The 230,686-nt window shown below is 41.5% G+C and carries 159 protein-coding genes, 2 tRNA genes, 1 pseudogene, 4 CRISPR repeat arrays and 1 riboswitch (2 of these 167 running past the window's edge); of the genes and pseudogenes, 61 read left to right on the top strand and 101 right to left on the bottom strand.

What is annotated here, in order from left to right; translation table 11 throughout:
- On the bottom strand, positions 1-149 hold the beginning of the coding sequence (locus S4054249_RS23990) for a TonB-dependent receptor (RefSeq protein ID WP_230851945.1). The gene continues 2,827 nt to the left of window position 1, outside the view; only the first 149 of its 2,976 coding nucleotides appear in the window; the start codon lies at positions 147-149; its stop codon lies beyond the left edge, outside the window.
- 502 nt (positions 150-651) lie between these two features.
- On the opposite strand from S4054249_RS23990, the gene S4054249_RS23985 reads away from it, so the two are divergent.
- Both S4054249_RS23985 and S4054249_RS23980 read left to right on the top strand, forming a co-directional pair.
- Positions 652-1,518, top strand: a complete 867-nt coding sequence (locus tag S4054249_RS23985; protein ID WP_046357713.1) for an AraC family transcriptional regulator — start codon at positions 652-654, stop codon at positions 1,516-1,518.
- Positions 1,519-1,638: 120 nt separating this feature from the next.
- Positions 1,639-2,427, top strand: coding sequence for a penicillin-binding transpeptidase domain-containing protein (locus tag S4054249_RS23980; RefSeq protein WP_046357712.1), 789 nt, complete (start codon positions 1,639-1,641; stop codon positions 2,425-2,427).
- A 51-nt stretch (positions 2,428-2,478) separates the two neighbouring features.
- Here the strand turns inward: S4054249_RS23980 and S4054249_RS23975 are convergent, their stop codons facing one another.
- On the bottom strand, positions 2,479-4,983 hold the full coding sequence (locus tag S4054249_RS23975; RefSeq protein WP_046357711.1) for an ABC transporter permease: 2,505 nt from the start codon (positions 4,981-4,983) through the stop codon (positions 2,479-2,481).
- On the bottom strand, positions 4,973-5,692 hold the full coding sequence (locus S4054249_RS23970) for an ABC transporter ATP-binding protein (protein ID WP_046357710.1): 720 nt from the start codon (positions 5,690-5,692) through the stop codon (positions 4,973-4,975). Before S4054249_RS23970 ends, S4054249_RS23975 begins: the two co-directional genes overlap by 11 nt.
- Between S4054249_RS23970 and S4054249_RS23965 the strand changes: the two genes are divergently transcribed.
- The gene (locus tag S4054249_RS23965; RefSeq protein WP_046357709.1) at positions 5,691-6,308 is read left to right on the top strand and encodes an arylesterase; all 618 of its coding nucleotides are present in this window, start codon (positions 5,691-5,693) and stop codon (positions 6,306-6,308) included. The two genes, S4054249_RS23970 and S4054249_RS23965, sit on opposite strands and share 2 nt — an antisense overlap.
- 101 nt (positions 6,309-6,409) lie before the next feature.
- On the opposite strand, the gene S4054249_RS23960 is transcribed toward S4054249_RS23965, so the two are convergent.
- The 4 genes from S4054249_RS23960 to S4054249_RS23945 form a co-directional block, all read right to left on the bottom strand.
- Entirely contained in the window at positions 6,410-7,657 is a 1,248-nt protein-coding gene (locus S4054249_RS23960) for a sensor histidine kinase (RefSeq protein ID WP_046357708.1), read from the bottom strand.
- Positions 7,658-7,660: 3 nt separating this feature from the next.
- Positions 7,661-8,338: a response regulator transcription factor gene (locus S4054249_RS23955; protein WP_046357707.1), complete on the bottom strand. Its 678-nt coding sequence runs from the start codon at positions 8,336-8,338 to the stop codon at positions 7,661-7,663.
- A gap of 283 nt (positions 8,339-8,621) precedes the next feature.
- The gene (locus tag S4054249_RS23950; protein WP_046357706.1) at positions 8,622-9,038 is read right to left on the bottom strand and encodes a winged helix-turn-helix domain-containing protein; all 417 of its coding nucleotides are present in this window, start codon (positions 9,036-9,038) and stop codon (positions 8,622-8,624) included.
- Positions 9,039-9,403: 365 nt separating this feature from the next.
- A complete protein-coding gene (locus tag S4054249_RS23945) occupies positions 9,404-10,510 on the bottom strand; it encodes a type 1 glutamine amidotransferase domain-containing protein (protein WP_046357705.1) in 1,107 nt (368 codons plus the stop codon).
- Positions 10,511-10,747: 237 nt separating this feature from the next.
- On the opposite strand from S4054249_RS23945, the gene S4054249_RS23940 reads away from it, so the two are divergent.
- The gene (locus tag S4054249_RS23940) at positions 10,748-11,215 is read left to right on the top strand and encodes a DUF3293 domain-containing protein (protein WP_046357704.1); all 468 of its coding nucleotides are present in this window, start codon (positions 10,748-10,750) and stop codon (positions 11,213-11,215) included.
- A 275-nt stretch (positions 11,216-11,490) separates the two neighbouring features.
- Positions 11,491-13,878 (top strand): hybrid sensor histidine kinase/response regulator, encoded by a 2,388-nt coding sequence (locus S4054249_RS23935; RefSeq protein ID WP_052961106.1) that lies wholly within the window; start codon positions 11,491-11,493, stop codon positions 13,876-13,878.
- Here the strand turns inward: S4054249_RS23935 and S4054249_RS23930 are convergent.
- From S4054249_RS23930 to S4054249_RS23920, 3 genes are all read right to left on the bottom strand, one after another.
- The gene (locus S4054249_RS23930) at positions 13,858-14,184 is read right to left on the bottom strand and encodes a cupin domain-containing protein (RefSeq protein WP_046357703.1); all 327 of its coding nucleotides are present in this window, start codon (positions 14,182-14,184) and stop codon (positions 13,858-13,860) included. The two genes, S4054249_RS23935 and S4054249_RS23930, sit on opposite strands and share 21 nt — an antisense overlap.
- Positions 14,185-14,251: 67 nt before the next feature.
- Positions 14,252-14,327, bottom strand: a tRNA-Ala gene (locus tag S4054249_RS23925).
- 157 nt (positions 14,328-14,484) lie between these two features.
- Positions 14,485-15,012 carry an NADPH-dependent FMN reductase gene (locus S4054249_RS23920; RefSeq protein ID WP_046357702.1) on the bottom strand — a complete coding sequence of 176 codons (528 nt, stop codon included), beginning with the start codon at positions 15,010-15,012 and terminating at the stop codon, positions 14,485-14,487.
- 120 nt (positions 15,013-15,132) lie between these two features.
- On the opposite strand from S4054249_RS23920, the gene S4054249_RS23915 reads away from it, so the two are divergent.
- Entirely contained in the window at positions 15,133-16,029 is an 897-nt protein-coding gene (locus tag S4054249_RS23915) for a LysR family transcriptional regulator (protein ID WP_046357701.1), read from the top strand.
- A 9-nt stretch (positions 16,030-16,038) separates the two neighbouring features.
- Here S4054249_RS23915 and S4054249_RS23910 read toward each other — a convergent pair whose 3' ends face one another.
- Positions 16,039-16,773, bottom strand: a complete 735-nt coding sequence (locus S4054249_RS23910; protein WP_046357700.1) for a substrate-binding periplasmic protein — start codon at positions 16,771-16,773, stop codon at positions 16,039-16,041.
- Between the two features lie 392 nt (positions 16,774-17,165).
- Here S4054249_RS23910 and S4054249_RS23905 point away from each other — a divergent pair, with 392 nt between their 5' ends.
- The 6 genes from S4054249_RS23905 to S4054249_RS23880 all read left to right on the top strand — a co-directional run bounded on the left by S4054249_RS23905 (position 17,166) and on the right by S4054249_RS23880 (position 23,934).
- Entirely contained in the window at positions 17,166-17,549 is a 384-nt protein-coding gene (locus S4054249_RS23905; protein ID WP_046357699.1) for a hypothetical protein, read from the top strand.
- Between the two features lie 378 nt (positions 17,550-17,927).
- The gene (locus tag S4054249_RS23900) at positions 17,928-18,344 is read left to right on the top strand and encodes a response regulator (protein WP_052961105.1); all 417 of its coding nucleotides are present in this window, start codon (positions 17,928-17,930) and stop codon (positions 18,342-18,344) included.
- 17 nt (positions 18,345-18,361) lie between these two features.
- Positions 18,362-18,631 carry a response regulator transcription factor gene (locus S4054249_RS27350; protein ID WP_052961104.1) on the top strand — a complete coding sequence of 90 codons (270 nt, stop codon included), beginning with the start codon at positions 18,362-18,364 and terminating at the stop codon, positions 18,629-18,631.
- Between the two features lie 200 nt (positions 18,632-18,831).
- Positions 18,832-20,844: a dockerin type I domain-containing protein gene (locus tag S4054249_RS23890; RefSeq protein ID WP_145926520.1), complete on the top strand. Its 2,013-nt coding sequence runs from the start codon at positions 18,832-18,834 to the stop codon at positions 20,842-20,844.
- A gap of 301 nt (positions 20,845-21,145) precedes the next feature.
- Entirely contained in the window at positions 21,146-23,224 is a 2,079-nt protein-coding gene (locus S4054249_RS23885; RefSeq protein ID WP_046357697.1) for a hypothetical protein, read from the top strand.
- Positions 23,225-23,289: 65 nt separating this feature from the next.
- Positions 23,290-23,934 (top strand): cohesin domain-containing protein, encoded by a 645-nt coding sequence (locus S4054249_RS23880; RefSeq protein ID WP_046357696.1) that lies wholly within the window; start codon positions 23,290-23,292, stop codon positions 23,932-23,934.
- Positions 23,935-23,981: 47 nt separating this feature from the next.
- On the opposite strand, the gene S4054249_RS23875 is transcribed toward S4054249_RS23880, so the two are convergent.
- The 3 genes from S4054249_RS23875 to S4054249_RS23865 form a co-directional block, all read right to left on the bottom strand.
- The gene (locus S4054249_RS23875) at positions 23,982-25,136 is read right to left on the bottom strand and encodes a PQQ-binding-like beta-propeller repeat protein (RefSeq protein ID WP_052961103.1); all 1,155 of its coding nucleotides are present in this window, start codon (positions 25,134-25,136) and stop codon (positions 23,982-23,984) included.
- 88 nt (positions 25,137-25,224) lie between these two features.
- The gene (locus S4054249_RS23870) at positions 25,225-26,607 is read right to left on the bottom strand and encodes a winged helix-turn-helix domain-containing protein (RefSeq protein ID WP_046357695.1); all 1,383 of its coding nucleotides are present in this window, start codon (positions 26,605-26,607) and stop codon (positions 25,225-25,227) included.
- A gap of 178 nt (positions 26,608-26,785) precedes the next feature.
- Positions 26,786-27,532: a hypothetical protein gene (locus S4054249_RS23865; RefSeq protein WP_046357694.1), complete on the bottom strand. Its 747-nt coding sequence runs from the start codon at positions 27,530-27,532 to the stop codon at positions 26,786-26,788.
- Between the two features lie 653 nt (positions 27,533-28,185).
- On the opposite strand from S4054249_RS23865, the gene S4054249_RS23860 reads away from it, so the two are divergent.
- Positions 28,186-29,025 carry a hypothetical protein gene (locus S4054249_RS23860; protein WP_046357693.1) on the top strand — a complete coding sequence of 280 codons (840 nt, stop codon included), beginning with the start codon at positions 28,186-28,188 and terminating at the stop codon, positions 29,023-29,025.
- Positions 29,026-29,244: 219 nt separating this feature from the next.
- Positions 29,245-30,408 (top strand): hypothetical protein, encoded by a 1,164-nt coding sequence (locus S4054249_RS23855; protein ID WP_046357692.1) that lies wholly within the window; start codon positions 29,245-29,247, stop codon positions 30,406-30,408.
- A 144-nt stretch (positions 30,409-30,552) separates the two neighbouring features.
- Here S4054249_RS23855 and S4054249_RS23850 read toward each other — a convergent pair whose 3' ends face one another.
- The 3 genes from S4054249_RS23850 to S4054249_RS23840 form a co-directional block, all read right to left on the bottom strand.
- A complete protein-coding gene (locus tag S4054249_RS23850) occupies positions 30,553-31,158 on the bottom strand; it encodes a glutathione S-transferase family protein (RefSeq protein ID WP_052961102.1) in 606 nt (201 codons plus the stop codon).
- A gap of 124 nt (positions 31,159-31,282) precedes the next feature.
- A complete protein-coding gene (locus S4054249_RS23845) occupies positions 31,283-31,696 on the bottom strand; it encodes a VOC family protein (protein WP_046357691.1) in 414 nt (137 codons plus the stop codon).
- A gap of 169 nt (positions 31,697-31,865) precedes the next feature.
- Positions 31,866-32,771, bottom strand: coding sequence for a LysR family transcriptional regulator (locus S4054249_RS23840; RefSeq protein WP_046357690.1), 906 nt, complete (start codon positions 32,769-32,771; stop codon positions 31,866-31,868).
- A 124-nt stretch (positions 32,772-32,895) separates the two neighbouring features.
- Between S4054249_RS23840 and S4054249_RS23835 the strand changes: the two genes are divergently transcribed.
- Together S4054249_RS23835 and S4054249_RS23830 are read left to right on the top strand one after the other, a co-directional pair.
- Positions 32,896-33,582 carry a pirin family protein gene (locus S4054249_RS23835; RefSeq protein ID WP_046357689.1) on the top strand — a complete coding sequence of 229 codons (687 nt, stop codon included), beginning with the start codon at positions 32,896-32,898 and terminating at the stop codon, positions 33,580-33,582.
- Positions 33,583-33,610: 28 nt separating this feature from the next.
- Positions 33,611-33,823, top strand: coding sequence for a hypothetical protein (locus S4054249_RS23830; protein ID WP_046357688.1), 213 nt, complete (start codon positions 33,611-33,613; stop codon positions 33,821-33,823).
- Between the two features lie 45 nt (positions 33,824-33,868).
- Here the strand turns inward: S4054249_RS23830 and S4054249_RS23825 are convergent, their stop codons facing one another.
- From S4054249_RS23825 to S4054249_RS23695, 27 genes are all read right to left on the bottom strand, one after another.
- Entirely contained in the window at positions 33,869-34,711 is an 843-nt protein-coding gene (locus tag S4054249_RS23825) for a hypothetical protein (RefSeq protein ID WP_046357687.1), read from the bottom strand.
- Between the two features lie 263 nt (positions 34,712-34,974).
- Complete coding sequence (locus S4054249_RS23820) at positions 34,975-35,979, bottom strand: serine hydrolase domain-containing protein (protein WP_052961101.1); 1,005 nt, start codon at positions 35,977-35,979, stop codon at positions 34,975-34,977.
- A 120-nt stretch (positions 35,980-36,099) separates the two neighbouring features.
- Complete coding sequence (locus S4054249_RS23815; RefSeq protein ID WP_046357685.1) at positions 36,100-37,098, bottom strand: AraC family transcriptional regulator; 999 nt, start codon at positions 37,096-37,098, stop codon at positions 36,100-36,102.
- 6 nt (positions 37,099-37,104) lie between these two features.
- Positions 37,105-37,878 (bottom strand): SDR family NAD(P)-dependent oxidoreductase, encoded by a 774-nt coding sequence (locus S4054249_RS23810; protein ID WP_046357684.1) that lies wholly within the window; start codon positions 37,876-37,878, stop codon positions 37,105-37,107.
- Positions 37,879-38,241: 363 nt separating this feature from the next.
- Positions 38,242-39,018 carry a thioesterase II family protein gene (locus tag S4054249_RS23805; protein WP_046357683.1) on the bottom strand — a complete coding sequence of 259 codons (777 nt, stop codon included), beginning with the start codon at positions 39,016-39,018 and terminating at the stop codon, positions 38,242-38,244.
- A 163-nt stretch (positions 39,019-39,181) separates the two neighbouring features.
- Complete coding sequence (locus S4054249_RS23800; RefSeq protein ID WP_046357682.1) at positions 39,182-41,641, bottom strand: ABC transporter permease; 2,460 nt, start codon at positions 41,639-41,641, stop codon at positions 39,182-39,184.
- Positions 41,638-42,321 carry an ABC transporter ATP-binding protein gene (locus tag S4054249_RS23795; RefSeq protein ID WP_046357743.1) on the bottom strand — a complete coding sequence of 228 codons (684 nt, stop codon included), beginning with the start codon at positions 42,319-42,321 and terminating at the stop codon, positions 41,638-41,640. Before S4054249_RS23795 ends, S4054249_RS23800 begins: the two co-directional genes overlap by 4 nt.
- 232 nt (positions 42,322-42,553) lie before the next feature.
- A complete protein-coding gene (locus tag S4054249_RS23790; RefSeq protein WP_046357742.1) occupies positions 42,554-43,807 on the bottom strand; it encodes an HlyD family secretion protein in 1,254 nt (417 codons plus the stop codon).
- Between the two features lie 128 nt (positions 43,808-43,935).
- Positions 43,936-44,907, bottom strand: a complete 972-nt coding sequence (locus tag S4054249_RS23785; RefSeq protein ID WP_052961100.1) for a TauD/TfdA family dioxygenase — start codon at positions 44,905-44,907, stop codon at positions 43,936-43,938.
- A 50-nt stretch (positions 44,908-44,957) separates the two neighbouring features.
- The gene (locus S4054249_RS23780; RefSeq protein ID WP_046357681.1) at positions 44,958-45,803 is read right to left on the bottom strand and encodes a thioesterase domain-containing protein; all 846 of its coding nucleotides are present in this window, start codon (positions 45,801-45,803) and stop codon (positions 44,958-44,960) included.
- A gap of 93 nt (positions 45,804-45,896) precedes the next feature.
- Positions 45,897-53,204, bottom strand: a complete 7,308-nt coding sequence (locus tag S4054249_RS23775; RefSeq protein ID WP_052961099.1) for a non-ribosomal peptide synthetase — start codon at positions 53,202-53,204, stop codon at positions 45,897-45,899.
- A complete protein-coding gene (locus S4054249_RS23770) occupies positions 53,205-56,714 on the bottom strand; it encodes a non-ribosomal peptide synthetase (RefSeq protein WP_069949109.1) in 3,510 nt (1,169 codons plus the stop codon).
- Complete coding sequence (locus tag S4054249_RS23765; protein WP_069949108.1) at positions 56,711-63,508, bottom strand: non-ribosomal peptide synthetase; 6,798 nt, start codon at positions 63,506-63,508, stop codon at positions 56,711-56,713. Before S4054249_RS23765 ends, S4054249_RS23770 begins: the two co-directional genes overlap by 4 nt.
- Positions 63,505-73,401 carry a non-ribosomal peptide synthetase gene (locus tag S4054249_RS23760; RefSeq protein WP_069949107.1) on the bottom strand — a complete coding sequence of 3,299 codons (9,897 nt, stop codon included), beginning with the start codon at positions 73,399-73,401 and terminating at the stop codon, positions 63,505-63,507. Before S4054249_RS23760 ends, S4054249_RS23765 begins: the two co-directional genes overlap by 4 nt.
- The gene (locus S4054249_RS23755; protein WP_052961131.1) at positions 73,398-76,664 is read right to left on the bottom strand and encodes a type I polyketide synthase; all 3,267 of its coding nucleotides are present in this window, start codon (positions 76,662-76,664) and stop codon (positions 73,398-73,400) included. Before S4054249_RS23755 ends, S4054249_RS23760 begins: the two co-directional genes overlap by 4 nt.
- Positions 76,665-76,680: 16 nt before the next feature.
- A complete protein-coding gene (locus tag S4054249_RS23750) occupies positions 76,681-82,044 on the bottom strand; it encodes a MupA/Atu3671 family FMN-dependent luciferase-like monooxygenase (protein WP_046357962.1) in 5,364 nt (1,787 codons plus the stop codon).
- The gene (locus S4054249_RS23745; RefSeq protein WP_069949106.1) at positions 82,041-95,186 is read right to left on the bottom strand and encodes a non-ribosomal peptide synthetase; all 13,146 of its coding nucleotides are present in this window, start codon (positions 95,184-95,186) and stop codon (positions 82,041-82,043) included. Before S4054249_RS23745 ends, S4054249_RS23750 begins: the two co-directional genes overlap by 4 nt.
- On the bottom strand, positions 95,183-101,665 hold the full coding sequence (locus S4054249_RS23740) for a non-ribosomal peptide synthetase (protein WP_052960820.1): 6,483 nt from the start codon (positions 101,663-101,665) through the stop codon (positions 95,183-95,185). The genes S4054249_RS23745 and S4054249_RS23740 overlap by 4 nt, the downstream gene beginning before the upstream one ends.
- Positions 101,666-101,679: 14 nt before the next feature.
- Complete coding sequence (locus tag S4054249_RS23735; RefSeq protein ID WP_063881483.1) at positions 101,680-103,458, bottom strand: cyclic peptide export ABC transporter; 1,779 nt, start codon at positions 103,456-103,458, stop codon at positions 101,680-101,682.
- A 35-nt stretch (positions 103,459-103,493) separates the two neighbouring features.
- Positions 103,494-105,902: a penicillin acylase family protein gene (locus tag S4054249_RS23730; RefSeq protein WP_046354127.1), complete on the bottom strand. Its 2,409-nt coding sequence runs from the start codon at positions 105,900-105,902 to the stop codon at positions 103,494-103,496.
- A 2,225-nt stretch (positions 105,903-108,127) separates the two neighbouring features.
- Positions 108,128-109,595: direct repeats of the CRISPR family, unit length 28 nt; unit sequence TTTCTAAGCAGCCTGTATGGCAGTGAAG.
- A 150-nt stretch (positions 109,596-109,745) separates the two neighbouring features.
- Positions 109,746-110,381 (bottom strand): type I-F CRISPR-associated endoribonuclease Cas6/Csy4, encoded by a 636-nt coding sequence (gene cas6f, locus S4054249_RS23725; protein WP_046358577.1) that lies wholly within the window; start codon positions 110,379-110,381, stop codon positions 109,746-109,748.
- Positions 110,382-110,391: 10 nt separating this feature from the next.
- Positions 110,392-111,417: a type I-F CRISPR-associated protein Csy3 gene (gene csy3 / locus S4054249_RS23720; protein ID WP_046358578.1), complete on the bottom strand. Its 1,026-nt coding sequence runs from the start codon at positions 111,415-111,417 to the stop codon at positions 110,392-110,394.
- Between the two features lie 9 nt (positions 111,418-111,426).
- On the bottom strand, positions 111,427-112,461 hold the full coding sequence (gene csy2, locus S4054249_RS23715) for a type I-F CRISPR-associated protein Csy2 (RefSeq protein WP_052961188.1): 1,035 nt from the start codon (positions 112,459-112,461) through the stop codon (positions 111,427-111,429).
- Positions 112,458-113,966: a type I-F CRISPR-associated protein Csy1 gene (csy1, locus tag S4054249_RS23710; protein ID WP_046358579.1), complete on the bottom strand. Its 1,509-nt coding sequence runs from the start codon at positions 113,964-113,966 to the stop codon at positions 112,458-112,460. Before csy1 ends, csy2 begins: the two co-directional genes overlap by 4 nt.
- On the bottom strand, positions 113,956-117,366 hold the full coding sequence (cas3f, locus tag S4054249_RS23705) for a type I-F CRISPR-associated helicase Cas3f (protein ID WP_046358580.1): 3,411 nt from the start codon (positions 117,364-117,366) through the stop codon (positions 113,956-113,958). The genes csy1 and cas3f overlap by 11 nt, the downstream gene beginning before the upstream one ends.
- Entirely contained in the window at positions 117,363-118,376 is a 1,014-nt protein-coding gene (gene cas1f, locus S4054249_RS23700) for a type I-F CRISPR-associated endonuclease Cas1f (RefSeq protein WP_046358581.1), read from the bottom strand. Before cas1f ends, cas3f begins: the two co-directional genes overlap by 4 nt.
- A 95-nt stretch (positions 118,377-118,471) precedes the next feature.
- Positions 118,472-119,302, bottom strand: coding sequence for a helix-turn-helix transcriptional regulator (locus tag S4054249_RS23695; protein ID WP_046358582.1), 831 nt, complete (start codon positions 119,300-119,302; stop codon positions 118,472-118,474).
- Positions 119,303-120,270: 968 nt separating this feature from the next.
- Positions 120,271-122,759: a CRISPR direct-repeat array (repeat unit 28 nt; unit sequence TTTCTAAGCTGCCTGTACGGCAGTAAAG).
- A 413-nt stretch (positions 122,760-123,172) separates the two neighbouring features.
- Here S4054249_RS23695 and S4054249_RS23690 point away from each other — a divergent pair.
- Positions 123,173-123,364, top strand: a complete 192-nt coding sequence (locus S4054249_RS23690) for a hypothetical protein (RefSeq protein WP_069949104.1) — start codon at positions 123,173-123,175, stop codon at positions 123,362-123,364.
- A 296-nt stretch (positions 123,365-123,660) separates the two neighbouring features.
- A CRISPR array of direct repeats spans positions 123,661-124,350; the repeat unit is 28 nt; unit sequence TTTCTAAGCTGCCTGTACGGCAGTAAAG.
- Between the two features lie 1,011 nt (positions 124,351-125,361).
- Positions 125,362-126,411: a CRISPR direct-repeat array (repeat unit 28 nt).
- 190 nt (positions 126,412-126,601) lie between these two features.
- On the opposite strand, the gene S4054249_RS23685 is transcribed toward S4054249_RS23690, so the two are convergent.
- The 6 genes from S4054249_RS23685 to S4054249_RS23660 all read right to left on the bottom strand — a co-directional run bounded on the left by S4054249_RS23685 (position 126,602) and on the right by S4054249_RS23660 (position 132,400).
- Positions 126,602-126,883 (bottom strand): hypothetical protein, encoded by a 282-nt coding sequence (locus S4054249_RS23685; RefSeq protein ID WP_046356821.1) that lies wholly within the window; start codon positions 126,881-126,883, stop codon positions 126,602-126,604.
- Positions 126,884-127,121: 238 nt separating this feature from the next.
- Positions 127,122-128,870, bottom strand: coding sequence for an ABC transporter ATP-binding protein (locus S4054249_RS23680; protein WP_046356820.1), 1,749 nt, complete (start codon positions 128,868-128,870; stop codon positions 127,122-127,124).
- The gene (locus S4054249_RS23675) at positions 128,871-130,676 is read right to left on the bottom strand and encodes an ABC transporter ATP-binding protein (RefSeq protein ID WP_052961013.1); all 1,806 of its coding nucleotides are present in this window, start codon (positions 130,674-130,676) and stop codon (positions 128,871-128,873) included. It abuts the gene before it with no gap.
- Positions 130,677-131,092: 416 nt separating this feature from the next.
- Complete coding sequence (locus S4054249_RS23670; RefSeq protein WP_046356819.1) at positions 131,093-131,536, bottom strand: hypothetical protein; 444 nt, start codon at positions 131,534-131,536, stop codon at positions 131,093-131,095.
- 27 nt (positions 131,537-131,563) lie between these two features.
- Positions 131,564-131,806 (bottom strand): hypothetical protein, encoded by a 243-nt coding sequence (locus S4054249_RS23665; protein WP_046356818.1) that lies wholly within the window; start codon positions 131,804-131,806, stop codon positions 131,564-131,566.
- Between the two features lie 105 nt (positions 131,807-131,911).
- Positions 131,912-132,400: a hypothetical protein gene (locus S4054249_RS23660; protein WP_046356817.1), complete on the bottom strand. Its 489-nt coding sequence runs from the start codon at positions 132,398-132,400 to the stop codon at positions 131,912-131,914.
- A gap of 110 nt (positions 132,401-132,510) precedes the next feature.
- Between S4054249_RS23660 and S4054249_RS23655 the strand changes: the two genes are divergently transcribed.
- The 5 genes from S4054249_RS23655 to S4054249_RS23640 all read left to right on the top strand — a co-directional run bounded on the left by S4054249_RS23655 (position 132,511) and on the right by S4054249_RS23640 (position 135,460).
- Positions 132,511-132,810 (top strand): helix-turn-helix transcriptional regulator, encoded by a 300-nt coding sequence (locus tag S4054249_RS23655; RefSeq protein ID WP_046356816.1) that lies wholly within the window; start codon positions 132,511-132,513, stop codon positions 132,808-132,810.
- A 76-nt stretch (positions 132,811-132,886) separates the two neighbouring features.
- The gene (locus S4054249_RS27200; protein ID WP_256370559.1) at positions 132,887-133,015 is read left to right on the top strand and encodes a hypothetical protein; all 129 of its coding nucleotides are present in this window, start codon (positions 132,887-132,889) and stop codon (positions 133,013-133,015) included.
- Positions 133,016-133,027: 12 nt separating this feature from the next.
- Positions 133,028-133,648 carry a hypothetical protein gene (locus S4054249_RS23650; protein WP_145925136.1) on the top strand — a complete coding sequence of 207 codons (621 nt, stop codon included), beginning with the start codon at positions 133,028-133,030 and terminating at the stop codon, positions 133,646-133,648.
- Positions 133,649-133,926: 278 nt separating this feature from the next.
- Positions 133,927-134,721, top strand: coding sequence for a tetratricopeptide repeat protein (locus S4054249_RS23645; protein WP_046356814.1), 795 nt, complete (start codon positions 133,927-133,929; stop codon positions 134,719-134,721).
- A gap of 136 nt (positions 134,722-134,857) precedes the next feature.
- On the top strand, positions 134,858-135,460 hold the full coding sequence (locus S4054249_RS23640) for a DUF998 domain-containing protein (protein WP_046356813.1): 603 nt from the start codon (positions 134,858-134,860) through the stop codon (positions 135,458-135,460).
- Between the two features lie 50 nt (positions 135,461-135,510).
- Here the strand turns inward: S4054249_RS23640 and S4054249_RS23635 are convergent, their stop codons facing one another.
- The 9 genes from S4054249_RS23635 to S4054249_RS23595 form a co-directional block, all read right to left on the bottom strand.
- On the bottom strand, positions 135,511-135,999 hold the full coding sequence (locus S4054249_RS23635) for a pyridoxamine 5'-phosphate oxidase family protein (RefSeq protein ID WP_046356812.1): 489 nt from the start codon (positions 135,997-135,999) through the stop codon (positions 135,511-135,513).
- A 29-nt stretch (positions 136,000-136,028) separates the two neighbouring features.
- Positions 136,029-136,586, bottom strand: coding sequence for a GrpB family protein (locus S4054249_RS23630; protein ID WP_046356811.1), 558 nt, complete (start codon positions 136,584-136,586; stop codon positions 136,029-136,031).
- A 66-nt stretch (positions 136,587-136,652) separates the two neighbouring features.
- Positions 136,653-137,669 (bottom strand): tetratricopeptide repeat protein, encoded by a 1,017-nt coding sequence (locus S4054249_RS23625; protein ID WP_052961012.1) that lies wholly within the window; start codon positions 137,667-137,669, stop codon positions 136,653-136,655.
- Positions 137,670-137,759: 90 nt separating this feature from the next.
- Positions 137,760-138,614: a cupin domain-containing protein gene (locus S4054249_RS26240; protein WP_052961011.1), complete on the bottom strand. Its 855-nt coding sequence runs from the start codon at positions 138,612-138,614 to the stop codon at positions 137,760-137,762.
- Positions 138,615-138,706: 92 nt separating this feature from the next.
- Positions 138,707-139,579, bottom strand: coding sequence for a GNAT family N-acetyltransferase (locus tag S4054249_RS23615; protein WP_046356810.1), 873 nt, complete (start codon positions 139,577-139,579; stop codon positions 138,707-138,709).
- A 592-nt stretch (positions 139,580-140,171) separates the two neighbouring features.
- Positions 140,172-141,140 carry an LNS2 domain-containing protein gene (locus tag S4054249_RS23610; protein ID WP_145925137.1) on the bottom strand — a complete coding sequence of 323 codons (969 nt, stop codon included), beginning with the start codon at positions 141,138-141,140 and terminating at the stop codon, positions 140,172-140,174.
- A gap of 205 nt (positions 141,141-141,345) precedes the next feature.
- A complete protein-coding gene (locus tag S4054249_RS23605) occupies positions 141,346-141,939 on the bottom strand; it encodes a hypothetical protein (protein ID WP_046356809.1) in 594 nt (197 codons plus the stop codon).
- Positions 141,940-142,138: 199 nt separating this feature from the next.
- Positions 142,139-142,801 (bottom strand): M15 family metallopeptidase, encoded by a 663-nt coding sequence (locus tag S4054249_RS23600; RefSeq protein ID WP_052961010.1) that lies wholly within the window; start codon positions 142,799-142,801, stop codon positions 142,139-142,141.
- A gap of 306 nt (positions 142,802-143,107) precedes the next feature.
- Positions 143,108-144,433: an ABC1 kinase family protein gene (locus S4054249_RS23595; protein ID WP_046356808.1), complete on the bottom strand. Its 1,326-nt coding sequence runs from the start codon at positions 144,431-144,433 to the stop codon at positions 143,108-143,110.
- Between the two features lie 220 nt (positions 144,434-144,653).
- Between S4054249_RS23595 and S4054249_RS23590 the strand changes: the two genes are divergently transcribed.
- The 3 genes from S4054249_RS23590 (at position 144,654) to S4054249_RS23580 (ending at position 147,194) form a co-directional block, all read left to right on the top strand.
- Entirely contained in the window at positions 144,654-145,361 is a 708-nt protein-coding gene (locus tag S4054249_RS23590) for a substrate-binding periplasmic protein (protein ID WP_046356807.1), read from the top strand.
- A 123-nt stretch (positions 145,362-145,484) separates the two neighbouring features.
- Complete coding sequence (locus S4054249_RS23585; RefSeq protein WP_046356806.1) at positions 145,485-146,321, top strand: pirin family protein; 837 nt, start codon at positions 145,485-145,487, stop codon at positions 146,319-146,321.
- Between the two features lie 114 nt (positions 146,322-146,435).
- A complete protein-coding gene (locus tag S4054249_RS23580; protein WP_230851944.1) occupies positions 146,436-147,194 on the top strand; it encodes an alpha/beta hydrolase in 759 nt (252 codons plus the stop codon).
- Positions 147,195-147,253: 59 nt separating this feature from the next.
- Here the strand turns inward: S4054249_RS23580 and S4054249_RS23575 are convergent, their stop codons facing one another.
- Positions 147,254-147,727, bottom strand: coding sequence for an NYN domain-containing protein (locus tag S4054249_RS23575; protein WP_046356805.1), 474 nt, complete (start codon positions 147,725-147,727; stop codon positions 147,254-147,256).
- Positions 147,728-147,849: 122 nt separating this feature from the next.
- On the opposite strand from S4054249_RS23575, the gene S4054249_RS27070 reads away from it, so the two are divergent.
- Together S4054249_RS27070 and S4054249_RS27060 are read left to right on the top strand one after the other, a co-directional pair.
- The gene (locus S4054249_RS27070) at positions 147,850-148,002 is read left to right on the top strand and encodes a hypothetical protein (RefSeq protein WP_230851943.1); all 153 of its coding nucleotides are present in this window, start codon (positions 147,850-147,852) and stop codon (positions 148,000-148,002) included.
- 22 nt (positions 148,003-148,024) lie between these two features.
- Positions 148,025-148,602: pseudogene (locus S4054249_RS27060) on the top strand (SDR family oxidoreductase).
- A gap of 49 nt (positions 148,603-148,651) precedes the next feature.
- On the opposite strand, the gene S4054249_RS23565 reads toward S4054249_RS27060, so the two are convergent.
- Positions 148,652-149,143: a GrpB family protein gene (locus S4054249_RS23565; RefSeq protein ID WP_046356804.1), complete on the bottom strand. Its 492-nt coding sequence runs from the start codon at positions 149,141-149,143 to the stop codon at positions 148,652-148,654.
- 195 nt (positions 149,144-149,338) lie between these two features.
- Here S4054249_RS23565 and S4054249_RS23560 point away from each other — a divergent pair, with 195 nt between their 5' ends.
- Positions 149,339-149,767, top strand: a complete 429-nt coding sequence (locus S4054249_RS23560) for a GNAT family N-acetyltransferase (protein WP_046356803.1) — start codon at positions 149,339-149,341, stop codon at positions 149,765-149,767.
- Between the two features lie 28 nt (positions 149,768-149,795).
- Here S4054249_RS23560 and S4054249_RS23555 read toward each other — a convergent pair whose 3' ends face one another.
- Together S4054249_RS23555 and S4054249_RS23550 are read right to left on the bottom strand one after the other, a co-directional pair.
- Entirely contained in the window at positions 149,796-150,344 is a 549-nt protein-coding gene (locus S4054249_RS23555; RefSeq protein ID WP_046356802.1) for a dihydrofolate reductase family protein, read from the bottom strand.
- A gap of 103 nt (positions 150,345-150,447) precedes the next feature.
- Positions 150,448-151,023, bottom strand: a complete 576-nt coding sequence (locus tag S4054249_RS23550; RefSeq protein WP_046356801.1) for a DJ-1/PfpI family protein — start codon at positions 151,021-151,023, stop codon at positions 150,448-150,450.
- Between the two features lie 357 nt (positions 151,024-151,380).
- On the opposite strand from S4054249_RS23550, the gene S4054249_RS23545 reads away from it, so the two are divergent.
- Positions 151,381-153,543, top strand: a complete 2,163-nt coding sequence (locus S4054249_RS23545) for a M3 family metallopeptidase (RefSeq protein ID WP_046356800.1) — start codon at positions 151,381-151,383, stop codon at positions 153,541-153,543.
- Between the two features lie 57 nt (positions 153,544-153,600).
- Here the strand turns inward: S4054249_RS23545 and S4054249_RS23540 are convergent, their stop codons facing one another.
- Positions 153,601-153,990, bottom strand: coding sequence for a response regulator (locus S4054249_RS23540; RefSeq protein WP_046356799.1), 390 nt, complete (start codon positions 153,988-153,990; stop codon positions 153,601-153,603).
- A 146-nt stretch (positions 153,991-154,136) separates the two neighbouring features.
- On the opposite strand from S4054249_RS23540, the gene S4054249_RS27345 reads away from it, so the two are divergent.
- Entirely contained in the window at positions 154,137-154,400 is a 264-nt protein-coding gene (locus S4054249_RS27345) for a Rho-binding antiterminator (RefSeq protein WP_046356798.1), read from the top strand.
- Here the strand turns inward: S4054249_RS27345 and S4054249_RS23530 are convergent.
- The gene (locus tag S4054249_RS23530) at positions 154,397-154,861 is read right to left on the bottom strand and encodes a GNAT family N-acetyltransferase (protein WP_046356797.1); all 465 of its coding nucleotides are present in this window, start codon (positions 154,859-154,861) and stop codon (positions 154,397-154,399) included. The two genes, S4054249_RS27345 and S4054249_RS23530, sit on opposite strands and share 4 nt — an antisense overlap.
- A gap of 271 nt (positions 154,862-155,132) precedes the next feature.
- Positions 155,133-155,924 (bottom strand): MBL fold metallo-hydrolase, encoded by a 792-nt coding sequence (locus S4054249_RS23525; protein ID WP_231103343.1) that lies wholly within the window; start codon positions 155,922-155,924, stop codon positions 155,133-155,135.
- A gap of 230 nt (positions 155,925-156,154) precedes the next feature.
- Here S4054249_RS23525 and S4054249_RS23520 point away from each other — a divergent pair, with 230 nt between their 5' ends.
- From S4054249_RS23520 to S4054249_RS23505, 4 genes are all read left to right on the top strand, one after another.
- Positions 156,155-157,189 (top strand): DUF4097 family beta strand repeat-containing protein, encoded by a 1,035-nt coding sequence (locus tag S4054249_RS23520; RefSeq protein ID WP_052961009.1) that lies wholly within the window; start codon positions 156,155-156,157, stop codon positions 157,187-157,189.
- A 242-nt stretch (positions 157,190-157,431) separates the two neighbouring features.
- A complete protein-coding gene (locus S4054249_RS23515) occupies positions 157,432-159,594 on the top strand; it encodes an ATP-binding protein (RefSeq protein WP_052961008.1) in 2,163 nt (720 codons plus the stop codon).
- 279 nt (positions 159,595-159,873) lie between these two features.
- Complete coding sequence (locus S4054249_RS23510; RefSeq protein WP_046356796.1) at positions 159,874-160,608, top strand: glutathione peroxidase; 735 nt, start codon at positions 159,874-159,876, stop codon at positions 160,606-160,608.
- 67 nt (positions 160,609-160,675) lie between these two features.
- Positions 160,676-162,124 carry a dihydrolipoyl dehydrogenase gene (locus tag S4054249_RS23505; protein ID WP_046356795.1) on the top strand — a complete coding sequence of 483 codons (1,449 nt, stop codon included), beginning with the start codon at positions 160,676-160,678 and terminating at the stop codon, positions 162,122-162,124.
- Between the two features lie 43 nt (positions 162,125-162,167).
- Here S4054249_RS23505 and S4054249_RS23500 read toward each other — a convergent pair whose 3' ends face one another.
- Positions 162,168-162,920: a substrate-binding periplasmic protein gene (locus tag S4054249_RS23500; protein WP_046356794.1), complete on the bottom strand. Its 753-nt coding sequence runs from the start codon at positions 162,918-162,920 to the stop codon at positions 162,168-162,170.
- A 357-nt stretch (positions 162,921-163,277) separates the two neighbouring features.
- On the opposite strand from S4054249_RS23500, the gene S4054249_RS23495 reads away from it, so the two are divergent.
- The 3 genes from S4054249_RS23495 to S4054249_RS23485 all read left to right on the top strand — a co-directional run bounded on the left by S4054249_RS23495 (position 163,278) and on the right by S4054249_RS23485 (position 165,303).
- The gene (locus S4054249_RS23495) at positions 163,278-163,817 is read left to right on the top strand and encodes an isochorismatase family protein (RefSeq protein ID WP_046356793.1); all 540 of its coding nucleotides are present in this window, start codon (positions 163,278-163,280) and stop codon (positions 163,815-163,817) included.
- A 91-nt stretch (positions 163,818-163,908) separates the two neighbouring features.
- The gene (locus S4054249_RS23490; RefSeq protein ID WP_046356792.1) at positions 163,909-164,862 is read left to right on the top strand and encodes a GlxA family transcriptional regulator; all 954 of its coding nucleotides are present in this window, start codon (positions 163,909-163,911) and stop codon (positions 164,860-164,862) included.
- A 123-nt stretch (positions 164,863-164,985) separates the two neighbouring features.
- Positions 164,986-165,303, top strand: coding sequence for a hypothetical protein (locus S4054249_RS23485; protein ID WP_046356791.1), 318 nt, complete (start codon positions 164,986-164,988; stop codon positions 165,301-165,303).
- Between the two features lie 50 nt (positions 165,304-165,353).
- Here S4054249_RS23485 and S4054249_RS23480 read toward each other — a convergent pair whose 3' ends face one another.
- The 4 genes from S4054249_RS23480 to S4054249_RS23465 all read right to left on the bottom strand — a co-directional run bounded on the left by S4054249_RS23480 (position 165,354) and on the right by S4054249_RS23465 (position 168,208).
- A complete protein-coding gene (locus S4054249_RS23480) occupies positions 165,354-165,905 on the bottom strand; it encodes a metal-dependent hydrolase (protein ID WP_052961007.1) in 552 nt (183 codons plus the stop codon).
- A gap of 170 nt (positions 165,906-166,075) precedes the next feature.
- Entirely contained in the window at positions 166,076-166,639 is a 564-nt protein-coding gene (locus S4054249_RS23475; protein WP_046356790.1) for a DUF3833 family protein, read from the bottom strand.
- A complete protein-coding gene (locus S4054249_RS23470) occupies positions 166,639-167,163 on the bottom strand; it encodes a chalcone isomerase family protein (RefSeq protein ID WP_046356789.1) in 525 nt (174 codons plus the stop codon). Before S4054249_RS23470 ends, S4054249_RS23475 begins: the two co-directional genes overlap by 1 nt.
- Before the next feature lie 127 nt (positions 167,164-167,290).
- Positions 167,291-168,208 (bottom strand): LysR family transcriptional regulator, encoded by a 918-nt coding sequence (locus S4054249_RS23465; RefSeq protein WP_046356788.1) that lies wholly within the window; start codon positions 168,206-168,208, stop codon positions 167,291-167,293.
- A 98-nt stretch (positions 168,209-168,306) separates the two neighbouring features.
- On the opposite strand from S4054249_RS23465, the gene S4054249_RS23460 reads away from it, so the two are divergent.
- A complete protein-coding gene (locus S4054249_RS23460; RefSeq protein ID WP_046356787.1) occupies positions 168,307-168,789 on the top strand; it encodes a GNAT family N-acetyltransferase in 483 nt (160 codons plus the stop codon).
- Here the strand turns inward: S4054249_RS23460 and S4054249_RS23455 are convergent.
- From S4054249_RS23455 to S4054249_RS23445, 3 genes are all read right to left on the bottom strand, one after another.
- Positions 168,786-169,280: a DUF2314 domain-containing protein gene (locus tag S4054249_RS23455; RefSeq protein ID WP_046356786.1), complete on the bottom strand. Its 495-nt coding sequence runs from the start codon at positions 169,278-169,280 to the stop codon at positions 168,786-168,788. The genes S4054249_RS23460 and S4054249_RS23455 overlap by 4 nt on opposite strands.
- Positions 169,281-169,581: 301 nt before the next feature.
- On the bottom strand, positions 169,582-169,971 hold the full coding sequence (locus S4054249_RS23450; protein WP_046356785.1) for a hypothetical protein: 390 nt from the start codon (positions 169,969-169,971) through the stop codon (positions 169,582-169,584).
- Positions 169,972-170,079: 108 nt separating this feature from the next.
- Entirely contained in the window at positions 170,080-170,646 is a 567-nt protein-coding gene (locus tag S4054249_RS23445) for a uracil-DNA glycosylase family protein (protein WP_046356784.1), read from the bottom strand.
- A 612-nt stretch (positions 170,647-171,258) separates the two neighbouring features.
- Here S4054249_RS23445 and S4054249_RS23435 point away from each other — a divergent pair.
- Complete coding sequence (locus tag S4054249_RS23435; RefSeq protein WP_046356782.1) at positions 171,259-172,848, top strand: PepSY-associated TM helix domain-containing protein; 1,590 nt, start codon at positions 171,259-171,261, stop codon at positions 172,846-172,848.
- The gene (locus tag S4054249_RS23430) at positions 172,845-173,180 is read left to right on the top strand and encodes a DUF3325 domain-containing protein (protein WP_046356781.1); all 336 of its coding nucleotides are present in this window, start codon (positions 172,845-172,847) and stop codon (positions 173,178-173,180) included. The genes S4054249_RS23435 and S4054249_RS23430 overlap by 4 nt, the downstream gene beginning before the upstream one ends.
- Positions 173,181-173,860: 680 nt before the next feature.
- Here the strand turns inward: S4054249_RS23430 and S4054249_RS23425 are convergent.
- From S4054249_RS23425 to S4054249_RS23415, 3 genes are all read right to left on the bottom strand, one after another.
- Positions 173,861-175,528, bottom strand: coding sequence for a hypothetical protein (locus S4054249_RS23425; RefSeq protein ID WP_419555183.1), 1,668 nt, complete (start codon positions 175,526-175,528; stop codon positions 173,861-173,863).
- Positions 175,529-175,575: 47 nt separating this feature from the next.
- Positions 175,576-177,471: an alkaline phosphatase PhoX gene (locus tag S4054249_RS23420; RefSeq protein ID WP_046356780.1), complete on the bottom strand. Its 1,896-nt coding sequence runs from the start codon at positions 177,469-177,471 to the stop codon at positions 175,576-175,578.
- Between the two features lie 143 nt (positions 177,472-177,614).
- Positions 177,615-178,163, bottom strand: a complete 549-nt coding sequence (locus S4054249_RS23415; protein ID WP_419555184.1) for a lipocalin family protein — start codon at positions 178,161-178,163, stop codon at positions 177,615-177,617.
- Positions 178,164-178,282: 119 nt separating this feature from the next.
- Here S4054249_RS23415 and S4054249_RS23410 point away from each other — a divergent pair, with 119 nt between their 5' ends.
- Positions 178,283-178,825 (top strand): DUF6942 family protein, encoded by a 543-nt coding sequence (locus tag S4054249_RS23410; RefSeq protein ID WP_046356779.1) that lies wholly within the window; start codon positions 178,283-178,285, stop codon positions 178,823-178,825.
- Here S4054249_RS23410 and S4054249_RS23405 read toward each other — a convergent pair whose 3' ends face one another.
- Genes S4054249_RS23405 through S4054249_RS23390 form a run of 4 tightly spaced genes read right to left on the bottom strand, consistent with a single transcriptional unit; the run spans position 178,826 to position 184,671 of the window.
- Positions 178,826-179,497, bottom strand: coding sequence for a class I SAM-dependent methyltransferase (locus tag S4054249_RS23405; protein WP_046356778.1), 672 nt, complete (start codon positions 179,495-179,497; stop codon positions 178,826-178,828). It abuts the gene before it with no gap.
- Between the two features lie 11 nt (positions 179,498-179,508).
- On the bottom strand, positions 179,509-183,162 hold the full coding sequence (locus tag S4054249_RS23400) for an AAA family ATPase (RefSeq protein ID WP_046356777.1): 3,654 nt from the start codon (positions 183,160-183,162) through the stop codon (positions 179,509-179,511).
- On the bottom strand, positions 183,159-184,379 hold the full coding sequence (locus S4054249_RS23395) for an exonuclease SbcCD subunit D (protein ID WP_046356776.1): 1,221 nt from the start codon (positions 184,377-184,379) through the stop codon (positions 183,159-183,161). Before S4054249_RS23395 ends, S4054249_RS23400 begins: the two co-directional genes overlap by 4 nt.
- Positions 184,380-184,434: 55 nt before the next feature.
- Positions 184,435-184,671, bottom strand: coding sequence for a hypothetical protein (locus tag S4054249_RS23390; RefSeq protein WP_046356775.1), 237 nt, complete (start codon positions 184,669-184,671; stop codon positions 184,435-184,437).
- A gap of 502 nt (positions 184,672-185,173) precedes the next feature.
- Here S4054249_RS23390 and S4054249_RS23385 point away from each other — a divergent pair.
- Positions 185,174-185,704: a DUF6702 family protein gene (locus S4054249_RS23385; protein WP_046356774.1), complete on the top strand. Its 531-nt coding sequence runs from the start codon at positions 185,174-185,176 to the stop codon at positions 185,702-185,704.
- A 242-nt stretch (positions 185,705-185,946) separates the two neighbouring features.
- Here the strand turns inward: S4054249_RS23385 and S4054249_RS23380 are convergent, their stop codons facing one another.
- Both S4054249_RS23380 and rtcR read right to left on the bottom strand, forming a co-directional pair.
- A complete protein-coding gene (locus S4054249_RS23380) occupies positions 185,947-187,386 on the bottom strand; it encodes a metallophosphoesterase (RefSeq protein ID WP_046356773.1) in 1,440 nt (479 codons plus the stop codon).
- Positions 187,387-187,484: 98 nt separating this feature from the next.
- Positions 187,485-189,086: an RNA repair transcriptional activator RtcR gene (rtcR, locus tag S4054249_RS23375; RefSeq protein WP_187301413.1), complete on the bottom strand. Its 1,602-nt coding sequence runs from the start codon at positions 189,084-189,086 to the stop codon at positions 187,485-187,487.
- A gap of 310 nt (positions 189,087-189,396) precedes the next feature.
- On the opposite strand from rtcR, the gene S4054249_RS23370 reads away from it, so the two are divergent.
- The 5 genes from S4054249_RS23370 (at position 189,397) to S4054249_RS23350 (ending at position 194,380) form a co-directional block, all read left to right on the top strand.
- Positions 189,397-189,468 (top strand) — tRNA-Leu (locus tag S4054249_RS23370).
- 203 nt (positions 189,469-189,671) lie between these two features.
- On the top strand, positions 189,672-191,300 hold the full coding sequence (locus S4054249_RS23365) for a slipin family protein (RefSeq protein WP_196764527.1): 1,629 nt from the start codon (positions 189,672-189,674) through the stop codon (positions 191,298-191,300).
- A complete protein-coding gene (locus S4054249_RS23360; protein WP_046356771.1) occupies positions 191,293-192,519 on the top strand; it encodes an RtcB family protein in 1,227 nt (408 codons plus the stop codon). The genes S4054249_RS23365 and S4054249_RS23360 overlap by 8 nt, the downstream gene beginning before the upstream one ends.
- Positions 192,520-192,521: 2 nt before the next feature.
- The gene (gene rtcA, locus S4054249_RS23355; protein WP_046356770.1) at positions 192,522-193,562 is read left to right on the top strand and encodes an RNA 3'-terminal phosphate cyclase; all 1,041 of its coding nucleotides are present in this window, start codon (positions 192,522-192,524) and stop codon (positions 193,560-193,562) included.
- A 2-nt stretch (positions 193,563-193,564) separates the two neighbouring features.
- The gene (locus tag S4054249_RS23350; RefSeq protein WP_046356769.1) at positions 193,565-194,380 is read left to right on the top strand and encodes a nucleotidyltransferase domain-containing protein; all 816 of its coding nucleotides are present in this window, start codon (positions 193,565-193,567) and stop codon (positions 194,378-194,380) included.
- 8 nt (positions 194,381-194,388) lie between these two features.
- Here S4054249_RS23350 and S4054249_RS23345 read toward each other — a convergent pair whose 3' ends face one another.
- Entirely contained in the window at positions 194,389-195,285 is an 897-nt protein-coding gene (locus S4054249_RS23345) for a LysR family transcriptional regulator (protein ID WP_046356768.1), read from the bottom strand.
- Positions 195,286-195,377: 92 nt separating this feature from the next.
- On the opposite strand from S4054249_RS23345, the gene S4054249_RS23340 reads away from it, so the two are divergent.
- The 4 genes from S4054249_RS23340 to S4054249_RS23325 all read left to right on the top strand — a co-directional run bounded on the left by S4054249_RS23340 (position 195,378) and on the right by S4054249_RS23325 (position 197,968).
- Positions 195,378-195,878, top strand: a complete 501-nt coding sequence (locus S4054249_RS23340; protein WP_046356767.1) for a lactoylglutathione lyase family protein — start codon at positions 195,378-195,380, stop codon at positions 195,876-195,878.
- Positions 195,879-196,175: 297 nt separating this feature from the next.
- Complete coding sequence (locus S4054249_RS23335) at positions 196,176-196,901, top strand: sterol desaturase family protein (protein ID WP_046356766.1); 726 nt, start codon at positions 196,176-196,178, stop codon at positions 196,899-196,901.
- 126 nt (positions 196,902-197,027) lie between these two features.
- Positions 197,028-197,387: a ribonuclease E inhibitor RraB gene (locus S4054249_RS23330; protein WP_046356765.1), complete on the top strand. Its 360-nt coding sequence runs from the start codon at positions 197,028-197,030 to the stop codon at positions 197,385-197,387.
- Positions 197,388-197,443: 56 nt separating this feature from the next.
- Complete coding sequence (locus S4054249_RS23325; protein ID WP_230851940.1) at positions 197,444-197,968, top strand: GNAT family N-acetyltransferase; 525 nt, start codon at positions 197,444-197,446, stop codon at positions 197,966-197,968.
- A gap of 368 nt (positions 197,969-198,336) precedes the next feature.
- On the opposite strand, the gene S4054249_RS23320 is transcribed toward S4054249_RS23325, so the two are convergent.
- On the bottom strand, positions 198,337-199,158 hold the full coding sequence (locus tag S4054249_RS23320) for an NAD(P)/FAD-dependent oxidoreductase (RefSeq protein WP_046356764.1): 822 nt from the start codon (positions 199,156-199,158) through the stop codon (positions 198,337-198,339).
- Here S4054249_RS23320 and S4054249_RS23315 point away from each other — a divergent pair.
- Positions 199,157-200,014, top strand: a complete 858-nt coding sequence (locus S4054249_RS23315) for a LysR family transcriptional regulator (RefSeq protein ID WP_046356763.1) — start codon at positions 199,157-199,159, stop codon at positions 200,012-200,014. The two genes, S4054249_RS23320 and S4054249_RS23315, sit on opposite strands and share 2 nt — an antisense overlap.
- Positions 200,015-200,024: 10 nt before the next feature.
- On the opposite strand, the gene S4054249_RS23310 is transcribed toward S4054249_RS23315, so the two are convergent.
- Positions 200,025-200,387 (bottom strand): MerR family transcriptional regulator, encoded by a 363-nt coding sequence (locus S4054249_RS23310; RefSeq protein WP_046356762.1) that lies wholly within the window; start codon positions 200,385-200,387, stop codon positions 200,025-200,027.
- Positions 200,388-200,465: 78 nt separating this feature from the next.
- Here S4054249_RS23310 and S4054249_RS23305 point away from each other — a divergent pair, with 78 nt between their 5' ends.
- Complete coding sequence (locus S4054249_RS23305) at positions 200,466-201,281, top strand: aminotransferase class IV family protein (protein WP_046356761.1); 816 nt, start codon at positions 200,466-200,468, stop codon at positions 201,279-201,281.
- Positions 201,282-201,892: 611 nt separating this feature from the next.
- Positions 201,893-204,676, top strand: coding sequence for a methyl-accepting chemotaxis protein (locus tag S4054249_RS23300; RefSeq protein ID WP_052961006.1), 2,784 nt, complete (start codon positions 201,893-201,895; stop codon positions 204,674-204,676).
- 82 nt (positions 204,677-204,758) lie between these two features.
- Here S4054249_RS23300 and S4054249_RS23295 read toward each other — a convergent pair whose 3' ends face one another.
- Together S4054249_RS23295 and S4054249_RS23290 are read right to left on the bottom strand one after the other, a co-directional pair.
- Positions 204,759-206,048 carry a S41 family peptidase gene (locus S4054249_RS23295; protein WP_052961005.1) on the bottom strand — a complete coding sequence of 430 codons (1,290 nt, stop codon included), beginning with the start codon at positions 206,046-206,048 and terminating at the stop codon, positions 204,759-204,761.
- A 4-nt stretch (positions 206,049-206,052) separates the two neighbouring features.
- On the bottom strand, positions 206,053-206,655 hold the full coding sequence (locus S4054249_RS23290) for a hypothetical protein (RefSeq protein ID WP_046356760.1): 603 nt from the start codon (positions 206,653-206,655) through the stop codon (positions 206,053-206,055).
- A 390-nt stretch (positions 206,656-207,045) separates the two neighbouring features.
- Between S4054249_RS23290 and S4054249_RS23285 the strand changes: the two genes are divergently transcribed.
- Both S4054249_RS23285 and S4054249_RS23280 read left to right on the top strand, forming a co-directional pair.
- A complete protein-coding gene (locus tag S4054249_RS23285; RefSeq protein WP_046356759.1) occupies positions 207,046-207,651 on the top strand; it encodes an HAD family hydrolase in 606 nt (201 codons plus the stop codon).
- A 122-nt stretch (positions 207,652-207,773) separates the two neighbouring features.
- Positions 207,774-208,499: a YebC/PmpR family DNA-binding transcriptional regulator gene (locus S4054249_RS23280; RefSeq protein WP_046356758.1), complete on the top strand. Its 726-nt coding sequence runs from the start codon at positions 207,774-207,776 to the stop codon at positions 208,497-208,499.
- Positions 208,500-208,555: 56 nt separating this feature from the next.
- Here the strand turns inward: S4054249_RS23280 and S4054249_RS23275 are convergent, their stop codons facing one another.
- A complete protein-coding gene (locus S4054249_RS23275) occupies positions 208,556-209,263 on the bottom strand; it encodes a TorF family putative porin (RefSeq protein WP_046356757.1) in 708 nt (235 codons plus the stop codon).
- A gap of 466 nt (positions 209,264-209,729) precedes the next feature.
- Here S4054249_RS23275 and S4054249_RS23270 point away from each other — a divergent pair, with 466 nt between their 5' ends.
- The gene (locus tag S4054249_RS23270; RefSeq protein ID WP_046356756.1) at positions 209,730-211,307 is read left to right on the top strand and encodes an alkaline phosphatase D family protein; all 1,578 of its coding nucleotides are present in this window, start codon (positions 209,730-209,732) and stop codon (positions 211,305-211,307) included.
- A gap of 199 nt (positions 211,308-211,506) precedes the next feature.
- Complete coding sequence (locus S4054249_RS23265) at positions 211,507-211,956, top strand: Hsp20 family protein (RefSeq protein WP_046356755.1); 450 nt, start codon at positions 211,507-211,509, stop codon at positions 211,954-211,956.
- A gap of 91 nt (positions 211,957-212,047) precedes the next feature.
- Here the strand turns inward: S4054249_RS23265 and S4054249_RS23260 are convergent, their stop codons facing one another.
- From S4054249_RS23260 to S4054249_RS23230, 8 genes are all read right to left on the bottom strand, one after another.
- A complete protein-coding gene (locus S4054249_RS23260; protein WP_145925472.1) occupies positions 212,048-212,374 on the bottom strand; it encodes a hypothetical protein in 327 nt (108 codons plus the stop codon).
- Between the two features lie 334 nt (positions 212,375-212,708).
- Positions 212,709-212,879, bottom strand: coding sequence for a hypothetical protein (locus tag S4054249_RS26745; protein WP_155401388.1), 171 nt, complete (start codon positions 212,877-212,879; stop codon positions 212,709-212,711).
- Between the two features lie 105 nt (positions 212,880-212,984).
- The gene (locus S4054249_RS23255; protein ID WP_046356753.1) at positions 212,985-215,216 is read right to left on the bottom strand and encodes a DUF4955 domain-containing protein; all 2,232 of its coding nucleotides are present in this window, start codon (positions 215,214-215,216) and stop codon (positions 212,985-212,987) included.
- Between the two features lie 87 nt (positions 215,217-215,303).
- Positions 215,304-215,402, bottom strand: a riboswitch (cyclic di-GMP riboswitch).
- A gap of 275 nt (positions 215,403-215,677) precedes the next feature.
- Positions 215,678-216,937 carry an ATP-binding protein gene (locus S4054249_RS23250; protein WP_046356752.1) on the bottom strand — a complete coding sequence of 420 codons (1,260 nt, stop codon included), beginning with the start codon at positions 216,935-216,937 and terminating at the stop codon, positions 215,678-215,680.
- Positions 216,938-216,967: 30 nt separating this feature from the next.
- Positions 216,968-217,660, bottom strand: coding sequence for a response regulator transcription factor (locus S4054249_RS23245; RefSeq protein ID WP_046356751.1), 693 nt, complete (start codon positions 217,658-217,660; stop codon positions 216,968-216,970).
- 10 nt (positions 217,661-217,670) lie between these two features.
- On the bottom strand, positions 217,671-218,039 hold the full coding sequence (locus S4054249_RS23240; RefSeq protein ID WP_046356750.1) for a DUF3019 domain-containing protein: 369 nt from the start codon (positions 218,037-218,039) through the stop codon (positions 217,671-217,673).
- 8 nt (positions 218,040-218,047) lie between these two features.
- Positions 218,048-218,896, bottom strand: coding sequence for a MipA/OmpV family protein (locus S4054249_RS23235; RefSeq protein WP_080928382.1), 849 nt, complete (start codon positions 218,894-218,896; stop codon positions 218,048-218,050).
- A 191-nt stretch (positions 218,897-219,087) separates the two neighbouring features.
- A complete protein-coding gene (locus S4054249_RS23230; RefSeq protein WP_046356749.1) occupies positions 219,088-221,271 on the bottom strand; it encodes a malate synthase G in 2,184 nt (727 codons plus the stop codon).
- Positions 221,272-221,502: 231 nt separating this feature from the next.
- Between S4054249_RS23230 and S4054249_RS23225 the strand changes: the two genes are divergently transcribed.
- From S4054249_RS23225 to S4054249_RS23215, 3 genes are all read left to right on the top strand, one after another.
- The gene (locus S4054249_RS23225) at positions 221,503-223,107 is read left to right on the top strand and encodes an isocitrate lyase (RefSeq protein WP_046356748.1); all 1,605 of its coding nucleotides are present in this window, start codon (positions 221,503-221,505) and stop codon (positions 223,105-223,107) included.
- Positions 223,108-223,561: 454 nt separating this feature from the next.
- On the top strand, positions 223,562-225,598 hold the full coding sequence (locus tag S4054249_RS23220) for an ATP-binding protein (protein WP_046356747.1): 2,037 nt from the start codon (positions 223,562-223,564) through the stop codon (positions 225,596-225,598).
- Positions 225,599-225,792: 194 nt separating this feature from the next.
- Positions 225,793-226,269, top strand: coding sequence for a hypothetical protein (locus S4054249_RS23215; RefSeq protein ID WP_046356746.1), 477 nt, complete (start codon positions 225,793-225,795; stop codon positions 226,267-226,269).
- Positions 226,270-226,314: 45 nt separating this feature from the next.
- Here the strand turns inward: S4054249_RS23215 and S4054249_RS23210 are convergent, their stop codons facing one another.
- The 4 genes from S4054249_RS23210 to S4054249_RS23195 form a co-directional block, all read right to left on the bottom strand.
- Positions 226,315-227,772: a DNA recombination protein RmuC gene (locus tag S4054249_RS23210; protein ID WP_046356745.1), complete on the bottom strand. Its 1,458-nt coding sequence runs from the start codon at positions 227,770-227,772 to the stop codon at positions 226,315-226,317.
- A 126-nt stretch (positions 227,773-227,898) separates the two neighbouring features.
- Positions 227,899-228,588, bottom strand: coding sequence for a response regulator (locus S4054249_RS23205; RefSeq protein ID WP_046356744.1), 690 nt, complete (start codon positions 228,586-228,588; stop codon positions 227,899-227,901).
- Positions 228,588-228,794 (bottom strand): hypothetical protein, encoded by a 207-nt coding sequence (locus tag S4054249_RS23200; RefSeq protein WP_046356743.1) that lies wholly within the window; start codon positions 228,792-228,794, stop codon positions 228,588-228,590. The genes S4054249_RS23205 and S4054249_RS23200 overlap by 1 nt, the downstream gene beginning before the upstream one ends.
- Positions 228,795-229,096: 302 nt before the next feature.
- On the bottom strand, positions 229,097-230,686 hold the 3' portion of the coding sequence (locus tag S4054249_RS23195) for a DEAD/DEAH box helicase (RefSeq protein WP_046356742.1). The gene runs 1,509 nt beyond the window's last position; only the last 1,590 of its 3,099 coding nucleotides appear in the window; its start codon lies beyond the right edge, outside the window; it ends in the stop codon at positions 229,097-229,099.

Raw genomic sequence — 230,686 nt, 5'->3', positions numbered from 1 at the left:
GAAGCTCGAATACCACGCACTTCGATCACTTCAACTTGCTCCGCTTGTACACCTGCATCTGCTGCGATAGCACCTAGTGGTAAAATACTGACTAAAACGGCAAAAGACACCTGCGACAATTTAAATGAAGATAAATTTTGTTTCATCATGATTCTCTCTGATCTATTTTTTATCTGTTTTTACAAAAGAAAATTAGAGAAAACTCAATACTTCACACCAAGTAAGTACATTAACCTAGTCACTCGATAATGCAGAGCTACTGAAAAAATCACTTAGCTATAATGCTACTTTAAATTAACAACTCTAATTTAATTCATTACCTATTTGAGCAGTACGGGCGTCAAGATGTTTGCATTTTCTATCCCATACAGGTACAAAACTATCAATAAACAGCGCTGTCATCGCAGAATCATCACTTTTTAACGTTATATCTGCTGAGTTTGCGTACTTTTTTAGTTAAAAATAAAGTGGCTAGATTAGTATCATGATTGATTTGAAATGTATCACCACATACTCGAAAGGTGATAAATTATTTAATTATATGTAAAAGAAAATAAGAATTGCCAACTTTAACGTTGGAGCATTCTCTAAAAACATGTGCTCAAGAAAATATTTTAATAACAACCAAGGATAAAAATTAAGGATAATATTATGAGAGCGATGTGCGAAAAAATCATTCCCTCAACCAATTGCTCTTGGCGATATTGTTTATATCAATTAAATGAAATTCCATTTAATTGGCATTATCACCCAGAGTATGAGATTTGTCTTACCCTAAACAGTAAAGGTGTATGCCATATTGGTGATTACATTGCCCCTTTCTCAGACTATGACTTAGTCTTACTTGGACCCGAACTCCCACATACATGGCAATCCAAGCCAAACATCGATGGTAGTATGCAAAAAGTGTATGTAGCGCAAATTCCTGCTCTTTGGTTAGAACAGCAGCTCAGATTAAACAGAGAATTTGAAAGCCTGCACACACTGCTTCACAAAGCCAAATGTGGATTAAAATTCAGTAAGAGCTTAGCTAAAACATCCGAGCAACTATTTATCAAAATGGCTGAAGCAAACCCACTTGAACGCTATGTTTTATTATTTAACATGCTCAATCTAATGGCGACTAGTGACTACGATACCTTATCGAGTATGGAGTTTAACTATGCTAATCAACAGGATCCAGCTAAAGATAAATTCGATAGAGTGATCAACTTTATTTATGAAAACTATACTGAACAATTAAACGCAGATCTTCTGGCGGAGCAAGCGCACATGAGCACTAATCACTTTCATCGCTTTTTTAAAAAACGCACAGAAAAAACAGTGACTGAATTTATTAATCAACTTAGAATTGCTAAAGCTTGTAAATTGCTCATTAACTCCAAAGCACCTATCACCGTAATAAGCGACCAATGCGGCTTCAATAATTTATCAAACTTTAACCGCCGCTTTCTTGCTATTAAAGCGTGTACACCAAGCCAGTTTCGTTCTCGTATTCAACATAAAGCCCTACTATAGCGCTCGGTTAGACCAATTTTAAATTGGTCTAACATCTACTACTCACTCGAGCGGTTCAGGTAAAAGTAAGTATTCCCCTTGTAAATTTCGCAGCTGATAATCATAAAACCAAGGAAAATTATGCAATTTAAGTGGTCTTCGCTACTCGTTTTTGGATTGGCGCTTTCAACTTCTCACGCAGCATACTCTGAAGAGGGATGTCGTAAAGGGGAACCCTGTACTATGGTGGTGTACAGCGAGCACTCTGATAAATGGCAAGTTATCAATAAACCTCGCGCCGAGCGGTCATTTAGTCCATTTTCAACCTATAAAATTCCCAATACGCTCATTTTACTTGAGAAAAATAAAATCAATGCCAAAACAACTTATCAAGTAAATACTAACGAGTATCCACCCAAGAAATGGTGGCCTTCCACATGGCAAAAAGAAGACATCAAGCTACGTGATGCATTCAGTTACTCGGTCTTGCCACTGTATCAAACTTGGACCAAGACACTCAACAAACCAGAAATCAAGGCGTTTTTGTCTCAGTTTAATTATGGAAATCAAGACATTACAGGGCCACTGGATAGCTTTTGGCTCAATTCAAGTATGCAAATTTCAGCATTTGAACAAGTAAATTTTCTGCGCCGTTTAGATCAGAAGGCCTTGGGACTAAGTGCCCATACTTACCAAACATTTGATGACATATTTTTGCAAAAAACCACCCAAGACTACACCTTATTCGCAAAAACAGGTACCGGCCCCATCGCCAAAAAAACTTATGTAGGATGGTATGTAGGTAAAGTTGAAAACGCGCAAGGGACACATTATTTTGCTTTTAATATGTATGCACCGACATTTAAAGACATGGTTAAAGTACGCGTTGATAAGGCAAAAGCAACACTCAGCGAACTGGGGATTTTATAAGCTATATTTGAAACAAAAAGAGGTAACAACGTTACCTCTGTTTGGTTGTATTTATGCCAGCTTTCTCAGTAAGCCTTGAGTATTTTGTCGCATGGTGCTGGCCACCATGAAGTACCCTATTAGTGCCACAAACAGTGCTCCGCTCGTTGGGCCTAATAGCCAAATGTAGGGATGTAACTTGCCTTCCACTTCAAACAGCTCTCGTTGAATGATCAGTAAAGTAACATCACTGACTAACGCAGCAACAAACCCTGCCAATGCACCAAGCAGTAAAAACTCATACAGGGTAGCTAACTTTATAAGCCGACCTCTGGCGCCTAAGGTACGCAAAATCACAATTTCTTGCATACGCTCAGCCAAACTTGCTTGCACCTGAGAAATCAATACCAAAGCGCCACTGGTCAAAACAATGGCCAATACAAAACTAATCGCCAATGAGACTTGCGCAATCATGGATTGGGCTTGCTCTAATCGACTTTTAATATCGATCATGCTCATTGTCGGGTGCGCTCTTAACAGCTTACTCACCGTTCTTTCATCGCCCTCTGCAAACTGTGCCGCGGTGAAGTAGGTAACAGGGAACTGTCCGGCAACCATGGGGTTAAATATCATCACGAAATTCGGTTTCAATGAGCCCCAATCCACACTACGTAAACTGGTTACCTTGGCATCAAAGTTACGCTCATTCACTAAAAAGCTAAGAGTATCACCGACTTCAATTCCCATCCCCTCAGCCATCCCTCTTGAGATCGACACTTCAAGTTCTGTACTATTTTGATTAAACCATGTGCCTTCTACGACTTCGTTTCCTTCTGGCAGCGTCGTCATCCAAGTGAGGTTGAGCTCGCGACCCGCTCCGCGTGCAGCATCTTCATCTTGCTCTTCCCCTTCTTGTTTTGATGCACTGCGAGCAAACTTTTCACCATTTAAGGCATTTGCTCGACCACGAAAAACAGGGAAAAAATCAGCATGAGAAATATTATTTTGTGCAAAAAACGACTCAATTTTTTCCACTTCGGACTCACTGATATTGATTAGAAACGCATTTGGTGCATCCTCTGGGACTTGCATTTGCCAATCAGAGATCAGGTCATTTTTTAACACAAACAAGAACAACATCAACTTGATAGCCAGTGCAAAACTTATCAACTGAACCGCATTCGCATTTGCACGTTTTTGCAATGTTGCAATGGCTAGAGACCAACTACTACCAGGGCTTAACCCCAGCTTTCTCCCAGCACTGAACAGCAACCTAGACACACCAAATAGCACTAACATCAGGATGGCTGTACCACCAAATAGCAATAATGTCGTTTTCAATTCACCACTAAAAAACCACATAAGTGCAAAAATAGTACTTACTGACAGTGCCATATGAATACGGCTCACAGCCAACTTATCACCTACATTGCGACGCAATACGCGCAAAGGAGGAATATCAAATAGGTCAAGCAACGGTTTCAATGAAAACATCAACGCACAGACAGCGCCAATAGTGATAGCCAAAAACCATGGCTTAGCACCCGCTAAAGGTAGCTGTGTATCCATAAAGTTGGCCAAATAATCGGTTGCGATCGCTTGTAGTAAGTAACCAATCACCAGCCCAATTGCGACAGAAAATAAAGTCACCATCGACAGGTGTAACAAGAAGATATTGCGGATAATCGCGCGACTGCCTCCCAGTGTTTTCATCATCGCAACGGGGTCATACTGGCGCTCACAATAACGCTTCGCAGACACCGCCATGGCAACTGCCGCCAGCATAATCCCAAATAGACCTGCGAGTAAGAGAAATCTCTCCGAACGTTCCAAGTTCTCACCAAGTGGTGATTGTCGATCTTTGATCCCCTGCCACCTCTGATTGTCCCGCATTTGCGGTTTTAGCCAACCATAATAATTGGTTAAGGTCGCTTCATCGCCTGCAAACAACATACGATAAAACACTCGGCTACCAGGCTGAACAGCTTTCGTTGCCTCCATATCATCGTAATTGAGCAGCACACGCTTATTACCTGCTAAGGAGAAAAACGGTGCATCTGGCTCATTGACTAAAATTTTGCTGGCCTTAAAAATGCCAGCACCAATTTCAACTTCGTCACCAACTGCCAACCCTAAACTATAAAACATTCCTTCACTGAGCCACACCTCACCCCGTTCAGGAACACCTCGTATATCGTAATCAGCTTGTTCGAAATCATCTTTAAGCGTCACAACACCTCTGAGTGGATAACCTTGTGATACCGCTTTGATTGAGCCGAGTACCAGTTCATCATTCGCAAACAGCATCGAATCAAAAAACATTTGCTTTGCTGTCTCTAACCCCTGATTTTCTGCCTCTGTAATAAATTCATCATTTAGCGGATGATTGCTCGCCAATCGTCTGTCTGCTGCTATAAAATCTGCCGATTTTTGCTCGATATTAAGGCGAATTCGCTCGGTCACTGATGACAAACTGAATACCGTCAGTACAGCAAGCGCGATTGCGGCAAAGATGATTGTTAATTCACCTCGGCGTAACTCGCGCCAAAATAAAGTAAGTGCTAACTTAAACCACATTAACTGTTGCTCCCTCACCATCGCGGATTTTTTCTAATTGCCCGCCTTCAATATGAATAATCCGGTCGCATTGCTGTGCCAATGATTCATCGTGCGTCACCAGTATCAATGTGGTCCCATTTTGCTTGTTTAAATCAAATAACAACTTTTCGATTAAATGGCCATTTTTACTGTCTAAGTTAGCTGAGGGCTCGTCCGCAAAAAGAATTTTAGGTGAGCCAATAAAGGCACGTGCAATCGCTACACGCTGCTGCTCACCACCAGACAATTGCGAAGGATAATGACTGACGCGATGCGAAAGACCGACCTTTTCAAGTAGTTCACTTGCTTGTTGCTTAGCACCGCTGTCGCCAGCCAGCTCAGCAGGCAACATCACATTTTCAAGCGCTGTCAGGCTTTGTACCAACATAAATGATTGGAACACAAAGCCCACCTTATCAGCCCTTAAACGGGCTCTTTCTTCTTCATCTAAATTGTGTAATGCAGCCCCATCAAGAAACACCTCTCCGGCAGAGCCCGTATCTAAACCTGCAAGCAAGCTCAACAACGTAGATTTTCCGGAACCAGATGTACCCACTATTGCAACAGACTCTCCCGACTTGACAGTGAAATTGATATCGCTAAGGATATCTAAGTCACCTTCAAAGGTACTGACTGTTTTGTTAAGTCCTTTGACCTGAATAACATTTAACTGAGAAAGTACTGACATGATTCGAATTTTCCTAAAACTTATGCTGTTCCTCGCCTGCCTTAATCAGCCTTTTGGCGCATTCGCAAACGAAACTAAAATTATGATCATAGGTGATAGCTTAAGTGCGGGTTACGGACTTAAACAAGACCAAGATTGGGTTAATTTGTTACAAAATAAGTACGTTGAACAGAAAAAATCGATCTTATTGATCAATATGAGCGTATCAGGTCAAACCACAGACAACGCACTGCTGAACATAGACGCACAATTAAAAGCTCACCAGCCTAGTCATGTACTGATTGAGCTGGGTGGCAATGACGGTATTCGTGGTTTTCCGATCAAACTCATTCGCAAACACTTAACTCAGCTGGTAACAAAGAGCCAAACCAGCGGCGCAAAAGTTGCACTTATGGAGATTCAAATCCCGCCCAATCTAGGACCAAGATACACGAAAATGTTTACTGATAACTACCAGAAAGTCGCCAAAGAGACTGGTGCTCATTTGATGGATTATTTTATGGTGCCAGTCGCTGTAGACAAAACACTGATGCAAAATGATAACTTACACCCAAATGAAAAAGCACAGCCGATCATCCGCGACTTTATGGAAAATCAAATAAACCTTTGGCTGTAAACTAACACGTGTGTGGTAAAAAATTGGGGGTATCTAAACTATTTTTAGATACCCCCACTCACTAGCAACATTCTATCAAACCCTTTTTTCTGTGAGTCGTTTTACTTACACGCCAAATGAAAAGCAGTCCCTTGTTCATTACTTTCAAATGTAAGATCAATGTCCAGTCTTTGACATAATCGATGTACAATTGACAGGCCCATTCCGAGTCCCGAACTATTGTTACTTTTTACACCAGACTCAAAAATGCGTGCTTGAATATCTTTCGGGATCCCTTCCCCTGTATCTATAATACTCAACATATTTTGTGAAAACCGCACTGTGACGGCCCCTTTGTTTACATGTGAAAATGCATTTCCGATCAGATTACTCAAAATCAAGCTTAAAGCACTCTCACCGAGCGCAATGGTTACGCCACTTGGTACATCGATCTTTACCGAAATATCTTTATTCGCAATTTTATGCGCTTGTTGCAGTACACTGTTTTCAACTAAGGGAAGTAATTTCACTGCTGTTTGGTTAATTGTCTCTTCCCTTGCAAGTGCCAATAATATTTCCACACTTTGGGTCATTTGCTGTTGCGCTGCCATTGCACGTTCTACCAATGCTCGTTGCTTGTCACTCAGCGCTTCTTGTTTAAGCAGTGTTAACGCGCCTTGAGTTACTGCAATAGGCGTACGCAGTTCATGCGATGCGTCTCGCGTAAAAGCCTGTTCTCTATCTATAAATTGACGAATACGACCGAGTGCCTGTTCTAAAGTCCGTGCAAATCCGCCTATCTCATCATTGATAAATTGATCTGAAAAGTTTTGAGGTAATTTTTCTACTGGCGCTTGTGCCACAATATCGACTAACTTATCTAGCGGCTTCAGTAGTTTTTTAGCCATGGCTAACGATAGGTATGCCAATAAAATAGCCACGACTAACACTATGCACAGTGCTACAAGCATAAAATTAAACATACCAAGCTTAATTTTTCTAACCACCAACTGTTCACTCACCTCAGCCAACAGTAGGCCTTGATCCAACCACATAAGGTGGTAGTGCTTATCTCCTTGAGATGAAAACTCCTTAGCCTTTGGCTCTTCGACCAGCGTACTCTTTATAAACTCAGGAAGCTGCTCTTTGCTTTGCAGATATTGGACAAACTCTAACCTCGTTTGAGGCATATTTCCCAGACTAAGCTGCTTTGAAATATAAGTGGCTTCGTCTTGGAGTATCACATTGAACAAATGGTCTTCTATGGTGTATGCAAATAAAAAGCACACAAACCCAAACAAAGTACTTATGAACAAAGAAATACCGACGAAGTAGGCGATGATCCTAGTGCGTAATTGACGTGCTTTCATAACTTAAACTGTATCCAATGCCAAACCTACACTGTGAATTGTTTTAATAATTGCTGAATCAAATGGTTTATCTATGGCTTTTCTAAGCTGATAAATATGGGAACGAAGCGCATCAGAGTCCGTTGGATCATCTCCCCAAATTTTGTCACATAATTCACTTCGACTGAGAGGTCTAGGGTGGTGTTCCATTAGTAGTTGCAATATTTTCAGTGGAATAGGCTGCAAAACAATCACTTGTCCCGCACGTTTAACTTCCTGTGTTTGCGCATTTAAGCTCACATCACCAATCTGAAGCGTTTTTTCGCAGTTAAGTAAATGACGCTTAGCCAGCGCCAAACATCTCACATACAACTCTTCTAACGCAAATGGTTTAGTCAAATAGTCATCTGCGCCGATATTAAATCCGGCTAACTTATCATTTAGTGCATCACGTGCTGTCAGCATAATAATGGGAATATGTCTGTTCGCTTTGCTACGCAACAGTTCACAAACAGCCAAGCCATCCATTTGTGGCAACATAATGTCTAAAATAATACAATCATAGTAGTTTTCCATGGCAAGCTGTGCGCCCTGGTGACCATCATACGCAAAATCCAAAATCAGGCCCAATGGCTCTAAATACTCAGCTATATTGCGGCTGATCTCAAGATTGTCTTCAACTACCAAAACTTTAAATTGCATCTGGGCTCTGTCTGAGGAAGGGCTTCTTTCCATGCTGATACCGTTGAAATATATGATAGCGAACAGCTTATCACGGTGCGTTGTGAAATGGATGTGAAATAACAAAACGCTTGGTAAAACAGGGTTTACCAAGCATGGTTTTCGAGTGGCTTATACTATCAAAGCCTCTGCAGTTGAGTAAGGAACACTTACTCACAAATTTAAGCACGAAATATGAATATTTTTATACTTATTATTATAATTAAGCGAAATTTGCTTATGTTCAATGTTTTTATGTGCTTGTTTACGTTAACTTTCCTTTTCTCATTGGGGACTGATTAAACAGTCGTGACAACCACTGAAATAGGCTGGGACGTGGGTCAAGTTTAACGTTTAAATTAAAACTATACCCTTTTTTATAATGAGTTCTGATTACTTCACCTTCAAGATTGTGTTTTGAAATGCTACGACGAAGTTCTGACACAGCACGATTTATCGCATTGTTGTCAACATACTCTTGTTGCCAAATTTCTCGACACAACTCATCGCGGCTAATAACGCGATCTCTGTGCTGAATAAAGTAAACTAACAAGTCGTAGATAAGTGGCTCAACTTTCACCCTCTCACCGCAAAATGTTAACGAACGTTTCCTTTTATTCAGTGCATAATGACCAAATACCGCAAAGGTAAAGTCAGTATTTTCTTTATCACTTAAATTCATGATCAACAATATACTTCCTTTATATATGACTTTAAAAGCACCTTTATTTTATCGTTCAAATAAGTATATTGGAATGAATTAAGTCATATTTTCACATGACTTTTGTTAATGGAAACATATTACTCAATTGTCCATAAAAGAAACAAAAACCCTTCCCGATCAACCTTGAATACACAAGTTTTATACAAAAAAAACACATATAAGCATAAAAAACATACGCTTTATTTTATAAAATTGCAGTTTATTCCAGTAATGATGACAGTCGATTATTTAGGCTTTTTTTAGTCATATTAGGAAATTTCATGATGTAAGATTTTTTTCTTAATTTTTAGAAAAAAGGCCAAATTTTAGGCCTTAATTTTTACTCAAAGAGTTGCAATAAAAGCTTTGATTTTTTGATCGTCAGGGAACTTTTTTTCGCTCACTTTCAGCACATCTAATGCTTTTTTAGATTGATTTAATCGAACAAATGCTTTTGCCAAAGTCATTGCGATCATTGGATGAGAAAATTTGGACGAAATATACTCTAGTAACTTCGCACTAACGCTGACTTGAAACTCACTGGTTGCATTATTAATCTGGACCACGGCAATCATTGCAAGCATTTTTAAATCATAGTTTTGTGGAGTTTGCTCTAGTTTTTCAATGGCCGCTTCTTCATCTCGCAAAAATAATTCATACAGTTTCACAGTCGCATCATCTTGATATGGCTGCTCAGCCAGTAATTCAACATTCATCGCAGCAACCATGGCTCGTGCTGTATCTACTGTCGAAAATGGGTTTTGTCCGGTGATCACCCTGCCATCTATCGTTACATGGTTCAGCATCACAGAGTCTTGTTCGAATTTAGCGCCTCGCTCAGTTAACTTATCTTGCAGTAAAAATGGAAAATCTTTAAGCCACTTTGAGCCAAATGCATGCTCTTCTGCATTAGTAAAACCATTAACACGCTTGCCTTCAACCAAGTACCGACCATCACTCAATTTAACATCGACTAATGCCGCCGGACCATGACACACAGCACCAATAACACCATGATTTTCATATGATTTTGAAATAATTCTCTTCAATGGTTTGCTCTGATATAAGTCGAACATTGGACCTTTACCACCCACCACAAAAACACCATCGTATTTATCAATATCTATTTCGTCGAGTTTATAGGTATGTTCAAGCGCTGAGACAGCTGCTTCATCATTTAAAAACCTTTTATTATAAAGTGCAGAGTTATCAAACTCGTCTGCAACAGGTTTTCCGCCTAGAGGTGAGGCCAATGTGACTTCAATACCATGGCGCTTAAATACATAATATGCCTTCGTTAATTCTCCAAATTCATAACCCGGCTTAACAAGCTTTTGCTGCTGATTAAGTTCACCGTAACTACTCAGTACAATCAAAACATTGCTTTGTGTTTTTGCAAATGCCAACGTGCTGCAAAGTGATAAACTGGCACATAACGCAATTTTTTTCATAACGTCTCTCCTTTTGGTTGAGAGTGTTACAATAGAGTATGCGTTGTGAAAGGACCGTGAAGTGTACAAGAGAAAATTAGATAAATTAAAACAATCTAATCATTTAATGACAGTATGCACCCATACTTTTGGATTAATCTGATTTAATCCTAGTCGTTTATTGATTGGTGTAAAAGTTCCACCTTTTACGAGTTAATAACAATTAAAAAATGACACTATAATATCGAAGTATTAGCAATGAATCATGTAGAGAAAAATTTAATAACAAGCCCTATCCCAATCTCTTTATGGAATTTATATAAAGCTGTCTATTTTTACCCCTTTTCTCCTACCAACCATTATAAGCATGGTGCAATTATTAGTCTTTGGAACTCACATGGTAATATTTTAACTAAAAGAGAAAATAAGCGCTTTCAACACAAAAATATAGCTTCTCTATCGCGTCTATGTGTTCCAATAAACTATGTATTTGGTGGTGATCATAGCATGTCTTACCGCGAGCTTAGTATTTCTATAAATATTTCCCTTCGACTCGCACAGAAAATATCTATTCGTTTTAACCAGCGCGCTTTTTACTACTTAGATAACAATAGAATTACCCTATTCAATAGCTATAACCTTGGACAAAACTGTGTATTGGATTCATTATTTACCTCCCGAATTAACCGTATGACCTTACCTATTAAAAATACAGCACAATTATGACTATTTCATTTTCATACAATGAGTTTTGCTAAATGAGAGGTACTGTCGTTCTTAATTTTTATGACATCTTTTAGCTTTTCCACACTACAGTACCACCGTATTACATAATTTTTATTGATATAGAATAATAAATATTAAAACAACAACAGCCACAAAAAATTAAACCAATGATATTTATAGATTTTATTGGGTTAACTATCCGCATATAGAGTTTTACTCCGTTCAACTCAATTATTGACTAAAATTAAAGTTAAATAAATCGTCAAGCAGTACCTATGCAGCTAAAAACCAGACTTCCTCTCGTATTAGCCATCACAGCGCTGATGCCTATGTTGATCATTTTTTTGATAGCCATGATCCATAGCGCACAACAGGCACGAGAAATGAGTATTAGAGCTGCACAATCTGAAGTTTTAAACGCAGCCGCCATTTTTAATGCATATTTCTCGCAGCGAAAATCAGAAATAGCAACTTTGGCCCGCCAGCCAACTTTACGCTCGATGAACTTCGAGCAGATAAAGCCCATACTCCGAGCTGAAAAGAACTCACATCACAACGTATACGAAAAGTTCATTTTAGGGCGAGTGGATGGTAGTTTTCACAACACAGAAGGAGGCAATCCCTACCAAGATATGCGACGGACTTTTGATGATTCAGATCCTCATTCAAAGCCCAAGACCATCATAAAGCGTGATTACTGGCAACACACTATCAGTAACAATATCGACCATCGCGATCAAATCTATGTTTCTGAGCCCATGATCTCTTACACAACAGGCGTGAAACAGATTGTCGTGGCGGCTTCTATCATAAGTACCAGCGGTCAAGTGGCAGGCCTATTAGGTGGCAGTATTGCATGGCAAGAAATAGATCGACTAATAGCGAGTGTCAATGATCATGTACTAAAGCAGTTTGGTGAACAGACCAAATTTATGCTGGTCTCAAGTACAGGCGTGTACATGTATCATTGGGACAAAAACAAAACGATTCAACACAAGAATATTGACGGCAAATACATACTCAATGATATTGGAGAAAAAACCAGTACCATTACCCGTATAACCAAAGAGCGTGATTCGACTTTACAAGCGATAGGATTAAAAATGATTGCAGGGTTTGAGGGACACGGGCAATTCATGCTCGATAAGCATACCCAAGCTTTTGTCTTTTATGCCCCAATACCTTCTGCAAGTTATAGCCTCGCAGTTGTCTTACCCGAGCAGGTTGTCTTTGCTTCTGTTGAAATTCTCAAAGAAAAACTACTCATCACGCTCACCTTGGCAACGTTACTCAGTATGCTGGTTGCCTGGTGGATCGCCTATCGGCTCTATAGTCCCATCTCTAAACTGACTTATGCAGCCAACTCATTGGCAAAGGGCCAATATGATGTCCACCTAAAAATTAAGGGTGACGATGAAATTGCCGAATTAAGCCGGACGTTCGAGTCAATGCGAGATACCATTTATGCAAGAGAAAGTGATTTAGAAAAGCGAGTAGAAAAACGCACCCAAGCGCTGGAACAAGCCATGCACGCTGCTGAACTTGCAGTCTCTGCCAAAAGCCGTTTTTTAGCGAATATGAGCCATGAAATTAGAACGCCAATGAATGGCATTTTGGGTACCATCCAACTACTTGAACAAGAATCAAACTTCAGTGAAGATCAAAAGCAGCTGTTGAAACTGGCCAATGTATCAGGCAGTAATTTATTAACTCTAATTAATGATATCTTAGATATCTCAAAACTAGAGCAAGGGCAGATCAGTTTATATGCAGAGCCTTTTGAACTAAAAGGCACAATCGAGCATTTAATCCAATTAACTCAAACAAGGTCGCACTCTAAACCAATTTACATCACTTACACCATCGCGCCAAATACGCCGCTTGAAATTGCCAGCGATCAACATAGATTGCAACAAGTCCTGCTGAACCTGCTAAATAATGCCTATAAATTTACAGCGCAAGGGGAAATTTCTGTATTCATTCAGCTCAACCCAAAAGATAACCAGCAGTTACTGTTCACAATCAAAGACAGCGGAATAGGCATCAAATCAGATCAGAAAGATAAAATTTTTGACCCTTTTTGCCAGGAAGATGACAGCACCACCAAACGTTTCGGGGGAACGGGGCTTGGACTCAGTATTTGCAAACAACTAGTCAGCCTTGCAGGCGGAATAATCTTCTGTGAGTCCGCGCCAAATGAGGGGGCCACATTTACTTTTACTTGGCCTTATTCGCCGTGTTGCTTAATTGAACAGTCTCGCTCTGAACAGGATCAATGCACACGATTAAGTGGGCATATTTTGCTTGCAGAAGACAATGCCATTAATCAGGTTGTGATCAGCGCTATGCTAGAAAAACTCGGTCTACGTGTTGACGTTGCCAAAGATGGAGAGCAAGCTTTAGAAAAAGTAAATCAAGATTATTTCGATCTCATTCTCATGGATGTACATATGCCAAAAATGGATGGTATTGAAGCAACTAAGCAACTTAGAGCGCACCCGAAATACAGCCAAATGATCATTATAGCCATTACTGCGAATGTTTTTTTAGAAGATATTGCCACCTACTACAGCGCTGGCATGGATGATTTTATTGCTAAACCGGTCGAAATGACCAAGTTAGAGTCCATTTTAAGTAAATGGTTAGGAATAAAAAACAGCTAGCCAAATGGTTTCTGTATCAGGCCTTGTCCAGCTGACTTTATGTTTACAATGCGCAGGAATATTGACGTGCTCTCCAGCACCCAATTTGATAACCCGGCCATCTTCAAACGTCAGCTCACCTCCACCTTGCACTACCATTACCCATTCATGCTGCTCTTGATCATACCATCCTGTTTCCGGCGACGAGTGCCCTTTTGAAATAATGCGCTCGATTTTCACATCACCATTGCCAGCTATCACTTCAAAAAACTCGTCTGTGAGATCTGAAGGAACTGCATTGAACACATTTTGTTTTTCATCACTCATGGCATTGCCTTTGATGTATTAACACACTGTTTAAAAATGAAAGTGAGACACACAGACGGGTATGACTTGGTGGAGCTAGGCGGGATCGAACCGCCGACCTCTTGCATGCCATGCAAGCGCTCTCCCAGCTGAGCTATAGCCCCAAGTTAGAGACTAAGATTCTATTAAATCTCATTAATTTGTAAAGCTTTTTTTAGACTTTATTTAATATCTACCGTCTAGCCTTTTAAAAAGAAAGCAGCGCATTTAATCACACACTCTCAGCTGCTTTCCAATTTTATTAGGAACAGACGCATCCTATTAATTTGTTAATTTTGTTAATGCGCTATTTAAAGCTTCACTTAACTCTGAATTAGTCAGTTGCAGTGTCTCTAAATCAAAATTATCGAAGAAGCTTGGTACTGACAAATGTGCTTTCACATCAGCTGCAAAATAAGGTGCAGAATTTACCGCTGCATTAAGTACACTTTGTGCGCCACCTGGTCCTGGAGAAGTTGCCAACAACAACATTGGCGTATCTTGGTACACCTTCATATTGATACGAGATGTCCAGTCAAAAATGTTTTTGTATGCCGCAGTGTAAGAGCCATTATGTTCAGCAAATGAAATGACAATCACATCTGCTTCGCCAATTTTGTCATAAAACTTTTGTGCAAGTTCAGGGATCCCACTCTCTTTCTCACGATCGATGCTATAAATCGGCATTTCAAAATCGTTTAAATCCAAAACTTCTACATCGGCCTGCTCAATCTTAGAAGTTGCATACTCTACAAGTGCTTTATTGATTGACTGACGGCTGCTGCTTGCTGCAAATGCTAATACTTTCATTACGTTCTCCAATTTAACTGTTCTATTTTCGTCGAATATACTTGCTCGACTTGATGACAAACAGTGTAGATTAAGTTTTAATAAACATTAATAGGGCAAATGTAAAGTTACTATTTCTATATGACTCATAATCTATTTGAAGGTATCCAAGTCTTCGTCAAAGTTGTGCAATGTAATAGTTTCGCAGAAGCTGCGCTGCAACTCGGGCACTCCCCATCTCACATCAGCAAAGTTGTCAACCGCTTAGAAGCACGCCTTGGCATGCGGCTATTGAACAGAACAACCCGTACTTTGGCATTGACCCCTGACGGTGAAGTATATTTTCAGCATTGTGTGCAGCTGATCTCAGATGCAGAGCAAACTCTTAAACTGCTGACCCATCAAGATAACAAACCCAAAGGGGTACTTAAAATTAGTTGCCCAGTGGCATTTAGCCTAGACTATTTAAGACCTGCCGTAACAGAGTATGTAAAAAGGTATCCTAACGTCACCATCGAGTGGGATCTTAACGACCGAGCAGTGGATGTTGTCGGTGATGGATATGACTTGGCAATTCGAGCAACCACTAAGCTAGAAGAATCAACGCTTATCTGTAAGCGTATTTATCAATGTCGTACACTCGTTGTTGCAAGCCCTGGTTATATCGCGCGGTATGGAAAGCCATATCACCCAAGGGAGCTCACTAAACACCACTGTGTTTGCTACAGTAATTTAAAAACGCCTGATCGGTGGGAGTTTACCGATCAAACGGGTAAGTCTTTTACTGTTGATGTACGTAAACGCGTCAATTGTAATCATGGAAAGATGCAAGCAGCCATGGCCATCGACGGGGTTGGCATTACTCGGTTGCCAGAGTTTTATCTTGTCGATGCCATCAAAGACGGACAGCTAGAGGTGCTATTTGAGTCTTATCTGCAAAAACCTGTGGAGGTCTACGTTGTTTACCCAAGCAGAAAGCACTTATCACCTAAAGTAAGATACTTTATCGACTTACTCTCTGAGCAACTTGCGGTGTAGCGACCTCTATTATTTTGAATTTGCGCCATAACGATGATAAATGGCTTCAACTTCTTGATTAGCTATCATTGTTTTCAAAGCGCTATTTAATTCGGCTTGTAATGACTTTAAGTGGGGTTGTAGACGCATATGCACTGGTAAACGACTGATCTCGTATACCACCTTAAAATCGGCATAATCAGGATGACGGTGTTGGTAATAAGCAGCGGTGGCATCGCCCAACATGATGAAATCAACACGCTGATAAGCAAGTTGAGCAAGTAGCTCTTTTTCAGAGACATTATCATAAACCATGATTTTAGTATGTCCAAAGTGGGATTCAAACTCGCCGTAACGATACCCTCTAACACGGCCAAAAACTGAACCATAAAAAGTTTTCGGATCGTCCGTAACACGTTCACCCTCCCGCCCTAGTACCACTTCGCGCGAATACGCATAAGGCAGAGAGTAAATCCCAGGGTTACTGCTCTGAGTGCGCCAGTTAGGGTTAACGCCAGGTTCAATATCAATTTTACCCATGTCAAATAACCTTTGCCCTCTGGCCACCGACCAAGGCACTAATTCAAATGTGTGGCCAGTCAACTCACTCAATCGATTAAACAAATGGCTAAATATGCCCGCTTGCCCATTGCCAGAAATATAGTTATAAGGTGGGTTTGCACCATGGTAAACCAGCACCGTGTAATGCTCACAGGCTACACTCGAAGAATATAGAAAAGCGATAAAGCCAAGTAAAACACGCATAATGGCCTCTATTTAACACACTCTTTATCAACTTAGCATAGTTTTCACAAACATTATGAAAAAGTGCACTATCTAAGCAAAAAACGGCCTGTTTATTACACATTTAAAAACAAGGATAATTAAAACACTAAACAAAAAGAATCATTAATTCATATATAAAAACAAATTGGCTATTTAATACCCCAATATTTCATAAGTTAAATTTTTTCTTCATTTTTTTGACTTTAATCATAAATATTATATTCATTTATTCGTTTAATAATAGTGTGCGAACGCAAGGCATGTGCTTTGCAGTTTTATGTTGTGAAGGAAACAGCACGACAAAAACCCATCGTACATAAAACTTTTACGAGCCAAAATGGCTTTTTATTCTCAAGAAAAGGAAACAAACTATGAAAACTGGCGTATTATTCTCACTAATTGCCATTGCTGCCGCTACAAATGTTTCAGCTGGAGAGCTACCAACTGAAGCGGGTTATGCGAGTGTTCAAGAGGTGCTGGAATATGGTCGTAAGTATCAAACCATCAGAACACAGCTTAAAGATGCAGGCTATCGCTTCCATGACTGTCATACTCAAGTCATCAACTACTTCGTGACACCGATGCAGGCTGAATACCTTTATGCTCAAACTGAGTGCACTTACTCGACGCCAAGTGGTGGTAACTACTCTTTACAAACAGACTATGCAAAAGTCACTATTGATGTGAACTACAATCAAGAACATGGCCTGTACAGAGAAGGCAATGTAACAGTCGACTACATGACTGTATACTAACCACTTTAGACCTACGAAAAGTATTCATACCGGTTAGAATATCTTTTCTTAACCCATAGACAGGAGCATCTATGACGGTGCTCCTATTAGGTTGCTACCTTGCTTATCTCAAAAAATTTCATTCAGTTTTAATCTCACTCACAACATCTCTTCAACTTTATACTTTATTATTTTTATCAAATAGATAGGCTGATTTCAGCTAATCACGGACTTGTATTTATTTACAGCTCCAGACCGTATAAAATTGTTTTAAACGCATAAAAAAACTAATAAAACCAATAATTAAGAATTAGAGATGTCCAATTTTTACCACTGCGTTAACACTCTTATCTCTTTATCATAAAAGATGCACAACACGGTTGTGCATAGGGAAGTACAATGAATTACGGACTCGGACACAGGCTTAGTATTTTAATTGCCGATGATCATCACTTAGTACGGCAGGGGATCCGATCTCTCATCGTGCAAGCTGAAATAAGTAACGCCATCTTTGATGCCGAAAACGGCGAACAGGCATGGCGATGTATTCAATCTATCCAGCCTGACATTGCAATTTTAGATATTTCAATGGGCAAAATGAGTGGCTTAGATGTATCTCATAAAATAAAACAACGTGACCTTAACACCAAAGTTATCTTTCTTAGCATGCATGAAGATATTAAAATAATAAACCGCGCTTTTGCCGCAGGTGCACACGCTTATCTACCAAAAAGAGACGCATTTAACACATTAACTCAAGCAATAAAGCAGGTGCACACGCTTATCTACCAAAAAGAGACGCATTTAACACATTAACTCAAGCAATAAAGCAGGTGTGTAATGGTGAACAGTTCATAAGCCCAAGTTTAAAAACAAAACTAGAAGCATATCAGCTTTGCGCTAAGGACTTTATTCTCACGGCCCGTGAACAAGAAATCGTGACTCATATCTCCTGTGGCCATACTAATCGAGAAATAGCTGAAAGTTTGTGCATCTCAATTAAGACCGTTGATAATCACCGCACTAGAATTATGAAAAAACTTGGGTTAAACAAAACAGCTGAGTTAGTTCGATTTGCCGTCAAAGAAGGCCTCGTGATATAAATCTTTACATATCTTTCCCTATTTAGGGTAAATACCCTATTTCTCTCTTGGTGACTGAGCACTATCCTGCGGGCTTTATTATTTTGTTGACGCGCACTCAGTGATTGCGAATGATGCTAGGGAAAGAGCCAATGCCATTGCACCTAACTTGTATAACATCTATCACATCTAAATTTGTGACCTATTCTCAGCACTCCCTAATGGCACTACTATGTGGCTTGCCATTCCTGACTGAAGCACACTCCCCTATAAAAGTAGGAGAGATGCAGACGGTAAACATTGAATACCGCTCAAAAGTGCTCGATCAAATGCCTGCCATCACCTCACTCAATGAAGGGGGTTATATTGTTTTGTGGACCGCAGAAATGTTGGGAAGCACATACATTTATGGACAAAGATACAATCAACACAATATTAAAATAGGCTCCCCGACGCGTATTAATACCAATGCTAAAAGAGCGTCGAGAGCCCCCCATATCTTGCCTCTGACAGATGGTAAACTCCTGGTTACATGGCAGAATTATTGGGTAAGAAGTATCAATGGACGTAAGTTAAATCACGATGGGAGCTTTGCTTCCAGCGAGTTTGAATTGACCCCCATTACTGCACCTGTGAATAATTACAATCGCAGAGCGGCAGCCTTAAAAAACGGCTGGTTTATCATGGGGTGGGGTGATAGAGATAAACAAACCCCTGTGGTGTATGCAAGAGAGTTTTCTCCTTCTGGCATTCCATTTGATCAGCGCATTGATATTATCAGCTCAAATGAAAAACTTTACCGGGAAAACCCTTCTCTCATTGCCTTTGATGACAATAGTTTTGTACTGACTTGGGCAGCTTCTTCCAACATCTACGTGCGCCGATTTGACGCAAACCACAAGCCTCTTGGCCAAGAATTTAGAATTAATAGAGAGGGGCTAACCAATGGCAAAGACACTGACATACAACACTTGCCAAATGGTGGATTTTTAGTTGTATGGCGGGGTTTTGATGTTCACTCAGATTCCTACGGGATCCATGGACAAAGATTCAATGCCGACGGCAGTGTCGCCGGAGAAAACTTTACCCTAGTACAAAATACATCCAGCTCAACTCATACAAGGCCAAAGATCACCGTGCTAGATTCTGGCGCATTGGTCGTTACTTGGACCGCCCCAGATGCTGATGGCTTAGGTGTTTTTGCACAAGCGTTTAATCAAAATGGCGATAAGCTTGGCGATGCGTTTCAGGTCAATGATGCCGCAAAAGGGTCTCAAAAACTGCCCAACCTCACAACGCTACCAAATGAGCAGTTCGCAATTAGTTGGCTAAGCAGTCCAAATAACAATGATGAGTGGACTGTGCATATACAAAAATATCAACTGCCAAGCGGTCCGAAAAATAGCGTGATCCCCACCTTACCAACTGGTCCAATCTACGAAGGGGATACAATATCACTCAATCTTGACGTGCAAGGCAGCCAGATTTATGGTGTTGAAGCCATATTAACGGTCAGCGTGCCAAATAAAGCCCGTTTTTCAGGTGGTCACCTTGGTAATTTCATACCTGAAAGTGAGCGCCTTGATACTCCATTGCGTTATTCAGATACCCATTGGGAAGCCTCTGCGACATTAGTCCCACCGCACAAAGCAAAAACTGGCGAGGGTAAATTTGCCACAGCGACCTTATTAGCCAAACAAATGGGAGAAGTAAGCCTGCGTGTTGAAACCAAGTTTACCGGTGAAGATGGCTCACTGATGTTTGAACATAGCACAGCTCACTCCTTGACCATCTTAGAATCCGTGATCTTGACTGGCAACATTAAAACGCTCACTGAAAATACCGACTATCAAGACATCACGCTCACTTACCACACCCAACCTGTAGCCATAAACCCCGATGGCAGCTTTTATATTCAAGCGCAATTAACACCTGGTCTACTGACATTATCTTCACCTGGATTTTTGACAGCGAAAGCCCAATATCACTTTGAAACAGGCCAAAAGGACATCCATTTTGGCGAAATCGCGCTTATCCCTGGCGATGTAAATCAAGATAATGCCATTAACATTGCCGACTTTACGTTATTCATGAGCCATTACCGTTCGCACGCCAGTGAACCGACATACCTGCCTATTGCCGATTTTAATAGAGACAATCAAATCAACATAAAAGACTTAACGCTACTGGGAAAACATTTTGGTAAATTCGGCGAGCAGCCCATTAACCCCTAACTTAGCCATTGCGAGATAGGTTGCCCTTGAGCCGAAATAGGACTTTAAAGAATAAACTGTACATCAACTTATGCTTCGCACTCATTGTGCAAGAAATAAGGAGAAAAAGTGAAAATTCAAACAAAACAAAGTGCAACATACACACTGTATTTACAATTGTGTTTTCGCAAAATAATTTGGACCAATTTAAGGTAAAACCCTATTTTAATTGAACAAGCCTTCCCCTAGTTTATGGAAGCTTTAATAAAACAGGCATCTGAATAACCTCATTTGCCTCATTTTTGCCCAAAAGGAAATTTTAATGCCCATTCTAAAAAAACACACAAAATCAAAGCTAAGCACCGTGCATAAGTTTAGCCGAAACCTACTCCTCATGAGTATGTTTAGTTTGCCAATGATTGGTCAAGCGACAACGCCTGAGCCAGTTGGCGGTGAATTTACTATCAATATCCCCTCCGAATATCCTGTAGCTAATCCAACGATCACAAGGCTAGAGAATGGTAATCGTCTCGTATCTTGGGCCGATAATGCAGATAATATGTTTAGTACGCACTCTCTTAATGCACAGCTTTACACACCAGATGGATTCAAATCGGGTTCAATTTCTCAATTGTCAGCAGCAAATAAAGGCGGGAAAGTAGTCGCACTCGATGGCGGTGGATTTTTAACTGTCTCTATACAGGAAGAGCCAAAGTTAGAGTTCGTTATCCAACAGTTTGACAATAATGCTAATCCAATAGGAACTGAACAGCGTTTTGACATATTTAATGGACAATATAATGATGTAGGCGCCCCACATAGATATTATAGATTAAGCCAATTACCTAACAATAAAGTGGCTGTTGCTTTTGTAAGCTCTTCACAAAATTCTGAAAAAAATATTTTTACATCGATCATTGATGCTAATGAGAATATCGCTATTGAGTCGACACACTTAGTCGCATCCTCAGTAAATATTAGTGCAGGCTTACAAATCACAACGCTACAGGACGGCAATTTTGCAATTTTGTGGACAAGTAAAGAGCATTCAAATGTAAAATCGCATGTGCAGAGTTTTAATAACCAAGGCATTCCTGTCAGCAACGCAATTACTGTTGACTATGTAGACGTCTTCCTTGACGGTGAGTATCCAGGAACATTAGCAACAACGAATGATGGTTTCCTTGTCGTTTTGCCATCAAAAACTGGGCCGGTAGCTTATTCATATACTAGTGACGGTCAACTTAAAGGCTCAAAAATCGAAGTATACTTGAGCGAGTTCGAGACGACAGCACAAAACTTCGCCACTACTACCCTAAAAGATGGGCGAATTATCATTACATTCATGACAAACAAAGGGTTACAGGCTCAGGCTTTAAACCAAGATGGTACAAAAAGTGGTGAGGTATTTACCATCAGTGCATCAATGGTAGATATGCATATGCACAACTGGGTATTCCCAAACATAGATGAGTTAGCGGATGGCTATTTATTCGTTACATGGGTATACACACACTATGTAAATAGAAGCTATGTTAATGATGTTAGAGGCCAATTATTAAAAGTCGACACTAAGCTAGTCAATGGCGTAACGGCCACACTCCCTACACGCCCAATCTTTGCTGGTAATATCTTTGACATCCCACTTTCAATTGAAGGGACCAACGTCTACGGTGTTGATGCCGTGCTTAGCATTAATGGCACTCAGGTTGCACAATTTAGTGACGGGCTTTACGGAGAGTTTTTACCTTCTTATGAACGCCTGACAATTCCAGTTAATGTGACTGGCGAGCGATGGGAAAGTGCGTTGTCATTAAAGTCTCCCTATAAAGCCAAAACGGGTAAAGGGCATTTTGGTACGGCCTCATTAATTGCCACTAATCCAGGGACTGTGACGGTCACGGTGCAATCACAATTCACTGATGAAAATGGTCAATATATTTATCAAAGCCAAGATAATTATACTTTAACCGTATTAGAATCCGTCTTAATTAGTGGCAGTGTGGCGTCGTTGGCACCAGACGGTGATTTCTCCAACTTTACCATTACAATCAATGGTGAGATTGTTAAAATTAATCCAGATGGAAGCTTCAGCGTTCAAGCGGGCATTGGTGAGGCAACACTGACGTTCTCTGCGCCTGGTTATCTCAGTAAAGAGCAAAACATCACACTGTCGCCAAATCAAGCTAACGTTGATTTAGGCGAAATTGACCTAGTTGCTGGAGATAGCAACGGTAACGATAAGATTGATATCGGTGATTTAACAAAGCTGCTCGGCGCTTACCGTACCACCAGCACAGATCCTAACTACTCAATCGGGGTCGATTTTAACCGAGACAATAAAGTTGATTTACAAGACTTGACATTGCTCGGCAAAAACTTTGGCAAACAGGCTCAGTAGCCTTTAGGCCAATATTAGTTTAAGGCCATACTCTGTATGGCCTATATGCAAGAACTAGGAAACACATGCAATACCTTATTACCGCCATATTTTGTTTTTTAAGTACCGCCGCACTAGCCAGTGAAGGCCGAGTGACTTTAGAAACCCCGAATCAACAAGTAAAAACAGGCAGCCAATTTTATATCGATATTAACGTGCACGATGTGCCTGAAGTTTATGGTGTCCACCTTGTCTTGAAGTATGACCCCGCCCAACTTAAAGTACTGGACCAAGATGAAAAAATGCCAGAAATTCAACTCGAACATGGCAACTTCTTGGATGAAGACAGATTATTTGTATTAAAAAATGCTGTCAGCGTGCAAGGTAATACAATCGACTATATCGTTAGCCAGATGGCCCCCGCGAACAGTGTTTCAGGCTCCGGCCGAATTGCAAGGGTGTTTTTTGAAGCGCGTAGCAACGCCACTAAAAGCGATGTCACAATCGAGAAAGCCGACTTTGGTACTAAAGATGGACAAAGCCTGACATTCACAACTGACTCAACACTCAGCTTTGCATTTGACTCAGCATTTGAAGTCGTCAGTCCGCCCCCCACCAACCATAACAGTACAATGTTGTTTGCAGCCATTGTCAGCATAATGGTCATAATTTCCCTTATTGTTCTATTGAGACGCAAGCGCGACGAACATACGTCAACAGAAAAAGCATAAGGGCATCAAAAGATGCCCACCTATCTCTTCACAACAAGGTGAATTGTTTACTGCTGGTACACGTGAATATAGCCGTCAAGATCGGGGATTAAGACTTTATCTGCACTGATTGCGGGTGAAGCGTAAACCCCCCCATGTACAAAGCCTGAAATAATACTCGGCTGGTAATGCCAAATAGTTTCTCCAGTCTCTTTTTCAACTGCCATAAATCCGCGCTGAGTAATGAACCAGCCCGGCTCATCATGACCTGTTGATCCAATGTACACTCGATTTTCATCAACCACAGGTTGGCCCCAACTCCAACCAGGCGTGGCCACTTGCCAAACAATGTCTCCAGTTTGAGTTTTCATTTTAAATAGCAACTTAGCATCTGAACTGCCAATATAAAAATATGCATCGTCAATATCAGCCACGGCACTGGACTCTACCCATGAGCCTCCGGGTAACGCTTTTTGCCAAATAATTTGTCCATTATATGGCTCTAAACCATATAAATAGGTATCACGAGATCCCACTACGAGAATACCGTCAACTATGACAGGGCTGGATGGTATCGCCCCTTGTGTTTGATATTGCCATATCAGCTTTCCGGAGTGTTTATTTAGGGCATACACGTGACCATCCCAACTCGCCACAAACACCTTGCCTTGATATAGCGTTGCGGTTGCTCGGATCATACCTTGGGTCTTAAAGCGCCAGCGCATCTCGCCAGTACGTTTTGAAAATGCATAAAAATAGCCATCCGCGCTGCCAACATAAACAAATCGACTGTCGGCAATTGGACTCGATTTGGTATAATCAAATTCCCAAGGCGCATGATTGGCTGGCAAAATACGATGATGTCCGCCATCGTTCAAACTTGCTTTCCACAGTAGCTTGCCACTCCAACGATTCAAGGCATATAGAAACCCGTCATCACTGGTGATATACACACGATGGTTGTCAATAAAGGGCTTTGAACGTACTTTTGCACCCGTGAGATAAGTCCAACGGACTTTGACTTGGTCTACATCAAACGCATACAAATTGCCGTTATCACTACCGAAATAAGCAATGTGACTTTTCGCAGAAATACTGCCCCAGTTTTCGCTTCCTGTTTGGAAACTATATAAATATTGCCCGCTTTTTGCGTACGCAAGTATTGAACTTAACATCATGAACAGCGCCCAAACAAGCGCTGTAATTTTTCTTTGTACAGCCATAGTGTGCTCCTTAATTTAGCTTGGGAGCAACACTATTAGGTACGAAATAAATAGTCCTGAATATGAACTAAAACATTCTTAATTTATATTAAATATCTGATTTACTTAATTTTAAAATGTGATTTTGCACCAGTTGGGTGAACGCTTTCTCTTGCTTTAATGGTAAAAAATGAGGATCGGCAGCTATCCACATAAATGCATATTGGCCCGCCAATCGTGATTGCTCTAAATAATGCAGCGCTAATTGTGTATCACCGATAGCAGCTGCATAACGCGCCTGCGACATAGGTGCATTGTAATGACCAATATCTGCTCTGCGAGTATCATGATAGAGCAACCAACGATATACTCCTTTCATCCCGTGCGTGGCAAAATGCTTTTCAATCATGTCGATTTCAGAATCTAAATAACCTTCATACTTCATCACCCAGATCAACTCTTGTAAGGCCAAATCAAAATGTCCTAACTGCTCGTAAATCGCCCTTAAACACACATGATAAAACTTATTACTTTGTGAATAGGGCCTAAGTCTATCAAGCGCTTCAAAGGCCTTATCGAACTGCTGACTCATCATATATACCCAAGCGACACTTTCAGTTGAGTAGCCATCCGGTTCCATCGATTGGTAGATGTGAATATGATGCATAGCTTCGTCTGTTCGACCGACAGCCAGTAAATACTGACCATACATATGATGTGCTTCGCTTTGTGGTAAAGCATTTAAGAAATATGCTTCCGCATCCTGTATGTTCATTTCTCCCATAAAAATAAGCTTGGCGTACAACAGATTTGCGCCTTTATGCTCAGGGTGACTGGATAACACACGTTCTAAAATCGTTTTTATATGTTGCTTATCATGCTGATAACTCGTACTCATCGGCTGCAACTGAGAAAAGTGCGCTTTAGCAAGCCAGTAGATAGGATCTGCCAAGTCAGGCTGCTCAATTGAAATCGATTTGAGTAAACTGATGGCTTTGTCTAATTGCTCAGGATGATTGCTAATAATAAAGCGTGCATGATTAAAAGGCTCCGTTAAATGGTCAGGGATAACTTGTTTCACAGGCGATCTGGGCATCTGCCAAAAAACGACAAAAGAAACGGCGACTAGGCACAGTGCAGCTTTTAATAAAAAACTATCTAACGACGAGGGTAATGCATCACACATTGGCGGACCAACCCAGCGATATCCAACACCCGAAATTGTCTTTATATACTTAGGTGACTTTGCATCATCACCTAATAATCTTCGCAATCCATTGATTGCTACATATATTGCATCTTCACTAACAACCCGTTGCCCCCATACTTCGGATAAAATTTGAGATTTGCTGACATCTTGATGCTTAAACTTTAATAATAAAACTAACAGCGCATATTGTTTAGGATCCAACTCCACTACTTTCGTGCCATTTTGTAAGCTCAACTGCCGATGATTTATAACCCATTGTCCTTTATTGGCGGTCTTCAGCATAATTCCTACCTGAGAATAAAAATTTATAGTTATTTAATTTGAATAAATATTTGGGTGAAATATCGCCATTAGCATAATGGACTTGAAGAGTGTTGTTAAGGTTTTGTTTACAAAAATTACAAACGTAATAAAATTGCAATGTAAAGGGCTGAGAGTTTCTCGCCCTTCACGTAAAAAATTAATAATAGCTGATGCTAAGCTCACCCTGTTGAACATCTTGGGTAATACGCCATTCATCAAATAACATCGTGGTGCCACCAGAGTTTTCGCATCGAATAGCGTAAGTTAATGAAGAACTGAACGCATCGTAAAGCGCTTTACCCGAGTGCGTAAACACATCACTGTGTATATTGCGCACGCTCACTTGACCATTAAATACCCCAGGTACATCACCATTGCCAAACTTGACCAAACGACATTCACCATCTGGTGCAGAAGTGTTCACACTCAACTGAATATCCATGGTCACCGATTGATAATAACCTGGATATCGACCTCCGTCTTGCCAGTTATCAAACTGTAATGTTCTATCAAAGTTAATTGACGGTGCTGCGGGCACCTTGTGGTGTACAAGATAACTGCGATTGTTATCATGACATGTCAGTTTAATCACTTTAGCGGATGTTTCTTTGCCTTGCTCAACCGCGCCAAAAATCACTTTATTGTCTGCGACTGTTAAATGAGTTAAAAGTGTACCACTTATCTCGTCAAACAATGCAGCTTCAGTACATGTGGCTTGGTTTGCAGCATCAAAAAATGCGGTGAAATAATGCGATGAAGCGCTTTGCATCAATATGCTTTGTACAGGACCATACTGGTATTGTGTCAATTTTCCAGCATTGCTGTCGGCATCGTAGATTGTCTCAAGCGCATGTGCATTAAATGTTGCTAAAACACCTGCGGCTAGGGCATGGATTAATTTCATTTTAGTCTCCTTTGAAAACAGCCACTTAATAAGTCTATTATTTTTACTAATTATTTTAGGTACACGCAAAGCCATAACTGCCCATAAAGATGGTATAAGAATCATCATGTAAATACTGATATTCCTGATTACTTCAGCCCAACATGAGCGCTGATATGGGCGTACAACTTCGCTGTGCGCCACTTCATAATGACGACAAAAAATAATAAGTCAAATGTTTTTACTTAAATAATTATTAAGCAAACTAAGACAACCTAATTAAAAACCAAGAGATAACACATTGAAAAAATTACTTATATTTTAACTGGGGTCTTTCTCTAAAATATAAGTCTATCGGCAAATTAACATAAATTGCTTCGCTGCATGCATATCTAGTTGAGCCACCTATCCTTCAGTAAGCAATTAAAAGTCAGTGACAAGATACACAAGTATCTCGAATTGACGCTACCCGAAAACAATGTTTAAAACACCTTTCCTGTTCGAACTATGCTCATTGCTTATAAGCCAGGCATTACCTCACCTGTCATATAACAGGTCATGTATCCACATGATCAATTGAAATACGCCTGAAACCAGAGCGTTACTTTACATTTTGTTTCCATTTCATTACCATCAAATTCGCTTTAACAGAAAAAAGTTTAAAAGGAAATAACATGAAGTTTTTTGTAATTATGGGCTTGATGCTCAGTAGCATTTTAATATCATATCAATCGCACGGGTTTGAAGGGTTGTATTTTAGAACCTCAGAGGGGGAAGAAATTAAAGTTATTCCTCAATATAAGAAGCAACGTATCACCAGTATTTCATTTGAGACCGATTGCTCTGCCAATAATGGATATTGTCTATCCAACCAACATACTGATGATATTTTGGAGGCGTTTATCAACAGTACTCGTAACCAACGGCTTTATACGTATCGTTATGTAACTGTTGATCCCTGTATGGATCCTAGAAACCATTGTACACCTTTTAGTAGCGATGAAATACAATCGACTGACTCTGCTAAAAGGCCAGACCACTTATCGCCAATGCGAACGGTTAGGTCACGTACAGAATCAAATGCGCCACAAAATAAATCAGGGCCGCTTGAAACTGGGCTTGAACACTTTTTTCAGCAGTTAGGAACCAGTTCTGCAACATTACTCATTGAATACCTTAAATCATTCAATGGACAAGGTGATGCGCCTCAGATTTCTATTAACCAATACAGACTGTCTAATGGAAAAAAAGTGCCATTGTCAATATGCCGACCTTCAGACCAGGGGTGTGATAATATTGATATGGATGTGACGGTTAATACAAACTCAGGTGTCACGGTCACTTTCAGAGAGCGTGTAGACTCAGCAGAAGCATTGAAGCGTTATCATACAATTTCCGAATCTCTCTGGGACTTCTTTGAAGCTGGTGAACATACATGTGTTGTAGGTAATACAGGAACTGAATCCCAAAATATCATGAGAGGACAGCTAATTTGTTTTTGGAACCCCTATTAACACCTCGCGCCTAAGGCTTGTTTAGTATATTAATAGATACGCCAATATGTGAGTAAAATATCTTATCTTTACTCACATTTTTGCCCTTATGCCTTTCCTCGATTTTATATACCTACGATACCATATACAACAAATACAAAGTTAGCACTCTAGGGTTAGTGACTGGTCAAAATATATTAACCACTTAAAGGTGAGTCGACACGATTAAAAGGAAATAACATGAAGTTTTTGGTCATTTTAAGCATGATGCTCAGTAGCATTTTAATATCATATCAATCGCAGGGGTTTGATGGACTGTATTTCAAGACAATACAAGATGAAGAAATCAGATTCGCTGCTTTTCAAAGTGGCAGACAAAGTATAGGTATGTCATTTCAGTCACAATGTAATGAAACAAGCCCGCATTGCCAATCCAACAAACATATGACGGAAATTATCGAGGCGTTTTTTAGCACGTATCTTAATGATCTATATTACACATACCGTTACGTTACACACGAAGTCTGCGAAGATTCAGACAAAACATGTACACCGTCAGAAATCGACACTGAACAATCGACCTCAAAAAAGTATGGTAAAAAGCCAATCATAACCAAAGACATCTCATTAATTGCGGATTTACTGAAAGAATCTAATAACAAAGATACCATGCCCAGATTCATAGTTATCTTGTACAAAACACTTAACACTGGCCAACACATACCGTGGCGTATCTGCGAGATAGATAAACATGGATGCAAACCGGTAAATGGGGTTAAGATAAAATCAGCAGAAAAATCAGAGCTGCAGGTAATGTATGATGGACATGGCTCGACATTAAGGGAATTTAGCCTGTTTGCAATTACGGAATTAGCTTTAAGAGAATTTTTCGAGTTTGCTGGTTATACCTGTACCTATACAAACCAGAAAACCTCCTCCTCTCTTTCTAAACGATACGCCCAGTGTCAATGGCATCCAGACCCTTGTACAGACTCAGACAATGACTGTGAAATACCGGAAGATAACTCCGTTCTCAAAGGTGAGCATTCATCATCGACATCACACAATGCTCAACCTGACATTGACCCTTACAACATGATGGTAACTCAATATCGAGATAAAAAAACAGGACAGTTGGTACCACTTGCTGTCTGTGTTGTCCATGTCCCACATTGTACAATCGGTGAAACAGTTCAGTTTACATACTTATCTGATAAGGAGTTTACAGTGCAATATGCAGGATCAGGAGAGACACTGGATGAATTAAATCGATTTATTGCAGTTGAGTCCGTATTACGTCAGTTTTTAGCTAAAGAGGGCTATACATGCACGTTTTTTGACTCAGTGAAACAACAAAATGACGTGCAAAGACATGCCAGTTGTCAAAAAGTAACCGAGGAATAAAGATGTGCAACTTGCTCATAAACAGAGTGTGATAACCCCTTAATCGAACCCTTCTATGCCACTGTTTTTATATTTAGGGCGCTCGAACTCCATTACTGCCGTATCTTACAAGAAGATACGGCAATCTCTCATTAAACAGGTCACTTATTTTTCAGGTGCCTCAACAAAGCTCAGGCCACTTTCAATGCGCGCAAACCAATTAGCAATATGCCTAAAGTCACTTAAATTCACCCCAGCCTTCACTGCTAATTTAGGGTAAGTGTACAAGGCAATATCAGCAATACTGGGTGTTGCACCCAATAAATAATCACGGTCACTTAAATGCTTATCTAAATACGTAAAGAAGTTAATGGTTTTATCATACGTTTGTTCAAGGTCACCAGGTTTACCAATCACCTTAATACCCCGGTATAAATTTGGACCATTAAGGACTTCCCCCGCAGACATCGACAAGAACTTTTGTATCTCTGCACGCAGTAAAGCATCTTCTGGATACCAAGTTTTATCCGCATCATATTTTTGTGCAAGGTAGACTAAAATTGCATTCGAATCACAAATAACAGCATCCCCATCAACCAGCACAGGAACTTGCCCAAGCGGATTTAAAGCCACAAACTCATCTTTTTTGTGCTCTTGTTCATGTGGGTCTAGCAGCTTTAGTTCGTATTTAAGCCCAAGAATAGACAAAAAGTGTCTGATTTTATGGCCATTACCGGACAAAGCAAAACTATATAGTGTTATACCTGACATAAGGATCCTTTTACCTGAAGTTTGAGTTATGCGCTGCATGTAGTAGATACATCCAGCAACCAACATTAGTTTTTCATAGACTTACCTGGGAGTAAATTAAGTATTTTTGAAGATTTTAAAACGCTTAATCACTATTGCGCTGCACGGGCATATCACTGAAGTATTCTACAAACTCCACCTCAAAGCCATCGGGGTCAATAAAATAGACGTTTTTTCGATATGGGTGGTCGGGGCCGAGTTTATCTGCTTTAAACCCTGCCTCATTAAGGCGTTTAACCAGACTATCAATACAGTTAACCACATAAGCAAAATGGCCAAGGCCGACTTGATGCGCCTGCAAAACTCTGTTTTTACCTTCACCATGGTCACTAAAGGCAAGGTAATGATAGTCATCACCAAAATGAAGCCACTGTCTTGGTTTACCAAACCACTCTCCCTCTCCTTTGCTTCTGATTTTCCAGTGCGGGAACGCGGCGCGATAGAATTGCAGCGCAGAATCAATATTTTTTACGACCAGATTCACGTGTTCTAAATACATATGTGCCTCCTATTTGTTTTTCATGGTGTATTGAAACGTGGCATGTTTATCTGCCTCCAATAGGTTTACATACGTTTTAATCAGCTTTTTCATTGTCTTCCCTCCGTAAGTTGAGTGGCACTTTAAAAGCTCAACTTAACTTTAGGTAAAGGCTTTTTTTTAAATATTTTTATCTCTGTGATAAACGCTCAGAAAACACCGCTTGGATAAACGCGACAAATGCGGCAACTTTTGGTAAGTGAATGCGATTTTTAGGATAGAGTGCATATACCTCTACAGCGGGCAATTGCCACTGCGCCAAAACGGGTTCAAGCAAGTCTTTCTCTGGATATTGCGAGCACATATAGTCAGGCAGTATCGCAAGTCCAACCCCATCCATCACCATTTGCTTAAGTACAATATAATCATCAACACGCATCCTTGGCGAAATAACCACATCACATTGCTTAGACTCGTTGACCAGGCTAATCACTTCTGATTTTTGGATACTGCTCATCAGTAACACATCAAAGTTGGCTAGCGCCTCTGGTGTCTTAATTGCACCGTGCTGGGCAATAAATTCGCGACTTGCGTAAAACCTTCGCGATACGCGACCCAAACGTTTTGCTACCAATCTTGAGTCTGCCAGCTCACCTATTCGGATCACCAAATCAAAACCTTCTTCAATCACATCCACTCGACGATTTAAGAGGCTCAATTGAAAATTCACCTGCTTATTTTCTTGCATGAATTGACTTAAAACTGGCTTTAGAATTTCATGGCCCATACCGACAGACATGCCAACTTTCAACTCGCCTGATATTTCATTCAGCGCTTGTGCAACACTGGCATTGGCAAGCTCTACCTGTGCCTTTATCTGCTTGCAATGCTCTAAGTAAACGCTGCCAGCCTCGGTCAAATGCTGCGTTCGAGTTGTACGCTCAAGTAATGTGATCCCCAAACTCGCCTCGAGTTGCGATACTTTTCGACTCAAATTGGCCTTAGGCATGTTCAAGCGTTCAGCGGCCAAAGTGAAACTACCGGCATCAACCACGGCTAAAAATAGCAGCATCGAGTTTATATCTGTTTTTTCCATTGCCTGACTTTATTGTTGTTGTATATGGAAAAGCAATTCTATTTTATAGGTATATATAAAACAACCCAGCTTTCATACACTTTAGTCATCACGTCGAAACAGATTAAATAAAGCAGGAAAAACCATGAAAATACTTTCAAGAGATTCACTACAATTAGGCGGGTTTGCAGGCATTACAGAGCACAGATTAGTGACGGATAGCCGTGTATTTGCAGGGCGCAAAAAGCCAGAAACATTTGAAGGGCTTGGCAGTATGGTATATCTGGCGGATGCTCGTTATTTGCCCAAAGGTCAATCAGGTATGCATCCTCATAGTGAAATTGATGTCATCTCTGTTGTGTTAGAAGGACGCGTAAGTCATGAAGGGTCATTAGAGCATGGCAAAGACTTAGTCGCAGGTGATGTGCAAGTACAAAGAGCAGGCGGTGAAGGCTTTAGTCACAATGAAATTAACCCCGATGATGCCCCTAACCGTATGCTGCAAATTTGGGCGCTGCCTGAAGTTGCCGGTCAACCTGCACAATACAAGTCTTACTCCCCCAAAACCAAAGGCGCAACTCGCATTTATGGGGGTAGTGAAAATCAACAAGACACCTTTGCCAGTGCAACAGTCATGGATATTGTCCATTTAGATAACGAAGACAGCATCGATATTAACCAAGAGGCCCTGATCTATGTCATAACAGGTCAAGCCCAACTGCACCATAACGGTCAACAAACTCCTGTAAAAGAAGGCGACTTGATAAGCAATAATGCACAAAAAATGACTGCCACAGCACAGCTGCAATTACTCGTAGTGACACATAACTAATTGAGCAATAGACGATAGGAGCAAAACAATGAACACCTCGGCACCCAATGAGCATGTATTGGCCTTAGTCAATTATTTTGCATTACTCCCACTGGTGTATTTTATCCCAGATTGGCTAGCTCCGATTACAGGCGTCAATAAATTACTACATGTGGCCTCAGTGTTGGCATTAATTGTGCCGGTTATTTCATATCTTGTGATGCCAACTGCAGTGAAGCTGCTATCAAAGAAAAGTGTGTAATACCCAAACAACCACCCATGGCGTGGGTGGTTGTACTTATTTTAATTAGTGGAAAGACAGGCCATACATTAATACGCGGCCAGCATCCACATAATCAACTGTGCCCGTTGCTGAGACCCTAATTTTAGAAGTCGTCACCGGCTGAGGCAATCTGTACAGTTCTCTTGCAAATGATCTGCGAGGTATTACTGAAGTAAACTCAAATTCTCCTTTTGTGACCCACGTGCCATTTTCCCACGCTTCAACGGTGAATGTAGTAAGACGGTTACCTTGCCCATTATTGTAGGTGCCTAATTTAAATGACTGTAGAGTAAAATTACTCTTAAACTCTAGAGAAAATGACATTGGGAAAGGCACCCCACCTGTAGATGACATCATATATATGCCTTTTGTGGCGTCATCTGTATCCATCAAACAGGTTTCATCCAAAGCTCTGGTGTAATCAAACTGCCCGCCTGAGAATGCCGCATCTGAGCTAAAGGCGATCACATCATCACACACTGGTGGCGTAGTGAGCGAGTTACTGAACTCAAACCCAAAATCACCTCGACTGCCGTCTGAACCATACCAAGTACCAGTCCAAACATTTGCTGCATTTCGAGTGCCAGTAAACCACTTAACGTTGCCCTTTTCATTCAATTTAAAGTGAACTCGCGGCTCAAGCCCACTGCCATAAAATGGGTTATTCGTTTCTTCTACTTCTCCTGACAACGTCACAAAGTTACCGTCATTACCGACCAGCATATTACCCTGCTGGACAACGTTAACCGCAATAGAATTTGTCGGGTTATTTACACCATCAAGCACATCATCAAAATTGATAACCACATTCTGTGCAAATACTTGTGGAGCCAAAAAAAGTGAAGCAAGTACAATCCTTTTATTCATTTTATAATACCCTTAACGTTAGTTTGTTTTTTAACCACATAAAAATATCTCATGCCTAAGACGCAAAAAGAAGAGTAATCATTACAAAACTTTATTGATAGATTATGGCAAAAATGAGTAAAAAGGCCTTTACACTTTACGTTAGTTTTCACTGCGAACAGTTGCCCCAAGTATAAATTTTTGTATCCATATCTTCGGCATTATTATTGGCGGTTAGTGCGATAAATACAGCTCGTTTGCCACAACACTTAACTCAATACCATTTAATTTTTCATTAGTTCAAATGCCAGTTCAGTGACCTTTTGTCCCTTTAATTTATGCATACCAGAGATATTCGACAAAATAATGTAACCCAGCTGATTATCTATATCTAAAATCATTGCTGAGCTATATCCTCCAGTGCCACCATCATGAAAATAGACCTGATCTGTTTTATCAGCACTGTCTATCACATACCAGCCTAAGCCCATTTGAGTATGGCCTTGTTCAAATATGACTTGCTGCTGTAAATTGACCCAACCATGTATACGTTCAAAGTGAGCAAGCGCAAATTGCCCCAAGTCTTGTACTGAAGAGAGAATAGCGCCCGCACCTTGCAATACACCTAAATCCCAATTTGGTGTTGCTTCACCCCGAGTATTCAAGCCAATGACTAACTCTCCATGCACATCACGCCAATTACAAAAGCTGTGTGACATGTTAAATGAGTCAAATATGCGTTTTTGCAGCAATTGGGAAAAGCTCACCCCTTCCATTTTCGCCAATACATAACCGAGTAGCCCAACACCAAGATTTGAGTAATCGTGTTTAATGTGGTTTTTAATTTTTATGTCATTGGCGAGGTGTGCCAATAAGTCAGCTTCTAAATATGCCTCATATGGGTTGTCTTTACGCTTAAACAACGCTTGCCAGAGGAGCCCTGGTGGTAATCTAGGCAAGCCTGATGTATGAGTAGCCAAAGACTCAAAGGTGATCTGAGCATTATCGCGGATTGTTAAATCAATATGAGACGAGATAGGATCGGTCAGTGCCAACTTTCCTTCATCAACCAATTGCGCTAATACGGCATTGGTAAACAGCTTGGTTAACGAACCAATTTCAAACACCGATGCTTTATTGTCAATCGGCTCAACTTCTTTACAACCCTGCCTTGCACCATAATATACGCAGCGACCAGCACCCAATTTTGCAACGGCAAGCTCGGTATTGGGCGCAAATGCGCCGATGACTTTGTGAATTGACTGTATTTCGTGATCCGAAAACTGCATAACTGTCCTTTTACTTTTGCGCTCTAATTCATTGGAGCACAAACACAGCTACACGACAAAATGAATAACGTAAATAAATGTTTATATTGAAATAGTTTTGATTGTTCAGCGCCTTAATAATTAAGATGCTAATTGTTCTCGGTAACTGCCCGGTGACACGCCAAACCATGTGGTGAATGCGCGAATGAATGAATTTGACTCTTGATACCCTAATAAAAATGCTACTTCACCGAGTGATATATGCGATTTTTGCAAATAATGCTTAGCCAGCTCTGAACGCAAATTTTGTAAAACACTATGAAAATTCGTTTCTTCATCAGTCAGTTTGCGCTGCAAGGTTCGCTTACTCATTGTCAGCTTTTGCGCCACTAATTCAATCGAGCTTTGACCAACAGGCAATGACTCAAGGAGTACAGCTCGAACACGTTCAACCGTCGTCGCAGTTGCTGTTAAATCAGCGAGTTTTTGGTTCAACCCACCCTCGAAATATGACCACATACCAGAGTTTGCGGTTAAAAACGGCCGCGCAGCATCTTCGGCTCTAAAGGCAATCGAAAGCTGTTCGCCTTGTTTAAGTTTACAACCAAAAAAAGCTTCATATGCCTCAATATTGCTTGGCAGCGCTGGCAATGTAACCGATTTAGGCACCGCATTATAACGCGTTGCCATGCGCAGCAATTTAGTAAAAAATACCATTTCAGTGAGCACAAGCACGGCAGGCACAGCGCCTTCATAGCCATAACAAGACAACCCCATTGTTGTGGTTTTGTCGTTAATTTCAAGATCCATTTTCATGGGTCCAATTAACGGCTTATAGTGTTTTATTCGTGACAAAGCCGTATTTAAATCTGGACTACAAAGCGCAGCGAACAAAGGGGCATCAAACACTTCTACCGATAGATGTTCAGCAACCAATAAAGGCACGTCTTGCCCATTGGCGGCCTTTTCAATCGCCAACCACCACGCAAAATATTCTTTTGGCGATAACATCACGGGTTCACGATTCAAAATATCCGCTGGCAGCTTTGAGTACGCCACCACAGTCTCAACATCAATATTCATGTCTTGTAATAATATTTTACAGTTTGCGTGTACTGTAAACTTACTTGCGATTTTCATAACTCGTTACTTTTCCATCGATTGTCGTGACAACTTCAATACCATTTTACGCGGTAACAATGGGGTGATCCAATTAAGCAAAAACTGTAATTTGCGCTCATTAAATGCAATCAGCTGACCTTGTTGCATCGCCCTATAACCACACTCTGCCACCGACTTTGCCGATTTAGCGTTTTTCCACACATCCACCCCTTCTAAGTCGCCTGCAGCCACAAAACCAGTATTGACTGCCCCGGGACACAACGCAGTTGCTGTGACACCAGTGCCAGATAATTCTTCAGCAATAGCCTGAGTATACGAGGTTACATATGCCTTGGTCGCATAATATACCGCTTGAAGTGGTCCTGGTAAAAATGAGACTGTCGATGACACGTTGAGAATACGACCACGCTTGCGCGCAACCATCTCTTTTGAATATAAGTGAGTCAGGTCGGTCAATGCTGTTATATTAACTTGAACCATCTGCTGATCAGCTGCCATATCGCGTTGATAAAATACTCCATGGCCGCCAAACCCAGCATTATTGATCAATATATCCACCTCAATATTCAAAGCAGATGTTTTATCAAAAATACGCTGCGCTGCATTTGGTTGCGACAAATCCTCACTGATCACCGTCACTTTGATACTGTGTTTGACTTCCAACTCCTTCGCCAAAGCGACTAACTTATCTTGTGAGCGCGCAACTAGCACTACGTCTCCACCTTGCTGCGCATGTAGGTGCGCTAACTCCAAACCAATGCCGCCAGATGCGCCTGTAATTAATGCTGTATTTGCCATGTATTTTACCTCTGTTTGAACCCTGCTGAAGAATTAACTACAGCATAAACATTCAGAACACGCCACACACTGACAGATCATGACACTCAACATGCAAAAGGTGACAACCTCCATTTAAAAGTGACAAAGTGTAAACCCCCTTTACGTCCTAGGCAAAAAATTAAAGTGACACCACTTTGTGCGCCGCGCTACGTCGTCTAATAAGCACTATAATTCGCGAACCAATGCTACTATCACCATTTAAATTAAGGTTTACATTATTGGAAGTTAAAAAGGGGGAAAGAGGGACAATATGAGGACCGCACTTTATTGTCTCAGCAAAGTGCAGCCGCTCACATTCAATGTACAGTTTTAATAAAAAAGTTAGCCAAAAGCCGCTCGCTTAATATTGATTTGCACCAAAATTGAATCGATGATGTTGGTCACTTCATTAATCACGGCTTCTCGATTACTATGAATAAAAAAGTGATCGCCACATGCCATTATGGTTTTGCTCGGATAAATTGATAACTCTTTCCAAGCCAATAACCTTTCTTCAGTCACATCAGTGTCCTCAATGCCCCCAAGAACCGTTATAGGGCTATTTATTTTTACTTTCTCGCTACAATAATTCTCAGCTATCTCAAAGTCAGCTCGCAACATAGGAGTAAACAAATCAAGTAACTCTTGGTTTTCTAGAACCTCTTTGGGTGTACCATTTAATTCCCGTAGTTTTCGTTTAAATTTGTCATTCGGTAAGTTATAAATTTTTTCTCTTTCAAAATTAAGGTGAGGAGCACCACTGCCTGATGCAATCACATGCTTTGGCATCGGAAGCCCACGCTTTTGGATCTGTTTAGTAAGGGCATAAGCCACTCTGCTCCCTAAACTATGACCAAAAAATAGATAGGGCTTATCTAGATATACATCTATCGCCCCCATGTATTCTTCAACCAGATTATCCATCGTTGTGTGTGGACGCTCAGCAATACGGACCGTTCTTCCTGGAGGCTGAGCCGCTATGATCTCTACATCATCTGAAAATAGCTCGCTCCAGCTATTGAATACCGAAGCGCTGCCTCCTGCGTAAGGAAAGCATATCAGTCTCACCGATGCATTCGGGCTGTTCTTTATTGGCAAAAAGCTGTTTTTATTAATCATATTACCTTCTATCCTTATTTTTCGCTGGCTAAAGCTGCCTCTTTGGCGTTTAAATTGCTTTGCTATGTACCCGCTTCAAAAACCATACTTCGCCATCAACCGCATAGATGGCATATCATCGATTTTTAACACCATTACTTATAATAAGACCGATGTATTACTGCTATTCATTGCTACGCAATGTATATATCGTGGGTCGATTAATGTACTGCCTTAAGGGCCAATAGCAGGCAAATAAATTCACACAGCTAATAAGCACTAAACTCAGCAAAACCATAGGCAATACTTCTAGGGAAAGGAAAGGTTGTATGTATTCACTTAGACCTATATAAGCCAAAGCAAACAATACCGCACTACCAATAAACCCAAACAACACAGCTTTCGAGTTATCACGAATAATCAGATAAATAATGTGTTTACGCCTCGCTCCAATTGCCATACGAGCACCTAATTCAAACTTTCTCAATTGAATGCCGTAGCTTAAAATGCCGTACAGGCCTATACCTGCGAGCAGAAATACGAAACTTCCCAAGATTGCCGTTGTAACAGCCGTTGTAATTTCTACAAACAGGCTTTGAGTAAGGATGTCAGATGCAGCATGAAAGCTGAAGACTGAAAACCGTGAATCAACTTGTCGTAATAATGCGCCTAACTGTTTACGGCTCACAACCTGCCCCGGCTTCAACTTCAACATAAAGCTGCCACCACCCAGACTATTAGGCACATATGCTCTTGGTACGCCAACTCCCTCAGCAGAACGGCCGAAACTTGTCACTCTGTCATCAGCAATAAGAATATCTCTTACAATACCTATTACCCTAAATGGCTCACCATTAAATGGCGATATGTGCATACCTAACACATCACCATCAGGCCTTAACTGCTTTGCAAATGATTGATTAACTATCATTACATTAGCTGTGTCACGTCGGTCTGCAAGTGTGAAGTGTTCACCTTTTAACAGAGGTTGTTCAATCATATTAAAATAGTGCTGATCTACAGCTTTAAAGTAAGGTGTGAACCTTTGGTTATTTTCAAGGTTCGTCAGTGCTCTGACATTAAAACCATCAAGCGGAGAACTTCCCTGAGCAACTGACTCGACCTGAGGTAACGCCTCCAGTTTTTCCGTTATCTCGGAAATAATTGATATTGCTTCATCTTGTGTTGGGTATTCGGTTGACGAGAAATTTAGAGCGAGAGTAGAAATCTGTTCAGTTGTAAACCCAATTGGCATATTAATGGTTTTTACCGCATCCCGAAGTAAGCCAAAATTAACAAAGACCAAGACTGTCGCCAATGCGACTTGACTCGCAACAAGAGCTTGACGAGTCCTTTTTGAAACCTGTAATCCACTGCCTTTTCCGCTGCTCTGTAATGAAGTATTTAATGCCCGATAATCGATCATTCGAGTACTTAATTTAGCAAAAAATAGAGCAAATGTAACAGTAACAAAAATGGCGCTGCTAAAAGTAACCGCTGAAAGCCCAAGCTCTTTAACTCTGGGTAATACCGCCCCTAGATATTGTTGCATAACATAGAAACCAACCTGTGCGATGACCAGCGCAACTAAGATTGACAAAAACATCAATAAAGCCGTTTCGGCTAACGTTTCTTTAAATAAGTGTTTTTTAGTTGCACCAATCGCTGCTTTAATCGCCATTTTGTGTTGTTTTTCTGCAATCCTTGACATGAATAGGTTGGAAATATTAGCGCATGCAATTAAGACCAACCCAATAATACCTGCCAATAGCGTTAATGCCACAGATGAACTATCACCTAAAATCACGTTTCGTAACGCGCGAACAGGTATTTCAATTGACCAACCTCTGTAAAAGTCAATGCCAGCCACTCCCTCTTCCCAGCGTTTACTGATAATAGGAGTCAACACTTGTCGCGCTTGATGCTGGCTAACTCCAGTCTTTAATTTGCCAATAAAATACAAGTTGTGATGAATATTTCCAAAACTTTGCCTATTTGCTTTGCTAACCAAATTATAATCCCAAGGTAGAAAAACATGGCTTTCTTGTCTTGATCTATCAAATTCAGGTTCGACAAACTCTTTTGCTAAAACCCCTACCACACGATAACTCACGCCGCTTAAATTAATCTTTTTATCAAGAATATTACGATCGCCATTAAAGTCTTTTTGCCACGTGTTGTAACTCAACATGGCTACTGGGTTATAGGTATTGATTGCTTCACTGGCATCAAATATCCTACCCAACGCCATTGGAGATGCTAACAACTGGTGTAATTCAGGCGTAACATAAGTGGTGTTTACCAAGGGCTGATCGCTGAGTGAAATAATCACATCTTGACCGTAACTAATCATGGCTGATTGCTCAAATACTTCATTATTTTTATAAAGCTGTACTAGACCTGGATACGTAAAAGCAACCCCTTTCGTTTCTCTATTAGGACCAATGTTTTTATGCTCCGCAGTAAACAACCGCTCTTGCTCTGGGTACGGTAATGGCTCAACCAATAATAAATAGTTCAATGTAAGCGCACATAAGAGGGCACCCAAGGTCACCCCCATAGTTATGATCACGGTTAAGATAAAGTTGGGCTTTTTTCTTAAGCTTAACCATGCATGTTTATACTGACGAATGAATTGGCTCATACCGCCACCTTCAACTTTTCTTCTTCTATAATTTCGCCATCTAGGAGCTTATATTGAATTTTTGCCATATCGGCATAACGAGGATCATGTGTCACCATACATATGGTCGTGCCATTTTTGTTTAGCTCAGATAAAACGGCCATCACGGTATCGCCACTTTGTGAGTCTAAGTTACCGGTCGGCTCATCAACCAGTAATATTGCAGGATCTGCCACCAGTGCACGTGCAATTGCTATCCGCTGCTGCTGCCCACCCGATAGTTGATTAGGTTTGTGATCAGCTCGATGGCCCATCTCAACCATTTTTAAGCACGTTTCAACTCGCTCTTTAATAAACTCATCACTCGGGCGATCTTGTTTATATTCAAGTGGTAAGGCGACATTATCAAACACAGAGAGCTCATCAATGAGATTAAAAGATTGAAAAACGAAGCCAATTTTTTCATTGCGTACTTGTGCTGCGTCATCAAGTGAAAGAGAGCTCACATCAAGCCCCTCTATGAAGTAGGCACCTGAACTCGGCATATCAAGTAGACCCAATAGCGATAACAATGTGGACTTACCACAACCAGAAGGTCCCGAGATAGATACATACTCTCCCTTCCTGATGACAATGTTTACATCTTTTAATGCATGTGTTTCGATATCGTCAGTCTCAAAAACCTTGCCGATATTCTTCATTTCTATTTTTATTTCAGTCACGTCAATCTACCTTATTTTTTCTACATATTCGTGGACGTATACTTGCTTCAATTGCTATGCACTAATGACCCAAACACACCAAAATAACAACCAGTCCAACGTTACAGTAGCGCCAAGTTTGGTTGTACGCTGCGTTCATGTACTGCACAGGTTTTACCCATTTGCTCTGTTTGATAACTTGAAAAATCAGCACAGCTAATTAGCGTACGATTTAAAAACTTTCTATTTTTAATTCAGTCTCGGTCAAAAGTGACAAATCAGAGATGATAAAAATATCATCTACCTTAGCTCCACTAATAACTTCAATATAACGACCCGCTTCTTTACCGAATTCTACTTCTGTTTTTGTTGCAGAATTACTCGCGTCCACTAATCGAAATAAGCTAGTACTCGAATTAAATGTAGCGTTCACCGGGCGCTCCATATAGGTAATATTGACCAATGTATCTGTATTTATTACAACATCGACACTTGATTGAGGGCGAGCACTCTCTGGCAACTGGGTCGGCAGTGCAATTTCAACCTCAACGGTATTGTCGACCACGACAGGATCTATACGAGAAACGGTACCGATAATTTCATCACGACGCGTATCAACAACAGCTTTTTGACCAACCTCAATCTGCTGTGCTTTACTTTGCGGAACTTTAACCAGTGCAATCAAATCTTCCACACTCCCGATCAGTGCAATTTCTTCCCCTGCCGCTAAACTTTGGCCTAACTCAACAGATAAGCTCTGTAATACACCATCGCTGCCCGCTTTAACCGTAAGGCGGTCAAGGCGATTTTGGGCAATGTCCAATTGGCCTTGCTGCTGTTTGATCTGTTCAAGTTGAATGTTTATCGCTTCCTGATGCACTTTTTTAAGCGCAGCAGTTCTTTGCTGGTGAATTTTCAGTCGCTTCTTCAACTGCGCCTCTCGAACAACACTTTCTTTATAATCAAGCGGTGAAACGATCCCCGTTTTAACCAAACCACTTTGTGCTTCTAGTTGCACTTTGGCTGTTTCATATCGAGCTTCTAACTCTGCATAATTACTGCTTTCATTAAGTATTTCTCGCTGATGATTTAGTTTAAGTTGACGCAAATTGGCCTTGCGCTGAGCCAATTCTTGAGAAGCTGTATCAACTAACTGTTTTAGTTCAGGGTTCGCGAGTTGAACAATGACACTGTCAGCAGTCACTAATGCTCCAGGCTTGAGAATAATTTCCTGAACAGTCGCGCTCGTCAACGAGGTGATTAACTGTTGCTTATCTGAACGTAAACTACCGTAACCTTCAATTTCGACTTTAAGATCTCCCTGCTTGACTGTACTAAACAATAAATTGTCACGCTTTACAGAAGTAGTATTGGCTTGTCCACTCACATACCAAGTTGCCACAGCCAGTATGCAAATAACCAAACAACCGATAAGCGGTACTTGCTTTAACTTCTTTTTCTGCACTTTTTCTTTTTTTATATCCACTTCACAGGATCCTTCGTTTAAAACTCTCTTTAATCGCTCGCCCTTTTGATATGCTCGACCTAATTGCATGCGTAAGCGACTCGATGCACACGAATACTCTATAGCCCTCTATGGGTATATATAAGCACCTATGCGGCACGATGCGTGTGCAGGTTTGACATGCCAACTAACACTTTCCTAGGCCCTTTAAAAGGTTGTCGGCCATGTGAATAGAGCATGTTATCTACCAGTAGTAGGTCATTTTTCTGCCAGTCAAAATAAAATAGTGTTTGCTCATAAACCTCGCGAATATGCTGCAAAATAGCTTCATCAATGGCTGACCCATCACCAAAATAAGTATTCCTCGGCAAGTTATCTTCTCCAAAAATCGAAAGCATATTCTCTTTGACTTCTGAGGAGTGACTTGAAACATGGAACAAATGAGCCTGATTAAACCAAAGCTTATCCCTCGTTACAGGGTGATAAGCGGTTGCCGGTAAAATCTGGTAAGTTCGTAAACCATTGTCTTCTTTCCACTCAAATTCAATTTGATTGGCTTGGCAATAATGCTCTACTTCAGCTTTGTTAGTTGTTTGAAACACCTCACTCCAAGGTAAGTCCATGTCACCATAGTTTCTGACGTACTTTATCTGTTTGGCTTCAAATTCTTCTCTCACATCTTTATCAATCTTCGATAAAATTTCTCGACTATCAGCCAATGGAGTTGCGCCACCTTCACTTGGTGAAAGCATACACAGAAAGCCAATACGCATCGCCCACGCATTTGAATAAGACGATTCATTATGTTGTAGAATTGTTTCTGACGCTGGATACTCAGTCGCTGTATAGACCTGCCCTTTAAGCTGAGAGCGAGGCGTTGAGCGGTACATGTACTCCAGCAGAGGTTCATTAAAAATAGTTTCTAATGCCTGACTGAAATGTTTGCCTGTTAAAAACTTTAGTCCGCGCACTAAGACCACACCGTTGTCATCCAATACGCCGCTTAGGCTATGCTTATGTTCGTTCACCCAGTTAATTGTCTTCTCTCCTTCGAGGTCAACATTGAGTAATATTTTTCTTTGTGAATTGGGTTCTAATTCAAGGTCACTTACTTTAATCATTTTTCTCTTCTTAAATTTATTTGTTTTCACTTAACCTAAAAACACGCTCTTTAAGCGATGCGACTTAATGAGTGCTGCTCTAATTTAGCCATTGTTTCAGATAAAAACGGCGCCCTTAAAACGCTGTCCGTAATAGTCATTTGATCACTGTGGGCAATTTCAATTAGCTCCCCATGAGTCAAAGACTCCCAGTCACACCAATCTTTACTGTTAAGGCTAAACGCTTTAACACTTTGCGCTTCTCGTGGTTGTTTATAATGTTGTATATTTAAGCCCGAAGTCGGTGCAATATATTTTTTACTGGCATTACGGCTCAAGCAAAGTGAACGAATTGAGCGCTTCACCCATTCAATATCTTTACTGCTATCTAGCACCTTTTGACTGCATAACTCTTCAACAATTTTATCCACTACCGCTTCAATGGTGAGTGACTCCATTTCAACCCAATTTAATTGGCTTAAATCTATTGAGAAACGATTGTGAAGATACTCAGGCAAAAAGCCATAATTTGACTTTTCTGATGGGTCAAATCCTAACAATTGATGCGCGCCAAACATGGCTAAGACTTCGACCTGTTCACCTTCAAGTGTTAGTTGATATGCAATCTCATACGCTAAAGGACCGCCAGAGCACTGGCCAAATACATAATAAGGGCCCTGAGGCTGTATCGCTCGGATCGTTTCTACGTGATATTCTGCTAAATCAGGTATCGAGTCAAAAACCTGATCATCGTAAATAGATGGATCCTCAAGCCCTAGAACTTTATGCGGTAATTTGTTTGCCATGTCTTTATACGCGTTTAACCCACCTCCCGCAGGGTGTGTGCAAAATATCAGCTTGCTACTCGACGATTCGTTCAATTCAACAATCGTCGGGTATCTACTTAAATCTACCACCTTTGAACCTCCTATATAATTTATAACCTTGCGTAGGAGCAACACCACACAATGTAAGAAATCGTAATGTTGCCCCAAAATTTAACAACTGCTCTATGTATACAAAGCACTGCTAGCTGCATCTTCCTCATGGCTTAGTTTTAGGTTTATTACTTCTTGACCAAAATCGTCTATCAATAACTCCCACTCTGATTCATTCAGTAAAAGCTTATGCGCCACGACAACCAAATAAAAATGACCAATTTCATCACTCGTCCACGTGAAGCGGATCAAAGGTCCATGCTCTTGTGCCACCTGCTCCATCAGTGACGCAGCCATATCAGTCAAATGCTCTTGAAAAGTACATGCTTGCTCTGTGTATGTGATCTCATGTAACACCCGCTTCATTAAGTCTCGGTTTACCGGCAAATAACGTTTGCTAAGCAGCAAGTTATTAAGATTTTGGCTGCTCACGCTGTTTTCACTCTCTATGGAGACAGTCAGCGCTTTATCACTTTTCAATAGCTGCTTAACTTTATGGCGGATATGAGTTTCCGTTGTCGTCTCATCAAATTTGATGATCGAATACCAACACTTGTCATGCCGTTTAAGTGAAGTAAGGTGCGCATCCGCTGAACAAACTACCAAACTCCTTTCAGATAAAGGTGCCTCTTTGACGATTGATGCTTCAGCAGGTTCACTATTTTTAGAGGCCACTACTGCTAGGTCTGAGATAGTTTGATACTTCATGAAGTCCCCAACATTGAGTTTCAAACCTTTTTTAGCTGCCGCAAGTACCATTTGTACCGAAGTAATGGAGTTACCCCCCAAACTATAATAATTGGCAGACGTACTAATCATCTCAGCTTCAATGCCCAATACATCTGCCCAAATTGAAACCAGCATACTTTCTGTATCGGTCTCTGGGGCAACATACTCACCTTGCAATTCAACCCCGTTGGGACTTGGTAAGGCTTTTTTATCTATTTTACCATTGGGTGTTACAGGCCACTTGGCAATGTTAATTAGGTTACTTGGCACCATATAGCTTGGCAACACGTCTTGTAAGATTGCGAACAGGCTATGAATAAAAGTCTCATCATTGGCTATTGCCGATACATCCATCGGCTTTACATAACCCACAAGCTGCTGCCGCCCTCCGACCTCTTTTGCAACCACTTGGGCCGATTCTACTTGTTCTTGTTCACACAACAGAGCCTCGATTTCACCAAGTTCGATCCTAAAACCACGGATCTTTACTTGGTCATCAATACGCCCTAAGAAAGCTAAATTGCCATCCGCTAAATAACGTACTAAATCACCGGTTTTATAAAGCTTTTTAGAACTCATAGGGTTACTTGGATCAAAATATGGGTTATCAATAAAACGTTGTGCAGTTAGCTCAGCGCGATTCAAATAACCTCTGGCCAAGCTTATACCTCCAATATGCAATTCACCCACACAACCTAATGGCTGAAGTTGCCCAAGTTCATTTAACACAAAATGACTGTAGTTACCTAATGATCCACCAAGCTTTATACGACCAAACTCAGCTTGTTGACGATCAACTTGATTCACTAGCGACCATATGGTTGCTTCAGTTGGCCCATAACAGTTCCATAATTGATAAATACGAGGTAATAGAGATTGCGCTAAATTAATGGGGAGCGCTTCTCCGCCAGTCAAAGCTACCAAGTCAGGCTTTCCAGACCAGTCGTCATTCACTAACATTTGCCACGTCGCAGGCGTTGCTTGCATGCAAGTTATTTCCTTCGATGTGAGCAGCGCTGATAATTTGCGGGGGTCTTTCGTCTCATCACTTGGAGTAAGTACCACTTGACCACCATATGCTAAAGGCCCAAACAGCTCTAGCCCCGCAATATCAAACGCAATGGTTGTAACCGCTAGCAGTTTATTCGGCCAACTAAATACTCCAGGTAACCTATCAGCCATCCCAACAACATGGTTGACTAACGCCTGATGTGTAATCATCACCCCTTTGGGTTTGCCAGTAGACCCCGATGTAAATATCATATAGGCAAGTGATGCCTCATTATGAGCAGCCCTACGAGCAATATTCGTAGCAGGGTTACCTGTCAAAACATCTATCAATTTATCACTTTCATAAAGTGTTACCCCATCAACCGCTAAGCTCGTGACCAACGTTGAATGTGTGATTAAATGCCTTAGATTTGTGTCTTCGAAAATATGGCTTAATCGCGCAGATGGGTACTCGGGATCCAATGGTATATATGTTGCTCCAGCTTTCAAGATGCCCAATACACTCACCACCATATCAATCGAACGAGGTAAACATATCCCAACGCTTTGTTCTACTTGAACACCTTGTGAAATGAGATAGTGTGCAAGTTGGTTTGCACGTGTATTTAGTTCTCGATAAGTCAGTTGCTCTCCCGCATACTCCAAGGCAATGGCATCAGGACGCTCAGCAACTTGCTGCTCAAATAACTCATGCACACATTTGTCCAAGGGGTACGCCATCGCCGTATCATTAAGCGTATTTGTCAAATAATCAAACTCATCTGATGGAATTACATTTAAAGTCGTAATACACGTCTGTGGAGAAGTGCTCAAATGCGCTGTTAATTCTGCCAAAGCTTTTTGCATATAGCCCATTACTCGATTGACATCAATGGAAGGGTCAACCTGAAAATCAAGCGCAAAGTCCTCGCCAAGGTCATCAACACTCAAATTAAATGGATAGTTCGTTCTTTCTTGAGATGAAATGAGCTCAATACTCTGCTCTTGTTCTATATCTTGTACATCAGATGATTCAACAGACCCAGAGTGTCTGAAGTTGAGCATAGCGCTAAAAAGTGGCGAGTTATCAGGTACTCCACTACAACTTTGTGCCACTGCCAAAGGTGTTTGTTCAAATGGCAGCAACGCTTGTAAGTAGCTCTGTATATCACTGACAAAATCAAGTACGCTCTTTGAATTCAACTGGGCACGCACCGGTAGTGTATTGATAAACACACCAAGCATTGACTCAGTGCCAGCTAGCCCTTGTAAACGACCAGACATAACACTGCCAAACACAACATCTTGTTTGTTGCTACACGCAGCTAAAACTAGGCTATATGCAGCATGAAAGAGGCTCGCAGGACTCAACTTTAATTGTTTTGCAAGAGTTCGGACTTGCTGCGCTATATCGTGAGGAACTAGCTCTATCAACTCCTCCATATCCGCACCATTGCTGCGTATATCGGTCAAATCAAAGGGGGCTGTAGAGGATTCAACGTCCCCTAAAATCGATTTAAAGTGGGCTTCTGCTTGCTTAGTCTCAAATTGATTCGCTGTGTAGGCAATAAAGTTCCTATATGGTTGCACTGGTGCCAATTTATCAGCCATGCCCGTGTTGAAAGCATTCAACTCTCGCTGCACGATATCTAAAGAAACATGATCAGTGATCATATGATGCATCTGCAGTAATAGATAACTTTCTTGTTCATTTTTGCGAGCTATTTGCAACTGAAATAAAGGAGCCTGTGATAAGTCTAGCCACTGCTGTTCTGGCCGACTTTTTTCAAGCATAACGGTCTCAACATCTACTCCTTCTGGTATGTCTAACCATTTTACAGGGACTGACGCCTCCTTACAGACAACTTGCACAGGTTTTGACAACCCATCATGCAGTACCATGGTTCTTAATACATCATGTCTTTGTATCAAAAAACGCATCCCATTTATAAAATCATCTAAAGCGGCCTGATTCTTTATTTTAAAAAGTAATGGGGTAACATACGGATCATGGGCTTCACTGATTAAGTGCGTATATAATATGCCTGCTTGTAAAGGCCCAAGGGGATAAATATCTTCTATATTAGCCATCCCTTTTGGAACTTGCTTAGCAATGTGATAAATTTCTGCTTCTGTTAGATTCACTAAGGGTAACATATCAGGCGTAATATGCTCGCAATGCTCAGGGATCAAATTCTCCGGAACCTCAAAAGAGACGGCATCACGTTGTGCAAAATAAGCATCATTCAGGCTTGCCAATGCTTTCAAATTGGGTGCCGTAAACACATCCTGAGCTTGAATATGCAGGTCATTACTCGACGCCAACCCAATCAACTTCATTATCAGTAAAGAGTGCCCGCCTAATTCAAAGAAGTTTGCGGTCACGCTCAAGGTATCCGACTTAATATCTAACAGTTCAGACCAAATTTCAGCTAGTATTTTTTCAGTCCGCGTTACAGGTGCTACATACTCTCTTTGTAATGCATAGCTCTCTGGCTGCGGCAATGCTTTTCTATCTACTTTACCATTGGGCGTTAATGGCCAATCAGACACCACCAATAATATACTCGGTACCATATGCTCAGGCAATTGGCTTGATAAACTGGCTTTCAATTCAGATATAAACGTCGAATGCGCACCTTCTTCTACCTTGATACTCGGTCTCACATAGCCAACAAGTTGCTGACTACCCGCTAACTCTTTCGCAAGGACCAGGGCTGAGTCAATATTAAGCTGCTGCGCAAGTTGAGTCTCGACTTCACCCAGTTCAATTCTGTAGCCACGGATCTTAACCTGGTGATCGGCGCGACCAATATACTCCAAGTTACCATCGGGTAAACAACGCATTAAGTCGCCCGTTCGATACAATCGTTTAGAGCTGCTCGGTTTGTGCTCATCATAAAAAGGGTTATCAATAAATCGTTCTGCGCTCAATTCAGCGCGATTTAGATAGCCTCTAGCAAGCCCATTCCCACCAACATAAGCTTCACCAACAACACCTTTAGGTGTTAAGTTCATATTTTGGTCAAAAATTATAATACTTTGATCAGCTAAAGGCTTCCCTATATGAATTTGACCACTTGATATATCCTCCACCTTCCGATACGTAACATGAACGGTTGTTTCTGTGATGCCATACATATTGATGAGCGTCGCTTGCGTGTAAAAGCTCTCCTCATTGAACCACTGTTGAACGTGGTGACTGAGCAATGCTTCACCACCAAAAATCACTTTCTCCAAACTTGGTAATGTTAGCTTACTCTCTGAAAGATACTCTACCAACGCTTTAAATGCGCTTGGCGTTTGATTTAGCACTGTCAAACCATGTTGGTTAAATGAATCTACTATTAAATCGAAATCTTTGACCGAATGGCGACTTAATATAATTAATTTTCCTCCAAATGCTAGGCTTCCCCACAATTCCCAGACGCTAAAATCAAAGGAAATGGAGTGAAATAGGCACCAACAATCATTACCATTAAATCCAAAATCATCCTGCGTCACCGAAAATAGACGAAGCACATTTTGATGAGTTTGCAGTACTCCTTTTGGTCGGCCAGTCGACCCTGACGTATAAATCACATACGCCAAATGAGAACGTGTAAGGCCTAATGCGCATTTATCTAAGTTTTGCTTAGAGTAGTTTTGATAAATAGTTACATCTTCTAAATCGATAACATGGCCAGAGTACTCTGCAAGTACTTGCCCCGCTGAGGCATGACTTACGATGGTTTTAAGTTCAGCGTCGCTTATCATGTATGCCAAACGTTCTTGCGGATAGCTTGGATCTAAGGGGACATAAGCGCCACCCGCTTTAAGAATACCTAATATCCCAATAACGGTCTCTAGTGAACGTTCAACATATAAACCAACCAAGGTATCAGGCTTAACGCCCTGAGTCTCAATTAAATAATGTGCCAACTGGTTTGCTCGTTCATTAAGCGCTTGGTAAGTTAGCTGTGCTCCTTCGAACACCAACGCCACACTATCAGGGTTTTCATATGCTTGCTGCTCAAAGAGTTCATGAATGCACTGCTGCGTCGGTTGAGAGGTCGTAACATATTCGCTCTCAGTCAGTAAAAACAGCTCTTCTTCTTGCGATAAAATTGGTAATTTATTGGGCTGTATATCACTCTGATATACATCACTTAGCGCAGTCAATAACCGACAAAAATGTTCGTTCAACCTTTGTATATTTGCTTCATCAAACAAACTTACATCATATTTCCAAGAAACTTCTATGCCCTCATCGCCAATATGCATACTCACATGTAAGTCAAATTTGGCTTGGATCATATCTGACTTATATGGCGCAAGCGTTATCTCAGACAGTTTAACCGCATCTGAATCACGATCGAGACCATAATCAGTATTGGTGGTCAAAACGATTTGAAATAGAGGAGTATGAGCTGTGCTTCTGGATACTTTTAAACGTTCAACGAGTTGTTCAAAGGGGACGTCTTGATTTGATTGCGCGCCTAGATGAACTTGCCTAACATGCGCAAAATAATCACTGAGTGTGGCGTGTTCGGTGTTTGTTCTCAGTACTAAAGTATTCACAAAAAAGCCAATTAAAGGGGCTAACTCTTCTTGCAATCTATTGGCGATAGGTGTGCCAATCACGATATCAGAGCTATTGCTATGTCGAGATAATAATAAGGACAATGCCCCATGCATTAACATAAATGGGGTAAGCTGGAATCGCTCTGCGAGCACTTGTAGCTTTGAACTGATTTCAGATGATAAAGTACCGTAAACAATCGCACCTACGTGCTCCTTCACCTCTGGACGAGCATAGCTCAGTGGCAAGCTATGAAGTGGTGATATTTCATCAAGCTGGTTGGCCCAATAATCTAGCTGTTTATCTAATGCTTCACCAGATAAGTTTTCCCGCTGCCAATGAGCATAGTCTGCATACTGGATTTCAAGTTTGGGTAAAGGGCTTTGTTTACCATCACTAAACGCTTCATATAATTCGAAAAACTCTCTAGAGAGTACTTCCATCGACCAACCATCAGAAGCAATGTGATGCATATTAAATACTAACACCCCAGTGTGTGATCCCGTGCAAATATAGCTTACGCGTAACATCAAATCTTGGGACAAATCAAATGGCTTTAGCGTATCATTTTCGACATATGCCGCTACTTCATGAGATTGTATCTCACGCGTGAGATGGCTTAAGTCTTTTACGTTTATCGCGAAATTGACCTCTGACATCGAACGAACTTGTTGCATTGCTTCACCATGAACTTCCTGAAATACTGTTCTCAATACTTCATGACGCTCAATTATCTGCGTAAATATATCCGTCACCAGCGAAAGGTCTAATTTTCCTGTCACCTCGTAAGCAGTCGGCATATTATATTCAGGAGTCCCGCCTTGTAGCTGGTCGATAACCCACAAACGCTGTTGAGAAAAAGACAACTGCATCAGCTTGTTATCTCTTGGTTGCGCAGTAATCGTATTGGTATTACACGCAGCACTACTTCCTAAATTTGACAGATACTCAATGAGCTCAATTTTATTGTCTTTTATTAAACTTGCAAGCTCACTGGTAAGCACCCCCTTAGGGTGCTTAGCTTTTAACTTTGAATCACTATCTAAATATATATCAATATCGAAACTAGAGAGATATTCTACAATTTGATTTGGGTTCATTTAAAATTCTACCTCTTCTAAATCACTTTCATGATGCTTAGATAACCGCTCAGCTAATTCAGATTTAATTAACACCTGCTCGCAAAGTTCAGCAATCTCTTTCACATTAGCGTTATCGTACAGCTTTGATATGTCTAAACTCACTTGGAGTCTTTTCTTCACCATTGCAATCATCCTAATGACGAGCAGCGAGTGCCCACCAAGCGCAAAAAAGTTTGCCGTTGTGCTGACTTTCTCTAGTTCAACCCCTAGCAACTCTGACCAAATTTCAGCTAATGCCTGCTCAGTTTCGGTCTCAGGTGCAATGTACTCACCTTGTAATAAACTGCCATCAGGTTGAGGTAGCGCTTTGTTATCGACTTTGCCATTGTTTGTTAACGGCCATTGCTCAATCACCATCAACACATTTGGCACCATATAATCAGGTAATTTACCGGACAGCCCCAACTGCAACTCGGTGAGAAAAGCTGTCTTAGCTGCTTCGTCTAACTCTCTATTTGGTCTCACATAACCAACTAATTGCTCACTCCCTGTCAGTTCCGTAGTGATTACTAAAGCGGAATCCACTCCTTCGAGATCTGTCAGTTGGGTTTCTACTTCACCCAGCTCAATCCGATAGCCTCGTACTTTGACTTGATCGTCTACTCGACCTATAAACTCGAGTACACCGTCACTTAACCACCTAACTTGGTCACCCGTTTTGTACAAGGTTGCCGATTGCACCTGCGCTTGTATTTGTGCCGATAAGGTCTCTGCTTTTATAAACTGCTGCTGAGTGAGCGTATCACGATTAATATAACCTTGTGCTACACCTGCTCCTGCAATATACAACTCTCCAATACCACCTATCGGTTGTACTTGTAGCTGCTCATTTAACACAAATAACTGCGTGTTTTGAATCGGCAGACCTATTGGTACTGCATAAGACTGCGCTAACGCATCAACTTGGTCTGCGCTGTCTACTCTGTAAGTCGAACAACCAACCACTGTCTCTGTAGGACCATATTCGTTGATAAAGCTTGAATTTGGTAGCCGTAATTTCTTCCAGTTTGACAAAGTACTTACTGTTAATTGCTCACCTCCAATAACCAGTATATGCGCCGCATTACATACTTGACCGTTATCCAATTGCTGCTCTATCGCATTCAAATGGGCTGGCGTTAATTTAAACATGAGGTTTTGAGATGCAAACAACCTATTGCCAAGCTGTTCAAGCATTGCATCACCATTTCCAAGCAATAGCACTGACTTACCACAACACAATGGAGACAGAATTGAAGTCACCGTCGCATCAAAACAAAGTGGTGTACACACTACCGCTCCCTCAATCCTGTCTTCCATATACTCTGTCAGCGTGTGCTGAACATAATTGAGCAGCCCACTGTGCGTGACTTTCACCCCTTTGGGTTTGCCCGTTGAGCCGGATGTATACAGAACATATGCTAATGAGTCTGGCGCCGCTATACGTACTTCCTCTAGGCAAGTATCGTAATCCGATAACCAATCGCTGTTCCCGAACACAGGCTCAACTACCATAATATCTAGGCTTGGTAATGGGAATCGCTCAACCAAGGGTTGCTCAATCAACACCAATTCAACGTCGGCATCTTCACAAATGAAATCTATACGTTCTTGCGGATATGATGCATCTAGCGGTACGTAACTGGCACCCGTTTTTAACACTGCCAACATTGCTATTAGCTGCTCAAAACCACGCTCAAACAGTAAGCCGACCCGTGCACCTTCGTCTAACTCACATTCAATTAAATAGTTTGCAAGCTGATTAGCTCGTGCATCTAGTTCCGAATAAGTTAGTTCCTTATCATCATACACAATGGCAACTTTAGTGGGGTTTTCTCGCGCTTGTTGCTCAAATAATTCGTGTACAGCCTTGTCTTTAGGATAGCTCACCTTAGTGTCATTCAGCTCACTCAATAAATAGTGTTCTTCCGTTTGTGACAACACGGGTAAACTCGACGGAGGTATCTCACTATGCTTCACTTCACTAAGCGCTACTAGCAACTGACATAAATGTTCATTTAATTTTTGAATAGATGCATCATTAAACAAACTCGTATCATACTTCCAAGTGATCCCAACACCTGCACTACTCATGTTCATACTGATATGTAAGTCAAATTTAGCCTGCACCATATCAGCCTGATATGGTACCAGCGTCACACCAGATAACGCCATCGAATCTAGGCTGCTGTCACTGTCTATTCCGTAATCAGTACTGGTAGTCAAAACAATTTGAAATAGCGGGGTGTGTGCGGAACTTCTAGGAATTTTTAAACGTTCAACCAGTTGCTCAAAAGGCACGTCCTGATTCGATTGCGCACCTAAGTGGACCTGTTTGATATGCTCAAAATACTCAGATAGACTGCCCTGATCAGTTTGGGTTCTCAACACCAACGTATTTACAAAAAAACCGATTAAAGGCGCAAGCTCCTCCTGTGCTCTATTAGCTGTTGAGGTACCAATGACAATATCTGCATTATTACTATGGCGCGCTAATAGCAAAGATAATGCGCCATGCAGTAACATGAAAGGAGTAAGCTGGTGCTGTTTTGCCAGCGCAAGTAACTTTTTACCAATGCTTGCTGGTAAGTCGCCTTGAACAACTGCACCAATATGTGACTTGACCTCTGGGCGTGTATAACTTAAAGGTAAGCTGTGTACGGGAGGCACTGCATCCAAATGCTCTACCCAGTAATCTAACTGCTTATCCAGCGCTTCTCCCTCTAACTTCGTATGCTGCCAATAAGCATAATCTGCATATTGAATTTCAAGATCAGGCAAAGGATTTGGCAAACCTTGTATCAATGCTTCATACAAAGCAAAGAACTCCTTGGTAAGCACTTCCATCGACCAGCCATCAGAAGCAATATGATGCATATTAAATATTAATACACCTGTGTCAGCACCTGTTAGAATATAGCTAACACGCAGCATCAAATCTTCAGCCAAATTGAATGGTTGCAAAATATCACTTTCTACAAATTCATTCACAGCCTCCGATTGCGCCTCATGCTGGAGATGACTAAAGTCGATCTCGTTTATGCCGAAATCTACTTCAGTCATAGGGCGAATTCGCTGTTTCGCCTCACCTTGTACTTCCTGGTACACTGTTCGAAGAACTTCATGTCGAGCAATTATTTGAGTGAATACCTCTGTAACAAGTGCAAGGTCTAACTTTCCTTGAACTTCAAAAACATTAGGCATATTGTACTCTGGCGTACCTCCTTGCAGCTGGTCAATAAACCATAAGCGCTGTTGAGCAAAAGATGGTGAGCACAAACCACTCAGGTGATTAGCTTCAATCTTAGTGGCCGCAGGCTGATTCGATTGCTCTTTTAACCATTCGACAATGCGACCTTTATTGGTTTTAATCGCGTTAATTATCTCTGGTGTTAGCCTTTCCTTTTTGCCAATTATCTTTAAATTCTCAGCATCATCTAGCTTTAACTTAACGCCAATACTATACAACTGCTCAAGAAGTTCATTCATATTAATAGCTCCACTTCACCCTCTAAGGTCTCATCACTCACATTGCTAAATTTTATTTTTAATGATTCACTATCTATTTTTTCAGCAATGCCTTTTACACTTGGATTATCAAACAGTCGTGACACGTCAATATTGACATCAAACTTTTGCTTAATAATTGAAAACATACGAATAACAAGTAACGAATGTCCACCTAATGCAAAAAAGTTTGCTGTCGTACTGAGCTTAATTACATCAATCTCTAATAGCTCTGACCAAATTTCAGCTAAGGCCTGCTCAGTTTCGGTCTCAGGTGCAACGTACTCACCTTGTAATAAACTGCCATCAGGTTGAGGTAGCGCCTTTTTATCGACTTTGCCATTGTTTGTTAACGGCCATTGCTCAACCACCATCAACACATTTGGCACCATATAATCAGGTAGCTGACTAGCCAACGTCGTTTTTAATTCTGATATATATGTCGCTACATCAACTTCATCTAACTCAATGTTCGACTTCACGTAACCAATCAGTTGCTGACTACCAGCGATTTCTGCAGCCATGACTAGAGCAGACTCCACTCCTTCGAGATCTGTCAGTTGGGTTTCTACTTCACCCAGCTCAATCCGATAACCTCGTACTTTGACTTGATCGTCTACTCGACCTATAAACTCGAGTACACCGTCACTTAACCACCTAACTTGGTCACCCGTTTTGTACAAGGTTGCCGATTGCACCTGCGCTTGTATTTGTGCCGATAAGGTCTCTGCTTTTATAAACTGCTGCTGAGTGAGCGTATCACGATTAATATAACCTTGTGCTACACCTGCTCCTGCAATATACAACTCTCCAATACCACCTATCGGTTGTACTTGTAGCTGCTCATTTAACACAAATAACTGCGTGTTTTGAATCGGCAGACCTATTGGTACTGCATAAGACTGCGCTAACGCATCAACTTGGTCTGCGCTGTCTACTCTGTAAGTCGAACAACCAACCACTGTCTCTGTAGGACCATATTCGTTGATAAAGCTTGAATTTGGTAGCCGTAATTTCTTCCAGTTTGACAAAGTACTTACTGTTAATTGCTCACCTCCAATAACCAGTATATGCGCCGCATTACATACTTGACCGTTATCCAATTGCTGCTCTATCGCATTCAAATGGGCTGGCGTTAATTTAAACATGAGGTTTTGAGATGCAAACAACCTATTGCCAAGCTGTTCAAGCATTGCATCACCATTTCCAAGCAATAGCACTGACTTACCACAACACAATGGAGACAGAATTGAAGTCACCGTCGCATCAAAACAAAGTGGTGTACACACTACCGCTCCCTCAATCCTGTCTTCCATATACTCTGTCAGCGTGTGCTGAACATAATTGAGCAGCCCACTGTGCGTGACTTTCACCCCTTTGGGTTTGCCCGTTGAGCCGGATGTATACAGAACATATGCTAATGAGTCTGGCGCCGCTATACGTACTTCCTCTAGGCAAGTATCGTAATCCGATAACCAATCGCTGTTCCCGAACACAGGCTCAACTACCATAATATCTAGGCTTGGTAATGGGAATCGCTCAACCAAGGGTTGCTCAATCAACACCAATTCAACGTCGGCATCTTCACAAATGAAATCTATACGTTCTTGCGGATATGATGCATCTAGCGGTACGTAACTGGCACCCGTTTTTAACACTGCCAACATTGCTATTAGCTGCTCAAAACCACGCTCAAACAGTAAGCCAACCCGTGCACCTTCGTCTAACTCACATTCAATTAAATAGTTTGCAAGCTGATTAGCTCGTGCATCTAGTTCCGAATAAGTTAGTTCCTTATCATCATACACAATGGCAACTTTAGTGGGGTTTTCTCGCGCTTGTTGCTCAAATAATTCGTGTACAGCCCTACCTTTAGGATTGTCCACGACAGTATTGTTTAACGTACAGGTAAGATAATTTAACTCTTCTGTAGGCAACACATTCAGTGCATCTACAGATGTATCAGGCGCATTTGCTAGAAGCTCTGTTACGCCAGCAAGTGCAGTCTGCATGTAAGCCATCACACGGCCCACATCAACAAGCGGATCCACCTGAAAATCTAAAGCAAAACCAACACCAAAGTCATCAACAATTAAGTTAAATGGATAATTACTTCGCTCCTGCGAAAAAATTAATTCAATATCGCGCTCTTCGCCTTCATTCGGTATTTCGACCGACTCATCCATTGCTGAATGTCGGTAATTTAGCATTGCACTAAATAATGGCGAGTTATGCTCCACACCGCTACAATTTTGTGCCAGTGTGAGTGGTGTTTGCTCGTAAGTCAGTAAAGTTTGCAAATAGTCATGGATATCACAAACAAATTCCAATACCGTCTTTGACGCGAGTTGAGCACGAACAGGCAGAGTATTCATAAAAATACCAATCATTGACTCAGTACCAGCTAGTCCCTGCAAACGGCCTGACATCACACTCCCAAATACAACGTCTTGCTTATTACTACATGCAGCAACAACCAAGCTAAATGCAGCATGGAAAATACTTGCTGGGCTTAGTTTTAACTGCCTTGATAATGTTCGGATAGTTTGTGCCAGCTCATCTGAGACAGGTTCAACAAGCTCGTCAATATCCGCACCATCATTACGTATGTCCATCAGGTCAAACGGGGCTGTAGGCTCTTCCACATCACCAAGCGTTGCGGTGAAGTGTGATTCAGCTTCCTGCTTATTTGACTTCTCTGCGGTATATGCGATGAAATTGCGGTAAGGGCGCACAGGCTCTAACATATCACTCTGCCCAGCATGAAACGCATTGATCTCTCGCTGAATAATTTCAAGAGAAACATGATCGGTGATCAAATGATGCATTTGCAATAGTATGTAATATTCATGCTCACTCTGTTGGGCTACCTGCAGCTGAAATAAAGGCGCTTGAGATAGATCTAACCACTGCTGCTCTGGAGAGCTCCTTTCAAACATCGCAGCTCTGACATCAGTACCTGTAGGCATATCCAACCATTTAACTGGTAAAGAGACATCTTTACACACTACTTGCACCGGCTGTGACAACCCCTCATGCAACACCATTGTTCTGAGTACATCGTGACGCTGAATTAAAAAGTTCATCCCTTCTAAAAAGTCATCCAATGCAGTCTGATTATTTACTTTAAATAATAATGGCGTTACATATAAATCATGCCCTTCACTTATCATATGCGTATATAAAATGCCCGCTTGCAACGGTCCTAGAGGGTAAATATCTTCAATATTTTTTACACCTTTAGGGACTTGCTGAGCGATATGGGAAATTTCTTCATCGGTTAAATTCACCAGAGGCAACATATCCGGCGTGATCTGCTCACATTGCTCAGGAATTAAATTGTCTGGCACAACAAAAGCAGCCGCATCACGCTGAGCAAAATGGGTATCATTCAAGTTTGCCAATACCTGTAGATTCGGGGCAGTAAACACATCTTGTGCTTCAATATGAAGGCCCTGATCGGTTGCCAAACCAATGAGTTTCATTATAAGTAATGAGTGGCCACCAAGTTCAAAGAAGTTTGCTGTCACACTGAGTTTATCTGCATTAACATTGAGTAGCTCAGACCAAATTTCAACGAGTGTTTTTTCTGTTTGTGTTGTTGGGGCTACGTATTCTTTTTGCAACACACTCGCATCAGGTTCTGGCAACGCTTTTCTGTCTACTTTACCATTTGGTGTCAACGGCCATTCATTTACAACAACCAGTATACTTGGCACCATGTACTCTGGTAGTTGATTTAATAACCCTGACTTTAATTCTGACACATAAGAGGCATGGGCAGAATCATCAAGCTTAACTTTCGATTTTACATAACCGATCAGCTGTTGGCTGCCTGTTAACTCTTTAGCCATTAAGAGTGCAGACTCAACACCTTCTAGCTTCAAAAGCTGGGCTTCTACCTCACCGATCTCTATCCTAAAACCACGTATTTTCACTTGATCATCGACACGGCCAATAAACTCTAAACTTCCGTCTGGAAAATAACGTACTAAGTCACCTGTTCGGTATAGTTTTTTCGAGCTATTCGGTTTGCATTCATCATAAAAGGGATTATCAATGAAACGTTCTTTGGTTAATTCTGGCCGGTTTAAATACCCTCTGGCGAGCCCATTACCACCAACATATAACTCTCCACCTCCTCCTTTGGGGGCTAGCCCTTGATGCGCATTGAGTATATACAACTCAGTATTCATCATGCTCTGTCCAATCGGTATTGACTCGTCTGTTGTATATTTCTTCTTGTTGAGCTTGTGAAAACTACATCCGATAGTCGACTCAGAGGGACCATAGTGATTGATCAGCTCACTGTGTGGAAATAAATCATAAAAATCGTTTACCAAACTGGGATCAAGTGCTTCACCACCAATAACTAATGTATGAGCACCTTGCACTTTAGATACTCCTAGTTGCTCCACTATAATCTTCAAATGCGAGGGGGTCAGTCTGATTAACTTTGCTTTATCATTTGCTGTTAGTTTCTCGATGCAATCACCTATCACCCCCTCATTGTTAATGAGTTCAACACTCTTTCCATGTAATAGCGGTAAATAAATACTAGGAAGGGTTAAATCAAAGCTCAATGATGAAATAACCAACGATCCGGTCAGGCTGGACGAGAAGTAGCCATCACTGTTGGTCATCATATAGTCAAGTAAACTTTTTCGCTCGATCATCACCCCTTTTGGTTTGCCTGTTGAGCCAGAAGTATAAATAACATATGCAAGGTGAGAGGAAGTGAGACCCAATGACGCTTTATCAAGGTTTTCTGTACTGTAATTCTTGATAATCGTTTCATCATTAATATCGATGAGATAACCAGAATAGGTTTCTAATGCATGTTGTGCCAGTTCATTACTAACGATGGTGTCTAGCTTGGCGTCTTCAATCATATAGGCTAAACGATCACTAGGATACTTAGGGTCCAATGGCACATAGGCCCCTCCCGCTTTTAGAATACCCAATATGCCAATTAGCATTTCCACTGAACGTTCAACACACAACCCGACTAACGTGTCAGGTTTTACATCTTGCTGCTGGACTAAGTAATGGGCTAATTGATTTGCTCTGGCATTAAGCTCGCCGTAAGTTAACTGCTCAGCTTCGAATACCACAGCGATATTATCTGGACTCTGCTGCGCTTGCTGCTCAAACAGCTCATGAATACAAGACTCATTTGAATACTCCATCACTCTATCATTAAGTTCCACTACCAAATGATGGGCTTCTTTTTGTGATAGCATCCCCAAGCTATGCGGCGGAATATCACTATGCGTAACTTCACTGAGCTCAGTTAATAATTGGCATAAATGTACATTTAAGCACTGAACATAAGCTTCATCAAATAAGCTCACATCATACTTCCAGAAAACTCCAACTCCTTCATCACTGATACTCATATTAATATCTAAATCAAACTTAGCTTGTATCTTGTCGGATTCATAAGGTAAAAGTGTCACATCAGACATGGCAACCGGAGCTGGGTCGTTAGTCACCCCATAATCAGTGCTCGTTGATAATAAGATCTGGAACAAAGGTGTATAAGCAGTGCTACGTGGTACATTTAATCTTTCAACAAGTTGCTCAAAAGGGACATTTTGATTTGCCTGTGCCCCTAAGTGTACGTCTTTGATATGAGAAAAGTATTCTGACAACGTTTCATGCTCAGTATCAGCTCGTAGCACGAGTGTATTGACAAAAAAGCCTATTAACGGAGACAACTCGTCTTGCAAACGATTCGCAACTGGCGTACCGATCACCACGTCAGAGCTATTACTATGCCTTGATAATAATAAAGATAATGCACCATGTAAGAGCATAAATGGCGTTAATTGGTGCTGCTTAGCCAACGCCTGTAATTTTTGCCCAACCGCTGCGGGTAAACTACCATGTACACCAGCCCCAACATGCTTCTTCACCTCTGGACGTGAAGAAACCAATGGTAAACTGTGCACAGGAGGTAGTTCATCTAGTTGCATAGCCCAATAATCTAACTGAGTATCTAACACCTCACCAGTGATATGATTACGCTGCCAGTGCGCATAATCTACATATTGGATTTCCAACTCTGGCAGTGGACTTGGCTGGCCTGAACTAAAAGCTTCATATAAAGCAAAAAACTCTTTGGTAAGGACTTCCATAGACCATCCATCAGATGCGATATGATGCATATTAAAAATCAACACACCAGCATCAGTTTCTGTATGAATATAGCTCACACGTAACATCACATCTTGGGCCAAATTAAATGGCTCCAATAGATCAGTTTCAACGAACGTATTAACCGCTTCTGATTTTGTCTCACACGTGAGATCTGTTAGATTTTTTTCATGGATCTTAAAGGCCACCTCTGACATTGGAAGAATGCGCTGTTTTGGCTCACCTTTCACGTCTTCATAAACTGTTCTCAATACCTCATGGCGTTCAATAATGTGAGCAAACACATCATTTAGAAGTGTAAGGTCTAAATGACCTTCCACTTTAAATACTGTAGGCATGTTGTATTCGGGTGAACCACCTTGAAGCTGATCAACAAACCATAGCCGCTGTTGAGAAAATGATGCATCAAAAGAATTACCAACTCTTGCAAATGGCTTTATTGAATCTTTAACGTAAATTGATTCTAAAAATAATTTAAACTCATTTTTGTGCTCTACTAATTTGCTTTTTAATTTGGGGTCCAAATCTTTAGGTACTTTTAAGTTTAATTTACCATTAACGTTTGAAACTTTAACTCCATTAGACTGCAATTCACTTAGTAATCTATTCATTTTCATAATAGAAAATCCTCATAACTATCATCACCTTCCTGTTCAACATCCACATTAAATGAAGTCAGTGCATCTATTTCACACGCAAGGCTCTTAATTTTATTATTCTTAAATATGTCTTGAAGCGGCAAACTGACACAAAAGCGTTCACTTATTTTCGATGCCAAACGAACACTAGACAGAGAATTTCCACCAATTTCAAAAAAGTTTGCCGATGTACTAACTTTGTCCGCTTCAATATCCAGTAACTCTGACCAGATCTCAACCAAGGCCTTTTCAGTGTCTGTCTCCGGTGCTTCATAAGCACCTTGCAGCACACTTCCATCTGGCTGAGGTAAGGCCTTCTTATCTATTTTACCATTAGGTGTTAGTGGCCACTCAGTAACCACAATCAATATACTCGGGATCATATGTTCCGGTAACTGATGCATTAAATTGTTTTTCAACTCTGATGAAAACTGCTCATCAGTGACTTCGCTTTGCTCGATACTCCTTTTCACATACCCAACTAGCTGCTGATGACCTGCAAATTCTTTGGCAATGGCCAAAGCAGAATCTACATGCTCAAGTGCTGAGAGCTGTGATTCCACTTCACCCAATTCAACCCTGTAGCCTCGTATTTTAACCTGGTCATCGGCTCGGCCAATAAACTCCAATTTACCATTAGGTAAATAGCGTACTAAATCTCCTGTACGATATAATCGTGATGAACTATTCGGTCTTTGCTCATCAAAATATGGATTGTCAACAAACCTTTCTGCTGTCAGCTCAGGTAAATTCAAATACCCTCTAGCTAAACCGTCACCACCAATATATAACTCACCTACCGAGCCATAAGGTAACAAAGTAGACCCATTATCAGTATTTAAAATATAAGCTTGGCAATACGGCAGCGGCTGTCCTATATGGACTTGAGTATCAGATATATCTCCATATGTTGCGTTAACTGTACACTCCGTCGGTCCATATACATTTTTAGCTTCAATCCCCTCACTTTCTAAAGCGCCCACTGTTTGCCACAATTCTTGTGATATTGCTTCTCCACCGATAAGTAGATGAGGCGGCTTGAAATCACCCCACTCTTCTAACCAGAACTGCAGTAAGCTCGGAGTGCAATCAAGCAATTCAATATTGTAGGATTCAATGTACTCTTTTAACTTAATTGGCTGTGTTTTAATTTCATCTGGTACGATTACGACTTGGCGTCCAGACAATAAAAACACCACCCCTTGTAATGAGGCATCAAACACATAATTTGCACACCAACCAACACAGTGCGCATTTTTGAACCAGCCGGACATTTCTGACAATAGTGCAAAAATGCTACCATGCTCAATCATAACACCCTTGGGCTTTCCTGTCGACCCTGATGTATAGATGATATACGCCAAATGAGTAGTACGTAGACCAAGCGATTTCTTATTTAAATTATCAGCACAATAGTTACTGAAAATATTGGTATCATCCAGATCGATAACATGACCGGAATATTGGTTCAGCACTTTGCTTGCGCAAGAATGGCTGATGATAGTACTTAAATCGGCATCCTCTATCATATAAGCCAAGCGCTCTTTAGGATAATTCGGGTCCAATGGCACATAAGCCCCACCGGCTTTGAGAATACCCAATATTCCAATAGTCATCTCTAACGACCGCTCAACACATAGCCCCACTAAGGTATCTGGTTTAACACCTTGTGTCTCGACCAAGTAATGAGCAAGTTGATTCGCCCTTGCGTTCAGTTCTCCATATGTCAGCTGCGACCCCTCAAACACCACTGCCACGGCATCAGGGTTATCCATTGCCTGCTGTTCAAATAACTCATGGATACACTTATCTTGTTGATAATCCACAGCAGTGTCATTGAGCTCTGTCACTAAATACTGCGTCTCTTGTTGTGACAACATTGGTAAACTATGGGGCGCAACGTGCTTGTTAGTCACCTCGCTTAACTCTGTTAGCAGTCTGCATAAATGATCATTAAATCGCTTAATGGTCGCTTCATCAAACAAGCTTACATCATAAGTCCATGAGATCCCGACTCCCTCGTCATTGATGCTCATATTGATATCTAAATCAAACTTCGCTTGTACAGACTCTGACGTATATGGTGCAAGTGTGACGTCTGGTAAAGCAACTGCTTTTTGACCTAACCCATAATCCGTATTCGTCGTCAGCATAATCTGGAATAATGGTGTGTGCGCTGTGCTTCTTGGAATATTAAGCTGCTCTACCAGCTGTTCAAATGGCACATCTTGGTTGGATTGTGCGCCTAAATGCACTTCCCTAATATGTGCAAAGTATTCTGATAAAGTCGCATGTTGTGTATTGGCTCTGAGCACCAAAGAGTTAACAAAGAAGCCTATTAGCGGGGCCAACTCATCTTGCATTCGGTTCGCAACAGGCGTCCCAATGACCACATCTGTGTTATTACTGTGTCTAGACAACATCAAAGACAATGCACCGTGCATAAGCATAAAGGGCGTTAATTGATATTGCGTTGCCAATGCCTGTAATTTTTGACTGATACTGGCCGGTAAACCACCACGTACAATCGCACCAACATGCTCTTTTACCTCTGGTCTAGGGTAGCTCAGTGGTAAACTATGCACAGGCGATACCTCGTCTAACTGCGCAGTCCAATAATCCAATTGACGCGCTAAAACGTCCCCAGACAAATACGTATGCTGCCAATGTGCATAATCTGCATATTGGATCTCAAGTTCAGGTAACGGGTTAGGCTGACCTTGACTCAACGCTTCATACAAAGCGAAGAACTCTTTAGTCAACACTTCCATAGACCACCCGTCTGATGCGATGTGATGCATATTAAAAATCAACACGCCCTTATCAGCACTTTTGTGTATATAGCTGACACGCAGCATCACGTCCTGGGCTAAATCAAATGCTGTCAGAATATCCTGCTCGACCGCTGAATTAACCGCATCAGATTGTGCTTCACCACTGAGGTGACATAAATCAATTTCCTTAATCGCAAACTCAACCTCAGATGAAGGAATGAAACGTTGCTTGGCCTGTCCTTGTTCCTCAACATATACCGCTCTGAGTACTTCGTGGCGGGCAATAATATGCTTAAATATCTCAGTCAATAAAGAAAGGTTTAACTGCCCCTGAACCTCAAAAACGGTCGGCATATTGTACTCAGGTGTGCCACCTTGTAGTTGATCGATAAACCATAAACGTTGTTGAGCAAAAGACACGGTATAGCCGTCTTGTTCTCTGGGTATGACAACCACAGGGGGTTTAACAACCTCACCTCGATGACAATCAATGGCTTTAGATAAATCCGCCAACGTCGCTGCGTCAAAAACAGTTTGGACAGGTAACTCAACCGCCAACTGCTTGCGAATACTCGACACCAAGCGAATACTTAATAAAGAATGTCCACCTAACTCAAAAAAGTTCGCATTAGTACTGATACTTACAGCCTCTATGCTCAATAACTCAGAGCAAATTTCGACTACGGCTTTTTCAGTTGCAGTACTGGGGGCAACATACTCACCTTGAAGCGCACAAGCATCAGGTTGCGGCAGAGCTTTTCTGTCGACCTTTCCATTGGGTGTTAGTGGCCATTCAGAGACCATCATCAAGACACTTGGCACCATATAATCAGGGGCTTTCTCTGATAAACTAGTTTTGATACCTGATAGGAACTCAGCATGAATAGCCCCATCTAACGCATCACATGATTTTACATATCCAACTAGCTGTTGGCTTCCAGCTAGCTCCTTGGTGACCACCAGTGCAGATTCAACGCCGGTCTCAAGCATAAGATATTTTTCAACTTCACCTAACTCGACTCTATAGCCACGTATCTTGACTTGATCATCTACACGCCCAATAAACTCAACATCACCATTTGGTAAATAACGTACCAAGTCGCCTGTTTGGTACAGTCGCTTCGAGCTATTAGGCTTTTGCGCGTCGTAATAAGGGTTTTCAATAAACTTTTCAGCGGTTAATTCTGGACAATTCAAATAACCACGCGCCAGCCCTGTTCCACCTATATAAAGTTCACCAACCACACCAAAAGGTACTAGCGTATTGTTTTGCATCACAAACAATGACTTACCAGGTATTCCCTGACCTATACTCACAGTTTCGTCACAGTTAAGTACTGCAACTGTACTCCACACGGTTGCTTCTGTCGGACCATACTCATTAAATAAAGTGACTTGCTGATCAGGAAACTTTTCATAATGTTTTTCCACGACATTTTTTGAGCAGCTTTCACCTGCCACAATGGCACCTCGTAATGCTGGTAATAATGAGCTATCGACTTCATTCAATATCAAATCATACAAGCTCGGCACCATAAGAAAATGACTTATTGCATGAGTTTGTAGCTGTTCAACAATGTATGAAGTATTACTTTTATTTTGTGCACTCAATAGACACAATTTCGCACCACTACACAGTGTAGAGAAAATACCAGCAACAGAGCTATCAAAAGACATTGATGAAAGAAGTAAAAAGCTTGAAAAATCATCGTATATTTCGAATCGACATTCTGTTGAATATACCAATGATTCATGCTCAATCATCACCCCTTTAGGCTTTCCTGTCGAACCTGATGTATAAATCATGTATGCCAAATGAGCAGAGTGAAGGCCTAATACAGACTTCGCCAAATTATCTGTACTGTAATTCGCACAATCAACATCAAGATCAACAATATGCCCGCTGTAATCACTTAGAGCTTCCTTAGCAATAGAATGAGTAACGACAGTACTTAAATCGGCATCCTCTATCATATAAGCCAAGCGCTCTTTAGGATAACTCGGGTCCAATGGCACATAAGCCCCGCCGGCTTTGAGAATACCCAATATTCCAATAGTCATCTCTAACGACCGCTCAACACATAGCCCCACTAAGGTATCTGGTTTAACACCTTGTGTCTCGACCAAGTAATGAGCAAGTTGATTCGCCCTTGCGTTCAGTTCTCCATATGTCAGCTGCGACCCCTCAAACACCACTGCCACGGCATCAGGGTTATCCATTGCCTGCTGTTCAAATAACTCATGGATACACTTATCTTGTTGATAATCCAAAGCAGTGTCATTGAGCTCTGTCACTAAATACTGCGTCTCTTGTTGTGACAACATTGGTAAACTATGGGGCGCAACGTGCTTGTTAGTCACCTCGCTTAACTCTGTTAGCAGTCTGCATAAATGATCATTAAATCGCTTAATGGTCGCTTCATCAAACAAGCTTACATCATAAGTCCATGAGATCCCGACTCCCTCGTCATTGATGCTCATATTGATATCTAAATCAAACTTCGCTTGTACAGACTCTGACGTATATGGTGCAAGTGTGACGTCTGGTAAAGCAACTGCTTTTTGACCTAACCCATAATCCGTATTCGTCGTCAGCATAATCTGGAATAATGGTGTGTGCGCTGTGCTTCTTGGAATATTAAGCTGCTCTACCAGCTGTTCAAATGGCACATCTTGGTTGGATTGTGCGCCTAAATGCACTTCCCTAATATGTGCAAAGTATTCTGATAAAGTCGCATGTTGTGTATTGGCTCTGAGCACCAAAGAGTTAACAAAGAAGCCTATTAGCGGGGCCAACTCATCTTGCATTCGGTTCGCAACAGGCGTCCCAATGACCACATCTGTGTTATTACTGTGTCTAGACAACATCAAAGACAATGCACCGTGCATAAGCATAAAGGGCGTTAATTGATATTGCGTTGCCAATGCCTGTAATTTTTGACTGATACTGGCCGGTAAACCACCACGTACAATCGCACCAACATGCTCTTTTACCTCTGGTCTAGGGTAGCTCAGTGGTAAACTATGCACAGGCGATACCTCGTCTAACTGCGCAGTCCAATAATCCAATTGACGCGCTAAAACGTCCCCAGACAAATACGTATGCTGCCAATGTGCATAATCTGCATATTGGATCTCAAGTTCAGGTAACGGGTTAGGCTGACCTTGACTCAACGCTTCATACAAAGCGAAGAACTCTTTAGTCAACACTTCCATAGACCACCCGTCTGATGCGATGTGATGCATATTAAAAATCAACACGCCCTTATCAGCACTTTTGTGTATATAGCTGACACGCAGCATCACGTCCTGGGCTAAATCAAATGCTGTCAGAATATCCTGCTCGACCGCTGAATTAACCGCATCAGATTGTGCTTCACCACTGAGGTGACATAAATCAATTTCCTTAATCGCAAACTCAACCTCAGATGAAGGAATGAAACGTTGCTTGGCCTGTCCTTGTTCCTCAACATATACCGCTCTGAGTACTTCGTGGCGGGCAATAATATGCTTAAATATCTCAGTCAATAAAGAAAGGTTTAACTGCCCCTGAACCTCAAAAACGGTCGGCATATTGTACTCAGGTGTGCCACCTTGTAGTTGATCGATAAACCATAAACGTTGTTGAGCAAAAGACACGGTATAGCCGTCTTGTTCTCTGGGTATGACAACCACAGGGGGTTTAACAACCTCACCTCGATGACAATCAATGGCTTTAGATAAATCCGCCAACGTCGCTGCGTCAAAAACAGTTTGGACAGGTAACTCAACCGCCAACTGCTTGCGAATACTCGACACCAAGCGAATACTTAATAAAGAATGTCCACCTAACTCAAAAAAGTTCGCATTAGTACTGATACTTACAGCCTCTATGCTCAATAACTCAGAGCAAATTTCGACTACGGCTTTTTCAGTTGCAGTACTGGGGGCAACATACTCACCTTGAAGCGCACAAGCATCAGGTTGCGGCAGAGCTTTTCTGTCGACCTTTCCATTGGGTGTTAGTGGCCAATTAGAGACCATCATCAAGACACTTGGCACCATATAATCCGGTAGCTGGCGAGATAAGCACTGTTTAACATCATACAGCAGTTCAGCCTCTTCAGACTCACCTTGTACATTGCATGGTTTCACATATCCAACTAACTGCTGACTGCCTGCGAGCTCCGTTGCCACGACCAAAGCATTGTCAACCCCCTTTACAACTGAGATTTGTGACTCCACGTCCGCGAGTTCGATTCTAAACCCTCGAATTTTTACTTGATGATCAACGCGCCCATGATATTCAATTTCTCCGTTGTCTCGTACGCAGACTAAGTCTCCTGTTTTATACAACTTCTGTGATCCGTCAAACTCACTAAATGGGTTTTCAATAAATACACGGCTGGTCATATCAGCTCGATTTAAATATCCCCTCGCAAGTCCAATACCTCCAATATATAACTCACCAACACACCCGATTGGTTGGACTTGCCCATGCTCATTTAGCACGTAGTGACTATAATTGCCCAAGGGCCCGCCTAAGACAATTTGACCCGATTCAACTTGTTGTCTATCTACTTGATTCACTAAAGACCAAATGGTCGCTTCAGTTGGCCCATAACAGTTCCAAAGCTGATGGACACGAGGTAATAAAGCCTGTGCTAGATTAAGAGGTAACGCTTCACCTCCCGTCAAAGCCACTAATTCAGCACTTCCTGACCACCCATCTTCAACTAGCATTTGCCATGTTGCGGGCGTTGCCTGCATGCATGTGATTTGTTTCGACGTAAGTAATGACGATAACTTGCTCGGTTCTTTCGCTTCATCGCTCGTACTCAGAACTACTTGACCACCGTAAGCAAGTGGTCCCAATAACTCTAGACCGGCAATATCAAACGCAACGGTTGTCACTGCTAACAATTTATTCGGCCAGCTGAATGCACCAGACAACTTGTCAGCCATCCCGGCAATATGATTGACTAATGCCTGGTGTTCAATCATTACGCCTTTCGGCTTACCAGTAGAGCCCGATGTAAATATCATATAAGCAAGTGACGATCTATTATGACCAACTCTACGAGTAATATTCGTCGTCGGGTAACCACGCAATATATCTCTTAATTTATCACTCTCATAAAGTGTAACTCCATCAGTTGGTAGCCCAGAGACCAGATTTGAGTGTGTGACTAGATGCCCTAAGTTTGTGTCTTCGAAAATATGACCGATCCGCGCTGAAGGGTAATCAGGGTCTAATGGGATATACGTGGCCCCTGCCTTTAAGACAGCCAGTACACTAATGACCATATCAACCGAACGAGGTAAACATATGCCAACGCTTTGCTCAACTTGAACACCCTGTGAAATAAGATAGTGCGCCAATTGATTTGCACGGGTATTTAGCTCTCTATATGTTAATTGCTCATCGTCATATTCAAGTGCAATGGCATCGGCATGTTCTAAAACCTGTTGCTCAAATAACTCATGAATGAAGAGATCGGTTGGGTAATTATTATTTACTGTATCATTAAGCTCCTTGACTAAGTACCCTTCTTCTTCCTTAGATAGCATTGCCAGCGTGTGAGGAGAAGTCTCTCCTTTAGTAATGTCACTTAACTCAGTTAACAATCTACATAGATGATTATTCAATTTACTTATCACCACTTCATCGAACAGACTTATGTCATATGTCCAAATGATACCTATGCCATCTTGACTAACCTGTAAGTTGATATCTAAATCAAATTTTGCCTGCACCATCTCTGATTGGTAACCAGCTAGTGTGACGCCGGATAAAGCCATTACATCGTGACTAGAACCTGTGTTCATTCCAAAGTCTGTATTCGTCGTCAATAAGATCTGGAACAAAGGTGTATGCATTGTACTTCTGGGAATATTTAAGCGCTCAACTAGTTGCTCAAAAGGTACATCTTGATTTGATTGAGCCCCTAAGTGCACTTGTTTTATATGAGCAAAGTAATCTGAAAGAGTTGCATGTCGAGTATCTGTTCTCAAAACCAGTGTGTTAACAAAAAAACCTATCAGTGGTTTTAACTCTAATTGCGTTCGATTTGCGATCGGCGTGCCGATTACCACATCTGGATTATTACTGTGTTTAGCTAATAATAGGGAAAGCGCGCCGTGCAACAACATAAATGGGGTTAATTGAAATTGTTTTGCCAACGCTTGAAGTTTTTGACTCACGGTTGCCGATAACTGCCCACTTACGAGAGCACCCTCATGTGCTTTCATCTCAGGGCGAGTATGACTCAGAGGCAAGTCATGCAATGGCGGCACGTCATCCAGTTGTTTAACCCAATAATCTAATTGATTGTCTAAAACCTCACCTTTTAAATGCGTATGCTGCCACTGAGCGTAATCCGCATACTGAATTTCAAGCGCAGGTAATGGACTTGGTTTGCCTTGGCTAAATGCATCATAAAGCACAAAGAACTCTTTGGTTAATACTTCCATTGACCAACCATCTGAAGCAATATGGTGCATATTAAAAATTAACACTCCAGAGTCTAAGTCAGTATGCACATAGCTAACACGCAGCATCACATCTGTTGCCAAATTAAACGGCGTTAAGGTATCACGTTCAACAAAGGTAGCTACCGCATCAGATTTTGTCTCACGTGTGAGATGTTTTAAATCTATTTCATTAATTTGAAAGTCTATATCTGACATTGGACGAATACATTGTGTTGTCTCACCTTGTGATTCAACGTATACCGTTCTCAGGATCTCATGACGCTCAATAATATGCGAAAATACAGTAGAGACCAAAGAGAGATTAAGCGGCCCTTTAACTTCAAAGGCCATCGGCATGTTGTACTCTGATGCACCACCTTGCAATTGATCTATGAACCACAAACGTTGCTGAGAAAATGAAAGAGGGCTTTGTTCGTTTCTTTCAACTGCAGTCACTGCTTTTTTGCTATCAATATTATTTTTCGATAAATACTTAACAAGGTGCTCTTTATTGCTTTTGAGTTGCTGCTTTAACTCGTCACTTAACTTCCCCTTGCCTGCATGAACCTGTAATTTTCCATCATTGAGGGTAACTCGAATACCATTACTTTTAAGGTGCAACAACAATTGCTCAATAGCTATCATATTTCAAAAACCTCTTCTAATTCTTCTTCACAGTCCAAGTCATCGTCTTTTTCTTCTTTTAACCACTTTCTTAGTTCAATAACTTTGGCCAGTTTTTCGATTGTTTTTGCCTCAGCTAAGTCTTCAAAAGACAATGTAATTTGAAATTCGTTTACCACTTTTGCCATCAATGTTGTGGCCGTAAGTGAGTCTCCGCCTACATCAAAGAAATCATCATCAACACCGACAGGTTGATAGCCCAATACCAATTGCCAATGCGCAGCGAGTACACGCTCAATCTCCGATTGAGGAGCTGCGTATTCCGTAGCCGTTATACGATTAGTATTTTCGCTTGCTAACTCTTGCTCTACGACCATTGCTTGCTCTGCTCGAGGCTGCCATTGAGATTCAATCACCCCTTCTAGTTTTGCACCAGAGTGCGGTAACAATGATTCAAATTTTTCAATAAATGCTTGTTGAGATTTAGCAAGTGCATCTATGACCTCTTGAGAGTACTGTTCAGACTTTTCAAACTCCAAACTAATACCTACTTTGAGCGCACGAATATTCTCACTTTTCGAATTGACTAATTCACACACATCATCGAAACTTTGATGCTTGTTGCAACGCTCCGAAACACTTCCTTCAGACTCTTTAACCCAAAATGAACGAGTTTGAAACACTGAATTGGGTAAGCTAATTACCCTCCCGGCCTGATCCTGTGAAAAATCTGGCTTAGTAAAATTGATACCTCTGTGCCACAACCGAGACTTGGCCATGAGCACAGCCATAAGCTCTTCATCCCCTTGAGCATGTTTAGTAAGGCATGCAAAAGCATTTTGTACGTTATTTAATGCTTTTTTAGTAAATGAGGTGAGTGCACTTCCTGGACCCACTTCTAAAAAGAATGGGGCATTCAATTCATCGGAAATAACCTCAACCGAATTTGCAAACAAAACAGGCTGCCTAATCTGATCCAACCAATACGCACTTGAACACAGGTACTCATCATCAACTAATTCACCGGTTACAGTCGAGTAAAATGGCACCGTAGGGCTTTGCAATTCGACTTGATCTAACAGCGCTTTAAACGCAGGGAGCATATCTTCCATCATAGGACTATGAAATGCATGAGACGTATCAATCTCTTTGTAGTTCATCGATTGACTGATCAGTACGCGGATCTGCTCTGCCATCGATGCTTCATCTGCTGCTAATACAATATGCTGCGGGCTATTCACAGCAGCAATAACAACATTATCACACAACACTTGTTCAACTTGCTCGCGAGTCGCATTTACAGACACCATATTGCCAGTTGGCATTTCAGACATAAACTTACTGCGATAAAAAATGAGTTTAACCGCATCTTCTAGTGTCATGACTTCTGCAATACACGCGGCTGTAAATTCACCTAGGCTATGGCCAGTAACAGCATCAGGAAGAAGCCCCATACTTTCCCACATTTTAGCTAAGCTGTATTCAACGGCAAAAACTGCTAACTGTGTAATTTGAGTCTGGCCGAGCAACTGTGCATCTTCGCCAAATATATAATCAGACAGAGGCTTATCTAGGTACGCTCCTGATAAGTCAACACAGGTGTCCATTGCCTGCTTAAACACAATGTTATTTTGATATAAACCCTGTGCCATATTTAAATATTGGCTACCTTGACCCGGAAACATAAAGACAAGATCATGCATAGAGGTTGAGGCCGATTGCTGGCTTAACTCTATATTCTCTCCTGTAAGTTGAGCTATCAATTGCGCCTTATTTTGACATACAGCGGTAAACTTGTGCTCAAAAGGATGGCGACCAAATGTTAAGGTATGTTCCACATCCGCCAATGAAATATCATCTTGTATTGCAAGCTGATCAGCCAGCTGTGCTTTTAGTTCCTCCAGACCTTTTGGTGTTTTCGCCGATACAGGAATGCAATGATATGGTTTCTCACTCGGTGCTTTAACCGCCACTTTTGGTGCTTCTTCTATCACCACATGTACGTTAGTACCACCCACACCAAAAGCACTCACACCCGCTCGCCTTGGATGTTCTGTTGGCTCCCACATAGCGTGCTTATCGCAAACAAAAAATGGAGATTGCTCAATCATTAGTGCCGGGTTTGGCTCGTTATAATTTAAGCTCGGCGCGTATTCACCGTGGTGAACGCACAGTGCTGCTTTAATCAATGAAGCGATCCCAGAAGCAGCATCAAGGTGACCAATATTAGTTTTTACTGAACCAATTGCACAATATTGATTTCTTTGCGTGAACTGACGATACGCCTCTGTTAATGCGGTCATCTCAACAGGATCACCAATTGGTGTGCCGGTACCATGAGCTTCTATGAGCCCTATGGTATCTGCATCAATATCACTCACTGACAAAGCCTCTAAAATAACATCGCGCTGTGAGTCAACATTAGGTGCTGTATACGCCATTTTATCTGCACCATCATTGTTCGCGGCAGTACCTTTGATCACAGCATAAATTTTATCCCCATCTTCAATAGCATCAGATAGCCTTTTTAATAGCACCATACCGATACCATTACCTTGCACAGTTCCCTGCGCATCTTTATCAAAGGCTCGGCAATAGCCATCTGGGGACATGATCGAGCCTGGCGTATAAAAATATCCTTTAGAATTATTAGCATCTACTTGAGCGCCCCCAGCTAGTGCCATATCACACTCTTCACTAATCAAACTTTGACAAGCCAAGTGAACTGCCAACAGCGAAGATGAGCACGCTGTTTGCACCGTCATCGCTGGGCCTTTAAGATTAAGCTTGTAAGAGATCTGTGTCGCTAGGAAATCTTTTTCATTCAGGATCCTTGTTTGTAACTGGTTTTGATTTGCAAACTCAGGATCATTGTTAAGCAATGTTTGTAAGTAGTCACCTATACCCATACTACAGAAGTTACCGATACTACCTGTATAATTAAAGCTGTCGTATCCTGCATCCTCTAAGGTGTGCCAGCTCGCTTGTAAGAGCTGACGAATCTGAGGGTCTAACAAGGTTGCATCAGATGGAGACACTTGGAAAAATCCGGCATCAAACTGATCTGAATTTTCCAGTTGAATACTCGCGTTCACAAAATTGGGATTTTCGAGCACTTCTTTAGGCACTTGCGCGTCCAGCAACTCGGCTTCACTGGCAAAGTGAGTACTGTTGACCCCACCGCGTAAGTTTTGCCAATACTGCTGAATATTTTTCGCCTTAGGAAAGCTGCCTGCCATACCAATAATTGCGACATCAAATTCCGAACATTCATTGCTATACATGATTCACTTCCCCCAATTATGCAATTAAACTTTGTTTGTTTTTACGACGTTTAGGCATCGACTTTCTTCTTGTTTGCGTCTTCTCTTGCTTCACTGATTTCGTGACTTTCTTCTTCGAGTTCATCTTAAGGAGTGAGACTTGCTCAAGAATGGTTTTGTGGCGGAACAACTCAATAATTGTCAGTTCAGCACCAAACTCAGACTTCATTGCCTGCTGTAGATTGACAATATCGAACGACGTCCCACCAAGCTCAAAGAAGCTGACATCTACCGGGCTGTTTTCTCGCTTAAGTACAGTATCCCAGATATGAGCAACCTTTTTCTCATTCTCGCTGACCGCCACTTTATTTGACTTCGATTCAGTTTGCTCATTTACTCTCTTTTTCAACGACACGATGTCTAATTTGCCATTTTGCAGCATTGGGATCTTGTCTAAGAAAAAGATTTCAGATGGCACCATGAACTCTGGGAGCTTTTCTGATAGCTTTTGCTTGATCTCAGAACCTGTGTAATTTTCTACAGCGACTTCATTGACCATCTCATCAGGTTGGAAGCGGCGATTATGTGCATATAGCATATAAACATTAAACTCGTCTTCCTTATCTGTATTAGCTCGAATGAAATCATCTACAAATACTTCAAAACCATGCTTTTCAAGCGTTTTTGTCACAAATGCCAAGTGTTCATCACCATCTACTTCCATTGCGACCTGTTTAATACGAGGCCAGTGAGCGTCATTGATACCTTTAAGCGCTAAGCATTCACTTTTCTCAATATCAATTTTGAGTAAATCAACCTGCTTCAGATTTTGCGAATCAATGACGTTAGAAATCGTGTCTAGACGACATTCAACATCTTGAGACTGATATACTTCTTGTAAATACTTTTCGACATCATTTTTAGAGTCACCTTGAAGCAGTGTTGACCCATCATCTATCACCGATCTCGCAGCTGCTTTTTCACTTTCTATGTTGGCAAATCGACCTGACAGTCCAGACATATTTTGGTAGTAAGTAAATGTTGCCATTTCTGGCTTATCAGAAATACCACAGTTAAAAATACGACCGTGAATATTGCGGTGCTCAAAGTTCTTTTTCAACGCCGAAAACGTTTGTGGAATTGGCTCGAAGGCGAAAAACTGCGCTTGCGGTTGACGTTGTTGTGCCGCCATGGAAAAACTACCAACATTCGCACCAACATCTAACACGATATCACCCGCTTCAATTTCAATGTCGTGTCGGAAATAGATTTCATCTTCAAAGATTTCTTTATACAAACCGCCCAACTGATGATCACTTTGGTGGAAGATTAATGAGCCATCCATAAAGGTATAAGCTTTTGCTTCTTCCTCTTCAGGCAAGTGTGTATAGTCGCCGACCACAAGGTCTGACTTCACAATATATGCAGCAAGGTAAACATCATCGCCTTTATTTTTAACTACAATTTTGCAATCTTTAATACCGCTTAATGCCGCAATGCTTTGCTCTATTTCTTTTTGTTCAATGCGATATCCATTGATTTTTATTTGGTCGTCAATACGGCCTATGTATTCAAAGAAACCATCAGCTGTCATTCTCATTAAGTCGCCGGTACTGTAGAAGGTGCCAGCCCCTAATTGTGCAAAGTCCATATTAGTAAAAGACTCTGCTGTTAATTCAGGTTTATTCCAATACCCTTTTGATACACCGTGACCACCAATATGTAGGTGCCCTGAAACGCCTGTTGGGACTGGTTTTTTATTTTCATCAAGTAATAAAAACTGTGTGTTATTAATAGGCTTACCAATCACAACTCGTCCATCTGTGACATCTTGCCAAGCTGACCACACCGTTGTTTCTGTCGGCCCATACATATTATGGCAGCGACCATTGCTAATACTGGTTAGTTGCTCGATGAGCGCTTTTGGCAGTGGCTCTCCACCCATTAACCAATTCGTCACCTTCAGGTCATAGCTATGTTGCTCATACTGCTTAAGCATAATTTTCATCTGTGATGGCGTCATTTGGACATGACTTACATTATGCTTATGAATAAGTTCTAATTCGCTCATGTAATCAGAGCTTGCTAAGCTATTTTCAAGTGCCCAAGTTGTTTGGTGCTTTTTACGTGCACTTGTCAGTCTTTCTAGGCCTGATAACACTTCCTCAGTATTGACACCAAAGTCTATGAGTGAAGCAACCTCAGTAACCCCTAGATTATGCACTTGTGTTAGCATCTCTTGGCATGATTCAGCTGTACCAAATAATGCACTTGTTTGACTAAGTCGTTCAAACGCTATATCAATGATTTGCGATTTTTGCACTTCCATATCCATGCCCATTTCTTGAGCTAATGGTGCAATAAGATTAACAGAAGAGCCGATATAACCTTTAAATGGGTCCGCAGTTTTAGCAAGCGCGTTATCTTTCGTTTCATCCAAATAAGTATGGATCATCAGCGTCACTTCTTTGTCGTTGACGGTATGACCATGCTTCTCTAGCTCAGCATGATAGACAGCGATATTGTCTTTGAGCTGATTCATTGTTTGGCCCAACATATGCGTCAGAATATTTGCGCCAATCTGACCTGCATAGCGGAATGTTTCCGGGTTACCTGCCGCAGTGATCCAAGTCGGTAAGGTTGCTTGCTTAGGTGTAGGGCGAATTGCTACTTGTTGTTCCTGTCCTAAACCATTCTTTCTCGTGATTGTTTTACCTTGCCATAAATCTTGAAGTTGCGCCTGCTTTTCACGCAGCATCTGGTGTCTATTTTCATAATCAGCACCTTGGAAGACAAAGTCATTTGGGTGCCAACCAGAAGCAAGTGCCAGTCCCACACGACCGTCACTCAGGTGGTCAATCATCGACCACTCTTCGGCTACACGAATCGGATCATGCAGAGGCAACACCACACTACCTGCATGTAATCTAATCTGTTTAGTGATCGTAGACAACGCTGCACAGGTCACTGAAGGACTGGCAAAGGCACCACCAAACTCACCAAAGTGACGCTCAGGTAACCACACTGATTTAAAGCCATTTTGATCTGCATAAGTCGTAGAGCGTAACATTAGGTCATATTTTTCTTGCTCTCTGCTATCTGCTGAGAAAAACATAATACTAAAATCAAGAGGCTTAGTTGTTTTATTGTTTTCAAATTTAATCAAATCTGCTGGGCGGCTTTGCTGTAGAACGACTTTTTTGCCTCGGGATAATGTCCAAATTAGCTCAACGACTGAAATATCAAAACTAATACTGGTTTGAGCTAACCAGGTTTGCTCAGCACCGTCTTCAAACGTTTCATCCAAGCTTACTAATAAATTCTGCAAATTGCCGTGGCTTACTTCGACGCCTTTTGGATGACCAGTGGTACCCGATGTATGAATAATATATGCAGTATCATCACTGTCTACTGAAATCATGGGTAAAGGCAAATCTGAAGGCGCTTTTGGTTTATCTACAAATACGATTGGACATGAGATGTCTAATTCAGAAACCTTCGACTCGAGTACTGCTAAAGATAGAATACAATTCGGCTGAGTATCTTTACAAATATAGCTGATACGTTGTCTTGGATAGCTTGGGTCTAGTGGCACATATGCAGCACCTAAACGGAAACAGGCATACATCGCGCATACCATGTCGATGGTACGAATGAAGTATAAGCCGACTCTGTCACCCTTTTTAACACCGCTACTGATCAGTTCTCGCGCAATAGATTCAATCTTGCGATTAAATTGACCAAATGAGAGTACCTCATCTTGATAAACAATGGCCGCTTTATCTGATGCTTGAGCGGCAAGGTCTGCAACATATTGATATGGACTTTGTAGAGTTGGTAGGCACTTTTTAGTTGTATTTATCTCGCCTATCAACTGTTCTTCATCTTCCGTTAATACACTATGTTCACTCAATAGCAAATCAGGTTGAGTAAGCATACTTGCAAGCATGGTAATAAAATGGTTAGCCATTCTGCTTACTGTTTCGCGCGTAAACAATAAACGGTTGTACTCAAAAATGAGATCGTGTTTATCATCACTGCTGACAATGTTTAAAGACAGATCATATTTTGCTAATTGCTCGTTGTCTTCACCTAAGTCAAATGCGCTATTTTGAAATGCACTTTTTTCCTGACTTGGTGGCACATCTAAATAGTTCACTAATACTTGGAAAAGCGGCGAGTAACTTGCGCTTCTTACTGGATTCACAGCTTCAATAATTTCTACTAGAGGCGTTTGCTGATTCACTGACGCTTCTGTAAGTGTTTCTGAGACCTCTGATACTAACTGTTTAAAAGTATGTTGACCTGTTAACTGCGTACGAATAGGGAGGGTATTGATGAAAAGGCCAATCATTTGCTCAGCATCAGAAAACTCACGGTTGGCAAAAGGTACACCAACCACAATGTCTTTTTGTGCTGTGTAGCGACTCAAAAAGCTATTAAATGCAGCCAGAATCACATTAAACTGACTTACACCCATTTGCTTACTTACTTGAGCTAACTGCCTATTTTGAGCTTCAGGCAAGGTGTGTTGATAACTTTCACCTGCAAATGTCATTTGATTAGGGCGCATATTATCAAACGGTAAATCTAGGGTATCAGGTATCCCAGACAACTTATCTTTCCAGTATGATAACCCACCGTTATGTGTTTGCTCTTCTTGCCATACCAAGTAATCAAGATAAGATGCTTTTGGTTTATCACTATTTGGGGCTTGCTCAGTTAAATAGGTTTCTAGTTGTGACGATAAATGAGCGAGTGAAATCCCATCACAAACCGCGTGATGAATTGCGATGTTAAGTAACACATCCTCATCACCCAGTTGCAAGATCTGCGCTCGAGTAAGCGCAGTCCCATCAAATTTAAATTTTTCTTTTATGTACTCAACACTGTAATTTTCAACGCTGCCGAATTCAGCCTCAATTTGGGCAATTGAAGCTTGGCGCACATCACAAGTCATCGCTTCCACAGAATTGAGTGTCGCCTGCCAGTCATTATCATGATGCGCATAGCCAAGGCGCAGCGCATCATTTTGTTCGAACAATCTGTGCAAGGCTTTGTTCAAAGCCTTGCTGTCGATTTGGTAATTAAACCTGAAACTGAGGGCAAGGTTATTTCCTTCACCCTCTTTGGTTAACTGCTCAGAGAAGAGTAAACTTCTCTGATACTGTGAAACCGGTATTGGCTTACCCATTTGATATTTTCCAGCAATGGAACCAGTACTGTCACTCTGAGTTCGCTGAAGTAAATCAATGATACTTTGCTTATGCTCCTTCAGCTTCTCAAGGACCTCCCCCTTGACGATGCTGTTGGGGTCCTTGAACTTTATTTTGTTATTTTCAACATTTAATTTTACATCATTCACATTTAAATGATGCAAAAGTGATTCTAAAGTATTCATATTTCTCCATCCTCAATGAACGACATTTCGTCCTGTTCGATTGCCGACACTTGGGTTAGTAAATTCAGTTCGTTAATTTTTCTAGCTAACAACTGAACCGTATTATTTTTATATAAATCAGCAACGGTCAGCGTTAAAGCAAACTTTTTATTTATGTAATTGACACATGAAAACAATCTTAATGAACTCAGGCCTAATTCAAAAAAGCTATAGTTCACCGATATTTTCTCTGCTGCTACTTGCAACAGTTCTGACATCATTTCAACCAACTGCTCCTCGATTTCATTTGAAGGAGTAACAATATCTGTGCTGGCTTGACCTAAGTCAGGTAAAGGCAATTTCTTCTTGTCTATTTTTCCATTCGCTGTCAACGGCAACTGTTCCAACACCATGTAAGACGACGGGACCATGTAGCTTGGCAGTATCTTTGACAGATACTCTTCTAACTCTTTGCCCAACGTATCATGCTGTAAAGTACATCCCTCATCTTGCTGGTATTGCTCTTTCAAAATCAGATAGGCCATAAGCCGCTTTATACCAAACTGACATTTTCGATATAACACAACACTTGACTTCACTTTCTCAGAATCTGACAGCTTTTTCTCTATTTCAGCCAGCTCAACGCGGAAACCATTAATACTGACTTGCTCATCTGCACGCCCAACAAACTCAATGTTGCCATCTGGCAGATATCTAACTAGGTCTCCTGTTTTATACAACACCTCGTCATCAATACTGACAAATTGATTATTGATAAACCGCCCTTCATTCAAGTTAGGGTCAAAATAACCTTTCGCCAACCCATCACCACTTACGTAAAGCTCTCCGATTGAACCGTATGGTGCTAGATTACCCCGTTTATCGACAATATATAACTTGGTATTATTGACAGGTTTACCGATTGAAGCAGAGTGCACGCCTAAATCATGTGTTATCTCCATGCTTGTCACAACATGGGTCTCTGTCGGGCCATAACAATTCCATAGTCGGCATTGTGCATGGCTCTGTAAGAATTGATTTATGACTGGAGTCACTATCAATTCTTCACCAGCAGAAAACACTTCTTTTAAATCAGGCAACTGTACTTGTGTTTCATCTACCTGTTCAGCTATAAACTGCAATACAGCAGGTGGAATAAACAATCTTTCAATCTTTTCGCTGAGCAATAGTTCTGGTAATTCATTTAAATTATTTTTTGTCTGTCCACTTATAACAACTAAACAACTCCCGGTATACCAACATGTTGCCAGCTCTTGAATAGACACATCAAACGTATACGGTGTAAATTGCAGTGTTCTCAATCGTGCATTTACACCTTCATTCTGTTCCGTTGAGTATATTAAATTACTGATTGTTCTATGTGTTTGCTTAATTCCCTTAGGCTTACCTGTTGAGCCTGAGGTGTATAAAATATAAGCCAAACTTTCAGCACTTTGTGAACCCAGATCCGGTGCCTCTTTAGAAAACTCGGCCAATTGCGTGTGCACAAATTCATTAGACAAGTTTATGACCTGACAACCATCTGGCAATGCAAATTGCTGACTCTGGTTTAACCCATCTACCACATACCCCAATTGCAACTCATCTAACATATATTGCAATCGTGACTCAGGAAAACTTGGCTCTAGCGGAACATATGCCCCGCCAGATTTTAAAATGCCAAGAATACCAATAATCATTTCGAAACCACGTTCGATGTAAAGCCCTACAGCTGTGTTTTCAACCACTCCTTGTGCTCTTAAATAATGCGCTAACTGGTTTGCTGCACTATTAAGTTCACCATAAGTCATGCGCTTACCTTCAAATGACAGCGCCACGCTGTCAGGAGAACGCTTGGCTTGTAATTCAAACAGTTCGTGGATCAGCTGTTCTGGCGGATTCTCATACGCTGTTGAATTCAGTTGCTCAGTCAACAGATACACTTCATTTTCACTCAGCATGGGTAACTGAGAAAGCGAGTGATGCTGCCCTTGCGCCATATACATCAACAACCTATTTAAGTGGTCACCAAATTGTTCAACATGCGCTTGTGTGAAGATAGTCGTATCATATATCAACGACAGCTCCACGCCCGTATCCACCTCTTGAGCACTGATATCTAAATCAAACTTTGCAACATACGATTCATTGTCCACAGGACTAAATTTAACCCTTGGTAACTCGAGTACTCCCTGCTCCGTTGTATTCATACTAAACAATACTTGGAACAAAGGCGTATGTTGTGTACTACGTACAACATTGCAATGTTCAACCAGCTTCTCAAAAGGCACATCTTGATGCGCTTGTGCTTCTTTATGTACCGACTTCACATGTGAAAAATAGTCAGACAAATTATCGTGTTCAGTATTTGTTCTCAACACCAGAGTATTGGCAAAAAACCCGATAATATTTTCCACTTCGCTTTGCATACGGTTCGCAACTGGTGTGCCAATCACGATATCCGTGCTATTCGAATGCCTTGACATCATTAAAGCAATGGCTGAGTGCAACATCATGAACAATGTCATATTGTGTTCACCTGCTAACGCCTTTAACTTTTTCACCGAGGATTGATCAATCTGTGTTTTGACCAAAGCCCCACGCCTAGTAGTCAACTCTTTACGAGTATAATCTAGCGGAATGCTGTGTACAGCTGGTAAATCTTCCAGTTGCTTTTGCCAATATGATAACTGCTGTTCTAACACCTCTCCCTGTAGCCAGTTTCTTTGCCAGTGGGCATAGTCAGCATATTGAATTGCTAATGGTTCAATGTGCTCACTTTGGCCTTCTATAATACGCTTATAGTTAGTGACAAATTCATTAATTAATAGCCCGATGGACCACCCATCTGAGGCAATGTGATGCATATTAAATGATAAAACGCCTTTGCCTGCATCTACTTTGATATACGCAGCTCTTACCATTAAATCTTGACGTAAGTCGAACGCTGTAAGCCTATCCTCAGAGATTAGCTTTTCAACCTCTGAATGCTTGTGCTGAGCATCAAGCGTAGACACATCATGATGCGTTAGATTAAACCTAAATGTTTGCTTAATTAACTGAATCGTTTCATCTTCAACCACATCGAACGTCGTTCTTAGTGCCTCATGTCGCTCAATTACTTGTGACATAGCACGCTCTGCCGCGCCAATATCAAAATCGCCTTCAACAGCCAATGCAATTGGCATATTGTACTCAGGACTGCCACCTTGCAATTGATCAATGAACCAAATGCGCTGCTGTGCATATGAACTCAAAAGGTGCTCACCTGATTGTCTATCTAATCGGCGAATATAATCTTTTTGCTCCACTTCAGGTGCTAACTCAATCTGTTTGGCTAAGTGAGTCAGACTGTCCGACTCAAAAATATCTTGAATACTGAGCTTTTTGTTAAACTCACCTTCAATCAGGGCTATAAAACGAACCGCTAACAATGAGTGACCACCAAGACTAAAGAAGTTAGACGATACGCTAATACGTTCCTGTGCTAAGTCTAATAGCTCAGACAACACCAATGTAAGCCCTGTCTCAACCTTACCCGTCGGTGCCACATACTCGCCTTGCAATGCCTTTGCATCTGGGCTTGGCAGGGCTTTTTTGTCAATTTTACCATTCGGTGTCAATGGCCAGTCAGCCACCACAATCAAGCTGCTTGGCACCATGTAATTTGGCAATACTGCCTGTAAACTAGTGACCACATGCTGAGTTAATTCACCGTCACTAATAACTTCATTCGTATCCGGTTTAATATACCCGACAAGCTGCTGACTGCCCGCTATCTCTTTGGCCACGACCAAGGCTGAATCAACCCCTGTTTGACTACTTAACTGTGTCTCTATTTCACCCAGCTCTACCCTAAAACCACGGATCTTAACCTGATCATCAATACGCCCTAAGAACGTGAAACTTCCATCTTCTAAATAACGCACCAAGTCACCCGTTTGGTATAATCTCTTTGAACTGACTGGGTTATTTGGGTCATAAAACGGGTTATCCATATAGCGCTCTGCGGTCAGCTCAGGTTTATTGTAATACCCTCTCGACACACCGCGTCCACCAAGGTATAGCTGCCCTACGCTGCCTTTAGGTAATAACTCTAAGTTGTCTCCTAACACAAATGCCTGACTATTTGATAACACCTTGCCTATGGTCATCGGGCTGTTTAATGCTTCAGAAAAGCCCACATAAGTTGAGTACGTTGTGTCTTCTGATGGACCATACAAATTATATACTTGCTGACAAGCCGTCTCAGCGAGCAGACTGTTTACCACCTGCTCTGCCAGTGGCTCACCCGCTAAATTAATGCACTGCACACTCTTTGGAATAGCCTGCTGTGCTAATAAGGCTTTAATTGCCGAAGGCACCGTATTAATCAGTGTCACATCATAAGGGCGTTCAAGCAGCGCCAGTGCATCTTGCACCACCACACAACACCCACCAAAGCTCAGTGGCACAAACAATTCAAATACCGACAAGTCAAAGTTCAATGAGGTACTCGCCAACACTCTCGATAGTACGGTGCTATCAAATTCTGAGTGCGCCCAGTGTAGCATTGCACTGGCATTACCATGCTCTATAGCCACCCCTTTAGGTTTACCCGTCGAGCCTGAGGTATAAATGATATAAGCAAGATGATTAACATTCACGCCCCGCTCAGCAACACACAGATTACTCTCTGCACAGTCGTGCCATGGCCTGACTTCACCATCGAGCAGTAAGACTTCCCCCTCAAAACTGGTTAAACAAGACTGCACCTGACGATGACTCAGTACCACGTCTACGCCGGCATCGTCTAACATGTATTCAAGACGTTCTGTTGGATAATTCGGATCTAGCGGCACATAGGCTCCACCGGCTTTTAATATCGCAAGCACCCCCACAACCATAGACACTGAACGCTCAACACACACACCAACTAGGGTATCTGGACCCACTTGATGATGCGTTACTAAGTACTGAGCCAATTGGTTCGCCTGGCGGTTTAATTCGCCATAACTCAACTCGGTTTGCTCATGTACCACCGCCACCGCATCCGGTTGTGCCGCCACTTGTTGCTCAAACAACTCATGAATACACAAAGTATCTGGGTAGGCCAACGCCGTATCATTCAGTTCATGGACCAAATGCTGTGTCTCTGCCTCGCTGAGCATGCTCAGCGCATGCAATGCAGGTGCTTGTGCTGTATCGATTGACGCCAAAGACGCCAATAGACGACATAAGTGGGCACTCAATTGCTCAATATGGTCTTGCTCAAACAAGCTCACATCATACGTCCAAGTGATCGCACCGCCTTGCTCGTTCATTGACATATCAATGTTCAAGTCGAATTTCGCTTGCACCACCTCACTTTGATATGGCACACATGTGAGATCACCAAAGTTAAACTGGGTTCTATCTAACTGTTCACCTGCGCCATATCCACTGTCTGTGGTCAGCATGATTTGGAACAATGGGCTGTGTGCCTGACTACGCGGGATATTGAGTCTATCAACCACTTGTTCAAATGGCACATCTTGATGTGATTGTGCGCCTAAATGTACCGCTTTGACATGCGCAAGATATGACGCCATATCCGCATGTTTGGTCGAGGTGCGCAGCACTAAGGTATTCACAAAATACCCAATCAATGGCGCCAATTCTGCTTGTAAGCGATTCGCAACTGGGGTACCAATCACAATATCTTCACTGCCACTATGACGAGATAACAACAGCGCCAACGCACTGTGCAGTAACATAAATGGTGTGAGCTGATAAGCCTGTGCCACAGCGTTTAATTGGGCAACCGTGGTGGCATCCAACTCACCGGTGACCACCGCACCTTGGGTCTGCTGGTTTTGACCACGAGGTTTATCCAATGGCACGCTATGCACAACAGGTACATCTTCAAGCTGACTTTCCCAATAGGCTAACTGCTTAGCCAATTGTGCTTCATCAATATGGGTTTGTTGCCAGCTGGCAAAGTCTGCATATTGAATATCCAGTGCTGGAAGTGGGTTGGGCTTGCCTTGACTGTAAGCTTCATACAAGGCCATAAACTCATTCATCATCACTTCCACTGACCAACCATCAGAGGCGATGTGGTGCATATTAAATATCAACACCCCCGCCTTTGCACCAGTGTGGATATAGCTCACACGCACCATCACATCATCGCTTAAATCAAATGGACGCTGCATTTGCGCTACGACATGCGCTTCGATGGCTGATTTTTGTCTCTCACCCGTGAGATCCCTCAAGTCACTTTCAGCCACGGTGAAGGTCACTTCATCCATCGAACGAATGCGCTGATAAGCCTGTCCATTGTCTTCTTCATAGACGGTTCTAAGCACTTCATGACGTGCAATGATGGTGCTAAAGACTTGCGTCATGAGACTGTGGTCAAATTCACCACTGAGGTTAAACGCCACCGGCATGTTGTACTCAGGTGTGCCACCTTGTAACTTGTCAATGAACCATAAACGCTGTTGCGAGTAAGACAGTACCGCTTTACCCTCTTCACGCGGCTCAGCCACGATGGGCGGAAGCTGACTCGCTTGGCCCTGTTCAATCTCCTCAGCCAAACCTTGCAACGTACTTTGCTCAAAAATCGTTTGTACTGAGATGTCTACGTCATATTCCTGTCTGATCTCAGCCACTAAACGTGTGGTTAATAACGAATGTCCGCCAAGGTTAAAGAAGTTTGCAGTAGCACTGACATTATCTACATCGATATCTAATAAATTGCCCCAAATTTGCGCAAGCTTAATCGCTGTTTCGCCATTGGGTGCCACATACTCGCCTTGCAATGCCTTTGCATCTGGGCTTGGCAGGGCTTTTTTGTCAATTTTACCATTCGGTGTCAATGGCCAGTCAGCCACCACAATCAAACTGCTTGGCACCATGTAATTTGGCAATACTGCCTGTAAACTACTGACCACACGCTGAGTTAATTCACCGTCACTGATAACTTCATTCGTATCCGGTTTAATATACCCGACAAGCTGCTGGCTACCCGCTATCTCTTTGGCCACGACCAAGGCTGAATCAACCCCTGTTTGACTACTTACCTGCGTCTCTATTTCACCCAGCTCGACCCTAAAACCCCGGATCTTAACCTGATCATCAATACGCCCTAAGAACGTGAAACTTCCATCTTCTAAATAACGCACCAAGTCACCCGTTTGGTATAATCTCTTTGAACTGACTGGGTTATTTGGGTCATAAAACGGGTTATCCATATAGCGCTCTGCGGTCAGCTCAGGTTTATTGTAATACCCTCTCGACACACCGCGTCCACCAAGGTATAGCTGCCCTACGCTGCCTTTAGGTAATAACTCTAAGTTGTCTCCTAACACAAATGCCTGACTATTTGATAACACCTTGCCTATGGTCATCGGGCTGTTTAATGCTTCAGAAAAGCCCACATAAGTTGAGTACGTTGTGTCTTCTGATGGACCATACAAATTATATACTTGCTGACAAGCCGTCTCAGCGAGCAGACTGTTTACCACCTGCTCTGCCAGTGGCTCACCCGCTAAATTAATGCACTGCACACTCTTTGGAATAGCCTGCTGTGCTAATAAGGCTTTAATTGCCGAAGGCACCGTATTAATCAGTGTCACATCATAAGGGCGTTCAAGCAGCGCCAGTGCATCTTGCACCACCACACAACACCCACCAAAGCTCAGTGGCACAAACAATTCAAATACCGACAAGTCAAAGTTCAATGAGGTACTCGCCAACACTCTCGATAGTACGGTGCTATCAAATTCTGAGTGCGCCCAGTGTAGCATTGCACTGGCATTACCATGCTCTATAGCCACCCCTTTAGGTTTACCCGTCGAGCCTGAGGTATAAATGATATAAGCAAGATGATTAACATTCACGCCCCGCTCAGCAACACACAGATTACTCTCTGCACAGTCGTGCCATGGCCTGACTTCACCATCGAGCAGTAAGACTTCCCCCTCAAAACTGGTTAAACAAGACTGCACCTGACGATGACTCAGTACCACGTCTACGCCGGCATCGTCTAACATGTATTCAAGACGTTCTGTTGGATAATTCGGATCTAGCGGCACATAGGCTCCACCGGCTTTTAATATCGCAAGCACCCCCACAACCATAGACACTGAACGCTCAACACACACACCAACTAGGGTATCTGGACCCACTTGATGATGCGTTACTAAGTACTGAGCCAATTGGTTCGCCTGGCGGTTTAATTCGCCATAACTCAACTCGGTTTGCTCATGTACCACCGCCACCGCATCCGGTTGTGCCGCCACTTGTTGCTCAAACAACTCATGAATACACAAAGTATCTGGGTAGGCCAACGCCGTATCATTCAGTTCATGGACCAAATGCTGTGTCTCTGCCTCGCTGAGCATGCTCAGCGCATGCAATGCAGGTGCTTGTGCTGTATCGATTGACGCCAAAGACGCCAATAGACGACATAAGTGGGCACTCAATTGCTCAATATGGTCTTGCTCAAACAAGCTCACATCATACGTCCAAGTGATCGCACCGCCTTGCTCGTTCATTGACATATCAATGTTCAAGTCGAATTTCGCTTGCACCACCTCACTTTGATATGGCACACATGTGAGATCACCAAAGTTAAACTGGGTTCTATCTAACTGTTCACCTGCGCCATATCCACTGTCTGTGGTCAGCATGATTTGGAACAATGGGCTGTGTGCCTGACTACGCGGGATATTGAGTCTATCAACCACTTGTTCAAATGGCACATCTTGATGTGATTGTGCGCCTAAATGTACCGCTTTGACATGCGCAAGATATGACGCCATATCCGCATGTTTGGTCGAGGTGCGCAGCACTAAGGTATTCACAAAATACCCAATCAATGGCGCCAATTCTGCTTGTAAGCGATTCGCAACTGGGGTACCAATCACAATATCTTCACTGCCACTATGACGAGATAACAACAGCGCCAACGCACTGTGCAGTAACATAAATGGAGTGAGCTGATAGGCCTGTGCCACAGCGTTTAATTGGGCAACCGTGGTGGCATCCAACTCACCGGTGACCACCGCACCTTGGGTCTGCTGGTTTTGACCACGAGGTTTATCCAATGGCACGCTGTGCACAACTGGTACATCTTCAAGCTGACTTTCCCAATAGGCTAACTGCTTAGCCAATTGTGCTTCATCAATATGGGTTTGTTGCCAGCTGGCAAAGTCTGCATATTGAATATCCAGTGCTGGAAGTGGGTTGGGCTTGCCTTGACTGTAAGCTTCATACAAGGCCATAAACTCATTCATCATCACTTCCACTGACCAACCATCAGAGGCGATGTGGTGCATATTAAATATCAACACCCCCGCCTTTGCACCAGTGTGGATATAGCTCACACGCACCATCACATCATCGCTTAAATCAAATGGACGCTGCATTTGCGCTACGACATGCGCTTCGATGGCTGATTTTTGTCTCTCACCCGTGAGATCCCTCAAGTCACTTTCAGCCACAGTGAAGGTCACTTCATCCATCGAACGAATGCGCTGATAAGCCTGTCCATTGTCTTCTTCATAGACGGTTCTAAGCACTTCATGACGTGCAATGATGGTGCTAAAGACTTGCGTCATGAGACTGTGGTCAAATTCACCACTGAGGTTAAACGCCACCGGCATGTTGTACTCAGGTGTGCCACCTTGTAACTTGTCAATGAACCATAAACGCTGTTGCGAGTAAGACAGTACCGCTTTACCCTCTTCACGCGGCTCAGCCACGATGGGCGGAAGCTGACTCGCTTGGCCCTGTTCAATCTCCTCGGCCAAACCTTGCAACGTACTTTGCTCAAAAATCGTTTGTACTGAGATGTCTACGTCATATGCCTGTCTGATCTCAGCCACTAAACGTGTGGTTAATAACGAATGTCCGCCAAGGTTAAAGAAGTTTGCAGTAGCACTGACATTATCTGCATCGATATCTAATAAATTGCCCCAAATTTGCGCAAGCTTAATCGCTGTTTCGCCATTGGGTGCCACATACTCGCCTTGCAATGCCTTTGCATCTGGGCTTGGCAGGGCTTTTTTGTCAATTTTACCATTCGGTGTCAATGGCCAGTCAGCCACCACAATCAAGCAGCTTGGTACCATGTAATTTGGCAATACTGCCTGTAAACTACTGACCACACGCTGAGTTAATTCACCGTCACTGATAACTTCATTCGTATCCGGTTTAATATACCCGACAAGCTGCTGACTGCCAGCCATCTCTTTGGCTACCACCAGCGCAGAGTCTACGCCTGTTTGTTCGCATAATTGTGCTTCAACTTCACCCAGTTCAACCCTAAAACCCCGGATCTTAACCTGATCATCAATACGTCCTAAGAAAGCCAAATTGCCGTCTTCCAAATAACGCACCAAATCGCCTGTTTTATAGAGCTTTTCCGAACTGGCTGAATTACTTGGGTCATAGTAAGGGTTATCAATAAAGCGCTCAGCGGTTAGCTCTGCACGGTTCAAATATCCCTTCGCAAGTCCAACCCCGCCAATGTGTAGTTCACCTGCTACCCCACAAGGCACCACTTCTAATCGCGAATTTAATACATACTGCGTCATATTACCGATTGCTCGACCAATATGAAGCTCTTCATTTGGATCTACACGGCCAACAGTCGCACAAACCGTTGTTTCAGTTGGACCATAAGCGTTGAACATTGGGTATTTAGCTGACCACATAGCCGCCACATCTGGCGCACATGCCTCACCCGCTACCATTAAAGCTTCAAAGGCATAGTTGTCATCAAGCTCCATAATACCCAGTAATGCTGGAGGCAAAGTAGCATGGGTTATTTGATTGTCACATAAAAACTCTTTGAGCGCGTCGGCGGATTGTCTTACCTCTGTAGGACAAATATGTAACTCACACCCTGTAAGCAGGGCCATTACCCATTCCCACACACTCGCATCAAAACCAAATGCAGCGAACTGGATCACTTTACTGTCTGCAGTCACGTTGAACAAGTGTTGTTGTTGGGTATGCATATTTAGCACACCTTGATGCGCCAACTGTACCCCTTTAGGCTTACCTGTCGAGCCCGAGGTATAAATTAAGTAAGCTAGGCTGTCAGCAGTCAACCCTCTCTCAGCCACCAATAAATTGTCACCACTGTAGTCTTGCCATGGCTGACTGACATCATCAAGTAGTAGCACATCGCCCTCAAATTTTGTCAAACACCCTTCAACAGCACTGTCACTGAGCACAACATTAACGCCGGCATCCGAAATAATATATTCAAGCCGTTCGCTAGGATAAGTTGGGTCAAGTGGCACATAAGCCCCACCAGCTTTGAGTACAGCCAAAACGCCCACCATCATTGCCACAGACCTATCGACACATACCCCTATTAGCGTTTCCGGCCCGACTTGATAGTGCGCGACTAAATACCTTGCCAATTGATTCGCTTGGCTGTTTAACTCGCTATAACTTAATTGAGTATCCTTATATACCACTGCAACAGCATTCGGCTGCTTAGCAGCTTGTTGTTCGAATTGTTCATGGATACACAGCGCCTCAGGATAGACACATTCAGACTCTGTCATCAAGCGCGCAAACAATGCGTCATCGCGATCCGACAACATAGATAACTGTTGAATTGTTTTAGCTGTGTCCGTCTGCATCGATGTCACTACATCTTGCATCAATTTGAGCAAGCCTTCATTCAGACATTGAATAGATGCTTTATCAAAGAGTGCACTGTCATATATCCATTCGATCACGCCACCAGCACTGTTCAAACTCACCTTAATTTCTAAATCAAATTTAGCTTGCAATGTCTCAGGCGGCAGCGCTGTAAGCTGCACTTCAGGTAAGGTCAGGGACTGCACATTTTCGTCATTTGCCACACCAAAATCGTTATCCACATTCAAAGCAATCTGAAAGAGCGGTGTGTATGCGCGGCTACGCGGAATATTAAGTCGCTCAACCACCTTGTCAAATGGCGCTTCTTGATTTGCCAACGCCCCCATATTGACGTCGCGCACATGCTGAAAGTAATCCTCTAAACTATCGTGATCAGTGTTCACTTTCAACGCCAAAGTATTCGCAAAAAAGCCAATTAATGACTGCAATTCAGTCTGTTCACGATTTGCGACCGCTGTACCAATAACCACCTCTTCATTATTACTATGACGAGCCAGCAAGAGCGCCACTAGGCCATGCAGTAACATAAATGGGGTAAGCTGTTGCTGCTTAGCCAAATCGGTTAATTGCTGGGCGAGGGTTGAGTTAATCTCTCCAACTTCTAATAAACCATGATATTGCTTCACTTCAGGTCGATTGCCTGTTAAACCTAAACCGTGCTCTACTGGCGCATCATTCAATAGCTGTTCCCAAAACGCCAGCTGTTTTGCATTTATCTCTTTGGTGCTCTCTTGGTTTTGCCAACTAGCATAATCAGCATATTGAATTGGCAAGACTTCGAAAGGAACGTCTTGCCCTTCATAAAACGCTTTGTACAAAGTAAAAAATTCGCGCTTTAGAATCTCTACTGACCAGCCATCACTGGCTATGTGGTGCATGTTGAAAAGCAGCACACCTTGCTCTGGTATACCTGTTTCTGTTTGCGCTGTCGCAAGTTGAATATAACTCGCACGCAGCATCAAATCTTGGGTTAAATCAAATGGTCGGCCCGCATCTTCAGCCATTAGCTTGCGCAGCTCTACCTGTTGCTGCTCAGCATCTAATTGAGACAAATCATAGGTCTTAATTTTTAGCTCAGATTGATGATTAACGCGTTGTTTAGCTTCTCCATTTTCTTCAACATATACGGTACGTAAAACTTCATGTCGTTGAACAATTTGACTCAGTGCACGTTCAACCAGATTAATATCTAAGTTCCCCGAGACTGTCATCGCTTCTGACATATTATATTCAGTGGAGTTGCCCTGTAACTTATCTATAAACCATAATCTTTGTTGAGAGTCAGACAGTTCAGCGTACTGACTATTTGCATCGCGCTTCGAAATTTTATTGGCTTTTGATGTTTTGCTAAATAAGTCTTCTAAAAAGGTTTTCAGCGAATCTTTATTTTGGACTAGTTTTTTCTTTAGTTCGTTGTTTAAGCCTTTGGGTAGCTTTAAGTTTACTTTGCCATTGTCATTAGCGAAAACAACGCCTTCATTTTTTAGTTCTTGAAATAATAGTTCAATACTCATAGTGCAAAATCCTCAAAATCTTCTTCGTTTACGCTTTCAATTGACTCTGTTTTATTTTGAAGCAGCAGCAAACTTTCAATGTACATACCTAAAGACTGAACAGTTAATCTGTCGTAAAAATCTTTTACTTTTATATTTATCTCAAAATCCATATTGATTTTCGAAACCAATTGCGTGATCAAGAGCGAATGCCCTCCAAGTTCAAAGAAACTCGTCGTCACACTTATCTTCTTTTCATCTAATCCCAATAGCGATGACCAAGTGGCGGTCAACTTATGTTCTACTTCACTGGTCGGTGCAACGTAATGCTGCATCTCGGTATGCCCATTAATAGGTGGCAGTGACTTTTTATCTATCTTGCCATTGGGTGTAAGTGGCCATGCGTCTACAACGGACATACCACTTGGTAACATATGCTCTGGCAGCACCGATTTAAGTGACACCGCGATATGCTGTAAAAACTCGTGTAATTCTTGTTTATCTTTGAGACGTTCAAGTTGTGACTCTTTGGGCATCACATACCCAACCACTTGTGGGCTGCCCGCAACGGCTTGTGTCATTACTAATGCAGAGTCCACGCCTTCTAACTTGCATAACTGAGCCTCTATTTCACCAAGCTCGATTCTGTAACCGCGGATTTTCACTTGGTCGTCGATCCGACCTAAAAAGTCGATTTGCCCATCTGGCAAATAGCGCACTAAATCCCCTGTTTTATAAAGCGTCTTTGAGCTAGCTGGATTACGTGCGTCATAATATGGATTTGCAACAAAGCGCTCGGTCGTTAGCGTACCCCGATTAAGATACCCTCTCGCAACACCAGGCCCACCAATACATAGTTCACCTATAGCACCATATGGCGAGAGGCCGTGTTCATGTGTCGCCAAAATATAAGCACTGGCGTAGGATAACGGTTGACCAATATGACTTCGCTCACCAGTCACTTTGGCCATCGTGCTATTTACGGTGCATTCTGTTGGGCCATATACATTAAAAATATCAATGCCCTGCTCTCCCATCTGAGAGAGTTTTTGCCACATTTGAGGTGTAATGGCTTCACCGCCTACGAGTAGATGAGGCAAACAGCCCGCTCCCCACTCTTCTAGCCAAAAATGCAGCACACTGGGTGTACAATCCATCAACTCAATGCAGTGCTGTGTAACATAGGCCTTTAATTGCTCAGTCTGTAACTTAAGCTCGTCAGGTACTATGACCAAGGTACTACCACTAAATAGGAAACATAGCCCTTGCAGAGAAGCATCAAAGACATAATTGGCACACCAACCAAATCGAGTGATAGGGCTAAACCATGTCTGCATTTCGTGTGATAGTGCCAAAATATTGCGATGCTCAACCATAACGCCTTTAGGTTTGCCTGTTGAACCTGAGGTGTAAATTAAATAGGCAAGGCTATCCGCACTTAACCCACGTTCCTTTACGCAAAGGTTTTGTTCAGGATAAGCTCCCCATGGCCGCGCTTCACCATCGAGTAGCAGCACTTCGCCTTCAAAACAAGGTAGGCACGACTGCACCTGGCGATTACTCAGCACCACGGCTATCTTTGCATCATCAAGCATGTATTCAAGACGATCTTTTGGATAATTCGGGTCTAATGGCACGTAAGCACCACCGGCTTTTAATATCGCTAATATGCCCACAACCATTGATACTGATCGTGATACACATATACCAATCAGCGTATCTGGCCCTACTTGATGATGCGCAACCAGATATTGTGCTAACTGATTCGCTTGACGATTAAGCTCGCCATAACTCAGCTCTGTTTGCTCGTGAACCAACGCCACAGCGTCTGGCTGCTCAACTGCTTGTTGTTCAAAACGTTGATGAATACACAAGGTGTCTGGATATGTATAAACTGCGTCATTCAATTCATGGACCAAATGGCGTGTCTCTGCCTCACTGAGCATGTTAAGCTCATGCAGTGCAGGTGTGTGTGCTGTATCCACCTCAGCCATCGCCGACAATAGACGGCATAAATGTGCATTTAATTGCTCGATATGGGTTTGCTCAAATAGGCTGATATCGTATGTCCAATTGATGGCTCCACCTTGCTCATTCAGTGACACCTCAACGTTGAGATCAAACTTAGCTTGCACCACATCACTTTGGTAAGGCTTGCAAGTTAACTCGCCAAAATTAAATTGATTGAAATCAACTTGCTCACCGACACCATAGCCATTATCAACAGTTAACATTATCTGAAAAAGTGGACTGTGCGCTTGGCTACGGGGAATATTTAATCGCTCGACCACTTGCTCAAATGGAACATCTTGATGTGATTGCGCACCTAAATGCACCGCTTTAACATGCGCAAGATAGGATTCCATGTCCGCATGTTTCATCGAAGTACGCAACACTAAAGTATTCACAAAGTACCCGATCAATGGCGCTAATTCGCTCTGCAAACGATTCGCAACAGGAGTGCCTATGACAATGTCGTCACTGCCACTGTGACGAGATAACAGTAGGGCTAACGCACTGTGTAATAACATAAATGGCGTTACTCTGTAAGCCTGAGCCACTGTATTTAATTGCGCAACCGTTGTGGCATCTAGCTCACCGGTGACAACCGCCCCGAGAGGTTGCTTATTATCTCCACGAGGTTTATCCAGAGGTAAACTGTGTACAACGGGTGCATCTTCGAGCTGACTCTCCCAATAGGCCAATTGCTCACCCAACTGCGCCTGTTCAACATGATTTTGTTGCCAAACAGCAAAATCGGCATATTGAATATCCAGCGGTGCCAATGGGTTTGGCTGACCTTGATAATATGCTTCATACAATGCCATGAACTCATTCATCAATACTTCGACAGACCAGCCATCTGAGGCAATATGGTGCATATTAAATATCAACACCCCATTATTTGGGCCGGTGTGGATGTAACTCACACGCACCATCACATCTTGACTTAAGTTAAATGGACGCTGCATCTGTGCGACAACATGCGCTTCAATGGCCTCTTTTTGTGTCTCACACGTGAGATCACTCAAGTCATTTTCAGCAATGGTAAAATCCACATCATCCACTGCTCGAATGTGCTGATATGCCTGTCCATTCTCTTCTTTATAGATGGTTCTGAGTATTTCATGACGGGCGATTATAGTACTAAATACTTGTGTCATCAGTTCGCGGTCAAATTTACCGCTGAGGTTAAATGCCACCGGCATATTGTACTCTGGCGTGCCTTCTTGGAGCTTATCAATGAACCACAAGCGCTGTTGAGAATAAGACAATACCGCCTTACCATCTGCTCTTGTTACGGCCTCAATAGGCGGTAAATTACTCGTTTGACCAGCTTCAATTACCTCAGCTAATCCTTGTAAGGTGGTTTGTTCAAAAATATCTTGTACTGAAATATCAACTGCAAACACTCGCCTAATTTCAGCGACTAAACGCGTAGTTAATAACGAATGCCCTCCCAGATTAAAGAAGTTGGCCGTCGCGCTAACGTGATCAGCCTCGATACCTAGCAGACTTCCCCACAGCTGTGCCAGTTCAATGGCCGTGTCACCCTTTGGTGTTACATATTCGCCAAGCAAGGCATTTGTATCAGGGCTTGGTAACGCTTTTTTATCGATTTTTCCATTTGGCGTTACTGGCCACTCTGCCATGACAATTAAACTACTTGGCACCATGTAACTTGGCAGTACAGCTTGTAACGCATGTTTCACTTTTTCAGTTAATTCACTTTCACTGAGCACTTCATCAGCTTCGCGTTTAATGTACCCAACTAGTTGCTGGCTACCTGCCACCTCTTTCGCAACCACCAGCGCTGAATCCACACCTTGTTGCTCACACAACTGTGCTTCTACTTCGCCAAGTTCAATTCTAAAACCACGGATCTTAACCTGATCATCAATCCGGCCTAAATAAGCCAACTTGCCATCTGGTAAGTAACGTACCAAATCGCCTGTTTTATAGAGCTTTTTAGAGCTCATAGCATTGTGCGGATCATAATAAGGGTTATCCATAAAACGTTCTGCAGTCAGCGCTGCACGCTTTAAATAACCTCTCGCCAAACCCGCTCCGCCGATATGCAATTCACCTACACACCCCATTGGTTGGATCTGACCTAATTCGTTCAGTACCACATGGCTGTAATTACCAAGTGTACCGCCTAAAGTGATGAGCCCACTTTCCACTTGCTGTGCGTCCACCTCTTGGAGCAATGAAAAAATGGTTGCCTCAGTTGGGCCATAACCATTCCATAATTGACGTGTCAATGGCACTAACGCTTGTGCCAGTTGAGGGGATAACGCTTCACCGCAAGTCAATGCCACCAAATCAGGCTGACCTTGCCAACCATCATTCACTAACATGGTCCAAGTCACAGGCGTTGCTTGCATGAAGTTAATCTGGTGCGTTTCAAGTAAAGCTGCCAATTGGCGAGGGTCTTTTGCTTGCGCACTGGATGCGATTACCATTTGGCCGCCGTAAATGAGTGGTCCAAAAAGTTCTAACCCAGCAATATCAAATGCAATTGTCGTAACGGCAAGCAGTTTGTTCGGCCAGCTAAAGGCCCCTGACACTGAATCTGCAACACCCTCAAGCAGATTCACAAATGCACGATGCTCAATCATCACGCCTTTTGGTTTCCCCGTAGAACCCGAAGTAAATATCATGTAGGCCAATGACGAATCGCTGTGACCAGCTCTTGGCATGACATTATCAGTGGAGGCACCTGCAACCACTCCCGCTAATTCATCGCTCACATGGAGTGCCATTCCTGATACTGGCAGCTTAGAGAGAAGGCTCGAATGTGTCACTAAATGTGCTAAATCTGTATCTTCAAAAATGTGTTTTAATCGTGTTGAAGGGTACTCTGGATCAAGGGGGATGTAAGTTGCACCCGCTTTTAAAATTGCCAAGACACTGACAACCATGTCTATTGAGCGCGGTAGGCATACGCCAACCGATTGCTCAACTTGCACACCTTGAGCAATGAGATAATGTGCTAGTTGGTTGGCACGTGTATTCAATTGAGCATATGTTAACTGCTCGCCGGCATACTCTAGGGCAATGGCTTCCGGGCGCTTGGCTACTTGCTGTTCAAATAATTCGTGAATACAAACACCTTGCTGATATGCATCCTCACCATGCTCCATTGCTGCAATGAGCTTCGCTTGTTCAGTATCCGTCAAAACAGACAATGTTGATAGCGAACGCTCAATATTATCCTGCTGACAAAAACATTCTAGCAAGTGCTGAAATCTATCAGCCAATGACTGAATCTCGTCGCTCGAGAAATAAGCATGGTTGTAATCGAGCTGTATTTCGATGTCTTCATCATCACCATCCCAAATGGTGACCGTCAGTGGTGTCGTATCGAACCCTGATGTGTGATAAATCACACTGGCATTATTGTCTGCAAATTTTAATGCCCCATAGTCAAGCTTAAGGTAATTAAAGGTCACATCAGATAAAGCACTCGTATTGTGCTGATTGTTCGCACGACTTAATACCGAGGTCAGATCGCCTACTGGAAATCTTTGATGCCTGAAACTTGCTTTTTGTAGCTGGGTAATTTGTTGTGCAAGTTGCTTAAAGTTGCCCTCACTCAACACCTCAATATTTAATGTACTTACACTCGTAAATACACCTACTTTACTCTTTTGTTTATGATTTTTTCGGTTATGTGCCGGAATACCAAACGCAACTGTACTCGCGCTACTGACCGCTGAAAAATAATATGCCAATACAGCTAAGAAATACTGCGGTACACCCACGCCCATACCTGCCGCAGCCTCTGTACACGCGGCAAATACGTCGCGACTCATATAGTGGCGATAGCGCGTACTCGGAATATATTTCACATCATGATATTGATTTTGAGAGTGAGGCATTAATAGTTTTTCAGCCGAATTTTTTAAGTGCTCACACCAAAATGCCTTATCTGACTCATAACGTTTTGATTGTTGGTATTGCTGATCACTGTCAGACATGGCTTGATAACTCAGGCCCTCTTGATCAATGCTACCTTCTTGCGTGCCTTGGTTGTAATATTCGGCCAGTTTATAGGACCAATTAGAGAATCCCCATCCATCCATCGCTAGGTGGTGACTGATCCCCACGTACCAATAATCTTGTGTCGTCAGTTTCAACAAATACCCAAAACACAACTGGCTATCAATATATTCCGTTTTTGTTTGAAAGCGTGTATCTAACCAAGTGAGCGCTGCTTGCTCTGGATTTTTCTCACCCGTAAAATCATACACGGGTAAATCCCAAAGCCTGTCATCTGACACATATTGACTGACCGACTCTGTCTCTTGAACAATGCGAATACCAAAAACATCATGCGACAAAACCAGTTGCTTATGTGCAGCCTGCATTCTTTCGATATCAATATCACGACACTTGATATAGCCGCCAATATTATAAAGCGGGCTATCTAAATAATGCATTTGATCAAAGAATATATCCCTTTGAGTCAACGTTAGTGGAAATGTATTATTCATGTTTTCCCCTTAACTTACAGAGCCAGTGCATCACGCGATTGCTCGCCGATGTTTGTATTGTTGTTCGATTCAAGTGTGCTGGTTTGCGATTTGTCATTTGCCGCTTTTTGCCCCAATTCACGTAAAATCTTTGAATCGTCTTTGGACTGTCTCAGCTTTCCGTTATTCATCACCAAGATGTTGTCTGCGGTTCCAAAGTAGGCGTCATCATGACTGATAACGATAACCGCCTTACCTGCTTTTTTCATATTGGTCAGTATTTCTCGATAAAATACGTCTTTGAACTCTGGGTCTTGATCAGCTGCCCATTCATCGAATAGGTAAAGCTCTTTCTCCTCCAGTAAAGCAACCAATAAAGCGAGTCTTTTTCTCTGGCCATCGGACAAATCGATGGTGGTAAACTTGCCATCTACAATCTTCACTTTATGAGATATTTGTAGCATTTCTAAATAGCGCTGTGCCGTATCAATGACGTCGTCTGACAGCTCCATTAGTAGCTCATCAAACAAATGATAATCAGAGTAAATCGCACCAATTTTGTTGCGCAGGCTTACGATATTATCCGCGGTTACTTTTGTATCACCAAAATAAACCGAGCCAGCAGTTGGCCTGTAGTGCATTGTCAATAATTTACTCATCGTCGATTTACCTGAGCCATTACCACCAATGATAAAAGTTACTTCTCCTTTACGGATCCCAAAGTTAAGCGGGCCGACTTCAAAACCAGGCTCATCGTTATTTGACGGATATTGATATTTGATATCAGAAAACTTTAACTCGTCCCACTGCGCAATCTCGACTTCAGCATCATGACAACCCTCGTTTGGGATCTCATCTAACAGCTTCATCAGTTTTTTATATGAGATAGAAGCGATAGTCAGCGTTGGCACCATTGACAACATCACCGCAACAGGTCCTGTTACGTATAATAACGCCATGATGACTCCGACTAATTCCTCTTTGCTGATGGAGTAGTAATTGATAAAAATAAAGCTGATAGCGCCAATGACAAAGAAACAGATTAAATCACCAAAGCTCATTGTGGTTCTAATAATCGTATTGGCTTTTTTATCATTTTGTAGAATTTGTTCTTCACGCGTCATCAATGACTGATCGAAAAACAATGCTCTTTTTCTAGCATCGAGTTTTAGCTCTTTAGCACCGTAGATAAGCCCTCTAATTGAGTGTTGTAACTCATCATGCTTTTCACGCGAAAATTGGAAGATTCGACCACCAATATACATAGGAACCTGGTAACTAATTGCGCCAATCACGATAGCCATCATCACCAAGATGAACACATCCATATTCAGATACATTAAAAAACTCAACATACCTAACAAGGTGATTGCACTGATCAAAAGCGTTGGTAATACGGTACCGCCCGCCACAATACGGGGAACATCAATATTAATTGAACCTATTAATTTTGCAGAACCGATCCGCTCAATTTCAGACAGAGGTGCATTTGCAATGCGCTGGTAAAACTTTTTTCGAATGTCTTTCGATACTTCACTAGACACCCTAATTAACATGATTTCTGACACACTGCGCATAATTAAAATCAGCAAACAAGAGGCCAAATATAACCCTGCCATTTTGTAGTCAATCACATCGAACAACCAAAATGATTGAACTGAATTTGTCGTTTCAAGGCCTGAGCTATCAGGTGTAATGGTTGAAAGTACCAATGGAATTAACGCGGCATAAAAAATCCCCGCAAATGCACCAAGACTGATTGCAATAAATACCCTATTTGGCGCTTTTTTGGAAAATGTACTCAAAGTGCTCATAAATTTTTTCCTTGTTTAATCGTGAAGTTCAGGACTTATTCTTCTTGAGCTTGTGGTGTCACAAACCCCACCATGTCATCTGAAGCGAACTTCTCGACCATGTCATCATAATAAGGACTCGCGATTTGGCCCGACTGGCCAGTTGAATTCATCATCATGTGTTTTGTATTTGTTTTTTTCATTTCAATGATTTGGCGAAAACCACCACCAAAAGTGCTGATATAACCTTCGTTGACATCAAAGTAGCTGCCCGACACATTGACAGTATGCGCAGAACCACTTGCGCCAATCTTGCGCTCAAATAAATTGTTTAGCACTTTGACATCACTAAACGGGGTATGAGCGTAAAACGTGCTCTGCACTTCACCCCATTGCCAATCAGCCTGTGCACTGCCTTTTAATTTCACCAATTCTTGTATTGCATCATCAAGCGCGTCTAATGTAAGAGTGCGACAGGTCTCTGAGGCATCCGTTTTTACATTGTCACACCAAGGAGATCCTTGTGAGATAAGTGCAAGCAAATCATCACTCTCAAGTAGGTAAGGCAAGGCCAGATAATTACCATTTTTGCTCGAATTCCAAAATTCACTAAACTCATCACCAAAAATACGCTCTCTGATATGCCTCACCCAGCCATAAAAAATTGTTGCCCCAACACTCTCTTTCGATGCAACACCTTGCCATTGCTTCAATTGAGCAATCGCTTCTTTTTGTTGTTCATTGCGTGGCTTAACATTTTTCAAATAACCAAGTAGTGTTGTCGCCGACAGGTCTTTTTCATCTTTTTGCGCCGTCAACATCGACTCTACGGTAATAGGGATATTTTGGTTAATGCTTGAAGCCAAAATTTGTTCAATTCTATTTGCTCTATATTCAGGTGCAAAATTCTTTGAAATCAAATAAGGATAACCTGGATAAGCAATATCATTGTTGGCATTAATTAAGTAGCCTTGTGGCGGATTATAATATTTTGGCAATTCGCTAGATGTAATATATTTAGCCCACTCAGACGATGCTTCACCTGCCAGCATCGGCATACTACCATCACCTTTTTGTCTCACAGGGAGTTTACCCGCCCCAGTCATACCAATATTGTTCTGCATGTCGGCGTAGACAAAATTAATCGCAGGTGCAACAAGATAGTCCAACGCGTCATTAAACTCTTGCCAGTTTTTCGCGTAGCTCAGTTTATAAAATGCTTCAAAAGTTGTATCACCTGGCTGCAATGCAACCCAACGCATAGAGATGGGCATACCTAACCCTTGAATAACATCGCTGATCACTGGCCCATTGAGCGTGTCTCTGACTTGAATTTTCACCGTTTTATAAGGTGCACGTAACTCCGCAGGAAAGTCAGCTTTAATGTCAATAAGCTCAGTTCGCGTGTTAAATTTTTTCCATTGCCCGTTGTGAAGGTACTTACTCGGATCATATTCATTAAGCTGTTCAATGAATAAATCTTGAACATCGGCCATCATATTGGTGCCACCCCAAGAGATATGGTCATTTTTACCAAAAATGACAACTGGCAAGCCCACAATACTCATGCCATCGGCAGTCAATGATGCACCTTTTTGTGACACTGCATACCACAGAGAAGGAATTTGCAGAGGTAAATGCGGATCATTGGCTAAGATTGGCGCGCCAGACTCAGTAAATTGCCCAGATACAACCCAAGCATTACTGCCAACATATTTACCACCCACTTTTAGTTCAGACTCAATCGACTTTTGTAACGCAACAATATCATTGAGTTTATTGATTGTATTTGCGCTTAGCGACAGATCAGAAGCCACATAGTCAGGGTAAAATGTTTTCATTTGCGCAGCTGATAATTCTTGTGCGCCTATCAATTTTTGAATTTCGTTGGTGTAGTTACCAGCTAAGTTTAATGCAAATACCTTGCTCCACGCTAATGAATCAAGCTTAGTCCAAGGCTCTGGCTCAACACCCAATATAGAGAATTCAACGGGCAATTGCTTCGCTTCACGCATCCATGCATTGACACCATTTACATAGGCATCCAACGCATTTGAAGCCTCTTTACTAAGCATTGGCATTGATTCTTCTGCCGCTCGGTATAAACCCAGTGTTCTAAACCAAATGTCTTGATCTAATGCCTGCTTGCCAAACACTTCGCTCAAACGTCCCTGCGCAATACGCCTTTGCAGTTCAAGTTGCCACAGCCTGTCTTGAGCATGTGCATAGCCTGTTGCAAAATATACGTCTAAGTCGGTAGGTGCCGTGATGTATGCCACCCCGTTATCATCACGTCTGATCGATACTTTGTCGTTTACACCTTGTAGAGACTCAATGTCTTGGTTTGCTGGCAATGGCTCCAAAAATAAGTTATTGAAGCTGAAATAGCATAATAAGACTAGAGGCACCGCAAAAAATACGACTGCTCTCGATATCAATGGATACTTCGTAAAAGTACTAAACATGATTGCACTTAATCCTCTCTGTTTTTTATAAATGACCCCAATATTGGTTTGTAATATCAGGAGCAATATCAAGCTTCATGTTCCCTACAGCTCGAATTTTTTTGTTTTATAATTCCGTTATTTAACCAAGTAAAATTGACTCAATAACAGAACTGCACATTAAATGATTTTAAACGTATGATAAGCACCCAATACCCATTCCATTGAGAGGTATTCGATACAGTTCAATGACTTAGTAACCATATGTAACACTAATATTTCTTAGCTTTGCAGCAGTTCCCTGCCTGCAACTAAGGCACCATTTGGGCGATATACACTAGGCACTTGGAAATCACTGTGCTTAATGTCAGCGTTAATCTAACTTTGATGTTTAAATTGCCTTTAATCTCGGAAATTAACGCTCATACTCCATCTTTGTTGCTAAATTTCGCCAATTTTTAAAAAGTCAGCGGCATCACTGCTACACAAATAAAAGACACTCACCATGGTCATTCCGAAGATTTAACCAAGCATTCAGCGTATATTGGTTCAAATAAACAGCATATCGCACATGCCTCTTTGCGCAATTATTGTGGCGATGCACAAAGTGATTTTATCAATCAGTTTTATCCTATTTACTTGATATTACATTACCCATGTTCAAGTAGAACAGATGCAACCAATGCCAATATACTTATATTTGTACCTTATCAAGCTGCTCAACGTAACCTGTCAATAAACCTAGGTCGACACACAGCGCTTTACAAAAATGGGCAATGAAACCTCGCTTTTTCAATGAACATTTTGAATTTCAACCATCAATACCGAGCGTTACCAGTTATTCGCTAAAGTAGAGAGCATTGAACGGTTTTTAGGTCACAACGCATTGTTGCCGCCTTAGATACAGTGGTGTTTACGTACATCTTAAAGAAAAAGAGACAGATTAAACACTGCTAAAAATATCAGTTTTGTGCGTCGAGACATCAATGACACGGTTTAAAGCAGCAGTAATACCTGCAAAAACACCTTAAAGTTAGCTAATTTAATTTGTCTCACGCGTGAGTTATTTTAGATAGTTGGGCAACAAAATACTGACCAATCGGGTTGAAATACAGGGTTTTTTGGAGGTTTCTAAGAGGCTTTCAAGACTAGAAGATTGTTAATACCTAAACAAAGCACACAAAATAAAACAGCGCGTTACTCGATGCGCTCAAAGTCAAAAAATATAACGACGAAAGAAGTAATTACCCACTTACAATGTGAACATTTAAAATAAATAAGGTAATCGAATGTGATATACAATCATATACGACTTGCTTGGTTAATGATGGTTTAAAGTTATTAAGAACATGATTAATTGAAAAGTTGGTAAAGGGGTTAATAGATGGACAATGATACAGTGAGACAGTGAGACAGTGAGACAGTGAGACAGTGAGACAGTGAGACAGTGAGACAGTGAGACAGTGAGACAGTGAGACAGTGAGACAGTGAGACAGTGAGACAGTGAGACAGTGAGACAGTGAGACAGTGAGACAGTGAGACAGTGAGACAGTGAGACAGTGAGATAGTGAGATAGTGAGATAGTGAGATAGTGAGACAGTGAGACAGTGAGATAATGAGATAGTGAGATAGTGAGATAGTGAGATAGTGAGATAGTGAGATAGTAAAGGTTTTAGTGTGTGTAGAAACAACTCCGGCATTTGTAAGCTGCCTGTATGGCAGTAGTTTACAGTAGACATAGTAAATTACGCCACTTAGGCAAAATCAAAACTCCTATCTTAAACCCGTTATCCTGATGAATATCAGGATCCAGCTTCACTGCGTGCACAAGCAGCTCCACGTTAGACCTAACGACTCATCACGGCTAACAATAATACACTTCCTATGGGGCAGTAGCTTTCAGTAGGCATAACAAAATGCACTACTTAGATAAAATCATACACCTATCTTAAACCCGTCATCCTGATGAATATCAGGATCCAGTTTCACTGCGTGTACAAGCAACTCCACGTTAGACCTAACAACTCATCACGAATACATTAATAAACTGCCTGTGGGGCAATGAACCGGAATATTTCCAACACGGAGCTGAAATCCATCCATGGAGCTTGGTTACATCGGTCATCCATGACCTTATTCTAAGCGACTCACTCCTTACGCTGCGAAACTTCGTTTCGGTCACTCATCACCTAAGCTGCCTATTCGGCAGTGAAGTATTGCAATGCGGCACTCTGGCTTGGGAGTTGTTTCTAAGCTGCCTGCGTGGCAGTGAAGATAAAAGATGCTTTTTAAATCGTCCACTGGCATTTCTAAGCTGCCTGCGTGGCAGTGAAGATGAACCTCACTGCAAAAGAAATTGATGTTTTTTTCTAAGCTGCCTGCGTGGCAGTGAAGATCTATGCTCGTCGTTTAGCTGTTTGCTGATATTTCTAAGCTGCCTGCGTGGCAGTGAAGTGTTGATAGCTCCAGTCCCAGTTACGCCCCACTTTCTAAGCTGCCTGCGTGGCAGTGAAGTACTAAACGTGTCGTAAGTATATTCAGTAAACTTTCTAAGCTGCCTGTATGGCAGTGAAGAAGATACGTTTCAACAGATGCAAGGCATGTGGTTTCTAAGCAGCCTGTATGGCAGTGAAGGGTGACTGATCAGTTCACCCACAAAAATGTTATTTCTAAGCAGCCTGTATGGCAGTGAAGGTAGCTAACACTTTTGAGTACTTTATCTTTAGTTTCTAAGCAGCCTGTATGGCAGTGAAGGGTATTGCATATTTCAATCCACTAGGTCTAGATTTCTAAGCAGCCTGTGTGGCAGTGAAGGGTATTGCATATTTCAATCCACTAGGTCTAGATTTCTAAGCAGCCTGTGTGGCAGTGAAGCCGTGCCTGTACTCATCAAAATGGGCTTAGTATTTCTAAGCAGCCTGTATGGCAGTGAAGAGTTTTAACTTGGCATATCTCCAATGTCGTGGTTTCTAAGCAGCCTGTATGGCAGTGAAGTAGGCCGAGCATACACGATAGTTATGGACTTATTTCTAAGCAGCCTGTATGGCAGTGAAGGTAACTTTGTGAAAGCAAAAGTAAGTCTTAAATTTCTAAGCAGCCTGTATGGCAGTGAAGATGAGATCGGCCAACTGCTTTTCGTTCAGTTCTTTCTAAGCAGCCTGTATGGCAGTGAAGAGAGAACGCTGGGCGTGATAGTAGTGAGTTAGTTTCTAAGCAGCCTGTATGGCAGTGAAGTCAAATGCAACACCGTTTTTGCAGTGCTAACATTTCTAAGCAGCCTGTATGGCAGTGAAGAAAGTACAGTTTTAGGTGACTCGGTTACTAGTTTTCTAAGCAGCCTGTATGGCAGTGAAGACGGTGTTGTTTCTGGTATTCCACAGATAATTTTTCTAAGCAGCCTGTATGGCAGTGAAGGCAAATTTGCTCGTCAGGCAGCTGGCGCAAACTTTCTAAGCAGCCTGTATGGCAGTGAAGGCTCGTTCGCATAAGAGACGCCTTATCGCGTATTTCTAAGCAGCCTGTATGGCAGTGAAGCCATTGTATAGCTTGATATTTCAGCATCTAGCTTTCTAAGCAGCCTGTATGGCAGTGAAGAATTTCACTGTCTCTAAACTCACTGCTATTAGTTTCTAAGCAGCCTGTATGGCAGTGAAGGTGGCATGTAAGATAAAACGGCGTGACACTTTTTTCTAAGCAGCCTGTATGGCAGTGAAGTATAGAATAAATGAAAAAAGACTAGATGCAACAGACTATTAAGGTAAAAAAGCCTAGCTTTACCTTATTAAAAACAGCCTATCGCAACTCGTTGTATTTTATGCAGATTTTTAAAGAGCAAAAATAAAGGGTAAAAATACCCTTTATTTATTAGAACTGAGGTACGCACCCAAATACATTTTCATCATTTGCCTTCGCGTTCAACCCGTAACAGTCAAATGTGCCATGTGAATTACCCTCGCGTCCTTCCATGGTGATAAAGAGTGGGTATTTACTATTTGTGTCTGGTGTTCGAGTCTTAGTCTGTTGACTATGCAAAAAGATAAAAGGCAAATCGGATGGACCAGGTTTAGTCTCAGCGAGCTCTGTCATGCATTCATCAAACGTTTTGCCACTTTTTTGTGCTCGCCGCTTAGCACGCTCTTCCATATCTTTCTCAATCCTAGTAGGGCTTTTAACGTTTTTTCGTGTGAAACTCACATAGCTGACATCATCTGGTACAGGCTTTATCCCTTTAACATGTGCATAGTCTTCAAGCCGACCTAACCACTTAGCGATATTTAGCTTTTCAAGTTGCGCTTGGTCTTTAGCAAATAATCGTAATTTTGAACCCAGAGGAAATTTGGCTTTGCCATATTGCGGAAAGCCTACAGCAACAGCTGATTTATTTTTATCAACCTTGTGCTCAACAAGTGCAATATGCACCTGTTGAAACACGTTTTGCCAGATAAACCCAAGCGACACTTCAGCATCCGGTAATAAGGTGATTTCTTGGTAGTAGTTCATTTAATTACCCTTAACTTTCACCTTCACCAAATACGCCACCACGGATCAACATAGCCACTACAAAATGTTTGTCTTGCTCTGTTAATTGTGAGGATGTTTCGCTACTTAACCATTTCAATAGAAGTGTTTTAAAATCATTACGGGTTGAACGATAAGCAACCCCACGCTGGGTTACGGACCCATAAGCTTCAATTGCAATCGGTTTGTTTGTTTGCTCAAATTTCGGATACCAATCATCAATAGTACGCAATGCATTACCTATTTTTTCACAATGCATTGCAGCGACGTTGTCTTTGCCCTGCACTCCATTCAATGAAAATAGATGACGACTTTTTTCACCTTTGGCTGAATTAAGCACCATTTCTTGAGAAGGCCAAACTCTTTGTGCATCTCCCAATTGCGCGAACGCTTCGACTTTCAGCACGGTATTTTTTTCTCCTTTAAAGCCAGCCAAAATCAACTGTGCTAATTGAGCAACATCTTTATCATTCGTCGTCGTTCCTGAGAGCGGAAAGTCATAGGCATTAAATTTCAATTTGTTACTCAACTCACTAGTCCCAACTAAGATCTTTAGCTGTTGAGCATTGACTCGATTGCGCCATAAAAAGCGCCCATTGGCTATATTGTAGGCATAACGAGCCGCCAGCTCTTGCAAATCATCTTGAACATAACCTGCTATCACTTCATTAAAGCGACTTTCAAATTCAACATTGTTACAAACCGTTGGATTTTGTATGCCTGCAACCACTCGTAAACTAAAGCTCAAACGCAACGTATCTTGACCATGATTTAAGGAACCATCATCGCCCCATGATAAGTTTGCCTCTGCAATTTGCTTTTGTAGAGCTTCTTCGTCCTCTAATACTTCCTGTGTAAAATTACTCTTTACTGCTCGATTTCTTCTTTCAAACAATTCGATTGGCTGCCATTTTTTATCGTTACCGATATCTTGCCAGTCCCCTGAAAACATGATGCCATCTGAAGGCTCTAATTTACGATCAAATGCTAAAACGCTAGGTAATTTAATTGTGCTCATAATTCTTCCTTAAAATAAATTATTAATTAAATCTGTATTAGTTGAAGGTTCGTTGTTGTCACTACTAGGCTTAGATTCTTGTTGGCATAAATACCACTCACCATCTTGGTTATAACGCCAAATATATTCAGAAAGTCGCGTTACTTTGTGCATGCTTAGCCATTCTGCAACGCTATGAACAGCTTCAACAAAATTAACCGCTTTTATATCCTGATCTTCAGGGTCTGGCTTAACGCGCAAGCCAATCACTTCTTCTTTAGTAAGTGGCTGTGCAATCGCTTTGTAACCTGCCATTATCGGAACTAGGTAGCCATCAAATGGTTTTTTTAAATACTGCCATGTAGCATCTGTTTGGTCGTTTGTAAGTGTTTGCCCTTCTGCTAACTCTGGAGTCGCTGTAACTTTTAAAGCTGAAAAGTCTAACCAAGCGGCCAAAGGTGCTGATTCATTGTTTTCAACAGCTATCTTTTCGGTTTGCTTTTTTAAGTATTCACTTTGGTCTTTTAATACAAATCCCGGCATACATAAACGTTTAATATGCGATAGTTGCTTACTTTCATCTTGTGAATTGTTGGCTCGGAACAGTTTGACTTGACCGATCGATAGTACACTGCCACCAGCAATTCGCATGTTTAAGCACATTGCTTTTACTTTATTTTCAAGCTCAGTAACTTGGTCTGTAGTCAGTAAAAGTGGATCACTTAGCTCCAGTACTAAACTTACTGTGGCATTTAGCTTTCCTTCTTCAATAATTGGCGGTGAGGTAGCCTTGTGTTTGGCAAGCACAGGAGGGTTTTTACTCTGTAAAAATTCAAAATCTGCGTAAGGTTTAGGTTGATAAACTTTATTACTCACCTTATTTGAAATAACCATACAACCAACAAATTCGGTGTTATAAGTACCTTGATAGTTAACTGATATTTTTCGACTTAAGGCATGGGTAAAACCCAAAAACTGAGTTATCGCGGGAAACCCCCAAGTAAAACCAGCAATTGCATTGGCGTTTTGCACTTCAATTTTGCTCAATACTAAATATTGGCTCATTTTGAAACCTCCTGTATAGCAATAAAGCTACGTAACTCTTGCGAGAATAGCTTTGCCCATAACTCCAAATGAATTGTGCCAAGCTTAAGTTGCTTCTCATCCAATTGCTTGTTTAACCAGCGAGCAAAATCTTTGCTGATCACAGTTTGCCAATTACCTGCAAGTTTTTCAGCTGCAACTTGCTCGTCATCACGATAAGGTTCGAACATTAACTGATAAGGCAAAGTAAATTTACTTGCTTTTGTCCAATTTGTATCTTCAACGGTATTGGCCAACATCACTTCATCAAATAGGACATAAATAATCGCCTGAACTTTTCTGGTGATTGCCGCAGCGCGTGCAGGCTGGCTATCACTTAACTCTTTATTCTTTAATAATTTTAGATATTTATTCAAATCTCTTAATTCATTCTTAGATAAAAAACTCAAAGCTTTATAAAGTGCTTGGTAGTCTAATTCACAATAGCTTTTACCTTTCGATCGCCAGCTTGGCGGCTGTGAATAAAGTAGTGTAATCTTGCCTCCGCGCTTGCCATTTAGTGATGAAGCATTAGAGTGATTAGAACCGGTAATATTGAGCTTTGTCTTGTTTGGATAGCTCACTACCGGAATTTCACTAAATTTATTGTTTCTGCGCTGCTCTCTCGCTTTTGTTTGTTCATCTTCAAAGTACTGCTTATGTTCATTGTGTAATGCCTGCGCCAGTGAAGAAGACATGAGAGGTAGGAGTAAATGGTAATTTTGATCGCCAGACGGAAAAAATACTTGCTTAGATAAAAAGTAACTTTGTTTTACATCACTATCGTAAGCCTGTTTTAAACCCTGCACCCATTTAACAATTTGCTCACTATCGTCAGTGAACTCAGAAAACAATGAAGTATCCTCCACTTTTAAACAATCTAAAACTGAACACCCGTCATGCTCAACTTTTAAAATATCCGCCACTGGCAGTGACGCAGCATTAGACGAAGCGGTATCTATTTCAGGATCACTTAATGAGTTAGTGGTTAAATAACGTTTATCGGAGCTTAACGAACTATCTAAAATGCTCGACCCCTTTGAACTTGAGTGTGTTAATTTAGCCACATGTGTTGCAAAACTAATGTCTTTGGCTTTTATTGCCCATTCATCGAGCCAATTGGCAGGCTTATGCTGCGCTTCTAATTCACTAACGAACTGTAAATACTCAGCTCTCAACTCACTCAACTCTAAATCAACAATATCTGCATCGAGCAATTCTAGTAAGTTGTGATATTTCTGTTGTTGAAACATCAAAGCGGTTTGATCTTTAGCCTTTTTCGCTTTTTCAACTAATTTAACAGCTTCATTTTTGTCGGTCAGGCGTTTCACAATACCCGCTAAGCGAATATTTATTCCTTTGCTTATTTCATTCTTTTTTTTCTGTGGTTTAGATTTTAAATAATCCTCATGCTTTTTGTCTCTACGCATTGCTAAATAGACTTCTATCCCTTTAGCAAGCGCCTGCGAGGTTTGCTTACTTATCATTGTTGCAATCATCCTTAGTTAATAACTTATAAATTCCAAATTCAGCTTGGAAAAACCACTGCTCAATACTTTCTTTATCGAACTCTTGTAACGAAACATGGGTATAAATCGTTAAAGTTTGCTGTTCACTCTTTCCTAGCTTTTCACTCAATGCCTTAACTTGTTTTGATAAATCAAATTGGTGCCATAGGCTATTACTAAAAGCCATCGCAACGGGCTCTGTGGGGTTCTCAATATCTTTAGTGGGTTTATATTCTGTAGGGTATACACCATCTTCTTTTTTTAGCCATAAATAGCGATGCGTTCTTTCGGCAAATCCTAAAGAATAATCTTCACTTAAATGTGATTCCCTAAATGGTTGTAAGCGCTGCATTTCACCGCACCAACTAACATCATGCTGCCACCAGCGGGCAGCATAGATAATAGAGCTTCGGCTTCCATACAAATTAATACTTTGCGCTGTATGCTCAAGTTCAACAAAAGTCTTAAATTTTGGTGGTGAATCATGTGTCAAATTAGGTTGGAGAGGCTTTAATATACGAGTAGCGGCAGAAATACTATCAAGCGCTTGCTCGGTATTTAATTCATTAAGATCTTTAGAAAAATATTGTACTAACTTTGTCTCAAAGCCTGGTTTCTCAAAGCACAACAATTTTTTTAATAAACCTCTATAGTTTTGAGATAATACATGAATATTATGAGTTTTCGGTGTTTGTTTTCGATGGCGTTGTACTCTTCCAGCTAATTGTATTATCGAGCGCATTGAGCTTGGCTCAACTACCGCCCAATCATAATCGTGATCGCGCCCTACCTCAGCCACAGAGGTCGCAAGCACAATGAATATATGGTTTAACTCAGCTGTATTCTCAATACGTTCAGTTACCCCTGACTCCTGTGCCCATTGCTCAGTATCATGTCGTTTCAACGCCTTATCTAACATTTGCTCAATAGCTGTGCGTTGTAATAACGGGTATTGACCATGGTAAACACAATAATGAATACGTGTATTAGGAGGTGCCGCTGTGGTAAATAAATGTTTGGCAACCTGTACTAGAAGATTAATGTTAGCCATGCGAACTAATCCAATTGATACTTTCTTATCTGCTAATTTCACTGCTTGCGATACGTGCAGTTCACAAACCGACTGATGAATGCGTGCAGCCATCGCTTCGCTATAGCTGTCCATCCCTACAGAATCTATATCAACTAACTTAGCTTGCCTCAAGCGTAAGTCACTTTTGACCAGTGCCTTATCACGCTCAATAACAAATGACTCATGCTCAGTTGCAAATGTGCTGACAGTATCGATTAGCTCACTTTTTGGTTTATTGCATTCATCGAACCAAGCACAACAAACCTTGCCTTGAGTGTTTTTATCACCATTCGCTTTTGTATATTCAAGCCTGCCCTGCTGATAGGCTTCAAACAATGCTTCGGCTTCACAAGGCATAATCGTTGCCGTTGAAATAAGCACCTTGCTACCCAACATCCCAGCCCAATTAACCAAACGACATAGCGCAGGGAAATCTGCTGAATTAAAATCATCAGGCTCATCTAATACTAAATCAGAACTTAATAAACGCAGCATTGGAGCTATTTGTCTACCCCCTCTAACCCCCTCTGTCGCAGGGATCAGATAATCAATCGTGCTTACTAAAATAGGCGCATGTAATAGCTTCAAAATTTTAGAGTCATGCTTTAACCAAGAAAATGATGCTAATTGCTCTAAATCAATTTCGCTTAATAAGTCGAGTTCATCTTTTAGCAAGGATTCCGCTGATTCACTGCCTTTATCAACCTCAGAACTCTCATCTTGCGATAGATCGATTTGCTGTAAATCCCTAACAGCTTGCGAACCAACAAGTAATGCAACTTTTTCTCGCGCTTGCTGCTGACTTTTTACATCTTCAGAAAATAAATCCTTTCTTAATGCCTTTGCTGTTTGAATTGATAAAGTCCTGAGTCCTAGCGCAACATTAAAGCGGCATTCGTCTGGTTCAGACAACGCATACATTATCTTTGCATTCGCACGCGTTTTTCCTTTTCCCGTAGAGGCCATCGAAATACCAAAGAAGCCATAATCTTCTACTTTTTCTTTGAGAGAAGCTGCCAATTTAACAGCTTCATCTTGCCAGGAGAATTCATCATGAATATGTTTTGGTTTTTTCGCTACTGGCGTTTCTAGCGCTTTAACCTTACCCAGTGTATTGAGTTTCGACTTAAATCCAGCTAAGTCACAGGCAATATGATATGCCCGCTTACCTACATTAATATTATGTTCATCGAGTTTTTGCTTTAAGTACCGTTTATCTTTTTCATCTTTATCTGTATTTGCATAAGCAAGATAGTTTCTATCTGAGTCTTTATTAGTAATATCTTTACGTGAAGATTCACCGTGATCGGCCAACATAAGGGAAAGGCGCGCTAAATGCTGAGTGAATAAATTGTGGTGCCAATCATTGGAAAACAACCTTTGACACTGTAACGACCGTTTAGCGACATCAGAAACTGCTTTCTGCCAATCAGAACTGTTAAAAGGCGTACCTAACGGAAATTGCCAATTGACAGTAATTTGTTCTTGAGACCAATCTTTATCTATTGCTTGCGGTGAATTCCAGCAAGGTTCAAAGACAGATTGCCATTGCTCAACACTCTCAATCGATGGCTGATTTTCAAGAAATTTGGGAAACTGAGGTAATCTATGATGAGAAACTATTAACCACGCCACCATTTTGGCAATTGGAGGTAATGTTACAAATGGACTGGCAATGCTCTTTTCCAATAAATCATGGTATGCAGGCAGAGCTTGCTCTAGTTCTTTCGCGGTATTGATATTGATAGAGGCTAACGCTTGCAACCATTGTTGATCGCATTGTTCACCAACAAATGCCTGGAATATCCTTAAGGACACCCACTCATGACGCAGGGGTTCATAGTTTTTTTTACCTGAGTTAGCGCTTAAGTTGAACTCCTTTCCCTCTTCAAGCTCTATTACACCCAACTTAATTTGAAACAGTTTATTCGCCTTACCTACATCATGAAAAAAGCCGGCTATTGCAGCAAGATTAGCTATCACCTCTGTATTTAATGCAAACTGTTCTTTTACGACTAAATCTTTTTCAGTTCTATTCACCGGCACCACGCCCTCCAAATTAAACTTCCTCTTATTCCCCACAACCCACAAAAACTGGCTTCGGGCACGGCTTCTGATCCAGTGACAGCTTACAGCAGTGCTGCGGCTAGCGGTTTTACGCAGCATCTTTTTAACAGTATCGAGCCCGTCTTGGGTGATCACTGTTTGCCATGTGTTATCACCAATGCGGTTGGCAAAGGCATCAAGTACCCGCCTGGTTTTCTTGAGGGCGTTTTTCTCGCATTGAGATACAAATGTGACCATCATAAAGCGTCACCTTTTTGATTATTTTCAATCTCATCAATTTGGTCTTTACTTAAATCTTGCAATGCCACTTGCTTTACTTGTTCGAACATATAATCCAGTGCTTTGTGATCGGTAAACGCTTGTAGGATTTGTTGGCGGAACTCTTGCTCGGTGGCGTTTTCTTTGGCACAGATAAATGCCCACGGCAGTACTAAGGCATCTTTGATTAAATCTGCAATGTCGAATACCAAAGCTCCGCGGCGGGTTTTGCCATGCATCACCGCAAAACCATGAGGAATACCTAACACCCAAAGTGTGCAAGCGGCTAAGCCATATGCTAAATAATTTCCGTGATTTAAAAAGTCGTTAGCCTTACCTATATCTACAGACTTCGATGACTGATGCTGGCGCTTAAAGCCCTCACAATTGGTGGCGTTGGCCGCATATTTATAAAGCACTTTGGTGAGCTGCGCTTCTGTGAGCAATAAAGCTTGTGAGTTTGTCGCGGCTTCCGTTCGTGTAAAAAACGTATCCAGCGCGGTTTGAATAGCTTTATCGTCAAAGTTAAAGCCTTCATTTTTTAAGTCTCGGTCTTTTTGCCAAACTTGCTTTAAAAATGCGATCCGTGCCTGCTGAAAATGCTTTGCAGCATCTAAGCGCTTTTCATCATCAAACCAGAAACCCATCCAGCCTTGCAGGTACTCTGTTGGTCGATACTCATTTTGCGGTGTCATCCACTCAATTTCACAACCCATGTATAAAGGGGTTGCGCCACCACCACAAAAGCCCACTAAAACGCCTGCTTGAGCAAGCATGCGCATCGCCGCTTGTGTAATCGAGGTACCATTACCCAGCAAAATAACCGTGGTGTTGGCAATAGGGATATTAAAATAGAGATTCTCTTTGGTGGCTTCGGTCAAATATAAAACGCGGCCATCTTTTTGCATCACGCGGCAATATTCTAGATAAAATAAGTTGGCACGTTTTGAGTGCAAAATGGCTTTTAAATCGCTAGGGCTAAAGTCTTCCATTGTCTTCCACTTCCTTTGGGTTTAGACATAACCTACTGTTATCTATGTGCAGCTTCAATGCTGCACTTTTGATCAGTTAAATTTTTTACAGGTGTTTAGTTCCAAAGTAGCTTTTGCTTTCTTAGAGTTCGATAGCAATCTGGGTCCATCACAATTTGCTGGGCTTCTGGGCTTGGGTGTTGCACATCTAAACGTAAAATACTGATCAAATAATTAAGCAGCGCTGCGTTGGTTCTCAGTTGCTTTTGATTACCCGTCATATCAAAGTCATGGGCAATGACTTGCTGGGCATAGTCGCTTAAACGCGGATCTGGCATGATGGTTAGCGTAACTTCCTGTTGCCATGCTTCATCATCTTGTTTGTACTTTTGTGCCTTACATTTGAATTCAGGGCACGCAGATAAAATGCGAGATAATGAAAAATCTCGAAACCCTTTTGCATCTTCGCAATACGCTCTTAAGTGATAACGCAGGCCTGAGTTCACAAGAGTATGTGGGCGAATAATGCGCTCTGCTTCTCCACCATCTTTTATCGACTGATAACGGATATCAAGTACACTTTGCCGGCGGCAAGCGTTTAAAATAGGACGCAAAATGGTCGGATTTAATTTTCTATGAGGTAGAGGCAGAGTAGCAATGGTCGAGGTACTTAAGTTGTGAACATACTGCTCACCAATTAAGTTGGCATACTCGTTAAAGTCTTGGGAAATATAGTTAGGTGTAAAGGGGGTTGCCAATACATAGGCTTTTTCAGACTCATTGTAATGCGCATCAATTTGATAACGGCTGATAAAGTCTGTTAGATAGCGCCGAGCACTGGGTCTTGATAGTTTAAATTTATCTTGAAAAGTGCCTGTTTGGATCTCTCCTTGCCAAAATAACACCGCCTCAATGTATCTAAAATATTGCTCTTCCTTAGCTTGCATAAATCACTTTTGGTTAAATCAAAGTGAAATAAATGTATCAAAACAAAAACAGGAAGTCATTGATCAGCGACAAAAATTAGCCACAACACGCTATCTTTTTACTAACTCAAAATCTGGTTTCGTCTACTCATTGAACCGCTATTGTCTGCTAAGTTAAATCATATAAACTAAAAAAATAAGTTAAGTAACCAATGGGTAGATTACCAACAGTTAACATTCATCATTTGCTTGATATGATATTCACTCGTGGTTATAGCTTACTCTCATCAAATCGATGGTACCTATTAAATACAATTGGTTGCATGTTTTATTTGTGGCTAATCGAAGACTGGCTCACTGCAATAGTTGGCGCACCAATCATTGGCGCTTTAATAACATTAATGTTAAACATAGCTCTATTTTTCTTAGGCTTGTTATCTGTCAGTTTTCTTGTGTTATTGCAGGCTGTATTCACCGTAATAAATACCATTTTTCACAAACCTACCAGTGAGAATCGATCTCGATTTCCATGATGCTCGGCTTAAAGAGAAATTATGTTTACAAGCTTTATTAATGGCCTCTCATCGAAAAAGCCAATGGTTTCCGAGGCAAGCTCGGAATGACGGGGGTGAGAAAGTGTAGACTTGTGGGTACGTGCTTATATGGCATTGTAAGTGAGTGTAGGTAGCACGGAGCTGACATCCATCTACGGAGCTTGGTTACATCGAACATTCATGACTAAAGCGGCTTTAACAACGCCTCTCTACGCGCCGTCATCCTGATGAAAATCAGGATCCAGTTTTACTGCTTTGCATAAGCAGCTCTTCGTTAGGCCTAACAATTCTGTACGAATACGTTAAACTGCCTGTAGGGTAGTGAAGGAATGTACAAAGCTAGTACAGAGTTGAAATCCATCCATGAAGCTTGGTTACATCGGTCATCCATGACCTCACTTCTTCGAGCTGCGAAACTTCGTTTCGGTCACTCATCACCTAAGCTGCCTGCTCGGCAGTAAAGTCGGTATGTCATCAGTGTTTTGAATGCTGCACGTTTCTAAGCTGCCTGCTCGGCAGTAAAGAGGCTAATATCGTTGAGGCAATAATTGCCAAATTTCTAAGCTGCCTGTACGGCAGTAAAGCTCTTGCTATTCCTCTTGACCATTTATATTCATTTCTAAGCTGCCTGTACGGCAGTAAAGGCATCTAAGTGCTTAATACTTTGCTTGTTACTTTTCTAAGCTGCCTGTACGGCAGTAAAGCGTTTTGCATACGTTGTGCAAATACGTGCATATTTCTAAGCTGCCTGTACGGCAGTAAAGTCATTTGCTGTATAAGTTCGTCTGCTCTGTTATTTCTAAGCTGCCTGTACGGCAGTAAAGTAACTCAATCACAAACGGGACACGTTTATGCATTTCTAAGCTGCCTGTACGGCAGTAAAGCTCGGAGTAGATTATCTTTGCCGTGTTTTGTATTTCTAAGCTGCCTGTACGGCAGTAAAGAAAATAGAATGAAGATAGGCACGGGCCATGATTTTCTAAGCTGCCTGTACGGCAGTGAAGTGCGAACGCTTGCGCTTTTTCTTGGTTGAACTTTTCTAAGCTGCCTGTACGGCAGTAAAGATTTATAGCTTTTCCAAGCTTAGTCACATTATTTTCTAAGCTGCCTGTACAGCAGTAAAGTACTGAAGGTTGGATTGAGTTAGTTCGAGAATTTTCTAAGCTGCCTGTACGGCAGTAAAGAGCTGTTTGATTTGAGAACATCTAGTAATAGCTTTCTAAGCTGCCTGTACGGCAGTAAAGACAGCGCATTCACTGGCATAAGTAAAGCGCTGTTTCTAAGCTGCCTGTACGGCAGTAAAGGCCATTTGGCGCGCTTCATAGTAGTTGGTGATTTTCTAAGCTGCCTGTACGGCAGTAAAGTTCGCGCCATTATCAACATGAACGCGTGCAGCTTTCTAAGCTGCCTGTACGGCAGTAAAGGATTGAAGACTTGCGTTATCATGATTTAAGAATTTCTAAGCTGCCTGGACGGCAGTAAAGCAAGTTTAAAAGCCCCTTAATTTGTTCATCACTTTCTAAGCTGCCTGTACGGCAGTAAAGTCATCCAAAGCGTGCATGACGCCCCAGAAATATTTCTAAGCTGCCTGTACGGCAGTAAAGCTCTAAAAATCTGTAGATCGGGTCTATTTTTATTTCTAAGCTGCCTGTACGGCAGTAAAGGCCAAGTGCCTTGTGTGGTGCTGCCCACATCATTTCTAAGCTGCCTGTACGGCAGTAAAGTGCCGACCATCGCAATGCCTTTGGCCACCATCTTTCTAAGCTGCCTGTACGGCAGTAAAGAATTGAGCGCGCTAGACATTGCGCGCTTATACTTTCTAAGCTGCCTGCTCGGCAGTAAAGATTTAGGTTTGGAACGGCAAGTGATTCATCCCTTTCTAAGCTGCCTGCTCGGCAGTAAAGTGCTGTTTTCGCTTTGCCCAAGCAACACGCGGTTTCTAAGCTGCCTGCTCGGCAGTAAAGTCACCAACACGTTATGAGCTAATTCAGCATGCTTTCTAAGCTGCCTGCTCGGCAGTAAAGTCACCAACACGTTATGAGCTAATTCAGCATGCTTTCTAAGCTGCCTGCTCGGCAGTAAAGATTTTGGTGATTGTCGGACTATAAACCCAGTTTTTCTAAGCTGCCTGCTCGGCAGTAAAGAACTGACAGACGTTACGAATGTATTTGTGAACTTTCTAAGCTGCCTGCTCGGCAGTAAAGAATGCCATATGAATGAATGTGCATGATTTTATTTTCTAAGCTGCCTGCTCGGCAGTAAAGAAGTGGTTACTGCGTTTTGCTTATCCTTTTGTTTTCTAAGCTGCCTGCTCGGCAGTAAAGACGAGATATGCAAGACAGCAAAGACTCGAAGTTTTCTAAGCTGCCTGCTCGGCAGTAAAGCGCAGCAAGCAGCGACAACTGAGCTGGATAACTTTCTAAGCTGCCTGCTCGGCAGTAAAGGCAATTGCAACGGTGATTGTGGTCGCGTTATTTTTCTAAGCTGCCTGCTCGGCAGTAAAGTTGTGTGTGCATGGTGTGCTAGTGCCAAGAATTTTCTAAGCTGCCTGCTCGGCAGTAAAGAATTAAGAACCAAATACTGGGGATCGCATAATTTTCTAAGCTGCCTGCTCGGCAGTAAAGTCGAAATGAATGGCGAGTTTGCAGGGGTATCTTTTCTAAGCTGCCTGCTCGGCAGTAAAGCCAAGGCAACGGATACAGAATTGGATTATTTATTTCTAAGCTGCCTGCTCGGCAGTAAAGGAGCATGGACACGAGCAGTTCGAGATTGCAGATTTCTAAGCTGCCTGCTCGGCAGTAAAGTGAATACATTTTTAGGCTGGTGCTAGATGGGCTTTCTAAGCTGCCTGCTCGGCAGTAAAGGAGTGACGGCTTAAATCGCCCATTTCTTCAACTTTCTAAGCTGCCTGCTCGGCAGTAAAGTATAGAGTAAATCAAAAAAGACAAGTTGCAACAAGCTATTAAGGCAGAAAACCTATTTTTACCTTATGAAAAACAACTAATCACAACCTACTGTATTTTATGAACATTTTTAAAGAACAAAAAATAAAGGGTAAAAGCGTTCTTGATAAGTTATAAATGGAAAACACGCCATCAATCTGTGTGATCATTTATTTGCAATGAAATTTGAATCAATAAATGCCCTATTGTCAGCTGCAAATGCTCAGTGTTTTTAAACAAATTCCCTTTTGCCAATAACCCTCTGAATACCACCCTATTCACCGTCATCCTGATGAATATCAAGATCCAGTTTCAATGCATTGCACAAGCAGCTACTCGTTAGGCCTAAAAATTCAGCACGGATACAATAAATTGTCAGTTTGACAGTAAAATAAATGAAAAAAGTGAAGTTACAGCAAGCTGTTGCGGAAAAACCGCTATCTTACACTCGTCATCCTGATGAATATCAGGATCCAGTTTCACTGCATTGCACAAGCAGCTTCACGTTAGACCCTAAAATTCTTCACAAACACGTTAAACCGCCTGTGGGCAGTGAAATAGTGTACAAAGCTAGTACAGAGTTGTAATCCATCCATGAAGCTTGGTTACATCGGTCATCCATGACCTCACTTCTTCGAGCTGCCTGCACGGCAGTAAAATAAGAATAAATGAAAAAAGTGAAGTTACAACAATCTGTTGAGGAAAAAACCACTATCTTACACTCGTCATCCTCATGAATATCAGGATCCATTGTCACTGCATTGCACAAGCAACTCCATGTTAGACCAACACTTTATCACGGATGCATTAAACTGCCTTAGGGCAGTGAACCGGAATATTTCCAACACGGAGTTGAAAGCCGCTAACGACCATGGACTGTTAAATTTCTAAGCTGCCTGTACGGCAGTAAAGCTATTGGAATAAAACCAGTGAATTTGTCATGTTTTCTAAGCTGCCTGTACGGCAGTAAAGACAACATAGGTTTTTGTGCTTGAGAGAATAAATTTCTAAGCTGCCTGTACGGCAGTAAAGTATCAAGCATTTCATTCGTTGCTGATACAACATTTCTAAGCTGCCTGTACGGCAGTAAAGGTCTGTATGATTATCTGGTCAATTTCCCTTATTTTCTAAGCTGCCTGTACGGCAGTAAAGCGCCCTCCATCTTACTTGAAAACCATTTAACCTTTCTAAGCTGCCTGTACGGCAGTAAAGATATCAAAAGGAACTTACTGTCCATTTAGCGGATTTCTAAGCTGCCTGTACGGCAGTAAAGCCAAAGTCTTCCACTTTTGAATTGAGCTGTCTTTTCTAAGCTGCCTGTACGGCAGTAAAGTCGAATTTGGTACGGCACAAACACAACAATTATTTCTAAGCTGCCTGTACGGCAGTAAAGAGAATCGCACAGCATGGGTCTGTTTCTCTACTTTTCTAAGCTGCCTGTACGGCAGTAAAGGTTCGCGTCACGCAAATCTGCTGATATATCCTTTTCTAAGCTGCCTGTACGGCAGTAAAGCTTGATGTTAAAGGTGCAGGTGGGATTACTACTTTCTAAGCTGCCTGTACGGCAGTAAAGTATAGAGTAAATCAAAAAAGATAAGTTGCAACAAGCTATTAAGGCAGAAAACCTATTTTTACCTTATGAAAAACAGCTAATCACAACCTACTGTATTTTATGAACATTTTTAAAGAACAAAAAATAAAGGGTAAAAGCGTTCTTGATAAGTTATAAATGGAAAACACGCCATCAATCTGTGTGATCATTTATTTGCAATGAAATTTGAATCAATAAATGCCCTATTACCAGCTGCAAATGCTCAGTGTTTTTAAACAAATTCCATTTTGCCAATAACCCTCTGAATACCACCCTATTCACCGTCATCCTGATGAATATCAAGATCCAGTTTCAATGCATTGCACAAGCAGCTACTCGTTAGGCCTAAAAATTCAGCACGGATACAATAAATTGTCAGTTTGACAGTAAAATAAATGAAAAAAGTGAAGTTACAGCAAGCTGTTGCGGAAAAACCGCTATCTTACACTCGTCATCCTGATGAATATCAGGATCCAGTTTCACTGCATTGCACAAGCAGCTTCACGTTAGACCCTAAAATTCTTCACAAACACGTTAAACCGCCTGTGGGCAGTGAAATAGTGTACAAAGCTATTACAGAGTTGAAATCCATCCATGGAGCTTGGTTACATCGGTCATCCATGACCTCACTTCTTCGAGCTGCGAAACTTCGTTTCGGTCACTCATCACCTAACCTGCCTGTACGGCAGTGAACCATTGCAGCAGACGACTGCATTTTAGTTATGTTTTCTAAGCTGCCTGCACGGCAGTGAACCGGAATTTTTCCAACATGGAGTTGAAATCCATCCATGGAGCTTGGTTACATCGGTCATCCATGACCTCACTTCTTCGCGCTGCGAAACTTCGTTTCGGTCACTCATCACCTAAGCTGCCTGCACGGCAGTGAACCGGAATAGTTCCAATACTGGGCTGAAATCCATCCATGGAGCTTGGTTACATCGGTCATCCATGACCTCACTTCTTCGCGCTGCGAAACTTCGTTTCGGTCACTCATCACCTAAGCTGCCTGTACGGCAGTGAACATCAAGACAGCGATATGAACGGAGACGGCAAATTTCTAAGCTGCCTGTACGGCAGTGAACGCTTTCCTTTAACTCCTGCAGTTCTTTTGTTATTTCTAAGCTGCCTGTACGGCAGTGAACGCACATGCAGTTGTACCATGGTCAAACAGTTTTTTCTAAGCTGCCTGTACGGCAGTGAACGTACATCTCCATATGCTTTGAATGGACTGTCATTTCTAAGCTGCCTGTACGGCAGTGAACACAATAATGTTCTCGTGTTCTTCTTTAATTTTTTTCTAAGCTGCCTGTACGGCAGTGAACACTCGCGCTGGCAGTCATTGTTTACCTTGATTTTTCTAAGCTGCCTGTACGGCAGTGAACACGGCATCATCAAGTTGAATCCAGCTCATGTTTTTCTAAGCTGCCTGTACGGCAGTGAACACGGTTCTAGCAGATGAACTGCAGAAGAAATTTTTCTAAGCTGCCTGTACGGCAGTGAACACCATGCTTAATTTGTGCGTTTGTATTTGCTATTTCTAAGCTGCCTGTACGGCAGTGAACAAAAGCCCCAAGGCTTCGTCTGATGACATGCTTTTCTAAGCTGCCTGTACGGCAGTGAACGCATTGACCGAAAGACTGGCCGAACCATAAGCTTTCTAAGCTGCCTGTACGGCAGTGAACTACGCGAAGGCAAGACCGTAACTAATGCGCGATTTCTAAGCTGCCTGTACGGCAGTGAACCCCATGTCAAAGTTACTGATAGAAGCTTTTAATTTCTAAGCTGCCTGTACGGCAGTGAACGACCTTGAACTTCTTTTGGCAGCTTTTGATACTTTCTAAGCTGCCTGTACGGCAGTGAACTGGGTTTAGAAAAGTTGCTTGCCATATTTCAACTTTCTAAGCTGCCTGTACGGCAGTGAACCGTTAGAATCTTTAGAGCAAGGGGATGCTTCTTTTCTAAGCTGCCTGTACGGCAGTGAACGTGACACGGCTTATCACAATCACACCCGCTTCTTTCTAAGCTGCCTGTACGGCAGTGAACTATAAATTTCTAACACAAAAACATTTGAATACAAACACCTAACAAAATAATGTAAAAAAAACCTTCTTTTTTAGGTGGTTTATAACTTATTGATTTTAAATACTCTACTGTTCAACAAAAATAAAAAGGGTTTTTAATACCCTGCTGGCTAAACAAAAAAGGCCGCTCTACCGACCTTTAAAATTGCCTATTATTTTGATGCGCAATTTCTCAAGCAACGCTCAACATAGTATTCACAATCTGTCCAAGGTGGTGCCCACTTACTACAGGCTTCATATTCATACAAGCAACGAGCCTGACACGCATTTTCTGGGATCAATTGATCTAAAATAGTTGGGGTCGTTGGATATGTGGCAGATGTAACGCCATCCACTTTTAAAGTTTGATTTTCAGTAGTCGATTGTGTGTCTGCCGCCATAGCTGCTACGCTCATTCCTAAAAAACTAACCGCAGCGAGTAGTACTTTTTTCATGATTTCTCCTTGAGTAGTCTATGTCAATTTAAAACCCTAAAACGCTATCAGAATTACACAAAATTAACAGTTGAGTTATTTTTAACCATCGCTTTATAGCGGGTAACCCTATATCAATACATACCATCAAGCTGCACCCGGTATATATTTCCCAAGTTGTTAAAGAACGTATGACCGAAGCACTGCTTAACAACATAGAAGTGCTTATTACTATCACCTGTGTTTCTGTCAAGCCCCTTTACACAGCTTGCGACTCTGCTCTCCAAAGACGGGTGTAGAAGCCTCCAATTGAGAGTAAACAACGATGTGAGCCAGACTCAACAATTTTACCGTCGTTTATCACCAAAATATTGTCCGCATGCACAATGCTAGATAAGCGATGAGCCACCGTGATCACGGTCCGGTTTTGCAGTAAATACTGTATCGCACTGACCACATCTGCTTGCATGATCGGATCTAATGACGCTGTAACTTCGTCCAACAAAACAATCGGCGCATCTTTGAGCAGTGCCCTTGCAATTGCAATACGCTGACGCTGACCGCCAGACAACAAAACACCACCATCTCCAACTCGAGTATCAATCCCCTCCGCCAGTTTATCGATAAACTCAATACAATGAGCATGAACGCATGCTTCAATGACTTCTTCATCTGTTGCCTCCGGCTTACCAATGCGAATATTTTCTAAAATACTGGCATCAATCAGCTGTACATCCTGAAAAACCATACTGACCATATTGTGTAAGTTGTGTGAGCCAACCTCTTGCAGTGCTGCCCCTCCAACTTTTATACACCCACTCGTTGGGTCAAAAAACCGTGCGCATAGGTTGAGCAAGGTCGATTTACCACTTCCAGTCTCACCTACAACCGCCGTGATCGAGCCTTCAGGTGCATAAAATGATACATTATTTATCGCAGTATTCCCGCCATAACTAAATGATACCCGCTCAAACTCGATACTATATGTCTGAGGTATAATTGGGTCGACAGGCTCTGCCAAGCTCGGCTCTTTTAAAAGCGCTTCAACTTTACATTCAGACTGAGCCGCTATGCGCAACATACTAATATGCTCAGCCACTTCGTTGAGCATGACCAATAGTTGTAAAATCAGCATAGCAAATACAATGGCGCTAACATTCACTGGCGGTGTTCCATTCTCTGGTAATGTTAAAGCGACTGTTATCACAAACAAAACCATGGCCATGTTTAGTATGACTCGAAAACCAAGCACGGGACTGGCCCCCCACATTTCAACTTGCAAAGTGTGTTGCTTGGCAATATCGAGCTGCTTCTGAACTCGAGCTAACCAGTGATGTGTTTGATTGAATAACTTAAGGGTTTTTAATGCCTCCACATAGTCTGTCAGAGTGCTGCTAGTATGCTTATAGGTCTGCACTTTAGTTTTGGCAGCAAGATTAAATTTCTTTTTTGTTATATGCATTATCCACAATGCACAAGGCAAAATCACACATAGGCCCAACGCATATAGAGGCGCTACAAACAATAAAATAATAACCCCTAGCAAAGGGACTACCAAGGCCGATAACAAGTCTGGTAGCACATGTGAGAAAATACTCTCGACTTTTTTTATGTCATCACTCATTAACTCAAAAAATTCACTGCTGTGAGTTGTCTGGATCACGCCTAACGGCAACCGTCTAAAGTGCGTAATTGCTTTAATCCGATAGGCCTGCGCTAAATGGTAACTGCCCGAAAAGCTCTTTAACTGACCAAAGTATGCACATATAAGTTGAAGTAAAAATATCCCGCCCAGCGCCATCAAATAGTCGCTTGGTGTTGAAAGTAGCCTAGTTACACCCGTCATATTGTTGAGCTCAATGTAGAGCCAGTAAACGCATAACAACAATGGTAAAATTGATAAGCACCGTTCCAATACTCTGAATATAATGCCTATAATAAATAACTGCTTGCCTGCACTTACATGGCTGAATACTCGGCCAATACTGGTGATTATTTGTCTATCCATTTAACTCTCACAACTCGGTAACGGCGTTGGAATAACATGTGCTCGTTGTGTGTGTTCACAACCCTGTAATTGCCAGCCTTTTCTATAATGTTCACACCGAACTAACATTGCTTCATGTGTTCCCTGCGCTGCAATCGTGCCATCAATTAAAGTGAAAATTTGATCACTGTTTTCAAGACCAAAGTAATTATGCGTGATCACTAAAAACGTCGTATTTGGATAGTGGCCTTTTAAGCCTTGATAAAACTTAGCATGAGTGAGGTTATCCATGGCCGCGCTGGCTTCATCTAAAATCACCAATGGTGGCGCATTCAATATTGCTCTGGCGATGGCTATACGTATTTTTTCCCCACCGGATAGATTTATTCCACGTGCTTCTACCCGAGTATCTAACCCATCCGGTTGCCGCACCAGCCAAGGTTTTAGCTGCGCTGCGACAATGGCATGCTCCAGAGTCTCAGTGCTCACTCCACTGCGTCCAAACGAAATGTTATCTCTGACGGTGCCTTCAAATAAGTAATTTTCCTGTGTTACGACACTCATCGCCTGAGCTCGCACGCTATCTGATAGCGCATAGACATCTTTTCCATGTAATTGAACTCGCCCAGCACTGGGCGCAAGCAGCCCACTTGCAAGCATTGCAAGTGTTGACTTGCCACTGCCTGTGCCGCCAACAATTACGTTAATGGCATTGGGTAATAACTTAAAATGCACGTTTCTCAGCACAGGGGTTTGCTCGTAACAAAAATCTACACAATAAAATTGCAGCATTGGATACTTTGTATTGGCGTGCACAGGTGTGGTGTCGCAGTGAACAGGATCAGTATAATACAGGGGGGCAATGCGCGAGATACTGCTCAACAGCTCATTGGCTTCCATAAAAAACCGGCTAACCTTGAGGACCGGGCCCATCATCCCGATAGCCAGTAGCATTGCTAATACAAGATGCTCTATTGAGACAAGTTGCAGGCTGTGCAACCAAATTGCTGTTGGTAGCAAGAACAAAAAGACTGAGCCCAATAATGCACTATATAATGCCCAACCTGGCACAGTTTGATGTATGACCGAGTTCACAGTACTTTGATAAGTATTCAATTTACGCTTTAGCGTAACAAATCGTTGGCTATCTAAGTTATTTAACTTCATTAGTGGTGCATATTTTACATAGTCATTGAGCGTGGTATGTAAGTCAGCTTCCACATCACTAAATTGCACGTAATGTTCCGCTGTTTTGTGCATAAAAAACCCACTCACTAAAAAGGCTAATGGCACAACAGCTATCGCACTCAAAGCAAGGCGCCAATCAATCAGATACAGTGCACAAAATATAAGTATCGGCGACAAACATGCGTTAAATAATTCCACACTATTGTGTGCGATAAAGTGCTCAAGCTTTTCAATATCATGCAGAATTTGCTGTTTTAAAACCGCCGTATTTTGCTTGTTTAACCACTTTAGTGATGCACTTGCTAAATTTGTTGACAGCGTCATCCTTACATCTGTAAGCGCTTTATACGCAGCTTGGTGACTAAAATAGTATGCACCAACAACAAAGACGGTCTTAAATACTGTAACCGCTATTAGCCCTGCTGCGACCCAAAGCAATGTATTGGCAGACGTGCTGACAGGGTCAAGTAATTCAACAATGGCGACAAACAATAAATATATAGGCAGTAACTGCGCACAACTTACTATCGCGATTAAGCCAAGTGCCAGTATCATTCTGCCTTTTTGTAGTGCACAAATTGACAATAAAACCGACCAAGAGTTATTACTTTTTTCGGTACTTTTAGACTCAACACGCATATAAACAGCTCCTTGAAATGCGTTTTTAAATCAGGGCCAAACGGCTAGCCAGATAATAGGAAGGCAGCACAGTAATGCAATGATCTCACTACCAAATGCAGCTTTTATTTAAGCGAGTTTGTTATAAATCAAACAAACCTACGAGTCCTTTAAACAAAAACAATTATAAAGAATGAACTTAGACTACAAGCCTTGGTACTTAAATCAAGGTTAAATAATTCATAAACAACACGCAATTTAAGAAGCATTTATTCATAATAGGACGAAAATTATTAAGCTTTATTCATATCAATAATAAAACTAACTATTGATTTGTTTTCTACGGAAACCAATGAAAGGCCTAGAAATTCAATATAATTAAATTAAATCAATAAGTTAAATTTTATTTGTTAGCACCAAATACTGATTAGTGCTAACTAGTTACTACTGCCGTTTCGGCTTGTGCCAAAGACATAGCCCAGTAATGCGGTCAGTGTTGGAAACAAAACATTGAGCAAAATTAATTGTAACGTGTCAAACCAGAAAGCTCTAAAATCGCTTCTCTGTTGTGTTAACTGTTTAAGTACATCTGAATTAAACACCTGTTTTGTCAGCATCAGTTGTTGCGTCTCTCTCATCGCTGTAAAAAACTGATACTCTCCCCACATAAAAATACATAAAATGATGACTAAAAAACCGATCAATACAGCAATGATCCCCCACGTTAAGTTAACGCCGGCTTTTTCTTTACCAGTGAGGGGCTCAGAGACAGGGGCATCCTCAGGCGTGTAATCCTGTGCCGATGCAAGATCAATATCCTGCCAAGATTCTGATGATTGGATTGCGTTTGAATGTGTGCAGTCCTGTGCACTTGAAGACATGATTTAACTCATTTATTTAATGGTGTTCTATAAATTAGTTTTGGAGATGTTATTTAACTCGGGAATAACCAAACGGTGTATATCTTTTCCCTGTTTATTTGCGGATAAAATTGTTCTGTCGTGGACAACCTCATCTGAAGCCCAGTCAAGTAACGTCAAAGCAACTTTGGTGAGATCACTCGATTTTTTTAGCCCCAACCGACTTTGCAGTGCCGCTAAATAATCTGCATCAACCGAGAACCTAACTTCTGTCTTTTTCGTGTCCGCCATAAAAATTCCAAAAAATATCCAGCTTTTTTCCGATTCTAGTGGATATAACCGGTTTGCGCAATAGCAGAAAAGGTCACCAATTATTCAAATTGGCCAATATGGCGCTTAATCCATATTGGCCACTTTGGCCATTGCTTTTATATTCGGATCCACACCATTGAGAAAGTCAATTAATTGTGCAGCAATGCCAAAATCTGATTGAACACGACTTTGTGCCTCATATTCATCAACCCCATTTATTAGCTCATTGAGTGTTAAAAAGAAACCACTATTGCACTTATTGCCAATGCCTTTTAACGTAACGCATACCATTACATTTTTGGGCTGTCTCACCGTGTTTAATATCACACTCAATAGCTGGGGTGGCATATGCAAATATAGACTGGCCAATGACTGAAATTGATACTCTCCCATCTGCGTATAAATCACCCAAATTGGCAACTGCTTGCTATACAAAGGTTGATAATTAACCACTGGGCACCTATCTGTAGACAGCATATCTATTGGCCTACTCTGCACTTGGTGACATATTCGTTGTTCAACATTGGTTTTAAATTGCTTTATCAGCCCAATGTCATGTTCAATCCTTGTCATTCCTGTATGCTCCATATATAGTATTTACATATTTTAACATTTTTATAATAAATGTTTAAACATCTAAAAGTCTTTAGATTAATTAACATTTTTGTATGTAGGGCGAGACATTGAACAAAACTGTTAGGCCGCACGATGAGCAAAGCTTAAGTGACTTAAAGGTAATGAGGCTCGCAGCAAACAAAACTCAGAAGCAAATGGCCAAAGTGCTCGGGACGAGCGAAGCAACAATTATTAACTATGAAAATGGTGTAAGTGACATTAAGTACAAGGACTATCTAAAGTGGTCACTGGCATGCAAATTCGACTTAAGCGCCATTGAAGAACAACTGCAAACTTTGCGTGATCTTGTTATCGAAAATAATTTGCACCGGTACCGTAAAGTCAACAAGCTAAAGCACGAAAAGTAGTCATTGACTCTTATTCATGAGCCGTATTATGCCCTAATGGTAAGATTAATTAAAAATAAATATAAGGAAAACAACCATGAAAATACCACTAAATACGCAACTACTATCCAAAAATACGTGTCGACTTGTGAGCGCTGCATACAAAACCAAACACCCGACTTCTCAACCTGTAAAGCCAAAACAGCCGCCTACTGTGCAACTGTAAATAATCAGCATCATGAGCATTTTGCGCATCTCTTGTGCAACCTTCATGATCATCGCTTTGGTATTTGTCTATTCCTATGACTGGGTATTCATGTCATTTGCGACCATTTCATTTTGTTTTGGTGTTCTGCTGCTAAGGATAGACAATATCAATGCGGTCTCTATTACGACACTTATTCTCGCCATGTCTTTATTTGAATTTGTGTCATTCAATTATTTGATCCCCCTAGAGTCAGACACACTCCCCATGATCTGGCTCGGGTCCATTGTTTATGGCGTACAGTTTTTGCTGTTTTTTAGTACTTGCATCGTACTTTTGCTCAGAGTTCGACTGATCAAACGATTTTTCAAACAAGTTCACAATATTGCCCCTACTTATGCTGAAGGGCTTATCGCGCTTTGTCTGTTTATGACTGCAATGTTAATGGCGCTTATGCTCATAGAAAATTTTGTCAGGAATACCATTGATCTTGGCTTCACAAGTCAATTCTTTGGTGCACTTACACAGTTAACCATTGTCTACGACAGCTACGAGATTATTGCCTACACACTGCGTGCTTCTATATGTGCATTATTAATTTCTATGCTCTTTGTGGTTGAGATTGATACCACCAAACTGGTTGAGCCAAAGTAGTTTTGTAGATAGCAATACACAAGAAAAGGTGTATATTTCTGATTGTCGCGTCATCCATACAACACACCTTTTCACTCAAAACGTACATATTTCACACACAACTTCAACAGATGTTTGTTTTGTTATTATGAATAATCTCATTTCTTAATAAAAATTTCTTGAATTGTGTTTTTTAGGATGACAAAGCCAAAAGGATCTGAGAGAATCCGCCCCACAAACGGCAAATTAGTCAGTATTTACTTACTACATAGTAATTTATAATTATAAGTCTATTTAAAATGCATAACACCCTAGTGTCATTGATTTTGCTGTTTACAATTCTCCCGCAGCTTACCTTACAAGCACATGCCAGTAGCGATTACTATAAAGTAACATACCACTACAACATTGGTGATGTATTCACAACGAATGAACGTGGTATATGGCGCACTGCTAAAATTTTAGATATAGACACTAATGAACAGTCTTCAACTATCCATGTATTGCTTTATAACACCACAAAGCAAAAGCCAAAGCTTGAAGAAGTGAATACATTATCAATTTCGACATATCACTCCACTATTGCACATGCAAAGCTCGAAAAAAAGTGGCTGTTTATTGGCAATGACACGCCCCTTAAGGCAGAGTTGAAAGGCTATATTAACTACCTAAAAAGTCATGATTTTAATAAGTATGCTGAGGCGACTAATCAAAAAGTTGATGACCTTATTTTTAGAGCTAATACGCTTTACACAAAAGGCTATGCTTTAAATCAAGCAGCTCAATATCAGCAAGCAATTGAAGCCTATAAACAAGCAATTCATATTTATCCTATGTATTTTGAAGCGATTGATAATATTGGCTTCGCTTATATGGATATGGGTGACTTTCAAACTGCCATCACCTACTTTGATCGATCCTTAGCAATAAATCCACAAGGTATGACAGCGCTGTATTACAAAGGTATGTGTTACATTAATCTTGAAGACTTTGCACGCGCAATTGAGGTCTTTAAACAGGGTATGCACGCTTTTCCTGAGCAAAAACAAGTCTTTGAAGAGATCTACATAAAACTACAAAAGAATAACTTTTAGTCTAAGCCTTCCTCTATACATCCTTACGCCAACGCCGGTCAATTATTCTCCATAATGGATTGACCAGCCTCAAACATTCACGTATGTTATTTTCAACATTAACCAAATAAATACCAAAATATACAAGGAGAGACCCATGGAAGGTAGTGTCGTGCTACTGACTGGCTTTATTGCCACAATTTGGATCACATTAGGCGTTTATATCGCAGGTAAATACTACCCGAACTATAACCATAAAACGCAATTTTGCAGCGAGCTGGGTGCCGCAGGCAGTCCAACAGAAAAGCTCTCTCCGCTCATTAACAACTACCCTTTAGGCATATTATTTTGTGCATTTGGCTGGAGTATCATTGAATATACAAATGGGGATTTGACTCTAGTTTTGGTAGGCTGGTTAATCATAGTTCATGGCATTGGCACCTGGGTAGCGGGTTTTTTTCCTATGGATAAAGACCCCTATACCAGAACACCGACGCGCAACTGCCAAATTCACTCTCACGCAGGCTTTATCATGCTCTTATCACTCTTAATCGCCCCGTTGCTGGTGCTATTTAGTGACTTAGCTCTTTCATTTCGAGTGTTTTCGGGTGCATCTGTCGCCGTAGCGTGTTTTTATCTATATCGAATGGCCAAAGCATTCAAGCAACAAACTAACTTAGGGCTCTATCAGCGTCTATCATACTGGGCCAAGCTCATCTGGTTAGCCACGCTGTCCCTCATACTCTGGAGCGCAAGCTAAATTATGCCAACTCTGCACTACAACAACACAGTGCAGAGCGCAAAACACGATTACACAAAGCGTTTTGTCATTGAGCCGATTTTAACCTGCTCAACTTTATCAAATTCAATTTCACGCACTTTCGACATATTTTTCCAAAGCAATTTGTATCCTCGCGTAAACCGAGTTTTACCCACTCGCTTTTGAAATTTCGCCTTTTCACTTTCAGAGGCCTCTCTTAGCACACCTAAGGTGCCATATAAGCGCACTGCCGGTCGGCTAACAAACTCGCCTTTTAACAAAGACCTTAGCCAATACCAGATGCTTCCATTAACCGCTAAAATGCAAACTCGCCCCTGATCTTTAGCAGACTTCGGCAGGTTCGTTGTAAACTTTTCAAAGTAATATCCTTTTCCCGGCTCTGTCAAAATTAACGAGCCTATAGGCGTAATATGCGGGTTACCATCCTCAGAAACACTGGCAATTGCATAATGAAAAGACGATTTAAAAGAGCACTTAAATAGGGTTTTAATTTCAAGCCAATTGGTTTGTATATCCATATTAATGTTCCAATTATTGTTAACTGATTTTATTGTGTACGATCTTTACTCTCAAGCAAACTAGCGGCATAAAAAATTGAATCCATATATGGATCTTTAAGCTCATAGTAGGCAGTTTCATCATTTGGAAATCGCCGAGCCAGAGTGCTTTTTATTTTTCCATACGCTTGTGCGATAGGTTTATTATCACGTAAAAAATCACGAAATTTTAACGCGTAAACTTGGTTTACTCGGCCGATTTCTCGAATGTGGATATGGATTGGTCGCTGCCCTTTGGGTTCCCGAAAATACAGTTTTTTTAAACATGCATCCCCATCATTGTATCCAGTCAGATTATCATGGGTAATATCAGGCCTAAAAACATATCCAGCCTCACTCAAAACTTGTATCAGGCAAGGATTGTCAAGGTCCTTTACACTTACTTGAATGTCTATTACATCTTTCGCAACTAGGTCTGGCACGGCGGTCGAACCAATATGATCAATGCTCACGACCAATCCGTTAAGCACCTGCTGCAAAACTAACTGAATAGCAGAAAACTCATCAGCCCATCTGGGCTGGTAATCTACAATTTCTATTTTTTTCATTTATTCTAATTCTTAAAGATTGATTCACCCTTTAAAGGCAAACCTAAGGATTAACAACACACCAGATCACCAATCACATAAACGAACTTTTTCAAACCATGTCATCTGAAACGGTTGGCTTTGTTTCTCTCTTACAGCGGGCACGGTGACCTTTACCTGAGGCGCTAAATGAGTCGCAACTAATGTTCTGACTTGCTCGCTCTCCAGTTGCTTAAACTGTACCTGTAAAACATTGCGCTCGTCGGCAGAGAGATCATAGCCTTGCTGAGTTAAATAAGTTTGATGGATCCAGTGCAAAAATGCTTTTTTTGCCTGGTTAGGAAATGAATCGGTCAGGGCTTTAATCGGTGAATACAAACGCGCATAGTTGATACTTTCTCCTTTCAACACAAATAAAAAAAGTAAATTTGTGCCAGCAGTAATATGGCCAGAGCGTTTATCCACACTTTGATACCCCTGCAATGCCGCTCTAAAGTAACGATCAGCCTCATCATAATTCGCCAAATCTAATGCTATCGCTCCCAAATTATTATTGATGGTTGCAGCCATTGATGTATTGCCCTGTTTTTGAGCCAATAAAGCAGCCTGCTGATAAAGCGCTATCGCGCTGTGATGCGCTCCCATATGCCTTGCAACCAAAGCGCGGCTGTTCGTTAATGTCAAACGTTGTGATTCATTCTCTGCGTACTTTAATGCGCATTGCAAACTTATATCCGCTTCACTTAAATATCCCTCTCGACGCAACCAAATACCAAGTGCGCTCAAAATGCTCGTCAACTTATTAATAAAGTATGGGTGAGTATTATAAGTAAAAAGCACCTCTAGTGATTGTTCGAGCAACTGGAGTTGATTGGTGGGCACCGATGCCCGTACCCTTAAAACGTGCCAGCGGATCTTAAGACCAACAGGCAGAGTATCAATGCCAGGTGTTGTTTCAAGAAGATACAGAGAGTGAGATGGCTTCACCGTTAAATAATCCTGAGCCTCTTGTAATCGCTCCATCTGCTGCTCAACAGAGGGTTTTGCCTCGGGCATAAAAGCAAGTAACAGTCCAATCGTGAACAATACACTTTTACATATCAAAACCAAGTTCCTATTAATTAGTTACTCATTGAATATAGAGGAACACGATGAGCAGACCAAATGGTCAATATACTTCGCCCAAACACCCACTCAATTCGCAAATCCTGTAGGCATTTTTGTTTCATGGTTATTGACTGCCAGTCTATCGCATATGTCTGCGACCTCCGGATAGTCACATTTTAGCGCCTGATGATCGGCTGCCTCGAAACAATCTCCAGTAAATCCAGGTGCCATTGTACAACCAAATATCGCATATTGCCCTGATCCACTCAGCTCCCCAGCCTGCCATACACCCGCAGGAATTCGATATTGTAGTTGCTGCCCTTGTTTAAAATCAGGGCCCATCACCACAGTTTCTGCTCGACCATCGGGATAAAGTAAATATAGATTAAACGCATCACCTTGATAAAAATGCCACACTTCATCGTATTTTAAACGATGAAAGCAAGACACACTCTTTAGCGCATGGCAGTACATGCCTATCATGGCCGTGCCAACTGGCTTGTTGTCATCAAGCGCCATATCTGCGCGCCAAGTGCTCTTATATAAAGTCCCCTCAACAGGAAGGCGAAGAAATCGATAATGCCCAAGCACATCTAAAATAGAAGACGCCACCTCTTGATGCGCAAACAGGTTGTAATCAACAACGTCGACAATCGCATCTACATTGAGCTCGCCATAAATATGAGGAAACAAAGCATGGGTACCAAGCGGCTCACTCGGTGCTTCCAAGAGCAACTTCCCAGTGAGCAGGCGCGGGTCAACGACGGCTACTTTTACGCCATCTAAATCTGCATAAAAATGCTGATAAACATCCTTCACCTGCTCTGCTGTACAAGCATGAATATACCCTTCTGTCAGTAAAGAAGGTGGTGCATAAACCTCATTACTAAATGCAATTTCATCACCACAAAATAAAATAAATACTGCGTTATTCTTTGTCATAAAGATCCTTTACTCATTCTCAAAACCAAGCATGATGCTTAGAGTTTTCATTCTTGCAATACTCCACTGCACAAATCACGTAGAGTGCTCTATTACCCAATTTCAAATGATGCAACACCAAATGTGTGTGCTATAGGTAGAACAGGAAATTCCCCTGTATACATTCTTGCGGTTTCAAATACTGTATTCATACCCAATAGCTCAGCTAAGTTAACCGCAGCTTGATTCGGTTCTGGCGTATCTAAAAAAACCTCTATCGGCTGTTTAGATCCCTCTGCAACTTTTAAAAGCAAAGACTTGATAAGCGCTTTGGCATCATCAGTACTATTTGCGTACAGTGGTCCAATTTTATATCCAGTTTCACACGCTCGGATAACACCGTATCCCTGCACTTCCTGCTGCGCCTGTATACCCACAGCAAAAGCATTAGGTTGAGTACGCCATTGCTTATTGAATTCATCTCGATTTGCTGGGAAAAAAGCGCGCTCATACTGACTAATCGATCTGTCATCTACAGCTTCAATGATACTCTCAGCTGAGCCGCTTATCTTTAATATTTCACTCGTCGTAAATGTGCCTTGATATCTGATATTGCGGTACGCAAGTTTAAAGCCTGACTTTTGATAATTTGCTTGTTGATCAACAACGCCATCCAGACCAATATTGCAGCCAGACAAGTATGACATCGCTGCTTGCCAGATCTGGTAGCCATAACCTTGCCCTCTATATTCTGGTTTCACAATATAAAAGCCAATAAAGCCAAAGCTCGAGTCGTATTTCATTGCGGAAATCACAGCGATAGGTTCATCACCAAGAAGACCAATTAAAAATCCCTGCGGATCGGCAGCTTCATAACTTGTCCCATCGCATTTACCAGGGTTCCAGCCCTCTGCAGCAGCCCACTCTATAGCAATGTTTATTTCATCATCGTGCATCGCTCGGATCACAAAATTATCCTTGTCCATCTACTCACCTTAACAGCGTTATTTATATTTTAAGTTCAACTATTTTTTAGCTTAATCAGGGAGAAATAAAATTCAACTGCGACCTATTTTTATTGGTCTAAATCTGAACAGAAATGGGAAGTTTGTCGCTTTTTATAGCAACTCTGTATGTACTATCAAATTGAAATTTGAAGGAACATATTATTTGGTTCCAACGAACCGGCCTATGCCATTTAACCGCCGCCTCAAAATTCATTCGATTTTCAAACAATGCCAAAGAAATGTTGAAATATGAACTGCAAACTTATTTTGCAATATAGCGACTTTAGGTATTTGCTCTGTGTAGGCAGCTGGTAGAACGAAATCGTACTATTATCGCTATACCAGTATTGATGCTCATCGTACTGAGTATGTTGTCGGTGCTTTCGAAGCCCTACAGTGCATAAAACGGTTGTCTTAAACAAGCAAAGATAAACGCCAAAGCACACATGTGGACTAGAGTATCTGCCAATATCTACATGTCTTGAGGACTCGTATTCAACGCGCCCAATCATATCAACATGCTCATTAGGCAGCTACAAAAAGCCGCCTTTTATCTAATCATATCACTCTATCACTCACACTTTGCTGCTGGGTAACTGTCAACCTGTGCCTGAATATGTTGATAATAATGGTTCTGATCTATCGGCATCGTGCCATAATGCCCAGCATCGGGGCCAATTGTAAAGCTATTCATTTCCCCTATTCCTGCTCGAATAAATGCCTCAGCGTCCGTTTTGGCATTGCCATAAGCACGCACAATTTCTAACCCTTGTGACTGTAAACGGTTTATTTCAGCCATCTTATATTCTGCTGTTCGGAATAAGCTGGTCTCATTGCTCAATGAAGTTCGTAAAAACCCTTGCGCAAGCCCCATCCAATTAAGCCAATCCCGTGTTCCTTTTGCATACCAGTATACTCGAGCCGTTAAATAAACTGGCTGATAACCAAGGTCTAAATATCGACGCACCAAAGTATATGCTCCTTCCTTTTCATCTGCTCGGCTAATGCCCGTATAGTCACCAATTTGCTCAGCGTCCGACTCCGTCAGCGTGCCATCAATATCAAACAAGACCGCTTGAGTTCCTGCTTGCACAACTGTCACATAACCTTGCGCACCTGATTTATCAGCGGGTACACCCGCATAAATTCGATATTGCCCTGCTTGCAACGCGGGTAATGTCACTCTGGCTTTGCCATCATGATCTGTCACAGCATCAGCCAAAAAACGCCATTGCGTGTCCTGCTCAGAACGGATATAAAATTTGACGGCTTCATATTCTAAATCTTTGTGTGCCACAGCCCCATAATCAAACTTAGCCGTGACAGTCGTAGCATGACCCTCTGCAACAACTTGATCATGAACCATATGAAACGAAGGCAGCCAAGTTATTAACCGATTTAGACGATTTCGATATCCAACATCTGGTAATTCTGGTTGTTCAAACTGAGCCTCCAACCATGCCAAATTTGGACAAGTAGGCAGCGCACTCGCTGCACTGGTAAATCCGGCGAGCAACGCCATATAACCAAATAATTTCATTTTTGTTCTCATCATAATTTTGTCATCTAAAGAGTAAATACTCCAGATTACAAAATTATTAACAATATTTTTTCTTTTTCCAGTTGAGTAGGTGTTTTTGTTGATGAAAACAAATGCATATAAATTTAAATTATTGAATTTAAAAACAAAAAATAAGTTTATCAGTGGATAAAGCGGCTGAAGAATGTAAAAAAACAGTATAAATCTACTTTTTAGCGATTACATCAATGGGGTGAGGAAGTCTATCAGGGTACTTCAAATACTGTTTTTTCCCCTCATATTGAGCGGCGATCCAGCCGTATTGTGCGTGAGAACGGAACAAATATTCTCCATTCGTTGTTTGCAGCCGCCCAGCGACAGAGCGCCCCTCTAACGTCAGTTCAAGCGCCAAATGTTGCTGTACATCATCAGAAAAATAGCCGGAGACATTGATCCCTCCTCGCTTTGATTGTTCGATACTCTTGATAACAATAAAATAACTTCGTGCATGCTGAGGGACATAAAATGCAACTAAATCAGATACTTTTAAACTTTTAATCCGTCTAAGATCAAATTCAATATAAGCTTGACTGATATATTGATGATTATCAAATAGTGCTTTTCTTGCATTTGATGAAGCTTTGTTAATAACAAAGTACTCTTCATTATTTTGAGATAAAACGGGCTCAAGTGATACCAAACTTTCCGTTTTTACGCTTAAAGCTTCTGGCTTTATTCCATTTGCACATACGTTACTGAGCCCTCCCCATAGAAGGCATGCAATAAACAGTGCTACAGCGCAGGCTATTCCCTTATACATATCACTATATTAACAATTATCAGCTATTTAGGTACATTAAATGGTGCAAGTCCGTTAATCAAGCAATAAAAGTCTTTTATCAATCACAAAATTTTCACATTGAAAACACATAATATACTTGACACATATAATTCAATAACTTGCATTAAATTATATGTTTACGTTGATTTACAAGCACTATGAATCAAGCTATCAATGCTTATTCGATAGGCATTGAAAAATAGATTTCGCTATACGGCTCATCAATAAGCGTAAAATGCCACCACTCTTCTGCTAACCCAGTAAACCCCGCAGCGTTCATGACTTTAGCTAACAACATACGATTCGCTCGTTGCTGCGAATTAACTCCTTTATAGCTTGGCCAAGATACTTTAGAGAAATAATCCCAATCAGAGCCCATATCTAACTCTTGAAGCGAAGATGAATCAATCAATGTCACATCTAAAGTACTGCCGCGAGAATGACCAGAACGAGCGGCAATATAGCCACGTTTGAATAGTTCACTTTTTGGTACATCTGGATAGTAATAAGCCTTTTGCTTCGTATCATCTAGCACTTTCGCCCATCGGACAAAATGATCGACCGCCATTTGTGGCCTGTAGCAATCGAAGACTTTCAGACCTAAGCCGAATTCATTCAACGCATACTGTGCTTTTGCTACAGCTTCCGCAGCGGCTTCACTGAGTAAGCATTTCGGGGCCAAATAGCCATCAATTCTAGTACCGACAAAGTTGTTTGTGGTGAAATAGCGGATCTCTGTTTGAATATTGGGCACTTTGGACGTGATATCAACTAGCTCTGCCGCCGACAATTTACTTGTCACCAATACCAAACAAGCCAGCCCATAGATGAATTTTTTCATTATCTACCTCAAAGTACCTTTCACCACTACAAAGAAAGCAGTGTGGATTGAAATTATGGAAGAAGTATGGACAGTAGACTTTGAAATACAAACCCTATGGCTGCATCTTAATGAAAAAATTGACATGCACCTTTTTGAACCAAAGAAATAAGAACATATAGTCAGCGCTCACTTACACTTTCTTACTTATTAACACAATCTATAACGGAATTTTTTCATCAATGTCTTATGCTATAAGTAACTTACTTTTGGGATGGACAAATGCTATGAGCATTATTTTTCAAGGACGATGACTTTTTCCTCTCGTCACGGCCTTGATTTAGGTTCCAAGAATTGAGCAAATAAAGCGCTCACATTAACTCTAGACTGCAACCTTGCAGCAATAAGATACAACCCTGCTAGCTTTCGGTGAATGAACAATGCATCTACAGGGGGCGTGTGCCATTGTCGTTCTTTGGTACTCAGCGCCATGCCCTTGTCTCGGATCCGCGTCGCAATATTGCTTCGAGAGAAATCATAAGGTTGCTGAGCTCTCAAAGGTTCAGTCGCCATGAAGAATAAATCTAACACAACCTCGCGATACTCTTCATCAATGTCATCACTAAAATAACCAATGGCATAAATTGCATCTATCATTGCATTTTTATCATGTTCCAAGCCTGCCTTTAGCAATAGCCAATAGCCCTGTGCCAGCTTTAACGCAATGGAACGAGATGCTCCAAAATCCAATAGCACCACTTGCTGCGCACGCTCATCGTACAGATAATTTGCTAAATTAGGATCGCTTTGAATGGCGCCAAGCTCAAACATTTCAATAAAAAACAATCGAATTAAGTCTTCAGCAATCTTATCTCGTTGTGCCTGCGACGCATTTTCAAATGCTACGAGCTCTTTACCCGTAACAAACTCCATCGCTAAAATATGGTCTGTTGAATATTGCGGGTAAAATTCGGGCACTCGATATTGTGTATGATTTTTTAGGCCTTGCTTAAACTCTTGTAACCGCTTCCCTTCTGTCAGGTAGTCTGTTTCAACTAAAAGTTGTTGCTTGGCCTCAGCAATTAGAGGATCGATCACCACTTGTTTGGGCATTAAGCCTGACATTTTTATTAGCATAGCCACATTGTCAACATCGCTGTCGATGCTATTAGCAACACCAGGATACTGAATTTTTAATGCCAATTTCTCCCCTGACTCTGTTGTTGCTTCATGAACTTGACCGATTGATGCGCGCGCAAAACTTCTCAATTCAAGGTGACTAAATTTATCGAGCCAATTAGGGCCCCAATTCAATTTAAGCAATTGAACAAGCTGCTTATGCGGCATTGGCTGAGCATCCGCACGCAACTTGTCTAACAGCACAGCAAGCTCTTTAGGTAGCAGATCGCCAGAATCCATTGACACTAATTGTCCCAACTTCATCGCAGCCCCTCTCAAGTGCGCAAGCTTGTCCGCAACAGCATGAATATTTTTAGGCTGTAATAAGAGCTCTTTTTTCGTGACAGATTGCCCTGTGAGCACCTGCTTTGCCCCTGAAATTACAACATTAGATGCCACTTTTCCTGCTAGCCCACCGAGATGTGCCAGTCGAGAAATACGTGAAGAAGGAACTCGCTTACTTTTGTCTGTCATTCTATAAACCAATCAAACCCATGTTGTAACGTGCGCAATAAAGGTACTGTGTCTTTTGCAATTTGGATCAAAATTTACGCTGTTAAAATACAAAAAACGCATAAGTAGAGACGTGAGTATATCAAAATCAACTTATCTACCCTATCAATGAAACAGCTACTTTAATTTATAACTGCCTTAACTATAATTTGAGTAAATTTGAGGTTTTTCGTAGTTGCCAATGAAGTATTTGCTCTCTGCCGTTATTTTAATGTTTGCCAAGCCTTTGTATAGCGAGACATATCATTTTGTCTCAATCAACTATTTAATAGAACAGGAAGTTGGCAAAGTTGTACTTACAGAAGTCTACAAACAACTCGATATCAACATCACCATTACACCACTACCAGGTAAACGTGCTCAATTTGAAGCAAAAACGGGCATGAAAAATGGTGAAATAATGCGTATTTTCAGCTATGGCGAAGAAACACCGACGACCATAAGAGTGCCAACTCCCTATTACTACTTAGAAACAACCGCATTTGTCCGTAAAGATAGCAATATCAACATTAGAACTGCGGCAGATCTGCAACAATATCATATTGTTAAAGTTCGAGGTGTCAAACACACTAATAACATTACCAAAGGACTGAAACACGTTGAAGATATGGACACCACAGCGCAAGCCCTAAAATTGGTATCAAAAGGTTTAGCGGATGTTGCTTTAACAAATAAAACAGATGGACTCATCTATTTAAAGAAACTGGGCATTAATAATGTTACTCATAGCCCAAGCTTGGCTGTTCTCGACCTATACCATTATATACATGAATCACAACAGCACCTTGTCCCTTTGGTTAACAATAAACTCATCGAAATGAAAGAGTCAGGAGAGCTCGCACGACTTATTAAATCAGCCGAACAGCAAGTCATGTCCTCGCGGCAATAGACAACCATCACCTATCTACAACTCGTTCTTTTTTACCGAACAGTTGCTTCGCTTTTTACCAATTTCATTCGCGCGCTATGGCAACTAAAGTAAGGTCATTCACACATAGTAAATGAGACAGCTATGCAAATTATAAAAGTAACCAAAGCACAACCGACACAAGATGGTGCAGGTGTAAAAATTAAACGGATTGCTGGGTTTGACGGTAAAAGTATCGACCCTTTTTTAATGATAGATGAACTCAAATCTGACAATGCACAAGACTATATTGGCGGTTTTCCACCTCACCCTCATCGAGGGATTGAAACATTTACCTATATTCGCCAAGGTGGTTTTGAGCACAAAGATCAAATGGGAAATAAAAAAGCAATTCGTACAGGCGAAGTACAATGGATGAGCACTGGTCGTGGCGTAGTCCACTCTGAAATGCCGCTCGCTGACGCCAAACATGGTATGCATGGATTTCAAATTTGGCTCAATATGCCCGCAAAGCACAAGATGGATCCACCTAAATATCAAGACTCTAGTGAGCATATGTTACCCTCACTGACCAATGCCCAAGGTGCGACGCTCAAAGCGCTTGCTGGTGAATGGACGGTGGGAGAAAAAACCATTTCTTCCGGGTTAAATGACTTAGCAGGTGAAGGGGCTATCAGTGATATAACATTGCCAAAATGTAGCTCAATAAAGCTGGATTTATCACATTTTGGTAAAGTCATCGCTTATATTCACACAGGGTCATTACAAGATTTGTCTCATCGGGCAGGTCAATTACTCACTTTGGATGCCAAATCCCCCATTGTGATAGAAACTGCAAACCATGAAGCTGGATTATTACTGCTGGCAGGCCAGCCTATTAATGAAAAAATTGCCCACATGGGCCCATTTGTAATGAATACGCAGGCTGAACTACAGCAAGCAGTAAGAGATTATCATGCCGGATTATTTGGTACGCTTTAAAATGGTCACTGTAAACCCCATTTACAGATGACAAGCTTTTACTTTTCATACATTTACTATTAATTGAGCGCAGCTTATACTCGCTGCGCTCAATATAATAAGGAAAGTAACACGGTGAACAAGTTAGTACTTGCGTTGATAACAATGATAACTACATATGCCTATGGCGATAATGCCCAACTGCTACATGACGAGGCGCGTAACAGGTCTATTCCTATTGAAATTACCCCCCCAACTCATACAACTGATTGCAATGCCAAAAAGCCATGCCCAGTTGCGTTTATTAGTGCTGGATACGGTGTATCACATCAAGATTATCAATTTCTTAGCACAACATTGGCACAACAAGGCTATTTATCCGTGGCAATTCGTCATGAACTCAAAGAAGATCCGCCCTTATCCGTCTCAGGTAATTTATACGAAACCCGACAGGAAAATTGGCAACGAGGAGCCAAAACGTTGCAGTTTGTTCGTAACACGCTCAAATTAACCTATCCAAACTATGATTTTAATAACTTACTACTGTTTGGCCATTCTAATGGTGGAGACATATCCTCTTTGCTAATTAATCAAGGCGCCCCTTATGTGTCCGGACTAGTCACGCTGGATCATAGGCGAGTACCACTTCCACGCAACCCTTCAGTGTCAGTATTGTCAATTCGCGGTAGTGATTTCCCTGCCGATAAAGGTGTGTTATATACAGAAAAAGAATCGCAAACTTATCCTGTATGCGTGATCAAAGTGCCTCAGTCAAAACACAATGATATGACAGATGAGGGCCCAGCTTGGCTAAAACAGTCAATGACGACTTTAGTTAAGGGATACTTACATGGCCATGCGTGCCACACGCTAAACAACACGTTAAAAAAATAATCTGATCCCTAATAGTTTGCAATAAGTGGTTCCACAACAACCGCTTATTGCAACCGTTGCTACAAAAGTAACTCGGATTCTATCGCGATATACTCAGAAGCTGCGTTCATTAGACTTGTTGCCGTTAACGAAGGGACACCATAGACATGTGCGTCAGTCTGATACTTGTCACGAACAGTGTTAAGCAAAATGTCAAAGTCACCATCTCCTGACGCCAAAATAATTAAATCTGATTGCTTAGCCGACTCCAAAACATCAATAGTGATCCCGACATCCCAATCCCCTTTCGCGGAACCATCCGCACGTTGAATGAAAGGCTTTAGCTTAACTTCAAACCCTATGGCCCTGAGAATATTCTGAAACTGGCGCTGTTTCTCATCACCTCTGTCAATAGCATAAGCATAGGCGTGAATAACTTGTCTATTGTGTGTCACTTCAGCCCAAAAGCGATTGTAGTCAAAGTTACGTTTATAGGCGCTCTTTGTGGTGTAATAGATATTTTGTACATCAACAAAAATACTCACAGTTTGCATGAAACCCTCTCGCACATATAAATCACGTTGAAAAGTTTAAGTCTATCATTAAAGAAAATAATGAAAACAGTCAAAAACCACTATAGTTTTAGTGATTAAATAAACTTCACAAGGAATAGAGCATGAATACTCCGTTGCAAGGTAAAGTGGCACTCATTACAGGCGGTGCAAAAAACATGGGCCAAGCATTTGCACTCAGTCTCGCCAAACAAGGTTGTGATATTGTCATTCATTACCACAGTGAAAGCGCGCACACATGCACTAAATACTGCTGAAAAAATCATTCAGTTAGGGCGAATGGCGTCAGTAGTCCAAGCCGATTTAAGCAGCACTGACCAAGTCAAAAACCTCTTTGCACAAACGTTAGAATCATTCGGCAAAATTGATATCGTGATCAACAATGCAGGTCAAGTATGCAAAAAAGCATTTTTGATTATTCAGAGTCTGACTTTGATACACTATTTAACATAAACGCTAAGGGTGTTTTTTTTGTTATGCAGGAAGCGGCTAAAATACTTCAAGATAATGGCCGAATAATTAATATAGGCACTTCTCTTTTAAGCGCATTTACCGGCAACTATGCACTCTACGCGGGATCTAAAGCTCCTGTAGAGCATTTCACCAAAGCGCTTGCCAAAGAAATCGGCGCACGTGGGATCACTGTCAACATGATCTGCCCTGGGCCTATTGATACAGACTTTTTTCATAAACAAGAAGATACAGACTCTGTCGCCTATTTAAGCGGTGCTAGTGTCGCTGGTCGACTTGGTACCATTGAAGACATCGTACCTATGGTCGATTTCCTTTGCTCATCGCAATCGCAATGGACTACAGGACAAACTTTGTTTGTAAACGGTGGATTTGTCAGTCGATAGCCTTTTTAATTGCCATGCTCAAGATTAAAAAAGTAGAGTATGGCAAAAATTAATACCCTAATACCTTCTCAATAAATGGCCACTTTTTACGAGTATACGCTTCTCTGTCTTGACAATTTTCAAGTGCAAGCGAATGTTTTAACTGTGCATATTGCTTAGCGATTGTATCATTTGTACGTAGTATATCCCTGAACTTGACCCGCTCGTACCATAACGCACTCTTAAAAGGGATCAGGTGAATATGGTGTGTCCTAAATTCCGGTGAAGGCTTGCAAAACCAATGCATGTACTCAGGTTTATATGGGTAATAGCAATATCCATGTGTACGCAAAGTCTCTATCGCATCAATTGACTCATTGAGGCTGCGCACTCCAACCATAATATCAATAATAGGCTTTGCAGACATACCCGGTACTGAGGTACTACCGACATGCTCTATTGTGCCATGAAGCCAAGGCCTTACAAGCGATAATAAATGTGCTTGCTCTCGCTCAAACTCTTTAGGCCACGCTTCATCGTAACTGACTAATTCGACTTTCATAATGTAATCTCAAAAACCCCATAATTACCTGACGAGCACTGCCATAATTTTTTTAATCTTCCAAACTTAAAATAGTGGTGCTTAGTAAATCTCATTGCTTTATGCACAGTTTGTCATCTTGATGGCATACATTAATAGTTGTATTTATTGCGTTTCACATGCCAAGTACATAGCTCAAAATCGCAAGGATAAAGCATGAACATTACTCTAAAGCGTGCCTTAGAGTCTGATAAGCCCTATTTACTCGCCCTGCGAGAGGAAACGATGACAGAGCACCTAGAACGACTGGGGATATTTTTGTGTCATGAGGCCCATTTAAGTAGATTGGAGGAGTATTATCATTATGCCAACTTAGTATTCATTGATGAAAATAAAGTGGGCTGCTTGAGGTATAGGGCAACAGTACACCACCTTGAAATCATGCAACTTCAAATTGCGCCTGAATATCAAAATAAAGGAATTGGCACCGCCGTACTAAGATTTATTTTAAATCGTTACCCAACCATTCCTGCACACCTGAGTGTGTTAAAAGAAAACCCTGCGCAGCGTCTCTATCACAAGTTAGGGTTCCAAACGTACTCTGAAGATGAATTTGAAGATTATATGATACTCAAACGTATATAAAGGCAGATGAGACAACTGTCAGCCCCCTTTACACAGACGAACCTGTGCGTACTTGATAGTGCGACTGAACTAATTGACCTAGTAATACTGACGTCGCCAACAAACTTATTTTACCTTTGAGCGGAGAGTCTGGCAGCCATTTTAACCCCTGACCAAGTACAACAGGCACCGTAATGACGATTAGCTCATCTATCAATTCTTTAGTTAAAAAGCTCTGAACTAGCTTCCCACCATCAACATATAAACGGTAATGGCCGAGTTGATGAAGCTGAGATATGACCTCTTTTTCACTGGCACAAACTAAGTAAGCTTTATCTTTACTCTGCTCAGGCAGCTTTTCTAATGACTGACTTAACACAAAAACAGGTTTGTCATAAGGCCACTGCCCATACTGCATTACCTGCTCAAACGTATTTCTGCCCATAACAATAGCATCTATCTGCGCCATAAAATCGGCAAAGCCAAGATCACTATGCTGCGGATTCTCTATTTTGGACAACCAATCTATATTACCGTTTGGATCTGCAATAAACCCGTCTAAGCTCTGCGCTAAATATACTGTATTTTTTGCCTTCATTACCCTCACCGCCTACTTTAGTCAATGATTAAGTATCGGCTAAAAGTCTAGATTAATTAGCAGCTTTGATACAATTTTTAGTATAAAAAGACCACTGGCGAGTTTATAACTCTGACCACAGGTAATCCATTTGATGAGCTGTTTGTCTGGCAACGTCAAAGCCAAACCTTTTCTTCACCATATCTAGGCTCATATCAATGCCACAAGCGACACCTGCCGAGCTAGTAAAATTCTGATCTGTGACGAACCTTTTGTCATTGATTACTAATAAATGAGGATAGTTTTCACGCAGCTCTTCAATACGCTGCCAATGCGTTGTAACCGTTTTTCCCTCAATCAAGCCTGCTTTTGCAAACAAAAATACACCGCTACATATAGAGGCACAGTGACGAGTATGCGTTGCAGTCTCTGCCAACCAGTCTAATACCGCCTGATTATCTATCACACGGTCAAGTCTGCCACCAGCAACAATTAATAAATCAAACCTAGGGTGACCATGAATACAAAAATGAGGATTAATCGATAAGTCGCCGCGTGCTCTAATAGGTGAGTTACTAGGCGCTATCAAGCTAACATTGATAGGACGTTTTGAGATGCGTGAAGCAGTGGAAAACACTTCTAGTGGACCGCAAAAGTCCAATGCTTCTACACCATTATAAATAAAGATACCAATTTCCATGATGTCATCACGGGTTCACAGTATGTGTAACTAAAGTGGCTCAAATTTAGCCAACAATCAAGATAAAGTTTTATGAAAAAAATTAAAATTCATAAAAAATAGAATATAAAAAATAGTAAATTTCATCAAAATTTCGATGAATAGCGATTTAAAAGCGGCAAAGTTACCCTATTTTTTGGTCGTCACATTTTGCAATACTTTTACACTTGATCAAATTTGCACTTTACACTGATTACAGTAGTATGTTCCCGAATTAGCAAGCTTGTATCTCCTGTAAAATCAGATATAGGGGCCAGTACGTGGTCAATATTGCAACTCAATAACTCACAATTATCAATCGAACAAACTGAGAATACTATGAAATTAAAAATGTCATTTTTAAGCGCTGCGGTATGTTTAGCGCTAGCTGGGTGCAGCACCACTCCTAGCTCACAAGACTCAGCATCCGTTGAACAAGTAAAAAAACAATATTCAAACCCTTTATTGAAAGAATATACAGGCCCTTATCAAGGAGTTCCTCAGTTTGGCGACATGAATCTCGAAGACTTAGTACCAGCAGCGGAGATTGCGCTTGCAGAGCAACTTGCTGAGCTTGATGCCATCGTTAATAACCCAGAGTCTCCAACATTTGAAAATACCATTGCAGCCCTCGAGCGCTCGGGCAGTGCTGTGCAAAATATGTATCCATACTTCGTTACCTACATCACCAACCTGTCTTCACCTGAAGTGCGAGAGCAGCAAGCCATTGTGATGGCAAAGATGTCAGAATTCGAATCAAAACGTAACCAGAACAAAGCTCTGTTCCAGCGTGTAAAGGTAGTATACGAAGGTGCCGAATACAAAACACTGACGCCTGAACAGCAACGTGTAACTTGGACTCAATACAATAGCTTTGCCCGCCATGGCGCGACACTAGAAGGCAAAAATGCTGAACGTTATGCTGAAATTAATCTGAAATTATCAAAGCTGTATACTCAGTTTGGCAACAACGTACTGGCTGATGAAGAAGGCTATACGACTTTCTTGACCAAAGACCAACTATCTGGCCTGCCGCAAGCGTTTATTGACTCAGCAGCAAGTGCCGCAGAGAAAAAAGGCCAACCTGGCAAATTTGCGATCACCAATACTCGTTCATCAATGGATCCGTTTTTAACCTACTCAACTGAGCGTGAACTACGTAAAGCAGTTTGGCAAAACTACTACAGCCGTGGTAACAATGCTGGTGAGCACAACAACAAAGCAGTGATCTCAGAAATTCTAAAGCTACGTCGCGAACGTGTTGAACTGCTTGGCTACGAAGATTATGCACAGTGGCGCCTTGAAGACCGCATGGCGAAAAACCCTGAAAATGCCATCGCACTCATGGACAAAGTCTGGCCAGCCGCCATTGCACGTGTAAAAGAAGAAGTGGCAGACATGCAAGCGATTGCAGACAAAGAGGGCGCAAACCTCACCATTGAACCATGGGATTACCGCTTTTATGCAGAAAAAGTCCGCAAGGCAAAATATGACCTAGATTCAAATGAAATTAAACAGTACTTGCAACTAGACAAGCTAACAGATGCGATGTTCTATGTTGCTGGCCGCTTATTTAACTATGAATTTTCACCGATTCAAGATGGCTCTGTGCCAGTTTATCATTCAGATGTGAAAGTATGGGAAGTAACTGACAAAACCACTGGTAAACATATTGGTTTGTGGTACTTAGACCCATTTGCGCGTCAAGGCAAGCGCTCAGGTGCATGGGCAGTATCATTCCGTAGCCATACTTCAATGGATGGTAAAACCAATGTCCTAAGTACAAATAACTCAAACTTCGTAAAAGGTGCTGAAGGCAAGGCGACACTTGTATCGTGGAGCGATGCTGAGACTTACTTCCATGAGTTTGGCCACTCACTGCATGCACTCTCTTCAAACGTAAAGTATCCAAGTTCTAACTCTGGTGTGCGTGACTACACTGAATTCCAGTCACAGCTACTAGAACGCTGGTTGTCTACCGAAGAAGTGATCAACAAATTCTTAGTGCACCACGAGACTGGCAAGCCAATGCCACAATCCTTGGTTAAAAAGATTAAAGAGTCTGCGACTTTCAATCAAGGCTTTGCAACAACAGAGTACCTAGCATCTGCGATCATGGATATGAAGTTCCACACAACCGATCCTGACAAAATTGGCGACCCTGTTGCATTTGAAAAGGCGCAGCTGGAGGCAATTGGTATGCCGAGTGAAGTGGTAATGCGTCATAGAACAACACACTTTGGTCATGTATTCTCTGGTGAAGGTTATGCAACTGCTTACTACGGCTACTTATGGGCAGAAGTACTCACCTCAGATGCTGCGGAAGCGTTCGCAAATGCACCAGGAGGTTTTTACGATAAGGACGTTGCCAAACGCCTAGTAGATTACTTATTTGCAGTGAGAAATGCGATGGACCCGGCAGAAGCGTACCGTAAGTTCCGTGGGCGTGATGCAGATGTAAGTGCATTAATGCGTGACCGAGGCTTCCCAGAAACCAATTAATATTAGCTTTGCTATTTATAAAGGGTGTACACAGTACACCCTTTTCTTTTCATACCACTAACTACAGAGCTGACCGTGTTTATCCAACACATTGATTCTTTTTAATTGCTGTATTAATGTTGCCATATTGAACGGCTTTACCACAAAGCCATCTACTTTTTTTAGCAACACTTCCTGCACTCTCTCCTTACTGCTTTCACACGTCACCATCAAAACTGGCAACTGAGCCAGACGAGGCGTTTCTCTTATTTTACTGAGTAAGGTCAAGCCATCAATATGCGGCATATTGAGATCTGATACAACCAAATGATATTTACGTTTACCAAGCAAAACCAGCGCTTGCTTGCCATCTGTCGCCTCATCAATATCGTCAAAGCCCAGTTTTCTCAGCATATTTATCATCACATGACGCATCGAGGTCATATCATCTACCACTAAAATTCTCATCTTATATCCTTATTACTCACATAGAATAAGTGTCGAACTTCAAAGCTAGCCAACTTTTATGCACTTGTCTAACCCCTTTACAGTGACATCTTATGTCCTAATAACGGCTCATCACGGCTATAATACGAGTAAATAAGATAACTATTATGCGAAAAATGCCAATGCGATGTGAGGATACTGATTTTATTGAAATTTCATGTATGAACTCTTTCATACTCAAAGTTCAAACGAATACAAAAACATATGAAGGAAGGGCAAAAGACATTGTATACAATGAACATCGAATACAATGTCTGGTATTAGAGCAAAACAGAAGCCAAATTCTGATAGCGCTAGATACAATCTCAGAGGTCACCGCACTGACACAAAATCCCTTTTTTCAAACGATAAAATTGAAGTCTAAAACTTAGTCAGATTGCAAGGATAACGACATAAACACACTGAGCGGGTTATCTCTGTATAAACCAAATCGCTCGCAACGTTCAAACCCCAAAGACTCATATAATTTAATAGACTCTTCTTGCTTTAAGCCTGTTTCTAAACGGATCAACGGGATTTGAGCATCCCCTGCGTAATGCAGGAGTATTTGCATAATACGTTTTGATAAGCCTTTACCACGAAAACTGGGTTTAACGTAAAGGCGCTTAATTTCACCATACAGCTTTTTATCAAACTGCTTCACAATGGCACCACAAGCCACAATTTCTGATTCATCTTTTAAACCAACCGCTCTCACATTGGGCTGGTTTAGCTCCTCTAAAGCAAGCGATTGGTCACTAGCAATTGGATAGAGGGTATTCATCAAGCGATCTATTTCTGCAAATAAATCTTGAACGTTAGGATCATCTGGCTTTAGCTCTACTAGCTGCATAGGGTCCCTTTTACATTGTTATTTTATCGCTCGTAAAGTACGCGACTAAATTATGAGTGGTTTTATAAATCAAAACGCACTGCATACTCTAAGTCGTACGCCAAGGTGCAAATATTCACCCATAAACGAGGGGAGTCATTCAAGTAAACAACTCAGTGTAATCTAAATTGACGCAAGTATAACGAAAAATAGTTAAAATGTTATTAAAATGCGATTTCTTGCAGCAAATGGGTACAAAACATCACAAAATGAACAGAAAACAGTCATCACGTTAAGGTAGGTTTATCGGGCTTAAGGCAGTTACATACTTTATTCCCGCACGTTCAAAATAGCGAATATCTTGCTCACTATGATAATGGTATACCCACAATTGACTCACTAATTTACTAGGATATTCTCGAAGTAAATCATCTATGCCACTGTGGCTTGGGTTGCCCTTTACAGCACAATCATGAAAAATAATTTCACTATCTGATGTGACATGCAAGAGTAATTCAGGAATAGGGCGAGTATCACCAGAGTAGAACATTACCCCTGAGATATGTAATCCAAATGCCGAGTTTGGTGCGTGATGACGCACCGGATACACACCAACTTTAACCCCTTGGTGCCAAAAATATTCAGACACAGGGTGCAATATAAATGTATGCCAAACATCTGATTTTAACTCTGCCAACTTTGTATAGCGAAGCATGGCACATAACTGAGTCACCAATAAGGCAGGTACATATAACCTGACCGTTTTACCAGATATTGCAGCTTTAAAATAGAGCTGCTCAAGGCCGCCGACATGATCATAATGCAGATGCGTTATGAACACACTCTCGGGCAGCTCATCTGGCAATACCGTCTTATATCGATTCAATGTATCATGACCACAGTCAATCAACAGCCAAGGCCTAGATTTATGCAAAAGTAAACAAGCAGAGTTTCCCAACGCTTCGGAGCTTGCATCACCGACACCTAAAAACAAGGCAGTATCAGGCCTGATTATGTGTTTGGATTGCACCTCAAAGTGCTGTGTCAGCGCATCTGATATCGTCACATTTTGCAATGCAGCCAACCTCAATAACCGGATCTCTCTATTTAATTTGCAGTATAAAATTGACAGAGCGATGACATCAAGTTGACGAAATAGTTATTTAAAGTACTATATTTTAGTCAAAAAAACCACTCCTCAACTCAACCAGAACTAACTAAACCCATATAAATCATGCAGTTATGATTTTTCTAATTTGGTCCCGTATTTGCTGTTACTATCTCAAATCAAACAAAATAAAAAAGTCCAAAAAGATGAAAAAAATAATTACCCCAATCATTGCCGGATTGATGCTAAGCGGCTGTGTAGTTCACGTCAATGGCAATGCTCAAAGCGACTTAGTGGACTATACGAAATCGCTCTCTCTACCATCGAGTGGTCTCACTGAATTAAGCATAAATAACGGTGCTGGCGATATTGTTGTCAAAGGCGTAAAAGATGCAACATCTATATCACTGACAGCAAACATCACCACTGCGCCAGACAGAACTTATACATTGACATTAGATAAACAGGGCAGTTCGGCAAAGCTCATTGCAAAGCATGATGCATTTGTCGGTGTTGCTTGGTACTCAGGAAAAAGCCCTCAAATCAGTATTCAAGTAACCGTGCCTGAACATATGATACTGGATATAGACGATAGCTCAGGTGCGATACGGGTCTCTAATGTAAAAGATACTACAATTGATGACGGCTCAGGTCACATTGAGCTTGCAGATATTGATGGACATATCCACATTGATGATGACTCTGGCTACATTACCGTCACCAATGTCACTCAAAACGTTCGTATAAAAGATGGATCAGGGAACCTAGAGCTTGCGCACATTCAGGGGGACATCCACATCAATGATGACTCTGGTAATATTTCTGTCGCCAACGCGGCGAAAGATGTGCGAATACAAGATGGTTCTGGCGATATCGACATAAACTCCGGTCAACTTGTCGTCATTGAAGATGACTCAGGCGACATTACCTTAAGAAAGATTGTGGGTGATATAGAGATAGAGGATGGTTCAGGCCAAATTGACATTGTCGGGGGTCAATCTGTGGCGCTAAAAGACGACTCTGGAGACATTCAAATCTCAAACATTGCAAAAAACGTGACCATCGATGATGGCTCTGGTGACATCTGGGTAACGCAAACAAAGGGCCAAGTATCCATTGAAGATCAGTCAGGTGATATCGCTGTCAGTGACAGTCACAAGTTAGAAATTACTGAAGATGGTTCCGGAGATGTCAAAATCTCAAATGTCACACATGTATCGACCTTAAATATTGATAGGTAATTACTCTGTAACATAAGTAGAAAACTTTACAGCTGCGCGCGCTTCTAGGCTGCGCGCAGCGATGAAAAATACTGAGCCTATGTACATTGCACCATAAATTGCTATTAGGACTTATGCTAAATTCGTCACTTATTTGAAAAAAATGCATAGCAATCGAGCATGGTTAATAATAATTACCTATATCCCATACCTCTAAGTTCTCATAATATAATCCTCTTGCTTGTTAAACCTATGGGAATTCAGTGTTTAAGGTTTTTATCTCTACGTGCTTATTGTCTCTTTCAACAATCAGCTCTATTGCACATGCCTCTGAATACTTTGCTCAATATAAAACGCAATCTGAGGCCAAAGGCAAAAAAGACAGAACCGCCCTTTTAGAAGATGCGCGCACTTTACTTGCAGATCCCGATTTAACACAGACACAGCGTACCTACGTATTGCATCGCAGTGCTTTACATTTGGTAAGGACAAACCAATTTCAAAATGCCGCCACTCGGCTCGATGAATTTGCTATTCACCTAGCACAATTCCCTGATACTAATTATTTGGGTAAATATCACTGGGTAGCAGGGGACTTGGCTATACTGCTTGGCAAACATACGGATGCAAAGCAACATTTTGAGCAAGCAATCCCCCTATTTGCCCAATCTAACGACCTGCGCATGAAAAGCCACGCGCATAGAATGCTGGCCAACGTACTATCGCAACAACAAGATTACTTCCCAGCACTGGCACAGGTTTTTCAGGCCAAAGACACGGCGAATAAAATCAGCAATGCACACTTATTCAGTGCGGCATTAAGCACAGAAGCAAGGGTATATAGAGATTTTCACCAACTGGACAAATCACTCGATGTGCTTAATCAGCAGTTGGAGTTTCAACTCGGTGAACCGGACATCAGTCTCGCGCACATCTCATCTACTTATTATAGTTTTGCACGTATTTACGAAAAGCTCTCAGATTATCATGCCGCTGTTGAGGCATTAAAAAAATCTTACGACATAGATAAAAAGCTCGATGATAAAAACTATATGGGTGTGACTCAGCTTCATATAGCGACATTACAAATAGAGCTCAATGACCTCGACGCTGCGCAAATAGCCATTGCCCAAGCAAGCTCGTTATTTTCAATAGTTGAGAATGAAAGAAACCTAGCTAGAGCACAAGCGGTACAAGGGCAAATTGCACTGGCAGATGGCGACTATGCAAAAGCCATTCAACTCATTACATTGGGTTTAGATAAGCTAGATAGGCAAGATAATGAAAAGCTCTACCAAGAATTTCAAGTTAAGCTGGGTAAGGCATTAGCTTATGAACAACCTTCAAAGGCTATAAAACTTTTATCAACTTTGCTCGATATAGTCAGTGAAGAAGATAACTTGACGGTATTGCAAAGTCTGTCTGTTGCCCATAAAAACTTAAATGACTTTGAGCAAGCCCTTCATTATCAAGAGCGTGCCTTTGCAACCAAAGAACAATTAAATCAGCAAGCGATAACTACTCGGTTAGAAGCTAAAAAACTCAATAGCGAGATAGGCCTCAAACGACTAGAGGTGAACGAATTACAAGCTGGTTTAGCGCAACAACAGCAGGACACTAAAACTCGCACTGTCGTGTTAGCAGCCGCGATTATCATATTAATCAACTTCATCCTGCTATTTTATCTGTATCACTTAAAACGCCGCCGCGTGATGGAGAAGGAAGCTGAGCTATTAAACCAAAGCCTGAGCCTGAAACAACAGCTGCTTGCAGATGTCTCACATGAATTGCGTACACCTTTAACCGTACTAAAACTCAATATCGAAGCGCTAGAATATAATTTAACTGAAGATCCTAAAACAACCTACAAGGTACTGCAACGTAGGCTAGATATGCTCAATACACTGATTGCGGATATTTATGAATTGGCCCAAGCCGATACCGATAACTTGCGCCTTGAGTTTGAGCTATGCCAAGCAAAATCTCTATTCGATGACTTAACTATCGCCATCTCCCCGATTATTGACTCATCAGATTTAGAAGTGGTGTACATCAACCAATTGTCTGAACAGCTACAAGTCGAGTGCGATATCAGCCGGTTAAATCAAGTTTTTAATAATTTAGCGCGTAATAGTGTGCATTACACAGACCAACCAGGACAAATTAAAATAATGGTGTCTCAGCAACAGCACAATGTGGTGTGCACCTTTGAAGATAGCGCGCCTGGGGTCAGCACAGAGGCACTAGAAAAACTGTTCGAGCGACTCTATCGATGCGATAAATCTCGCAGCCGAGATTTAGGTGGTTCAGGTCTTGGTTTATCAATCTGTGAAAAAATCATCGAACTACACAAAGGCAGTATTGCAGCTTTGCACAGTGAACTAGGTGGCGTAGTGATTCAATTTACTCTACCTATCAAGTCCTGATCACATTGCTCATACCCTAACATTATTGCCTGCACCCAAGTGTTCAAATGCCTATCAAATTTGGTCACTTTCGCCTCACCCATACTGCCAAATTTTAAGACTGTCACTTTAAAAGTAAGCTAATCAATTTGTCATTTAACGTCTATATTTTGAATATGTTTTGATATAAGAAAATCTAATTCATCAATTTTTTGGATTGGTTTGATTAATTCAATCAAATATACAAATTAAAGATTCAGCGACATAATAGCTCCATCAACTTTAGAGGAGAATCATACAATGCTAAATAACATTGAAGGCAAAAACATACCATCAGTTACTTTCCCAGTTCGTGTAGGTGAAGAGTTTCAACACATTACGTCAGATGAATTGTTTAAAGGTAAAACAGTCATCGTATTTTCACTACCAGGTGCTTTTACACCAACATGTTCGTCAACACATTTGCCAAGATACAACGAGCTTGCACATGTATTTAAGCAAAATGGCGTAGATGACATTGTATGTATGTCTGTCAACGATACGTTTGTTATGAATGCATGGGCGAAAGACCAAGAAGCCGAAAATGTCACACTTATCCCAGATGGAAACGGCGAATTCACTGACGGTATGGGCATGCTTGTAGACAAGAGTGACCTAGGCTTTGGCAAGCGCAGCTGGAGATACTCGATGTTGGTAAAAGATGGCGTAATTGAAAAGATGTTCATTGAGCCAGACTTACCTGGTGACCCGTTTGAAGTATCTGATGCCGACACGATGCTTGAATACATCAACCCAGAACAGAAAAAACCAGAGCCGGTATCCATTATTACTAAACCCGGTTGCCCATTCTGTGCTAAAGCGAAAGCACTGCTAAGCGAAAAAGGGTTGGTTTACGAAGAATTAGTACTTGGCCAACAAGCAAGTTTAACCAGCTTAAAAGCCTTATCTGGCCGTGAGACAGTACCTCAGGTATTCATCGGTGGCACACACATCGGCGGCTCAGATGATTTAACCACGTACTTTGAAAATAACTAAACCCCAGCACTGTAAAGGGGCATGACAGCCCCTTTAAACCACATTTCCAATCTTTAGTGAGGTAATAATGAAACAGCTTGAAACAGATGTCGTTGTGATTGGTGCAGGTACTGCTGGCCTGAGTGCTTATCGTAATGCAAAGCAACATACACCCAACGTGTTGATGATCGAGTCAGGTAAATATGGGACAACTTGTGCGCGTGTAGGTTGCATGCCAAGTAAACTGTTAATTGCTGCTGCTGAAGCTGCTCATCATGTCGAGCAAGCCCCTCAATTTGGCGTCATGAGTGAACCGGCAAAAATCGATGGCAAAGCAGTAATGGCCCGTGTCCGTAGTGAAAGAGATCGTTTTGTCGGATTTGTGGTCGAGGCTGTAGAAGAGTTACCAGATGAAGATCGCATCATCGGTCATGCTAAGTTTCTTGATGATCATCGCGTTCAAATCGATGACCATACCATTATTACTGCTAAACGCTTTGTGGTTGCCACAGGTTCTAGACCAAACATTCCACCACCATTTTTAGCATTTGGAGATAAACTCATCATCAACGATGATGTATTCGACTGGCAAGATTTACCAGAGTCAGTTGCGGTATTTGGTCCAGGCGTCATTGGACTAGAGCTTGGCCAGGCACTTCATAGGCTTGGAGTCAACGTCAAATTGTTTGGCGTTGGGGGCAATATTGGCCCGCTCACCGACCCTGTGATCCGTGACTACGCAAACACAGTATTTGCCGAAGAGTTTTATGTCGATACGGATGCAAAAGTATCTGACATGAAAGTCGTTGATGGTAAAGCCCAACTAACTTATGTCGACAAACAAGGGCAACCTCAAACTGAGCAATTTGATTATGTGCTGGCTGCAACGGGTAGGGTACCTAATGTAGATCAGCTTGGCCTTGAGAATACCTCACTAGAATTAGAAGACCATGGCGTGCCGATTGCAGATCCACACACCATGCAATGTGGTGATAGTCACATATTTGTTGCAGGTGATGCGAGTGATCAAATTCCACTCCTGCATGAAGCCGCTGATCAAGGCACAATTGCAGGCGTCAATGCCGGACGTTTTCCTGACATCCGAAATGGATTACGCCGTACGCCTATCGCAGCTGTGTTTAGTGATCCACAAATCGGTATGATTGGTGATAATTACGCACAACTGACAGCAAATTATGGTGAATGTGGGTGCTATGAAATTGGCGAAGTCAGTTTCGAAAACCAGGGCAGAAGCCGTGTTATGTTAAAAAATAAAGGCCATATGCGCGTCTATGCAGAGCAGGGCACTGGGTTATTTCTAGGTGCTGAGTTTATTGGTCCGGCTGCCGAACACATTGCACATTTATTGGCATGGGCGGTACAAAATAAAATGACCGTACCACAAATGCTTGATATGCCTTTTTATCATCCCGTGATAGAAGAAGGTGTCAGAACAGCACTGCGTAATGTGAATGCAAAGCTGAAATTCGGCCCAGATATCATTAAACATTGTTTAGAATGTGGCCCAGGTGCTTAATTAAAAGCACGTTAATTAAGGCAACTAAGAGTGAGCATGATGCTCACTCGGTCTGGCCGTAAAAGTACTCTGGATCAAATATCTCCGGCTGACGGCTTCTGATCACCTTCAGTGCATCATTCATCTGATCAATTATTTTTTTATCTATCGCTTTATTGCATGCAAACCCTAAATAGGAAGAGCGCAGTGGCATCACAATTCGGTAATGCTTCGGGTTTATTCCAGCCCGTTTAAACTGATAGCGTGCAATTACATCCCCATACGCAATTAAATCTATGCGCTTTAACTTTAACATTTGAACTAACTCAAAGCCGGACGCCAAGAATACTAAACTTTCCTTATCAATCCCGGACTGGCGGAGTAGTTGATGACCAATGTCATTTTTCACAACCCCAATCTTTAAATCGCCAATGCTTCTTAAATTCGATAAGTGATAGCTCGTTTCTTTGTGGCCAATAATTGCAATATGATTATCCATCGTCGGGCCAATAAATTGGAAAAGCTTGGCACGCTCTTCTGTGTAAGTCATAGAAAAAATACAAGCATTGTGATTGGACAACGTCATCTGATAGGCCCTAGGCCAAGGCAATAACATAACGTCGTTATCGTCAAAGTCCCAGTCTAAATCACGGTAAATAAGCTTCAATGCTTGGATAGCAATCCCTTCAACTTGACCATTTACATGATAGTTAAAAGGCGGGTAATCCTCAGTAAACCAAACTAGCTTCGGCCCTTTAGCCACAGCCATATGCGTTAACATTACTGTCAAAAAACAAACCGCAATTTTGAGCATCATAGAATTTCCTCACTTCATTTAAAGTGTAGATGCAATCGTGTCGTTTGTAAGGCTCGTTTTACCATACTCGCATAACCAAAAAAGGCAGCCTTGCGCTGCCTTACTAGATGAGCATTTATCCTCAAGCCTTTTTAATCCCTTTTTTCAGCTTTTTAATCTTTGCTTCATGCTTTGCGATCTTCTTGATGCGTTGCTTAACTTCTTTTTTTAGCTTTTTAACTTCAACTTTCTTAGTCAATTTGTGCTGTCATTATACATGTCTTAATCTGTCCGATGCTTGTCGGGAATAGGTATCTACGCGCAGAGTCTGACTTTTTATACTGGTTACAACACAGTAACCGATATAGGACAAATGCGATGAGCAAAGCACTTATCATAATTGATACACAAAACTCATTTTTTAAAACGGATTATTGGCAAGAGAAAGATTTCTTCGACTTCAAAACCAGTCTAGGGAGCCTAATTTACTATTTTAACCGCGCTGATTTGCCGATTATTAAAGTGCTACATAGTCGAGAGGATGCGACTGACAGCCCATTTAACCCGGATTCAGGTTTGGTTGAACCTATGGACTTTTTACCAACTTCATTTACCAAAGTGTTTTATAAATCAGTCCACAATGCTTTCACAGATACAGGGCTGGCAACATGGTTGAAGCGAAATCACATCGATACAGTAGTGATCACCGGCATTCGCACAGAGCAATGCTGTGAAACCACTGCACGTATTGCCTTTGATTTAGGCTTTAACGTTGAATTTGTCACTGATGCAACACTGACCTTTGATATGACTTGCCCAGTGACAGGAGTAGATTATGCTTCAGATGAAATCAAAGCCAGAACAGAATTAGTACTTGCTAATCGTTTCGCTTCCATTCATTCTCACAAAGACTATTAATGTTTCTAGCTGGCGGTACCCCTTGATTATAAAGGATATACCGCCACTTAATTATTCATAATTCCATCTAATTTCAATATGGCGATAACCAGTGACTATTTATTTTGTTTTGCTTGCAGACACGCTCCCACTCGATTTTGCAGGCCCTCTACAAGTATTTATAGAAGCAAAACGCTTAGGTTTTTTAGACTACGAAATAAGCTATGTCAGTGCATCTGAGCAGCTAAGCTGCGATGGGGGGTTGCAATTAGCCAACCTAGCATCTTTACCGCCAACATTAGCGCCTGAAGACATCATAGTATTGCCTGGTTGCCATCGTGCTTTCGATTCATATTCAACTCAAGATGCGCGAGAGACTATTCAATGGCTAAAAAACGTCATCGCAGATCACACGGTCCTCACCATCTGCTCTGGCGCTGTGCTGGCTGCAAAAGCGGGGCTATTAGTTAACAAATCCTGCACAACGCACTATCAACTCATAGATACAATGCGCACAGCATTTCCGCAATGCCACGTATTAGATAATAGAATATTTGTTGAAGATACGAATATCATTAGCAGTGCTGGCATTAGTTCGGGGATCGATATGGCAATCTATTATGTTACCACTCGATACGGTGAGCATATCGGCGCCCAAGTGGCGCAAGAAATGCTGGTTTATTTCCGTCGAACTGGCCAAGATCCTCAGCTCAGTAGCTGGCTGCAATATCGCAATCATATGCATCGCAGTATTCACAAAGTGCAAGACGCGATTTGTAGCAATGTCACAGAGCATTATTCGCTCGAACAACTCGCCGATATTGCACACTTGTCACAGCGTCAATTAAGTCGTCTTTTTTCTGTACACCTCGGCATCTCTCCTAGAGAATACCTCCAGCACATCAGAATCGGCCATGCAAAACAGTTGTTGAAACACAGTAATAATAGCGTTGAAATTGTTGCACAAAACTGCGGTTACTCAAGCGGCCGTCAATTCAGGCGCGCGTTTACTCAAACAACTCACATGAGCCCCCAACAATACAGGCAACAATATAGTGGTGTATAACTTTTTAAGGGTAGGGATCACCTATGCGGTATATTAATACATCAACAAAGTAGATCAGAAAGGAGATTTATATTATCTTTATGAACGTCTAGACTCAAAGAAACCATTATCTATGGAGTGTTTATGAGTGACTTATTACTCTATGTCCAATTACGCTTAGAACCGGGTTGTATGGGCCCGCAAGGAAAAGACCATATCGAAGCGTTTTGTAAAAAGGAAAACGCATCTCCTTGGCAAAATCAATTTGCGACTGTGAGCGTAGTGCCACGATATGACAAAACCCTGCCTGAGTGGGAATATAGAGTGAAGAACAAATTACTGAGCGCAGAGCAAGCCACTAAGTTTATATCCATGCATGAGACGACTAAATCAGATTTAGAAGATGACATTGAGTCTCATATGGCCGAAGAGATTGATGCCTACATGCAGGGTAAACTCTAGTCTACTGACATGCCCGCGCATATACGTAAAAAAACCGTGATATGAATCTGTCACCTTTTTATGTATTTTTCATACATATTAAACACCTCAGCGTTTATACAGCGACCAAATATCTCAAAAAATAAGATCTTCTTGGTTGCGCTGATATAAACGCAAACCAGCACTAACAACATAGTTATCAATTGATTTTGCCAAGCATTTAATTCCCATTGCCCAGACCAAGTCAAAGTAAAATCAGTGGAAAAAGGATAGAGATATTGAATAGGCCATTGAAAACCGTCAGGGCCTTTTGAACCGAGCACATCGCATATAATATGTAAATGAAAACAAATAAATGACAGGCACCACATACTCACCTTATGCGACTTTGCTAAAAAAGCACATATCGATGCTATCAACAATGCAGCTAATAAATTATGTCCTAAGACATGATGGTATTTACCATACAGGTTAGATTTGGCAAAGATGAGATCGACAACGACCCCGATTCCATCTAAATCAGGCGCTACCCCAGAGAGACTAGCAAGTACACGATTTCTCCGACTTTGTACAACTGTGGCGGACAGTGCCCAGCTCAATAACAAATGCGTTCCGGGCGCCATTTTATAATCCTAATCATACGTAACACAGTCAATAAGTGGAGCAAGAATATAAAGGGAACAAGATAAATTTACGCTGAATGTACGGGTTGAAAGTTTGCGTTAGAAAGACTTGTAGATAGAATAAAGTGTGCAGGCTAAATGCACACTTTATAAAACGATAAATAGATTAGTTATGGGTGTAAAGCCCCTGTACAGCCTTTGCTAACTTCTGTGTTTTGCATGAAAATTGTCACTTCGGCCATCACCAAGCCAAACTTTTTGATGTAGGAGCGATTCATCAAGGTACACTTATCAAAGGCCCACATCCAATCGTCAAACACAACTCGGTAAGTGGTATCATCGACAGGTAAATCCATCTCATATTGCCATCTCAAAGCGTTACCATATACCGTGCCAATAGCAGTCGTTGCAATATCCGGTGCGCTACCTGTAAGCCCATTATCACCATTTTTGATTGTCCAGACACGCTGCTTAACACCATCACCATAACCATAAGTGAACGCTTCATCCAAGACCAGTTCACCAACATGATTAACAGAGCCTTCAATACGCACTTTAAAACGCTGTACCAACTCACCACTGCGATTTTGCACAATACCCCATGCATTTACCTGCCCATCAAAAAAATCATACACATCGATGTTTGGCGTCATATTTTGATATACATCGCTTTGTACTGAGCTACGACAAGCCGATAGCAATACTAAGGCGCAAAGTAAAACAACCATTTTCATTATTTTTCTCCTAGTAACTTCAAGCGCATTTTTGGCTCTGTGGTTTTTTCACTCAACCAGATATCGAAAAACCACTTAGTAAAACTTTGATCTGTGATTTCACCTAAAAACTTTTCAGAATCATAAAAACGTGTCGCTCCCTTTACGTCTCTAACGCCATACAGTGAGTAGTTTTCTGAAACATCTGGGAAGATCGCCTTCATTTTCTCCAACCAGACCTCTCCAAGGGCAGCATCATTAAAACCTTGCTTTTGCATTTCTTCTAGCGAGCGTTTCGCAATTTCCTGCCCATCCAAATCACGTAGATACGTAAGCTGCAATACAAACGGCTCAAAAGGTTCGTATCGACCGGAGGGCGAATAAAGTCTGATATCATAAACGTCCCAAAACAAATACGTCATTCGCGCTGTTTGCCCAACTTGCGTCATGTCTTTTGTCAAATCAAGCGCTATATTTTCACTGCTATTGGCCAAGCCACTCACAACGAGGAACAACGCCAATACACTATTTTTAAACTGTTTCATTTTTAATCCATCATTTGTGTTCAACAGCTTATACGCAAGTATTATATGTATCGTTCACTTAGCAAGTGGCTATCTTGTAAGAATGTGTATTAAGACATATAGGAATACGTGGCTTGTGCAAAAAGCGTTACTCTAGTTCGTGATGTAAACCGTAGAATTGACAAAACTGCGACACAAACCATTGTAATTTAGGGTCTCGCTGACGCGTTTTGTGCCAATATAATTTCACGCGGTAATTGGGCACATTGATGGGTGGCATATGGATGGACAGTTGATATTCATTTGCAATATGTTCTGCATACCTTGCTGGCAGAGTGATCAGCCAGTCAGTGTCTTTTATAAGCGCTGGTGCATTGAGCATATGTGGCGTTCCCACGACGATATGACGGGACTTTCTAGATTGTGCCAAAATACGATCCACTATCCCTCGCGTTTCGTTCCAAGGTGAAATCAGCACATGCGATTTTGACAAAAAAGTTTGCAACGACAATTGATTGGGTAATGAACGCGTTTTACAGCTTAAAGTCACATAGTGTCCTTCGAAGCAATTTAATTGTGCCAAACCTTCTAACGTTTCTTGCTGGTGTTCAAAACCACATACAAGATCTAACTTTAGGTCTTTCAATGCCTGAACGGGAATACGCTCTTCCAATTGAATTATTTGAATAGACAAGTTAGTGAACCGAGATAAGATGTCACTTAAAAATGGCTTCAAACACCATGCCGTATAATCTGTGGCAGCCAATGTAAGCCGCTCTACTTGTTGCGGATCAAATCGTTTTGCTCCTTGCAGACCCAAAGTGATCGCTTCAAAGGCAGGTAAAACGTCAGCGGCTAATCTATTGGCATAATCCGTGGCCAGCATCCGGTTATTTTCCCTGACGAATAGTTCATCTTTTAACCTTAAGCGCAACCGAGTCAAAGCATGACTGCACGCTGATTGGCTCATATGCAAAATACTGGCTGTTTGAGTGACAGAACCAGTTTGATACAACACAGCAAACAGCTTCAATAAGTTTAAATCTATGTTCGGTATATTATTCATGTACTTAATGCATATACTAAGTGCAAACTATGCACTTTATTCATGTGTTACTACACAGTACACTCACATACATCTAAGTCAAACAGGAATAAATCACCATGAGCGTATCTATCCGTCCCGCAGAGATTCAAGATGCAGCCACAATCTTACACTTTATTAATGAATTAGCGATTTATGAAAAAGAGCCTGAAGCGGTTAAAAATACAGTACAGGATATTGAAAAAAAGCTCTTCGGCGATGATGTAAGAGCACATGCACTGATCTGTGAGCAAAATGGCGAAGCCATTGGTTTTGCCGTCTATTTTTTCAATTATTCTACATGGTTAGGTAAGTATGGATTATACCTAGAAGATTTATATGTAACGCAAGACAAACGCGGCGTAGGCGCAGGTAAAGCGCTGATGAAACATCTAGCTCAAACCGCGGTACAAAAAGACTGTGGTCGTTTTGAATGGGTTGTTTTAGATTGGAACAAGCCTGCAATCGATTTTTACCAAAGCATTGGGGCCGAACCGCAGGATGAATGGATTATCTATCGTCTGACCGGACAAGCACTTAAAGACTTTGCAGAACAACCTTAAACATCGACATATTTATCTTGCATTGCTTTGAGCCCAGCAGGAAGAGCAATGCCCTCACGCTCGGCAATCGTAAACATAGCCCGTTGAATATACCCTCCATAAATATTTCCAGCGTTATCCGTGATCTGCCAGTCTTCTATATCTTCTAATTGACACACGTAATTGTGGGCCATTTTTCCAGTATGCGTGATCGGTGGGGTAACCAAAAAAACACTGACTTCATTACCCTTAATTGATTCTACATGAGCACCTAAATGTTCAACTACGCCTCTATCACTTTCAAAGCCCAGTTTTACAAATGCATCTTTTGGATATCTTATGAATAAAATCCGAAACTCATCTAATGTCGCCTTAGCAAGTGCAACAGCCTCTAAAACTAGAGGGTCATTTGGATCGGTTTCTATTGGCGGAAAGTCCTGTGATTCAGAGCTATAACGGTTATGCACCCAGAAACCGGCGAGAATGATTAAGACGACTAAACCCCAGTACATACTTTCTCCTTACGGACTAATATTGAAGTGCGCTGCTCACTTTTAGACACTAACACGGTCGCTATTTAATCTATAACACTAAGTTTAGAACAACTTTGATTTAAAATAAGGCGATTGTAGAAATGGCGACAGGGCTGTCTGGGTTAAATAACAATAAGGCTGAGCTGATGTGGGCATTCATCAAAGATGATGTAGTTAACTTGAAAAAGTAGGTACACAATTCAATAACAATACAGATGTAAACAAATGCAAAAAAATAAATTTTCACAATCATTTACAATAAAAATATTAATTTTTTAGCTTACCGATATGCAGCGCGCTTTTGTTCTCTCTTGGTTTGTTTTCTTCGTATGCTATTGCCTAGCAAATCTTCTCTGCTTACCAAGAACCCACATATACTGCTCACAACAATGTAAATACCATACATGGATCCGATGTAAACCCAGTCATTTTCACTGGTAAGTAATGATAAATTAGTACCATCATTCACAAACAATACATTAATGATAGACAGTACAAATGCTGCTCGATAATACAGAGAATGCCCAAGGTGACTAGCAAAAGCAGAAACCAATAAGGCAAATAAGCACAAATAAAAGCCAATAACCGAATTTGCGCCAGGCTGGTAACTTGGGTAAATAGCAAAAATTGAAATCAACACCGAGATCCATCCCGATAAATGGTAAATCATTTTCAGTTCCTTTGAATTAAAATGTTATTTTTTGTAAACCAAAGTATTTGGCGATTATGGTAGATGTCTGGCACTTTCGCAACTCCTTTGAGATGACATACAGTTTGATTAACTCGTCAAAATGTCTGATATGCGTTTTTTTAATGCAGGAATTGCATTTATTTCAAACCAAGGGTTACGCTTTAGCCAATAATGATTTCGAGGGCTAGGGTGTGGTAATGGCATCCTAGTCGGCATAAACTTTTCCCAGTTTTGTACTGCCTCAGTGACATTTGTGTAGCTCGTCAAGTGATAAGATTGCGCATACTGCCCAATCAATATTGTAAACTCTACCTGATTAAACTCAGCCAATAGTTTTTCACGCCACGTTTTTGCACATATTTTGGGTGGCGCTTTATCGCCTGTTTTACCTTTTCCCGGGTAACAGAACGCCATTGGGATAATGGCAAATAATGATGGGTCATAAAACTGTTGCTCAGTAACGCCCAACCAATCCCGCAGCTTTGTACCACTCGCATCATTAAAAGGCTTACCTGTTTTATGCACAGTCATACTGGGTGCCTGACCTGCGATCAGTACCTTCGCGCTGGCATTACCTTGCACAACAGGAGAGGGCATATGACCGAACTGTGTATGACACAAACGACAAGCAGCTATCTCATCTAATAACTTCATGGTTATTCTGCATTCTTAAAAAATAGTACGCTATCATTACGTAACTAGACCGGTATAACCAAATATAAATTCACACCATCTCTAACTTTTTCAATCATATAATACTTTCAGCCCAGTAAGGAATAAATTAATTCAAAAGAAAACGCCATCTTTACCAAAAAATTAATTTCTTCTCCTTGTTGTAACGAAAGTTTTAACTAATTTCATTTCAAATTACGACACTCTATTTTTAATTGTATTTAGCAATGATAATTACTGTTATTTACAAAACTATTCGTAGATAATCATTTATCTGATAAAAAAATTTAGGAACGTTATGTCACACGCCGATAATGCTTTGACTTTTCAATATAGGTTGAGCGTTGCGTCCCGATTTTGCGCTGCAATTTTAGGTGGATACTTTTTCACAGCCTACTGTATTTCATTATTAAGTCTTTTGCTTCCTACGAGTAGAGTCGATGCCGTCTTATACAGTGTATGTGCAAGCATATTAATTTATAGCTGTGTATTTATTGCCGTTTTTGCTGCTCGCTCCTTGCTCAAGGTATGGGTGGCTTTAGTTATTAGTACTGGCGTAATTGCGCTATTCACGAGCTACATTCAGGGAAGTATATGAAAGACAGTTTTTTTCGCTCAATGACTTGGCTACATACTTGGGTTGGTCTTTTGTTGTGTTGGCTATTATTTTTAATTTTCTTTGCCGGCACAATCAGCTTTTTCCGTCATGAAATTAGCCTCTGGAACCAGCCTGCTGTTCATAGTATTGACAATAAACCAGTAGATCAAAAAGCCTTAATCAGCGCTGGGCTTGACTACCTGCATGACAAAGCACCTGAAGCAAACAGGTGGTGGATAGGCCTGCCTTCACCCAGACAACCAGAGGTACATGTATCTCACCGTCACAGCCAACCAGAAGGTAAACGGGATAAATGGGTAGATGAACGCCTTGACCCAAATACATTAACTCACGTAGAAGGCATAGTAGATACCCGAGGCGGTAACTTTTTTTATCGATTGCACTTCGACTTGCATTATATGGACCGAAAACTAGCGCGTTGGTTAGTCTGCTTAGCGTCATTATTTATGTTAATTGCACTCATATCTGGCATTGTTATCCACAAGCGCATCTTTAAAGACCTATTTCAATTTAGGCCACAAAAAGGGGTAAGAGCTTGGTTAGATGCACACAACTTATCTTCTGTGCTGGCGTTGCCATTCCACCTTATGATCACGTATACCGGTCTAGTTACTTTGATATTTATGCTGTTTCCAGATCCTGCTAATACATTGTACGAAGATGGATTAAAAGGCTTTAGATCTGACTTTTATCCTGAACGTCAGCGCATTGAAAAGTCAGAACAAACTCTAAATTCACCTGCATTTGATAGTGCTTTTGCACACTTTCATCATAACTGGCCCGAGCAGAAAATTAAGCGCGTGATCGTCGATCATCCAACCAACCTCAGTGCCACCATTAAAATCTATGGCGACAATGGTACGCTTATTCGTGATGAGTACCCATACTGGCAATACTCAGGCTCAACCGGAGAGCTAATAAAAACAGCTCGTCTAGATCCCAGTGGTGGTGAAGTCTTATATGGCGGCATGATAGCTGTACATAGTGGCAGGCTCGCTCACCCAGGTCTACGTTGGCTTTATTTTATTTGCGGTATAGCAGGGTGTGTGATGATTGCCACAGGGTGCATAATGTGGGCCAAGCGAATTCGAGAACGCTTAAAGCCAAACCAATCACCTAGCTTTGGGCTTAAGTTAGTCGAAGCATTGAATCTTGGCACAATCATGGGCTTACCCCTTGCAACCGCAGGTTTCTTCTTTGCGAACAGATTATTACCAGCTGAGATCATTGGTCGGGCTGATAAAGAAATACTCGTTTTCTTTTTAATCTGGCTCGCTACTACAGTAGCGGCTGGGCTTTGGCGTTCTAGTCGTGCTTGGCAAAGGTTTGCTTACCTCAATGCCGCAGTATGGCTGCTTTTACCTGTCTGTAACGCGCTGACAACGGATGGCAATTTAATCACATACATAATGGACGCGAAGTGGATCTTAGCCAGTTTTGACCTCACATTTTTAGCAACTGCTGTCATTTTCTATCTGCAAGGAAACAAATTAGGCGCTAAACAAAATACCGTCAAACAAGGCTCAGTACAAAACCGCCGTTTAAGTCGGGAGCAAAAAGTATGATTTATAGCTTAGCGACACTTTTGTGTTTCAGCGCCTTTTACGCATTTGCGATGGCCAAAACATCGCATTACAAAAGTGTGTTTGGCTCACGTCCAAATCAAACACAAACTCAGCGTTTTAATTACGGTGCTTGGATCATTATCTTACTAAGCTTTAGCATCAATTTATCCCAAGCTATTGGCTATGGCAGTTTAATGTTTTGTGGGCAAATGGCGCTGTCTGTCCTCATCATTTCATTGTGTATGACTTATAAAGCACACTGGCTGAGATCACTTTTATACGTACTTCCTGCGACAACTTGTGTAATTACTATCCTAGCTATCCTGCACTAACAGGTTTCGGCGGCTGATTGAATGAATATCAGCCGCTGAGATCATTATTTTACTACCTGAGCTTCTGAAGCCCGACCATCTAACCTCTTTCGCTTGCGATTTAGTTAACGTAAGTAAGTAAAAATCTGATCTATAGACTACTTTTCTCATCAGAAGTTAGTAAAAATCTGATCTCTCGTTTAAATCGCATATCTAAAGTTAGTAAAAATATGATCTGTATAGAGCAACTTAGTAAAAATATGATCTCTACCGCCTTTCAACAAACTTCATGTTAGTAAAAATATGATCTATGATAATCATTAGGAAAGATAAAACATTGAAAATTAGACACTTCATTTATATATCAGTAGATGAGGCGCCAAATATCGTAATGAGTTAGTAAAATAGTGATCTATTATGCGTCAATGCAAATTTTTACTAAGTAAGCAATGTTCAAGTTAGTAAAAATATGATCTCTATGATTCTCACTTAGTAAAAATGTGATCTCAAGATAAAAAAGACGAGTACAGAGCAACAACATGATAATAAAGCCGCAATCTTAGTGCAGTGATTTATCACTTTAACAAGATGTGTGCTCAAATTTAAAGCTAAGTAAGTAAAATCTTGATCTATGTGGACAAACCGCGATATCTGAGGGGGTAAGTGTATTTACCTCTTCAGATATCGCGGTTTAGGAACATCTAATTTTTAGACCAGTCTAATTGCATATCCCATTTAAATTGCTTGTCTTGCTGCAAAGGTGCTTGTGAATCATCCACTATTTCAAGCACATTTTTCGCTTTCACCAGCGTCGCATCACGGCCAAATAAATAACTTTGCTCTTTAACAATGGTCAAATAAGCTTTATTTAAAGCTAGCGCGCGCTCTTTTGAAGGTGTTATCAGCTCATAAAGGTTCACAGCTTGTTCAACTTTTTGCATATCAACCTTGTCCCCAGTGAACCATTTTCGGAGCATTTCTTGATTTTGGCGAAACTCATCCCCACCGCCCACTCGAGACATATAAGTTAAGAACTCACCTTGTTCTTCACCCACATTAGGCACATCCGTTTGCGTCTTTAAATTGATATAGCCCCAACCAGCTGCACCTTCAACCTTGCGCGCAAATGAAAAGGTTTGATCGTATGTTGCCCCTACCGTTTTGTGACACCCATTACAAAATGCCAACTCCTGCGCATGCTGTGGACGAAGCTCACCTTGACTATCTTCAATATAACCATTGATTGTCCAGCCAAACGTATTGTTCACCCCTTTATCGCCGATATAGAGTGTTACAGGCAGCTTCTCAAACTCTTTTTCTTTGGCTTCACGGTAATAAGAGCCTGCAATTTCTTGTTTTGATTTAAAGTTATGCTTTCTCATGTAACGTAACTCTTTCAATCTCGGAGCGTTATAGATATTGCCTTGTTTATCAACCCCTAAATAACGTACTGTGTGCAGAAATTCTGTGCCCTCAGGGTATAGCATATAGGCCAACTCATCCTGCGCATCACCCACATAACGTGCCTGCTTCGTAATCCGAGTTATCTGGCTTAGCTTGCCATCACCATTTAAGTCTTGACCAATCACTCGCTCTGAAACAAGTGGCACGGAGATAGCTTCCAAACCTTTAACCGCCAATTCAGTTAAACTCAAGTTGGCAAGATATACATCTTTGCTATATTGACCTTGTACCGTTTGAAAAGTGCGAGGGAGCCTTATCATTACATCCCCAGTCGAACCATTGGTAGGCCAAAATGTACTTGGAAAAGGCTTGTAGTTAAATGCAACCCAACCGCTACCATCACGAGCAAAGCCTTGTTCATCAAACGCTTTTTCCGGAAAAGCCAAGTTTTCAAGCGGTGTTATTTCACCATGCCAATCACTGCGCTTTGTCATTTTCTCAATAAAAGGGGTATAGTTATCCTGCTCAACCCAGTTAGTAATTTCTTTATCTGAGATCCCTTTTATCAAGTCTGTGCGGTCGATAAATAAGTTCTTCCAATGGTTTTTTAGACCAAGATCAGAAAACGCATAATCGCCTTGTAAATCACCGTCTTTCATCACATTTGGACGTGCTTTTTCGTCATGATATGACTGATGGCAAGCATAACACGGGTTATTAACTCCATCTGTCTTCGTGTAACACTGTGGCGGGATAACCGACTCGGGATTATAAACCTCATCATGCGCTAGATAAGCCGTTGCAGGGATCTCATCGCCAATGCGATAAAGCGCTGTATGATTTGCTTGCGCTGTGTTAGTTGGTAAAATTTCGCTCTGTTCAAGTACATCAGAGCAACCGCTCAATGCAATGGTCAAAGCCACTGTCGAAATATGTAATCGGTATTGCATTTGTATGACTTCCATTTTTAGTGCCAAAAAAGCGGTGCAAAGCACCGCCTAGTCGTTAGTTTTTATTCTGATTCTGGGTCATACATCCATAAGGTATTATTGTATTTCCAATCCGCACTGTGGTCTTCACCAATCAATATACGTCCATCACGCATAACAATTACATTGTCTGGCTGTGCTAATAAGCTAGCATCACAGCGCTCATTTTCATCAAGTGACGAACGGTAAGTCGATCCCATTACCACAGGTTCAATGCGCGTTAGGCTGTAATTATTGTCGATATGAGCACGATAAACGCCACCACAGCTCAATACACGAGATGACAATTGAATATCGCCTTTATCATCCACCATGGTTTTATTGATATCAGCAATCCCGATATATAAATACGCTTTATCTACGACTTCACCTTCTATCACGTCCTGTCCACTGATCGCCTCAAGAACTCGGTCGTGGTTAATCGCCAACCCTTCGAGTTTACGCCATTCAGCTGTTGCGCCCTTCAAACGTGCAGCCTGACGAGACTCTAAAAACGCCACACGATTATCCATTGGCTTACCAGCAGTAACTGGAGAACCACCTTCCTCGGCGGTTGGATAGGTCAGTTTACCATCAGCCCAGGCTTGCACGTCAGCCATCGCAATGTAATTCGTTTTACCCTCAACATATGCTTCAGGTGTTATACCATCATACTCTTCAATCCATTCAAGGATCGTTGCATTCGTGCCTGATGCGATTTCTACCCACTCAATATCAAACCCAGTAACCGCAGGATCATTTAACCCTTTGTCTTGAGTCAGTTTCGCGCCATATAAAGTCCCAGAGCTTAGGTCTTCCGCGGTATCAGCAACAAACTTAAATAGCACACCACCCGTATCATCCTGTGATGAATACACGGTCCGTCGGTCAGGCATTACAACAGCGTTCTCATGTTCGTAACGACCGATAGTGTAATGCTTTTCAACAACAGGTTTGTCTGACAATGGGGATTTAACTTCTGCAATATAGCCATAGCGATATGGATTTGGAGATTCAGGTGCTAAAAAGTCTCTAAATTGCGTTAAACGTGAATTTACCTCTGGTGCATTCCACTCAGGATTTGTGGTCGTATCCACTTCTGAGTTTACGATCCACTCTTCAGACGTTAAAGGCGTGTCCCATGGAGATACCGAACCAAAACAGTTAGCTGCTGTGCCTTTGACAGCATCAAAGTCCAGCATCATCGCTTCTTCTACATTCCACTTACCGCTGTCACTTTTCGACATCTTTAAGCGGCTCATTCCGCCCGGGTAATCTTCCCAGTTAGTAAATAAATAACCTGATGAGTCGGACTCAAAAATGAAACCGTTAAAATCTGGCATATCATTCTTAATGATTTCATCACCAGAAGTCATGCCGTAAATTACGCCTAAACCGCCAGCTAACCCCTTATCGCCAAGATCGGAAAACTTATCTCCCGTCTGACCCAATATTTGATATTGGCCAATTGCTGTGACCACGGTTTGCTTTTCATAATCAGTTGAATGAAGTGGCGCATCAACCAAATTGCGCGGTAATTCGTTGAAATTCACGCCAGTAAGCACACCGACAGTACCAGTGTTAAATGGGCGTTTGTTAAAGTCATCTTCAGCAGTATTGCTATCACTTGGGTGCTGGGCATTAAAGAACAGGTCACCTTGCTCAGTTAAAAATATTCCCGTTACCTCCGAGCCAGTAGGCACTGTTGCAATGCGCACCAAACCTGCCCCTGTATTTAGGTTAGGCTGCGCATTCTCACCATCTTTACCGTCTACACCACTTGATCCATTTTCACCAGCTGAACCAGGCTCGCCTTGAATGCCTTGCTCACCTTGAACACCTTGCTCTCCCTGAACACCTTGTGCACCATCATCACCATCACATGCTGTTAATGCCAAAGCGACGGCAGTGGCGATTAACGAATAGGCTATGCGCTTCATGTTTATTACTCCGATTAGTTTGTTGCTACATTGGGTTTTTATAAGCGCAACTAGCCTGACCGGAAGTAATGACAATTAAGTTTATGAAATATTAATCTTTTTGGTCACAATAAAGACATTATCAATGTAACTGTAAAGGGGGATTACAGTGGTTCAACATCTTGATGTTCCATGTAAATCAATGCATCTATCGCATAACCAAGTTTTTTTGCGGTCTCTTGAAAGTCTTGCAAAACAGCTTCTGGCACTTGAGGCGTGCGAGCCAATAACCACAAATAATCTTTATCATAACTGGTCACGTAAGCGTACTGATAATGTGCTTGGTCTAATTTAAAAACTACGTAACTGCCGTAAAAAGGCCCGAAAAAAGAGACTTTTAAATGACCGACACTTTCATCAGACACAAATTTGGCAGTGCCTTCGGCCTGCTTCCATGTGTTTTCATCAGTCACATAGCCACGATTGACCACCGCGACGCTGCCATCTTGATTTAATGAATATGTTGCGGTCACATTTTGCATACCTCGTTCAAAACGATGATCGAGTCTCGCAATTTCGTACCACATGCCTTGATAACGTTGCAGGTCAAAGTTTTTTACTGGCGCAACGCCTTCTGGCACTCCGGTACATGCGGTCAATAAAAATACAGCCCCCAATACACACACTTTTAAAAAAGGAATCAATTTCAACACACAGCTCCTATATCGCTAATTAGACTGATACAATTAATATTGTGGTCTATACGACCCGTTCGCGCCACGCGATCTATTTGCTGGCATAATATTAAGTCATTGAAATTACTTTACAGTTCATGAAAATACTAACTCACGGGTTTGGGGCATCACATGGCATATTGGCTGTGTATGTCGAAAATAGACCAAATCTTGTCAAATATAAAAATATCAATTATGTCATGCCATTACAGCCAGGAGAGATAGACTATATCAACCAAGAGTGTGGTAATGGATGGCGCAAATTATTTAACGTGTACAGTAAATTTATCGCTGAACTACAGCATCCAGATCATCATTTTACTAACGGTGCGCACACAGCTCAAACATGGCAACAATATCGAGATTCCACTTTACTTCAAGCAGCTTCACAAGAAGCGCTGTTGTTTTCTCCGCCTGATTTGGCTCAAAACAACTATCAATGGCATATTATTGCAGGGCGTACTTACGCCAAGCAGCTTTTAAAAGATCACGATTTAACCCACTCAATAGTGTGGTTAGATGAAGAGTTTGCCATAGATAATGTAAATAAAATCATCGTGTGCCCTTATTTTGACTATCGCCAGCTCAGCAATATTAAAATCACTAAGCTGGTTACGCTTATCAAAACAAACTTGAACTGATCAGGGAAGTTTAGCAATCGTATAGGCGCTAAAGCCTAGTGCCTTGAAATAGGAAGTAGGGGAGCCAAATCCAGCTTGGTGAGCCAATTCAGTTAATCGAGCATTGTCTACCGGGTAAAATGTTTCTTGAAAATTACTTCGCATAGTCTTCGCACCCGCTTCTGATAGCCCCAGTTCAGTTTGGCAATACTGCAATTGGGCCGCACGTTCAAAGCTTGTATCGGGTAGCATAAGATCGGCTAAAAACAGATACCCATTAGGGCGTAAGTTCGTACTAATTTGCTTCAAGAGCGCAGCTTTACCACCATCGTCTTTCACAAAATGCATAACCAAAATACATAAAGCGGCATCTGCTTGATAAGTCACGTCTTCAAGTGGACCATGATGAATGGTCACTCTGTCATTGAGTCCCAAGTTAGTAAAATTTTGATCTGCAATACTGAGCATATCCGCTGAAACATCTTGCGCTATGAAACGCCAATGAGCATTGAGCTTTGCAAGTTCAATGACTTCTTTTCCTGTACCAGCCCCCACTACAAGCAGAGTCGCTTCTTTTTCAAGTATCACACTTAGCTGCGCGGCGGTAGTATGGTGCAATAGCTCATAGCCTGGCACCAGTTTGCCAATTCGTTTGTCATAGCTCAGGGCTTCGTCACCTGTGAATGTCGGCATAAATCTCCTCGTTAACTTTCCTTTGTTGTCACAGTAGAATAACCACCGGACTGTTTTTTAATCCTAATTTGTGTTGCAACTCGTTCTGTCATTTGCGCCACATGAGAGATCACGCCCACTTTTCTGCCTTGTGACTGCAGAGCATCCAGTGCATCCAACGCCACACTCAATGTTTCTGGATCGAGTGTGCCAAACCCTTCATCTATAAAAAGAGAATTAATTTGCACTTGGTTAGAAGACAACGATGCTAACCCCAATGCCAACGCAAGCGACACTAGAAACGACTCACCTCCAGACAAAGTGTTTACACTACGTTGCTCATCAGCCATGTCACGGTCGATAATCGCAATTTCCAACGACTGACCAATCACGGTAAGGCGGTAACGGCGCGACAAACTAGCTAGATGATGATTGGCATAATGCAGTAAAATCTTCAAAGTTTGCGTTTGAGCCAAATTACGCATTGTTTTACCTGTCGCATCACCCAACAATCGATTTAATAAATGCCAATGCTCATAATCAGCTTGCATTTGCTGTAACACACCTTGCTGAGACTGGAGCTTTTCGGCGTTATCTCGATGAGCTTGCAATGCCACAGATACGGTGACGATATGTGTTTGCAACTGAGCCTGTTGCTCATTAATATCGTTCAGTGCAGTCGTTATTTCTGAAAGTAAGCGCTCAGGTTTAGCGTGCTCTAAGTGGTCAACTAAGTTACTTTTAACATGCGCCAACTGTGATTTCGTAGTATCACGCTGCTGTTCAAGCAACTTGGCTTGCTCTATCAAAGGCTGCCATATCGCAGGCTGCCAATCTAACAGTTCTTCAACCAAAACTTCGGTCAGTACGGGATGTTGCTGTTGTGCATGCGCAAACCAATCTAAAAATCGCAGTTGGTTTTCTTCTAAGGTGCTCTGGTATTCGTCTACCTGCTGGTTCAAATGGGCCTGCCGCAGTACTTTCTCGTCATGCTGCTTATTTAATTGAGCAAGTTTATCTTTGTGAGATTGGACTTGTTGCTGTATAGCAGAAACTCCATCTTGCAGCTGCTGGTGCCACCGCTCTGGCGTCGTATCCAATGCCAACAATGCACTACGCTGTATCTCTGCATGCTCAGAAAGCTGTTGATGCTCATTCAATTGTGCATTTAAGTTGTGTAATTGCAGCCTTACTTTATCGAGTAGAGCTTGCGTAGTTTGTTGCTGGGGTATGCACTGCTCAATATTTTTAACGACCTGCGCATAGTGATCTTGTTGAGTATTGAGCACATTCACTTGATCAGACAGTATATTGATGGCAGGTTCAGGCGCATTCGTAAACTGTGTAAGCCACTGTTCATCATCGTAAACTTCAGCAACTCTTTTGCTCAATTGCTCGCAAGATTGAATGAGCTCATTATCCCTTTGATTTAATGTCGTTTGTGATTGCTCAATAGCCTGAAGCTGCTGCTGATGATGTGTCAAACTACTCTGTAAAGTTTGAAGCTGCTGTTGACTTTGTTGTAGTACTTGAAATTTCTGCTGCTGAGTTTTACTCAGCTCACTGTACAAAGCTAACTGCTCATCAATTAGCCGCAGCTGCTCTGTGTGTTGATCCACGTGTCTAAGTGATTCAGGCAATTCATCTAGTACTGCTTGATTAACTTGCTGTTTATTCATCAGCTGTGCTTTTTGTTGCAATGCAGCTTGTAACTGGCCATTAATTTGCTCAAGGTGAGACACAACCTCATGATAGCGAGCTTGTGTTTGCTGGCGTGCTTTTTCTGCGGCCTGATATTGACTAGCAAAGTCTCGGATCAATTGCTGCCAGTGGCTGTCGATGTGATCTACACGGTAAGGATGCTCCGTAGCACCACATACCATACACTCTTTACCATGCTCTAATTGTCCGCGTAAGGCACTAATATTATCACTGGCACGTAACTTTACTTGATGCAGATTTTCCTGCGTTAAGTTCAACTGCTGACGAGTTAGCTCATCCTGATGTTCAGCGTCTTTTCTCTGCGCTTCTGCACTATGCTGCTGATGTCGAAGACCATCAATTTGCGCCTGCAACTGCACTAGTTCATTGTTTAATAAATGTTGCTGATCAAGCGCTTGTTGCGCTTTATTTAACTGTGAGCGCTGAAACTGCAATTTTTCATAATCTAATTCGCCCAAGCTATGTTGTAGTTGATTCACTTCCGCCTGAACCGCATTCACCTGCTGCTCGATATTTACACACTGCGGCTGAACTTGCATAACAGCTTGAAGTGCCGCCTGATGCTGCGCCTGGAGTGCAGATTGCTCGGTCAATAACGCTTGTCTGTCACTGTACTCGCGTAAATACTGTTGAAGCACTTCAAAAGTTTGCGGCCACGATGCACACAAAGATATTAGTTTGGGTGATTGTCTTAGCTTCGCATCAAGCTGATTTTTTTCAGCTTCCAGTGCTGCTAGTTGCGCTTGCAGGGTCTGTTGGCTTTGTACGTATTGCTTTTCTAATACATGCTGCTGTGCAATTTGCTCTTTAAATTGAGCTGCAAATTTGGCATGTTCACTACGTACTTGATCAAGTTCTCTGACTTTTGCAATATCTGGCTGATGCTTTTCTAACAAGGCTTCTGCACTCGATAGCTGCGCAATATTGACCTGCACAACACTGTCTTGTGCTGCAATATCACTTTGCAAATCTTGGGCTGCCAGTGTTTTTAAATCTTCTTGTGCACGTGCTATATGCGCCTTTAATTGCTTCGCTTGTATACGATTATCTGCTATCTGCTGAGTTAGCTGCGCTAAATACGCACGCTTTAATTCATCGCTGCGATCGATAAGTAATGCCTCTTGATCCGAGAGGTTGCTCGTCAAAGCCGTAATTTGTTGTTCTAATTTCGATTTAGCCGTGTACCACCCTAGATGCAGGTCTAGCTCCTTTGCTTTTACCTGCAACTGATTTTGCTGTTGCTGTAACTCTGTCAATTGATCTTGTTTTAGTACCAATTCATCATCACTGAGTAGTTCAATGTCACCGAGTTTTTGTTTAAATGATGTTAGCGCCTCAGATTTTTGTTTATGAAACTCAAAAATCGCTTTGCCGACTCGGCTAAACTGTTCAGTCGCAGTCAAGCACTCCAGCAATTGTGCTCGCTCGTCAGCATTGGCTTTTAAAAATGCGGCAAAGTCGTGTTGAGCAAGCAACACTGCGCGAGTAAATTGTTCAAAGTTTAAGCCAATTAATTGCAGTAACTTTTGCTTCGCATTAGACTTTTGCGCCAACACCTGTTCACCAGAAGCATCCAATAAAATAAGTTCCGCTTCTTTAATGCGACCATCAATTTTATTTCGGGCACGGGCTACTTGCCAACGCGCTGTGTATTGCGCGCCATCTTGCGCCATAAACTTGACCTGCGCATGACCGGATACGGTGCCTCTTCGCAATAAGTGTCGTGGGTCGCTGAGCTTAATTTCATCGCCATTAAATGCGACTTTATTCTTTGAATCAGACTTCAGCCGTGCAGTTTTACCGTAAAACGCAAGGCAAATGGCATCCAATAAAGTGCTTTTACCTGCTCCAGTTTCACCCGTAATCGCAAACAATCCGGTATTTTTTAAAGGAGCAGCGTTAAAGTCAATGTGCGCTTCTGGCAATGAGGCTAAGTTTTTAACCTCAATTGTGAGGATCCTCATAAATCTCCTTGCTCATTTAATGAAACCAATACTGTTTCTAAGCACGCTTGTAGTTCTTGTGGCAACGCAGATTCCTTATCAATTTGTTCTTTATAAGCCAACTCTAACAAAGTAAGAGGGGCAAGCTCATTGACTTTACTTAAGTCCTCAAACAACACAGCGCTTTCATGGTCTGTAGATTGCGAGACACGCTCAATGCCGCAAAAATGGACGTGTTTACCAATCAATGCCTGTTCAATTTTGTGACGAAATTGGCTGTCGGTTTCATTGGCGTTCAACCGTAACCTTAAATAAGGTTTGGGCGCAGTAGCATCCGTAGGCAACTTTAAATCTTGAATCGCTTGGCAGAGCGCTGCTAATGTTGCCCCACCTTTCTCTGGCAATAAGATGACTTGCTTATGTCTGGGCACATATCTTGGGGTGATCTCTAATACTTGCTTTCCAGAAAACTCTACCAGTAGTACTTGATGTTGATAGTTGCGCTCAGAAAATGACATAGGAAAAGGTGTACCGCTGTATCGAATCGCATCGTTGTTAGCTACTTTTTGTGCTTTATGCAAGTGGCCAAGCGCCACATAATCAGAGGTGCTCCCAAAAACATCAGCATGAATAGAATCAAACCCACCAATGGTTATATTGCGCTCAGAATCTGAAGAAATGTCTCCACCTTTAGCGTGTAAATGACCCAAAGTGACTACTGGCATGGTTGTATCATGGATCTGCTCATATGCTTGGTGATACGCCTGCTGCACCGCTTGTGCATAACCTGAATCATCTGTATCCACATGCGCTATATCAGCGCTGCGTAAAAAAGGCATCGCCACCACATACACGGCACCGGCGCGCGTTTCGATCCGTTTGACGACATCTTCAGGTGCATGTTTGTTATATCTGCCAACAACATGTGTATCAAATTGCTGTAATAATGGCTTTGCGGTTTCAATACGGTTGGCGGAGTCATGGTTGCCCGCAATAATCACAATATGAATGTGTGGTAAAACTGACTTCGCATGCTTTATAAATGTATATAACTGTTGCTCAGCAGCCGCTGGCGGGGTAGCTGTATGGTAAACATCACCGCTGACGACAAGCAGATCAGCATCAACTTCGACTAGCTCTTGAATAAGCCAATTTAAAAAAGCCTGATGTTCTTCAAAACGATTATGTTCGTAAAATTGTTGACCGAGGTGCCAGTCTGACGTGTGTACAACCTTCATACAGCGTTCCTTTCCTAATTAGGAACGCTAATATAACATTGCTTGGGCCTATTTATTAATAGCTCAATCGCCACCAAGCGAAAATTAATAGCGGTAAAGCCAAAAGTAGCAGCATGGGTGCTCTATAAAGCTTATTTTGCTTTGCTTCTAAGCGTTTAATCGCAGCTCGTTCATTACACGCAGCTACTTTGTCAACGTAACAATAGCCATCTTCTATGTACGCTTTACAATTTTGTTCGTCAGCAGGTATCGCTACAAGCTTCTCTTGTTTTTTTAGTATGTAAAAGTCCATACTGCTCACCACATTTTTTTCTATAAACGGGTATTAATCAATGAGCAAAACTAACGCCAGTTTTACCCAAAATAAGGAAGAGCGCGATTTTAATGATAAATAATGCCAAATATCAACAGTAAACTTGGGGTTTTTAAATTTTTTTTCAAAATAGAGACAATAAATACGAAAAATGTACACTTGGCATACAATGAAAATTGTCATTTTTTCATCACTTTTGGCCCTTGTTATAGCCTAATAGATTGAGCTGAACAATTTCTGAACCAAACTTTAGTTTATACAATTTATTACAAATGAGATTAATACCTTGATATATTTAAAGTTATATTCCCATCACCTAAAAAATTACGATATAACAACACAAAATAAAGGTCAAAAAACCATCATTTTACTTGCAACGTATTGGAAAAAAACACAATAATCCTCTCATAAATTAAAAAAATACAGTAAACTATATGTAAGTGAGTATACACTATCACTTTCCATATAAGGAGTTGGATTTATGAGAACTTGGCTTTTTGCCGGGCTCAGCTTAGTTTGGATAACACCAGCACAGGCACACAAGTTAAAAGTGTCTTTAGCGACAGCAAAAATATTGCCAGAGAGTGGACACATACAAATAGAATATCGATTTCATATGCACGACCTAGAGCATGCGGTAGTACATCTATTTAATGATACAAAAAATATTTATCAAGATAAAAAAGTACAGCAGCAATTTTCTGAGTATGTATACACTCATACGTCACTGAGACGTATAAATGGCCAAGCATTGGCTTTATCAGAACCCACGTTTGAAGTCGATCGAAAGTATTTTAGAGTGTATCAACATGCACAGTACGAAAAAGATGCGCCACTGCTAGGTTTACAAATGCGACATGGTGCTTTAAGAGATATATGGCCCGAACAAATCAACCTAGTTAATTTCAGAGGCTTGGGGCCCGTCAAAACACTGTATTTTGATAAAGAAGACAACTGGCTAAAAGTTCAATTTGATGAACAGCAGCCAACATCAGATAAATCAGGTCGTTAACTGAGCTGAACTTGTCATAAGAGCATATTATCAATTTGGCGGGAAAAAACGCGATATTGAGCACGTTCTGACAAGTTACTCCCGTTTAAAAGAGTCGAGACTGTTTGAACTTTTATCAGACGCACTCAAACCACTGTGCAGTTAGCAGACTTGACTTTAACACTGAGTGTACAGTGGCGCGACTCAGACCCTCACTCATCACGCCATACTTAATTTAACTTAACTCAGAACATAGCTACCAATCACTGACAAACTTGCTCATCGCGTGCAGAAAACTGCGAGTCACAGCGTAAAAATGCTTCACCTTGCTCATCGAAAAAGCGTCCATACCATCCAGAATAACGATCTAATTCCAGTTCTAAAAAGCCAAACTTGGCTTGTTCGTTGCCATTGGCTTCTAACCCATCGACAACAGCCTCAAAGCTCGTATAGGGTAGCTCCTCGCTCATACTAACCCCACTATTTCCAATCACTATTTGTGGTGGACGTTTGTATTGCTTATCAAAACTCAATGACTGATAAATATGCATATGACCCGATAATGCCAAAGCGACTTGTTGCGGAAGATGTCCAAGCGGTGTGTCAGCTAGCGCCCGCTGCAACATAATATTTAACGTATTGTCAGTTGCTACATTGTTCACCCCCCACAGCGGCCTGTGTGTTACCGTCCAAATCGGCTGTTCAGGGTTTTTGCTCGCAAACTTCTGTAGAGACTCGTACTGACTCTGATATTGCGCCGTTAACGCATTTGAAAACCGATCATCACATGCATTAGCTGAATCCTGTACCCAAATATTAAGCTTTTCTAGCTTCAACATATATGGATCTATCATCGCAATGGCTGAGGCAGCTGAAGTTAGAGGCTGCGAAAACTTTCCTTGTGTAGGACATGCGCGTTGAGTTATGCCTTGATCCAAGCCAGAACCTGGGCCAAAAAAGTAAAACCAGCCAGGCCCTGCGCGGCTACACAATTCATGATTCCCTCTTGCGAACACCCAAGGAGCCTTGGTCAGAATCGCATCGGCAGCGCTAAAAAAATCAGCACGCCAAGCGCGCCAAGTATCTGGTTTTGGGCTGCCTTGCGCATTTTGACTATAATATGTTTCCTCTAACCCACAGGTTTTTCCGCCATACCCTCCATCACCCGCATCGTACGCATAAACGCCTTTACTGATGCTGCCACTGGTGCCTCTATAATTGTAATCCCCCATGTGTAAAATAAGGTCAACATCACGCTTAGCTCCTTGGGAAATCAAGGTTTTAAACGGCTCCGCAGGCCCATTGCCATCACATACATGTGATTTACAGCCAGAGTCACCATAAACCTGAATACGCTTAGGGTTGAGTGTCATTGCATCAAACTGCAGTTCGGTGCCGCCTACCTGATATGCAATACCGGCCTGCACGGCAGATTCACACACCGTAATTGGAAAGTTTTTACCGGGGTGGAAAGCACGGATTTTCATCTGTCTGCGCTCTCCACTTTCGCTTTCAAGTAAAGGGCAGACTTGATCTGTACTCTGAACACCCGGAATGATGGCACGCACATAAATCAGTGTTTCACCTGATTTGCTAGGGGCCAGCATTGAATAAGCCGTGATCACTTCAGCTTTTTTTATTGGCTTAGGGCTACTGCAACTGGCCAGTAGCAAAATCCCACACAATATACTCACAACTCGCATTGTCGTTTTCCTTCTAGTTTGCGTCACTAATTCCTTGTTTAGTGTAGTAAAAACTCTGTAAAGGGCTATTACAGACAATTACCTACACGGACAACGCTCTATTTGAAGGCTGCAATATCTCGCCACTTAATGCCAAACTTTGCTAAGTACTTTTGCAATCTGCTGGAATCGTTGATGGTGGCTTTTTGAGTTCTACTGACATCAAATAGCACGCGTCCCGCAGCTGCCATACTAGGGCTTTGCAAACAAACGGTGACGACATACTCTAATTGTTGGCGATCAAATGCATCTAAATGTGCGATTTGCTCGTCGCTCAGAATAGAAATTAAGCAAGAACTGTGCTTATTAGGCTGATGTATTTGCCAATCACTTTTTAGTCTCGCAATTTCGTCAGTCACATCAGTCGCGCTGATCCTAGAAGTGTCAGCAAGCGTAGCAAGGCGGATCATTGACGATCCCAGATCTCTAAAGTTACCTTGCCAAGTTGCCAGCTCACTGTGGGCAAATTTAAGATATGCTAAACGCGCTTCCTTATTGAAGCGAACGCGACGGCCATGCTCTTGGCTATATTTATCCAACTCAAAGTCTATATTGGCATCGATATCTTCACGCCGATCCTTCAGAGCAGGCAAGTGATAAGTCCATAAATTGATACGGGCCAATAAATCCTCTCTAAAAGAACCATCAGCAACACACGCGCTTAAATCTCGATTGGTGCCAGCAATTAATTGAAAATGGCTGTGGCTCTCTTGATCGCTACCAACAGGGTAGAACTTTTTATTTTCAATTGCATGAAGCAACATTGCTTGTTCCTCTAACCCCAGCTCTCCAACCTCATCAAGAAACAACAACCCCTTATTCGCCGCTTTTAAAAACCCTTCACGTGCTTGCAACGCGCCCGTAAACGCCCCCTTAGTATGACCGAATAACGCCGCCATGGCATTTTCACCCTTTAAAGTCGCACAGTTAACCACAACTAAGTCGCCTTGAAGGGTATTACGCTGCTTCTTCAATTGATAAATCCGGTCAGCCAATTGGCTTTTTCCAGCACCAGTTGGGCCCATCAGTAAAATTGGCGCACTTGAGCGTATCGCCACTTTTTCTACTTGAGAAATTAAACGGTTAAACGCTACGTTTTTTGTTTCTATACCGCCTTTAAGAAAACTCTCACCCTGTTGGCGCTCAATATCAAACCGCTGCGCTAACTGATCATACTTAGACAGATCTAAGTCTATAGTATGCAATTGACCGACAGATTTATTGTCATTGCTTGGATCAGGAGATGTTTGTACTAATCTACCTGGAAATTGGCGACTCTCGGTGAGCAGATAGCTACAGATCTGCGCCACATGCGTCCCGGTTGTAATATGAAACAAGTACTCCTGATGGTCTAAATCAAACTCAATCGTTTGGCAAAAGTCATACAATTTGGCATACACCTCACCAAAATCCCATGGATCATCAAAGTTAACCTCAACCAATTGTACGGATGTTTCAGGCGATACCGTTTCCATGTCCACCGCGACATTATGAGCAAGCCGCAGACTGCGCGAACCATGCAATAAATACAGCTTATTAATAATGAGGTTTTCTTGGCTCACCAAGGATACATTTGGCCGCCAACGGTGCCAACGATCAACCCGCTTACCCACAAAATCTAACTGAGTGCCTAACAAACTTACTGCTACAACTTCCTTCACAACCATATCCAAATAGATACAACAATATATTTATGGAAACATTTAAGAGGAAAAAGAACAAGTAAAAATTAAAGAAAAAACAACCAAAATAAATTTTTAAATTATAAAAAACAACAAGTTAAAAAATAAATCTTACATTTATTTTCAGCTTGGCACATACCTTGGAATAGTAACCTCGTAGCATGATGTCGTGTTTCGAGATAACACAGCGGTGCGACTTACTCTGTAAGCACGTATTCCGATATTGGCTACCTCAGTCAAGAGACTGATTTGGATAGCACGCAAGTGCGGGGTTCAACTCCCCTTATTTGATAGATAGCTCAACGGTAGAGCAGCGACTTAGATTCGTGGGTTGCGGGTTCAAATCCCGCTCTAATCACCAAGAATTAAATTTATCTCATGATGATGTAAAAAAATATTTGAGCTAAATAGCTCATTACTTTGCAAGTAACCGCCGCTAACACTAAGGCAATTTTTGCTAAGTAAACCCCGTGGTTGGCAAGCCGGAAGCTCCCCAGCCACGCTGTTACTTAGCCAAATTGTAAATAGCTAGTTGGCCGTTACGATGCTTTATAAGGAAAAAAAATGAAATTTAGAAAACAACACACTGTTTCACCCACACAGCGCGTATTCGTATATAAAAATAAGCAATTTGAGCGCGTACTCGGCCCTGGTAAGCACAACTTTTGGGACTTTAATAATCAACTTGAGTTTATCACTTACAGCATAGACTCATTATATTTTGCTGCGCCTGATGCAGTTCGCATGTACCACACACACTCAGATCTTCATGCACATATCAGTCATTTTAAACTGGCTGAGCAAGAAGTTGGATTGTTGTATTTTAATGACGCCTTGAAAGGAGTTGTTGCGCCGGGAGAGAGCTTATACCTTTGGAAAGATGCAGGTGAGATCCGCTTAGAACGAATAGACATCAGTGAACAGTTTTACGTTGAAGAAACCACCTTAAAGCTCATCGAAAAAGCAGGGCTTAATCTGGCCTCAAAGCTAATTAAAAGTCCGAAAACCTCGGCATGTAAGCCGATTTATGAGATCACCATTGAACGTGAACACATTGGCTTTTTATTTGCCGACAACGAACTTGTCCGCGAGCTACCGGCTGGTCGCTATGGCCTATGGCAATTCAATCGCGATTTTGAATTACAAACCTTTGACTGTCGCACAGTTTCAGCACAAGCCGGAGCAGATATCTATGACAAACATAAAGGAATCACTAGCATTTCTCATCAAGTACTGGGGCCTGAAGAAGTGGGACTATTGTATGTCAATCAAGTCTTAAAAGGCATTGTGCCTCCTGGGGAGCACCTATATCTATGGAAAGAGGCTGGTGATATCCATATGGAGAGGGTCGATATCAGTAACAATCTGTATGTAGAGGACAACCTTTTAACAAGTATTAACCAATCTGGTCTCAATAACGCCAGCAAACTGTTTAAAGCACCAACAACAAAAGTGAGCGATCCAATTGTTGATGTATCGATTGAAAGTGACCATATCGGACTTTTATATGTTAATAACATGCTGGTACGAGAGCTACCACCGGGACGCTATGGACTATGGCAGTTTAACCACAATATTGAACTAAAGGTATTTGATTGTAGAACACAAATGCTAGAGGTATCGGGTCAAGAAATCTTAAGTAAAGACAGAGTAAGTCTGCGAATTAATTTAAGTGCAAGTATCAAAATTATCGATACCAAACTCGCAGCGCAAAGTGTTGAAGACATCGAATCATTTGCTTATAACGCTTTACAATTAGCACTTCGAGAGGCTGTAGGCACTCAAGATTTAGACAACTTACTGCTTGATAAACTCTATATCAACGAAACCGTCAAGGACATCGTTGATGAGCGATTACATGCAGTGGGAGTTGAGCTAAATCACGTGGGTATGAAAGACATTATCTTACCTGGAGAGATGAAAACAATTTTGAATCAGGTCGTTGAAGCGCAAAAAGCCGCTGAAGCAAACGTAATAAAACGCAGAGAAGAAACGGCAGCAACACGTAGTTTGCACAACACCGCAAAGGTCATGGAAAACAACCCTACTTTAATGCGATTAAAAGAGCTAGAGGCACTAGAAAAGATTGCTGACAAAATAGAGAGCTTGACCGTCTACGGCGGGTTAGATGGGTTGATGAATAACGTGGTAAACCTTGGAGATCAGCAACAAAGGAGAGAAACGAATGTGTAAGTCTCACTACGAAGTATTACAAACCGGCAATAAACACCCTATTAAGGCTTGGACAAAAGGGGTGCCATTTGAAAGTGCGGCAAAACAACAACTAGACAATATTGCAGCAATGGACATAGTACATAGCCATATTGCCGTTATGCCAGACGTTCACCTAGGCAAGGGCGCAACCATAGGGAGTGTGATCCCCTCTGTAGACGCTGTTATTCCAGCTGCCGTGGGTGTCGATATTGGCTGTGGTATGGTCGCAACCCGCACCACACTAAAAGCAGCCGATTTACCCGACAACCTAAAATCGATCCGCAGTGCCTTTGAAGCAGCGGTGCCGCATGGGCGTACCTCGAACCGTAGAAAGCGCGACGTAGGTGCCTGGGGTAATATTCCCAAATTGGTCGAACAACAATGGCTTAAATTAGAGGCTCGATTTAATCAGATCTGTGCCAAGCATCCAGCGATTGCAAAAAGTAATCACATAAACCACCTAGGTACCATGGGTACAGGTAATCACTTTTTGGAGCTATGTATTGATGAAACTGAGCACGTTTGGATAATGCTGCATTCAGGCAGTAGAGGGGTAGGTAATCGTATCGGTACTTATTTTATAGAGCTCGCTAAAAAAGAAATGCAGCGCCACCAACAACACTTGCCTGATATGGATCTCGCTTATTTAAAAGAGGGAAGTACCTATTTTGATGATTACGTTGAGGCGGTAGAATGGGCGCAAGATTTCGCGGCCAAAAATCGTGAAATTATGATGTTTAATGCATTGAAAGCACTGCGAGCTGAAATCCCTATACAATTTGATACCATGGATGTTGCGGTTAATTGCCACCATAACTATATCTCTCGTGAAGAACATTTTGGCAAGCAGTGTTATGTCACTCGTAAAGGGGCTTTACGTGCAGAGCGAGGAGAAATGGGGATCATTCCGGGTAACATGGGGGCACGCTCTTATATTGTTCGAGGTTTAGGAAACCCAGATAGCTTCAATAGTTGTAGCCATGGTGCAGGACGTGTCATGTCACGTACCAAAGCAAAAAAAGTGTTTAACATTGCAGATCAGGTCGCAGCAACCAAGGGTGTTGAATGCCGTAAAGATGAAGCCGTGATTGATGAGATCCCACATGCCTACAAAGACATAGATAAGGTGATGGCGGCGCAACAAGACTTAGTCGAAGTTGTACACACATTAAAACAAGTAGTTTGTGTAAAAGGTTAAGAATGAACAAAAAAACAATTATAATTAATGGCTCTAAAGGCGAGGGCGGCGGACAAATTTTAAGAACAGCATTAAGCTTATCTATGCTGTTAAATCAGCCCATAGAAATTCAAAAAATTCGCGCAGGCAGAAAGAAACCTGGACTGATGCGACAGCACTTAACGTGTGTGCTTGCAGCACAGCAAATCTGTGATGCCACTGTTGAAGGCGCAGAGCTTGGCTCGCAGCGCATTAAATTTACACCTGCTACTACCAAGCCCGGGGAATATGAATTTAAAATAGGCACTGCTGGCAGCACAGTGCTAGTTTGCCAAACAGTTTTGTTACCCCTTGCACTCGCAGGTAAAGCATCCAAAGTCATCCTGCACGGTGGGACGCACAACGGTATGTCACCATCATTAACCTTTTTTGAGCAGTCATTTTTACCTGCGCTCAAATCTATGGGACTAGACTGCCAAGTTAGCACCACCAAGTTAGGCTTTTTCCCTGCAGGGGGAGGTAGCTGGCAAATTGACATCACCCCAATCGACAGCTTATCTCCGTGTATGTTCGAAAAGCCGGGAGCAGAACTTGAACAACAACAAAGTCACTGCCGCGCTTTATCTATCATTGCTGGGGTTAAGCATTCGGTGGCAAAGCGAGAGATAGAAGAAGCAAAACAACTATTAGGATGGCATGCGCCTAATACAGAAGTTCTTGAGGCAAAAGCATTTGGACAAGGAAATAGCTTTCATCTGAGTATTGGGACTAAACACCAAATAGCCATGTTCGAGCAAATGGGTGAGCTTGGCCTTCGCGCAGAGCAAGTCGCTAGGCGAACAGTCAAGTCACTCAAACACTACCTAAAGTCAGGGGCTGCGGTAGAAGAACATTTAGCTGATCAACTTTTGTTACCTATGGCATTGGCTGGCAACGGCAGTTTTACCACCAATGTGCTCAGTAGCCATACAGTTACCAACATCGATGTGATATCACAGCTCAGCGGAGTTTGTATCAAAACGCAGCAGCTCAGCGACACACTTTGGAAAGTGTATTTGGATTAGTTATGACTGAAAAAATAAATAAAATTACACCAGAAATCCATGATGAAATTATGGCTCGTATCAAAAATGTGGAACGAGAGCACAATGTAAAGGTCCTTTACGCCATTGAATCAGGCAGTCGTGCATGGGGGTTTGAGTCACCAAATAGCGACTTTGATGTACGCTTTATCTATGTTCACAAGCAGGATTGGTACTTGTCTGTAATGCTAGAAGATAAAAGAGATGTTATTGAATACCCCATAGTTGATGACATCGACATCAATGGCTGGGATGTGCGAAAAGCACTTAAGCTGTTGCACGCATCAAACCCTGCTATCGGAGAATGGCTGCAGTCGTCTATTGTGTATGTGAACAGTGGTGACTTTAAACATCAAGCTGTGTCTCTATTTAAAGCGCACTATAAAATTGATCGCGGGATTTATCACTATTTTAATATGGCAAAAAACAACTATCGTGAGCATTTAAAGGCTGACTTAGTATCGTATAAGAAGTACCTCTACGTGTTGCGTGCACTGTGCGCGGTAAAATGGATAGAACGCTTTAATTGCCCACCGCCTATCGAGTTCGAAACTCTGGCAAGCGAGGTGATTGATGACACCATAATACTCGATAAGATTTGCTCGCTCGTCGCTGCGAAAAAGCGCGCAACAGAAAAAACACTGGGTCCAAAGATCCCCGAACTGAACCAATTTATAGAAGCGCAATTGAGCCAATTTAAAGGGAGTAAAAAAGGGCCACCATTAGAACCAAATAGAGTCGCTGAGCTAGACAAATTTTTCCAAAGCATGCTATGCACGCATAAGTTAAACGCAAGGTAAGTGGGGGCCTATACACCACCCATTTGCGTTTCTTCACTCAAACCCCCTTTAATCTCATTAATCAAAATACTGACGCGTTGTGGCTGCGCGGTATGTCGATGTATACCTAGATAGACGGTTTCATAAACAGGATGTGTTAAAGGGTGAGCCGCAATAAGCTCTGGCTGTGCAAAGGCAGCGACAGCATGGGCAGGCAATACCGTAAACCCAAAACCTCTTGCTACAGGCTCTAAAATTAATCCAATTTGATTTGAAAAGCCTTGATTTTTTAGTAAGTCACTATGCTGGAACTCAGGAAAATTGGCACCAAGTAATAACTCGGCATGATGACTGCCATCGGGGTGGTTGATATAGCCCAAAGTACTAAGCGACTGCCAATCAGGAGAAGCCAAGTTTTTTGGCGTCACAAGTAATAGTTGCTCCTGAGCAATGGCCTCACAATGCACATTGACATCGCTGGACTTTTTACTCATCAAACCAATATCGGCGTGTTTACCAGCAATGGCCTGCTCGATTTCACGATTAGGGGCAAACCGGTAATCAATCGTGAGGTCGCGATAGCGCTGCTGTAAATTCAGTAGACTCGGATACAGCTTTAACCCCACACTGCCAGGTGACATCACTCGCACGTTACCTACGTAAGCGGGGTCTTCCCCAATCAGTTTTTCCAACGAAGATACCCCATGAAGAATATCTTGCCCATGCACATATAACTTTTCACCGGCTTCAGAGAGTGAAAATTGCTTTCCTTCGCGTAACAACAGTGTTTTGCCCAACTGTTGCTCTAGCTTATTCATATGTTGACTGACACCAGATTGTGTCATGTGAAGCTGCAGTGCGGTGCGCGTGAAATGGCCGACTTCAACCAAGGTGCAAAAAGTGCGCAGCCAGATCAAATTAATCATTACACTTTGTACTCAAAATTATAATTATTGATAATTTTACTTAATGAACTTTGATTTGTAACCTGCTCACATCACATTGAGGAGCACATTTTATGAACAAGGTTTATCCAAGAAATTTTTCCCATATTGGTATCTCAGTACCAGATCTTGAAAAGGCTGTTGAGTTTTATACCCAAGTATTGGGTTGGTATTTAATCATGAAACCAACTGAGATCACTGAAGACAACAGTGCCATTGGCCAAATGTGTACAGATGTATTTGGTGCAAATTGGGACCGCTTTAAAATTGCGCACTTATCAACGGGTGACAGAATTGGCGTAGAGTTATTTCAATTCAAAAACCAAACTAACCCAGATGACAACTTTGAGTATTGGAAAACCGGTATCTTTCATTTTTGTGTACAAGACCCGAATGTAGAAGAACTCGCAGAGCGCATTGTTGCAGCTGGTGGCAAAAAGCGCATGGCAGAACCTCGATACTACTATCCCGGTGAAAAGCCATATCGCATGATTTATATGGAAGACCCATTTGGCAATATCCTAGAAATTTATAGCCACAGCTATGAGTTGATATACAGTGACGGAGCCTACTAAGCTCACGTTTTAAATCTCTCTATCACACTCATCAAATTGCATGACTTAGATTTAATAGGGGTGTAAAGCCCCTTTGCATTTCGATACCAATGAAACAGGCCCTTTCAATAAAATAAAACATGAAAAACCACATTCAACATCAAGCCCCATGATTGATATGAACAGAATTAGCTTAAAAGCTTCGATATTATTTAGTATTTAGTGGCAAATTTAGGTAATGTGGTTTGAACAGAACACGTGCAGCTATTTATTGTAGCCTTATCGTTATTATTGACTGCCAAGGTGACAAGATAAAAAATGGAACTTCTTACATTACTCATCATCTTCGTGACATTTATAGGAGTTTTTACCCTAGAAGTCATTGCACCCGCATCTAAAAATAGCTGCGATCGTCGCTGGCTGATCCTGGCATCTGGTATTAGCTTCTTTCAATCCATGTGTGCAATCGGTGCAGGGCTGATATTCACCGATCGATTTAATCACATATCGTTATTGAACTTAGGGTCAATGAGTATACTCACCCAAGGTGTGATCGGGTTTATGTTAACCAGTTTCGTTGCGTATTGGTGGCATAGGGCGATGCATAAATTTGACTTTTTATGGCGCACTTTTCATCAGCTACATCATAGTCCTCGCCGTATAGAATCACTCTCCGCCTTTTACTTACATCCCTTTGACAGTGTCGCCGCGACCTTGCTCAACGCCATGTGTTGTTATCTAATATTAGGGCTAAATGCATACGGCACTGGCGTCAGCTTAACCATCGCTGCTGTTTATAATATTTATATCCATGCAGATTTAAAAACACCTTACTGGGTAGGCTTTATTGTTCAGCGACCCGAAATGCATAGAGTTCATCACAAACACATGCATCACAAACAAAATTATGGACTTGCCCTGTGGGATTTGTTGTTTGGCACATTTTCAAACCCCAAAGATTACGTGCGTGCAGTCGGCTTTGATGAAGTCAGAGAAAAACGCGTATACGACATGCTGAAAACCAAGGATGTATATAAATCCTAGCCGCTTTCGAACTTTACATAATTAGTCTAGCCATACTATTTGTGACGGATCACCACAAAAAAGTAAATTTATTGACTTGTCATACGACTTATATGAATAGATCGATAAGTAGGAAAGTACGTATTTATGACAACTACACACACGTGGCCAGCAGATGCCGATGGAGAAGTACTCAAAGTACTAGACGAAAGAGCCTTTGATTTTGACTCCACACATACTATTGAGTTTTATCTGGAATTTAAGGATTGGCCGCTTAGCAGACAACAGCAAAATGAAATATCTGAAAAATTACCAGGCGCAGATTTTATAGAGTCAGATCCAGAAGATATAGAGCTTGGTGATGCACCAGGTTATGTCTTGTTTACAACACAAAATAAAGTCACCCATGAATTTGTCGGCCAAGAGCAAGTCAGGCTGACTAAGTTAGTTTCCCACCTAGACGGTATTTGTAATTCATGGGCAGTGTGTAGCCCATGTGGCGGATAATACCTAATACAACCAGCTCACTAACATAACCCAATCTATTCATGTTAGTGAGTGGCATGATAACTTATCGCGCTGAGCGCTTATCCAAAAAGCTAATAACCTACCCTGCACTTGGTTTACATCAAAAAATCGTGCACTCTACTGATTACAATAACAACAAATGTGTGTCAGAGATCATGCAATACAAAAAAGACAATTATCGAATTAGTGATTTACGAGAAGACATTCAACTCGAGCAGGTTGAATCGTTATTAAAAAGCTCCTACTGGGCTAGTAACCGCGACTTGGCAATCATTAAAATCTCTATAGAAAACAGTGAGTGCTTTTCGCTCTTTTATCAAGATCACCAAATCGGCTTTGCAAGAGTCGTCACTGATTTTGCAACGGTTGCCTACATCGCCGATCTGATCATTCACCCAGATCATAGATCTCAAGGGCTCGGAGTGTGGTTAACAGAGACGATCGTCAATGATCCACGTTGGTGCACTAAATTTAAATTTCTCGTCACTGATGATGCCCACAGCCTGTACGAAAAGTTTGGATTTTCTGGCAGCTCAAAACTGTTGAGCACTCAAGTCTAAAACTCTCACCGTGCAAGTATCTATCTCGAACCACCAAAAGCGGTATTAAATTTACCCACTGTGAGCTGTGTGATTTTTATGCAACTCTGTTAGAGATAATTCAAATAAGGAGCATAAGATGAAACTAAAAAAGCAAAAACTCAAGAATCTCAATCAAGATCAGTAAACCCACAAAAAGCAGACTACACAAGTAGCTGATGGAACATATTCAAACCCAGCTTTGACTTGCTTGTCCTGTTTAACTAACTGCGTTTGATATAAATGTAACGTATAAGCGCCTAGGCTTACTAATCAATTAGTAAGCCCTATCTCGTCCAAGACAAATTACCCATCTTCAGAAAAGTATCACATATCGCTATGACTCAGTATTACTTTGCAAACGCTTTATAGGTCTTAGTAATAAACAAATCTTTTTGTTTGATATTAACGAGGTGCTTGCAGGTTGAAGTGAAAAACGGCGTTTGCACTATGCCCGTTTTTTGCCCCGTGGGAACTAACGCCATAAACGGATTACGTTTATATGCTTTTACCGACTTATCTTGGCGCTTTCGCACTATACTTTTAGCCAAGTATTTACCTTGCTCCACTGCCAAATATCCCAGTTTAGCTTCGCCCACATCGGCAATGTCACCCAGTGCATAAAAATTTTCTTTCCCAACAACTTGAAGCGTGTCATTCACCACAATCAAACCTTTACTATTGAGTATATATGAGAAGTTTTGTTGCAAAAATGCATTATTCGGTTTGGTGCCCGTCGCACATAACACCATGTCAGGCTTTAACGTATCAGTTGAATGCTTATCTTGGTAGCTCTGAGTTTTGGTACATAGCTGATAATCGCTATTTAACTTAATCTGTACACCTAGTTCTTCCAGCTGTTGATGTGCTTTGCGCTGTGCTTTTTGACTAAAGCCAGAGAGTAGTGCTTTATCTCTATGGACTAAGGTAACCACTTTATCTTTGAAGGTATAAGCAATTTCACCTGCCAACTCTGCCCCAACGACACCCCCACCAATAATTAATATCTCAGTTGCGTCTTTAAGCTGCGCATAATGCTGTCTAAGCTCAGCCTCTCTGTCATTCAAGCTATGTGCATCCATGCTCTTGGCTAATGGCAAAGTCGGATATCTAGACCCACTTGCAATCACAACCTGCTCAAACTCAATACGCTCGCCATTGAGACATATCATGGATAAATGGACTGAGTTTAAAACCGCCTACCGATTAGCCAAGCTAAGAACGCTTAGCGCCGTAGCAGCCGATTTGGGTATACACCGCTCAACAGTCATGCGGCAAATAGATAGCATAGAAGCACACTTAGGCATCAAACTCTTTCAACGCAATGACAAAGGTTATATTCCAACAGAAGCAGGGCTGGAAGTAATGCGGTTGGGAGAAATTACAGACATACAATTTAATCAGTTTGTTGATAAGGCAACCAATTCAGATGCCATGATGAACGGTGTGCTTAAAATCACTTGTGTCAATGAGCTATCCGAATTGTTATTCCCAGTGATAAACCAATTCCAAGCGCAATACCCAAACGTAAGGTTCGAGATCTTAGAGGATATACGACAGTATGCGTTAGAGTATGGAGAAGCAGACTTAGCCATTCGTATGGGTGAGAAGCCGCACACACTGGATAATATCGTGATCCCATTCCAGTGCATAGAGGTGGTCATGTGTGTACATCAAAAATATGTAGAACAACATGGCTTGCCAACAAAAGACAATTGGTCACAGCATAAATTTATCGCCAATTCCGAACGCATTGCACATTTGCCGTGGAATGAATGGATCCACACACAGGTAGAGAAAAGTCATATTCTCACCACCAGCAATACTCACCAAGTGCTCGACTATGCACTTCATGCAGGATGTGGGATCTCTGTTAGTACAAAAGAAGCTGCACAAAACAACCCGATGCTACACATATTACCCATAGGCGACATGTGGCAAGTGGACACTTGGATATTGGTGCATTGTGACATCATACATATTCCAAAAATACGTAAATTTGTCGACCTACTAAAACTCGCACGATAGAGCAGCTAACTTATACTTTATCAGCTGCTTCAATTTCTTGTATGAACCCACTTAACACAGCTCTATTTTTTGCTAAGCGAGCCGCTTTTTCATCAACCTCTCTTAGCTGGCTGTGTAATAGCACTCTCAGCTCGTCACAAGGTTCAAAAATGGGCCGCTCGCCTCTAATACAAGGTAAAAATTGTAATATGGTGCTTAGCGTCATACCCGCTGAACTTAGCAATTTAATGCGCTCTAACGATAGTACCTCACGCTGATCATAGTCGCGATACCCTGCGGCGGTACGACGTGGTGTTAACAGCCCTTGCTCTTCGTAATACCGAAGCATGCGCACACTCACACCACTTTGCTCAGATAGTTCGCCAATTCTCATCTTTACTCCTTGACCCTAACAGCACTGTCAGGGTTTATCGTATTGGCTCCTAAATATGGACTCAATGGAAATAACACAATGACTAATAATGAATTTTCACCAAATACCTTTATCAATGGTGTGTACCAAACCAACTCGGCACTTAACCCTTTAGCATTTTCTGGCTTTGCACACTTCAGTGCGATGCAAGTGAGAGAGGGAAAAGTAAGAGGTATAGACTTACACTTAACGCGTCTAAGTAAAGCGTCGCAAAGATTATTTAATAACGCGCTGTCAGATCAGCAGATACGTATTTACATCAGAGATGCAATTAGGGAAAGTCCATTAAATTGCTCTCTGATTATCACACTGTACTCTTCTCACGGTGAATTTACTGCACGCAGTATGAACACACTGCCGCAAGTACTCGTGCGTACCAGTGCGCCTTCAAGCGGCCCCGTTGGACCGTTACACCTCACAGCGATTGAACACCAGCGACCTATACCTGACATAAAGCATGTAGGAGAGGTTGGCAAAACCTTTTATTTACACAGAGCAATAGAAAAAGGGTTTGATGATGCAATATTTGTTGATGAGCAAACAAAGATAAGTGAGGGGACAATTTGGAATCTCGTTTTTTGGGACGGATACACCATTATTTGGCCAAAAGCCCCAATGCTCAAAGGGACCATGATGAGCATATTACAACGACAACTCACCAAACTTCATATACCACAGCGCACTATAGAACTTAAGCTGACCGACCTTAACATACTCCGCGGCGCGGCGGTAATGAATTCATGGACGCCAGGGGTAAGTGTAAAGGGCATTGACAGTACTGTGTTTAATGACTCAGATAAACTGAGCGCGCTGTTACATCACGCATATCAATACGAGCCATTAGAGGAAGTTTAACGCCTTGAAGATAGGGAACACCAATATAACACTTGCCTTTTGCGCCAATACTGTTGCTTGCTCTATGGAGCCCTGCAAAATGATGCAACCCCAGTGACGTTAATTGCATATCAGGTAAAGTCATTAATATACATACCTCCTTGCAAGCAAGTCTGTTCTATGTTTCTTAAATAAGAACATGACTGTACGAACAAAAAACCATGAAGTCAAAGCTGCTATATTCAGTTTAAGGCTAGTTTTGTATTCAAAAAGGCTGTATTTGAAACGAAAGTTACAAAGCGTAACAAGCACTCACAATGAATTGCACACTGCGTCGGGATTGCAACACAAGTTTTCGATAGACTTTACCTCGTTGAGTAAACACATACACACCTACAGAATGTAGAGCCGTTGATTGTAGTTATTTAACATGTTGATTTCCCTGTCTTAAAAGACTTTTGGCGCACCCTTGGTGCGCTTTTTTTCTTTGTGTACCTTTTACCTCACAACGTAAGTCATTCATAAAATTACCAAATTAAACGCAGAGTTTATCAATCAACTTATCTGGTGGCGCACAAGTAAATTTCTACTATATTTCTGACTAATAACAACATTTATTCACTAGGTGCCCTATGATATTTTCATCAAGGACAGATCGTCAGAAATTAATCTCTCTTGAAGCCAAACTTAGCGTCTTTTTTGAAAAACAATCCATTCTAGAACTGAATGACGAAGGGATAATCACACATGCAAATCCACACTTTTTAAAGGAAATAGGCTGCCCAAATATTGACTTGAAAATGCAACATTACAGCCGAATAATAAAAACTCAATTCAAGCTCGACAGCCATGCGCCGCTTGAATTACAGGTACAATATGAGCATGGCGCGACCAGCTGGTTCAGAGCCAATATACACGCCAGCTATGATCAGTCATCACGTACTCATCGCTACATTTTATTGCTGGCAAACATCACAGAATATAAACATGCTTTACTTGATCACCTCGGACAAATAGAAGCGATAAATAAGTCGCAAGCAGTCATAGAGTTCAATATGGACGGCACCATCCTTCATGCCAACGATAACTTCTTGCAAGTGATGGGCTACTCACTTGGCGACATCGTTGGTCAACATCACAGCATGTTTGCTGAACCAGCCTATGCCCAAAGCGACGAATATAAAGTGTTCTGGCAACAGCTTAATCAGGGACAGTTTAGTACCGGTGAATATAAAAGGCTGGCAAAAGGTGGGAAAGAAGTATGGATCCACGCATCATACAACCCAATTTTTGATGCCAACGGTATGCCGTATAAAGTTGTCAAATATGCCTCCGACATTACTCAAACGAAACAACAAGCGACAGACTATCAGGGCCAGATCGAAGCTATTAGTAAATCTCAAGCAGTGATAGAGTTTAATATGGATGGCACCATTATTAATGCCAACGACAACTTCTTGTCCGCCATGGGCTATTCCCTAGATGAAATCAAAGGCCAGCATCACAGTATATTTGCAGATGCGGAGTATACAGCAAGCGCCGAATATGCCGCATTTTGGACTCATTTAAATGCAGGGCGCTACTGTGCAGGAGAATATTTACGCAAAGGAAAAAACGGTAAGGAGATTTGGATCCAAGCCTCTTACAATCCTATCTTGGACCTAAATGGCAAGCCTTTTAAAGTCGTAAAGTATGCTGTCGATATCACAGAACAAAAACGCCAAGCTGCAAATTACGAAGGGCAATTGCAAGCCATAGGCAAATCACAAGCGGTGATAGAATTTAATATGGACGGCACCATTATTACTGCCAATGACAACTTTCTAAAGGCTACGGGATATACCCTGGATGAAATAAAAGGGCAACATCACAGTATGTTTGCAGAGCATGACTATGCAAAAAGCCAGTCCTATCATCAATTTTGGCAGCAATTAAATCTGGGTAAGTTTGATTCTGGTGAGTATCAAAGACTCGGTAAAAACGGTAAGAAGATCTGGATCCAAGCCACTTACAACCCTATCTTTGATGCTAATGGTAAACCTTTCAAAGTCGTTAAATTTGCCACAGATATTACCGCACAAAAAATACAAAGCGCGGACTTTGCCGGCCAGCTCGCCGCTATCCATAAGTCCCAAGCGGTCATTGAGTTTAACCTTGATGGCACCATCATTGATGCTAACGAAAACTTTTTAGCGACAACAGGTTACATGTTGGCGGAAATAAAAGGCAAGCACCATAAAATATTTGCAGAAGCTGATTACGCTAATAGCCAAGAATATCAACAGTTTTGGCAACGGCTAAAGCAGGGTCAGTTCGACAGCGGGGAGTACAAACGTATTGCTAAAAATGGCAAAGAAATTTGGATCCAAGCTTCCTATAACCCCATTTTTGACGCTGAAGGCAATCCGTTTAAAGTCGTTAAATACGCTTCAGACATCACCGCAAGAAAACATGCTATTTTAAGTATCAAACAAGCCATTATAGCTTTATCAGGCGGAGAGCTCACCCATACCATTGATGAAGACTTGGGCGCAGAGTTTAATATTTTAAAAGACGCCATGAATAGCCTGATGAGTAACCTAAGTAGTATGGTACAAGAGATCACCGAAGCTTCAAACAATGTTTACCAAGGCGCACAAAGCATCGCCAGTAGTAACGAAGAGCTCAATAAACGTACCGAAAATCAAGGAGCAAGTATTGAGGAGACGGCATCGACGATGGAAGAATTAACCGTCACAGTACAACAAAATGCAAAAAGTGCTAAAGATGTCTCTGATCATGCTGACGAAGTTATGGAAAAAGCACAACAAGGCGGCGAAACTGTCACGAATGCCGTTGCAGCTATGAATGAAATAGAATCATGCAGCAGCCGAATTTCAGACATTATTGGTGTTATTGATGAAATCGCGTTTCAAACCAACTTGCTGGCTCTTAATGCCTCTGTGGAAGCGGCTAGAGCTGGGGAGGCGGGTAGAGGGTTTGCTGTTGTTGCCAGTGAAGTTAGAAACCTAGCACAACGCAGTGCCTCTGCAGCAAAAGAAATAAAAGGGCTTATTCAAGATAGCTCCCAAGCCGTTGCCAAGGGGAGCCAACTTGTATCAGCATCAGGTGACACCTTCAATCAACTCATTCACGTCGTTAAAGAGGTCAATATGATGATCACAGAAATTACCTCCGCCAGCCAAGAGCAATCTGAAGGTGTGGCTGCGGTATCTTCGACCATAGCGCAAATGGACAATGAGACCCAAAACAACATGCATTTGGTTGAGCAATCAACGCATTCCAGTCAAGTAATGAGGCAACAAGCGCAGCACCTGCTGCAGCAAGTCGCTAACTTCAAAACTCAACCACAGACAAATCAGGAATTATTACCAGCACCAGAGGCAAAGGGAATGTTAAGGCTTAATGCAGGATAAGCTTCTCTGCGTATAAGTTTAATCAGTCACAGCTTAACTGTTATGTAGGCTGTGACTTACATGGCTTATTTAAATCGACTTGTTAATTGGCTTTGCTTGCTAATTTTGACAAATGACGTAAACCTGCTTTAAGCGCAAGATCTTCGTTCTCAATATTGTCGATGTGATCGATCACAATATCAGGTAAAAATGCTTCTCTGGGCGTGCCATTGATATGAAATAGCTTTTCAACGGGGATCACCACATTTAACTGAGAGTGCGTCAGTGTATGACCAGAAATGGCGCCTAGCAACTGCGCCATAGGCGTACCGATGACGGTCGCGCGTTGCATGCCATGTAAACCTATGGTCATTCCCTCACCCATACTCCCAGTCCAGCGATTGCTGAGCACCACCAAAGGCTTAGTAAATGTATTATCGCCTCTAGGATAGACAAACTCTTGCCAGCGCCTTTTCACACCAAATTCACGCTCTACCGCCACCAGCTCATGTTCTTGGTATGGAAAACGCTCAGAGATAAAGCGGCTCATAATGCCACGCGCCACATCGCTGTTACCACCACTTGGGGTGTTGCGTAAATCCAAAATTAAAGCGGACGCGTCCTTAAATTCAGCCAACGCTTGGTCAAACGCAGAGATCAACGCATTGTTACCTAGACTGTTCTCGGGTCGAATATACGCAATGTCGCCCATCCATTGGCTCGTCAAGATTGGTTTATCTTGTAAGATGTCGGCAACGACTTGTCGTGTGTCGATTGTGAGCGTCTGTGGTTGCCCTTGCCAACTTACAGTCAATACAATTTTCTGATGGCGAGAACCAGTCAATAATCGATTAAGCACCCAAGTCTGTGCACTCTTTTGTCCTGAAATATTGGCCGATTTAATGGCTTCAAAAACGGGTTTGTGGTTTATCTGTTCAATCTTCATGCCCGCTCTAAAACCAATCTTATGTGCATAGCCATTATGCGGGATTGAAATGATGGTAGCAGCATCATCTTTAACTTCAGCCCACATGGTCAAAGCGGTCGGCATAGGCAAATAATAATCTCGAGGACGTGGTCGGATTTCACTATGTTGATCATAAAAAAACTCAAAGCAGCGATTCAAGTGGCCAGATAAGGCATTGACTGTTTTGATTTGGGCAACTTCTTTTTGCAGACACGCTTCAAATGACGTTTGATCCACATTTTTTGTATCAAGGTACGCATACCTTTGGTGTAAAAGCGAGACAAACGCCTTAATATCCTCGCTCACCTGCTGCGCAGATAAGATCTGTGTGGCGCCTTTTGCAAAGCTAAGGCTAGAAACCGCCAGCGTACTAACAAAAATCGACTGTGCTATATAGGTTCTAGCATTACGTGGTATTTTAAACATCAATTTAATTTCCTTCTTCTTCAAGTTGAGCCTCTCGCTCCCTTAGCGCCTTTTCCAATTCATGTAATGAAATCTCCCCCTTTTGATAACGCTGTTCTTGCTCTAATACATACAGCACAAAACTCAAACTCGACAAAAAAAGATGTGGCCTATGTGTATTTGCTCGTTTCATCAAAATAAGAGATTCACTAAGTTCTGTCAGTGATTCTTGGGACAAGTTTTTAATAAATAACTGCTGAGACATCAGTGCGTCGAGATACTCAGGGTAGGGGAGTGGGTTATCTTTGAAGAATTGTTGTTTCGAATACTTAGTTTCAGAACCCGCTTCATTACTCTGGTAAAACGCCATAACCGCCTGACTATATTCAAGGCTTTCTGTCGCCACCGCTTTAGCAGCATGAAGTAGCTTAATTAAGTCTCGGCGCTCTTTTTCGTCTTCATCATAATTACTGATGGCTATTGCTAATAGCACACCAATAAGCGTTGCGACCATCGTTAGCGCAAAGTTACTTACCAGTTCATTCTCTTTGGTAAACTGCCTCATAGATGGTATGAAAAATACCATACAGCATGCAATTAATATCGCGGTAGTAATTAAATAAGCCATGAGGGACACCTTTATTTATCGTTATTGTGTGGTGTTTATTTATTACTTTAACAGCCAATGATATGAATTTTAAGATAAATTTAAAAAACATTTACTGATAGCCAATACGTACATAGATGGCTCGTCTCATATCCAAAAGCCCTTAACTTGTACTAAATAGTGGTAAATTAGCGCCACTGTTGAGTTAAACAAGTTCATGACAAAACACAGTGAAAGTGCCCGTATTTAAAAAACTCAAAACTCGTGATTTTTGCGCTTTTTATGACGCTCAGGTAAGTCCTGTTACCTCATTTGATTATTTTTTACTGTGATCTTTGCAACCTTAATTGACGTACTCTATGGTTAAAGGCAGGCAGAGTGTCTTGCTATGGAATACGAGGTAAGAAACGCATGATTAAAGGAATTATTTTTGACTTGGATGGCACATTAGTGACCTCCAATCTTGATTTCGCAATGATGAAAGCACAGCTTGGATGTCCAAGAGAGGAAGATTTACTTGAGTTTATCAATGCACTGCCATCCCCATATATGCGTGAAGAAGCTATGTCGCTTATTCACCAACATGAAATGCAAGACGCACACCAAGCTGAATTTTTACCCGGGGTAAAGCAGGCCATATTCGAGCTGTCTAATAAAGGCTTTCCGATGGCCATTGTGACCCGGAACTTTGCCAAAGCTGCGCAAATCAAGCTCGAGCGCTGCAACTTACCCATAGAACTCATCCTGACCCGTGATGATGCTCCCGCCAAGCCCAACCCTGCTGCACTCAATCTCGTTGCGAAGCAATGGGGCATGCCTAACAGTGCATGTATATACGTTGGAGATTACCTATATGATATTGAAGCGGCGAATAACGCAAACATGATCTCGTGTTTATATTCACCTGATATAACACCTGATTACTCACAAAAAGCAGACATCATATTTCGCCATTGGGAAGCGTTTTTACCTCTGATCGAGCAAAATAACCTTAAATACCAACACCAATTAGCCTGACGCATTCATTTTATGGTAATAAACCTGCTTTATCGCAGGCCTCGCGCCCAATAGGGTATAGCCCAACGCGCCGAGTCTTGTTAGAATCTTGTGCAATTGAATTTCAAATAACGAGAATTAAGATGGGTAGAGCATTTGAAGTCCGCAAAAACGCCATGGCAAAAACGGCAGCGGCAAAAACTAAGGTAAACTCCAAATACGGTAAAGAGATCTATGTAATTGCAAAGAATGGCGGCGCAGATCCTGAAACAAACCTATCCCTTCGTCGTTTGATCGAAAAAGCTAAGAAAGATCAGGTTCCAGCACACGTAATCGACAAAGCAATCGAAAAAGCGGCTGGTGGTGCTGGTGAAGATTACTCGCCAGCACGTTATGAGGGTTATGGTCCAGGTAACTGTATGGTTATCGTTGACTGCTTAACTGACAACCCAAATCGTACAATCAAAGATGTACGCCTTCCATTTACTAAAACCGATTCAAAAATCGGTAGCCCAGGCTGTGTTGCACACATGTTTGATCACTTTGCAATTTTAGGATTTGCAGGTGACGATGATGAATCAGTACTAGAAGCATTAATGATGGCTGACGTTGACGTGACAGATGTTGAAGTAGAAGACGGTAAAGTGTCTGTATTCGCACCTAACACTGAGTACTTCAAAGCAAAGACTGCATTAACTGAAGCGTTTGAAGGCATTACATTCGAAGTAGACGAAATCACGTGGATCCCGCAAACTCATGTTGAAATCGAAAACGAAGATGACATTGCAAACTTCGAAAAATTCATGGGCATGCTTGAAGACTGTGACGACGTTCAAAACGTTTACCACAACGCGATTGTGAAGAAGTAATCGACAAGCTCACTCTAAAAAAGTCGGACATAGTCCGGCTTTTTTGTGTCTAGATGTTAGAAGTCAAAAGTGCGAGACACTGAAAACGCAATTCGTTCGTCCGAGGTATCCGAATCGATGGAAGTATCTTCAGCGGCAATCGATAAGTCAAAGCCTGACAAGCTGGTGGAGTAAGCTATTTCATAGTGGTGGTAAGAACTGTCCGTTCCATCCCAAGTCTGATCTCCACCGACATAGTTAGACACCGTATAGCTTAAAGAAATATCATGATTGTCGGCTACTTCAATGGTATGTGACAGAGTTGTAATTACGTGCTCTTCATCTTGACCCGCATAATCCCAGCTATACCAAAAATTAAATTCTGTCGTACCTAAAGCATTATCAAAACCAAACTTGGTGTACGCTTCTGGATAGTTAATATCACTCGAATCGTCTCCACCGTAATAGCTGTAGTATGCCATGCCAACATCTAAGCTGATTGCATCAGTTAATGACCAAGTTTTGCCAAAGTAAATATCCACTTCCACATCTGTGCCATCATCAAAATCGACGTTTGAGGCCCAAGAGCCTGCATACCAATTTGTTTCAGAGTTGCTGTAATCAAGGCTAGCTTGCAAAGCAAAATCATTTTCAGTTTGGCTGATACCATTAAATGTATAGTCCGAAGCACCGGTAATAGTTGAAGACCAATCACTCGCAATAACCGTATTTGTAACCATCAAAAAAGACAATGTGGATAATGTGAGTCGCAGATTTTTTTTCATAATATTTATCTCAAACGTACGGTATTCCCGAACCTATTTAGTTTTAAAGTCACAATAGCGCTATCTACATACTGCATGTGCAACAAGTTTAGTGTAACTCACTGGTTAAACAATATGTTTCCTCAAAAGAAGAACAATAATTCAACATTTAACCCAGTAAAATCACAAAATACACAATAAGATGTAGATAACATTATCGCTTAAAGACGATACCATTTAGCGAAAGTTAACCCGTATAAAAGTATCATTTTTTATATAACACCTTATTTTTAATGGCATAATATTATCATTTTTGCGATTTAAAGCATACTCATCGTCCTACTGGATAACACAAGGTCGATATTTATACTATTTAAATAATCACACTTATAAATTTATCCTTCCTATAAATTTACAGTTAAGAAATAAAAGTTTAACGATTACGGAGTTAAATAGACAAAAAACACCAAAATTAGAGTAAATACTTATGAACATTTCTCGTCGCCAATTTGTTAAAAGCAGCATGATCATCTCAAGCTTACCTCTGAGCCTCTCACTATCGGGCTGCACCTTCTCTGAAAACCCTTTCAGCCATGGCGTGGCCAGTGGAGATCCCCTATCAGATAGCGTGATATTGTGGACTAGAGTAACCATTCCAAAAGAAGTAAAAGAGCGCGTTGATATCGACACATTGACAGTGAAAGTAATTTGGCAAGTTGCGGCAGATAGTAGTTTTTCTAACATCATTACTAGTGGTCACGTGATAACGAGCCAAGCGCAAGACTTTACTGTAAAAGTAGATGCCAAAGGCCTGCAAGAAAACACCCGATATGTATACCGTTTTATTATCGATGAGCTCGATGAGCCACTTATCTCACCAACAGGAAGAACCAAAACTCTACCAGAATATGATGTCAGCAATATCAAGTTAGCGATGGCATCATGCTCTCACTTCAGTTACGGCTACTTTAATGTGTATGCACGTATCGCAGAGATTGCAGACTTAGATGCGGTACTGCATCTGGGTGATTATTTATACGAGTATGGCAATAAAGACATCTACAGAAACCCTTTTTTATGGAATCGTAAAGTAACACCAAATCACGAAATGGTGACATTATCCGACTACCGCCAAAGACATGCCTGCTATAAAACGGATACTGATCTGCAAAAATTGCATCAAACCCACCCGATGATCTGTATTTGGGATGACCACGAGTTTACCAATGATGCATGGCGAGAAGGTGCTAAAAACCATAATGATGGTGAAGGCACATGGCAAGTGCGCAGCCATGCTGCCGTTCAAGCGTATTATGAGTGGATGCCAATAAGAGAGCCTCAACATGCAGCCAGAGAAAAAGCATACCGCCGTTTTCGGTTTGGTAAACTGGCCGAACTTAATATGTTAGATACGCGTTTTATCGGCAGGGAGCAACAAGTCGATGTGAAAGATCCAGCACGCCTAGATGAACAACGCACATTACTCGGCTACGAACAAGAGCAATGGCTACAAGACAACTTGCTAGATGCCAAACGTAATGGTGTAACATGGCAGTTGATTGGTCAGCAAGTGCAAATGATGCAGATTCAGATGCTTGGTAAGCCAATTAATACAGATTCTTGGGATGGATATCCAGCAGCCAGAAATCGACTATTAGATTTTATCGAACACAACCACATCAATAACGCCGTTATATTAACCGGAGATGTGCATTCATCTTGGGCAGCCAACATCTGTAAAGACCCTTACGACTGGCAAAAATATAACCGCTTTACCCATGATGGTGCTGTTGCTGTTGAAATTGTGACTTCATCGGTGACCTCCCCCTCCATTCCTGTGCCAGGTTTACAGCAACTTGTCGGAGACGTTGGCAAAATCTTAATGCCCGAAAATCCACACATTCGATATGTTGATCTCGCGAACCGCGGGTTCGTGACATTGGAGATCAATAAAGAACGACTACAAGCAAATTGGCATCACGTCCCTTTTGTTGGCTTTAAAAATGAGCAAGTACATATTGGAAAGCGCTTTACTGTGTATTCAGGCAAATCCAAACTATGCTAGAACTCCTCGGAAAAGCCCGAAAATTGGGCTTTTTAAAATTTATTTTAATTTTTTACTTGAAAACTATTTGCCCCGTCCATAGATAGTATTGTGAGGACGCCGACAGGGTCCCAACCAAAACAAATGTTATTTTTTTAGTTTGTTTATCAGTTCACAAGAAGGGTAAACAAACATTATCGCTTATTAAGAGGATATTATTATGCGCAACGTAGATCTAACTCCACTATACCGTTCATTCATTGGCTTCGATCATTTAGCATCACTTATGGACCGTGCTGCCCACAATGGCAAGCAAGCAAGTTATCCACCATATAACATCGAAGCACTAGACCAAGACAAATACCAAATCACTATGGCTGTGGCCGGGTTTAGCGAAAGTGAATTACATATAGAGTCTGAGAACAATACGCTCAGGATCAAAGGTCAAAAAGCTAATAAAGAAGAGAGTGTAGAGCGTAAATTTATACACCAAGGCATCGCTGAACGTAATTTTGAACAAAGCTTCCAGCTTGGCGATCATGTCAGAGTCATCGGTGCAGAACTAGAAAACGGATTACTGGTCGTCAAATTAGAAAGAGAAGTGCCTGAAGCATTGAAACCGAGAAAAATTGAAATCGGCAAAGGCAAGCTGCTAGAAAACGAGAGTTAATCTTAGTAAGCAACCTATTTGATTACCCCCTGGATAAAGTCGCTATATGCGGCTTTTTCTGTTCCCGTAAACCCCCTTTACAAACTGTCACTCATCGCTTTCTTTCAATTCCACACAGTTCACTATCTGAACATGACCTTGCAGATTCCTCAGTACCTTTAGCACCTTGATCCGAGTGTACTCGGTCACCGCACTGTTCTTTATACTCAATTGAATCCTGCATATTATCATATATATAAGCAACTGATGAAAATGCAGCAGACGTTGCAGCCACCAATGCAGGAATATAAATATCATTTGGATAGTAAGGCGTCACATTAGACGCTTCATCAGCAAAGACGATGACATCAATATCCGTTTTTTCGCGCACAAGATCGCAATGCTCATCAAAATAAGTAGACTTTTTCGGCGCAAACACACACCCACTCAAACCCAGTATAATCACTAAAACTAAACTCTGCTTAAAGCCTTTCAAAACAATCTCACATAATCTAATTGAACAATTAATATAGCAGACTAGATATACGGAATTTGTAACAGTGTGTAGCCTAATTAAGCAATAAATTAGGGATAGTGACCTGACAATATATTTAAAAAAGAATTTACACTCAGCAGGGCAGGGATGAATAAGATTGATAAACTTAAAGCAGTGAGCCAGAGTATTTATAGACAAGTACAGAAAGCCAACAACATTTAGACTAGTGGCTATAACGCTCGGTGCATTTCATATGCACCGAGCTTCACAACATAATTTATAGTGCGTCTTTACTACATAAATCCATGTTTGCTTTATCTTTAAGCTTTAAGCAATACATAGATGTTTCATTTACTTCAATACCATTAATCATAAAGCTAGAAAACCAGCCAAATACTAACGCTAAAGCCACGATTGCATACTTTTTATATGGAGGTAATGTTGTCATGTTTAATACCTTACTACTATTTTGTCAGCCTTCTATGCTGGCCAAATAAATCTTGAAAATAGGTGCCAACTGCCTGTATCCAGCTTGGTAGGCACCTTGTAAAAATTAGCGATATACGCGAACGTTTCTTACTTCACCTTTGAACGGGTATGTATTCTTTGGTGTAGAGCCGATGCTAAGTGGTACATCATTTTGCTTTGGTAGCACAATGCTCTTGCTACCCATTGACTGTCCATCAATGCTCAGTGATAAAACGTTACCCTCTAACTGCATTTCAAGTTTGTGCCATTTGCCATCAGCAAAGTTACCTGCGTTGACACCTTTACCATTGATACGTGCACTGATGACACCTTCTTTATTTACTTGGATGTAATATGCGTTTTGTGTACCGTAATTGCCTTTCGATAACATGAAACCCGTTTTAGTCGTGCTGAAATTCTCGTATCTAAACTCAAGCTCAATTTTGCTGAATTGGTCGATGTCACCGAGCTCAATGCGCTGATCAACGCCGTTAAATGTACCTTGATATTCACCATACACTTTGCCATCTTGCCCTTGACCTGACAGGTCACATACACTGCCTTTCAATGACCAAGCACCAATTAAATTGTCACCAGTCACTTTTTTTGCACAGCGGCGCTGCTGTAACTGTTGCGCGTATAAACTTTCGATATCAGTGTGACTTTGCACATGTGCTTGTGGCTTATCAGCCAAACTTGTGTCATATCTTTGCTGACTCTCAAAGCCATTGAATCCAGCGCCTTTTAAACCAACAACATATGGCATGATCACACGACCATACTTACTGTCGTGGCGCATAAACGCCCACTTATCAATTGACTCGTTTTGTGCTGTATTCGTGATGTTCCAAAACACTAAATGCTTAAGGTGGTTAGGCTGTGCACCGACAGAGCCGCCCATAAAGCCATAATTCCAACCGCCAGTACTGTTTTCAATTAAATTGCTGTAAGGCATATTGGCATGCAAGTTATGAAAGCGATCAGGTGAGTGTGTTGAGCCAGAAATTACGTTGCCCGCAGCTTTATGAGAAAAGCCTGCCGCATGCCAGTGCTCAGCTTGATCATCAATGTTTTGTGCCAAAACATGGGTCGATGCATTAATGTCTAAGCTGATATGACCTGGGTTACCAGTAAACGCTAAGTCTTTTAAGGTCATCGCGGCACTGTTTACCACAGAAACGCCTTGGTTTAAGTCGATAAACTCCACGTTTTTAAGCCATGCATGTGCAACACGAGAGAAACGGATAGCACTCCATCCACCATCATGTACACCACTTTTATGGTGTTTGAATGCTTCATGCCAATTACCTTGAATCGTCAGATTTTCAACACCGATATTTTGTACCAGACGCGCTTGTTTCAAACCCCAGTAACCATCGTTTTCAACATCATGATGGATAACCGCGGCGAATGTCACTTCATTATCTTCAATGGCAGTGATTTGATGAAACTCTTGTGAGCGAACCCCTTTTTTGATCATCCCCCACTTACCATCTAACTTATAAGGTGATAATGCTTTGGCAATCGTCTCTGTGCGAGGGTCAAAGCGAGACAGTTGTACCCACTGACCAACTTTAAGCAAAGATGTATCACGAACTTGCACAGAACGCGTAGATTGTCTTGGGTGGCTAGAAGTAATATCAGTAATAAAACGCTCTTTACTAGGAGAGGTTACCGACTCGCGTACACTTTTCACTTTAGGGTCGCGGTTAGCGTAGTTATAACCAATCTCAAATAGATAAGGACTTGTCCACATTTTATTTGGATAAACTAAATCTAAATGCTGGTCCATTTTTAAAATACTGAGCTGACTCTCACCACGCAATATCATGTTGCCACGTGATATCTTGATCGTTGCGCTTTCACGGCTCTTACGACCTTCAACAGTATCGGACTTATCTATGTCTGCAACATCAGACAATGTATTCAGGTCATACGTACCGTTAGGGAAATAAATAACTGCGCCTTTACCACCTTCATCAATATGCTTTTCAGCTGCCGCAATGGCATCACGTACTGCTTGTTTGTCAGAGCGACCTGGAGCGATATCTGCACCGTAACCAGTTACATCAAAAATACGGTAACCCAGTTCATTGACGTTCGGGATCGCTTGGTTCGAGAACTGATAGCCTGCGTATGAAAAGTTAGAGATGATCTGATCATCTGCTATTTGCGTGCTTGGATCTCTCAGATCTGATTGTGATGATCTAGATTCTAGGTAGCTATGCCAAAAATCGTTTGCATAACCCTGCATTGGAAACCAGCCTGTCACAGCGCATAGTGCTACAAGTAATGGTTTATTAGAAAATGTTTTCATATCTATCCTCAAATAACTACGTTTGTAGTGGTATTGAGTAGATCTGGCAGTCACATCCCTCTTGAATATTCATAGTATCCCTAACTATGAAGCAACCCCGCTATCGTGTGCATCGCATGAGTATACAATGCATTTAGACCGGAAGCTTTGCGTCCTAGGCTTTCACCTAGTTTGCCAGTAACTACAGTTTGTGTAAATTTCAGGAGGAATGTATAGGAAGGTTCCAAATTGGTCAATTATTAATTAGAGCAAAAATCCTAATTCGTTGTCCAAGCAGGAATTATAAATTATTAAAATTATATTACAGATAAAATATTCCCTTTTAAAGGTACCAATATCAGCGTATTAGGCACTGTTTTGTGTACAAAATAAGGGGAAATTGACCTATGAAAGCGCCGCTGCAGATCATCGCGATTACATTGGCAGCCACTGCATTGCACTAATAAGCGTAAAAACACTTTTTAAAGGGCTGGGATCCTAACGGTAATACAAGCGCCTCCTAATTCTGAGCACGCACCAGCTGATACTCGTCCTCGGTAACGTGTGATAATTTTGGCACTGAATGCTAAACCAATACCAAACCCAGCACAGTGCTGGCGGTTGAGTCTGACAAATGGTTTGAAAATATCATTCAGTTTACGGACATCAATCCCTTTTCCATCATCACTGATTGCAACTACAAATTCACTATTATCTTGATATAAGGTCACTAAACAGCGGCTATGCCCATACTTCAATGCATTATCAATAATATTAGAAATAGCCATAGAAAAATAACGTTGATCAACACTAATAAACGCCTGTTGCGGTGTGATATTAAGCTCAACAGCACCATCAAAAGAAACGTCAACTAAGTTACGAAGTACCACAGCTAAGTCAAGTGACTGTGGGTTGGCCTCATCTAAACTATGCTGCAACCTAGCAAAATCCAACATATGGATCAGCAAGCCTTCCATATCATCTAATTGCTGGTTTACGCGCGCTTCGTATTTAGCCCTAAGCGCTTCATCTTGTGTTTCGACAATGGTATCTAGGCCCATTCTTATTCGGGCCAATGGGGTCCTTAACTCATGGGATAATCCACCAGCAAGCAATTTAATATCATCCATGAGCAGATTAATCTTGTTTGCCATCTGATTAAATGACTGCTCAATATCTCGGATATACCAAAGCGTGCCCACCTTCAACCTGACATCTAATTGACCATCACCAAATTTGGCGGCTGTATCGCTTAAATGCATTAGCCGACGAACAAAAGGGGTTAAGAAAAGCACTAAAATGATGACGAGAAGAAGGTAAAAAATAAGCGTTAAAGAAAGGCGGTAATCATCCTGCTCAGTCCGTTTATCATACTGATAAACCAAAATATTCTGTTCATTAGTCAACAAGTGGACTTTCACGTGATCCTGCGTCTCGAGAAATACAGGCTCTTGTCTTTGAAGTTGCTGTTGTAATTGAATCGGCAAAGGGTACTCATTCATAACGTGAAGGCGCACAGATGTATTGCTATTATCCAAAATTGTCTGTTGAAGCTGTTTGTCAAAAACGAACTGACTTTCTTGAGATGCCATCATCTCTAGTAATGGCAATGCCAAAGAGAGCTGTTCTGATACATCTGACTGTGCAGACTCTTCTGAGGAATAAAGGACATCAAATACCTGGCCTAGAGCTATGCTTGCAATGAGCAGCACACTTACAAGCGCAACAACAAACCGCCACATTTTATATACACTGCCTTCTAAATAAATACATTACCAAGTATCCTTCGAAAGCTGATAGCCCTTACCCCAGACGGTGGCGATTTTGTATGGCGCCTCTTTATCACCGAGCTTTTTTCGTAAACGGGATACGCGTAAATCTATGGTGCGATCAAAGCCATCATACTCAAAGCCTCGCAGCTCCTGCACTAAATCCTGACGTGTTACGACGCTACCGGCATGCTTGGCTAGCACCCATAAGACATCAAACTCATTGCTTGATACTTGAATATTTTGACCACCGAGTAGCACTTGTCGATTACCCAAATCGACTTCAAGGGCACCTATCACTAATTTTTCATCATTAATTTCTGTTGTCACTGTGGCACGCCTCAGCAAGGTCCGCATTCTGGCTTCCAGTAAACGGCCTCTCACCGGTTTTGTTAAATAGTCGTCAGCACCCATTTCTAAGCCTAAGATTTCGTCAATTTCTTCATCTCTGGCTGTCAGCATTAAAATCGGCGTTTGCATTAATTGCCTTAGCGCTTTGCATACATCCAAGCCGTCCATACTGGGTAGCATGCCATCTAAAATAATGAGATCGGGCTTGGTCTTTTGAATCGCTTCAAAGCCAACTAACCCATCGTGATAAACATCAACATGGTACTGTTTTGCTCTGAGATAATCCGCTATCCACTGGGCCAACTCGATATCATCTTCTACTAAAGCAACCTTACACTGGCTCATCTACACATCCTTAAAACATTCTCCATCGTACCGCCTTGCTTTTTCTTTTTTTATAAATCCAAGCGTATTCTATTGTTTTCGCGAAGATAATTTTTTCACTGCTACTTTTTAGGCTGATGGCTAAATTATCCGTCATCATAATTTCATTTTGCCATTCTCCATGTGCAACATTTTGCCAGCAATGCAACTGTTGCTCGTTAGCAAATAAGCAGTAGTTACCGACACTGTTCACTTGCCAGCTAACAGAAACATCGACATAGCATTCTTGTCCCTGCTCCAGAGCAACGCATTGCTCAGGCTTAATGATAAACTGTGGCTCGTTAGAAGCTGCGAATGCAAGGGCTGGCGTAAGAAAAAAAACAGCAATATATTTTTTCATTTCGCCTCCTAAAACACGTAACTCATGGTGACGCTTATATGGCGACCAAGCCTACTACGATTGGAGATGGTGTTAAGCGCATCTAACGAATACGGACTATCATCTATACTGGTGGCGTAATCAGTCAGCCCAATGGCGCCATCAACCACCCAGTGCTTGCCAACAGGCGTAGTAAAACCCAGCTTTAATTTAATGTTCACCCCTCCGGAGGCTTGGTAAGGATCTACTCTTGCTGAGTGGTAAGGCACACCATAATAATAATTAAGCATAGCGCTGTTACGATACTGAAAGCCGACCGAGCTATAAAAGTGCCAATTTTTATGCTGCCATGATTTCGCAATCCAAAAAGAGGCGTAAGCCCCGCCGTCATATTCACTATTATCCGCTTTAGGCGCAAGGATGGTTTGAATTTGATAGCTGCCTATGGCACCAGTGGCACGAAGCCCCAAGTACCCAGTCAAATCCCGCTCATCATATGCATTTGATACATATCCATAGTAGGAAATGTGTGCATGCGCAGCCGAGAAAATAACATCAATCTCCCACTCGCTAGAATTATAAAGGTTGTAGCCCATCGCCCATTGCGGCTCAAATTTACTGTCACTCCCAGGCACTTCAACAAAAAGTCCATTTTCAAAGTAATAATTGCCGTTGATATTTAAAATTGGCCGGGTAGCAATATTTGTAAGTAGCCCCCCGCCATAAGAAGCACCAAAACCTAACGACAGAAATCCGCCTGCTTCGCGCTTATTTGAAAACCCTTGCCAAAAGCTGGCCTCTTCTTCTGCGTAAGCGGTTGGAAAATGAAAAATTGAAGCAGCCAAACATATAGGCATCCACTTTCTTTTAGAGTACATAGCAGTTTCTTATCTTTATTATTAGCTAACTAATGTATTGAATTAATGAAAAAAATAGCGTGTGAGATTATAACAAATTGTATCAATTTGTATCTAAAATCGAATCATTAAAATAAGATAGGGAATTGGAAAGGGGCTTTACAAAAAGCGCTTTGAACATAAAAGCTCAGAGCGCTTGTTTGTGTTACAGATTAATTAGCCTGCTTTTTCAGCCTGCGATAATAATGTAATAAGGGCTCAGTATAACCATTGGGCTGCTGTTTGCCTTCGAAAACAAGCGCCATAGCAGCTTGGTACGCAAGACTATCAGGATTAGGATTAGGATGGCCATCTTTGCACAGTGCTATATAATTCGGGTCATCACTATTTTGACTATCAACCACACTCGCCATTTTAGCAAAAGTAGCCTTGATTTGTGCTGGACTACAAATTTGATGTTCAAGCCAATTCGCAATATGCTGACTTGAAATACGCAAAGTTGCTCTGTCTTCCATTAAGCCGACATGCGAAATGTCTGGCACTTTAGAGCAACCAATACCTTGGTCAATCCAGCGTACGACATAACCTAATATCCCCTGAATATTATTATCCAACTCAGATTGTATATCGGAAGCTGAAAGAATCGTATGGTCTGGCAATAACGGAGGTGCCAATAAATCATCTAAACATTGACTTTGATGGTTCAGCAAAGCACTTTGTTGCGCATGAACATCTATCTCATGGTAATGAATCGCATGAAGTGTGGCAGCGGTAGGGGAGGGAACCCAAGCGGTATTTGCGCCGGCTTCTAGTTGCGCGCCTTTTGTGAGCATCATCTGTGCCATTTCATCTGGTTTAGGCCACATGCCTTTACCTATCTGAGCACGGCCTTTGAAGCCACATACAAGACCCACTTCAACGTTCTGACGTTCATAGGCTGAGATCCAAGGCTGAGCCTTAATCTCTTCTTTTGGTTTAACTGCGCCAGCTAACATTGAAGTGTGAATTTCATCGCCCGTTCTATCTAAAAATCCAGTATTAATAAATACAACACGAGATTTAGCAGCTTCAATACAGGCTTTTAAATTAACCGAAGTGCGCCGCTCTTCGTCCATGATCCCCATTTTAATACTGTTTTGAGGTAACTCTAGCATACGCTCAACTAAGTCAAATAATTCAGCAGTAAAAGCAACCTCTTCAGGGCCATGCATTTTAGGTTTCACGATATTAATACTGGCCGTTTGACTGTTTTTAAATGGACTATTTGTAAGTATGTCATGAAGTGCCGCGGTAGATGTAACAACCGCATCTAAAATGCCTTCAAAAACTTCGCAACCTTGAGCATCAAGGACAGTGGGCGTAGTCATAAGGTGGCCAACATTTCGAACAAACATCATAGCCCGTCCACTCAAAATGATAGGTTCACCAGACAGTGAAATATACTCTCTGTCACTGTTTAAACATCGAGTTACTTGCTGAGTGCCTTTTTTAAATTGCTCCGAAAGAGCGCCTTTATTTAAACCTAGCCAGTTTCGATAAACCAAAATTTTATCTTCAGCATCCACCGCAGCCACAGAGTCTTCACAATCCATAATGGTGGTTAGCGCCGATTCCAAAATAATATCTTTGATCCCCGCTTTATCCGCCCCCCCGATCGGATCTTCATGATCAAAACAGATCTCAAAATGCAGCCCATGATGCTTTAACAAGATCACTGTAGGGTTTTGCTTTTGCCCCTGATAACCGACTAATTGAGATGAGTTTTTTAGCTGTACTTGACGACTATCATTCAAGGTGACTGTCAACGCGCCGTTAACGATGCCATAGTGTGTACTTTCAATATGAGATCCGGTATTTAAAGGCAGCATTTTATCTAATAGTTGCCTGCCATACGCCATCACTTTAAAACCACGTACAGGGTTGTATTTGCTGCCTTTTTCAGCACCATCATCTTCGCCAATTAAATCACTACCATAGAGAGCATCATATAAAGAGCCCCACCGAGCATTTGCAGCATTGAGCGCAAAACGCGCGTTATTCACAGGCACAACTAGCTGTGGCGCTGCAACATGAGCAATTTCGGGATCCGATGCTTCAGTCGTTATTTCAAAGTCTTGGGGCTGAGGTAATAGGTAACCGATAGACTCTAAAAATGTCCGATATTTTTTAGCATCCCAATTAGGGTTTTGAACATGATACCTGTCAATTTGAGCTTGCAAATCATCGCGTTTATCAAGCAAAGCACGATTTTTTGGTGAGAGTATGGCAATAATATTTGCTAAACCTTGCCAAAAAGCATCAGAGCTTAATGGTAAACCATCCAATAATTCTCGGTTCACAAAGTCATAAAATTTAGCATCAATGCTCAGCCCAGTATGTTTCACAGTGGCATTCATAGCAGTGTTCCTAGTGCAATTTATTTTGAACGGGTTATTCAAAAATAAAGCAATTTGTACAAAAACAAACCCCTTTAGTCATTCACAATAAATATACCCACAATAACAACTATAAATTTAAAAAATTTTAAAAGCCGTTCTAGTGTTTAATTAAGCCGCAGCGACTCTCACACAAACGCTTTGGCGCACCGATTATAAATTAGCGTACAACTCGTTCGAAGGATATTAACCATGAGCAACTATCAGTCCCAAATTGACCGCTTTACCACCCTATGTGCAACCAAAGCTCATAACTGGCAATCTATTAACCCTGAATATGCCAGCAGAATGCACTTACAAAATCGCTTTAAAACAGGGCTAGATATCGCCAATTACACCGCCAAAATAATGCGTGAAGACATGGCTCGCTATGATGCTGATCCTGCACAATATACGCAATCTTTGGGATGCTGGCACGGGTTTACAGCACAACAAATGATGATGGCAATCAAAAGGCACCAGAAAACCACAAAAGGCGCTTATGTTTACCTAAGCGGTTGGATGGTAGCAGCGCTCAGATCTGAATTTGGTCCACTACCGGATCAAAGCATGCATGAAAAAACAGCCGTCCCTAAGCTAATAGAAGAAATTTACACCTTCTTAAAACAAGCTGATGCGCGAGAGTTAGATCACTTATACAAGGCACTTGATCGCGCTCAATCAAGCGGACAAGACACCACACAAATACAATCTCAAATAGATAACTTTGAAACCCATATTGTGCCAATTATTGCTGATATCGATGCAGGATTCGGTAACGAAGAAGCAACGTATTTACTTGCTAAACAAATGATAGAAGCAGGTGCTTGTGCAATTCAAATTGAAAACCAAGTATCGGATGCGAAGCAATGCGGCCACCAAGCGGGCAAGGTCACTGTGCCGCATGAAGACTTTTTAGCCAAAATAAACGCCGTCAGATATGCATTTTTAGAACTGGGTATCGAAGACGGTATTATTGTCGCAAGAACGGATTCACTTGGTGCAAGCCTAACGCAAAAAATCCCTGTTTCTAAAGAAGCGGGTGACATCGCAAGTCAATACACCGCATTTCTGGACACGCAAGTTATTGATGAAATCAGCCAACTGCAAGATGGGGATATGGCCATAAAATTAAATGGTCAGTTGCAAAAACCTATCAGATTAGACAATGGCCTATATCAATTTAAAGCAGGTACTGAAAAAGACAGAGTAGTATTGGACTGTGTAACAAGTTTGCAAGCAGGTGCAGATCTACTTTGGATTGAAACTGAAAAGCCCAACGTTGAGCAAATTGCAGAGCTCGTGAACCGCATTAGAGAGCAAGTGCCCAATGCGAAGCTGGTTTATAATAACTCGCCTTCATTCAACTGGACTTTGAAATTCCGTGAGCAAGCTTACGAGGCACTCAAGGCACAAGGCAAAGATCTATCATCTTATCCAGACCCATCACTTGACCCGAAAGCACTCATGGCACCAGAGCTAGATTCAACTGAGCTGGCAAAAATAGCCGATGAAAAAGTAAAAAGCTTCCAGCTAGATGGCGCTACTCATGCTGGTATATTCCATCATCTAATTACTTTACCAACCTACCATACTGTAGCACTGAGCACTGATATTCTCGCCGAGGGGTATTTTGGTGACTTAGGTATGCTCGCATATGTCAGAGATGTTCAAAGACAGGAGATACGCCGAGAACAAGCTTCAGTCAAACACCAAGACTTAGCTGGCTCCAACATAGGTGATACTCACAAAGAGTACTTTAGCGGAGACAATGCGCTTAAAGCGGGTGGTGAAGCCAATACGATGAATCAATTTTAAATAGTTTAATCCCAGCTTGGGCCCGCAGGGCCCTTTTCTACATCTCATCTTTATTCAATCAAGCGGCAGCATTTAAGATCACACTTTTACTTACTAGCCCAAATACAGATCAGAAATATACTAGCGAACATGCGCAATACCAATTTAACGAAAAAATTTGAGTAACATGTCAATTTTTAACCCAAAATATGCCATTAAAGCGCTCAACTGCTCAGTGAATAACAACAATAACCTTGCCGCTGTTATTATAAAGCAAATTTTTACCAACTATGCCTAACCCTTGAGATCTATTTTTTACTAACTGTTTTCTTCGATAAATCATAATTTTACTAACATATTAAGGCTTAGAGCACAATTTTACTTACTCTTTCCCTGTAAACCCCCTTTACATGATCCATATTTGTCACACATTTGTTGCATAGGATGCAACCGTCTTGATTTAACTTGAAAAAATATGAAAAAAATATTCGTGCCTTTGCTTTTAACTTGCATGTTGTCTACCAATACAGCTTTAGCAAGTATAGATATCGATGAATTAAAGCAACTTGAGAAGCAGGGGAAATATCAAATAGCTTTGGACTTAATCGAACCTTGGCGATTAGAAAATTTATCTCAAGACAAGGCATTGGAAGTAATGTTAATTCAAGCCGAAATCTATCGCAAACAGGGGTTGTTTGAAAAAGCCATATCAACCCTTAATTACATTGAAAAAAATCATTATTTAGACACGCAGTTGATTCGTACCATTAATAATGAAAAAGGCATTAACTATCGCCGTATGTCTCGACTTATTGAGGCTGAAGAGCATTACTACAAGGCCTTAAAAGCTGCACAAGAGCTAGAAGACAAAACCTTAATAGGGCTCGCTTACAGTAATCTGGGAACGTTGTATGATCATAAGAACCAACTCGCCCAAGCTATGCAATTTCAACTCAAAGCACAGAGCTATTTGAAAGACAGCAATGATCACGGTATAAAAGCCAGTAACTTCTATAACCTTGGCGATATTTCTGTTAGGTTGGATGATTATGAGCAAGCCGAAATATTTTTCCGTTGGGCACTAGGGGAAGATAAAAAAAATGGTGATATCGTAGCAATCGCAGACAGTGCATTACGTCTCTCCCACGTATCTTATAAGAAAGATAATCATAAAGCGGCAATTGACAACATATATGAAGCATTAAAGTACTTGAAACAAACCAACGCAAATGAGAGCTTATCGCGCGCATATCATATGCTTGCCAGTAACTACATTAAGATAGAGCAAGGAGAAGCAGCCCTTATCAATGCGCATCTCAGTTTAGACTTTGCACAAAAATCTCAAAGTCAATTGCAGCTAATTTATGCGCATATTAGTCTATCTAAAACCTATTTATATTTAAAAAAACCTCAAGTTGCAATAAACTATATTAATGAACTAGAAGAATTAGTAAAGGCAGAGAGCCAAAGCCCATTAACTATACATTATCATGAAATAGCAGCTGATCTTGCAAATCAAACTGAAGATTTAAAATCAGCATTCGAGCATATATACAAAGCGCTTACACTCAATAAAACAATTAGCGCAAAGCTTAATAACCAAAAGGCTGAATCCTACCGTAATAGCATAAGTAGCTTAGTACAACGACAGCAACTCGAAGTCTCTGAAAAAGAGAAGGCCCTTGCCCAAAGTGAGCTAAAACATACTAAACTCATGCAGAAGTCATGGTTAATTGCAGGACTTGCGACACTGTTTATATGCTTACTGTTAATTTACATCTATTTTATTAAACACCGAACTGCAAACCTAGCAGCCAAGCTTTACCATCAAAACTTAAAACAAAAAGAAAAAATGTTGGCTGATATCTCTCATGAACTTAGAACACCGCTTAGTGTATTAAAACTTCATATAGAAGCGCTCGAGCATGGCCTATTTGAAGACAATAATAAAGCCTATGGTAAAATCAACGAAAAGATATCCCAGTTGAACTCTTTAATAACCGATGTATATCAACTCTCTCAAGCAGAAAACAATGCTATTGCATTAAATGAGCAAATCCAATGCGTCCAAACCTTATCGCAAAATTATAGCTATGACATTAAACGCATGACTGAAAACCATGCCCTAACCTTTAGCAGTGAAATCAGTATTCCAGAAGGTTCAACCATCAATATCGATAAACCCAAACTAGATAGAGTTGTCGATAACTTATGTAAGAACACCTGTTTATACACAGACAGTCCAGGAAAAGTGGTATTCAAAATGTATCAAGATAAACATCATCTCAACATACAAATTGAAGACTCGTCACCAACAGTAACAGACGAAGAGCTCCCCAAACTGTTTGAGCGATTATATCGAGTTGAGAGCTCTCGAAGCAGAGCAACCGGAGGGTCAGGTTTAGGTCTTTCGATTTGCAAAAGCTTAGTGGAGCTCATGTCGGGAAGCATTGATATAAAGCGCAGTAACCTTGGCGGATTGGATATCTCAATCGCTTTACCACTTAAATAAAACATGACGACAAAAGCCACTTATGCAAAATAGTGGCTTTTTTGATCTTGTTAGAAAAAACAAATCAACCCTAAAGTAGTACTTTTGTAAATTTGTCAGCCCAACTGATCCGAGCACTATAACTTCCATTTTGATCCATTTTTTATCCACATTGCCCTGTTTTAATAAGCAACATGAACGGGAGGAATTTACTTATGACACAGCGTACAATGAAACACAATGATTGGGTCAAAATTGCCGAGAGAAAAAGGCATAGGAATAAAGTACGACCTAAAAAAAATGTATTACCTTTTTGGTCTTTGCTACTAGCTGGATTTATCATTTTGGCTTCAGCATGGAACTACTGGGTAGACAATAAATCACATTCTGTTGTACATGCTGAAATAAGTCACGATGCTCAGACTCGTATTGACCGCTATTTTTCTAAGCAATACATGATGGGCAGCTGGAAGCTAAGTCGTATCAATTTCAACGACGGTGAATTGAATGTGTTTGTTCAGATCCCAACTCCATTAGCAATGACCAGTAGCGAAATTAAGAGCTATATAAAGCAGTCTCTATGCCCACACCCGAAGAGTACAGTGTGGAATGATGTTAAAAACAACTCACTATTCATTTATCTTTACTCAGATAAACCAAGAAATGGTGATTATGCGTTGTGTACAAGATAAAGTGTGTAATAAGTAAAAAAGGGCGATAGCCCTTTTTTTATGCCATTATTTAAGCTCTAGTTTCGCTTTTTCTAACATTTCTTCAGGCAGTTCCTTGGTTACTGAGACACCTAGTTCCTTAAATTCAGAAGCTTGCTTTATTAAATTTCCTTTACCAGAATACAACTGCCCCAGTGCTTTATCATACGTTTCTTGTGCTTTACCCAGCTGCTTACCAACCCCTTCTAAACTATGCAAAAAACTATTGAGCTTGTTGTAAAATTTTTCTGCACGCAGTGCTAACTCTTTACTATGTTTACTCTGCTCTTCAAAACGCCACAGCTGTTTCACTATATTCAAACTGGTTAATAACGTTGTCGGCGTCGCAACTAACACCTTGTTCTCAAGTGCATATTGATAAATTTCTGGATCATACTTAATCGCCTCAACAAACGCAGACTCTACTGGAATGAACATGATCACCACTTCAGGTGAGTTTAGACCAGGTAACCGCTCATAAGATTTGTCTCCCAGCTCTTTAACCCTCGCTTTAACGGCAATCACATGTTCTTTCAAAGCCTGCTGGGCAGCTACTTCATCCTGTGCGTTCACATATCGGGTATAGGCATTTAAAGATGTTTTTGCGTCGATAACTAAATGACGGCTTTGAGGTAGATACACAATTACATCTGGGCGGTATTTCCCTTCATTCGTCGTAAAACTGACTTCACGTTTATAATCGTAGCCAGGTCTAAGACCTGCGCTGTCTAGCACATTTTCCAGCATCAGCTCACCCCAATTACCTTGGGTTTTAGTTTGGCCTTGAAGCGCTGTAGTCAATTTACTCGCTTGATCGGTCATAGCTTGGTTATTCGCCTGTAAGTGAAGTAGCTCTGTTCTGAGTGCAGCACGTTGCTTTAACTCTTCACTATGAATGGCCTCCATTTTATCCCTGAAGCCTTTAATTTCTCCTTGCACTGGACTTAATATTGTTTGCAGTTTTTCTTGGCTATGTCGCGTAAATTGTTGACTTTTTTCCTCAAAAAGTTTGCTTGCAACATTCTCAAACTCTTGCTTTAGCGTGTTTTTTGCTTGCTCTAATTGCGATATTTGCGCATCAAATGACAATTGCTTTTCAGCGAGTTTGGTTTCCATGTCTGTTAATTGTAAAGCCAATTGATGAGCTTGCTCTTGTGCTTGCTGCGCTTTATTTTGGGCTTGCTGCCATAAGCCGTAATATTCTTTTACTTGTGTATGCTTTTCCGCAAGCCTAGCTTGATATTGTTGTGCTTCACCATGGGTTTTTAACTGCAGCTGCTGAGCTGCGTTCATTTGCTCTTTAAGGTCATCATGTGCTATTTGCAACGCCTCAATTTTACTTTGCGACATAGCATGTATCGAACGTAATTTTTGTTTTGATAAATAGGTAAGAATGAAAAAAATTAAACCGGATAACACTGCACCAGAGCCGAAAAGTCCAAATGCAATTTGCCAAGGTAGCGAAGAAAAACCAGTCCAAAGCATAATATGACTCTAACAATTAAATCTAGTTAAATCATACATCAGAGTCAGCTTTCAATCACTTAGAAGAGCGATATAACTGAAATAAAATAATGTGCTAACTGATGCCAGCACATATAATGAGGGAGTTTAGCTATTTATGTGTTGTTCGTTAAATCGGTATCCAGCACCGTATACTGATTCGACGATTTTAGGTGATATTTCGATATTCTTAATTTTCTTACGAATATTTTTAATATGACTATCAATAACTCGGTCAGAAATATCAAAGTTATCTGGTTGTATATGGTCTAAAATTTGCTGGCGAGAGAATACTCGGTTTGGTGCATTATATAGCATTGCAAATACGTCAAATTCTACTTTGGTTAAACTCAACGATTGACCCTTCAGTGAAACCAACAGTTGTGACTCATTCACTTCAATATTTGGTGTATCAGCAGCTTGTGGGGCACTACAGCGACGCAAAATTGCCTTGATACGCATAACCAGCTCAGCTGCACTGAACGGCTTACAGACATAATCATCAGCCCCAAACTCAAGCCCTTTGAGCCTATCCGATTCAGAGACCTTAGCTGTTAACATCACAATGGGTACCATGGAAAATTCTCGGATTTGCCTCATACACTCTACACCATCTTGATTTGGTAACATTATGTCCATCAAGATGGCATCTGGGCTATTTTGTCTTACCCAGCTTACCACTTCTGCACCGTCTGCAATATGTGTTATTTCAAAGCCTGAAGCCTTAAAAAACAGCATAACTTGTTCTGCAATATCAAAATCATCTTCGACGATCAAAATGTGGTTTTTTTCTTCCATTAGTTTCTCTTACTGGCTTTTAACACTCGGAGTTGTCGCTTCACCTGCTTTTTAAGATCTGCTGACAGTGTATCGTCAAATAGCAATGTTGTTAGAATGCTTGTCAGATCATCAGAGCTTGCAACTTCATTAATGAGATCATAGTCGCACAGCGATTGTGGTTCAATAAAGTTTAACTGCGAAATCGTATTTTCATAGCACAACATAATAACCCACCCTTAAGTCCAATTCATTTGGTTTTCGTTTTCCTATGTGCTTATTAAAGTGAAAGAATGTGGATCAAATGTGGAACAAAGCAAGAAATGAAGCGTAATACCATTACACGCCATTACACCACTCGAGAACAAAAACCTGGGAGATAAAAAAGAAAACCAGCTCAATTGAGCTGGTCATTACAAATTTAGCGATGTAATTAATAAGGGGGAAATCAACATGTGCTCACTGCGAATGTCGTCTTACAGTGCGCATAGTAATAGACTACCCATTGAATCATTAGTTCAAAATAATTTTAACTTTTTATCAATTCGAGCATTTGTGCTTCATTAAACTGGTTAAGGTTGACACCAGTATCAGCAAATAACGCATCTACCAATGCCTGTTTATCTTTTTGCATTTGATAGACTTTCTGTTCAATAGAGTTAGCTACAATTAACTTGTAGACAAATACTGGCTTATCTTGGCCAATACGATAAGCTCTATCTGTGGCTTGGTTTTCAACAGCAGGGTTCCACCATGGGTCGAAGTGTATGACGGTATCTGCTTGTGTTAAATTAAGCCCTGTACCACCGGCCTTAAGAGAAATTAGAAAAACGTCCACATCTCCCTCGGTAAAACGTGCAATCGCTTTGTCTCTATGCCTCGTTTGACCAGTGAGCATGGTGAATGGAATTTCAACTTCTTCGCAAAGCGAAGCAATCATATCCAAAACAGTCGTAAATTGGCTAAAAATGATAATTTTTCGACCTTCTTTTAACAAGATAGGTAAGTGCTCTTTCAACCATTTAAATTTAGCACTTTGCTGATGTGCACCGGTTTTATCAACTAACTCTGGATGACAACAAATTTGCCTCAATTTAAGAAGCGCATCTAAGAACGCCAATTTACTGCTTTCAACACCTTGCTCTTTAAATAGATCAATTAAGCTTGTTTCAATTTGCCCTTGCACATGTTGATAAAGCGATGCTTGCTCAGGCATAAACTCAAGCTTTTTGATAAGTTCAGTTTTAGCAGGCAACTCTCGTACCACTTCTGACTTCGTTCTTCGTAAAATAAAGGGCGCTATCAGTGATTGAAGCTCTTTGGCACGCTTACTATCTCTTTCTTTTTCAATTGGTTGCTGGAAGTTTTGCTTAAATTGCTGCTTGGTACCAAGCACATCTGGCATCACAAAGTCCAATAAAGATTTTAGCTCCATTAAATTATTTTCAACCGGCGTTCCACTCATACATAGTTTGAACTCTGCTGAAAGTTGCTTTACACATTTCGAAATCTGCGCAGTTTCATTTTTAATATATTGTGCTTCATCAAGCACAATAGAGTCGAAATGTAATTCTGAATAATGCGCCAAATCGCGTTTCAAAAGCGGGTAGGTTGTAATAATAAAACGTGCTTGGGCGACTTGATTTAACTGCTTATCTCGATTACTGCCGTGAACAGTAAGTACAGGCAAATGAGGCGCGAATTTCTTGAATTCATTTTGCCAATTTCCGACTAAAGAAGTAGGACAAACAATTAACGACGGCTTTGTTACCAATGTATTATGCTGTGAAATAAAGTACGCGATTACTTGAAGGGTCTTACCTAGACCCATATCATCAGCCAAAATTCCACCAAGCTGATGACGGTTTAAAAATTTAAGCCAGTTTACGCCTTGTAACTGATAATCCCTTAAAGTGAATCGACCTTGTCCATCAGCCAAAGCAGCAGGGTGAGTTTGAATAGGTTTATCAAGCTCGGATAAGTAATCTAAAAGTCGAGCATCATCTGAGACACTTTCTACACAATCCAACTCAAATAGTTTTTTGGCATAAGATAACGGGAACTTAAATTGAGAACTTGATAAATAATAACTAAACCTAGATTTAAGCAATAACAACTC

Source organism: Pseudoalteromonas luteoviolacea (assembly GCF_001750165.1).
In the GTDB taxonomy this organism is placed as follows: Bacteria; Pseudomonadota; Gammaproteobacteria; order Enterobacterales; family Alteromonadaceae; genus Pseudoalteromonas; species Pseudoalteromonas luteoviolacea_G.
Note: the sequence above shows the minus strand (reverse complement) of the source record. Positions and strands in the feature narration are given on the sequence as shown.

Excerpts from the sequence above, each read along its gene's own strand:
- S4054249_RS23985 (WP_046357713.1), top strand. The coding sequence starts at position 652 with ATGAGAGCGATGTGCGAAAAAATCATTCCCTCAACCAATTGCTCTTGG.
- S4054249_RS23980 (WP_046357712.1), top strand. The coding sequence starts at position 1,639 with ATGCAATTTAAGTGGTCTTCGCTACTCGTTTTTGGATTGGCGCTTTCA.
- S4054249_RS23975 (WP_046357711.1), bottom strand. The coding sequence starts at position 4,983 with ATGTGGTTTAAGTTAGCACTTACTTTATTTTGGCGCGAGTTACGCCGA.
- S4054249_RS23965 (WP_046357709.1), top strand. The coding sequence starts at position 5,691 with ATGATTCGAATTTTCCTAAAACTTATGCTGTTCCTCGCCTGCCTTAAT.
- S4054249_RS23970 (WP_046357710.1), bottom strand. The coding sequence starts at position 5,692 with ATGTCAGTACTTTCTCAGTTAAATGTTATTCAGGTCAAAGGACTTAAC.
- S4054249_RS23960 (WP_046357708.1), bottom strand. The coding sequence starts at position 7,657 with ATGAAAGCACGTCAATTACGCACTAGGATCATCGCCTACTTCGTCGGT.
- S4054249_RS23955 (WP_046357707.1), bottom strand. The coding sequence starts at position 8,338 with ATGCAATTTAAAGTTTTGGTAGTTGAAGACAATCTTGAGATCAGCCGC.
- S4054249_RS23950 (WP_046357706.1), bottom strand. The coding sequence starts at position 9,038 with ATGAATTTAAGTGATAAAGAAAATACTGACTTTACCTTTGCGGTATTT.
- S4054249_RS23945 (WP_046357705.1), bottom strand. The coding sequence starts at position 10,510 with ATGAAAAAAATTGCGTTATGTGCCAGTTTATCACTTTGCAGCACGTTG.
- S4054249_RS23940 (WP_046357704.1), top strand. The coding sequence starts at position 10,748 with ATGAATCATGTAGAGAAAAATTTAATAACAAGCCCTATCCCAATCTCT.
- S4054249_RS23935 (WP_052961106.1), top strand. The coding sequence starts at position 11,491 with ATGCAGCTAAAAACCAGACTTCCTCTCGTATTAGCCATCACAGCGCTG.
- S4054249_RS23930 (WP_046357703.1), bottom strand. The coding sequence starts at position 14,184 with ATGAGTGATGAAAAACAAAATGTGTTCAATGCAGTTCCTTCAGATCTC.
- S4054249_RS23920 (WP_046357702.1), bottom strand. The coding sequence starts at position 15,012 with ATGAAAGTATTAGCATTTGCAGCAAGCAGCAGCCGTCAGTCAATCAAT.
- S4054249_RS23915 (WP_046357701.1), top strand. The coding sequence starts at position 15,133 with ATGACTCATAATCTATTTGAAGGTATCCAAGTCTTCGTCAAAGTTGTG.
- S4054249_RS23910 (WP_046357700.1), bottom strand. The coding sequence starts at position 16,773 with ATGCGTGTTTTACTTGGCTTTATCGCTTTTCTATATTCTTCGAGTGTA.
- S4054249_RS23905 (WP_046357699.1), top strand. The coding sequence starts at position 17,166 with ATGAAAACTGGCGTATTATTCTCACTAATTGCCATTGCTGCCGCTACA.
- S4054249_RS23900 (WP_052961105.1), top strand. The coding sequence starts at position 17,928 with ATGAATTACGGACTCGGACACAGGCTTAGTATTTTAATTGCCGATGAT.
- S4054249_RS23890 (WP_145926520.1), top strand. The coding sequence starts at position 18,832 with ATGGCACTACTATGTGGCTTGCCATTCCTGACTGAAGCACACTCCCCT.
- S4054249_RS23885 (WP_046357697.1), top strand. The coding sequence starts at position 21,146 with ATGCCCATTCTAAAAAAACACACAAAATCAAAGCTAAGCACCGTGCAT.
- S4054249_RS23880 (WP_046357696.1), top strand. The coding sequence starts at position 23,290 with ATGCAATACCTTATTACCGCCATATTTTGTTTTTTAAGTACCGCCGCA.
- S4054249_RS23875 (WP_052961103.1), bottom strand. The coding sequence starts at position 25,136 with ATGGCTGTACAAAGAAAAATTACAGCGCTTGTTTGGGCGCTGTTCATG.
- S4054249_RS23870 (WP_046357695.1), bottom strand. The coding sequence starts at position 26,607 with ATGCTGAAGACCGCCAATAAAGGACAATGGGTTATAAATCATCGGCAG.
- S4054249_RS23865 (WP_046357694.1), bottom strand. The coding sequence starts at position 27,532 with ATGAAATTAATCCATGCCCTAGCCGCAGGTGTTTTAGCAACATTTAAT.
- S4054249_RS23860 (WP_046357693.1), top strand. The coding sequence starts at position 28,186 with ATGAAGTTTTTTGTAATTATGGGCTTGATGCTCAGTAGCATTTTAATA.
- S4054249_RS23855 (WP_046357692.1), top strand. The coding sequence starts at position 29,245 with ATGAAGTTTTTGGTCATTTTAAGCATGATGCTCAGTAGCATTTTAATA.
- S4054249_RS23850 (WP_052961102.1), bottom strand. The coding sequence starts at position 31,158 with ATGTCAGGTATAACACTATATAGTTTTGCTTTGTCCGGTAATGGCCAT.
- S4054249_RS23845 (WP_046357691.1), bottom strand. The coding sequence starts at position 31,696 with ATGTATTTAGAACACGTGAATCTGGTCGTAAAAAATATTGATTCTGCG.
- S4054249_RS23840 (WP_046357690.1), bottom strand. The coding sequence starts at position 32,771 with ATGGAAAAAACAGATATAAACTCGATGCTGCTATTTTTAGCCGTGGTT.
- S4054249_RS23835 (WP_046357689.1), top strand. The coding sequence starts at position 32,896 with ATGAAAATACTTTCAAGAGATTCACTACAATTAGGCGGGTTTGCAGGC.
- S4054249_RS23830 (WP_046357688.1), top strand. The coding sequence starts at position 33,611 with ATGAACACCTCGGCACCCAATGAGCATGTATTGGCCTTAGTCAATTAT.
- S4054249_RS23825 (WP_046357687.1), bottom strand. The coding sequence starts at position 34,711 with ATGAATAAAAGGATTGTACTTGCTTCACTTTTTTTGGCTCCACAAGTA.
- S4054249_RS23820 (WP_052961101.1), bottom strand. The coding sequence starts at position 35,979 with ATGCAGTTTTCGGATCACGAAATACAGTCAATTCACAAAGTCATCGGC.
- S4054249_RS23815 (WP_046357685.1), bottom strand. The coding sequence starts at position 37,098 with ATGAAAATCGCAAGTAAGTTTACAGTACACGCAAACTGTAAAATATTA.
- S4054249_RS23810 (WP_046357684.1), bottom strand. The coding sequence starts at position 37,878 with ATGGCAAATACAGCATTAATTACAGGCGCATCTGGCGGCATTGGTTTG.
- S4054249_RS23805 (WP_046357683.1), bottom strand. The coding sequence starts at position 39,018 with ATGATTAATAAAAACAGCTTTTTGCCAATAAAGAACAGCCCGAATGCA.
- S4054249_RS23800 (WP_046357682.1), bottom strand. The coding sequence starts at position 41,641 with ATGAGCCAATTCATTCGTCAGTATAAACATGCATGGTTAAGCTTAAGA.
- S4054249_RS23795 (WP_046357743.1), bottom strand. The coding sequence starts at position 42,321 with ATGAAGAATATCGGCAAGGTTTTTGAGACTGACGATATCGAAACACAT.
- S4054249_RS23785 (WP_052961100.1), bottom strand. The coding sequence starts at position 44,907 with ATGATTAAAGTAAGTGACCTTGAATTAGAACCCAATTCACAAAGAAAA.
- S4054249_RS23775 (WP_052961099.1), bottom strand. The coding sequence starts at position 53,204 with ATGAACCCAAATCAAATTGTAGAATATCTCTCTAGTTTCGATATTGAT.
- S4054249_RS23770 (WP_069949109.1), bottom strand. The coding sequence starts at position 56,714 with ATGAATGAACTTCTTGAGCAGTTGTATAGTATTGGCGTTAAGTTAAAG.
- S4054249_RS23765 (WP_069949108.1), bottom strand. The coding sequence starts at position 63,508 with ATGAAAATGAATAGATTACTAAGTGAATTGCAGTCTAATGGAGTTAAA.
- S4054249_RS23760 (WP_069949107.1), bottom strand. The coding sequence starts at position 73,401 with ATGATAGCTATTGAGCAATTGTTGTTGCACCTTAAAAGTAATGGTATT.
- S4054249_RS23755 (WP_052961131.1), bottom strand. The coding sequence starts at position 76,664 with ATGTATAGCAATGAATGTTCGGAATTTGATGTCGCAATTATTGGTATG.
- S4054249_RS23750 (WP_046357962.1), bottom strand. The coding sequence starts at position 82,044 with ATGAATACTTTAGAATCACTTTTGCATCATTTAAATGTGAATGATGTA.
- S4054249_RS23745 (WP_069949106.1), bottom strand. The coding sequence starts at position 95,186 with ATGAGTATTGAACTATTATTTCAAGAACTAAAAAATGAAGGCGTTGTT.
- S4054249_RS23740 (WP_052960820.1), bottom strand. The coding sequence starts at position 101,665 with ATGAATAATACATTTCCACTAACGTTGACTCAAAGGGATATATTCTTT.
- S4054249_RS23735 (WP_063881483.1), bottom strand. The coding sequence starts at position 103,458 with ATGAGCACTTTGAGTACATTTTCCAAAAAAGCGCCAAATAGGGTATTT.
- S4054249_RS23730 (WP_046354127.1), bottom strand. The coding sequence starts at position 105,902 with ATGTTTAGTACTTTTACGAAGTATCCATTGATATCGAGAGCAGTCGTA.
- cas6f (WP_046358577.1), bottom strand. The coding sequence starts at position 110,381 with ATGAACTACTACCAAGAAATCACCTTATTACCGGATGCTGAAGTGTCG.
- csy3 (WP_046358578.1), bottom strand. The coding sequence starts at position 111,417 with ATGAGCACAATTAAATTACCTAGCGTTTTAGCATTTGATCGTAAATTA.
- csy2 (WP_052961188.1), bottom strand. The coding sequence starts at position 112,461 with ATGAGCCAATATTTAGTATTGAGCAAAATTGAAGTGCAAAACGCCAAT.
- csy1 (WP_046358579.1), bottom strand. The coding sequence starts at position 113,966 with ATGATAAGTAAGCAAACCTCGCAGGCGCTTGCTAAAGGGATAGAAGTC.
- cas3f (WP_046358580.1), bottom strand. The coding sequence starts at position 117,366 with ATGATGGTCACATTTGTATCTCAATGCGAGAAAAACGCCCTCAAGAAA.
- cas1f (WP_046358581.1), bottom strand. The coding sequence starts at position 118,376 with ATGGAAGACTTTAGCCCTAGCGATTTAAAAGCCATTTTGCACTCAAAA.
- S4054249_RS23695 (WP_046358582.1), bottom strand. The coding sequence starts at position 119,302 with ATGCAAGCTAAGGAAGAGCAATATTTTAGATACATTGAGGCGGTGTTA.
- S4054249_RS23690 (WP_069949104.1), top strand. The coding sequence starts at position 123,173 with ATGAAAAAAGTGAAGTTACAGCAAGCTGTTGCGGAAAAACCGCTATCT.
- S4054249_RS23685 (WP_046356821.1), bottom strand. The coding sequence starts at position 126,883 with ATGAAAAAAGTACTACTCGCTGCGGTTAGTTTTTTAGGAATGAGCGTA.
- S4054249_RS23680 (WP_046356820.1), bottom strand. The coding sequence starts at position 128,870 with ATGGATAGACAAATAATCACCAGTATTGGCCGAGTATTCAGCCATGTA.
- S4054249_RS23675 (WP_052961013.1), bottom strand. The coding sequence starts at position 130,676 with ATGCGTGTTGAGTCTAAAAGTACCGAAAAAAGTAATAACTCTTGGTCG.
- S4054249_RS23670 (WP_046356819.1), bottom strand. The coding sequence starts at position 131,536 with ATGTCTTCAAGTGCACAGGACTGCACACATTCAAACGCAATCCAATCA.
- S4054249_RS23665 (WP_046356818.1), bottom strand. The coding sequence starts at position 131,806 with ATGGCGGACACGAAAAAGACAGAAGTTAGGTTCTCGGTTGATGCAGAT.
- S4054249_RS23660 (WP_046356817.1), bottom strand. The coding sequence starts at position 132,400 with ATGACAAGGATTGAACATGACATTGGGCTGATAAAGCAATTTAAAACC.
- S4054249_RS27200 (WP_256370559.1), top strand. The coding sequence starts at position 132,887 with ATGAAAATACCACTAAATACGCAACTACTATCCAAAAATACGTGTCGA.
- S4054249_RS23650 (WP_145925136.1), top strand. The coding sequence starts at position 133,028 with ATGAGCATTTTGCGCATCTCTTGTGCAACCTTCATGATCATCGCTTTG.
- S4054249_RS23645 (WP_046356814.1), top strand. The coding sequence starts at position 133,927 with ATGCATAACACCCTAGTGTCATTGATTTTGCTGTTTACAATTCTCCCG.
- S4054249_RS23640 (WP_046356813.1), top strand. The coding sequence starts at position 134,858 with ATGGAAGGTAGTGTCGTGCTACTGACTGGCTTTATTGCCACAATTTGG.
- S4054249_RS23635 (WP_046356812.1), bottom strand. The coding sequence starts at position 135,999 with ATGGATATACAAACCAATTGGCTTGAAATTAAAACCCTATTTAAGTGC.
- S4054249_RS23630 (WP_046356811.1), bottom strand. The coding sequence starts at position 136,586 with ATGAAAAAAATAGAAATTGTAGATTACCAGCCCAGATGGGCTGATGAG.
- S4054249_RS26240 (WP_052961011.1), bottom strand. The coding sequence starts at position 138,614 with ATGACAAAGAATAACGCAGTATTTATTTTATTTTGTGGTGATGAAATT.
- S4054249_RS23615 (WP_046356810.1), bottom strand. The coding sequence starts at position 139,579 with ATGGACAAGGATAATTTTGTGATCCGAGCGATGCACGATGATGAAATA.
- S4054249_RS23610 (WP_145925137.1), bottom strand. The coding sequence starts at position 141,140 with ATGAAATTATTTGGTTATATGGCGTTGCTCGCCGGATTTACCAGTGCA.
- S4054249_RS23605 (WP_046356809.1), bottom strand. The coding sequence starts at position 141,939 with ATGTATAAGGGAATAGCCTGCGCTGTAGCACTGTTTATTGCATGCCTT.
- S4054249_RS23600 (WP_052961010.1), bottom strand. The coding sequence starts at position 142,801 with ATGAAAAAATTCATCTATGGGCTGGCTTGTTTGGTATTGGTGACAAGT.
- S4054249_RS23595 (WP_046356808.1), bottom strand. The coding sequence starts at position 144,433 with ATGACAGACAAAAGTAAGCGAGTTCCTTCTTCACGTATTTCTCGACTG.
- S4054249_RS23590 (WP_046356807.1), top strand. The coding sequence starts at position 144,654 with ATGAAGTATTTGCTCTCTGCCGTTATTTTAATGTTTGCCAAGCCTTTG.
- S4054249_RS23585 (WP_046356806.1), top strand. The coding sequence starts at position 145,485 with ATGCAAATTATAAAAGTAACCAAAGCACAACCGACACAAGATGGTGCA.
- S4054249_RS23575 (WP_046356805.1), bottom strand. The coding sequence starts at position 147,727 with ATGCAAACTGTGAGTATTTTTGTTGATGTACAAAATATCTATTACACC.
- S4054249_RS27070 (WP_230851943.1), top strand. The coding sequence starts at position 147,850 with ATGAATACTCCGTTGCAAGGTAAAGTGGCACTCATTACAGGCGGTGCA.
- S4054249_RS23565 (WP_046356804.1), bottom strand. The coding sequence starts at position 149,143 with ATGAAAGTCGAATTAGTCAGTTACGATGAAGCGTGGCCTAAAGAGTTT.
- S4054249_RS23560 (WP_046356803.1), top strand. The coding sequence starts at position 149,339 with ATGAACATTACTCTAAAGCGTGCCTTAGAGTCTGATAAGCCCTATTTA.
- S4054249_RS23555 (WP_046356802.1), bottom strand. The coding sequence starts at position 150,344 with ATGAAGGCAAAAAATACAGTATATTTAGCGCAGAGCTTAGACGGGTTT.
- S4054249_RS23550 (WP_046356801.1), bottom strand. The coding sequence starts at position 151,023 with ATGGAAATTGGTATCTTTATTTATAATGGTGTAGAAGCATTGGACTTT.
- S4054249_RS23545 (WP_046356800.1), top strand. The coding sequence starts at position 151,381 with ATGAAATTAAAAATGTCATTTTTAAGCGCTGCGGTATGTTTAGCGCTA.
- S4054249_RS23540 (WP_046356799.1), bottom strand. The coding sequence starts at position 153,990 with ATGAGAATTTTAGTGGTAGATGATATGACCTCGATGCGTCATGTGATG.
- S4054249_RS27345 (WP_046356798.1), top strand. The coding sequence starts at position 154,137 with ATGCGAAAAATGCCAATGCGATGTGAGGATACTGATTTTATTGAAATT.
- S4054249_RS23530 (WP_046356797.1), bottom strand. The coding sequence starts at position 154,861 with ATGCAGCTAGTAGAGCTAAAGCCAGATGATCCTAACGTTCAAGATTTA.
- S4054249_RS23520 (WP_052961009.1), top strand. The coding sequence starts at position 156,155 with ATGAAAAAAATAATTACCCCAATCATTGCCGGATTGATGCTAAGCGGC.
- S4054249_RS23510 (WP_046356796.1), top strand. The coding sequence starts at position 159,874 with ATGCTAAATAACATTGAAGGCAAAAACATACCATCAGTTACTTTCCCA.
- S4054249_RS23505 (WP_046356795.1), top strand. The coding sequence starts at position 160,676 with ATGAAACAGCTTGAAACAGATGTCGTTGTGATTGGTGCAGGTACTGCT.
- S4054249_RS23500 (WP_046356794.1), bottom strand. The coding sequence starts at position 162,920 with ATGATGCTCAAAATTGCGGTTTGTTTTTTGACAGTAATGTTAACGCAT.
- S4054249_RS23495 (WP_046356793.1), top strand. The coding sequence starts at position 163,278 with ATGAGCAAAGCACTTATCATAATTGATACACAAAACTCATTTTTTAAA.
- S4054249_RS23485 (WP_046356791.1), top strand. The coding sequence starts at position 164,986 with ATGAGTGACTTATTACTCTATGTCCAATTACGCTTAGAACCGGGTTGT.
- S4054249_RS23480 (WP_052961007.1), bottom strand. The coding sequence starts at position 165,905 with ATGGCGCCCGGAACGCATTTGTTATTGAGCTGGGCACTGTCCGCCACA.
- S4054249_RS23475 (WP_046356790.1), bottom strand. The coding sequence starts at position 166,639 with ATGAAAATGGTTGTTTTACTTTGCGCCTTAGTATTGCTATCGGCTTGT.
- S4054249_RS23470 (WP_046356789.1), bottom strand. The coding sequence starts at position 167,163 with ATGAAACAGTTTAAAAATAGTGTATTGGCGTTGTTCCTCGTTGTGAGT.
- S4054249_RS23465 (WP_046356788.1), bottom strand. The coding sequence starts at position 168,208 with ATGAATAATATACCGAACATAGATTTAAACTTATTGAAGCTGTTTGCT.
- S4054249_RS23460 (WP_046356787.1), top strand. The coding sequence starts at position 168,307 with ATGAGCGTATCTATCCGTCCCGCAGAGATTCAAGATGCAGCCACAATC.
- S4054249_RS23455 (WP_046356786.1), bottom strand. The coding sequence starts at position 169,280 with ATGTACTGGGGTTTAGTCGTCTTAATCATTCTCGCCGGTTTCTGGGTG.
- S4054249_RS23450 (WP_046356785.1), bottom strand. The coding sequence starts at position 169,971 with ATGATTTACCATTTATCGGGATGGATCTCGGTGTTGATTTCAATTTTT.
- S4054249_RS23445 (WP_046356784.1), bottom strand. The coding sequence starts at position 170,646 with ATGAAGTTATTAGATGAGATAGCTGCTTGTCGTTTGTGTCATACACAG.
- S4054249_RS23435 (WP_046356782.1), top strand. The coding sequence starts at position 171,259 with ATGAAAGACAGTTTTTTTCGCTCAATGACTTGGCTACATACTTGGGTT.
- S4054249_RS23430 (WP_046356781.1), top strand. The coding sequence starts at position 172,845 with ATGATTTATAGCTTAGCGACACTTTTGTGTTTCAGCGCCTTTTACGCA.
- S4054249_RS23425 (WP_419555183.1), bottom strand. The coding sequence starts at position 175,528 with ATGGAAGTCATACAAATGCAATACCGATTACATATTTCGACAGTGGCT.
- S4054249_RS23420 (WP_046356780.1), bottom strand. The coding sequence starts at position 177,471 with ATGAAGCGCATAGCCTATTCGTTAATCGCCACTGCCGTCGCTTTGGCA.
- S4054249_RS23410 (WP_046356779.1), top strand. The coding sequence starts at position 178,283 with ATGAAAATACTAACTCACGGGTTTGGGGCATCACATGGCATATTGGCT.
- S4054249_RS23405 (WP_046356778.1), bottom strand. The coding sequence starts at position 179,497 with ATGCCGACATTCACAGGTGACGAAGCCCTGAGCTATGACAAACGAATT.
- S4054249_RS23400 (WP_046356777.1), bottom strand. The coding sequence starts at position 183,162 with ATGAGGATCCTCACAATTGAGGTTAAAAACTTAGCCTCATTGCCAGAA.
- S4054249_RS23395 (WP_046356776.1), bottom strand. The coding sequence starts at position 184,379 with ATGAAGGTTGTACACACGTCAGACTGGCACCTCGGTCAACAATTTTAC.
- S4054249_RS23390 (WP_046356775.1), bottom strand. The coding sequence starts at position 184,671 with ATGGACTTTTACATACTAAAAAAACAAGAGAAGCTTGTAGCGATACCT.
- S4054249_RS23385 (WP_046356774.1), top strand. The coding sequence starts at position 185,174 with ATGAGAACTTGGCTTTTTGCCGGGCTCAGCTTAGTTTGGATAACACCA.
- S4054249_RS23380 (WP_046356773.1), bottom strand. The coding sequence starts at position 187,386 with ATGCGAGTTGTGAGTATATTGTGTGGGATTTTGCTACTGGCCAGTTGC.
- S4054249_RS23365 (WP_196764527.1), top strand. The coding sequence starts at position 189,672 with ATGAAATTTAGAAAACAACACACTGTTTCACCCACACAGCGCGTATTC.
- S4054249_RS23360 (WP_046356771.1), top strand. The coding sequence starts at position 191,293 with ATGTGTAAGTCTCACTACGAAGTATTACAAACCGGCAATAAACACCCT.
- rtcA (WP_046356770.1), top strand. The coding sequence starts at position 192,522 with ATGAACAAAAAAACAATTATAATTAATGGCTCTAAAGGCGAGGGCGGC.
- S4054249_RS23350 (WP_046356769.1), top strand. The coding sequence starts at position 193,565 with ATGACTGAAAAAATAAATAAAATTACACCAGAAATCCATGATGAAATT.
- S4054249_RS23345 (WP_046356768.1), bottom strand. The coding sequence starts at position 195,285 with ATGATTAATTTGATCTGGCTGCGCACTTTTTGCACCTTGGTTGAAGTC.
- S4054249_RS23340 (WP_046356767.1), top strand. The coding sequence starts at position 195,378 with ATGAACAAGGTTTATCCAAGAAATTTTTCCCATATTGGTATCTCAGTA.
- S4054249_RS23335 (WP_046356766.1), top strand. The coding sequence starts at position 196,176 with ATGGAACTTCTTACATTACTCATCATCTTCGTGACATTTATAGGAGTT.
- S4054249_RS23330 (WP_046356765.1), top strand. The coding sequence starts at position 197,028 with ATGACAACTACACACACGTGGCCAGCAGATGCCGATGGAGAAGTACTC.
- S4054249_RS23325 (WP_230851940.1), top strand. The coding sequence starts at position 197,444 with ATGATAACTTATCGCGCTGAGCGCTTATCCAAAAAGCTAATAACCTAC.
- S4054249_RS23315 (WP_046356763.1), top strand. The coding sequence starts at position 199,157 with ATGGATAAATGGACTGAGTTTAAAACCGCCTACCGATTAGCCAAGCTA.
- S4054249_RS23320 (WP_046356764.1), bottom strand. The coding sequence starts at position 199,158 with ATGATATGTCTCAATGGCGAGCGTATTGAGTTTGAGCAGGTTGTGATT.
- S4054249_RS23310 (WP_046356762.1), bottom strand. The coding sequence starts at position 200,387 with ATGAGAATTGGCGAACTATCTGAGCAAAGTGGTGTGAGTGTGCGCATG.
- S4054249_RS23305 (WP_046356761.1), top strand. The coding sequence starts at position 200,466 with ATGACTAATAATGAATTTTCACCAAATACCTTTATCAATGGTGTGTAC.
- S4054249_RS23300 (WP_052961006.1), top strand. The coding sequence starts at position 201,893 with ATGATATTTTCATCAAGGACAGATCGTCAGAAATTAATCTCTCTTGAA.
- S4054249_RS23295 (WP_052961005.1), bottom strand. The coding sequence starts at position 206,048 with ATGTTTAAAATACCACGTAATGCTAGAACCTATATAGCACAGTCGATT.
- S4054249_RS23290 (WP_046356760.1), bottom strand. The coding sequence starts at position 206,655 with ATGGCTTATTTAATTACTACCGCGATATTAATTGCATGCTGTATGGTA.
- S4054249_RS23285 (WP_046356759.1), top strand. The coding sequence starts at position 207,046 with ATGATTAAAGGAATTATTTTTGACTTGGATGGCACATTAGTGACCTCC.
- S4054249_RS23280 (WP_046356758.1), top strand. The coding sequence starts at position 207,774 with ATGGGTAGAGCATTTGAAGTCCGCAAAAACGCCATGGCAAAAACGGCA.
- S4054249_RS23275 (WP_046356757.1), bottom strand. The coding sequence starts at position 209,263 with ATGAAAAAAAATCTGCGACTCACATTATCCACATTGTCTTTTTTGATG.
- S4054249_RS23270 (WP_046356756.1), top strand. The coding sequence starts at position 209,730 with ATGAACATTTCTCGTCGCCAATTTGTTAAAAGCAGCATGATCATCTCA.
- S4054249_RS23265 (WP_046356755.1), top strand. The coding sequence starts at position 211,507 with ATGCGCAACGTAGATCTAACTCCACTATACCGTTCATTCATTGGCTTC.
- S4054249_RS26745 (WP_155401388.1), bottom strand. The coding sequence starts at position 212,879 with ATGACAACATTACCTCCATATAAAAAGTATGCAATCGTGGCTTTAGCG.
- S4054249_RS23255 (WP_046356753.1), bottom strand. The coding sequence starts at position 215,216 with ATGAAAACATTTTCTAATAAACCATTACTTGTAGCACTATGCGCTGTG.
- S4054249_RS23250 (WP_046356752.1), bottom strand. The coding sequence starts at position 216,937 with ATGTGGCGGTTTGTTGTTGCGCTTGTAAGTGTGCTGCTCATTGCAAGC.
- S4054249_RS23245 (WP_046356751.1), bottom strand. The coding sequence starts at position 217,660 with ATGAGCCAGTGTAAGGTTGCTTTAGTAGAAGATGATATCGAGTTGGCC.
- S4054249_RS23240 (WP_046356750.1), bottom strand. The coding sequence starts at position 218,039 with ATGAAAAAATATATTGCTGTTTTTTTTCTTACGCCAGCCCTTGCATTC.
- S4054249_RS23235 (WP_080928382.1), bottom strand. The coding sequence starts at position 218,896 with ATGTACTCTAAAAGAAAGTGGATGCCTATATGTTTGGCTGCTTCAATT.
- S4054249_RS23230 (WP_046356749.1), bottom strand. The coding sequence starts at position 221,271 with ATGAATGCCACTGTGAAACATACTGGGCTGAGCATTGATGCTAAATTT.
- S4054249_RS23225 (WP_046356748.1), top strand. The coding sequence starts at position 221,503 with ATGAGCAACTATCAGTCCCAAATTGACCGCTTTACCACCCTATGTGCA.
- S4054249_RS23220 (WP_046356747.1), top strand. The coding sequence starts at position 223,562 with ATGAAAAAAATATTCGTGCCTTTGCTTTTAACTTGCATGTTGTCTACC.
- S4054249_RS23215 (WP_046356746.1), top strand. The coding sequence starts at position 225,793 with ATGACACAGCGTACAATGAAACACAATGATTGGGTCAAAATTGCCGAG.
- S4054249_RS23210 (WP_046356745.1), bottom strand. The coding sequence starts at position 227,772 with ATGCTTTGGACTGGTTTTTCTTCGCTACCTTGGCAAATTGCATTTGGA.
- S4054249_RS23205 (WP_046356744.1), bottom strand. The coding sequence starts at position 228,588 with ATGGAAGAAAAAAACCACATTTTGATCGTCGAAGATGATTTTGATATT.
- S4054249_RS23200 (WP_046356743.1), bottom strand. The coding sequence starts at position 228,794 with ATGTTGTGCTATGAAAATACGATTTCGCAGTTAAACTTTATTGAACCA.